Source organism: Serinicoccus shuyuelongi (genome assembly GCF_045032955.1).
Lineage (GTDB): Bacteria > Actinomycetota > Actinomycetes > Actinomycetales > Dermatophilaceae > Ornithinicoccus.
In genome coordinates this window covers 563,146-785,581 of the sequence record NZ_JBJFZU010000002.1, presented here as the reverse complement: position 1 = coordinate 785,581, position 222,436 = coordinate 563,146, and the positions used below count along the sequence as shown (strand labels likewise).

Annotated in this window: 217 protein-coding genes, 5 tRNA genes, 2 pseudogenes and 1 riboswitch (2 of these 225 running past the window's edge); of the genes and pseudogenes, 80 read left to right on the top strand and 144 right to left on the bottom strand. The window is 72.8% G+C overall.

Annotation, left to right across the window (positions count from 1 at the left end):
* Nucleotides 1-1,465 carry the 3' portion of a TPM domain-containing protein gene (locus ACI3EY_RS03990; RefSeq protein WP_405039490.1) on the top strand. The gene continues 608 nt to the left of window position 1, outside the view, so the window shows 1,465 of its 2,073 coding nt (coding positions 609-2,073); the start codon falls outside the window, past its left edge; it ends in the stop codon at nt 1,463-1,465.
* 103 nt (nt 1,466-1,568) lie between these two features.
* Nucleotides 1,569-2,285 carry a PspA/IM30 family protein gene (locus tag ACI3EY_RS03985; protein WP_405035835.1) on the top strand — a complete coding sequence of 239 codons (717 nt, stop codon included), beginning with the start codon at nt 1,569-1,571 and terminating at the stop codon, nt 2,283-2,285.
* A 61-nt stretch (nt 2,286-2,346) separates the two neighbouring features.
* Here the strand turns inward: ACI3EY_RS03985 and pth are convergent, their stop codons facing one another.
* The 4 genes from pth to glmU form a co-directional block, all read right to left on the bottom strand.
* Nucleotides 2,347-2,946: an aminoacyl-tRNA hydrolase gene (gene pth, locus ACI3EY_RS03980; RefSeq protein ID WP_405039489.1), complete on the bottom strand. Its 600-nt coding sequence runs from the start codon at nt 2,944-2,946 to the stop codon at nt 2,347-2,349.
* A gap of 113 nt (nt 2,947-3,059) precedes the next feature.
* The gene (locus ACI3EY_RS03975; protein ID WP_405035833.1) at nt 3,060-3,746 is read right to left on the bottom strand and encodes a 50S ribosomal protein L25/general stress protein Ctc; all 687 of its coding nucleotides are present in this window, start codon (nt 3,744-3,746) and stop codon (nt 3,060-3,062) included.
* Nucleotides 3,747-3,913: 167 nt separating this feature from the next.
* Complete coding sequence (locus tag ACI3EY_RS03970; protein WP_405035832.1) at nt 3,914-4,897, bottom strand: ribose-phosphate diphosphokinase; 984 nt, start codon at nt 4,895-4,897, stop codon at nt 3,914-3,916.
* Nucleotides 4,897-6,417 carry a bifunctional UDP-N-acetylglucosamine diphosphorylase/glucosamine-1-phosphate N-acetyltransferase GlmU gene (glmU, locus tag ACI3EY_RS03965; protein WP_405039488.1) on the bottom strand — a complete coding sequence of 507 codons (1,521 nt, stop codon included), beginning with the start codon at nt 6,415-6,417 and terminating at the stop codon, nt 4,897-4,899. The genes ACI3EY_RS03970 and glmU overlap by 1 nt, the downstream gene beginning before the upstream one ends.
* Before the next feature lie 110 nt (nt 6,418-6,527).
* On the opposite strand from glmU, the gene ACI3EY_RS03960 reads away from it, so the two are divergent.
* The 3 genes from ACI3EY_RS03960 (at nt 6,528) to ACI3EY_RS03950 (ending at nt 7,982) form a co-directional block, all read left to right on the top strand.
* The gene (locus ACI3EY_RS03960) at nt 6,528-7,136 is read left to right on the top strand and encodes a TetR family transcriptional regulator (protein ID WP_405035867.1); all 609 of its coding nucleotides are present in this window, start codon (nt 6,528-6,530) and stop codon (nt 7,134-7,136) included.
* 232 nt (nt 7,137-7,368) lie between these two features.
* Nucleotides 7,369-7,447, top strand: a tRNA-Gln gene (locus tag ACI3EY_RS03955).
* A gap of 31 nt (nt 7,448-7,478) precedes the next feature.
* Nucleotides 7,479-7,982: a MarR family winged helix-turn-helix transcriptional regulator gene (locus tag ACI3EY_RS03950; protein ID WP_405035830.1), complete on the top strand. Its 504-nt coding sequence runs from the start codon at nt 7,479-7,481 to the stop codon at nt 7,980-7,982.
* A gap of 193 nt (nt 7,983-8,175) precedes the next feature.
* On the opposite strand, the gene ACI3EY_RS03945 is transcribed toward ACI3EY_RS03950, so the two are convergent.
* From ACI3EY_RS03945 to metG, 5 genes are all read right to left on the bottom strand, one after another.
* Nucleotides 8,176-10,065 carry an ABC-F family ATP-binding cassette domain-containing protein gene (locus tag ACI3EY_RS03945; RefSeq protein WP_405039487.1) on the bottom strand — a complete coding sequence of 630 codons (1,890 nt, stop codon included), beginning with the start codon at nt 10,063-10,065 and terminating at the stop codon, nt 8,176-8,178.
* Nucleotides 10,065-11,072: a 4-(cytidine 5'-diphospho)-2-C-methyl-D-erythritol kinase gene (locus ACI3EY_RS03940; RefSeq protein ID WP_405039486.1), complete on the bottom strand. Its 1,008-nt coding sequence runs from the start codon at nt 11,070-11,072 to the stop codon at nt 10,065-10,067. Before ACI3EY_RS03940 ends, ACI3EY_RS03945 begins: the two co-directional genes overlap by 1 nt.
* A gap of 4 nt (nt 11,073-11,076) precedes the next feature.
* Nucleotides 11,077-11,997 carry a 16S rRNA (adenine(1518)-N(6)/adenine(1519)-N(6))-dimethyltransferase RsmA gene (rsmA, locus tag ACI3EY_RS03935; RefSeq protein WP_405039485.1) on the bottom strand — a complete coding sequence of 307 codons (921 nt, stop codon included), beginning with the start codon at nt 11,995-11,997 and terminating at the stop codon, nt 11,077-11,079.
* A 204-nt stretch (nt 11,998-12,201) separates the two neighbouring features.
* Complete coding sequence (locus tag ACI3EY_RS03930; RefSeq protein ID WP_405039484.1) at nt 12,202-13,032, bottom strand: TatD family hydrolase; 831 nt, start codon at nt 13,030-13,032, stop codon at nt 12,202-12,204.
* Nucleotides 13,029-14,864 carry a methionine--tRNA ligase gene (gene metG / locus ACI3EY_RS03925; RefSeq protein ID WP_405039483.1) on the bottom strand — a complete coding sequence of 612 codons (1,836 nt, stop codon included), beginning with the start codon at nt 14,862-14,864 and terminating at the stop codon, nt 13,029-13,031. Before metG ends, ACI3EY_RS03930 begins: the two co-directional genes overlap by 4 nt.
* A 62-nt stretch (nt 14,865-14,926) precedes the next feature.
* Here metG and ACI3EY_RS03920 point away from each other — a divergent pair, with 62 nt between their 5' ends.
* Nucleotides 14,927-15,409: a glutathione peroxidase gene (locus ACI3EY_RS03920; RefSeq protein WP_405035824.1), complete on the top strand. Its 483-nt coding sequence runs from the start codon at nt 14,927-14,929 to the stop codon at nt 15,407-15,409.
* A 6-nt stretch (nt 15,410-15,415) separates the two neighbouring features.
* On the opposite strand, the gene ACI3EY_RS03915 is transcribed toward ACI3EY_RS03920, so the two are convergent.
* Both ACI3EY_RS03915 and ACI3EY_RS03910 read right to left on the bottom strand, forming a co-directional pair.
* Nucleotides 15,416-16,165 carry a hypothetical protein gene (locus ACI3EY_RS03915; protein ID WP_405039482.1) on the bottom strand — a complete coding sequence of 250 codons (750 nt, stop codon included), beginning with the start codon at nt 16,163-16,165 and terminating at the stop codon, nt 15,416-15,418.
* Complete coding sequence (locus ACI3EY_RS03910; RefSeq protein WP_405035822.1) at nt 16,158-16,637, bottom strand: SigE family RNA polymerase sigma factor; 480 nt, start codon at nt 16,635-16,637, stop codon at nt 16,158-16,160. The genes ACI3EY_RS03915 and ACI3EY_RS03910 overlap by 8 nt, the downstream gene beginning before the upstream one ends.
* Nucleotides 16,638-16,787: 150 nt before the next feature.
* On the opposite strand from ACI3EY_RS03910, the gene ACI3EY_RS03905 reads away from it, so the two are divergent.
* Nucleotides 16,788-17,399 carry a DUF4126 domain-containing protein gene (locus ACI3EY_RS03905; protein ID WP_405039481.1) on the top strand — a complete coding sequence of 204 codons (612 nt, stop codon included), beginning with the start codon at nt 16,788-16,790 and terminating at the stop codon, nt 17,397-17,399.
* Here ACI3EY_RS03905 and ACI3EY_RS03900 read toward each other — a convergent pair.
* From ACI3EY_RS03900 to ACI3EY_RS03880, 5 genes are all read right to left on the bottom strand, one after another.
* Nucleotides 17,390-17,812: a hypothetical protein gene (locus ACI3EY_RS03900; RefSeq protein ID WP_405035820.1), complete on the bottom strand. Its 423-nt coding sequence runs from the start codon at nt 17,810-17,812 to the stop codon at nt 17,390-17,392. The genes ACI3EY_RS03905 and ACI3EY_RS03900 overlap by 10 nt on opposite strands.
* Before the next feature lie 79 nt (nt 17,813-17,891).
* Complete coding sequence (gene rsmI, locus ACI3EY_RS03895; protein WP_405039480.1) at nt 17,892-18,761, bottom strand: 16S rRNA (cytidine(1402)-2'-O)-methyltransferase; 870 nt, start codon at nt 18,759-18,761, stop codon at nt 17,892-17,894.
* 16 nt (nt 18,762-18,777) lie between these two features.
* Nucleotides 18,778-19,521: a succinate dehydrogenase/fumarate reductase iron-sulfur subunit gene (locus tag ACI3EY_RS03890; RefSeq protein ID WP_405035818.1), complete on the bottom strand. Its 744-nt coding sequence runs from the start codon at nt 19,519-19,521 to the stop codon at nt 18,778-18,780.
* Nucleotides 19,518-21,488 (bottom strand): fumarate reductase/succinate dehydrogenase flavoprotein subunit, encoded by a 1,971-nt coding sequence (locus ACI3EY_RS03885; protein WP_405039479.1) that lies wholly within the window; start codon nt 21,486-21,488, stop codon nt 19,518-19,520. The genes ACI3EY_RS03890 and ACI3EY_RS03885 overlap by 4 nt, the downstream gene beginning before the upstream one ends.
* Nucleotides 21,489-21,503: 15 nt before the next feature.
* Nucleotides 21,504-22,205 (bottom strand): succinate dehydrogenase cytochrome b subunit, encoded by a 702-nt coding sequence (locus tag ACI3EY_RS03880; protein ID WP_405035816.1) that lies wholly within the window; start codon nt 22,203-22,205, stop codon nt 21,504-21,506.
* A 110-nt stretch (nt 22,206-22,315) separates the two neighbouring features.
* Here ACI3EY_RS03880 and ACI3EY_RS03875 point away from each other — a divergent pair, with 110 nt between their 5' ends.
* Nucleotides 22,316-23,956: a dolichyl-phosphate-mannose--protein mannosyltransferase gene (locus ACI3EY_RS03875; protein ID WP_405039478.1), complete on the top strand. Its 1,641-nt coding sequence runs from the start codon at nt 22,316-22,318 to the stop codon at nt 23,954-23,956.
* 13 nt (nt 23,957-23,969) lie between these two features.
* Here ACI3EY_RS03875 and ACI3EY_RS03870 read toward each other — a convergent pair whose 3' ends face one another.
* The 5 genes from ACI3EY_RS03870 to argF are packed head-to-tail and all read right to left on the bottom strand — an operon-like array spanning nt 23,970 to nt 27,957.
* Nucleotides 23,970-24,365: a hypothetical protein gene (locus tag ACI3EY_RS03870; RefSeq protein WP_405039477.1), complete on the bottom strand. Its 396-nt coding sequence runs from the start codon at nt 24,363-24,365 to the stop codon at nt 23,970-23,972.
* Between the two features lie 56 nt (nt 24,366-24,421).
* Nucleotides 24,422-24,784: a tetratricopeptide repeat protein gene (locus tag ACI3EY_RS03865; protein WP_405035813.1), complete on the bottom strand. Its 363-nt coding sequence runs from the start codon at nt 24,782-24,784 to the stop codon at nt 24,422-24,424.
* Between the two features lie 7 nt (nt 24,785-24,791).
* Complete coding sequence (locus ACI3EY_RS03860) at nt 24,792-26,438, bottom strand: PH domain-containing protein (RefSeq protein ID WP_405035812.1); 1,647 nt, start codon at nt 26,436-26,438, stop codon at nt 24,792-24,794.
* Nucleotides 26,435-26,956, bottom strand: coding sequence for a PH domain-containing protein (locus ACI3EY_RS03855; protein ID WP_405035811.1), 522 nt, complete (start codon nt 26,954-26,956; stop codon nt 26,435-26,437). The genes ACI3EY_RS03860 and ACI3EY_RS03855 overlap by 4 nt, the downstream gene beginning before the upstream one ends.
* Entirely contained in the window at nt 26,953-27,957 is a 1,005-nt protein-coding gene (argF, locus tag ACI3EY_RS03850; RefSeq protein WP_405035810.1) for an ornithine carbamoyltransferase, read from the bottom strand. Before argF ends, ACI3EY_RS03855 begins: the two co-directional genes overlap by 4 nt.
* A gap of 117 nt (nt 27,958-28,074) precedes the next feature.
* Between argF and ACI3EY_RS03845 the strand changes: the two genes are divergently transcribed.
* The gene (locus ACI3EY_RS03845) at nt 28,075-28,380 is read left to right on the top strand and encodes an antibiotic biosynthesis monooxygenase family protein (protein WP_405035809.1); all 306 of its coding nucleotides are present in this window, start codon (nt 28,075-28,077) and stop codon (nt 28,378-28,380) included.
* A 64-nt stretch (nt 28,381-28,444) separates the two neighbouring features.
* Here ACI3EY_RS03845 and ACI3EY_RS03840 read toward each other — a convergent pair.
* The 5 genes from ACI3EY_RS03840 to ACI3EY_RS03820 form a co-directional block, all read right to left on the bottom strand.
* Nucleotides 28,445-28,517 (bottom strand) — tRNA-Ala (locus tag ACI3EY_RS03840).
* A 62-nt stretch (nt 28,518-28,579) separates the two neighbouring features.
* The gene (locus tag ACI3EY_RS03835) at nt 28,580-29,563 is read right to left on the bottom strand and encodes a hypothetical protein (RefSeq protein WP_405039476.1); all 984 of its coding nucleotides are present in this window, start codon (nt 29,561-29,563) and stop codon (nt 28,580-28,582) included.
* A 97-nt stretch (nt 29,564-29,660) separates the two neighbouring features.
* Complete coding sequence (locus tag ACI3EY_RS03830; protein ID WP_405039475.1) at nt 29,661-30,287, bottom strand: GNAT family N-acetyltransferase; 627 nt, start codon at nt 30,285-30,287, stop codon at nt 29,661-29,663.
* Between the two features lie 13 nt (nt 30,288-30,300).
* Nucleotides 30,301-30,780 carry a cyclic pyranopterin monophosphate synthase MoaC gene (gene moaC / locus ACI3EY_RS03825; RefSeq protein ID WP_405039474.1) on the bottom strand — a complete coding sequence of 160 codons (480 nt, stop codon included), beginning with the start codon at nt 30,778-30,780 and terminating at the stop codon, nt 30,301-30,303.
* Nucleotides 30,770-32,032: a molybdopterin molybdotransferase MoeA gene (locus ACI3EY_RS03820; RefSeq protein WP_405039473.1), complete on the bottom strand. Its 1,263-nt coding sequence runs from the start codon at nt 32,030-32,032 to the stop codon at nt 30,770-30,772. The genes moaC and ACI3EY_RS03820 overlap by 11 nt, the downstream gene beginning before the upstream one ends.
* A 58-nt stretch (nt 32,033-32,090) precedes the next feature.
* On the opposite strand from ACI3EY_RS03820, the gene ACI3EY_RS03815 reads away from it, so the two are divergent.
* Entirely contained in the window at nt 32,091-32,744 is a 654-nt protein-coding gene (locus ACI3EY_RS03815; RefSeq protein WP_405035804.1) for a 5-formyltetrahydrofolate cyclo-ligase, read from the top strand.
* Here ACI3EY_RS03815 and ACI3EY_RS03810 read toward each other — a convergent pair.
* On the bottom strand, nt 32,728-35,400 hold the full coding sequence (locus ACI3EY_RS03810; protein ID WP_405039472.1) for a penicillin acylase family protein: 2,673 nt from the start codon (nt 35,398-35,400) through the stop codon (nt 32,728-32,730). The two genes, ACI3EY_RS03815 and ACI3EY_RS03810, sit on opposite strands and share 17 nt — an antisense overlap.
* Before the next feature lie 60 nt (nt 35,401-35,460).
* Between ACI3EY_RS03810 and ACI3EY_RS03805 the strand changes: the two are divergent.
* Nucleotides 35,461-35,601: pseudogene (locus ACI3EY_RS03805) on the top strand (FmdB family zinc ribbon protein); the annotation flags it as partial.
* A 14-nt stretch (nt 35,602-35,615) separates the two neighbouring features.
* Here ACI3EY_RS03805 and ACI3EY_RS03800 read toward each other — a convergent pair.
* Nucleotides 35,616-35,825, bottom strand: coding sequence for a hypothetical protein (locus tag ACI3EY_RS03800; protein ID WP_405039550.1), 210 nt, complete (start codon nt 35,823-35,825; stop codon nt 35,616-35,618).
* 52 nt (nt 35,826-35,877) lie between these two features.
* On the opposite strand from ACI3EY_RS03800, the gene ACI3EY_RS03795 reads away from it, so the two are divergent.
* Together ACI3EY_RS03795 and mscL are read left to right on the top strand one after the other, a co-directional pair.
* Entirely contained in the window at nt 35,878-36,576 is a 699-nt protein-coding gene (locus ACI3EY_RS03795; protein WP_405039471.1) for an SAF domain-containing protein, read from the top strand.
* 160 nt (nt 36,577-36,736) lie between these two features.
* A complete protein-coding gene (gene mscL / locus ACI3EY_RS03790) occupies nt 36,737-37,144 on the top strand; it encodes a large conductance mechanosensitive channel protein MscL (RefSeq protein ID WP_405035801.1) in 408 nt (135 codons plus the stop codon).
* Between the two features lie 59 nt (nt 37,145-37,203).
* On the opposite strand, the gene ACI3EY_RS03785 is transcribed toward mscL, so the two are convergent.
* The 4 genes from ACI3EY_RS03785 to ACI3EY_RS03770 form a co-directional block, all read right to left on the bottom strand.
* Complete coding sequence (locus ACI3EY_RS03785) at nt 37,204-37,434, bottom strand: hypothetical protein (protein WP_405035800.1); 231 nt, start codon at nt 37,432-37,434, stop codon at nt 37,204-37,206.
* Nucleotides 37,435-37,439: 5 nt separating this feature from the next.
* Nucleotides 37,440-41,018 (bottom strand): DUF4011 domain-containing protein, encoded by a 3,579-nt coding sequence (locus tag ACI3EY_RS03780; RefSeq protein WP_405035799.1) that lies wholly within the window; start codon nt 41,016-41,018, stop codon nt 37,440-37,442.
* Between the two features lie 76 nt (nt 41,019-41,094).
* Nucleotides 41,095-42,366, bottom strand: coding sequence for an MFS transporter (locus ACI3EY_RS03775; RefSeq protein WP_405039470.1), 1,272 nt, complete (start codon nt 42,364-42,366; stop codon nt 41,095-41,097).
* A 26-nt stretch (nt 42,367-42,392) separates the two neighbouring features.
* The gene (locus tag ACI3EY_RS03770; RefSeq protein ID WP_405039469.1) at nt 42,393-43,400 is read right to left on the bottom strand and encodes an N-acetylglucosamine-6-phosphate deacetylase; all 1,008 of its coding nucleotides are present in this window, start codon (nt 43,398-43,400) and stop codon (nt 42,393-42,395) included.
* A gap of 266 nt (nt 43,401-43,666) precedes the next feature.
* Here ACI3EY_RS03770 and ACI3EY_RS03765 point away from each other — a divergent pair, with 266 nt between their 5' ends.
* Genes ACI3EY_RS03765 through ACI3EY_RS03745 form a run of 5 tightly spaced genes read left to right on the top strand, consistent with a single transcriptional unit; the run spans nt 43,667 to nt 49,188 of the window.
* Nucleotides 43,667-45,277 carry a peptide ABC transporter substrate-binding protein gene (locus ACI3EY_RS03765; RefSeq protein ID WP_405035796.1) on the top strand — a complete coding sequence of 537 codons (1,611 nt, stop codon included), beginning with the start codon at nt 43,667-43,669 and terminating at the stop codon, nt 45,275-45,277.
* Between the two features lie 45 nt (nt 45,278-45,322).
* Entirely contained in the window at nt 45,323-46,231 is a 909-nt protein-coding gene (locus ACI3EY_RS03760) for an ABC transporter permease (RefSeq protein WP_405035866.1), read from the top strand.
* Nucleotides 46,228-47,142 carry an ABC transporter permease gene (locus tag ACI3EY_RS03755; protein ID WP_405039468.1) on the top strand — a complete coding sequence of 305 codons (915 nt, stop codon included), beginning with the start codon at nt 46,228-46,230 and terminating at the stop codon, nt 47,140-47,142. Before ACI3EY_RS03760 ends, ACI3EY_RS03755 begins: the two co-directional genes overlap by 4 nt.
* 5 nt (nt 47,143-47,147) lie before the next feature.
* Nucleotides 47,148-48,182 carry an ABC transporter ATP-binding protein gene (locus tag ACI3EY_RS03750; protein ID WP_405039467.1) on the top strand — a complete coding sequence of 345 codons (1,035 nt, stop codon included), beginning with the start codon at nt 47,148-47,150 and terminating at the stop codon, nt 48,180-48,182.
* Nucleotides 48,172-49,188 carry an ABC transporter ATP-binding protein gene (locus tag ACI3EY_RS03745; RefSeq protein ID WP_405039466.1) on the top strand — a complete coding sequence of 339 codons (1,017 nt, stop codon included), beginning with the start codon at nt 48,172-48,174 and terminating at the stop codon, nt 49,186-49,188. The genes ACI3EY_RS03750 and ACI3EY_RS03745 overlap by 11 nt, the downstream gene beginning before the upstream one ends.
* Nucleotides 49,189-49,196: 8 nt before the next feature.
* Here the strand turns inward: ACI3EY_RS03745 and ACI3EY_RS03740 are convergent, their stop codons facing one another.
* Nucleotides 49,197-49,982 (bottom strand): DeoR/GlpR family DNA-binding transcription regulator, encoded by a 786-nt coding sequence (locus ACI3EY_RS03740; RefSeq protein ID WP_405035792.1) that lies wholly within the window; start codon nt 49,980-49,982, stop codon nt 49,197-49,199.
* Between the two features lie 128 nt (nt 49,983-50,110).
* Between ACI3EY_RS03740 and ACI3EY_RS03735 the strand changes: the two genes are divergently transcribed.
* From ACI3EY_RS03735 to ACI3EY_RS03715, 5 genes are read left to right on the top strand one after another with little or no spacing between them, the layout of a single operon-like run.
* Nucleotides 50,111-51,301, top strand: a complete 1,191-nt coding sequence (locus ACI3EY_RS03735; RefSeq protein ID WP_405039465.1) for a Gfo/Idh/MocA family protein — start codon at nt 50,111-50,113, stop codon at nt 51,299-51,301.
* Entirely contained in the window at nt 51,298-52,179 is an 882-nt protein-coding gene (locus ACI3EY_RS03730) for an SIS domain-containing protein (RefSeq protein ID WP_405039464.1), read from the top strand. The genes ACI3EY_RS03735 and ACI3EY_RS03730 overlap by 4 nt, the downstream gene beginning before the upstream one ends.
* A complete protein-coding gene (locus tag ACI3EY_RS03725; RefSeq protein ID WP_405039463.1) occupies nt 52,176-53,063 on the top strand; it encodes an ROK family protein in 888 nt (295 codons plus the stop codon). The genes ACI3EY_RS03730 and ACI3EY_RS03725 overlap by 4 nt, the downstream gene beginning before the upstream one ends.
* A complete protein-coding gene (locus ACI3EY_RS03720; protein ID WP_405039462.1) occupies nt 53,060-54,058 on the top strand; it encodes a 1-phosphofructokinase family hexose kinase in 999 nt (332 codons plus the stop codon). The genes ACI3EY_RS03725 and ACI3EY_RS03720 overlap by 4 nt, the downstream gene beginning before the upstream one ends.
* The gene (locus ACI3EY_RS03715; protein WP_405039461.1) at nt 54,049-54,888 is read left to right on the top strand and encodes a class II fructose-bisphosphate aldolase; all 840 of its coding nucleotides are present in this window, start codon (nt 54,049-54,051) and stop codon (nt 54,886-54,888) included. The genes ACI3EY_RS03720 and ACI3EY_RS03715 overlap by 10 nt, the downstream gene beginning before the upstream one ends.
* Nucleotides 54,889-54,903: 15 nt before the next feature.
* On the opposite strand, the gene ACI3EY_RS03710 is transcribed toward ACI3EY_RS03715, so the two are convergent.
* The gene (locus ACI3EY_RS03710; protein ID WP_405035786.1) at nt 54,904-55,116 is read right to left on the bottom strand and encodes a hypervirulence associated TUDOR domain-containing protein; all 213 of its coding nucleotides are present in this window, start codon (nt 55,114-55,116) and stop codon (nt 54,904-54,906) included.
* A 107-nt stretch (nt 55,117-55,223) separates the two neighbouring features.
* Between ACI3EY_RS03710 and ACI3EY_RS03705 the strand changes: the two genes are divergently transcribed.
* The gene (locus ACI3EY_RS03705; protein ID WP_405039460.1) at nt 55,224-56,042 is read left to right on the top strand and encodes a hypothetical protein; all 819 of its coding nucleotides are present in this window, start codon (nt 55,224-55,226) and stop codon (nt 56,040-56,042) included.
* 27 nt (nt 56,043-56,069) lie between these two features.
* Here the strand turns inward: ACI3EY_RS03705 and ACI3EY_RS03700 are convergent, their stop codons facing one another.
* From ACI3EY_RS03700 to ACI3EY_RS03690, 3 genes are all read right to left on the bottom strand, one after another.
* Nucleotides 56,070-56,516, bottom strand: a complete 447-nt coding sequence (locus tag ACI3EY_RS03700) for an Hcp family type VI secretion system effector (protein ID WP_405039459.1) — start codon at nt 56,514-56,516, stop codon at nt 56,070-56,072.
* 70 nt (nt 56,517-56,586) lie between these two features.
* On the bottom strand, nt 56,587-57,699 hold the full coding sequence (gene mraY / locus ACI3EY_RS03695; protein WP_405035783.1) for a phospho-N-acetylmuramoyl-pentapeptide-transferase: 1,113 nt from the start codon (nt 57,697-57,699) through the stop codon (nt 56,587-56,589).
* Between the two features lie 171 nt (nt 57,700-57,870).
* The gene (locus tag ACI3EY_RS03690; protein WP_405039458.1) at nt 57,871-58,296 is read right to left on the bottom strand and encodes a hypothetical protein; all 426 of its coding nucleotides are present in this window, start codon (nt 58,294-58,296) and stop codon (nt 57,871-57,873) included.
* A gap of 731 nt (nt 58,297-59,027) precedes the next feature.
* Between ACI3EY_RS03690 and ACI3EY_RS03685 the strand changes: the two genes are divergently transcribed.
* Nucleotides 59,028-59,585 (top strand): DUF4145 domain-containing protein, encoded by a 558-nt coding sequence (locus tag ACI3EY_RS03685; protein ID WP_405039457.1) that lies wholly within the window; start codon nt 59,028-59,030, stop codon nt 59,583-59,585.
* Between the two features lie 68 nt (nt 59,586-59,653).
* On the opposite strand, the gene ACI3EY_RS03680 is transcribed toward ACI3EY_RS03685, so the two are convergent.
* The 7 genes from ACI3EY_RS03680 to ACI3EY_RS03650 form a co-directional block, all read right to left on the bottom strand.
* Nucleotides 59,654-60,043: a WhiB family transcriptional regulator gene (locus tag ACI3EY_RS03680; RefSeq protein ID WP_405039456.1), complete on the bottom strand. Its 390-nt coding sequence runs from the start codon at nt 60,041-60,043 to the stop codon at nt 59,654-59,656.
* Between the two features lie 191 nt (nt 60,044-60,234).
* The gene (locus ACI3EY_RS03675; RefSeq protein ID WP_405039455.1) at nt 60,235-61,350 is read right to left on the bottom strand and encodes a phage major capsid protein; all 1,116 of its coding nucleotides are present in this window, start codon (nt 61,348-61,350) and stop codon (nt 60,235-60,237) included.
* A 331-nt stretch (nt 61,351-61,681) separates the two neighbouring features.
* The gene (locus tag ACI3EY_RS03670; RefSeq protein ID WP_405039454.1) at nt 61,682-61,903 is read right to left on the bottom strand and encodes a hypothetical protein; all 222 of its coding nucleotides are present in this window, start codon (nt 61,901-61,903) and stop codon (nt 61,682-61,684) included.
* A 408-nt stretch (nt 61,904-62,311) separates the two neighbouring features.
* Nucleotides 62,312-62,854, bottom strand: coding sequence for a hypothetical protein (locus ACI3EY_RS03665; protein WP_405039453.1), 543 nt, complete (start codon nt 62,852-62,854; stop codon nt 62,312-62,314).
* Nucleotides 62,851-63,477, bottom strand: coding sequence for a hypothetical protein (locus tag ACI3EY_RS03660; RefSeq protein WP_405039452.1), 627 nt, complete (start codon nt 63,475-63,477; stop codon nt 62,851-62,853). The genes ACI3EY_RS03665 and ACI3EY_RS03660 overlap by 4 nt, the downstream gene beginning before the upstream one ends.
* A gap of 52 nt (nt 63,478-63,529) precedes the next feature.
* Nucleotides 63,530-64,345, bottom strand: a complete 816-nt coding sequence (locus ACI3EY_RS03655; RefSeq protein ID WP_405039451.1) for a hypothetical protein — start codon at nt 64,343-64,345, stop codon at nt 63,530-63,532.
* Nucleotides 64,346-64,447: 102 nt separating this feature from the next.
* A complete protein-coding gene (locus ACI3EY_RS03650; protein WP_405039450.1) occupies nt 64,448-64,660 on the bottom strand; it encodes a helix-turn-helix transcriptional regulator in 213 nt (70 codons plus the stop codon).
* A gap of 128 nt (nt 64,661-64,788) precedes the next feature.
* On the opposite strand from ACI3EY_RS03650, the gene ACI3EY_RS03645 reads away from it, so the two are divergent.
* Nucleotides 64,789-65,211, top strand: coding sequence for a helix-turn-helix domain-containing protein (locus ACI3EY_RS03645; protein ID WP_405039449.1), 423 nt, complete (start codon nt 64,789-64,791; stop codon nt 65,209-65,211).
* Between the two features lie 169 nt (nt 65,212-65,380).
* On the top strand, nt 65,381-66,313 hold the full coding sequence (locus tag ACI3EY_RS03640) for a tyrosine-type recombinase/integrase (RefSeq protein WP_405039448.1): 933 nt from the start codon (nt 65,381-65,383) through the stop codon (nt 66,311-66,313).
* A 16-nt stretch (nt 66,314-66,329) separates the two neighbouring features.
* On the opposite strand, the gene ACI3EY_RS03635 is transcribed toward ACI3EY_RS03640, so the two are convergent.
* A tRNA-Arg gene (locus ACI3EY_RS03635) sits at nt 66,330-66,402 on the bottom strand.
* 69 nt (nt 66,403-66,471) lie between these two features.
* Here ACI3EY_RS03635 and ACI3EY_RS03630 point away from each other — a divergent pair.
* Complete coding sequence (locus ACI3EY_RS03630; RefSeq protein WP_405039447.1) at nt 66,472-67,371, top strand: aminoglycoside phosphotransferase family protein; 900 nt, start codon at nt 66,472-66,474, stop codon at nt 67,369-67,371.
* 70 nt (nt 67,372-67,441) lie between these two features.
* On the opposite strand, the gene ACI3EY_RS03625 is transcribed toward ACI3EY_RS03630, so the two are convergent.
* The 5 genes from ACI3EY_RS03625 to ACI3EY_RS03605 form a co-directional block, all read right to left on the bottom strand.
* Nucleotides 67,442-67,906, bottom strand: a complete 465-nt coding sequence (locus tag ACI3EY_RS03625; protein WP_405039446.1) for an SRPBCC family protein — start codon at nt 67,904-67,906, stop codon at nt 67,442-67,444.
* 49 nt (nt 67,907-67,955) lie between these two features.
* Entirely contained in the window at nt 67,956-70,667 is a 2,712-nt protein-coding gene (locus tag ACI3EY_RS03620) for an AAA family ATPase (protein WP_405039445.1), read from the bottom strand.
* Nucleotides 70,664-71,887, bottom strand: a complete 1,224-nt coding sequence (locus tag ACI3EY_RS03615) for a metallophosphoesterase family protein (protein ID WP_405039444.1) — start codon at nt 71,885-71,887, stop codon at nt 70,664-70,666. Before ACI3EY_RS03615 ends, ACI3EY_RS03620 begins: the two co-directional genes overlap by 4 nt.
* A gap of 132 nt (nt 71,888-72,019) precedes the next feature.
* Nucleotides 72,020-72,391 carry a fluoride efflux transporter FluC gene (locus ACI3EY_RS03610; protein WP_405039443.1) on the bottom strand — a complete coding sequence of 124 codons (372 nt, stop codon included), beginning with the start codon at nt 72,389-72,391 and terminating at the stop codon, nt 72,020-72,022.
* Nucleotides 72,388-72,801: a FluC/FEX family fluoride channel gene (locus ACI3EY_RS03605; protein WP_405035759.1), complete on the bottom strand. Its 414-nt coding sequence runs from the start codon at nt 72,799-72,801 to the stop codon at nt 72,388-72,390. Before ACI3EY_RS03605 ends, ACI3EY_RS03610 begins: the two co-directional genes overlap by 4 nt.
* A gap of 118 nt (nt 72,802-72,919) precedes the next feature.
* Here ACI3EY_RS03605 and ACI3EY_RS03600 point away from each other — a divergent pair, with 118 nt between their 5' ends.
* Together ACI3EY_RS03600 and ACI3EY_RS03595 are read left to right on the top strand one after the other, a co-directional pair.
* Entirely contained in the window at nt 72,920-74,368 is a 1,449-nt protein-coding gene (locus tag ACI3EY_RS03600) for a hemolysin family protein (RefSeq protein ID WP_405039442.1), read from the top strand.
* Entirely contained in the window at nt 74,365-75,453 is a 1,089-nt protein-coding gene (locus ACI3EY_RS03595; protein ID WP_405039441.1) for a hemolysin family protein, read from the top strand. Before ACI3EY_RS03600 ends, ACI3EY_RS03595 begins: the two co-directional genes overlap by 4 nt.
* 104 nt (nt 75,454-75,557) lie before the next feature.
* Here the strand turns inward: ACI3EY_RS03595 and ACI3EY_RS03590 are convergent, their stop codons facing one another.
* The 8 genes from ACI3EY_RS03590 to ACI3EY_RS03555 all read right to left on the bottom strand — a co-directional run bounded on the left by ACI3EY_RS03590 (nt 75,558) and on the right by ACI3EY_RS03555 (nt 83,836).
* Nucleotides 75,558-76,424, bottom strand: a complete 867-nt coding sequence (locus tag ACI3EY_RS03590) for a C40 family peptidase (RefSeq protein WP_405039440.1) — start codon at nt 76,422-76,424, stop codon at nt 75,558-75,560.
* Nucleotides 76,423-76,567: riboswitch (cyclic di-AMP (ydaO/yuaA leader) on the bottom strand. It overlaps the preceding gene by 2 nt.
* Nucleotides 76,568-76,811: 244 nt before the next feature.
* Nucleotides 76,812-77,489 (bottom strand): metal-dependent transcriptional regulator, encoded by a 678-nt coding sequence (locus ACI3EY_RS03585; protein ID WP_405035755.1) that lies wholly within the window; start codon nt 77,487-77,489, stop codon nt 76,812-76,814.
* Nucleotides 77,490-77,529: 40 nt separating this feature from the next.
* Nucleotides 77,530-78,225 carry a pyridoxamine 5'-phosphate oxidase gene (gene pdxH / locus ACI3EY_RS03580; protein WP_405039439.1) on the bottom strand — a complete coding sequence of 232 codons (696 nt, stop codon included), beginning with the start codon at nt 78,223-78,225 and terminating at the stop codon, nt 77,530-77,532.
* Nucleotides 78,222-78,620 carry a hypothetical protein gene (locus ACI3EY_RS03575; RefSeq protein ID WP_405039438.1) on the bottom strand — a complete coding sequence of 133 codons (399 nt, stop codon included), beginning with the start codon at nt 78,618-78,620 and terminating at the stop codon, nt 78,222-78,224. Before ACI3EY_RS03575 ends, pdxH begins: the two co-directional genes overlap by 4 nt.
* 57 nt (nt 78,621-78,677) lie before the next feature.
* On the bottom strand, nt 78,678-80,492 hold the full coding sequence (locus ACI3EY_RS03570; protein ID WP_405039437.1) for a gamma-glutamyltransferase family protein: 1,815 nt from the start codon (nt 80,490-80,492) through the stop codon (nt 78,678-78,680).
* An 89-nt stretch (nt 80,493-80,581) separates the two neighbouring features.
* Entirely contained in the window at nt 80,582-81,862 is a 1,281-nt protein-coding gene (locus ACI3EY_RS03565) for an MFS transporter (RefSeq protein WP_405035751.1), read from the bottom strand.
* The gene (locus ACI3EY_RS03560) at nt 81,859-82,305 is read right to left on the bottom strand and encodes a MarR family winged helix-turn-helix transcriptional regulator (protein ID WP_405039436.1); all 447 of its coding nucleotides are present in this window, start codon (nt 82,303-82,305) and stop codon (nt 81,859-81,861) included. The genes ACI3EY_RS03565 and ACI3EY_RS03560 overlap by 4 nt, the downstream gene beginning before the upstream one ends.
* A gap of 70 nt (nt 82,306-82,375) precedes the next feature.
* Nucleotides 82,376-83,836, bottom strand: a complete 1,461-nt coding sequence (locus ACI3EY_RS03555; protein ID WP_405039435.1) for an NCS2 family permease — start codon at nt 83,834-83,836, stop codon at nt 82,376-82,378.
* Nucleotides 83,837-83,854: 18 nt separating this feature from the next.
* Here ACI3EY_RS03555 and ACI3EY_RS03550 point away from each other — a divergent pair, with 18 nt between their 5' ends.
* On the top strand, nt 83,855-84,088 hold the full coding sequence (locus ACI3EY_RS03550; protein WP_405039434.1) for a hypothetical protein: 234 nt from the start codon (nt 83,855-83,857) through the stop codon (nt 84,086-84,088).
* Here the strand turns inward: ACI3EY_RS03550 and ACI3EY_RS03545 are convergent.
* From ACI3EY_RS03545 to ACI3EY_RS03530, 4 genes are all read right to left on the bottom strand, one after another.
* Nucleotides 84,075-84,821 carry a DUF3027 domain-containing protein gene (locus ACI3EY_RS03545; protein ID WP_405035747.1) on the bottom strand — a complete coding sequence of 249 codons (747 nt, stop codon included), beginning with the start codon at nt 84,819-84,821 and terminating at the stop codon, nt 84,075-84,077. The two genes, ACI3EY_RS03550 and ACI3EY_RS03545, sit on opposite strands and share 14 nt — an antisense overlap.
* Nucleotides 84,822-84,826: 5 nt before the next feature.
* Nucleotides 84,827-85,234 (bottom strand): cold-shock protein, encoded by a 408-nt coding sequence (locus ACI3EY_RS03540; RefSeq protein WP_405035746.1) that lies wholly within the window; start codon nt 85,232-85,234, stop codon nt 84,827-84,829.
* Nucleotides 85,235-85,413: 179 nt separating this feature from the next.
* Entirely contained in the window at nt 85,414-86,682 is a 1,269-nt protein-coding gene (locus ACI3EY_RS03535; RefSeq protein ID WP_405035745.1) for an ammonium transporter, read from the bottom strand.
* Nucleotides 86,683-86,803: 121 nt separating this feature from the next.
* Nucleotides 86,804-87,826 carry an o-succinylbenzoate synthase gene (locus ACI3EY_RS03530; RefSeq protein WP_405039433.1) on the bottom strand — a complete coding sequence of 341 codons (1,023 nt, stop codon included), beginning with the start codon at nt 87,824-87,826 and terminating at the stop codon, nt 86,804-86,806.
* 94 nt (nt 87,827-87,920) lie between these two features.
* Between ACI3EY_RS03530 and ACI3EY_RS03525 the strand changes: the two genes are divergently transcribed.
* The 3 genes from ACI3EY_RS03525 (at nt 87,921) to ACI3EY_RS03515 (ending at nt 89,852) form a co-directional block, all read left to right on the top strand.
* Complete coding sequence (locus tag ACI3EY_RS03525) at nt 87,921-88,331, top strand: VOC family protein (RefSeq protein WP_405039432.1); 411 nt, start codon at nt 87,921-87,923, stop codon at nt 88,329-88,331.
* Between the two features lie 116 nt (nt 88,332-88,447).
* Nucleotides 88,448-89,161 (top strand): DUF222 domain-containing protein, encoded by a 714-nt coding sequence (locus tag ACI3EY_RS03520; RefSeq protein ID WP_405039431.1) that lies wholly within the window; start codon nt 88,448-88,450, stop codon nt 89,159-89,161.
* A gap of 37 nt (nt 89,162-89,198) precedes the next feature.
* A complete protein-coding gene (locus ACI3EY_RS03515; protein WP_405039430.1) occupies nt 89,199-89,852 on the top strand; it encodes an HNH endonuclease in 654 nt (217 codons plus the stop codon).
* Here the strand turns inward: ACI3EY_RS03515 and ACI3EY_RS03510 are convergent.
* Entirely contained in the window at nt 89,818-90,360 is a 543-nt protein-coding gene (locus tag ACI3EY_RS03510) for a GNAT family N-acetyltransferase (protein WP_405039429.1), read from the bottom strand. The genes ACI3EY_RS03515 and ACI3EY_RS03510 overlap by 35 nt on opposite strands.
* 74 nt (nt 90,361-90,434) lie before the next feature.
* Between ACI3EY_RS03510 and ACI3EY_RS03505 the strand changes: the two genes are divergently transcribed.
* The 6 genes from ACI3EY_RS03505 to ACI3EY_RS03480 all read left to right on the top strand — a co-directional run bounded on the left by ACI3EY_RS03505 (nt 90,435) and on the right by ACI3EY_RS03480 (nt 95,015).
* On the top strand, nt 90,435-90,968 hold the full coding sequence (locus tag ACI3EY_RS03505) for a DUF7010 family protein (RefSeq protein ID WP_405039428.1): 534 nt from the start codon (nt 90,435-90,437) through the stop codon (nt 90,966-90,968).
* Between the two features lie 10 nt (nt 90,969-90,978).
* Nucleotides 90,979-91,923: a 1,4-dihydroxy-2-naphthoyl-CoA synthase gene (locus ACI3EY_RS03500; protein ID WP_405035739.1), complete on the top strand. Its 945-nt coding sequence runs from the start codon at nt 90,979-90,981 to the stop codon at nt 91,921-91,923.
* Nucleotides 91,924-92,053: 130 nt separating this feature from the next.
* On the top strand, nt 92,054-92,710 hold the full coding sequence (locus ACI3EY_RS03495; protein WP_405039427.1) for a hypothetical protein: 657 nt from the start codon (nt 92,054-92,056) through the stop codon (nt 92,708-92,710).
* A complete protein-coding gene (menE, locus tag ACI3EY_RS03490) occupies nt 92,707-93,840 on the top strand; it encodes an o-succinylbenzoate--CoA ligase (RefSeq protein WP_405039426.1) in 1,134 nt (377 codons plus the stop codon). Before ACI3EY_RS03495 ends, menE begins: the two co-directional genes overlap by 4 nt.
* A gap of 18 nt (nt 93,841-93,858) precedes the next feature.
* The gene (locus ACI3EY_RS03485; RefSeq protein ID WP_405035736.1) at nt 93,859-94,131 is read left to right on the top strand and encodes a PLDc N-terminal domain-containing protein; all 273 of its coding nucleotides are present in this window, start codon (nt 93,859-93,861) and stop codon (nt 94,129-94,131) included.
* A gap of 11 nt (nt 94,132-94,142) precedes the next feature.
* Nucleotides 94,143-95,015, top strand: coding sequence for a 1,4-dihydroxy-2-naphthoate polyprenyltransferase (locus ACI3EY_RS03480; RefSeq protein ID WP_405035735.1), 873 nt, complete (start codon nt 94,143-94,145; stop codon nt 95,013-95,015).
* A gap of 57 nt (nt 95,016-95,072) precedes the next feature.
* Here ACI3EY_RS03480 and ACI3EY_RS03475 read toward each other — a convergent pair whose 3' ends face one another.
* The 22 genes from ACI3EY_RS03475 to ACI3EY_RS03370 form a co-directional block, all read right to left on the bottom strand.
* Entirely contained in the window at nt 95,073-95,321 is a 249-nt protein-coding gene (locus ACI3EY_RS03475; RefSeq protein ID WP_405035734.1) for a DUF4229 domain-containing protein, read from the bottom strand.
* Nucleotides 95,318-96,310 (bottom strand): c-type cytochrome biogenesis protein CcsB, encoded by a 993-nt coding sequence (gene ccsB / locus ACI3EY_RS03470; protein WP_405035733.1) that lies wholly within the window; start codon nt 96,308-96,310, stop codon nt 95,318-95,320. Before ccsB ends, ACI3EY_RS03475 begins: the two co-directional genes overlap by 4 nt.
* Nucleotides 96,307-98,016, bottom strand: a complete 1,710-nt coding sequence (gene resB, locus ACI3EY_RS03465) for a cytochrome c biogenesis protein ResB (protein ID WP_405039425.1) — start codon at nt 98,014-98,016, stop codon at nt 96,307-96,309. Before resB ends, ccsB begins: the two co-directional genes overlap by 4 nt.
* The gene (locus ACI3EY_RS03460) at nt 98,016-98,762 is read right to left on the bottom strand and encodes a cytochrome c biogenesis CcdA family protein (RefSeq protein ID WP_405035731.1); all 747 of its coding nucleotides are present in this window, start codon (nt 98,760-98,762) and stop codon (nt 98,016-98,018) included. The genes resB and ACI3EY_RS03460 overlap by 1 nt, the downstream gene beginning before the upstream one ends.
* Nucleotides 98,759-99,367: a TlpA family protein disulfide reductase gene (locus tag ACI3EY_RS03455; protein ID WP_405039424.1), complete on the bottom strand. Its 609-nt coding sequence runs from the start codon at nt 99,365-99,367 to the stop codon at nt 98,759-98,761. The genes ACI3EY_RS03460 and ACI3EY_RS03455 overlap by 4 nt, the downstream gene beginning before the upstream one ends.
* The gene (locus tag ACI3EY_RS03450) at nt 99,364-100,086 is read right to left on the bottom strand and encodes a histidine phosphatase family protein (RefSeq protein ID WP_405035729.1); all 723 of its coding nucleotides are present in this window, start codon (nt 100,084-100,086) and stop codon (nt 99,364-99,366) included. The genes ACI3EY_RS03455 and ACI3EY_RS03450 overlap by 4 nt, the downstream gene beginning before the upstream one ends.
* 96 nt (nt 100,087-100,182) lie before the next feature.
* Nucleotides 100,183-101,499 (bottom strand): glutamate-1-semialdehyde 2,1-aminomutase, encoded by a 1,317-nt coding sequence (hemL, locus tag ACI3EY_RS03445; RefSeq protein ID WP_405035728.1) that lies wholly within the window; start codon nt 101,497-101,499, stop codon nt 100,183-100,185.
* 31 nt (nt 101,500-101,530) lie between these two features.
* A complete protein-coding gene (locus ACI3EY_RS03440) occupies nt 101,531-102,004 on the bottom strand; it encodes a MarR family winged helix-turn-helix transcriptional regulator (protein ID WP_405039423.1) in 474 nt (157 codons plus the stop codon).
* Between the two features lie 2 nt (nt 102,005-102,006).
* Entirely contained in the window at nt 102,007-102,999 is a 993-nt protein-coding gene (gene hemB / locus ACI3EY_RS03435) for a porphobilinogen synthase (RefSeq protein WP_405039422.1), read from the bottom strand.
* Nucleotides 102,996-104,651: a bifunctional uroporphyrinogen-III C-methyltransferase/uroporphyrinogen-III synthase gene (locus ACI3EY_RS03430; protein ID WP_405039421.1), complete on the bottom strand. Its 1,656-nt coding sequence runs from the start codon at nt 104,649-104,651 to the stop codon at nt 102,996-102,998. The genes hemB and ACI3EY_RS03430 overlap by 4 nt, the downstream gene beginning before the upstream one ends.
* Nucleotides 104,648-105,643, bottom strand: a complete 996-nt coding sequence (gene hemC / locus ACI3EY_RS03425; RefSeq protein WP_405039420.1) for a hydroxymethylbilane synthase — start codon at nt 105,641-105,643, stop codon at nt 104,648-104,650. Before hemC ends, ACI3EY_RS03430 begins: the two co-directional genes overlap by 4 nt.
* Nucleotides 105,640-107,007: a glutamyl-tRNA reductase gene (locus ACI3EY_RS03420; RefSeq protein ID WP_405039419.1), complete on the bottom strand. Its 1,368-nt coding sequence runs from the start codon at nt 107,005-107,007 to the stop codon at nt 105,640-105,642. The genes hemC and ACI3EY_RS03420 overlap by 4 nt, the downstream gene beginning before the upstream one ends.
* Entirely contained in the window at nt 107,004-107,669 is a 666-nt protein-coding gene (locus tag ACI3EY_RS03415; RefSeq protein WP_405035722.1) for a redox-sensing transcriptional repressor Rex, read from the bottom strand. The genes ACI3EY_RS03420 and ACI3EY_RS03415 overlap by 4 nt, the downstream gene beginning before the upstream one ends.
* Before the next feature lie 179 nt (nt 107,670-107,848).
* Nucleotides 107,849-108,130, bottom strand: coding sequence for a glutaredoxin family protein (locus tag ACI3EY_RS03410; RefSeq protein ID WP_405035721.1), 282 nt, complete (start codon nt 108,128-108,130; stop codon nt 107,849-107,851).
* Between the two features lie 109 nt (nt 108,131-108,239).
* Nucleotides 108,240-108,338, bottom strand: coding sequence for a 30S ribosomal protein bS22 (locus tag ACI3EY_RS03405; protein ID WP_003792170.1), 99 nt, complete (start codon nt 108,336-108,338; stop codon nt 108,240-108,242).
* A 138-nt stretch (nt 108,339-108,476) separates the two neighbouring features.
* The gene (locus ACI3EY_RS03400) at nt 108,477-108,677 is read right to left on the bottom strand and encodes a helix-turn-helix domain-containing protein (protein WP_130012700.1); all 201 of its coding nucleotides are present in this window, start codon (nt 108,675-108,677) and stop codon (nt 108,477-108,479) included.
* Nucleotides 108,678-108,878: 201 nt separating this feature from the next.
* Entirely contained in the window at nt 108,879-110,072 is a 1,194-nt protein-coding gene (locus tag ACI3EY_RS03395) for an acetoin utilization protein AcuC (RefSeq protein ID WP_405039418.1), read from the bottom strand.
* Between the two features lie 39 nt (nt 110,073-110,111).
* Nucleotides 110,112-110,651 (bottom strand): GNAT family N-acetyltransferase, encoded by a 540-nt coding sequence (locus ACI3EY_RS03390; RefSeq protein WP_405035719.1) that lies wholly within the window; start codon nt 110,649-110,651, stop codon nt 110,112-110,114.
* A gap of 73 nt (nt 110,652-110,724) precedes the next feature.
* Nucleotides 110,725-111,528 carry a pyrroline-5-carboxylate reductase gene (gene proC, locus ACI3EY_RS03385; RefSeq protein WP_405039417.1) on the bottom strand — a complete coding sequence of 268 codons (804 nt, stop codon included), beginning with the start codon at nt 111,526-111,528 and terminating at the stop codon, nt 110,725-110,727.
* 9 nt (nt 111,529-111,537) lie between these two features.
* A complete protein-coding gene (locus tag ACI3EY_RS03380; protein WP_405039416.1) occupies nt 111,538-112,503 on the bottom strand; it encodes a proline dehydrogenase family protein in 966 nt (321 codons plus the stop codon).
* Between the two features lie 30 nt (nt 112,504-112,533).
* Nucleotides 112,534-113,337 (bottom strand): sugar phosphate isomerase/epimerase family protein, encoded by an 804-nt coding sequence (locus ACI3EY_RS03375; RefSeq protein ID WP_405035716.1) that lies wholly within the window; start codon nt 113,335-113,337, stop codon nt 112,534-112,536.
* Nucleotides 113,334-114,260 (bottom strand): Ppx/GppA family phosphatase, encoded by a 927-nt coding sequence (locus ACI3EY_RS03370; RefSeq protein ID WP_405035715.1) that lies wholly within the window; start codon nt 114,258-114,260, stop codon nt 113,334-113,336. The genes ACI3EY_RS03375 and ACI3EY_RS03370 overlap by 4 nt, the downstream gene beginning before the upstream one ends.
* Nucleotides 114,261-114,466: 206 nt before the next feature.
* Between ACI3EY_RS03370 and radA the strand changes: the two genes are divergently transcribed.
* The 3 genes from radA to ACI3EY_RS03355 all read left to right on the top strand — a co-directional run bounded on the left by radA (nt 114,467) and on the right by ACI3EY_RS03355 (nt 117,994).
* On the top strand, nt 114,467-115,891 hold the full coding sequence (gene radA / locus ACI3EY_RS03365) for a DNA repair protein RadA (RefSeq protein ID WP_405035714.1): 1,425 nt from the start codon (nt 114,467-114,469) through the stop codon (nt 115,889-115,891).
* A gap of 126 nt (nt 115,892-116,017) precedes the next feature.
* The gene (gene disA, locus ACI3EY_RS03360; RefSeq protein ID WP_405035713.1) at nt 116,018-117,100 is read left to right on the top strand and encodes a DNA integrity scanning diadenylate cyclase DisA; all 1,083 of its coding nucleotides are present in this window, start codon (nt 116,018-116,020) and stop codon (nt 117,098-117,100) included.
* Between the two features lie 24 nt (nt 117,101-117,124).
* Nucleotides 117,125-117,994 carry an HhH-GPD family protein gene (locus ACI3EY_RS03355; RefSeq protein WP_405039415.1) on the top strand — a complete coding sequence of 290 codons (870 nt, stop codon included), beginning with the start codon at nt 117,125-117,127 and terminating at the stop codon, nt 117,992-117,994.
* Between the two features lie 84 nt (nt 117,995-118,078).
* Here ACI3EY_RS03355 and ACI3EY_RS03350 read toward each other — a convergent pair whose 3' ends face one another.
* A complete protein-coding gene (locus ACI3EY_RS03350; protein WP_405039414.1) occupies nt 118,079-119,212 on the bottom strand; it encodes a lipid II:glycine glycyltransferase FemX in 1,134 nt (377 codons plus the stop codon).
* 21 nt (nt 119,213-119,233) lie between these two features.
* A complete protein-coding gene (locus tag ACI3EY_RS03345; RefSeq protein WP_405039413.1) occupies nt 119,234-120,400 on the bottom strand; it encodes a DegT/DnrJ/EryC1/StrS family aminotransferase in 1,167 nt (388 codons plus the stop codon).
* A gap of 99 nt (nt 120,401-120,499) precedes the next feature.
* Between ACI3EY_RS03345 and ACI3EY_RS03340 the strand changes: the two genes are divergently transcribed.
* On the top strand, nt 120,500-121,543 hold the full coding sequence (locus ACI3EY_RS03340; protein WP_405039412.1) for a lipid II:glycine glycyltransferase FemX: 1,044 nt from the start codon (nt 120,500-120,502) through the stop codon (nt 121,541-121,543).
* 50 nt (nt 121,544-121,593) lie between these two features.
* On the opposite strand, the gene ACI3EY_RS03335 is transcribed toward ACI3EY_RS03340, so the two are convergent.
* The 3 genes from ACI3EY_RS03335 to ACI3EY_RS03325 form a co-directional block, all read right to left on the bottom strand.
* Nucleotides 121,594-122,646 carry a lipid II:glycine glycyltransferase FemX gene (locus ACI3EY_RS03335; protein ID WP_405035708.1) on the bottom strand — a complete coding sequence of 351 codons (1,053 nt, stop codon included), beginning with the start codon at nt 122,644-122,646 and terminating at the stop codon, nt 121,594-121,596.
* 116 nt (nt 122,647-122,762) lie between these two features.
* Entirely contained in the window at nt 122,763-125,288 is a 2,526-nt protein-coding gene (locus ACI3EY_RS03330; protein ID WP_405035707.1) for an ATP-dependent Clp protease ATP-binding subunit, read from the bottom strand.
* Nucleotides 125,289-125,424: 136 nt separating this feature from the next.
* The gene (locus ACI3EY_RS03325; protein WP_405039411.1) at nt 125,425-125,622 is read right to left on the bottom strand and encodes a hypothetical protein; all 198 of its coding nucleotides are present in this window, start codon (nt 125,620-125,622) and stop codon (nt 125,425-125,427) included.
* Nucleotides 125,623-126,111: 489 nt separating this feature from the next.
* Between ACI3EY_RS03325 and ACI3EY_RS03320 the strand changes: the two genes are divergently transcribed.
* On the top strand, nt 126,112-126,732 hold the full coding sequence (locus ACI3EY_RS03320) for a hypothetical protein (RefSeq protein ID WP_405039410.1): 621 nt from the start codon (nt 126,112-126,114) through the stop codon (nt 126,730-126,732).
* A 9-nt stretch (nt 126,733-126,741) separates the two neighbouring features.
* On the opposite strand, the gene ku is transcribed toward ACI3EY_RS03320, so the two are convergent.
* Nucleotides 126,742-127,656, bottom strand: coding sequence for a non-homologous end joining protein Ku (gene ku, locus ACI3EY_RS03315; RefSeq protein ID WP_405039409.1), 915 nt, complete (start codon nt 127,654-127,656; stop codon nt 126,742-126,744).
* An 18-nt stretch (nt 127,657-127,674) separates the two neighbouring features.
* Here ku and ACI3EY_RS03310 point away from each other — a divergent pair, with 18 nt between their 5' ends.
* Nucleotides 127,675-128,658, top strand: a complete 984-nt coding sequence (locus ACI3EY_RS03310) for an ATP-dependent DNA ligase (protein WP_405039408.1) — start codon at nt 127,675-127,677, stop codon at nt 128,656-128,658.
* Entirely contained in the window at nt 128,655-129,500 is an 846-nt protein-coding gene (gene ligD, locus ACI3EY_RS03305; RefSeq protein ID WP_405039407.1) for a non-homologous end-joining DNA ligase, read from the top strand. The genes ACI3EY_RS03310 and ligD overlap by 4 nt, the downstream gene beginning before the upstream one ends.
* Before the next feature lie 69 nt (nt 129,501-129,569).
* Here ligD and ACI3EY_RS03300 read toward each other — a convergent pair whose 3' ends face one another.
* From ACI3EY_RS03300 to ACI3EY_RS03275, 6 genes are all read right to left on the bottom strand, one after another.
* Nucleotides 129,570-129,902, bottom strand: a complete 333-nt coding sequence (locus tag ACI3EY_RS03300) for a histone-like nucleoid-structuring protein Lsr2 (RefSeq protein ID WP_405035701.1) — start codon at nt 129,900-129,902, stop codon at nt 129,570-129,572.
* 173 nt (nt 129,903-130,075) lie between these two features.
* Nucleotides 130,076-130,303 (bottom strand): hypothetical protein, encoded by a 228-nt coding sequence (locus ACI3EY_RS03295; protein ID WP_405035700.1) that lies wholly within the window; start codon nt 130,301-130,303, stop codon nt 130,076-130,078.
* A complete protein-coding gene (gene lysS, locus ACI3EY_RS03290; RefSeq protein WP_405039406.1) occupies nt 130,303-131,805 on the bottom strand; it encodes a lysine--tRNA ligase in 1,503 nt (500 codons plus the stop codon). The genes ACI3EY_RS03295 and lysS overlap by 1 nt, the downstream gene beginning before the upstream one ends.
* 20 nt (nt 131,806-131,825) lie before the next feature.
* Nucleotides 131,826-132,326, bottom strand: coding sequence for a methylated-DNA--[protein]-cysteine S-methyltransferase (locus ACI3EY_RS03285; RefSeq protein ID WP_405039405.1), 501 nt, complete (start codon nt 132,324-132,326; stop codon nt 131,826-131,828).
* The gene (locus ACI3EY_RS03280; RefSeq protein ID WP_405039404.1) at nt 132,323-133,906 is read right to left on the bottom strand and encodes a DNA-3-methyladenine glycosylase 2 family protein; all 1,584 of its coding nucleotides are present in this window, start codon (nt 133,904-133,906) and stop codon (nt 132,323-132,325) included. Before ACI3EY_RS03280 ends, ACI3EY_RS03285 begins: the two co-directional genes overlap by 4 nt.
* A 50-nt stretch (nt 133,907-133,956) precedes the next feature.
* Entirely contained in the window at nt 133,957-135,087 is a 1,131-nt protein-coding gene (locus ACI3EY_RS03275; RefSeq protein ID WP_405035696.1) for a calcium/sodium antiporter, read from the bottom strand.
* A 19-nt stretch (nt 135,088-135,106) separates the two neighbouring features.
* Here ACI3EY_RS03275 and ACI3EY_RS03270 point away from each other — a divergent pair, with 19 nt between their 5' ends.
* Nucleotides 135,107-136,114, top strand: a complete 1,008-nt coding sequence (locus ACI3EY_RS03270) for an SAM-dependent methyltransferase (RefSeq protein WP_405039403.1) — start codon at nt 135,107-135,109, stop codon at nt 136,112-136,114.
* A gap of 31 nt (nt 136,115-136,145) precedes the next feature.
* Nucleotides 136,146-137,315, top strand: a complete 1,170-nt coding sequence (locus ACI3EY_RS03265) for an NADH-quinone oxidoreductase subunit D (protein ID WP_405035694.1) — start codon at nt 136,146-136,148, stop codon at nt 137,313-137,315.
* A 7-nt stretch (nt 137,316-137,322) separates the two neighbouring features.
* Here ACI3EY_RS03265 and ACI3EY_RS03260 read toward each other — a convergent pair whose 3' ends face one another.
* Complete coding sequence (locus ACI3EY_RS03260; protein WP_405035693.1) at nt 137,323-137,979, bottom strand: class I SAM-dependent methyltransferase; 657 nt, start codon at nt 137,977-137,979, stop codon at nt 137,323-137,325.
* A gap of 43 nt (nt 137,980-138,022) precedes the next feature.
* Between ACI3EY_RS03260 and ACI3EY_RS03255 the strand changes: the two genes are divergently transcribed.
* The gene (locus tag ACI3EY_RS03255; RefSeq protein ID WP_405039402.1) at nt 138,023-139,018 is read left to right on the top strand and encodes a hypothetical protein; all 996 of its coding nucleotides are present in this window, start codon (nt 138,023-138,025) and stop codon (nt 139,016-139,018) included.
* On the opposite strand, the gene ACI3EY_RS03250 is transcribed toward ACI3EY_RS03255, so the two are convergent.
* The 9 genes from ACI3EY_RS03250 to ACI3EY_RS03210 form a co-directional block, all read right to left on the bottom strand.
* Nucleotides 139,009-139,509 (bottom strand): DUF3180 family protein, encoded by a 501-nt coding sequence (locus ACI3EY_RS03250; protein ID WP_405039401.1) that lies wholly within the window; start codon nt 139,507-139,509, stop codon nt 139,009-139,011. The genes ACI3EY_RS03255 and ACI3EY_RS03250 overlap by 10 nt on opposite strands.
* A complete protein-coding gene (gene folB / locus ACI3EY_RS03245) occupies nt 139,506-140,411 on the bottom strand; it encodes a dihydroneopterin aldolase (RefSeq protein ID WP_405039400.1) in 906 nt (301 codons plus the stop codon). The genes ACI3EY_RS03250 and folB overlap by 4 nt, the downstream gene beginning before the upstream one ends.
* Entirely contained in the window at nt 140,401-141,249 is an 849-nt protein-coding gene (gene folP, locus ACI3EY_RS03240; RefSeq protein WP_405039399.1) for a dihydropteroate synthase, read from the bottom strand. The genes folB and folP overlap by 11 nt, the downstream gene beginning before the upstream one ends.
* Nucleotides 141,246-141,839 carry a GTP cyclohydrolase I FolE gene (folE, locus tag ACI3EY_RS03235; RefSeq protein ID WP_405039398.1) on the bottom strand — a complete coding sequence of 198 codons (594 nt, stop codon included), beginning with the start codon at nt 141,837-141,839 and terminating at the stop codon, nt 141,246-141,248. The genes folP and folE overlap by 4 nt, the downstream gene beginning before the upstream one ends.
* Nucleotides 141,817-143,862, bottom strand: a complete 2,046-nt coding sequence (ftsH, locus tag ACI3EY_RS03230) for an ATP-dependent zinc metalloprotease FtsH (RefSeq protein WP_405039397.1) — start codon at nt 143,860-143,862, stop codon at nt 141,817-141,819. Before ftsH ends, folE begins: the two co-directional genes overlap by 23 nt.
* A 111-nt stretch (nt 143,863-143,973) precedes the next feature.
* Nucleotides 143,974-144,525 (bottom strand): hypoxanthine phosphoribosyltransferase, encoded by a 552-nt coding sequence (gene hpt / locus ACI3EY_RS03225; RefSeq protein WP_405035686.1) that lies wholly within the window; start codon nt 144,523-144,525, stop codon nt 143,974-143,976.
* Between the two features lie 69 nt (nt 144,526-144,594).
* Nucleotides 144,595-145,689 carry a tRNA lysidine(34) synthetase gene (locus ACI3EY_RS03220; RefSeq protein WP_405039396.1) on the bottom strand — a complete coding sequence of 365 codons (1,095 nt, stop codon included), beginning with the start codon at nt 145,687-145,689 and terminating at the stop codon, nt 144,595-144,597.
* A gap of 3 nt (nt 145,690-145,692) precedes the next feature.
* Entirely contained in the window at nt 145,693-146,823 is a 1,131-nt protein-coding gene (locus tag ACI3EY_RS03215; RefSeq protein WP_405039395.1) for a zinc-dependent metalloprotease, read from the bottom strand.
* 43 nt (nt 146,824-146,866) lie between these two features.
* Nucleotides 146,867-148,426: a D-alanyl-D-alanine carboxypeptidase/D-alanyl-D-alanine-endopeptidase gene (locus tag ACI3EY_RS03210; protein WP_405039394.1), complete on the bottom strand. Its 1,560-nt coding sequence runs from the start codon at nt 148,424-148,426 to the stop codon at nt 146,867-146,869.
* 91 nt (nt 148,427-148,517) lie between these two features.
* On the opposite strand from ACI3EY_RS03210, the gene ACI3EY_RS03205 reads away from it, so the two are divergent.
* The 3 genes from ACI3EY_RS03205 to ACI3EY_RS03195 all read left to right on the top strand — a co-directional run bounded on the left by ACI3EY_RS03205 (nt 148,518) and on the right by ACI3EY_RS03195 (nt 151,094).
* On the top strand, nt 148,518-149,036 hold the full coding sequence (locus ACI3EY_RS03205; protein WP_405035682.1) for an inorganic diphosphatase: 519 nt from the start codon (nt 148,518-148,520) through the stop codon (nt 149,034-149,036).
* 172 nt (nt 149,037-149,208) lie between these two features.
* Nucleotides 149,209-150,741, top strand: a complete 1,533-nt coding sequence (locus ACI3EY_RS03200) for a DUF3352 domain-containing protein (RefSeq protein ID WP_405039393.1) — start codon at nt 149,209-149,211, stop codon at nt 150,739-150,741.
* 279 nt (nt 150,742-151,020) lie between these two features.
* A tRNA-Thr gene (locus ACI3EY_RS03195) sits at nt 151,021-151,094 on the top strand.
* A 195-nt stretch (nt 151,095-151,289) separates the two neighbouring features.
* Here the strand turns inward: ACI3EY_RS03195 and ACI3EY_RS03190 are convergent.
* From ACI3EY_RS03190 to ACI3EY_RS03165, 6 genes are all read right to left on the bottom strand, one after another.
* The gene (locus ACI3EY_RS03190) at nt 151,290-152,876 is read right to left on the bottom strand and encodes an alpha/beta hydrolase (RefSeq protein WP_405039392.1); all 1,587 of its coding nucleotides are present in this window, start codon (nt 152,874-152,876) and stop codon (nt 151,290-151,292) included.
* A gap of 25 nt (nt 152,877-152,901) precedes the next feature.
* The gene (locus ACI3EY_RS03185; protein ID WP_405035679.1) at nt 152,902-154,113 is read right to left on the bottom strand and encodes a DNA polymerase III subunit delta'; all 1,212 of its coding nucleotides are present in this window, start codon (nt 154,111-154,113) and stop codon (nt 152,902-152,904) included.
* Nucleotides 154,110-154,775 carry a dTMP kinase gene (tmk, locus tag ACI3EY_RS03180; protein ID WP_405035678.1) on the bottom strand — a complete coding sequence of 222 codons (666 nt, stop codon included), beginning with the start codon at nt 154,773-154,775 and terminating at the stop codon, nt 154,110-154,112. Before tmk ends, ACI3EY_RS03185 begins: the two co-directional genes overlap by 4 nt.
* Before the next feature lie 55 nt (nt 154,776-154,830).
* Nucleotides 154,831-155,610, bottom strand: coding sequence for a MerR family transcriptional regulator (locus ACI3EY_RS03175; RefSeq protein ID WP_405035865.1), 780 nt, complete (start codon nt 155,608-155,610; stop codon nt 154,831-154,833).
* 43 nt (nt 155,611-155,653) lie between these two features.
* Complete coding sequence (locus ACI3EY_RS03170; RefSeq protein WP_405035677.1) at nt 155,654-156,160, bottom strand: Lrp/AsnC family transcriptional regulator; 507 nt, start codon at nt 156,158-156,160, stop codon at nt 155,654-155,656.
* A gap of 90 nt (nt 156,161-156,250) precedes the next feature.
* The gene (locus tag ACI3EY_RS03165) at nt 156,251-161,509 is read right to left on the bottom strand and encodes a cell wall-binding repeat-containing protein (RefSeq protein ID WP_405039391.1); all 5,259 of its coding nucleotides are present in this window, start codon (nt 161,507-161,509) and stop codon (nt 156,251-156,253) included.
* 222 nt (nt 161,510-161,731) lie between these two features.
* Here ACI3EY_RS03165 and ACI3EY_RS03160 point away from each other — a divergent pair, with 222 nt between their 5' ends.
* Nucleotides 161,732-162,946, top strand: coding sequence for a trans-sulfuration enzyme family protein (locus ACI3EY_RS03160; RefSeq protein WP_405039390.1), 1,215 nt, complete (start codon nt 161,732-161,734; stop codon nt 162,944-162,946).
* Between the two features lie 6 nt (nt 162,947-162,952).
* On the opposite strand, the gene topA is transcribed toward ACI3EY_RS03160, so the two are convergent.
* The gene (gene topA, locus ACI3EY_RS03155; protein WP_405039389.1) at nt 162,953-165,676 is read right to left on the bottom strand and encodes a type I DNA topoisomerase; all 2,724 of its coding nucleotides are present in this window, start codon (nt 165,674-165,676) and stop codon (nt 162,953-162,955) included.
* A gap of 107 nt (nt 165,677-165,783) precedes the next feature.
* Here topA and ACI3EY_RS03150 point away from each other — a divergent pair, with 107 nt between their 5' ends.
* The gene (locus ACI3EY_RS03150; RefSeq protein ID WP_405039388.1) at nt 165,784-166,554 is read left to right on the top strand and encodes a hypothetical protein; all 771 of its coding nucleotides are present in this window, start codon (nt 165,784-165,786) and stop codon (nt 166,552-166,554) included.
* 7 nt (nt 166,555-166,561) lie between these two features.
* On the opposite strand, the gene ACI3EY_RS03145 is transcribed toward ACI3EY_RS03150, so the two are convergent.
* Together ACI3EY_RS03145 and ACI3EY_RS03140 are read right to left on the bottom strand one after the other, a co-directional pair.
* Entirely contained in the window at nt 166,562-168,127 is a 1,566-nt protein-coding gene (locus ACI3EY_RS03145; RefSeq protein WP_405039387.1) for a DUF7059 domain-containing protein, read from the bottom strand.
* A gap of 39 nt (nt 168,128-168,166) precedes the next feature.
* Nucleotides 168,167-170,500, bottom strand: a complete 2,334-nt coding sequence (locus tag ACI3EY_RS03140; protein ID WP_405039386.1) for a sodium-translocating pyrophosphatase — start codon at nt 170,498-170,500, stop codon at nt 168,167-168,169.
* A 180-nt stretch (nt 170,501-170,680) separates the two neighbouring features.
* Between ACI3EY_RS03140 and ACI3EY_RS03135 the strand changes: the two genes are divergently transcribed.
* Both ACI3EY_RS03135 and ACI3EY_RS03130 read left to right on the top strand, forming a co-directional pair.
* Entirely contained in the window at nt 170,681-173,014 is a 2,334-nt protein-coding gene (locus ACI3EY_RS03135) for a DEAD/DEAH box helicase (RefSeq protein ID WP_405039385.1), read from the top strand.
* A gap of 153 nt (nt 173,015-173,167) precedes the next feature.
* The gene (locus ACI3EY_RS03130) at nt 173,168-173,626 is read left to right on the top strand and encodes a hypothetical protein (RefSeq protein ID WP_405035669.1); all 459 of its coding nucleotides are present in this window, start codon (nt 173,168-173,170) and stop codon (nt 173,624-173,626) included.
* On the opposite strand, the gene ACI3EY_RS03125 is transcribed toward ACI3EY_RS03130, so the two are convergent.
* The 7 genes from ACI3EY_RS03125 to ACI3EY_RS03095 all read right to left on the bottom strand — a co-directional run bounded on the left by ACI3EY_RS03125 (nt 173,582) and on the right by ACI3EY_RS03095 (nt 178,282).
* The gene (locus tag ACI3EY_RS03125; protein ID WP_405039384.1) at nt 173,582-174,034 is read right to left on the bottom strand and encodes an Rv3654c family TadE-like protein; all 453 of its coding nucleotides are present in this window, start codon (nt 174,032-174,034) and stop codon (nt 173,582-173,584) included. The two genes, ACI3EY_RS03130 and ACI3EY_RS03125, sit on opposite strands and share 45 nt — an antisense overlap.
* Complete coding sequence (locus ACI3EY_RS03120) at nt 174,031-174,396, bottom strand: TadE family type IV pilus minor pilin (protein WP_405035667.1); 366 nt, start codon at nt 174,394-174,396, stop codon at nt 174,031-174,033. Before ACI3EY_RS03120 ends, ACI3EY_RS03125 begins: the two co-directional genes overlap by 4 nt.
* Nucleotides 174,393-174,596: a DUF4244 domain-containing protein gene (locus ACI3EY_RS03115; RefSeq protein WP_405035666.1), complete on the bottom strand. Its 204-nt coding sequence runs from the start codon at nt 174,594-174,596 to the stop codon at nt 174,393-174,395. Before ACI3EY_RS03115 ends, ACI3EY_RS03120 begins: the two co-directional genes overlap by 4 nt.
* Nucleotides 174,597-174,757: 161 nt before the next feature.
* Nucleotides 174,758-175,318, bottom strand: a complete 561-nt coding sequence (locus ACI3EY_RS03110; protein ID WP_405039383.1) for a type II secretion system F family protein — start codon at nt 175,316-175,318, stop codon at nt 174,758-174,760.
* The gene (locus tag ACI3EY_RS03105) at nt 175,315-175,989 is read right to left on the bottom strand and encodes a type II secretion system F family protein (protein WP_405039382.1); all 675 of its coding nucleotides are present in this window, start codon (nt 175,987-175,989) and stop codon (nt 175,315-175,317) included. The genes ACI3EY_RS03110 and ACI3EY_RS03105 overlap by 4 nt, the downstream gene beginning before the upstream one ends.
* On the bottom strand, nt 175,983-177,056 hold the full coding sequence (locus ACI3EY_RS03100) for a TadA family conjugal transfer-associated ATPase (RefSeq protein ID WP_405039381.1): 1,074 nt from the start codon (nt 177,054-177,056) through the stop codon (nt 175,983-175,985). The genes ACI3EY_RS03105 and ACI3EY_RS03100 overlap by 7 nt, the downstream gene beginning before the upstream one ends.
* A 353-nt stretch (nt 177,057-177,409) precedes the next feature.
* On the bottom strand, nt 177,410-178,282 hold the full coding sequence (locus ACI3EY_RS03095; RefSeq protein WP_405039380.1) for a Fic family protein: 873 nt from the start codon (nt 178,280-178,282) through the stop codon (nt 177,410-177,412).
* Nucleotides 178,283-178,635: 353 nt separating this feature from the next.
* Here ACI3EY_RS03095 and ACI3EY_RS03090 point away from each other — a divergent pair, with 353 nt between their 5' ends.
* Nucleotides 178,636-179,088: a phage holin family protein gene (locus ACI3EY_RS03090; protein ID WP_405035661.1), complete on the top strand. Its 453-nt coding sequence runs from the start codon at nt 178,636-178,638 to the stop codon at nt 179,086-179,088.
* Between the two features lie 24 nt (nt 179,089-179,112).
* On the opposite strand, the gene ACI3EY_RS03085 is transcribed toward ACI3EY_RS03090, so the two are convergent.
* The gene (locus ACI3EY_RS03085) at nt 179,113-179,649 is read right to left on the bottom strand and encodes an NUDIX hydrolase (protein WP_405035660.1); all 537 of its coding nucleotides are present in this window, start codon (nt 179,647-179,649) and stop codon (nt 179,113-179,115) included.
* A 128-nt stretch (nt 179,650-179,777) separates the two neighbouring features.
* Nucleotides 179,778-180,434: an endonuclease III gene (gene nth / locus ACI3EY_RS03080; RefSeq protein ID WP_405039547.1), complete on the bottom strand. Its 657-nt coding sequence runs from the start codon at nt 180,432-180,434 to the stop codon at nt 179,778-179,780.
* 174 nt (nt 180,435-180,608) lie between these two features.
* Between nth and ACI3EY_RS03075 the strand changes: the two genes are divergently transcribed.
* On the top strand, nt 180,609-181,286 hold the full coding sequence (locus tag ACI3EY_RS03075) for a Crp/Fnr family transcriptional regulator (RefSeq protein WP_405035659.1): 678 nt from the start codon (nt 180,609-180,611) through the stop codon (nt 181,284-181,286).
* Between the two features lie 9 nt (nt 181,287-181,295).
* Here ACI3EY_RS03075 and ACI3EY_RS03070 read toward each other — a convergent pair whose 3' ends face one another.
* From ACI3EY_RS03070 to ACI3EY_RS03055, 4 genes are read right to left on the bottom strand one after another with little or no spacing between them, the layout of a single operon-like run.
* Entirely contained in the window at nt 181,296-182,147 is an 852-nt protein-coding gene (locus ACI3EY_RS03070; RefSeq protein WP_405039379.1) for an MBL fold metallo-hydrolase, read from the bottom strand.
* On the bottom strand, nt 182,144-183,025 hold the full coding sequence (locus tag ACI3EY_RS03065; protein WP_405039378.1) for an NUDIX hydrolase: 882 nt from the start codon (nt 183,023-183,025) through the stop codon (nt 182,144-182,146). Before ACI3EY_RS03065 ends, ACI3EY_RS03070 begins: the two co-directional genes overlap by 4 nt.
* A 1-nt stretch (nt 183,026) precedes the next feature.
* A complete protein-coding gene (locus ACI3EY_RS03060; RefSeq protein WP_405039377.1) occupies nt 183,027-183,500 on the bottom strand; it encodes a RidA family protein in 474 nt (157 codons plus the stop codon).
* A 2-nt stretch (nt 183,501-183,502) separates the two neighbouring features.
* Nucleotides 183,503-183,664 carry a DUF4177 domain-containing protein gene (locus ACI3EY_RS03055; protein WP_405035863.1) on the bottom strand — a complete coding sequence of 54 codons (162 nt, stop codon included), beginning with the start codon at nt 183,662-183,664 and terminating at the stop codon, nt 183,503-183,505.
* A 127-nt stretch (nt 183,665-183,791) separates the two neighbouring features.
* On the opposite strand from ACI3EY_RS03055, the gene ACI3EY_RS03050 reads away from it, so the two are divergent.
* The 10 genes from ACI3EY_RS03050 to ACI3EY_RS03005 all read left to right on the top strand — a co-directional run bounded on the left by ACI3EY_RS03050 (nt 183,792) and on the right by ACI3EY_RS03005 (nt 193,659).
* Nucleotides 183,792-186,260, top strand: a complete 2,469-nt coding sequence (locus ACI3EY_RS03050; RefSeq protein WP_405039376.1) for a transglycosylase domain-containing protein — start codon at nt 183,792-183,794, stop codon at nt 186,258-186,260.
* 13 nt (nt 186,261-186,273) lie between these two features.
* Nucleotides 186,274-186,738, top strand: coding sequence for a GatB/YqeY domain-containing protein (locus ACI3EY_RS03045; RefSeq protein ID WP_405039375.1), 465 nt, complete (start codon nt 186,274-186,276; stop codon nt 186,736-186,738).
* A gap of 8 nt (nt 186,739-186,746) precedes the next feature.
* Entirely contained in the window at nt 186,747-187,691 is a 945-nt protein-coding gene (locus tag ACI3EY_RS03040) for a metallophosphoesterase (RefSeq protein WP_405035653.1), read from the top strand.
* 83 nt (nt 187,692-187,774) lie between these two features.
* Nucleotides 187,775-187,851 (top strand) — tRNA-Pro (locus ACI3EY_RS03035).
* 154 nt (nt 187,852-188,005) lie between these two features.
* Complete coding sequence (mbhE, locus tag ACI3EY_RS03030) at nt 188,006-190,810, top strand: hydrogen gas-evolving membrane-bound hydrogenase subunit E (RefSeq protein ID WP_405039374.1); 2,805 nt, start codon at nt 188,006-188,008, stop codon at nt 190,808-190,810.
* Nucleotides 190,810-191,166, top strand: coding sequence for a sodium:proton antiporter (locus tag ACI3EY_RS03025; protein ID WP_405035641.1), 357 nt, complete (start codon nt 190,810-190,812; stop codon nt 191,164-191,166). The genes mbhE and ACI3EY_RS03025 overlap by 1 nt, the downstream gene beginning before the upstream one ends.
* On the top strand, nt 191,163-192,668 hold the full coding sequence (locus ACI3EY_RS03020; RefSeq protein WP_405039373.1) for a monovalent cation/H+ antiporter subunit D family protein: 1,506 nt from the start codon (nt 191,163-191,165) through the stop codon (nt 192,666-192,668). Before ACI3EY_RS03025 ends, ACI3EY_RS03020 begins: the two co-directional genes overlap by 4 nt.
* A complete protein-coding gene (locus ACI3EY_RS03015) occupies nt 192,665-193,018 on the top strand; it encodes a Na+/H+ antiporter subunit E (protein ID WP_405035639.1) in 354 nt (117 codons plus the stop codon). Before ACI3EY_RS03020 ends, ACI3EY_RS03015 begins: the two co-directional genes overlap by 4 nt.
* Nucleotides 193,019-193,273 (top strand): MrpF/PhaF family protein, encoded by a 255-nt coding sequence (locus ACI3EY_RS03010; protein WP_405035638.1) that lies wholly within the window; start codon nt 193,019-193,021, stop codon nt 193,271-193,273.
* Nucleotides 193,270-193,659 (top strand): cation:proton antiporter, encoded by a 390-nt coding sequence (locus ACI3EY_RS03005; protein WP_405039372.1) that lies wholly within the window; start codon nt 193,270-193,272, stop codon nt 193,657-193,659. Before ACI3EY_RS03010 ends, ACI3EY_RS03005 begins: the two co-directional genes overlap by 4 nt.
* A 25-nt stretch (nt 193,660-193,684) precedes the next feature.
* Here ACI3EY_RS03005 and ACI3EY_RS03000 read toward each other — a convergent pair whose 3' ends face one another.
* Both ACI3EY_RS03000 and recR read right to left on the bottom strand, forming a co-directional pair.
* Nucleotides 193,685-194,257, bottom strand: a complete 573-nt coding sequence (locus tag ACI3EY_RS03000; protein WP_405035636.1) for a DUF5063 domain-containing protein — start codon at nt 194,255-194,257, stop codon at nt 193,685-193,687.
* 68 nt (nt 194,258-194,325) lie between these two features.
* Nucleotides 194,326-194,931, bottom strand: coding sequence for a recombination mediator RecR (recR, locus tag ACI3EY_RS02995; RefSeq protein WP_405035635.1), 606 nt, complete (start codon nt 194,929-194,931; stop codon nt 194,326-194,328).
* A gap of 172 nt (nt 194,932-195,103) precedes the next feature.
* Here recR and ACI3EY_RS02990 point away from each other — a divergent pair, with 172 nt between their 5' ends.
* Nucleotides 195,104-196,429 (top strand): FAD-dependent oxidoreductase, encoded by a 1,326-nt coding sequence (locus ACI3EY_RS02990; protein WP_405039371.1) that lies wholly within the window; start codon nt 195,104-195,106, stop codon nt 196,427-196,429.
* Between the two features lie 112 nt (nt 196,430-196,541).
* Here ACI3EY_RS02990 and ACI3EY_RS02985 read toward each other — a convergent pair whose 3' ends face one another.
* From ACI3EY_RS02985 to ACI3EY_RS02970, 4 genes are read right to left on the bottom strand one after another with little or no spacing between them, the layout of a single operon-like run.
* Nucleotides 196,542-197,216: a lysophospholipid acyltransferase family protein gene (locus ACI3EY_RS02985; protein ID WP_405035633.1), complete on the bottom strand. Its 675-nt coding sequence runs from the start codon at nt 197,214-197,216 to the stop codon at nt 196,542-196,544.
* Nucleotides 197,217-197,225: 9 nt separating this feature from the next.
* Nucleotides 197,226-199,412 carry a DNA polymerase III subunit gamma and tau gene (locus ACI3EY_RS02980; protein WP_405035632.1) on the bottom strand — a complete coding sequence of 729 codons (2,187 nt, stop codon included), beginning with the start codon at nt 199,410-199,412 and terminating at the stop codon, nt 197,226-197,228.
* Between the two features lie 43 nt (nt 199,413-199,455).
* Nucleotides 199,456-200,529, bottom strand: coding sequence for a hypothetical protein (locus ACI3EY_RS02975; protein WP_405039370.1), 1,074 nt, complete (start codon nt 200,527-200,529; stop codon nt 199,456-199,458).
* Entirely contained in the window at nt 200,526-200,861 is a 336-nt protein-coding gene (locus ACI3EY_RS02970; protein WP_405039369.1) for a PadR family transcriptional regulator, read from the bottom strand. Before ACI3EY_RS02970 ends, ACI3EY_RS02975 begins: the two co-directional genes overlap by 4 nt.
* A 29-nt stretch (nt 200,862-200,890) precedes the next feature.
* On the opposite strand from ACI3EY_RS02970, the pseudogene ACI3EY_RS02965 reads away from it, so the two are divergent.
* Nucleotides 200,891-201,133: pseudogene (locus tag ACI3EY_RS02965) on the top strand (Rid family hydrolase); the annotation flags it as partial.
* 6 nt (nt 201,134-201,139) lie between these two features.
* Here ACI3EY_RS02965 and ACI3EY_RS02960 read toward each other — a convergent pair.
* Nucleotides 201,140-203,359 (bottom strand): HelD family protein, encoded by a 2,220-nt coding sequence (locus ACI3EY_RS02960; protein WP_405039368.1) that lies wholly within the window; start codon nt 203,357-203,359, stop codon nt 201,140-201,142.
* Nucleotides 203,360-203,443: 84 nt separating this feature from the next.
* Complete coding sequence (locus ACI3EY_RS02955; protein WP_405035628.1) at nt 203,444-204,463, bottom strand: helix-turn-helix transcriptional regulator; 1,020 nt, start codon at nt 204,461-204,463, stop codon at nt 203,444-203,446.
* Nucleotides 204,464-204,728: 265 nt separating this feature from the next.
* Here ACI3EY_RS02955 and purD point away from each other — a divergent pair, with 265 nt between their 5' ends.
* A complete protein-coding gene (gene purD, locus ACI3EY_RS02950; RefSeq protein ID WP_405039367.1) occupies nt 204,729-206,000 on the top strand; it encodes a phosphoribosylamine--glycine ligase in 1,272 nt (423 codons plus the stop codon).
* Between the two features lie 13 nt (nt 206,001-206,013).
* Nucleotides 206,014-206,976 (top strand): phosphoribosylaminoimidazolesuccinocarboxamide synthase, encoded by a 963-nt coding sequence (locus tag ACI3EY_RS02945; protein ID WP_405039366.1) that lies wholly within the window; start codon nt 206,014-206,016, stop codon nt 206,974-206,976.
* Here the strand turns inward: ACI3EY_RS02945 and ACI3EY_RS02940 are convergent.
* Nucleotides 206,954-207,844: a cell wall-binding repeat-containing protein gene (locus ACI3EY_RS02940; protein ID WP_405039365.1), complete on the bottom strand. Its 891-nt coding sequence runs from the start codon at nt 207,842-207,844 to the stop codon at nt 206,954-206,956. The two genes, ACI3EY_RS02945 and ACI3EY_RS02940, sit on opposite strands and share 23 nt — an antisense overlap.
* A 176-nt stretch (nt 207,845-208,020) precedes the next feature.
* Between ACI3EY_RS02940 and ACI3EY_RS02935 the strand changes: the two genes are divergently transcribed.
* On the top strand, nt 208,021-208,632 hold the full coding sequence (locus tag ACI3EY_RS02935) for a hypothetical protein (RefSeq protein ID WP_405039364.1): 612 nt from the start codon (nt 208,021-208,023) through the stop codon (nt 208,630-208,632).
* A 121-nt stretch (nt 208,633-208,753) separates the two neighbouring features.
* On the top strand, nt 208,754-212,677 hold the full coding sequence (gene purL, locus ACI3EY_RS02930) for a phosphoribosylformylglycinamidine synthase (RefSeq protein ID WP_405039363.1): 3,924 nt from the start codon (nt 208,754-208,756) through the stop codon (nt 212,675-212,677).
* Nucleotides 212,678-212,790: 113 nt separating this feature from the next.
* Here the strand turns inward: purL and ACI3EY_RS02925 are convergent, their stop codons facing one another.
* Nucleotides 212,791-213,222, bottom strand: coding sequence for a VOC family protein (locus tag ACI3EY_RS02925; protein ID WP_405039362.1), 432 nt, complete (start codon nt 213,220-213,222; stop codon nt 212,791-212,793).
* Nucleotides 213,223-213,271: 49 nt separating this feature from the next.
* Between ACI3EY_RS02925 and ACI3EY_RS02920 the strand changes: the two genes are divergently transcribed.
* The 3 genes from ACI3EY_RS02920 to ACI3EY_RS02910 are packed head-to-tail and all read left to right on the top strand — an operon-like array spanning nt 213,272 to nt 215,546.
* A complete protein-coding gene (locus ACI3EY_RS02920; protein WP_405038799.1) occupies nt 213,272-213,790 on the top strand; it encodes a pyridoxamine 5'-phosphate oxidase family protein in 519 nt (172 codons plus the stop codon).
* A 2-nt stretch (nt 213,791-213,792) separates the two neighbouring features.
* Nucleotides 213,793-214,491 carry a YdeI/OmpD-associated family protein gene (locus ACI3EY_RS02915; RefSeq protein ID WP_405039361.1) on the top strand — a complete coding sequence of 233 codons (699 nt, stop codon included), beginning with the start codon at nt 213,793-213,795 and terminating at the stop codon, nt 214,489-214,491.
* Entirely contained in the window at nt 214,488-215,546 is a 1,059-nt protein-coding gene (locus ACI3EY_RS02910) for a winged helix DNA-binding domain-containing protein (protein ID WP_405039360.1), read from the top strand. The genes ACI3EY_RS02915 and ACI3EY_RS02910 overlap by 4 nt, the downstream gene beginning before the upstream one ends.
* 135 nt (nt 215,547-215,681) lie before the next feature.
* Here the strand turns inward: ACI3EY_RS02910 and ACI3EY_RS02905 are convergent, their stop codons facing one another.
* From ACI3EY_RS02905 to fbaA, 5 genes are all read right to left on the bottom strand, one after another.
* The gene (locus ACI3EY_RS02905; RefSeq protein WP_405039359.1) at nt 215,682-216,137 is read right to left on the bottom strand and encodes an SRPBCC family protein; all 456 of its coding nucleotides are present in this window, start codon (nt 216,135-216,137) and stop codon (nt 215,682-215,684) included.
* A 38-nt stretch (nt 216,138-216,175) separates the two neighbouring features.
* On the bottom strand, nt 216,176-217,474 hold the full coding sequence (locus ACI3EY_RS02900) for an adenylosuccinate synthase (RefSeq protein WP_405038795.1): 1,299 nt from the start codon (nt 217,472-217,474) through the stop codon (nt 216,176-216,178).
* Nucleotides 217,475-217,550: 76 nt separating this feature from the next.
* Entirely contained in the window at nt 217,551-218,525 is a 975-nt protein-coding gene (locus ACI3EY_RS02895; RefSeq protein WP_405039358.1) for a hypothetical protein, read from the bottom strand.
* A 245-nt stretch (nt 218,526-218,770) separates the two neighbouring features.
* Complete coding sequence (locus tag ACI3EY_RS02890) at nt 218,771-219,184, bottom strand: DUF3151 domain-containing protein (RefSeq protein WP_405038793.1); 414 nt, start codon at nt 219,182-219,184, stop codon at nt 218,771-218,773.
* Nucleotides 219,181-220,209: a class II fructose-bisphosphate aldolase gene (gene fbaA / locus ACI3EY_RS02885; RefSeq protein WP_405038792.1), complete on the bottom strand. Its 1,029-nt coding sequence runs from the start codon at nt 220,207-220,209 to the stop codon at nt 219,181-219,183. The genes ACI3EY_RS02890 and fbaA overlap by 4 nt, the downstream gene beginning before the upstream one ends.
* A gap of 111 nt (nt 220,210-220,320) precedes the next feature.
* Here fbaA and ACI3EY_RS02880 point away from each other — a divergent pair, with 111 nt between their 5' ends.
* Nucleotides 220,321-221,907: a circularly permuted type 2 ATP-grasp protein gene (locus tag ACI3EY_RS02880; protein WP_405039357.1), complete on the top strand. Its 1,587-nt coding sequence runs from the start codon at nt 220,321-220,323 to the stop codon at nt 221,905-221,907.
* Nucleotides 221,901-222,436, top strand: the 5' portion of a protein-coding gene (locus ACI3EY_RS02875) for an alpha-E domain-containing protein (protein WP_405038790.1). It continues 397 nt past the right edge of the window; the window shows 536 of its 933 coding nt (coding positions 1-536); the start codon lies at nt 221,901-221,903; its stop codon lies beyond the right edge, outside the window. The genes ACI3EY_RS02880 and ACI3EY_RS02875 overlap by 7 nt, the downstream gene beginning before the upstream one ends.

Genomic DNA, 222,436 nt, shown 5'->3' with positions numbered 1-222,436 from the left:
CCCGGTGCTGCTGCTCACCCCGCTGGTGATCGGTGGTGCGGTGATGCTGGGCTCCCGGCGCAAGGACCGCAAGCGGGCCGACCCCTCCGCCGGGCCGGTTCCGCCCCGGGCGCAGGGCGCCAGCCTGCCCGAGCTGCAGCGGGAGGCCGCCGAGGCCCTGGTGGCGATGGACAACGAGATCCGGTCCGCCGAGGAGGAGCTGGCCTTCGCCCAGGCCCAGTTCGGCGACCAGCGCACGGAGAAGTTCGAGCAGGTCCTGGTGCAGGCGAAGCGCGCCGCCACCGAGGCCTTCAGCCTGCGCCAGCAGCTGGACGACACCGACCCGCCCGAGAACGTCGAGCGCGGCATGCTGGTGCGCATCCTGGACCTGGGCGAGACCGCGCAGCAGACCCTGCAGGCGCACGCCGAGGAGTTCGCCGCGCTGCGCGCCCTGCAGGACCGGGTGCCGCAGTTCCTGGAGGAGCTCGCCGGGCGCACCCGGGAGACCCGGGACCGGCTGCCGTCAGCCGCCCAGGAGCTGGACGGGCTCGCCGCCCGGCATCCCGCGCACGCGCTCAGCACCGTCCGCGACAACCTGGAGCAGGCCGCCGACCTGCTCGACTCGGCCCAGGGCTTCGTCACCGCCGGCCGCACCTCCCTGCAGCGGGACGACCGACCCTCCGCGGTCGCCGCGGCCCGCGCCGCCGAGGAGTCCCTCGGCCAGGCCTCCGTGCTGCTGGACCAGATCTCCAGCGCCGAGACGGACCTGCGGAACGCGGCCGAGGAGCTGACCCGGGGCATCTCCTCGCTCTCCGCCGACCTGCAGGACGCGCGCCGGCTGGCGCCGAACGAGCCGACCGTGACGCGGGCGGTGGAGCGGGCACGGGAGGCCATCGAGCAGGCCCGTTCGGCCCGCGCCGGTGGCGACCCGCTCGCCGCGCTGGCCGCGCTGGACGCCGCCGAGCACCACCTGGACACGCTGCTGGAGCCGATGCGGGAGGCCGAGGCGCACCAGGGCAAGCAGCGTGCCGACTTCGACCAGCGGGTCGCCCGGGTCGGTGCCCGGCTGCGCAGCATCGACCAGGGCATCGCGACCCGCCGAGGTGCGATGAGCAGCGGTGCCCGCACCCGCATCTCCGAGGCGCTGCGCCTCTACGACGAGGCGCTGGAGCGGGGCAGCGGCTCACCGGCCGCGGCGATGGACCTGCTCACCCGGGCCGAGCAGCTCGGTGAGCAGGCCCTCACCGAGGCGCAGCGCGACCGCTCCTCCTGGGACGGCCCCGGCGGTCCCGGCCAGCGCCGGGCCGGCGGCATCGACCCCTGGTCCGTCCTCCTGGGCGGCATCCTGCTCGGCGGTGGCGGGGGCGGCCACCGGCACTCCGGCGGCTGGGGCGGCGGTGGCTCCTTCGGCGGTGGCGGCGGGTTCTCCGGGGGCTCCTTCGGCGGGGGTGGCGGAGGCGGCAGCTTCGGCGGTGGTCGCTTCTGAGCTCCGCGCAACCACCCGGACCGCACGCACGTCCCACCCGCAGCACCGACCGACCACGACCGGCACGAACCGCCAACCGGCGGGCGACGAAAGGACACCGAGCATGACCCAGAAGCAGACCATCATCGGCCGCATGAGCCAGCTGGCCAGGGCCAACATCAACTCCCTGCTGGACCGCGCCGAGGACCCGGAGAAGATGCTGGACCAGCTGGTCCGGGACTACTCCAACAGCATCGCCGAGGCCGAGGAGGCGGTCGCGCAGACCATCGCCAACGTCCGGATGGCCGAGTCGGACCTGCAGAGCGACCGCGAGGCCTCCGCGGAGTGGGGCCGCAAGGCGGCCGCCGCCTCGACGAAGGCGGACCAGATGCGTTCCGCCGGCGACCCGGACGGCGCCTTCAAGTTCGACAACCTGGCGCGGGTCGCCCTGCAGCGGCAGATCCAGCACGAGAACGACGTGAAGACCGCCGAGCCGGGCATCACCCAGCAGAACCAGACCGTCGAGCAGCTCAAGGCGGGGCTGGTCACCATGAAGACCAAGCTCGAGGACCTCAAGTCCCGGCGCAGCACCCTGGTCGCCCGGGCCCGCAGCGTCGAGGCCCAGGAGAAGGTCAGCGACGCGCTGGGGTCCATCGACGTGATGGACCCCAGCAGCGACCTCTCCCGCTGGGAGGACAACATCCGCCGTCAGGAGGCGATGGTCGCCGGGCGCGCCGAGGCGCGGACCACCAGCCTGGAGGACCAGTTCGCCGAGCTGGAGGGCAGCAACGACGACGCCGAGGTCGAGGCGCGGCTGGCGCAGCTCAAGAACCAGGGCTGAGCCGGGCCGCGGTCCGCGCGCGACGCCGGGGCCGGGGCCCCCGCCCCGGCGCCGGCCCGGCTCAGCGCGCGTGGAACCGCTGCTGGGTCGTCTCCAGGCCCAGCTGGGCCAGGTCGACCACGGCGTCGACGCCGTCACCGACCAGCAGCTCGACCTCCTGCCGGTCCTTGGCCGGGAAGTCGGAGAGCACGTGGTCGGCGGGGTCCTGGCGCCCCGGGGGCCGGCCCACCCCCAGCCGCACCCGCAGGTAGTCCCGGCTGCCGAGTGACTGGCTGATCGAGCGCAGCCCGTTGTGCCCGCCCTCGCCGCCGCCCCGCTTGAGCCGGACCTGGCCGAAGTCGATGTCCAGCTCGTCGTGCACCACGACGACCTGCTCGATGGGCACCTTGTAGAACTTCGTGAGCGCCGAGACGGGTCCGCCGGAGACGTTCATGTAGGTCCTCGGCCGGGCGAGCACCGCACGCGGGCCGGGGAGCCCACCGGGTGCCGTGCCGAGCCGGACCTCCGCGGCCCAGGCCCGCCCCGCCTTGTGCTCGCGCAGGCTCGCCCGCTCCTGCTGCGCCAGCGCGGCGACGACCATCGCGCCGATGTTGTGCCGGTTCCCGGCATACCCCGCTCCGGGGTTGCCCAGGCCCACCACCAGCCAGGGTGCCTCACTCATGCCCGCTCCTGATCGTGTCCGGATGCGGCCGTGGCCGCGCCGGGTGCGTGAGCACCTGACGCGGCCACCGGCGCGTTCGGGGAAGGACGCGGTGCGCGTCCACCCGCGATGGGTCAGTCGTCCTTGGAGGAGTCCTCGGCAGCAGTCTCGCCGTCGCCCTCGGAGTCGCTGCCGGCCTCGGCGGCCTCCTCGTCGGACTCGTCCTGCTCGATGCCGGCCTCGGCCTCGGCCTCGGCGAGCTCGGCCTCCAGGGCCTCCTCGGAGATGGCCTGGGTCACGTTCACGACCAGGTACTCCGGGTTGGTGACCATGGTCACGCCCTCGGGCAGCTCGACGTCGCTGGCGAGCACCTGGGTGCCGGCCTTCATGCCCTCGACCGAGACGATCAGCCACTCGGGGATCTTGGTGTAGTCGGCCTCGACCTCGAGCGAGTTCTGCTCGACGGTGACGACGGTCTCCGGCGCGGCGTCGCCCTCGACGTGCACGCCGACCTCGACGGTCACCTTCTCGCCCTTGCGCACGACGACCAGGTCGACGTGCTCGATGAAACGCTTGATCGGGTCGCGCTGCACGTCCTTGGCCAGGGCCATGTGCTGCTCACCCTCGACGTCCAGGGTCAGCACGGCGTTGCTGTGCCGCAGCGCCAGCATCGCGTCGTGACCGGGCAGCGACAGGTGGACGGGGTCGGTGCCGTGGCCGTAGAGGACGGCGGGGACCTTGTCGGCCCGGCGGATCCGGCGGGCGGCGCCCTTGCCGAACTCGGTGCGCTTCTCGGCGGGAATCTTCAGCTCGTCAGCCATGGGTCAGGACCTTCTTCGGTATGCGGTGTGCAGGGAGAGGCCTCGACGCGGGACACGGCACGGGGACAGGCCCGACACTGAGCTCTTCGTCGATGACGGACACCGTGCAGCGTCCCTCGCCGAGGCAACGTCCCTCAGTCTATCGTCCTGCCCTGGGGGCGACGAAATCAGGCGCGGCCCTCGAACATCGACGTGACCGACCCGTCCTCGAAGACCTCGCGGATGGCACGGCTGAGCAACGGCGCGATGGACAGCACGGTGAGCTTCTCCATCGCGTGCGCCTCCTCCGAGATGGGGAGGGTGTTCGTGACGACGACCTCCCGGGCCACCGAGCCGCTCAGCCGTTCGATGGCCGGTCCCGAGAAGATCGCGTGCGTCGCCGCGATGACGACGCTCTTGGCCCCGTCCTGCATCAGCGCCTCCGCGGCCTGGCAGATGGTGCCTCCGGAGTCGATCATGTCGTCGACCAGGATGCAGGTCCGCCCCTCGACCTCACCGACCACCCGGTTGGCGACGGACTGGTTGGGCCGCTCGACGTCGCGGGTCTTGTGGATGAAGGCCAGCGGCACCCCGCCCAGGCGGTTGCTCCACCACTCGGCGACCTTGATCCGGCCGGCGTCCGGGGAGACGACCGCGAGCTTCTCGTCGCCGTAGTTCTGCAGCACGTGCTCGGACAGGATCGGCAGCGCCATCAGGTGGTCCACCGGGCCGTCGAAGAAGCCCTGGATCTGGGCGGTGTGCAGGTCGACGGCGAGCAGCCGGTCGGCGCCGGCCGTCTTGAAGAGGTCGGCCATCAGCCGGGCCGAGATCGGTTCGCGACCACGGTGCTTCTTGTCCTGACGGGCATACCCGTAGAACGGGAGCACCACGGTGATGCGCTTGGCCGACCCGCGCTTGAGCGCGTCGACCATGATCAGGTGCTCCATGATCCACTCGTTGACCGGGGCGGTGTGGCTCTGGATGACGAAGGCGTCGCAGCCGCGCACCGACTCGTCGAAGCGGACGTAGATCTCGCTGTTCGCGAAGGTGTAGGCCTGCATCGGGACCAGGTGGGTGCCGAGCGCGTCGGCCACCTCCTGGGCCAGTGCCCCGTGCGCCCTGCCGGAGAAGACCATCAGGTTCTTCTCGGTGGTCTTGTGGATGCCGGTCATCAGCCCTCCTGAGCCGTCGGGTCGTCCTCGGTGCGGGAGGTCCGCGACGAGGTGTCCCGGTCTCCGCGGTCGATGGCCTCCTGGGCCGCCGCCGCGGTCGGGGTGCCGGCCCGCCGTCGCGCGACCCAGCCGTCGACGTTGCGCTGCCGGCCGCGGGCGACCGCGATCTGGCCGGGCTCGACGCGGCCCTCGATGGTGGACCCGGCGGCGACGTACGCGCCGTCGCCGATGTCGACCGGGGCGACCAGCACGGAGTCGGACCCGACGAAGCTGTGCCGGCCGACGGTGGTGTGGTGCTTGGCCACCCCGTCGTAGTTGGCGAAGATGGTGCCGGCGCCGATGTTGGCTCCCTCGCCGATCGTGGCGTCGCCGCAGTAGGTCAGGTGCGGGACCTTGGCCCCGGCGCCGATCTGCGCGTTCTTCGTCTCGACGAAGCCGCCGATCTTGCCCCGCTCCCCCAGCACGGTGCCGGGCCGCAGGTAGGAGAAGGGGCCGACGCTGGCGTCGGCGCCGATCCGGGCGTGCTCGGCCTGGGTGCGCACCACGCTGGCCCGGTCCCCGACCTCGCAGTCGCTGACCGTGCTGTCCGGGCCGATCGTCGCCTCGGCACCGATCGTGGTGGCCCCCAGGATCTGGGTGCCGGGGCGGATCACGGTGTCGGGCCCGATGCTGACGTCGGCGTCGATCCAGGTGGTGTCCGGGTCGACCACGATCACGCCGTCCCGCATGTGCTGCTCCACCAGGCGGCGGTTGAGGACCTTGCCGAGGGTGGCCAGCTGCACCTTGTCGTTGACGCCCTCGGTCTGCATCAGGTCGGCCAGCGGGTGCGCCACCACGGTCCGACCCTCCTCGCGGGCGATCTTGATGACGTCGGTGAGGTACTTCTCACCCTGGGCGTTGGTCTGGCCGACCTGCCCCAGCGCGCGGCGCAGCACCTCGGCGTCGAAGGCGTAGATGCCCGAGTTGTACTCGGTGATGTCGACCACGTGCGCGTACTCGTCGCCCGCCTCGCGGTGCGCCTTCGCGTCCTTGAACTCCATGATCTCGGCGAGCTCGCCGTCGGCGTCACGCACCACCCGGCCGTAGCTGCCGGCGTCCGGGACCACGGCCGAGAGCAGGGTGACCGCGGAGCCGCGCTCCTCGTGCACCCGGGTCAGCTCGGCGAGGGTCTGTCCGGTCAGCAGGGGCACATCACCCATGGTGACCAGCACGGTGCCGGTCAGGTCCTCGGGCAAGGCCAGCAGCCCGCACTCGCAGGCGCGACCGGTGCCGGGGACCTCGTCCTGGTCGGCGACGGTGGCCCGCGGGTCGACCTCCGCGACATGGGCGGCGACCTGCTCGCGCTCGTGCCGGACGACCACGGCCAGGTGGCGCGGAGCGACGTGGCGGGCGGCATACAGCGCGTGACCGAGCAGGGATCGCCCGCCGATCCGGTGCAGCACCTTGGGGATGGAGCTCTTCATCCGGGTGCCCTGACCGGCGGCGAGGATGATGACGGCAGCAGGCTGGGGGGTCGTCACCCGCCCGACTCTACCTGCGCCCCGGACGGGTTTCGTGCGGCCTCCGGGACGGGGCTTGACATGATGGGCGGGTGAGTACCCCAGCAGCCAAGTCAGCGCACCGCAACCGGATGACCGGACCCCAACGGCGACAGCAGCTGATCGAGGTGGGGCGGGCGCTGTTCGCCGAGCGGGGCTTCGAGGGGACCAGCGTCGAGCAGATCTCGGAGGCGGCGGGGGTCAGCAAGCCGGTGATCTACGAGCACTTCGGGGGCAAGGAGGGCCTGTACGCGGTGGTCGTGGACCGGGAGATCCAGGCGCTGCTCGGCCAGATCACCGTCGCCCTGACCGAGCACGAGGGCAACGCCCGGGCGCTGCTGGAGGCGGCGGCGCTGGCGCTGCTGGACTACATCGAGCACTCCACCGACGGCTTCCGGATCCTGGTGCGGGACAGCCCGCCCGGGCAGTCGACCGGGTCGTTCGCCAGCCTGATCAGCGACATCGCCAGCCAGGTCGAGCACATCCTCGCCGCCGAGTTCAAACGCCGGCGCCTGGACCCCAAGACCGCCCCGCTGTATGCCCAGATGCTGGTCGGCATGGTGGCGATCCCGGGCGGCTGGTGGCTCGACTCGCGCAAGATGAAGAAGGAGGACGTCGCCGCCCACCTGGTGAACCTGGCCTGGAACGGGCTGGCCGGGATGGAGGCCAAGCCCATCCTGCGCTCCCGCAGCCGCAAGTAGCCCCCGACCGGGCGCGCGTTGTGCCCCGACCGGGCGAGCGTTGTGCCCCGACCGGGCGAGCGTTGTGCCCCGACCGGGCGCGCGTTGTGCCCCGACCGGGCGCGCATTGTGCCCCGACCGGGCGCGCGTTGTGCCCCGACCGGGCGCGCGTTGTGTCCCGACCGGGCGAGCGGTGTGCTCCGGATCACCCGGTGACGCCGTCCCGTTAGGCTGGCCCGGTGCTTCCGCACGTTCCCCGGTTGCTCTGCTGGCAGGGGCCGCCTGACTTTGAATCAGGACTAGCGACGTAGGTTCGATTCCTACCCGGGGAGCCCGTCACCCACCCTGGGTACTGTGAGGGGCATGAGCCAGGCACCCGACGACGAGGTCGACCGCATCGTCGCCGCCTGGGCACGCGAACGACCTGACCTGGACGTCTCCCCGCTGGAGGTCCTGTCCCGGGTCTCCCGGCTGGCCCGCCACCTCGACCTGGCCCGACGCTCGGCCTTCGGTCGGCACGGGCTGGAGTCCTGGGAGTTCGATGTCCTGTCGGCGCTACGCCGGGCCGGGGAGCCGTACCAGCTCACACCCACCCAGCTGGTCCGGCAGACACTGGTCACGAGCGGCACGATGACCAACCGGATCACCCGGCTCGTGGACCGGGGGCTGGTGGATCGCGCCGCCTCGGACGCCGACCAGCGCTCCCGTCTGGTGCGACTCACCGGCACTGGACGGGAGGTCGTCGACAACGCCCTGGCCGACCTGGTCACCGACGAGCAGCATCTGCTGCAGGGACTGCCCGAGGACCGGCAGGCCGAGCTGGCTCAGCTGCTCAAAGGCTTGCTGTCGCCCTTCGACGACGCCTGACGGCACAGCACTACGCCCGCCCGGGCGCGGCATACCGCTCGCCCGGTCACGGCATAACGCGCGCCCGGTCACGGCATAACGCGCGCCCGGGCGCGGCATACCGCTCGCCCGGTCAGGACACAACGCGCGCCCGGTCGGGGCACAACGCTCGCCCGGTCGGCTGGTGGGGCGGTGAGAGGGGTCGGGGTCAGCCCTAACCCTGCGCGGCCTCGGACGCCTCGAGCCACTCCAGCTCCAGGGCGTCCTCCTGAGCGATCAGGTCGGCGTCCGCGGCGATGAGACGGGCCAGCTCGTCCGGGTCGGTCGCGGCCGCTGCCATCTGCTCGTGCAACCGCCCCTGCTGGGTATGCAGCCGGTCCAGGGCCTTCTCCACCCGCGCCAGGGTCTTGCGCGCCTCTCGCACCTCGGCGGGACTGAAGCCCTCCCCCGCGGCACCGGCGGGCCCGGACCCACCACCGGACCCGGAGCCGCCCCCGTCGCCCGCCTGCCCCGGCAGCGCCCCGGCCGAGGGCGCCGAACGGCGACCGACCCCGGCCCGCCGCAGCTCCAGGTACTGCTCCACCCCACCGGGCAGGTCCCGCAGGTCACCGTCACCGAGCAACGCCAGCTGGCGGTCCGTCATCCGCTCCAGCAGGTACCGGTCGTGCGAGACCACCAGCAGCGTCCCGGCCCACCCGTCGAGGACGTCCTCCATCGCGGTCAGGGTGTCGATGTCCAGGTCGTTGGTCGGCTCGTCGAGCATCAGCACGTTCGGCTCGTCCATCAGCAGCCGGACGAACTGCAGCCGGCGCCGCTCCCCACCCGACAGGTCCCCGACCCGGGACTGCTGGCGGCCTCCGGAGAACCCGAGCCGCTTGGCCAGCGAGCTCGCGGAGACCTCCTTGCCGTCGATCATCGTGAACGAACGCACCTCCGTCACCGCGTCGATCACGCTCCATCCGGCGACCCGGTCCAGCTCGCGCAACTCCTGGCTCAGGCACGCCACCTTGACCGTCTTGCCGGTCTTCAGCTTGCCCGCGGCCAGCGGGTGATCGCCCTGCAGGACCCGCAGCAGGGTCGACTTGCCGGCACCGTTGACGCCGACCACGCCATACCGGTCGCCCGGCCCGATCCGCCAGGTGACGTCCTGCAGCAGGACCCGCTCGCCCACCGTGACCGTGGCGTTCAGCAGGTCGAGCACGTCCTTGCCCAGCCGGGTGGTGGCGAAGCGCACCAGCTCCACCGCGTCCCGGGGCGGCGGCTCACCCTCGATCAGCTCGGTCGCGGCGTCGATCCGGAACTTGGGCTTGCTGGTCCGTGCCGGGGCCCCGCGGCGCAGCCAGGCCAGCTCCTTGCGGGCGAGGTTGGCGCGTCGTTCCTGGGTCACCTTCGCGACCCGCTGCCGTTCCACCTTGGCCAGCACGAACGCTGCGTACCCACCCTCGTAGGTGTGCACCTGCCCGTCCTCAACCTCCCAGGTGGCGGTGCAGACGGCGTCCAGGAACCACCGGTCGTGGGTGACCACCACCAGCGCGCTGCCCTGGCCGCGGTTGCCCCGCCGCCGCCCGGACAGGTATGCCGCCAGCCACGCGACCCCCTCCACGTCCAGGTGGTTGGTGGGCTCGTCCAGCACCAGCAGGTCCGGGTCGGCCACCAGCAGCGAGGCCAGCGCCAACCGCCGCCGCTCACCACCGGAGAGCGGGCCGACCCTCGCGTGCCAGCCGCCGACCGCCGGGGCGTCGGTGCCCCCGAGCAGCCCCTGCAGCACCTCCCGGACGCGGGCGTCGCCAGCCCACTCGTGCTCGTCGAGGTCGCCCAGCACCACCTGCGCGATGGTGGCCTCCGGGTCGAGGACGTCCGTCTGGCTGAGCATGCCCATGGTCACGTCGCCGGTGCGGATGACCCTGCCGCCGTCCAGCTCGCGCCGACCGGTGAGCACCGAGAGCAGCGAGGTCTTGCCGCCGCCGTTGCGGCCGACGACGCCGACCCGGTCACCGTCGAGGACACCGACCGAGACGCCGTCCAGGAGCACCTGGGTGCCGGCCAGCAGGTGGGCGCGGTCGAGCGTGACCAGGCTCGCCGACGGGGCCGTGGCCGCCGCCATCAGCCGGTCACCGGCCCCGGGGGCCCCGGGCGGTGCGGCGTGGGCAGGGCCCGGTAGGGCTCCGGGGAGTTGCGGTGGTGCACCACCTGAGCACCGGGTACCGGGCCGGTGGCGCGGACGATGTCACCGTGCGGGCCGTTGGCCGCCAGCCCGACGGACAGGTCGATGGCCTCCGTCTGGGACCCGACCAGGAAGGCGACGGTGGGTCCGGACCCGGAGACCAGGGCACCCCGCGCGCCCAGGTCCAGCCCGGCGGCGAGCGCCTCCGAGAGCACCGGCTGCAACGAGATCGCGGCGTCCTGCAGGTCGTTGTGCAGGGCGTCCGCCACCGCGTCGGTGTCCATCCGGCGCAGCGCGGCCATCAGCTCGCCCGAGGGCTCCGGGGTGCCCGGCACCGTTCCCGCCTCCTCACGGAGGCGGTCCCACTCGGCATACACCTCCGGGGTGGACAGGGACAGATCTTCCCCGGCCCAGAGCACCCAGTGCAGCTCCCCCCGGGCCAGCACCGAGGTCACCTGCTCGCCGCGGCCGGTGCCGATCGCGGTGCCCCCGTGCAGCAGGAAGGGGACGTCGGAGCCGAGGCCGGCGGCGATGCCCTCCAGCATGTCGTTCTCGATGTGGTCCAGCGCCCACAGCTCACGGCAGCCGACCAGGGCGGCGGCGGCGTCCGCACTGCCACCGGCCATCCCGCCGGCCACCGGGATGTTCTTGTCGATGTCGATCCGCACCGGGTCCACCTTGGCCCGACGGGCGCGACGACGGGCCAGCGTCCTGGCGGCGACCAGCGCCAGGTTGCTGGCGTCGGCCGGGACCCGGTCCCCCCAGGGGCCGGTCACGTGCACGGACCAGTCGTCGGCGGGCTGCACGGTGACCGTGTCGTAGAGGCTGACGGCGTGGTAGATCGTGGACAGCTCGTGGTAGCCGTCCTCGCGCAGCGGTCCGACGGAGAGCCCGAGGTTGATCTTCCCGGGCACCCGCACGGTGACGGTCTCCGCCTGCGACGTCATGCACTCACCCTATGGTGTGCGCCCCGGCCGTCTCCCACAGCCTCCGACCGGCCGCGGCGATCCGGGCGAAGTCCTCGACGGACAGCACCTCACCGCGGGCGCGCGGGTCGACCTCTGCCTCGCGCAGCACCTCCTCGGCCCGGGCCGGCGACCCGGCCCAGCCCCCCAGGGCCGCCCGCAGCGTCTTGCGGCGCTGGGCGAAGGCGGCGTCGACGACGGCGAAGACCTGCTCCCGGGTGGCGGTGGTCGCCGGGGGCTCGCTGCGCACCATCCGGACCAGGCCGGAGTCGACGTTGGGGGCCGGCCAGAAGACGTTGCGGCCGATCCGCCCGGCGCCGGAGACGTCGGCATACCAGGCCGCCTTGACGCTGGGGACGCCGTAGACCTTGCTGCCCGGCGTCGCCGCGAGCCGCTCGGCCACCTCCAGCTGGACCATCACCAGGACCTTCTCCAGGGTGGGCACCGTGGCCAGCAGGTGAAGCACCACCGGGACCGCCACGTTGTAGGGCAGGTTCGCGACCAGCGCCGTCGGCTGCGGGTCGGGCAGCCCGGTGATCCGCAGCGCGTCCGCCTGCAGCACGGTGAGCCGTCCGGCGAGGTGTGCGTCATGCTCGGCGACGGTCACCGGCAGCTGCGCGGCCAGCGTCGGGTCGATCTCCACCGCGGTGACGTGGCGCACCTGCGGCAGCAGCGCAAGGGTGAGCGACCCCAGCCCGGGGCCGACCTCGAGCACGACGTCCTCCGGGTCGAGGCCGGCGACCCGGACGATCCGGCGGACGGTGCCCTTGTCGATGACGAAGTTCTGCCCCCACGACTTGGTCGGCCGGATCCCCAACCGGGACGCCAGGTCGCGGACCTCGGCCGGCCCGAGCAGGTGCTCGGCGCCGTCGCCCGGGGGCGTCACCGGCTCGGACTCGTCACTCACGGACCGCATCCTCTCACCCCGTCGATGGCGAGTGCGGTCACCGTAGCCGGACCTTCATCGCACTACAGGGCGATGAAGGTCTCCCTATGGTGACCGCACTCCCGCTGGGGTGGGCTCCGGGGCGGGTGGCGTGGCGTGTGCGCCATCCGGCATGCCGGGGCCGGGCCTCACGAGGTATGCCGGTCGTCCCGAGGACGCCACCGCTCACCACGGCCCGTAGACGGCCTCGCTGTTGGCGGAGATCGCCTCGCACAGCTGAGGCACGCTGGTGTTCAGGGTGGCGGCCATCGCCCGCACCGTCAGCGGCACCAGGTAGGGCGCGTTGGTCCGGCCCCGGTGCGGGTGCGGCGTCAGGTAGGGGGCGTCGGTCTCCACCAGCAGGTGCTCCAGCGGCGTCACCGAGAGCGCGTTGCGCAGGTCGGTGGCGTTCTTGAAGGTCACCGTGCCGGCGAAGGACAGGTAGTAGCCCCGGCGCACGCACTCCCGGGCCATCTCCATGTCCCCGGAGAAGCAGTGCAGCACGGTCCGCTCCGGCGCTCCCTCCTCGGCCAGGATCCTCAGCACGTCCTGGTGCGCGTCCCGGTCGTGGATCTGCAGCGCCAGCCCCAGCTCCTTGGCGATGCCGATGTGCGCCCGGAAGGACTCCTGCTGGGCCGCGACCCCTTCGGGGCCTGTGCGGAAGTAGTCCAGGCCGGTCTCCCCGACGACCCGCACCCGGGGGCGCCGGGCCAGCTCGCGGATCTCGCCGAGGGCGTCCTCCAGGTCACCGGCCTGCTCGTGCCGGGGCGCCTCGTTCGGGTGCAGCGCCACCCCGCCGAGCAGCGACGGGTGGTCCTCGATCACCCGCACCGTCCAGCGTGCGGACTCCAGGTCGCAGCCGATCTGCACCACCCGGTCCACCCCGACGGCGGCCGCCTCGGCGAGGGCCTGCGCCGGCTCCGGCGGCGCCTCGCCGTCCCGGTGGATGTCCAGGTGGGCATGGTTGTCGACCACCGCGACCGGCAGCCGGTCCGGCGCCGGGGGGCGCGAGGTCATACCGGGTCCTGCTGCCCCACCAGACCGAGACGGGCCCGCTCGGTCTCGACCACCGAGGGGTCGAGCTTGGTGAAGATCGGTGACGGCTTCGCCACCGCGGCCCCGGCCGCGACCGGGCGGTGCGCCCAACGGGGCGCGCCCGCGTAGTCGCCGGTGACGATGGGGTAGTCCGGCCGTTCCGGGTCGTCCAGGTCGCTGACCGTCTGCACGACCGGCATCGGCTGGAACTCACCCTCACCACCCAGCGCCTGGTGCACCGCGGTGGAGGAGTGCGGCAGGTACGGCGAGAGGATCGTGTTCAGGTCCAGCACCGCCTGCGCCAGGGTGTGCAGCACGGTCGCCAGGCGCTCGCGCTGATCGTCACCCTTGAGCTTGAACGGCTCGGTGGTGGAGACGTAGGCGTTCGCCTCGCCGACCAGGCGCATCGCCTCGGTCAGCGCCGCCTTCTGCTTGTGCCCCGCGATCAGCCCGCCGACGACGTCGAAGCCCTCCCGGACCTGACGCAGCAGCGCCTCGTCGACCTCCTCCAGCGGACCCGGCTCGGGGATCTCGCCGAAGTTCTTGGCGATCATCGTCGCGGTCCGGTTGACCAGGTTGCCCCAGCCGGCGACGAGCTCGGTGTTGGTGCGCTTGACGAACTCGGGCCAGTTGAAGTCGGAGTCGGCCGTCTCCGGCGCGGCCGCCGAGAGGAAGTAGCGCACCGCGTCCGGCTGGTAGCGCTCGAGGACGTCACGGACGTAGATGACGATGTTGCGCGACGTGGAGAACTGGCGCCCCTCCATGGTCAGGAACTCGCTCGAGACCACCTCGGTGGGCAGGTTCAGCTCACCGAACGGGCCGACCTCGCCGCCCTTCGCACCCCGCCCGTTGTGCGCCAGCAGCTCGGCCGGCCAGATCTGGGAGTGGAAGGTGATGTTGTCCTTGCCCATGAAGTAGTAGGACAGCTGGTCGGCCACCGCGCCCTGCACCCACCACTCGCGCCAGCGCTCGGACTGGTCGCCGGGCAGGCGTCGGGCCCACTCGACCGAGGCGGACAGGTAGCCGATGACGGCGTCGAACCAGACGTAGAGCTTCTTCGTCGGGTTCTCCTGCCACCCCTCGAGCGGGATCGTGATGCCCCAGTCGATGTCGCGGGTCATCGCCCGCGGCCGGATCTCGGCCAGGATGTTCTGCGAGAACCGGATGACGTTGGGCCGCCACAGACCGCTGGCCTCCCGCCCGTCCAGCCACTCCCCGAGCGCCTCGGCCAGCGCCGGCAGGTCGAGGAAGAAGTGCTCGGTGTCCCGGAACTCCGGGGTCTCCCCGTTGATCTTGGACCGGGGGTCGAGCAGGTCGGCCGGGTCGAGCTGGTTGCCGCAGCTGTCGCACTGGTCGCCGCGAGCCTCGGCATACCCGCAGATGGGGCAGGTGCCCTCGATGTAGCGGTCCGGCAGGGTGCGGCCGGTGGACGGGCTGATCGCGACCTGCTGGGTCTGCTCGACCATGTAGCCGTTGTGCCAGCAGGCCAGGAACATCCGCTGCACCACGTCGTCGTGGTTGGCGGTGGTGGTCCGGGTGTAGAGGTCGTAGGACACCCCGAGCGCGGCGAGGTCCTCCGCGATCACCCGGTGGTTGGTGTCGATGAACTCCTGCGGGCTCTGCCCGGCCTTGTCCGCCTGCACCAGGATCGGGGTGCCGTGCTCGTCCGAGCCGGAGATCATCAGCACCTCGTGGCCCGCCATCCGCATGTACCGGCTGAAGACGTCGGAGGGGACGCCGAACCCGGCGACGTGGCCCAGGTGACGTGGGCCGTTGGCGTACGGCCAGGCGACGGCGGACAGGACGTGGCTCATGGTCCGCCAGTCTAGGTGGGGCGGGTCGCGGGACCGTGGCCGGCGTTGGTGATACTGCAGGTATGACGACCCTCGCCGACTTCCGCGCCGACTCCCTCACCGGCCACCCGGTCGACCTCGCCGACCACGCGGGCAAGGTCGTGGTGGTCGTGAACACGGCCAGCAACTGCGGCTTCACCCCCCAGTACGCCGGTCTCGAACGGCTGCACCAGGAGCTGGCCTGTGACGGGCTGGTCATCCTGGGCTTCCCGTGCGACCAGTTCGGCGGCCAGGAGCCGGGCACCGAGGCCGAGATCGGCGACTTCTGCGAGCAGAACTACGGGGTGAGCTTCCCGATGTTCGCCAAGGTCGACGTCAACGGCCCGGGCGCGCACCCGCTCTTCGCCTGGCTGCGCAGCGAGGCCTCCGGCCTGGTCGGCGACAAGATCCGGTGGAACTTCACCAAGTTCCTGGTCGGCCGGGACGGCACCGTGCTCAAGCGGTATGCCCCGACCACGGACCCGGCCAAGATGCGCGACGACATCCTGGCGGCCCTGGCCGCCTGAGCGCGTTCAGGACCCGTCAGGCTTCTCGATGTCCCGGACCTCGAGGCCCGGGAACGCCGTGCCGACGCCCTGCTCCACCGAGACGGGGTCGAAGGTCACCGCGGTGTCGACGGCGCGGTCACCGGTGGTGTCGATCCCCGAGATGCAATCCTGGGGTATGCCCTCGCACCGGACCCGGGTGACGAAGATCGCGAGGCCCGGGTCGGGGCCGTCCTCGACCGACACACCGCCGGTGCCCTGCGTGGCACCCACCACGACGGAACCCTCCGGGGTCAGCACAGGCGTACCGGCCGCGGACGTGACCCCGTCCTCGAGCGCGACCTCCCGGCCGACGTAGACGACGACCACCTCGCCGTCCGGGCCGTCCGGCTGCACCGCCACCCCGGCACCCTCGACCTGGCCGTCCATCAGCACCGCACCGTCCTCGGGGTCCCGTGCCACCCACGCGTCCCATTCCTCGCTGGTCCCGACGGTGAGGTCCCCGACCTCCCAGGTCTGCAGGTCGGGGGCCTCGCTCACCGGGGAGGAGTACCCGGCCGGCACGGCCGGTGGGGTGGTCCCAGGCATCGCGCCGTCCGTCACGGCCAGCCACAGGCCACCCGCCACCGCCAGGGTCCCGACCCCGGCACCGACCCCCGCCACCCGGCGGCGCCGGACCCGTCGACGCCCGTGCGCCAGCAGCGTCCCCGTGTCGAGCTCGCTCGGTGGTGCCGCGTCGGCGGCCTCCCGCAGGAGTCGTGTCATCGCCTCAGACATAGCGCTCCTCCTCGTGCAGCAACGGCCGGACGGCGGCCAGACCCCGTGAGGTGTAGCTCTTCACCGCACCCACGCTGATCCCGACCGCCGCCGCGGTCTCCTTCTCGGACAGGTCCAGGTAGTGCCGCAGCACGACGCACTCCCGCTCGCGGGGCGCGATCCGTTGGAGCGCCCGCACCACGTCCACGGTGTCCGGCACCGTCCGGTCCGCGTGCTCCGGCACCTCGTCGCGCAGCACCTCGCGGCGGCGCGAGCGCCAACGGTCGGTGTGCAGGTTGGACATCACCCGGCGCGCGTAGGCCAAGGGCTGCGCCGACGCCGTGGACCACTTCACGTAGACCCGGACGAAGGTCTCCTGCAGCAGGTCCTCCGCGCCGTGCTGATCGGCGGTCAGCAACCAGGCATACCCGTGCAGGGTCGTCCGGCTGGCCTCGACGAACGCGACGTACGCCCGCTCCTGGTCACCTCGCACCCCGCGGCGCTCCTCTCGCTCCTCGACAGACACTCACCACCGGAAACGGCGCGACCCCCGGAAAGGTTGTGGGGCGTGCGGATCCGTCCCCCGTGGTTGACTTGAGCGGACGGCTCCCGCCGGGGGTCGCCCACGCCAGGAGGCCTGATCGTGCTCGCTGCCCTCACCGGAACCGGTCTGTCGGCCGCCGCGGGGCTGAACGCCTACATCCCGTTCATCCTCGTGGCGCTCATCGCGCGTTTCACCGACGTCGTCACCCTGCCGCACCAGTACGCCTGGATCGAGTCCAACTGGGCCATCGGCATCGCGGCGGTGCTGCTCCTCTCCGAGGTGGTGCTGGACAAGGTGGCGTTGGTGGACCACCTCAACGACGCGGTCGGCACCTTCGTCCGCCCGGCGACCGGCGGTCTCATCTTCGCGGCCACGACCGCGGCCGGCGACTTCGAGCAGGGCTCCTCGTTCATGCAGGACAACCCCTGGATCGGAGTGCTGCTGGGCATCGTCACCGCCGGCATCGTGCACACCGCCAAGGCGGTCACCCGTCCGGTGGTCAACGCCGGCACCGCAGGGCTGGGCACCCCGGTCGTCTCCGCGGCCGAGGACGGCGCCGCCCTGACGCTGTCGCTGATCGCCATCTTCATCCCGGTGCTGGTGGTCTTCCTGCTGCTGCTCCTGCTGTGGGGCCTGTTCGCCCTCTGGCGGCGCAACCGACGGCGCAAGCAGCACCGTGACCAGCTGATGTCGGACGCCGGCTACAGCTGAGCCTGCTCCTGCGGCACAGACTGCACCCGCAGCAGCGCCGCGGTCAGTCCGCAGACGAGCGTCATCAGGATCAGCCCGCCGCCGAGCAGCAGAATGGTGCGAGTCAGCAGCGGCAGCACGTCGTAGAGCCCACCGAACTCCCGGAACCAGGAGAAGGTGCCGTTGAGCGCGGCCAGCAGGCTGACGATCGCCGCGATCCCGCCGAGCCCGTTGCCCCGGCGCCGGTTGACCAGCCACCCGGCGACCACCCCCAGCACGCCGCCGACCGCGGCCGCGACCCCGGCCCAGACCATGTCCGAGATCGCCACCTCCGTGGTCGCCGGGAGCATCTGGCTGGTGGCGTACCCGGCGACCAGCGCCGCGAGCACCCCACCGAGGAGACCGCCCAGGATCGCGTGCCAGTTGTAGCTCATCCGCCAGTCCTTCGTCACAGGGAAGCGCCTGCACGGGCAGGACGCGGGGAGTCAGTCTCAGCACGGGGTTCCGTGCCTGTCAAGGGTGCCGCGCGCGCAGCGCCTCCTCGTAGAGGTCCCGGGCCGACAGCCCGGTGTCGGCCGCCACGTCACGGCACACGTCCTTGAGGCGCTCACCGGCGGCCACCCGCTCCAGCACCTGGGGTATGACCTCGGCCGGATCGCCCGGTCCGCTGGCGGCTCGCCCCGCCACCACCACGGTGATCTCGCCGCGGACGCCGTCTGCGGCCCAGTCCACCAGCTCGGACAACGGTCCCCGGCGGACCTCCTCGTAGGTCTTAGTGAGCTCCCGGCAGACGGCCGCCGGGCGGTCGGCCCCCAGGGTGGTGGCCATCGACCCCAGGGTCGCCGCCAGCCGGTGCGGCGCCTCGAAGAAGACCATCGTCCGGGGTTCCTGCGCCAGCGCGGCCAGGGTCCGCTCCCGCTCCCCCTGCTTGCGGGGCAGGAAGCCCTCGAAGCAGAAGCGGTCGACGGGCAGCCCGCTGAGCGCCAGCGACATCAGCACGGCTGACGGGCCGGGCACGCAGGTCACCGGCAGGTCCGCGGCGACGCACGCCTCGACCAGCCGGAAGCCGGGGTCGGAGACCGAGGGCATACCGGCGTCGGTGACGAGCAGCACCCGGGCCCCGGCGGCGACCCGCTCCACCAGTTCCGGCGTGCGGGAGGCCTCGTTGTGCTCGTGGTAGCTGACCAGCTCGCCGCCGACGGCGACCCCGAGCCGGTCGGTCAGCCGGCGCAGCCGACGGGTATCCTCGGCGGCCACCACGTCAGCGGTCGTCAGCTCCTCGACGAGTCGGGGGCTGGCGTCCCGGACGTCCCCGATCGGGGTCGCGGCGAGCACCAGGGCGGCCACCCGTGCGGGACCGGGCGGGTCCGCCTGCGCGGGCATACCCGGTCCCCCGGACTCAGCCGTTGCCGTAGCCGGCCCGGCGGTAGTCGGCGTTCAGCTGGCTGATGACGTTCAGCGGGATCCCCTTGGGGCAGGCGCGGCTGCACTCGCCCAGGTTGGTGCACCCGCCGAAGCCCTCGTGGTCGTGCGTCTCGCTCATCGCCACCACGCGCGCGTCGCGCTCGGGCTGGCCCTGCGGCAGCTCCCCGAGGTGGGTGACCTTGGCGCCCATGAAGAGCATCCCGGAGGCGTTCGGGCAGGCCGCGACACAGGCGCCGCAGCCGATGCACTCGGCCGCCATGAACGCGCGGTCCGCGTCCTCCTTGGGCACCGGGGTGGCGTGCGCGTCCGGCGCGGAGCCGGTGTTGGCCGAGACGAACCCGCCGGCCTGGATGATCCGGTCGAAGGACGCACGGTCCACCACCAGGTCCTTGATCACCGGGAACGGCTCGGCGCGCCAGGGCTCGATGACGATCTCGTCGCCGTCGTTGAAGCTGCGCATGTGCAGCTGGCAGGTGGTGGTCCGCTCCGGCCCGTGGGCCTCGCCGTTGATCACCACGCCGCAGGCTCCGCAGATGCCTTCACGGCAGTCGGAGTCGAAGGCGACCGGCTCCTCACCCTTGTCGCTGAGCTGCTCGTTGAGCAGGTCGAGCATCTCCAGGAACGAGCTGTCCTCGGAGACCCCGTCGATGTCGTACCGGACCATCTGGCCCTGGTCCTGCGGACCCTGCTGGCGCCAGATCTTGAGGGCGAGCTTCACTTGTAGCTCCTCTGCTTCAGCTCGATGTGCTCGTACACGAGGTCTTCCTTGTGCAGGATCGGTGCCTCGTCGTCACCGCCCCATTCCCAGGCCGCGACATAGGCGTACTCGTCGTCGTGACGCAGCGCCTCACCGTCCTCGGTCTGGCTCTCGGCGCGGAAGTGGCCGCCGCAGGACTCGCGGCGGTGCAGCGCGTCGACGCACATGAGCTCGCCGAGCTCGAAGAAGTCGGCGACCCTGCCCGCCTTCTCCAGCGACTGGTTGAGACCCATCGGGTCCCCCAGCACGCGCACGTTGGACCAGAAGTCGTGGCGCAGCGCGCGGATCTCCTCGATCGCCTCGCGCAGGCCCTCCTCGCTGCGCTCCATGCCGCACTTCTCCCACATGATCTTGCCGAGGGCCTTGTGGTACGAGTCGACCGAGCGGGTGCCGTTGACCGACATCAGCCGCTCGACCCGCGCCTGGACCTCCTGCTGGGCCTCGACCACGGCCGGGTCGTCCTCGGCGACAGGCGTGAACGGGCCCTTGGCCAGGTAGTCACGGATGGTGTTCGGCAGCACGAAGTAGCCGTCGGCCAGGCCCTGCATCAGCGCGGAGGCGCCGAGCCGGTTGGCCCCGTGGTCGGAGAAGTTGGCCTCGCCGGTGACGAACAGCCCGGGGATCGTGGACTCCAGGTCGTAGTCGACCCACAGCCCGCCCATCGTGTAGTGCACCGCCGGGTAGATGCGCATCGGGACCGCGTACGGGTTCTCCCCGGTGATCCGCTCGTACATGTCGAAGAGGTTGCCGTACTTGTTGCGGACCGCGTCCTCACCGAGCCGGGAGATGGCGTCGGCGAAGTCCAGGTAGACGCCGCGCCGGACCCCGTCGACCGCCGGGCCCACACCGCGACCCTCGTCGCACATGTTCTTGGCCTGCCGGGAGGCGATGTCGCGAGGCACCAGGTTGCCGAAGCCGGGGTAGATCCGCTCCAGGTAGTAGTCGCGGTCCTCCTCGGGGATCTCCTGCGGGTTCTTGTCGCAGTCCTCCTCCTTCTTCGGCACCCAGATCCGGCCGTCGTTGCGCAGCGACTCGCTCATCAGCGTCAGCTTGGACTGGTGCTCGCCGGCCTGCGGGATGCAGGTCGGGTGGATCTGCGTGTAGCAGGGGTTGCCGAAGTAGGCGCCCTTGCGGTGCGCCCGCCAGGAGGCGGTGACGTTGCAGCCCATCGCGTTGGTCGACAGGTAGAAGACGTTGCCGTACCCGCCGGAGGCGAGCACCACGGCGTCCGCCATGTGCGTCTCGATCTCACCGGTGACCATGTCGCGGGCGATGATCCCGCGGGCCTTCCCGTCGACGACGACCAGCTCGAGCATCTCGTGCCGGGCGAACATCTCCACGGTGCCGGCGGCGATCTGCCGCTCCAGCGCCTGGTATGCCCCGATCAGCAGCTGCTGGCCCGTCTGGCCGCGCGCGTAGAAGGTCCGCGACACCTGGACCCCACCGAAGGAGCGGTTGTCCAGCAGCCCGCCGTACTCACGCGCGAAGGGGACGCCCTGGGCGACGCACTGGTCGATGATGTCGGCGCTGACCTCGGCCAGCCGGTAGACGTTGGTCTCCCGGGAGCGGTAGTCACCGCCCTTGACCGTGTCGTAGAAGAGCCGGTGGGTGGAGTCGCCGTCGCCCTTGTAGTTCTTGGCGGCGTTGATCCCGCCCTGGGCGGCGATGGAGTGCGCGCGGCGGGGGCTGTCCTGGTAGCAGAACGACTTGACCTGGTACCCGGCCTCGCCGAGGGTGGCGCCGGCGGAGGCACCGGCCAGGCCGGTGCCCACGATGATCACCGACAGCTTGCGCCGGTTGGCCGGGTTGACCAGGGCAGCGTCGAACTGCCGGGTGGTCCACTTGCTCGCGATGTCACCGGCCGGGGCCTTGGTGTCGGCGACAGGCTCGCCCTCGCGGTAGAGGCCTGCGATCAGGGTCTCAGTCATGGTGGTGATCGAACCTCACTCGATGATGCCGAACAGGATGGCGAAGGGCGGGATCAGGAAGCCCACCACGACGACGGTGGCGAGCGCGACCGAGACGAACCTGATCTGCTCGGCGCGCTTCAGGGAGGTGTTCAGGCCCAGGGTCATCGCCGCGCCCCAGACGCCGTGCAGCAGGTGCATCCCCAGGGCGACCATCGCCAGCACGTAGATGAGCACCACCCACCAGATGTCGAAGCTGCTGATGACGCGCTCGGCCGGGCTCTCGAAGGCGCCCGCAGGGGTGACCGTCTGGGTGGTGAAGTGCAGGATGTGGAAGATGACGAAGGCCAGCAGGGCCAGCCCGCCCCAGCGCATGGCCTTGGCGTAGAAGCCTCCGTAGCTGGTCTTCTTCTTCCCGGCGTAGCGCGTCTTGCGGGCCTGTCCTGCCCGGGCCCACAGGGCCATGGTGGCCCACACGTGTCCGACCAGGGAGACCAGCAGCGCGATCCGGAAGACCCACAGGAACCCGCGCTCCGGGAGCATCGGCTCACCGAACGTCCGCAGGTGGTGGGCGTACTCGTCGAACGGCTCACGTCCGACCAGGATCCACAGGTTGCCGGCCATGTGCGCCAGCACGAAGAGCACGAAGAACAACCCGGTGACCGCGACGACGGTCTTGAGCAGGATGCTCGACCTTCCCTTGCGGACCGTCGGCGAGGGAGCAGTTGAAGTGGCCACGACCTTGATTCTACAACCGCGACGAGCGCGGATCGTCGCGGCCTCCCCGGTCCCCGCCGCAGCGATCGGTGGCACGAGGGGCCGCCCGGGGACGACCTACGATGGCCGGTATGGAGTCACTGCGGGCGCGCCTGCTCGGCCCGGCGCCCGCGGCTCACGACCATGAGCGCGTCGGCACCGCCCGGCAGCGCCGGATCGCCACCTGGGGGATCCTGCTGGTCACCCTCGTCGGCGGCGCGTTGCGCCTGTGGCGGTTGGGGCATCCGGACCGGCTGGTGTTCGACGAGACGTACTACGTCAAGCAGGCCTGGTCGCTGATCAGGTACGGGCACGAGCGGGAGATCCGCGAGGGCCTGGAGGATCCGGACGCCCTCTTCACGAACGGCGACCCGGACGTCTTCGGCGGCCAGCCGGACCTGGTCGTCCACCCACCGGTGGGCAAGTGGATGATCGGGCTCGGCGAGCTGGTCACCGGTCCTGAGTCCGCCCTCGGCTGGCGGCTGTCCTCGGCGACCGTGGGCACCCTGTCGATCGCGCTGCTCGGGGTCGTCGCCTGGCTGATCTGGCGCAACGCCCTGCTGGCCATCAGCGCCGCCACCCTGCTCGCGGTGGACGGTCACCACTTCGCCCAGTCCCGGATCGGCCTGCTGGACATCTTCCTCATGTGGTGGGTGCTGGTGGCCTTCCTGCTGCTGCTGCTGGACCGGGAGCAGGGCCGGCGCCGACTGGCTCAGCGGTGGGGTCCGTGGTGGGAGCGCACGCACGGACCGGCGGCCGCCCGGTCCCCCGTACCGCGCACACCGTGGGGGCGCTGGCGCCGCTGGTGGGGTCCCTCGCTGGGGATGCGGTGGTGGCGCCTGGCCGCGGGCATCAGCCTCGGTCTGGCGGTCGGCACCAAGTGGTCGGGGCTGTACTTCCTGGCCGTCTTCGGCCTGATGACCTTCTTCTGGGACCTGGGGGCCCGCCGGGCCGCGGGGGCCCGGGACTGGGCCGTCGGCGCGGTGGTGCGCGACGGCATACCGGCGTTCCTGCTGATGGTGCCCACCTCGGTGCTCACCTATGTCGCGACCTGGGCGGGGTGGTTCCTCACCGACGGCGGCTGGAAGCGCCAGTGGGCGGTGGACAACCCCGCCCCCTCCGGCAGTCCCGCGGCGCTGGTCCCGGACCCGCTGCGCTCGCTGTGGGCCTACCACCAGGAGCAGTGGAACTTCCACGTCGGACTGCAGAACGAGCACGCCTGGAGCTCCAACCCGTGGAGCTGGACGGTGCAGTGGCGCCCCACCCTGTTCTACGCGGACTGGCCCGAGCAGGGCGAGAAGGGGTGCGAGGCCGCCCGGTGCGTGGAGTACATCGCCTCGTTGGGCAACGTGGTGCTGTGGTGGGGAGGCACCCTCGCCCTGCTGGTCGCGCTCTTCTGCTGGCTGCTGGGGCGGGACTGGCGGGCCGGGGCGGCGCTGTCCGGGATCGCCGCCGGGTGGCTGCCCTGGTTCCTCTACCAGACCCGCACCATCTACAGCTTCTACGCGATCGCCTTCGTGCCGTGGCTGGTGCTGGTGGTCGTCACCTGCCTGGCGCTGGTGCTCGGCACGGACCGCGCCTCACCCCGACGCCGCCGCTGGGGGGCGGTCGTGGTGGTGGGCTACGTGACGCTCGCGGTCGCCTTCTTCGTCTGGTACTGGCCGGTGCACACCGCGATCGTCATCCCGCGGGATCAGTGGGACCTGCGGATGTGGTTCGACTTCTGGACCTGACCGCCCGGGGCCCTCAGCTCACCGACGGCCGCGCGGCGCGCGCGCCGACCACTGCGCACCAGACAGCGACCCCCGACCACAGCACCGACACGGCGGCGATCACCACGGTGAGCGGCACCAGGACGGTGGTGACCGCCGGCAGCACGAGCACGAGGGTCTGGGCCACGGCGAGCAGGGCACAGACGATCAGCAGCACGCCGCCACCGCGGTGCCCTCGGAGCATCCACAGACCCGCCCAGACGGCGAGGCCGGCGAGCACCGGGGACAGCAGCCAGCACACGAGCGAGACCGCGATGATGAGGAACCCGTGGGGGTCCCGTGCCCCGGGCTGCGGGGCACCGGCACCGGGGTCGACGAACCAGACGACCGTGGGCAGCACGGCCAGCAGCACCGGGCTGACCAGCATCACCCGCGCAGCGCGCGCCCGGCTGCGCGAGGTCGCCGGGGGCCGCCGGGGGTCCACCCCTAGGCCTCCAGGCCCATCGCCTCGGCCATCTTGAGGTGCGGGGCGCCCTCCTGGGCACGGCCCGCCCGCTGCAGGGTCCGGGCCAGCACCAGGTGGGCGTAGGCGTCGCTGGGCCAACGCTCGATCATCGAGCGCAGCTCCTGCTCGGCAGGGCCCAGCCGGGCGGAGTGGTAGTAGCTGCGGGCCAGCAGCAGGCGCACCTCGGCGTTGCCCGGGTCCTGGGCCGCGAGTTCCTCCAGCAGTGCCGCGGCGCCCGTGTAGTCCTTCGTCTCGAAGGCGAAGGTCGCCTTGTCGTACCGCGCGCGGTCGTCCCCCGGCGTGTCCTGCGGGAGCTCGAAGCGCACACCCATCTCCTCGTTCATGCCTGCTCTACGTCCGGAAGTCCTCCAGCATTCCCGGGGTGGCCGACCCGGCCAGCTCGACCGCCAGCGCCAGCGGCACGTTCGGCACCACCATCCGCTCGCTGCCCGCGGCCGTGGTCGCGGTCAGGTCGGCGAGCCCGAGCCGACGCTGGAAGTAGCTCTGGTGCACGACCCAACCGATGACGCCCGCGCGCTCCAGCACCTGCCGGGTCCGGATGAAGGCCCCCGTCTGCACGATCACGTAGCCCTCCGTCAGCCCGTGGCCCAGATTGCGCCAGGACGCCTCGGCGAGGGCCAGGTTGAGCAGCCCGGCGGCACCGAGCACGGCCAGCGGGATCCACCACGGCCAGGTCTGGAACCACCAGACGTCGATCCAGTAGGTGGGCACCGCCACCAGGGCCGCGAGGAAGAGGCTGCCCCACTGCTCGCTGACGTGGATCCGGCGCCGGGCCCGGGGGCCGTGGCCGGTGAGCTGCTGGGTGAGCGGGCCCTCCTCCTGCAGCAGGGCGTGCCCGACGGACTGCACCACCTGCCGGGGTGCCGGGGGGAGCAGCTTGATGGTGCCGCCCAGGCCGACGCCGGTGGCACGGGCGCTGAGCTCGGCACCCTTGACGAACCTGAGGAGGAACTGCTCGCTCATGGTGACGCCGCGGATCTTCTCGCTCTCGATGGTCTGGCTGCGGGTCGTCAGCAGCCCGCGGGTGGTGCGGATGGTGCCGCCCCGCTCCCGGACCACCCGCAGGTTCCACCAGTTCAGGACGTAGGCGGCGGTGGACACCAGCACCCAGGCCACCACCAGCACCAGCAGGGCCCCGGCCACGAGCAGCAGCACCGACTGGGCCACCACCCACGCCCAGGAGTCCTGGACGACGCCCACCTCGTCGACCGGCAGGTCGTCCCCGAACTGTCCGAGGACACCCAGCGCGCCCGCCACCACGACCAGGCTGGAGAGGCTGAACGGGGCATACCGCAGCCAGCCCCAGTCGATCCGGGCGAGCTCCTCCTCGCGGTCGGCCCCGGCCGGCGGTCGTGCCGCCGCGGGCTCGCCCTCGGAGGATGCCGGGTCCGCCACCCCCTCGGTATGCCGATCGCCCGCCACCGCCTCCGTCCCCTCCGGACCGGTCACCTCCGAGCGGTCCAGCAGGTAGCTGCGCATCCGGGAGGACTGCTCGCGGGTCAGCCCGTCCAGCTCGATCTGGGTGGCATCCACCCCGGTGCCGATCTTGACCTTCGCCAGCCCCAGGACCCGGTGCACAGGGGTGGACTCGATGTCGACGCTGCGGATCCGGTCCAGCGGGGCCGTCACCACCTTGCGGCTCAGCACGCCGGTGCGCAGCTGCAGCTGCTCGGCGGTGAACCGGTACCGGGTGAAGAACCAGGACACGACACCGAAGACGACGGCCAGCACGGCGCCGCCGACGACGAACCACAACCACCCGTTGCTCTCGCCCCGGTTGAAACCGAAGGTGATCAGCAGCAGCGGCACGGCCATCGACATCAGCGATCGGACCGGGTGGACCATCAGCATCCGCGGACTCAGGCGGTGCCAGCCCTCGGCGTCCGGGACGGACAGGCCCGGGGGCGGCGGCGGCGCGCTGCCGTCCTCCTGGAGCGCCGGGGGCCCGGTGGGCGGGGGGAGCTCCGGGCTGCTCACGTCGCGTCGCCCCGCGTCTGACCGGTGACCCGGGCCAGCTCGGCGGTCACCCGGTCGGCGACGTCCGTGTCCAGGCACACCAGGGTGATCGGACCGGCGGCCGACGCGGTGGTCACCGTGACATTCGCCAGCCGGTAGAGCCGCATCAGCGGCCCCCGCTCGGTGTCGACCGTCTGCACCCGCGACAGCGGCGCGATGCGCTGGTCCCGGGAGAGCCACCCAGACTGGGCGAAGACCCGTTCGCCGGTGACCTCCCAGCGGGTGCGGCGATACCGGATGGTCGGCTCCAGGGCCACCTCGAGCACGTTGTAGGCCATGATCACCAGGAACAGCGGGCCCAGCCAGCGACCGACCCCGTCGGGGACGAACCAGTAGATGGCGAAGAGCACCCCCCAGGTGATGGCCGAGGACACCAGGTTGCGCAGCACCCAGTACTTCACCGCCCGCGGGTTCACCCGGTGCGCCGGCTCGCGCAGGACCGGGCCCTCGTGGGCCAGGGTCGGCTGGACGACGCTCATCCGAGCGTCGCCACCATCAGCGCCTTGATGGTGTGCAGCCGGTTCTCCGCCTGGTCGAAGACGATGCTCGCCGGCGACTCGAAGACCTCATCGGTCACCTCGAGTCCGTTCCTCAGCTCTGGGTTGGTCGACATCAGTGCTTGCCCCACCTCCGTGTCGGTGTCGTGGAAGGCCGGCAGGCAGTGCATGAAGCGTGCCGCCGGGTTGTGCGTGGCCGCCATGAGCTCGGCGTTGACCTGGTAGGGCAGCAACAGCTCGATCCGCTCCTGCCAGGCGCTGGCCGGCTCCCCCATGGAGACCCAGACATCAGTGTGCACGACGTCGACGCCGTCCACCGCCCGGTGGGGGTCCGCGGTGACGGTCAGCCGGGCGCCCGTCCCGGCGGCCACCTCCTCGCACAGCCGGACGACCGCCGGCTCCGGCTGCAGACCCTCGGGGGCCGCGATCCGGACGTCCATCCCGAGCTTGGCTCCCAGCAGCAGCAGCGAGTGGCCGGTGTTGTTGCGGGCGTCGCCGAGGTAGGCGTAGGACATCTGCTCCCACGGCTTGTCGACGTGCTCGCGCATCGTCTGCGCGTCGGCCAGCATCTGGGTCGGGTGCCACGCGTCGGTGAGGCCGTTGTAGACCGGCACCCCGGCATACCGTGCCAGCTCCTCGACCGTGGACTGGGCGGAGCCGCGGTACTGGATGGCGTCGTACATCCGGCCCAGCACCCTGGCGGTGTCCTTGGTCGACTCCTTGTGGCCGATCTGGGTGCTCGAGGGGTGCAGGAAGCTGGTGTGCGCACCCTGGTCCGCGGCCGCCACCTCGAAGGCGGAGCGGGTGCGGGTGGAGGTCTTCTCGAAGATGAGCGCGACCGAGCGGCCGACCAGGCGTCGCTGCTCACGGCGGGACGCCTTGTCCGCCTTGAGCTCGTCCGCCAGGTCGAGCAGCGCCACGATCTCCGCGGGGCTCTCCTCGACCAGCGACAGCAGGCTGCGACCACGCAGGTTGACCGCCATGTGCTGACTCCTTCTCGTGCCGTGCGCGGCCTCCCGACCGGGCCGTCGCGGCACTATCCTCACACCTGCCGCCCACGCCAGGGCGCCCCCCTGCCCACAGCGAAGGAGTCTGACCCGATGTCGGTCGTCAAGATCAACGCCATCCACGTCCCCGAGGGCGCGGGACCCGAGCTGGAGGCCCGCTTCGCCGCCCGGCGGCACGCGGTGGACTCCCAGCCCGGCTTCGAGGGCTTCCAGCTGCTGCGCCCGGTCGCCGGCGAGGCCCGCTACTTCGTCGTGACCACCTGGGCCAGCCAGCAGGACTTCGAGGCCTGGCGAGACGGGTCCGCCCGCGAGGCCCACAGCGGCGGCAGCAGCCGGCCGGTCGCGACGGGCGCCGACCTGCTCGAGTTCGAGGTCGTCGACCTGGCCGCCGCCGACTGAGCTCGCCCGGACACGACACGACCCCGCCCTCCGGAGCATGTCCGGGGGACGGGGTCGTCCTGGGTGGAGCTGAGGGGAATCGAACCCCTGACCTTCTCATTGCGAACGAGACGCGCTACCAACTGCGCCACAGCCCCTGGTGCAGCCACCGACTATACAGCTCGGCGGGCGGGCCACCCAAACCTGGACCGGTCGTGGCTCAGACCACGCGGTCGATGGCCGGCAGGTCCTCGAACTCCTCGTCCAGGGCCATCTCGGTGCCGTCCGCCGGGAGCTGCTGGGCCCCCTGCCCGGACGCCACCGGCACGCCCCGGTAGGCCTTGGCCTTGAGCGTGTAGGTCGGCGGGGGGACGGGGGTGGGACTCCACGAGCCGGGCTCGTCCACGGTCTCGGCACCTGCCGGCGGGGCAGCGGCGGCGGTCGCCTCGGCGGCCTGGGTGGCGATCGACGCCTCGACCGAGGCGATGTCGTAGACCGCGGGTCGGGGCGTGGCCTCCAGGTCGACGGCGCGCCGTGCGGTCCCGGTCGGGGCGAGCGCGGCCGTGGCACGGGCCTGCGCGGCCAGCGGGGAGCGCTCGGCCTGCGCGGTGGTGGCCACCTCCGGGGCCGGGGCCGCGGTGCGACCGGCCCGGCCGGTGCGACCGGCCCGGCCGGTGCGACCGGCCCGGCTGGTGCGACCGGCCCGGCTGGTGCGACGGTCCCGAGCGGTCGCCACCGACCGACGGACCGCCAGCAGGGTGGCGGCCAGCGTGCCGACCCCGACGAAGCTCCACCACCAGGCGAGCACGCCGCTGACGCCGAGCACCACGAGGGTGACCATCACGGCGGAGGCCACGAGCAGGGCCATCGCGCGGGCCCGGGCCGTGCGGGCGGCCCGGCGGACGGCCGGGCTGGGGCCGACCGCAGTGGCCCCGGTCGCACCGGTGGTCCCGTGCTTGACCACGACCTCGGGTCGGGCCGGGCGGATCGGCGAGGAGGAGTAGGAGGCTCCCTGGCCGGCGGAGGCGTGGGCCTCGGGGCGCGGGAGCGCGCGACGGCGCTCCAGGACCCGCATGGCCTCGGAGAAGCGGTCCACCGAGCGGGCGGTGGCGAGGTGGTCGCGGCGTCGCACCCAGTGCTGGACCAGGTAGACAGCCCACACCGCCAGGATGACGACGAAGATCAGGCTGCTGACTGCTGGCACGGCTTCACGCTAGGCTCCGCGGACCCGGCGGCCGGTGAGGTCGGCGGAGTGTCGCGCAAGTTTCTGCTGTGACTGGTCTGATGTGCCCCGGCCCGCTTCAGGTATGCCGTTCCCGGAGCCGCGCGACCAGCCCCCCGGCCGCCCGTCCGCCCGGGCCGAGGTCCTCGGCGAGGACGGCGAAGACGCGGTGGTCGGCCCAGGCGCCGTCGACGTGCATCAGACCCCGGGCCGGACCCTCCTCCGGGAGCTCGAGCCGGGCCGCGACCGCCAGCGACGCGGTGTTCTCCGGCCGGATCGCCACCTCCACCCGGTGCAGCCCGGCCTCCAGCAGCGCGTGGTCGACCAGAGCCGCCAGGGACCAGGTCGCGAGCCCCCTGCCGGTGGCGTCCCGGTCCAGCCAGTAACCGGCCACCCCGGTCCGGCGCGAGCCCCAGAGCACGTCGAAGAGTTGCACCTGACCGACCAGCCGGCCGTCCTCCTCGATGACCAGGGGCAGCGCGGCCCCGGCCCGTCCTGCTCGGTCCAGCACCCGACGCATCCGGTGGAAGGGCAGGAAGTCGCCCTGCTGCCCCGGCACCGTGGACTCCCACCGGCGCAGCCGTGCCTCGTTGCTCTTCCGCAGCTGCTCCCAGGCGGGTCGGTCGGCCCGGCTCAACGGGCGCAGCACCAGCGCCGCCCCCGAGGGCAGCGCGTGCCGGACCTCGACCGGCCAGCGCCAGGTCACCGGGTGCGCCAGGTCACGCGGGACGCGTCCAGTCCCCGGAGCGCCCCCCCGACTTGGCCGTGACCCGGACCTCGGAGATGACGGCCGTGCGGTCCACGGCCTTGATCATGTCCACCATCGCCAGTCCGGCGACGGCGACGCAGGTCAGCGCCTCCATCTCCACCCCGGTGCGGTCGGCGGTCCGGACCGTGGCGCTGATCTGCACCCCGTCGTCCTCGACGACCAGGTCCACCTCCACCCCGTGCACCGCGACCGGGTGGCACAGCGGCACCAGGTCCGGGGTCCGCTTGGCGGCCTGCAGCCCGGCGATCCGGGCGACCCCGACCGCGTCGCCCTTCGGCACCGTCCCCCCGCGCAGCGCGGCGACCGCAGCCGGCGACAGCAGCACCCGGCCGCGGGCGGTGGCGGAGCGGGCGGTGACCTGCTTGCCGCTGACGTCCACCATGTGCGCGGTGCCGTCGGCGCGCAGGTGGGTCAGTCCGTCAGCGCTCATCCTCGTCCTCGCTGTCCAGCCGGGCGTCGATCTCGGAGCGGGGCCGCAGCAGCAGCAGCTCCACCTCGGCACCCGCCTCGACATCGGAGGTCTCGGCGGCGGACACGGCCAAGGCGTCCGCGGTCGCCAACGGGTGGACCAGGTGCGACCCCGGCCCGCCCGCGGGAGTGACCGCATACGCACCGGTGGGGTCGCGGTGCAGGTGGACGCGGGTGTACGTCTGGCGCCCCTTCGAGCTGGACCACCCCTCACGCACCAGCCCGCGGGCGCCCCGCGCCCCCTCGGCCCGCCCGGCCAGCCGCTGCAGCGCCGGCCGGACGAAGACCTCGAAGCTGACCAGGGTGCTCACCGGGTTACCGGGCAGCGTGAAGACCGGCACCCGGCGGTGGCCGAGCACGCCGAAGCCCTGCGGCTTCCCCGGCTGCATGGCGACCTCCTCGAAGGTCATCGAGCCGGCGCCGGTGAGCACCTTCTTGACGATGTCGAAGGCGCCCTTGCTCACCCCACCGGTGGTGATCACCAGGTCGGCGTGGACCAGCTGCCGGTGGATCTCCTTCTTGGTGGCGCCCTCGTCGTCCGGCAGGTGCCCCACGTGCACGACGTAACCACCGGCGTCCTGCACCAGGGCCGCCAGCATCGGCCCGTTGGAGTCGATGATCTGCCCCGGGCCGACGGCTGAGCCGGCCGGCACGAGCTCGTCCCCGGTGGAGAGCACCACCACCCGGACCGGCCCGACGACCTCGACCTCGGCGACCCCGGCCGAGATCAGCGCCGCGACCTGGCCGGCACCGACCCTCGACCCGGCGGGCACCACGAGGTCACCCTCGTGCATGTCCTCACCGGCACGACGGATGTGCTGCCCCGGGGTCGGATGCACCCGGAACTGCGGCTCGTGCGGGTGGCTGTCGGTGTCCTCCAGCCGGACGACCGCGTCGGCCCCGGCGGGCACCGGCGCCCCGGTCATGATGCGCCAGGCCTGCCCCTCGACGAGCTCGTGGGCCTGCTGGTCCCCGGCGGCGATGTCGCCGGTGACCGGCAGCAGCACCGGCGTCTCCGCGGTGGCGCCCTCGAGGTCGGCGCGGCGCACGGCATACCCGTCCATCGACGAGTTGTCGAAGCGGGGCAGGTCCGCCCGGCTCAGGACGTCGGTGGTGGTGACCAGGCCGACGGCCCTGCCCACCGGCAGGGTCACGGCTGCCACGGGCGAGATCTGCCCCAGCACCGCGTCCCGGTGCTCCTCGACGGTGATCATCGGGCCTCCTTCATGACGGTCGGGCCCCACCCTAGTGCGGGGGGTCACAATGGGTGACGTGAGCGTCATCGAGCTGCCGCCCTACGTCCCCACCGGCGACGTCGCCTCCGACAAGGCCACCTGGCGCACGCTGGTGCGGCAGACACGCCGCCGGCTCGTCGAGGGCTGGACGACCCAGGACCGCGAGCAGGCCGCCGAGGCCCTGCGGGTGGCGGGGCTGCGGCTGCTGCAGGAGGTCGTGGGACCGGGAGGCGTCACGGCGGGGACCACCGTCACCGCCTTCGAGCCGATGCGGACCGAGCCGCCCGTGCAGGCGCTGACGGCTGCCCTGCAGCAGGCAGGGGCGAGGGTACTGGTGCCGCTGACCCTCGAGCGTCCCCGGTTGGACTGGGCCGACCTGGCCGACCCGGACCGCCGGCCGCTGGGCGAGGGAGCCCTGGCCGCCCTGGACCTGGCCCTGGTCCCGGGGCTGGCGGTGTCCGGCGCCGGGGTCCGGCTCGGCCAGGGCGGCGGCTACTACGACGCCGTGCTGCCCCGGTTGCGCGAGCTGTCTGGCGGGGTGCCGGTCGTGCTGGTGCTGCACGACCACGAGGTGGTCCCCCAGGTGCCTGCGGACGCGCACGACGCGGTGGTGGACGCGGTGCTGCGCCCCGCCACCGGGGTATGCCCCGTCCCCCTGGACCCGGGGGTCCGGCTCACTCCGCGGGGGTGAGGACGAGGGTCTGCACGCCGCGCTCCTCGACCGCCTCGCGGGTGAACGCCCACGGGTAGCTGGACCCCTCGAGCCAGGCCTGCGTCTGGTCGTCGTAGTTGGGGTGGAACGGATGCCCGGAGGTCCCGGTCTGGTTCACCCAGCTGGAGGCGTCCAGGTCACCCAGGTCGACGACCATCCGCATCGACGGCGCGGAGGTCACGTCGAAGGACCCGGTGCTCGCGTCCCAGTTCATCGCGTTGACCATCGCGCTGCTCCCGGAGACCGGGAACGGGCCGCGGTTGACCAGGCCCTGGACCACGGCCGGGACCCCGTCCTCGCCGAGCACCTGGTGCCGCAGGTGGACCTGGTGCAGCTCACCCCAGGACCAGTCCGCGGGGTCCTTGGAGAGCTGGCGGGTGAGGTCCAGGCGGGCGTCCACCAGGGCCGAGCGCAGCACCTCGTCCCGGGACTCGATGATGCCCGGTGTGCGCTGGTCGTCCCACCACACGCTCTCCGGGGTGGCCATCAGCGTCTCCAGGATCTGCATCGAGCGCGAGTTGCCGGTGGCCCCCAGGTCCGGGGGCAGCTCGTCGTCGAAGACGGCCTCGAGCAGGTTGTCGTAGACCGCGTAGAAGTAGGCGGCGGCAGCCGACTGCTCCCCCTCCGCCGGGGAGCTGCCGTCCCACGCGCGCAGCAGGTCCTGGGCCTCGGTGTAGAAGGCGCCGTCCAGCTCGATCTCGGTCAGCTGCGGCACCAGCTCCAGCGCGAAGGTGCTGGTGTCGTCGAGCTGGATCTGCTGCATGTCGGTGGTGGTCAGCGGCCCCTCCTCGAGGCGGGCCTCGAGCAGGTCCAGGATGCGGGTGGACCGGTACCCCTTGTCGTACTCGCTGGTCAGGAACGGGGTGGACCCCCGCATCACGGCCTGGTTGGCGGCGACCACCATGCCGTCCTCGGGGTTGAACGCGTACGGCAGGTCCTCGAAGTCCACCCACCCGTTCCAGGCGTACTGCTCCTGCCAGCCCGGGGCGGGGTAGAAGCCGGGCGGCGTCGCGTGGGTGGCGGACTGCCGGATCGGCACCAGCCCCGGGGCCTGGTAGCCGATGTTGCCCTCGGTGTCGGCGTAGACCAGGTTCTGCGAGGGCACCGCGAAGAACTCGGCCGCGTCCCGGAAGGAGTCCCAGTCGGTGGCGGAGTTGAGCGCGAAGACGGCCTCGGCGGTGCGGGAGGGCTCCAACCCGGTCCAGGCGAGGGCCACCTCGAAGTCACGCGAGGTCTGCACCCCGCCCAGCGGACCGTTGTCGCCCATCTGACCCACCGTGCCCAGCACGTCGGAGACGATCGGGCCGTTGCTGGTCTCCCTCACCTGCAGCTCGACGTCCTCGCCGCCCGCGACCTTGAGGGTCTCGGAGCGCACCTCCATCGGGACGTACTCCTCCCCCCGCAGCACGGTGTCCTCGACCGTGTCCTCGAGGTAGAAGTCGGTGACGTCCGGGTCGAGGTTGGTGAACCCCCAGGCGATGTCCTGGTTGTGACCGATGATCACCCCGGGGAAGCCGGCGAAGGTGAACCCGGTGACGTCGAACGGGCAGGCCTCGCTGACCTCCCGGCAGTGCAGGCCGGTCTGCATCCAGATGCCCGGTTGGGAGACGGCCAGGTGCGGGTCGTTGGCGAGCAGCGGCATACCGCTGGCGGTGTGGTCGCCGGAGACGACCCAGGAGTTGGAGCCGATGCCCTCTCCGTGGCCCATCAGCTCGGGCACCGCTGCGAGCACGGTCTCGGTGTCCGCGAGGGCGTCGGCGCCGCCGCCGGCCAGCCACTGCCGCTCCGCGCCGGAGGTGGGGCCGTCGGGGGCCGTCGGTTCCCCGAGCAGGCTGCGGTCGGCGGGGTCGCTCTGTCCGGGCGTGACGGTGCCACGGGTGCCGCCGCGGGCGTCGCCGACCCCGGCGGGGCGCACCTCCGGCGGGGTCCACTCGTCGGGACCGAGGATCGGCGGGTGCTCCTCGACCGGGTACTCGGGGTAGAGGGCTGCCATCTGGTCCAGCGGCACCTGACCCACCAGGCGCCCCCGGGCCAGCTCGTCCCCGTAGTTGCCGCGCAGGTCCCAGGCCATCGCCTTGAGCCAGGCGAGCGAGTCCACCTCGTCCCACCGACGCACTGTGTAGCCGGGGGCGTTCTGCGCGAGCGCGACGTACTCCACGCTCATCGCGGACGACCCCCGCTTGCTGTCGATGTAGGCGTTCACCCCTGCGGCGTACGCCTGCAGGTAGGAGCGGGCCTCCGGCGAGAGCAGGCTCAGCTCCTCCTCGGCCACCTCGCGCCAGCCGAGGGTGCGGATGACCCGGTCGGTCTCCAGGCCGCCCTCGCCGACCAGCTCGGCCAGCCGGCCGCTGACGATGTGCCGGCGCAGGTCCATCTGGAAGAAGCGGTCCTGCGCGGCGACGAAGCCCTGGGCACGGAAGAGGTCGGTGGGGGTGTCGGCGTAGATGTGCGGGATCCCCAGGTCGTCGCGGATCACCTCGACCTCCCCCGTGAGGCCCGCCACCTCCAGCTCACCCGAGGCCACCGGGAAGGCCCGCCGGGTCAGACCGACACCGAGGACGGCCGCGGCGACCAGGACGATCACCAGGATCGCGGCCAGCGGCACGGCCAGGCGTTGCCACACGGGACGAGACACGCCCCCCAGGGTAGGGGACGATGCCGGTGCCCCCGCGGAGGCGACGTAGAATCCAGCCTCGTGCCCACCTACTCATACGCCTGCAAGGACTGCGGCCACGCCTTCGACGTGCAGCAGGCCTTCTCCGACGGTTCGCTGACCGAGTGCCCTGAGTGCGGCGGCACCCTCCGCAAGGTCTTCAGCGCGGTCGGCGTCGTCTTCAAGGGATCCGGTTTCTACCGCAACGACTCCCGGGGGTCCGGGACCGGCAGCTCCGGCTCGGGCTCTGGCTCCTCCGGGTCAAGCGGGTCCGGCTCGGGAGGTTCCGGCGGCTCGGACTCCGGCCCCGCGAAGGGATCCACGAGCACCGAGTCGTCCGGGTCGTCGGCCTCGTCCGGGTCATCCGGCTCGTCCACATCCTCCTCGAGCAGCTCGACCTCGTCCACAAAGTCGGGCTGACCCGCCCCGGGGCCACCCGGGCCGCCTAGCGTCGCCCGGGTGAGCAGACGAGAGCATCGCCGGCAACGACCTCGTGCCCCCGGGTCCACGAACGGGTCCACGAGGTCGTTCCTGCGCCCGCGCCGGTGGCCGGCCCGTCGGTGGTCCACCCCTGGTCTGCGCCGGGTCGCAGCCGCGGTGCTGGCCGGGGTGACGGTCGCGGGTGGACTGCATCTGGTGCTCGGGCGCCCCTCCCCGGACGACGTGCCGGTGCTGGTGGCCGCCCGCCAGCTCTCGGTCGGGCAGGTGCTGGGCGCCGCGGACGTCGAGGTGGCTCTGCTACCTCCTCGGGCCCGCCCGGTCGGCGCGCTGACCGACCCCGGCGCCGCACAGGGTGCCCGGGTTGTCGCCCCCGTGGGAGCGGGTGAGGTCCTGACCAGCAGCGACCTGCGCACCACCGGTCTGCTCGCCGGTATGCCGCCCGGGACGGTCGCGGTCTTCGTGCCGCTCGCGGACGAGGCGGTCGCGCTGGCCGCGACACCGGGCGACCTGGTCGACGTCCACGGCCCGGACGGGGCGGTCGTCGCCCGGGAGGGCCTGGTGCTGCGCTCCCCCCAGCCGGGCACCTCCGGCCTGTGGCTGGCCGTCGACACCGGCACCGCGCAGGAGCTGGCCGGCGCGCGCGGCGCCGACCCGCTGGGGGCAGCGCTGCAGGTGGCGCTGCGTCCCCCGTCGGGTGAGCAGGGCCACCCACCCTGACCGGTGTCGGACCCCTGACCGGGAAGACGACCCCTCGACCGGCACGGGACGGGCTAGTCTTCCCCTGGCCCGGGGGCGAGGTTGCGGCGGGCCACTCACACCCACCACCAGACGACGAGCACGCGGCGCCCCGATGCTCGACCCCCCGAGAGGAGAGGCCATGCTTCAGGGCTTCAAGGACTTCATCATGCGCGGCAACGTCATCGAGCTGGCCGTCGCGGTCGTCGTCGGCTCCGCCTTCGCCGCGGTCGTGGACACGATCGTCTCCAACGTCGTGACCCCGCTGCTCAACTCGGTCGGCGGGGCCGAGGTCAGCGGACTGACGATCGAGATCATCAGCGGGAACGAGAGCACCCGGATGGACTTCGCGGCGATCATCAACGCCATCATCGTCTTCCTCATCACCGCCGCCGTCGTCTACTTCGTGCTGGTCGCGCCGATGAACAAGGCGATGGAGTTCCGTCGCCGCGGCCAGGAACCCGAGCCCGAGGAGATCTCGGACGAGGTGCTGGCCCTGCGGGAGATCCGCGACCTGCTCGCCCAGCGCAAGACGGACGGCACCCTCTGATCGGCTGAGGGCGGCATCCGCGCGGCATCGTCGGTGTGGTCGAGCTCGGTGACGCCGCCTCAGTCCCAGTGCGGGGGGCGCTGCTCGAGGATCCACTCCTCGCGGGCGTCGGGTCTGCGCCCGTCACGCGCCGGCCCGGCGTCGGGCCTCTCCGGCGTCTCGTCCGAGGGGTCCGCCTCCGGACGGGTCGCGGGCGCGACCACCCGCCGGTGGCCTCCGCGGCGGGGCCGGGCCGCGGCCGGAGATCCGCTCCGACCCGGGTCGGCGGCCTCGTCGTCCTGCGCCGCCACCGGGCTCACCCCCGACGTGCCGCCCGGTCCCGCAGCGCCTGCAGCACCCGGGCCACCTCCCGGGCGGGGTCGGTGAAGATATCGGTGGTGCGGACCCGCAGCGGGGACCACCCCAGGCGGGTCAGCTGGTCGTGCCGCAGCCTCACGTCGTCCCGGGCCGGTGAAGCCGGCCCGCTGGCGTCGCCGTCGATCGCGACGGGCACGGCACCGTCCTCGTGGGACAGCACCGCCAGGTCGATCGCGTGCGGGCCGTGGCCGACCCCTTCCCGGACGTCCAGGCCCTCGGCCCGGAGCCGACGGACGAGCTCGGAGAGCACCGGGGAGCACCCCGCATCCCCCTCTTCGCCCACCACCAGCGCGCGCGTCAGCAGCTCGGCGGCATCGCCGCCACGGGAGCGCCACTCGCCGACCGAGGTCGGCACGACCAGGTCGACGGAGCGGCGCGCGGCGGCGAGCACCGACCCCGCGCCTGCGGCGTCCCCGACCGCGCCCGGTGAGGCGACCCAGACCACCCGGTCGCGCACCTCCCCGGCGACCCGGCGCACCGGACGCACCAGCAGTGGCTCCAGCCGGTCGGCCGAGTCGCTGAGCACGGCGGAGGGGGCCGTCTGCATCCCGGACAGTGCGGTCCGCAGGGCCACCGCCACGTCCTCCGCACCGGCCTCGTCGTCGGCGACGATCATCAGGCTGTCCTCACCCGAGCGGGCGTGCCGCAGGGCGACCCGGACGGCCTCCTCGACCTGCAGGCTCACGTGCCCGGTGACGACGTGCTCGCGGACGGCCGCCTCCCGGGACGTGCCCGGGAAGGAGTGCACCGGTCGGGGCATCAGCGGGGCCAACGGGGCGACCAGACCCTGGTGCTGGGCCCGGTAGTGGACGGCCAGGTGACGCACCGGCAGGACCGCCGAGGCGTCGGCGAGCAGCGAGGTCGTCGGGGCGGCACCCTGGTCGGACTCGGTGCGGGGGTCGGCGACCACCGAGAAGGGTCTCGGGTCGGGGCCACCGCTGTCGCCGACCACCAGGACCTGGCGGCCCCTGGCCAGCGCGGGCGCGGTCCGGGCGGTGGTCGTGTGCGCCGCCCGGTCGACGACCAGCAGGTCGACCTTGAGGTCCGGCGGGAGCACCGCCGGCACGACCAACGGGCTGGCCAGCAGCACCGGGGTGGCTGCCAGCACCACGTCCGGCGCCCTGCTGATCAGGTCGCGGGAGTCGACGGCACCGACCGTGCTGGTCTCCGCGGCCCGTTGCCAGGCGCCCCGCTGGGAGGCGTGGCTGGACAGGGTGCGCCGCAGCCGCCGCAGCACCGCGCGCCGTGCCCGCAGGGCGTTGCGGTGCAGGTGCGCCCGGTCTGCGGCCCGGAACGAGCGCTCCGCCTCGCGGACCGCCTCGCCCCCGACCTGCTGCGGCACGGCGTCGGAGGTCAGGTGGTCCAGGATCGAGCTGCGCTGGACGAAGCGCACCTCGGCGGCCACCCGGTCGGCGGGCACCCCGCGGCGGGCCAGGTCGTCGACGAGCTCCCCCAGACCGCGCTGGCGCAGCGGGTCCAGCAGCGGGTGCGCCTGGGCGGCGACGGCCGCCCGGTCGGAGCGGGCGTCCAGCCGGACCAGCCGCTCCAGGACGATGTCGAGGTGGCTGGTGGACAGCTCGTGCCCGGTGGGCGTCCCCTCGAGGACGTGCTCCAGCCAGGCCAGGTCCTCGCTGATCGGGGTATGCGCGGCCAACGCCTCCTCCCAGCCCTCGGGCGAGCTGGGACGCGCGGCCTTACCGGCGACGTCCTCCCACTCGATCCGCTCGTCGCGGGCCATCCGCACGCGGTGCGGCAGGTCGGGCGGCGGCATACCGGGGCGGAGCAGCTGTCGTGCCTGGCGGCGCAGCCGCGCCCGGGCGACCGCGCCTGGGCGCTGGGCGACGCTGTCCCGGTCGGCGGTGGCGGCCACCATCTCCTCCAGCGGCGCGTCGTAGATCGCGGGGGTGAAGGTGTCCAGCGTCTCGCTGGCCCGGGCGACCAGACCGAGCCGGTGCGACCACTGGGTGAGCGTGGCCGGCACCGGGAGCCCGGCCTGCGTGCAGGTGGCCGCGGCGACGTCCCGCGCGGTGCTGAACTCGCCGGAGACGAGGCGGGCGACGATCTCGGTCGCCCGCGCGGCGTCGTCGGCGCTGGTCAGCCGTGCGCCGTACCAGGGGTCCTCGGTGCGCGTACCGGCCCAGGCGCCGTAGTCGGCCGCCTCGATCAGGGCGTCGGTGGTCGCCGAGAGCTCCTCGTCGGTGATCGTCCGCAGCACCCCGAGCGGCAGGCGCACCCGGGAGGCCGGGGGCTGCTCGAGCGCGGCCAGCGCGGACAGGTCGTTCTCGGTGCTGGCCAGGCTGACGCCCCAGGGGTCGTGCTCGCGGTGCAGGACCTCCTGCTCGCGGCGCAGCACCCCGAGGGCGTCCGCCCGGGTGGGGAGCGGGTCCGGGCCGAGCTCGGGCTCCTCCTCCGCGGGTAGGTGGTCCAGGGCGTGCCGGACCGAGGCCAGGGTCTCCCGCATCGAGGCGGGGTCCTCCCCCAGGTGCAGGCACAGGTCACCGAGGCCGATGTGCGCCAGCCGGCGCTGCAGGCTCTCCAGGGCGCCCCGCTCCTCGGAGCACACCATGACGGTCCGGCCCTCGGAGAGGGCGCCGACGACGGCGTTCGCGATGGTCTGGGTGGCGCCGGTGCCGGCCGGGGTGTCCAGCACCAGGTCGGCGCCGTGCGCGACCTCGTCGATGACCAGACGCTGCGAGTGGTCCGCGTCCAGCGCGCTGAGCTCGCGCGCGGGGTCGTCGGCCCGCTCGGCGTCCGGGCTGCTCGGACGCAGCGTGACGTCGGCCCCGGCGAGGGCGGCGACCACGTCGTGCGCGGCGAGCGCCACCGGGTCGCCGGTGTAGGAGGTGACCAGCGGCAGCTTGGCCCAGGGGAAGGTGCTGATCACCATCTGCGGGCCGATGGCGAAGCCGGACATCTCCGCGCAGATGTCCTCCAGCGCCTGGTAGGTGAGCCTCGGGTCGAAGCCGTGGCTCTGCGAGGACAGGCCGGCCAGCATCGTCGGGTCGAGCTGCAGGTTGGCTTCGCTGCGCAGGTAGTGCTCGAGGACCGGGTTGAAGACGACGTCCTCGTGCAGCTCCAGCACGAAGTCGGAGTGCGCCGCGTCGGTCGGGGAGATCGTGCACGCCCGCAGCAGGACGGGGGCGCGCGGGGGCACCGGGACCCGGTGCAGGGTCCAGGTGGCGAGCCCGATCGCCAGGTAGCTGGTCTCCAGCCCGTGCTCGGTGCGCATCTCGGTGACCTTGTCCCGGATGCCGCCGATCCGGCGCGCAGCGTCGGCGAAGGCGGTCTCGGCCCGGACCAGGTCCGAGAGCGGGGTGGGCCGTCCAGACAGCAGCTTGGCGACCCCACCGGGGTGGGCCAGGTTGAGGTCGAAGGTGCCGGTGAGCGAGGTCCGGTGCCACAGCAGGGTGTTCGGGCCGCCCAGCTCGGCGACCTCGTGCCGCCACCGGGTGCGGGCACGCTGCACGGCCTCGACGCGGACGTCGTCGAGGTTCTGCGGGGGGCGGAGGGAAGTCACCTGCTCAGGCTAACGACTGTCGGCACCGGTGCCGTACCGGCGCGCCCCCACCCCACCGGGCGTCGCCTGTGGTTGCTCACGCCCCCACCGGGCGTCGCCCGTGGTTGCTCGCCAGGGTGTATGCCGCCAGCGCCAGCGCGACGACCGCGGCACCGGCGCAGAGCACGGCATACCCGAAGAGGTCCATGACGACCCCGGCGAGCGCCCCGCCGGCGGCTGCGGACAGGCCCATCACCAGGTCCGCCGCTCCCTGGACCGAGGCCCGCTGAGCCACCGGCACCGACCCGGCGACCACCCCGGACCCGGCCACCAGCGTGCAGGACCAGCCGAGGCCGAGCAGGATCAGGCCGACCGTGAGGGTGGTGGAGTGGCCGTCGCCGGAGAGCCCGGCGAACAGGCTGGCCAGCACGAGCAGCCCGACCCCGAGCAGCCCCACAGGGCGCGGCCCCCACCGGTCGGTCAGCTGGCCGGTCACCGGCGCGAGGCCGTACATGCCGAGGATGTGCAGGCTGATGACCAGGCCGATCAGCTCGATCTCGGCATGCCCGTGCCGCATGTGCAGCGGCGTCATCACCATCACGCTGACCATCACGACGTGCCCCAGGGTGACCGCGGTGGTGCCCCACAGCGCGGCCGGGGTGGCGGCGATCAGCCGGAGGCCGGCGCCGACGTTGCCGCGCCGGGTCGCGGCCGGGGCCGGGGTGCCGGTCGCGGCGTCGCTGACCTGCCGGGCCAGCAGCAGCGGGTCCGGCCGCAACGCCACGTGCAGCACGACCGCGGCCAGCAGGAAGCCGGCCGCCGAGAAGACCCAGGCACCGGCCAGCGAGGGCAGCCCGAGCAGCTGCGCCACGGCCCGGCCGGGGCCGACGAGGTTCGGCCCGAGCACCGAGCCGATGGTGGTGGCCCACACCACCCAGCTGAGCTGACGACCGCGGCGCTCGGGCACGGCGAGGTCGGTCGCGGCATACCGCGCCTGGCTGTTGGCCGTGGTCGACGCGCCGAAGAGGGTGGTGCCGAGCAGCAGCAGCCAGAAGATCCCCAGCGTGGTCGCGACGATCGCCAGCAGCGCTCCCACCGCCCCCACCAGGTATGCCGTCGCGAGCCCGACGCGGCGCCCCCACCGGCCCATCAGCGCGGCGATCGGGATGGTGAAGAGGGCCCCGCCGAGCACCTGCGTGGTCGTGGCCAGCCCGGACAGGGCGTCCCGGCCGCTGACGTCCGCAGCGACGATGGCTCCGACGGCGATCCCGCTGGCGACCCCGATGCCGCCCAGCGTCTGGCTGCCCATGAGGGTGAGCACGGTGCGGGACTGGACGTGGGTCGTGTCGCTGCTGACGGGCACGTTCACGAGGGCACTATCGCAGGCGCGCGCGGTCAGTCGTGCGCCGGGCCGATCGGCACCCCGGCCCGCCACACCTGCTGCACCTGCAGGTCCGCGTCGAGCAGCAGCACGTCCGCGGGCGCCCCGGGCCTCAGCGCCCCCACCGACAGCCCGAGCGCGCGCGAGGGGGCCGTGGTGGCCGCCCCGAGAGCGACCAGGGCGGGGACCCCGGCGGCACGGGACACCTGCAGCGCGCCCGGGAGCGGGGTGGTGGAGCCGGCGATCGAGCCTCCCCCGGCCAGCCTCGCCACACCACCGAGCACCTCCACCTCCTGCGCCCCCAGCCGGTAGGTCCCGTCGGGACAGCCGGCGGCCGGCATCGCGTCGCTGACCAGCGCCACCCGTCCCGGCGCGCACCGGAAGATCAGCGCGAGGACCTCCGGGTGCAGGTGCACCCCGTCGCCGATCACCTCCAGCGTCACCCGGGGGTCGCCGAGCGCGGCCACCACCGGACCCGGGTCACGGTGGTGCAGGGGACGCATGCCGTTGCAGGCGTGGGTCAGCACCGAGGCACCAGCGTCCACCGCCGTCCGCACCGTGTCCGCGTCGGCCCCGGTGTGGCCCAGGGCGACGACCACCCCGGCCGCGACCAGGCGGCGCACGGCCTGCAGCGCGCCGGGCAGCTCGGGCGCCAGGGTGACCATCCGCAGGTGCCCACGCCCGGCGCGCAGGAGCCGGTCGACGTCCCCCGGTGTCGGTGCCTGCAGCAGCGCCTCGGGGTGGGCGCCGCGGAAGGCAGGGCTCAGCCACGGCCCCTCCAGGTGCATGCCGGCCACCTCACCCGTGCGGGCCACCCCGGCGAGCACCTCGAGCTGCTGCTCCAGCACCTCGATCCGGTCGCTGACCAGGCTGGCCATCACCGTGGTGACGCCCGCCGCGTGATGGGTCGCGGCGGCAGCCCGAGCCTCGTCGGCGCAGCTGGTGGCGAAGCTGTGCCCGCCGCCGCCGTGGCAGTGCATGTCGACGAGCCCGGGAGCCAGGTAGCGGCCGTGGGCAGCCACCGGACCGGGAGGCTCGCCCGTCCCCACCCGGACGATCACCCCGTCACGAAGGACCACCCACCCCGGGGTCGTGTCGCCCTGGGGCCGCGACACCAGTTCCCCACTCAGAACCACCGCATCTGCACCCTGCGTTGCTCGTTTTGTGATCATTTGGCTTCACCTCTTGACGATTTCTGATCGTTATGAGCATCATATGTGCAATCTCGCAAAGGCGCGGGAGTCGCGTCCGCGGGGCGCGGCCCCTGGCAGACACTCCTGGAGGATGCATGCCCCACCTGAACCGCACCGGCGCCCTGGGCGCCCTGATCGCCGTAGGACTGGTCACCAGCTCCTGCTCCTTCGACGGCGCCGAGGACGGCACGGCCGCCACCGACGGCGCCACCGGCTCTGGTGGCACCCTCAGCTTCCAGGGCGGCGAGCCGACCTCACTGGTCCCGCACAAGGACATCGGCTCGCAGATCGCCATGGCCACCTGCGCCAACCTGGTGGAGATCAACAAGGAGACCCAGGAGTTCGAGCCGTTGGCCGCCGAGTCGGTGGAGAGCGAGGACTCCCAGACCTGGACGATCACGCTGCGGGACGGCTGGACGTTCCAGGACGGGTCCCCGGTGACGTCGGCATCGTTCGTCGACGCCTGGAACCACGCCGCCTACGGCCCGAACGCCTGGCAGGCGAACGGCTACTTCACCTCCTTCGTCGGCTACCCCGACCTGAACCCCACCGACGGGGGCGAGCCCGCGGCCACAGAGCTGTCCGGGCTGACCGCGACGGACGAGCGCACCATCACGGTGGAGCTGTCCGAGCCCAACGCGGACTTCCCGAAGACGCTGAGCACCAACGCCCTCTGCCCGCTCCCGCCGCAGGCCTTCGAGGACCCCGACGCCTACGAGGAGGACCCGGTCAGCAATGGCCCGTACCAGGTGACCTCCTGGGACCGGAACCAGCAGGTCGTCCTGGAGAGGTGGACGGACTTCCAGGGGGACGCCGCCTTCTCCGGCGAGGCCGACACCCTCGTCGCCAAGGTCTACACCTCGGTCGACTCCGCCTACACCGACCTGGCCGCCGGCAACCTGGACATGATCCGGAACGTCCCGGCCGCCATGGTCAGCCGGGCCGAGAGCGAGCTCGACGAGGGAGCGCTCTACCAGGTGAGCGAGCAGAGCAAGCAGTTCACCTTCCAGGTGCCGACCTACGTCCCCGAGCTGGAGGACCCCCGGGTCCGCAGGGCGATCGCGATGTCCATCGACCGGGAGAGCATCGCGTCCTCGCTGATGCAGGGCAACGCCGAACCCTCCGACTCCCTGGTGCCCCCGTCCATCGACTCCTACGTCGAGGGAGCCTGTGACGCCTGCACCTTCGACCCGGAGCAGGCCCGCACTCTCCTGGAGGAGGCCGGCGGCCTCCCGGACGGCCTGACGGTCACCTACAACGCCGACCGGGAGCAGCAGCTGGTGCAGGCCCTGGGCCGCCAGATCGGGGAGAACCTGGGCGTGGAGGTCCGGCTCAACCCGGTGATGGGCACCCAGCTGTCCGAGCTGACCAACACCCAGCAGCACGAGGGCATCGTCTTCGGCCTGTGGGGATGGACCTACAAGAGCCCGGACCAGTACCTGAGCCAGTACGAGACCGGGGGTGACGGCAACCTCGCCACCGGCTACAGCAACCCCGAGGTGGACGAGCTGATCGCCGAGGCCCGTGGCGAGCAGGACGAGGCGGTCCGTCAGGACCTCTACGCCCAGGCGGAGGCGGACATCCTCGAGGACATGCCCGCCATCCCCCTGTTCATCCCGCTGGACCACGGCCTGCAGAGCGAGGCTGCGGAGCTGAACGACGTGCAGGGCGACATCCAGTTCTACCGCGCCGACGCCCGCGGCTGACCCCCGTCCCCACCGAGAGGAGCGCCTCCGTTGCTCGCCTACACGGTGCACCGTGTGCTGCAGATGATCCCGGTGCTCATCGGGTCCACGTTCATCATCTACGCACTCACCTTCCTGGTGCCGGGTGACCCGATCGCCTCGCTGTCGGGGTCACGGCCGCTGCCCGCGGCGACGGTCGAGCAGATCCGACAGGCATACCGCCTGGACGACCCGTTCCTGGTGCAGTACGCCTCCTACCTGTGGGGGCTGCTCCGGGGCGACCTCGGCATCGACTTCTACGGGCGTCCGGTGCTGGGTCTGATCCTGGACCGGTTGCCGGTGACCTTCGCGCTGGCCCTCACGGCCTGGGTGATGAAGCTGATCATCGGGATCGTCATCGGCGTGGTAGCGGGTATGCGCCGCAACGGCCCGTTCGACCACGGCGCCCTCGCCTTCACGGTCCTGCTCCTGGGTGTCCCGGGCTTCGTCATCGCACTCGGTGGACAGTGGCTCTTCGGGCTCAAGCTGGGCTGGGTGGACCCCGCCGGGATCAGCGCCGGGTGGCCGCTGGCCTTCCTGCTGCCAGCGGCGGTGATGGCGCTCGAGGCCTCCGCGGGGCTGGCCCGGCTCACCCGGACCAGCCTGGTCGACGTCCTCCAGGCGGAGTACCTGAGCACCGCCCGCGCCAAGGGTCTCTCCCGCGGCCGGGTCGTCTGGGGGCACGCCCTGCGCAACGCCATGATCCCGGTCGTCACCTACCTCGGCCTGAGCCTGGCCGGGATGCTCGGCGGCGCGGTGATCATCGAGTCGATCTTCAACCTTCCCGGCATCGGAGGCCTCATGGTCAGCGCGATCCAGAACAAGGAGGGGACGCTGGTGGTCGGCATCGCGACACTGCTGGTGCTCGTCTACCTCCTCTTCAACCTGCTCGTGGACCTCCTCTACGGGCTCATCGACCCGAGGGTGCGGCTGTGAGCACCGACGACGTCAGAGCCCTCCCGGTCGCACTGGGCACCACCGCCGACCCGGCCGGTGCACCGGGTGCGCCACGACGCCGTTTGCGATGGGCCTCGCTGGGCACCCCGGGACTGCTGCTCTCCGGTGCACTGGTGCTGCTGGTGCTCCTGCTGGCCGCCGTGCCCAGCCTGTTCACCGGTTTCGGCGACGGCCCCCTGGAGGGCTGCGACATCCTGCGCAGCAACGAGCCGCCCAGCCGCGAGCACTGGTTCGGGGTCGACCCCCAGGGGTGCGACTACTACACCAACGTCATCCACGGCGCCCGCGCCTCGGTCGTGGTGGGCCTGGTGGTCACCGGCTCGACGTTCGTCATCGCCGCCCTCCTGGGTGCCCTCGCCGGCTACTACGGCGGTTGGGTGGACGCGGTCATCTCCCGGGTCGTGGACATCTTCTTCGGGCTGCCCTTCATCCTGGCGGCGATCGTCGTGCTGCAGCTGTTCGAGGCCCGCACGGTGTGGACGGTGTCCTTCGCGCTGGCAGCCTTCAGCTGGCCGGGCGGGGTGCGGTACATGCGCTCCAGCGTGCTGAAGGTCCGCGGGCTGGAGTACGTCCAGGCCGCGAAGGTGCTGGGCGCCAGCGACCGTCGGGTGATCTTCGGCCACGTGGTGCCGAACTCACTGACCCCGCTGCTCGTGCTGCAGACCCTCGGGGTGGGTGCCGCCATCTCGGCCGAGGCCGGCCTGACGTTCATCGGGGTCGGGCTCACCCCGCCCGCGGTCTCCTGGGGCCTGCAGCTGGCGGTGGCCCGGGAGTACATCTCGCTCGCCCCGCACCTGCTGGTGTTCCCCGCCGTCTTCCTGACCCTCACCGTCCTCGGCTTCGTCGTCTTCGGCGAGACCTTGCGCGACACGCTCGACCCCCGGAGGTAGACCCGATGCCCGTCAGCACCATCAGCGAGCGCCCCGACCTCGACACCGGTCCCCTGCTGCGCGTCCGGGACCTCGCCGTCGAGTTCCGCCGCGGCGGCACCGACACCTCCACGGTCCGGGCCGTCAACGGCGTCTCCCTCGAGCTCGCACCCGCCACCGCGCTGGGCATCCTCGGCGAGTCCGGGTCGGGGAAGTCGGTCACCGCCAAAGCGTTGATGGGCATCCTGCCCGTCCCCGCCGCCCGGGTGACCGGGGGCAGCGCCCTGCTGCGCGGCGAGCTCGACCTGCTCTCCATGGACGAGCGCACCCGTCGGCGGACGATCGGCAGCCGCGTGGCGATGGTCTTCCAGGACGCCCTCACCGCCCTGAACCCGGTGCACCCCGTGGGTCGCCAGATCGCCGAGCTGTACCGGGTCCACCGGGGTATGTCACGGGCCGCCGCCCGGCAGGCGGCCGTCCGGATGATGGACCGGGTGCGGATCCCGGACGCGGCCCGTCGTGCCGGTGACTACCCGCACCAGTTCTCCGGGGGCATGCGTCAGCGCATCGTCATCGCCATGGCGCTGGCGCTGGACCCCGAGGTGCTGATCGCCGACGAGCCGACCACGGCCCTCGACGTCACCGTCCAGGCCCAGATCCTCGACCTGCTGCGGGAGCAGCAGCAGGAGCGGCGGATGGGACTCATCCTGATCACGCACGACATCAGCGTCGTCAGCGAGGTCACCGACGAGGTCGCGGTGATGTATGCCGGGCGCCTGGTCGAGCAGGGACCCACCGGGCAGGTGCTGGCCCGGCCGGCGCACCCCTACACGGTGGGCCTGTCCCGGTCGGTGGCCGGCGCCGGACCCGACGGACGGCTGCCCGCTATCCCGGGGGCGCCCCCGGACCTGGCGTTGCTGCCCGGCGGCTGCTCCTTCGCCCCGCGCTGCGCCCAGGTCCGGGACCGGTGCCTCACCGAGGTCCCGGTCTCCCTGCCCGTGGGGCCCGGTCGGCGCGCCGCGTGCCACGTCACGGAGGAGGTGCTGGTCGGTGGACGGTGAGGAGATCCTGCGGCTGCAGGGGGTGACGAAGCACTACCCCGTGGCCCGACCGTTGCCGATCGGTCCGCGCCGGGTGGTGCAGGCCCTGGACGGGGTTGACCTGTCCGTGCGGCGCGGTGAGACGCTGGGCGTCATCGGGGAGTCCGGGTGCGGGAAGTCGACGTTGGCCAGGGTGATGACCGGCCTGGAACGGCCCACCGAGGGTCAGGTGATCTTCCGCGGCCACGACCTGGCCACCGCCTCACGCTCGGAGCGTCGGGAGATGGCGCGGCACATCCAGCTCGTCTTCCAGGACCCGTTCAGCGCCCTCGACCCCCGGCAGACGGTCGGCCAGATCGTGGCCGAGCCGCTGGTCATCCACCGGGACCTCGTGCCCCGGGGTGGGCATGAACGTCGGGTGAAGGAGCTGCTCGAGCTGGTCGGGCTCCGGCCCGAGCACGCGGGACGGCACCCGCACGAGTTCTCCGGAGGTCAGCAGCAGCGGATCGGCATCGCGCGCGGTATCGCTCTCAACCCGAGCCTGCTGGTCTGCGACGAACCGGTCTCGGCGCTCGACGTCTCGGTCCGCGCCCAGGTGGTGAACCTGCTGAAGGACCTGCAGGCGGAGCTCGGGCTCAGCTATGTCTTCGTCGCGCACGACCTCCAGGTGGTCCGGCACATCGCCGACCGGGTCGCCACCATGTACCTGGGCAGGGTGGTCGAGCGCGGCGACTGCGAGCCGGTCTACACCCGCACCGCGCACCCCTACACCCGTTCCCTGCTGGCGGCGGCACCCGAGCTGCGGTATGCCGGGGAGGAGCGGTCCGCGCCGCTGGTGGACGGTGACCCTCCCTCCCCCATCGACCCACCGTCCGGCTGCCGGTTCCGCACCCGGTGCCCCCTGGTCGCCGACGCCTGCCTCGAGGCGCCCACCCCGACCGAGGTCTCGCCCGGGCATACCGCGGCGTGCCACTTCGCCGACACGGTCAGCACCCTCTCGACCGGCGAGCTGCGGGTGCGCACGTGAGGGGCGCGTCAGCCGGCGACGAGCACCTCCACGCCGGCCTCCTCGAAGCCGCGCCGCTGCTGCTCCTCGGGCGGGCTGTCGGTCACCAGGGTGTCGACCTCCTCGGTGCGGCAGATGCGGGCGAAGGCGCGCTGGCCCACCTTCGTCGCGTCCGCCACGACCACGACCCGCGAGGCCTGGGCCGCCAGGGCGCGGTTGGTACTGGCTTCCCCCTCGTGGTGGGCGCTGGCGCCGTGCCTGGCGCTGACGGCATCCACCCCGAGGAAGGCGATGTCGACGTTCAGCTGCCCGATCAGCGGCATCGCCAGCGGACCGAACACCTCGTAGGACTGGGGGCGGACCGTCCCGCCGATGACGACGATCTTGACGTGCGGGCGGACGGCCAGCTCGGTGGCGATGTTGAGCGCGTTGGTGACGACCGTCACCGGCGCGCCCCCGCCCTGGGCCAGGTCGGCGCGGCTGGCGATCGCCCGCGCCACCTCGTTGGTCGTGGTGCCCCCGTTGAGGGCCACCGTGCTACCCGGCTCCACCAGGGCCGCGGCCACCGCCGCGATGCGCTGCTTCTCCTTGGCCTGGCGGGCGATCTTGTACTGCAGCGGCAGGTCGTAGGAGCTGCTCGTCGACACCGCCCCGCCATGGGTACGGGTGATCAGCTGCTGCTGGGCCAGGTGCTCGAAGTCGCGGCGCACGGTGGCGGTGGAGACCCCCAGGGCCTCGGCCGCCCGCTCCACCTCGAGGTGCCCCTCGCCGGAGAGCATCGCGAGGATCTCGTTCAGTCGGTGGTGCCGGGACACGGTCCACCCCCTGTCCCCGTCGACAGACCGGCCAAAACGAACATTTCCTTGCGTATCACTCCCCCAAAATACACAAAAACAATCATCTACGCCGTTCGGCCACACCGCGCCGAGGAAGAGGACACCCCATGACGACACCACTCAGGATCGGCCTGGTCGGGCTCGGGCTGCGCAGCTCGCTGGCCCGCCATCTCCAGGACGTCACGCCGGCGGCCAGGGTGACGGCCGTGTGCGACCCGCACGAGGGTCGGCGCACCAGAGCCCTCGACACCTTTCCGGACGCCCGCGCGGTGGCCGACCATCACGAGCTGCTGGAGGCGGACCTCGACGCCGTCGTGCTGACCACCCCCGACGACACCCACGAGGCGCTCGCGGTGGACTTCCTGCGGGCGGGCATACCCGTCTTCGTCGACAAGCCGCTGGCCATCACGACCGCCGGGTGCGACCGCGTCCTGCAGGCCGCGCACGAGTCCGGCACGCCTGTCTACGTGGGCCACAACATGAGGCACATGCCGGTGATCACGGCGATGCGTGACCTCGTGGTCCAGGGCGAGATCGGCGAGGTGAAGGCCGTCTGGTGCCGACACTTCGTCGGCCACGGCGGTGACTTCTACTTCAAGGACTGGCACGCGGACCGGCGACGGACCACCGGGCTGCTGCTGCAGAAGGGCGCGCACGACATCGACGTCATCCACTGGCTGGCCGGAGGCTACACCGCGCGCACCACCGCCCTCGGGAAGCTCGCCGTCTACGGCGACCTCACCGACCGCGAAGGGCAGGGTGAGTCCACCATGATGGAGTGGTTCGACCCGAGCCAGTGGCCGCCCAGCACCCTCACCGGGCTGAACGACACGATCGACGTCGAGGACATCTCGATGATGACGATGGAGCTCGACAACGGGGTGCTGGCCTCCTACCAGCAGGTCCATTTCAGCCCCGACTACTGGCGCAACTACACGGTCATCGGCACGCACGGACGCCTGGAGAACTTCGGTGACTCCGCCGGCGCGCAGATCAAGGTGTGGAACGCGCGCCGCAGCGGCTACCGGGACGACGCCGACCTCACCGTGACGGTGCCGGAGGAGAGCGGAGGGCACGGCGGCGCCGACCCTCGGCTGCTGGCCGAGTTCGTCCGGCACGTGGCGACCGGGGCCCCCACCCTGACGTCCCCCCTCGCGGCGCGCCAGGCGGTCGCGGCCGGGTGTGCGGCCACCGAGTCGCTGCGCGACGGTGGACGGCCCGTCCTCGTGCCGCCGGTCCCGGTGGAGCTGGGTCGGCCGGTCGCCTGGTCCGGCCTCGGCCAGGGGGTGGCCCGATGAGCACCTTCGTCCACGAGGAGATCGAGAGCCAGCCCGCGTGCTGGTCACGGGCCGCCGAGGTCGGCAGCGCCGGGGCCGCGGGCCTCCCCGAGCCCGGTGAGGCGGTCGCCGTCGTGGGCTGTGGGACGTCATGGTTCATGGCGATGGCCTACAGCTCACTGCGGGAGGCAGCCGGCCAGGGCCGCACGGACGCCTTCACCGCCTCCGAGATGCCGACGGGCCGTGACTACGACCGCGTGCTGGCGATCACCCGGTCCGGGACCACCACCGAGGTGGTGCGGCTGCTGGCCGAGTCCACGGGCACGCCCAGCACGGTGATCACCGCAGCGACCGACGGGCCGGCGCTCGCGGCCGCCGACCAGGGCATCCACCTGCCCTTCGTCGACGAGCGCTCGGTGGTGCAGACGCGCTTCGCCACCTCGACCCTGGCCCTGCTGCGGGCCCACCTCGGGGAGTCCCTGGAGCGGGTCGTCGATGACGGCGGCCGGGCTCTGGAGCTGGAGCTGCAGCCCTACCTCGACGCCGAGCAGGTGACCTTCCTCGGGTCCGGGTGGACGATCGGGCTCGCGCACGAGGCGGCGCTGAAGACCCGGGAGGCGGCGCAGTTCTGGGCCGAGTCCTACCCGGCGATGGACTACCGGCACGGACCGATCTCCATCGCGCAGCCGGGTCGCCTCGTCTGGTCGCTGGGCGCGGGTCCGACCGACCTCGAGCAGGACGTCGCCGCGACCGGCGCGACCTGGGTCGGGCACGACCTGGACCCGCTCGCCGGGCTCGTCGTCGCCCAACGGTTCGCCGTCGCGCTCGCCGGGCGACGTGGGCTCGACCCGGACCGGCCCCGTCACCTCACCCGGGCCGTCGTGCTCGACAACGCATGAGCCCGCTGCCGGCCACCGTCGGGGTGGACGTCGGCGGCACCACGGTGAAGGTGGGAGTGCTTGCGGGTGGTCGGCTCGTCGACACCGCGGAGCGTCCGACCCCCCGTGACCCGGACGTGCTGTCCGGGACGCTGGCCGAGCTCGTCCTGCCCCGGGTCTCCCGGCACGACGCGACGGCGGTCGGGGTGGTGGTCCCCGGGGTGGTCGATGAGCACCGGGGGGTCGGCGTCCTGTCCGCCACCCTGGGCTGGCGGGACGCCCCGCTGCGCGCCCTGTTCACCGAGCGTCTCGGTATACCGGTGGCGCTGGGCCACGACGTGCGCGCGGCAGCGCTGGCCGAGCTCGGTCCGAGCGCCCCGTCGGCTCCGCAGGACGCGGCCTTCGTGGCCCTGGGCACCGGGCTGTCCGCCGCGCTGGTGCTGGACGGGCGGATCCGGGCGGCCGGGGGTCTGGCCGGAGAGCTCGGTCACTGCGACGTGGGCCACGGGCAGCTCTGCCCGTGCGGCGCCACCGGCTGTCTGGAGGTGCTGGCCTCGGGAGCCGGGATGGCCCGACGCCTCCAGCAGCGGACCGGCGAGCCCGTCGTGGGGGCCGAGGACGTGGCCCGGCGGGCGGCTGCCGGCGATGCCGCGGCCAGGGCCGTCTGGGACGACGCGGTGGACGCCCTGTCCCACGGTCTGGCCTGGCTGGTGGGGATCGCCGCGCCGGAGGTCGTCGTCGTCGGGGGTGGGGTGGCCGCTGCCGGGGCCCAGCTGCTGGAGCCTCTCTCCGAGAGGCTGGACCAACGGCTCAGCTTCCATCGCCGCCCTGTGCTGCGGGCGGCCCGATGGGGCGCCGACGCTGCACGGGTCGGGGCCGCACTGCTGGCTCAGGAGCGCACGTGAGCGGCAGGCCCATCCTCGTCATCACCCTGAACCCGGCCCTGGACGTGACCTACCCGGTGGCGAGCCTGCGCCCCGGGGACAGCCACCGGGTGACGTCCCGCCTGAGTGAACGTGCCGGAGGCAAAGGCATCAACGTCGCCCAGGTGCTGCACCGGGCAGGACGCCCGGTCCTGGTGACCGGTGTCGTCGGGGGCGACGTGGGTGCTCGGATCACCACGGACCTGGACGTGGCCGGCATACCTCAGCGCCTGGTCCGCTGCGCCGACAGCACCCGTCGGACGGTGACCGTCGTGGAGACGGACCGGGCGCACCGCGCCACGGTCCTCAACGAGCCCGGGCCGACGATCACCGGGGCCGAGTGGAGCTCCGTGGTGGACCGGGTGACGCAGCTGCTCCCCGACGTCGGCGCTGTGGTGCTCACCGGCAGCCTGCCCCGAGGGTTGGCCCCCACTACCTACCGGGAGCTGGTGTCCCTGGCGCGCGCCGCCGGCAGGCCGACCGTCCTGGACACGAGCGGCCCCGCCCTGACGGCCGCCCTGGAGGCCGGGCCCACGCTGGTGAAACCCAACGCGGACGAGCTCGCCGAAGCGGCAGGAGCGGGTGAGACGTCCGCGGCGGCCGCCCGGTTGCGTGAGGCCGGTGCCGCCACCGTCGTCGCCTCGCTCGGCGCCGAGGGGTTGCTGGCACTCACCCGCGACGGCCTGTGGCGGGCCCGCCCCGGCCTCCGGGTCGAGGGGAACCCGACCGGGGCCGGGGATGCCTGCGTCGCCGCCCTGGCGGACGGGCTCCATCACGGCCATGCGCTCCTTCCGACGCTCGAGCGCGCCGTGTCGTGGTCAGCAGGTGCGGTGGCGGCGCCGACCGCCGGCGAGGTGGACCCGGTGACCGCGGCACGCGTCGCCGAACTGGTGAGCGTGCGGCGCGAGCCGGTGACGGGCACGTGGACCGGGGACGCCGGTAGCGGCAACGACGACGGGAGCACGTGGTGGGACTGAGCAGGACGAACGACATCATGGACGATGCGGTCGACAGGGGGGTGGGTGTCGGCGCGTTCAACGTCATCTCGCTGGAGAGCGCGGAGGCGATCGTCCGGGGCGCCGAACGGGCCGGGACCCCGGTGGTGATGCAGATCAGCGAGAACTGCATCCGCCACCACGGTGCGGCGGATCCGGTGGTGGTCGCCACGCTGGCGCTGGCCCGGTCCGCGGGGGTGCCGGTCGCGGTGCACCTGGACCATGTGGAGTCCCCCGAGCTGGTGCGCGAGGGCCTCCTGCTCGGGGTGCAGTCGGTGATGTTCGACGGCTCACGCCTGCCCGACGAGGACAACGTGGCAGCCACCCGGGCGGTCGTCCGCGAGTGCCGCAGCCAGGGGGTGGCCGTGGAGGCCGAGCTCGGTGAGGTGGGCGGCAAGGCGGGCTCCAGCGCCCACGCGCCGGGGGTTCGCACCGACCCCACCCAGGCTGCGGAGTTCGTGCGCAGCACCGGGGTGGATGCGCTCGCGGTCGCGGTCGGCTCCTCGCACGCCATGACCCGGCGCGATGCCGTCCTGGACGAGGACCTCATCCAGCGGCTCCGGGCGGCCGTGCCCGTCCCCCTGGTGCTGCACGGCTCCTCCGGGGTGGACGACGCCGGGATCAGGGGCGCGGTCCGGGCGGGGATGACCAAGATCAACGTATCGACGCACCTCAACACCCGCTTCACCGCAGGGCTCCGTCGGCACCTGGCCGACCACCCGGACGACGTGGACCCCCGTCGCTACCTGGCCCGCGCCCGGGAGGAGATGTCTGAGGCGGTGACGCACCTGCTGTCCGTCATCGCCGGCTAGGACCGGAGGCGCCGCTCAGGCGCGCTCGACCTCGCTCTGCAGCTTCAGGACGACCGTCCCGTCGTCCTGCTCGATGACGTAGGCGGGGTCGTCGTCACTGCCGTTGCGCGTCACCGACTCCCCCTTGGTCCGCCGGGTGACCTTGTCGTGGTGGACCTCGGTGACGGTGCCCTCGACCCAGGAGGAGCCCCAGCGCCACTTCACGTCAGTGCCTGTGCGGATAGCCATGCGGACATCACAGCACCGTTGCCGGGCCGGCGCCTCCGGGAGGTCCTCACCCACTCCTGGACCGTATGCTGACGCTCCCCCGTCCACCCACCGTGAGGCCGACCTTGATGGACGCCGACCTGGCCGCCGGGCTGCTCGCGGGCGTCGCGGCGGCGGTCCTCTTCGGCCTGGCGGCCGTCGTGCAGGCGCGCGCGGTGCGGGGGGATGCGCGGAGCACGCAGGGCCTGGGTCCCTTCGTGCGGTGGGCGGTCGGCAACCCCTGGATGATGGCGGTCGTCGCGGCATACCTGGTGGGCTTCGTGCTGCACGCGGTGGCCATCTGGCTGCTGCCGCTCTACCTCGCGCAGGCCAGCATCGCGCTGTCGCTGCCGGTGACCGCCCTCGCCTCCGCCCGGCTCTCGGAGATCCTGACCCGGTCCGGCTGGCTGGGGATCGCCGCCGTCACCGGCGGTCTGGTGCTGCTGGCGGTGGGGGCCGGGTCGGCTGGTGAGGTCGTCGAGGGGGCCGGCTTCGCGATCGGTCTCGTCCTCGCCCTGGGTGTGCTGCTGGTCGTCGGTGTGCTGGCGCGGCGCGCCGGCGCGGTGACCCTCGGGACACTGGCGGGGCTGGGGTATGCCGGTTCCGCCCTGGCGGTGCGAGGCGTGGACCTGCCCCTCTCCCCTGCGATCGTCGCATCCGCGCTCGCGGTGCCCGCCTTCGGCGTCCTGGCGTTCTGGCTCTACTCGCTGGCGCTCGACCGGGCGCCGGTCTCGACCGCCACCGCCCCGATGATCACGGCCCAGACGTTCGTGCCAGCCCTGGTAGGTCTCGCCTGGCTCGGCGACGGAGTCCGCGACGGTTGGGGTCTCGCCATCGCGGCCGGCCTGGTGCTGGCCACCGCGGGGACGGTGCTGCTGCAGCGTGCCCAGGAGTCGTCGAGCCGCTGACGGCGCGAGTGCTGCCGGAGCCGACGCTCAGCGGGCGCCCCGCACCTCGAGCTCGACCTCGTACTGACCCGCGTAGGTGAAGGCGACGCTTCGGTAGGTGAAGGCGACCTGCTCCACGAGGACACCGTCGCGCTCGGTGTCCAGGTAGAGGTCGTACTTCACCACGCTGACGTCCTCCAGCGTGACCACGAGGTAGTCGGCCTGCTCGCCCTCGACGGTGCGCTGCACGGAGAGCACGACCTCGTCCAGGTGCCGGTGGGTGGCGAGCGCCCCCTTCAGCGCCGGGGAGGACCTGTCGTAGCTCTTCGACACGACCACCGGGTCGAAGGAGACCCTTCCCCGGGCGACACCCCCTCGGGCGACCGGCGCCTCCATGCCGAAGGTGACCCCGTGGACCTCGATCTCGTCCTCGTGGCCCGCACGGGTGCTCTCACCAGGGATGCCGGGGACCGTGAGGAATCCGTCGATGCTCATGGGCTTCCCTCTCGGCGATGGCTGGGTCAGACCACGCTAGGGCACCGGCGACCTTCCCGTATACCCGTGATCACAGGTTGGCGACCCATTCGCCGTAGAAGAGGCCCAGGCCGGCGGCGACGCAGATGCCGGCGATGATCCAGAACCTGGCGACGATGGTCACCTCGGCCCACCCGACGAGCTCGAAGTGGTGGTGCAGCGGCGCCATCTTGAAGACTCTCCTGCCGGTCAGCTTGAAGCTGATGACCTGGATGATGACCGACGCGGTGATGATCACGAAGAGGCCACCTAGGACCGCCAGCAGCAGCTGGGTCTGGGTCAGGATGGCCATCCCGGCCAGCGCGGCTCCCAGCGACAGCGAGCCGGTGTCCCCCATGATGATCGAGGCCGGCGAGGCGTTCCACCAGAGGAACCCGAAGCAGGCTCCGGCGATGGCACAGGAGACGACGGCGAGGTCCAGGGCGTCGCTGACGTTGTAGCAGTTGGGCCCCGGGGTCACCTGGCAGTTCTGGTTGTACTGCCACATGCTGATCACGGTGTAGGCGCCGAACACCATCACCGAGGCTCCGGTCGCCAGGCCGTCCAGCCCGTCGGTGATGTTGACGCCGTTCGAGGCTCCCGCGATGAGCACGTTCGCCCAGACGATGAACAGGACGGCGCCCAGGGTCGGACCGGCGAAGGCCAGGTCGACATCGGTGTCCCTGATGAACGAGATCGCGGTCGAGGCCCGGGTGCGACCGTCCTCATCGGTGACCAGCAGGGCGGCGAGGGCGAAGACGACGGTGACCAGGGTCTGCCCCGTGAGCTTCTGCACGGAGGTGAGCCCGAGGCTGCGCTCCTTGCGGATCTTGATGTAGTCGTCGAAGAACCCGACCAGGCCGAGGCCGGTGAGCAGGAAGAGCACCAGCAGGGCGCTGAGGGAGATGCGGCTGGGGGTGACGTCGACCAGCCCGCTGGCGTCCAGCCCCAGCAGCGCGGCGTGCGAGGTGAAGTAGCCGACGATGGCCGCCCCGATGATCACCGCGCCACCCATGGTGGGCTTGCCCCGCTTGACGTGGTGGTGCGTGAGGTCGTCGCGGATGAACTGGCCGTAGCGTCGTCGCACCAGGAACCGGATGAACAGCGGTGTGCAGAGCAGGGCGAGGGTCATCGAGATGCCACCGGCCAGCATGACGTTGACCATCTGTCTCCTTGGTCCCAGCGGGGCGCAGGTGCAGTCATCGCCCTCCCTGCGGCGCCCACGGATTCGTTCGGGAGAGGGTGGTCCGAACACGCTCGGGCCGGACCGCGGTCTACGGTATGACAGTGGGGCGCCGTTGCCGGTGAGCCACACGGGCCGACGGCAGCGACCGGCTCAGCCTCTCGGCGCCCGCCCGGCGAACGGCCAGTGCTCGGCGAACTGGTACGCCGTGGACACGACCTGGACCTCGTCCTCGTAGTGCACGACCCCGGGGGTGCGCGTGCGCAGCTCGACCCAGGGGACGCCATACCGGTCCAGGAGCTCGAGGTACTCCCGAGCCCTCTCGATGAGACCTGCGGCCTCCGGGTCCTTGAACCACGAGGTGGCTCCCGGGTGCCGGACCGGGTCGTATGCCGTCGGGTCGTTCGCCGTGGGATGGGCGTAGGCCGCGTTCATCGCGGTGTTCGCGGACTCCCACCAACGGTGGTCCGCGTGCGAGAGGAGACCGTCGTGCGCCAAACCGTTGGCCAGGGCGAAGACACCGGGGAACCGGCCACGACGGTTGGGGACCGCGCTCTGGAACCGGACGAGGGAGAGCACACGGCATCGTAGACCGGTTCTCAGCCTCGCGCCGGGGGTCCCTGCGTACGGATGTGCCCCCGGCAGGATTCGAACCTGCGACACCCGCTTTAGGAGAGCCTTTCAGAGAGCGTCGTGTCGTGTTGCACAGGTGCTTGCTGTAGCGCACCCCCCTCGTTGACCAGCGGTTAGATTGACTGGTGTTCATAGCTGTTGTGTGTATTAGTCCGCAATCTTGCGGACTACGTGCGGACTCGGGACGCCCAGCACGCCCCCGAGCACCGTCGGGGCCGTGGGGCGGCCGGCGGGGGCCGATCGGGACCAGAGTGGGACGCCCAGCACGCCGCGTGAGCCGTGGGGGCCGCCTGCAGCCCTGCGGGAGCCGACCACGACCAGCGGGACGCCCAGCACGCCGCGTGGGCCGTGGGGGCCGTCTGCAGCTCTGTGGGAGTCGACCGCGACCAGCGGGACGCTTAGCGCCTCGAGTGCCGCGAGCGCCGTAGGGGCCGTGGGGGCCGCCTGCAGCCCTGCGGGAGTCGACCGGGACCAGCAACACCGCGGGGGCCGTGGAGGCCGCCTGCGGTCCCTGCGGAAGCCGAATGTGCTTCCTGCGGGTATAGCGTCGCGACGCGCGGATCCCTGTTGTTTTGGGGAAGGATGGCGTGATGAGCGAAAGAAACCCTGACACGCTTCCCACTCCGGGCGACCCTACCGGGCCGTGTCCATGGTGCGGACGTGTTTCGAACTTCGATGTGGCCATCCAAGACAGCCTCGCTGGAGAGAACCGTGCCCACGGCTACGTCATCACCTACAGAGTCGCGACACTGAAGTGCTACGGCTGCAACCGCAGCACCTTAGTCGTCACGGACGAACTCGGCGAGGGTCGGACGTGGTATCCCACCCCTGGCATGGGCACTCTGGATGAAGAAGTCGACCCCGAGGTGGCATCGGCCTACGACGAGGGCATGCGGTGCCTGAGCATCGGTGCCAACCGTGCCGCAGCGGTCATGTTCCGGTCAGCGCTGCACCTCTTCGTGAAGGACATGGGTGATGAAGCAGCAAGGGGCGAGCGGTTCCTGAAACCTGCACTTACCCGCATGAAATCGTCTGGCGATCTCCACAAGTCCCTATGGGAGTGGGCGGATCATCTCAACCAGCTAGGGAACGAAGGCGCGCACCCAGAGGACTACGACGAAGTGACCGCGGAAGAGGCAGAGGCGCTGGGCTCCTTCCTACGGCACCTGATTCGTCACGAGTATGAGATGCCCGCGCAACTCCTTCGGGCGCAGGGCCGTCAAGCCGAGGGCTGAGCGGCACCCTTGGGCTCGACCGGCACAGAGGTCTAGTCCGTGAGCGCCGCCACGCGCCGGGGCATCGGTCAGGCCGCACTCGTCGCTGAGCTCGTCCGTGGAGCGGTGGCGGCGGTGCTACGGAAGTCTCTCGAGGCCCAGACGCCGAATCGTTCGCGAGTGGAGGCGGCGGCCGCGGCGCACTCAGTGAAGATCGGACAGGGCCGGCAAACCTCGATGGCCTCGGCGCGCAGGCGGGGGTCGTCCGACGTGTGCCGGGGGTCCCCGTCGCAGGGGATGCGGTCGCCTGCGGCCTCGACCCTGGCGCGCACGCCCCAGAGGGCCTCCCATTCGGGGGTGGTGGCAACGGCTCGCGGACCTACGTAGCAGGGCGGGGCGGTCGAGCTGTCGGCGGTGCGAGTGTCCGCGGGGTCTACGTCGTCGTCCACCCTGTGAGCGTATGCGAGAACGATTCCCATGTTTGGCAGGCGCACGGAGAGGCCCCTCCGCCGAGCAGCTGGCGGAGGGGCCTCGGGTGGGCGCTGGAAGGGCTACAAGCGCCGGTCTACGAAACCGGCTCGCCCGACCATCGTTCCCCTGCCTCCAGCTAGGAAGTCGGCCACGGAGTGAGGCTTGAATGGCCGAGGGGTGACGTTGACGCCCATGATCGTCAGGCCGCCTCGAGGTCCACCACGGCAACGGCCTGCGGGCGGTGGGTCTCGAGCCCGAACCTGCCCTCGGCGCGGAGCTTGACCTGGTTCTTGTCGAACAGGTCCCCGGACTGTGTGGCCGCGAGGGTGTGCGCGGCCTGGCGGACGCGCAGGACGACCGTGCGCCAGTCCGCGAGGAGCGCGACGCCCTCGGGGACGGAGTAGGACTCGACCCGGGGGATCTTGCCGAAGATGTTGTCCACGGCCGCGGCGTCCATGAGGAACCCACCGGTCGCGCCGTCCTCACGGGTGAGGTCGAGCGCGGCGAGGTCGTTGGGGTGGAACACCCACGCCGTGGGGTTCTCCCCGATCGCGCCGAGGGCGGAGCGGGCGGATCGGATCGTGGTGATCACGTCGGTCCCGTAGTCGACCTGGCGGACGCCAGTGGTGGTCATGAGCCCGGTGAACTCCTCCCCGGTGCCCAGGCCGTTGATGATCTGGTCCTCCAGCGCCCGGAGCACGCCCTCCTTCATCTCCGCGTCGAGGATCGCGCCGAGGCCGGCGTGATCGTCCAGGTAGCGCAGGGGGAACGGCTCGGACAGGTGCGCCACCACCCGGGCCCGGTCCTCGATCTCCTTGAAGGTGTAGATCGAGGTCGGCTTCAGGGCGTTGTCCGCCACCGGCGCGGCCTGCTCGTCGCGGACGGTCTGGCGCAGGTAGGTGAAGTGGTTGGAGTCGAGCTCGGTCTTGGGGATCAGGTCGATGACGCGTGTCGGCAGGGCCGGCAGCGCGGTCATGGGGGTGACCGGGGCGGTCGCGACCTGGCCGTCGAGGAGGGCCTTCACTCCGCGCGTGGTGGCCTCCTTGGACAGGGTGCTCAGGACGGCGTCGGCCCACCCGGAGACCGGAACGCCGGCCTTCCCGGACGCGGTGCCGGCGGGGCCGGCGATCTGGCTGAAGAAGTCCTGGCTCGCCTCGACCGCGTCGATCTGGGTCGTCAGGGACTCGATGGAGGTCTTGTGGCCCTCCACGAGGGACAGCTCGGCCGCGGTGAGGGCACGGCCCTCGGCGTCGGCCTTCGAGAGAATGGCCTGAGCGGCCTTGATAGCGGCTACCCGCTGCTGCTTGAGGTTCATGATGAGAGTTCCGATCTGCCCGGTCGCATCCGCGAGCGCGGGCGGTGAGGAGTATGGAGAGGAGCCGCGATCACGGAGACGGACGGGGCGAACCCGCTGGCCTCGACGTGGAACGTCGCGACGCACTTCCCGGGAGCGACGGACGGGGCGAGCCCGCTGGCCGCGCCGCTACCAACCTTGGCTCGCCACCAGTTCCTCGTGGGGCGGGGCTGCCTTGGCCCCGTGGGGCTCCTCGGCTGCTCTCGCCCGACTTGACGTCGGCTTGCTCCTCGATCGGTGATCGGTGCAAGTCTCAGCATACCGGCGCTGGCCGACAAGGGCGGGGAGGCGGTCATGCCGCGTCGTGCCCACGGATCACGGCGGCCAAGTTGGAGGCGGCGAAGTCGAGCTCGTGCAAGAGGAGGGACTTGTGCTCGTGGATCCCCTGGAGGATCACGAGAAGGTCAGCCTGGTCGCAGGCCTCGATGGACTTGCCCACGTAGCGGCGGGCCAGGTCGTTGGCCTCCAGCAGCTCCTCGGGGGTCAGAGCGGCGAGACGGTCGGCGATGGTCATGCGGTCCTCGATTCCGGTCGGTCGTGCGGGGTGCTGGTTTCCCGGTCGTTTCCCATCCCCCTGATGAGGGAGCCGTGTGCGGGCCGCTGGCAGGCGGACAGCATTCGGGAGTGGCGTTGTGCCATGGACGGGCTGGTCGAGCGGTAGGCGGGCCTGTAGTGCTCGGCCCGGTGAGCGCGGTGGGTGGCGCGCCCGTCGATGTTTCCCGAGGGAGGCATTTTTTTCCGGGGAGGGAACGCCACTAACGGCGGAGAGTGGACACGGTGGCGCGTCATGATCCAGACGCCCCCCAGCTGGGGTGGCCCGGGAGCGGGAGGGGCGCGCAGCCGGCCGCCGCCGGACCCATCACTGTGCAGTCGGAGCGGACAGCGAGCGCTTGCACGGACGTCGAGCGTGCGTGAACGACACTCATCGGCGGTCCTTCGGGGGTTCGGCCTGCTCGCTGATGAGGTCTGCGAGCGCTTCGAGGTCGTCGGCCTCGTCCCGTAGAGCCTGGGTCCCGGCCTCGAGGAGCATCGACACGAGCCGACTGCGGCTCGCTGAGTGGGACAGGAACCGAGGCGCGTCAGTCGAGGCCGTGCGCACGTCGACGGCGTGAGCTCGCAACGCCTGCGTGATCAGCTCGGCATCGTCAGGGCTAGGCAGGGTGATGGTCACAGCGTCATCGATGTAGGCGCGCAACGTGCTCTCCTCCTCGGTCGAGACCGGGTCGTCGGTCGTGGTCGAGGCTGGGTCGTCGGTCGTGGTCCAGGCCGGCTCGTCGTGCTCGATTGCGGTGAGCAAGGCGCGCTTGCGCTTCATGAACTCCGCGCGACGGGCCTCGTCCGTGGAGCCCACGAGCTGGTGCGCCTCCCCCGTGATCCAGCGCGTCTCCCTCAGGATCGCTGCGGGCGAGTCGAGGGGCTGCACGACCTGCTCTGCGGTAGCGGTCTCGTGGTCGACGGCGGTCACGCGCTCGCCTCCAGGTCCTCGGAAGGGAGCGCGACGTCGGCGGACGGCGCTGAGGTCGCGGTCGCGAGCTCGTCGGCGATGCGCCGAAGGTCGAGAGCGCGAGCGAGCCGCTGCGCCAGGTGCAGCGCGAGCGTCCGCGGGTCACGGCCCTGCTCCTCCCGAGAGCCGGCGACGATCGAGGCGGCCTCGTGCGTGGCGGTGCTGGTGATGGTGTCGGCCGTAGCGCGCAGCTCGGCGACGACGAGGTCGCGGTCGTCGGCCGTGAGGCAGAGCGAGAGCTGGGGGTGGTTGGACATAGCGTGCTGCTCCTTCGTGGTGGTGATGAGCCGGGTCGGCTCGGGTTCACCGGCGAGCGCCGGTGGGTCGGTGGGTGTGTGCTCGGCGCTCGGGGACGGGCGCAGAGCCGCGGGGCGGACGTGGTGCGGGCCGGCGCGGCGCTCGTCGGCGCGACGGCGTTGTTCGGCGAGGCGGGCAACGGTGCCCGGTCGACAGACGGGGCAGGGTGCTGGATTAGCCGCGGGACCGACCCACCCGCGCTCGCAGGTGTGAGGGGCGAGGGTGTCGGCCGGGACCAGGTCCCCGTCGCGGGTGCGGACCATGCCATCGAGTCGAGGGGGGCTCATCGGGCACACCTTCCGGAAGGGGAGCAGGAGGGCTGGCTGAGTGGGTGAGCGGTCATCCGGGAGCACCTTCCTGGGCCGGCTGATGGGAGGCGGGTGAGACCGACAGATCAGGGGGGGTGCCCCCCTGATCTGCTACCCGTCCCGTCCCGTCCCGACCCGTTCCCGGCACTGACGATCGTTTTCTCCCAGGTTTCTGCTGGATACCTGCTGATGCGCGAACAGGGTGACCGTGGTTGACCAGCCACTTTGCGGTCTGCTCGCTGTAGAAAGGCTCGTTTGGAGGCGGCCGGAGGGGGAAAACGAGATCTGCATTTTCGCTGTCGGAGCGTCCTCGATTGCATGCGAAACAGGCCGGGACGTAGGTCTCAACGGTCGCCGGTTGGCCCGGGACGCGGTGATCGTAGGTCCCTCGACGGGGGCCTCGGCGGTCCTGCCAGTTGACGATGATCCCGCAGTACGCGCACTGATCGCCCCACTTCAGCCGCACCGGGACGGTGAGGGCGGTGTTCGAGGCGTCAGCCCTGCGCTGACGCTCCCACTCGATCTCTGCAGCGGGGCGGATATGGACCCAGTTCGGGTCATCCACCAGCTGCCAGCTGCGAGCGCCGGTCTTCTTGTCGATGTGCTCGGTCAGGATGCCGGCGTGCACGGCCTGGGCGACGAGCACGGACCAGCGGGTGCCGCCCAACGTCTCCACCGTGTCTCGGTTGATCCTGCCGTCAGTGAGGTGGGCGGCTGAGAGCTCGGCCAGGGCGTGAACGAACCCGTAGACCTCCCACTTGGTGCGCCGGTCCGCCTTCGGTGCGTCTCGGAGCGCGGCCACCCTTGGGTGCCCGTGCGCGTTGTCGGACGTCTTGACCCACGCCATATCTGACCTATCTCCCTTCCTTGAGGACCGGGTAGTGCATGACGACGAGAAAGCGAGCCACCGGGATGGGTGTGGGGTGAGGGGCTCGCACGGTCAGCCCTCTCAGGCGCCGCGCTGGCGGTCTGCGGCGTCGATCTGGTCCTGGACCCAGGCGTCGAGCTCAGCGCGCTGGTACATGACGCGGCGGCCGAGTCGGAACGACCGGGGGCCGGTGCCGCGGTGCCGCCAGAGTCGGAGCGTGGCCTCAGGGACGCGGGTGTAGGCGGAGGCCTCCTTGAGGTTGAGGAGGTCGAGGTTGGGACTGGTGTCGGTCATGATCTGGAGCCCTTCCATGTGTGTTGCGTGGAGACTACAAACACACGGTAACACGAGTCTGCTTCACCGTGTGTTGGTAAGCATTTGCGTGTTACCGTGTGCTCATGACTCCGAGGAAGAAGGACCCCGTGGGGCGCGCCGACGATCGTCGCGTGGGCTCAAATGTCCGCTACGCCCGCCAGGAGGTGGGCCTATCCCAGAGCGACCTCGCCGCGGCGATGCGGGAGGCCGGCCAGGAACATTGGCACCAGACGACCGTCTCCCGGGTCGAGCGGGGGGCACAGTCGATCACCGTCGCGGAGGGCATGGCGTTGACGACGATCCTGGGACCCGGTGTGTCGTTCGGGACCTCGACGGACTCAGAGCTCCAGTTGTCCGCGGACCTCATCCAGCGCGGCCAGCTCTTGAAGCGGCTGCGCTACGTGGACGAGGCGTTGACGGAGTTGACCAGGGTCGTGCGCGATATGCGCGAGGTCCTCGCGGACCCCCAGCTCGAGGAGGACCACCCCGAGGAGGAGAGGGACCGTGGCGAGCATCCAGAAGCGACCTGATGGGAAGTGGCGGGCCCGCTACCGGGACGCGGCGGGGAAGGAGCACGCCTCCCACCACGCGCAGAAGGTCGGCGCGCAACGGTGGCTGGACGAGCGCACCGCGGAGCTAGTCACGGGTCAGTGGGTCGACCCGTCCGCGAGCCGGGCGGCCGTGGGACAGGTCGCGGAGATGTGGCTGGCGACGCACCCGAGCTGGGCGGAGTCGACCCGCGCCAGGAACAGGTCCGTCCTCGACAACCACGTCCTCCCGGTATGGGGCAAGGTCCCCCTGTCACGGGTGACGTTCGAGGGGGTACAGGGTTGGGTCAGCGACCTCCAGAGGGCGGGCCTCGCGGCCGCGACGGTGCGCAAGGTCGCTGGCGTCCTCTCGTCCGTGCTCCGCTACGCGGTGAAATCCAAGCGGCTCGTGGTCAACCCCGCGGAGGGGATCTCCCTGCCCTCACAGAAGCTGACGCCGCGGCGATACCTCGACGCGCGCCAGGTGGAGGGGCTCGCGGAAGCGGCCGGCGAGCACGGTCGGGACGTGGTGCTCGTGCTGGCGTACTGCGGCCTGCGGATCGGTGAGCTATCGGCGCTCAGGGCGCGGAACGTGCTCCTGCTGCGGAGGCGACTGACGATCGAGGAGTCGGTGACCGAGGTCAACGGGCGGCTCGCGTGGTCCTCCCCCAAGGACCACCAGCGGCGATCGGTGCCCTTCCCCTCGTTCCTGGCGGAGTCGTTGGCGCGGCGCGTCGACGGGCTCGACAAGGAGGACCTGGTCTTCGGATCGCCGCAAGGGGGCGTGCTGCGCGTGCGGAACATGCGACGGGGGTGGTTCGACGCGGCCGCGGAGGATGCAGGCCTGACGGGCCTGACGCCACACGAGCTGCGGCATACCGCGGCGAGCATGGCCGTGTCCGCCGGCGCGAGCGTACTGGCCCTCCAGCGGATGCTCGGGCACGAGAAGCCGAGCGTCACCTTGGACGTCTATTCCGACCTCTTCGATGAGGACCTAGACACGGTCGCGGACCGGCTCACGGACGCCCGTTCGCGGATTCTTGCGGACTCTGTGCGGACCGGAGAGGTCGCGACGTTCCCCCAGATGCGTGCGACAGGCCCCTGACCTGCACTGATGTGCGTGCCCCCGGCAGGATTCGAACCTGCGACACCCGCTTTAGGAGAGCGGTGCTCTATCCCCTGAGCTACGAGGGCCGAGCCCGGCGTCTGGGCCGGGCGCGACGTCAATCTTCTCACGCCCCGCACGTGTGTATCGTCCGCGGCATGATCACCGCCGAGGACCTCGTCCGCGAGGGCACCGCGCTCAGCGACCGCTTCGGGCGGGAGCGCGCCGACGCCTTCGGCCAGTCGCTGCCCGGCCTGGTGGACAGACTCCGTGGCCGGTGGGGCCTGCGGCCACAGGGGCTCTACCCCTCCGGCGCGACCTCCGTCGTCCTCGCCGTCGAGGCGGAGGGCCACGGCCCGGCTGTGCTCAAGGTCAGCCCGGACGCCGCCTTCCTCACCCGCCAGAGCAGGATGATGCGGCACCTGGCCGCCACCGGCCGCGCACCGACGGTCCTCGTGGAGGCTCCGGAGGACGGTGCCGTCCTGCTGGAACGGATCGTGCCAGGGCACACCCTCGACAGCACGCGCGGGGAGCCGCCCACCCCTCCGCAGTGGGCTTCGCTGCTGCAGGACCTGCACCGCACCGACGTCGACGGGGTCAGCGACACCCTCGCCGACCGCTGCGAGGACATGGTCGACCGCATCGGCGCCCGCCAGGCCCTTCCCCAGGTCCGCACGCACGTCCCGGACAGCCTGTGGCAGCGCGTCGTCGCCGACTGCCGCGATCTGATCCGCACCGGCACCGAGCAGGTCGTCATCCACGGGGACCTGCACCTGGGCAACGTGCTCGACGGCGGTGACCGCGGGCTGGTCGTCATCGACCCCAAGCTGTGCGTCGGTGACCGGTGCTTCGACATGGTCGACTACGTGGTCACCGAGGGGGACGCGGCCCGGATGCGAACGCGCGCGGCCGAGCTGGCACCGCTGGTGGGGATGGACCTGGACAGGCTGCTCGGCTGGTGCGCGGTGAACGCCGTGGTGACCGCGATCTCGCACATCACCTGGTCCGGGTCGAGCGCGCGCACCGATGAGCTGCTCTTGTTGGCCGGCCACTCCTGAGACCCCACGGCCGACACGACAGTCCCCGACCACCAGGTGGTCGGGGGCTGTCGTGCGCCGGTGCGCTGCGTCAGGAGGACGCTGCTGCGGCCAGGTTGTTGAGGGCCTCTTCCAGCTGCTCCTCGGTGACCAGCGGGAAGGAGATCTTCTTCAGCAGGTCGGGGTCGGTGACCTTGCCCCAGCTGTAGGTGTGCCGGACCTCGGTGCTGTCCGGACCGAGCGGGGTCAGCTCCCAGACCCACTCCCACCCGGGAGGGGTGGTGCCGGCCGGCGCGGTCTCCCACGCCAGCAGCTTGCCCTCGTCGTAGCCGGTGACGTGGTTGTCGGTCTTGTACTCACCACCCATGTGGTCGCCGCTCATGTTCATGGTGAACACCTGGCCGGTCCCCGTGATGCGGTCCCCGTGGTCCACGGAGAGCACGAAGCCCGACCCGTCGATGGCCACGTGGTTCTGCGGCAGGGACAGCACGCCGAAGACGTCCTTGTTCGCCACGTCGATGGTGCGCGTGACAGTGACACTCGTCGTTTCGCTCATACCTCGACGCTAACGACCAGCTCGCCCAGGCGCGACCTGAAGTCGTGACCTACGCGGTCAGCCGGATGGTGTGCACGTTCGGGATGGCGGCATACCGCTGCGGGGTGCACGTGAGCAGGATGACCTGGACGTCCTCGCCCACCGCGGCCTCGGAGCCGAGCACCCGACCCATCTGCGCCAGCCGCTCGGGGTCGCTGTACCCCAGGGCGTCGTCGATGACGACGGGCACACCCTGCTGGGGATCGACCAGGTGCGCCACCGCGAGCCGGGCGAGGATCCCCAGCTGTTCCTTGGCCCCACCCGAGAGCTGGTCGAAGGGCACCGTGGTGCCGTCCACGGTCCTGGACCGCACGCTGAGGTCCTCGTCCACACCTACCCCGAAGGTGTCGCCGTAGACCTGCCTGCCCAGTCCTTCGAGGGCCTCGGTGAACGGACGCACGTAGGCGCGGTGGGCGGCGTCCCGGTGCTGGTGCAGGGTGCCGCGCAGGTGACGCACCGCACGCGCCCGACGGTCCAGGCCGGCGAGACGGCGCTCGGCCTCGGCCAGGTCCGCCTCGGCAAGGTCGTAGAGCTCCTGCCGCCCCTCGCTGGCAGCCAGCTCCACCTGCCCGTTCAGGGTATGCAATATCTCGCGGGCCACCTCAGCCGCATCCTCGGCGCGGGCCGCCTCGCGCTGGGTCACCGCCCACCGCTCGCGCAGCCCGTCTACGTCGGCCCGGATGACCGCCTGCTGGGCCGTCTGCTGCTCGGTCCGCGCGTCCGCCAGCTCCTCTGCGAGGCGGTGGGCGTGCCGTTCGAGATCCTCGTCGGACGTCTCCTCCCGGGCAGCCCGCAGCGCTTCGACCAGCAGCGAGAGCCGTTCCCGTTCCCCGTGCAGGCGTCCGCCGAACCGGTCCGCCCGGGCACCAAGCTCGCGCTGCCGGGTCCGACCCTCGGACAGGGCCTCTGCCGCGGCGCGGCGCGCCTCGCGGCACCGACGCACCTCGTCGGCGGCCTCCTGCTCTGCTCGGCGGGCGTCCTCTCCGTCCCGGGGCAGCACCGACGGCGGCTCCTCCCCGAGGGACCGTCGCTCGGTCGCGGCGTCGACCCGCGCACGGGCCCGTTCCACGTCGGCGAGGAGACGGGTAGGAGCGCCCCCGGCGAGCGTGGCCTGCAGGTCCTCGGCACTGCCGGTGCCGTGCGCGACGAGCAGCGACTCCAGGTCCCGGGTGCTCTCCCGCAGCCGGTCATGGGCCTCCTGGGTCTCCCTCGCCCGGGCGACGACCTCCTCCAGGGTGCGACAACCCAGGTCGTAGAGCGCCGTGTTCACCGCGACCCGGGCAGCGGCCAGGCTGGTCAGCCGCTGCTCGGCGTCGGCAGCGGACGTCACCCGGACCCGGACCGCTCCGGGCACAGTGATCTCCAGGTCGTCGGTGGCGACGAAGGACTGCGCCTCCGCCCAGTCCACCTCGACCGCCCGCCGGTCGTGCCGCCCCTTGACCTGGGCCGTGGTCCCGAGGGACTGGACCTCGACGCGCGGGCTGGCCGCCTCGTGCTGGGCCTCCAGCACCGCCAGCTCGCGGACCAGCCGGTCCACGTGGTGCAGGTGCTGCTGGGTCACGCTGACGTCCGGGAGCGCCGCCCGGTCACGGGCGACGACCTCACCGCGACGCCGCACGTCCTCCAGCCGCTGCTCGAGCTCGGTGACACGGTCCCGGTCCGCCAGCAGCTCGCGGTCGGCCCGCGCGCGGTCCAGCCGCGCGTCGGCCTGCTCCCCGGCCACCTCGGCCTGCTCCACCGCGGCATGGGCGTCACGCAGCACGGGATCCAGCAGGTGCGCCTGCTCGGTCAGGTCGGCCAGCTGCTGCTGCAGCTGCTCCACCCCCGCCCGGAGGGTGTCCACCTCGGCGACCTGACGACGACGGGAGGCGAGCGCACCGTCTGCGGCGCCCGCACGGCCTTCGGTCTCGCGGCACCGGGAGGTCACCTCGCGCAGCGTCGACTCGAGCGCAGCGACGGCCTGGTGGCGTGCCTGCGCGTCGGCGAGCTCGGCGCGAGCCGCCGTGCGGCGCGCGTCGGCCAGCTCGACGTCCTCGCCGGCCCGGGCGTGCCGTTCCAGCAGGCCCTCGGCCTCGACCAGCCGCCGGTGCGCCTCGGCCACCTCGCCCTGGGCCTCGGTGTGGTCGGCGATCGCTGCTCGGTACGCGCCGCTCGGGCGTCCGGTGCGGGCGGTGAAGTACCGCAGGTACTCCTCCTCCACCAGGTCCAGCACCCTCTCCCCACCGTCGTCGTGCAGGCGCGCGTCGGCGGCACCGTCCAGGGCCTCCCGGAGCACGCCGCTGGAGACCAGCGGCACCACCGTGCCGTCGCCCGACTGGGTGAAGCGCAGTGCCTCCCACAGCGTGGTGTCCACTCCCGTGAGCAGCTGCTCCAGGCGGGCCTGCGCCGCGGAACCGGTCAGCTGCTCGGGGTCCGGGGACAGCACCTCGAGCTCGGTGAGCGGGCTGCGCAGCCACCGCTTCGCGACCCGCACCCGGCGTCCCGCCACGGTGAACTCGGCCTCCACGAACGGTCCGACGTCCCGCCCGATGGGCTGCAGCGCCCGGACCCGCGCGCTGCTCGAGGTGGACTTCAGCTCGAGCAGTCGGTCGAAGGCCTCCAGCAGGGTGGACTTGCCGATCTCGTTGGGTCCCTCGACCACCACGACCCCGGAGTCCGGGAGGTGCACGGTGCGCTCGGTCACGGCGCGCACGTCCCGCACGGTGATCCGGTGCACCCTCATGACGCGCTCCGGGAGAGGCGGTAGAGCAACGACAACGCGTCCCGTGCGCTGTCCCCGTCGTCGGGTCGCCCGGCCACGAAGGGCTCGTCCTGCGGGGCGGGCTCCCCGGTCGCCTGCTCCGCATCCACCCTGATCTCGTCCACGGCGGATCCGAGGAACCCGCCGAGGCCCAGCTCACCCCACTCCTGCTGGTCGCTCACGACGACGACCTCTCGGTGCTGGTCCCGCTCGACCAGCGCGCCCAGGTGGTCCCGGTGGCGCTCGCGCAGCACTTCCAACCGGGCGTGCTGGGCGACGCCGAGCGTGCCCCGCAGGTTCAGGAAGACCACCGCCCGGTCCTTGTCGGGCACCGCCGCCAGCTCCGCGTCCAGCGCGTCCAGGTCGGCATCGGTGTCCACCTGCCGGTCCATCACCCGGAAGGACCAGCTGGCGACCGGGTGCGGGGTCACCTGCACCCGCGCGTACCGCACACCTGGATCAGCACCGGGACCGGCGTCGATATCGACGTCGACGACGAGGACCTCCCCGGGGGCGATCTCGGTCTCGCGGGTGGGCTCCGGTGTGCCGGCGTAGTAGATGTCGTCGCGGCCGGCCACCGCGGTGCGGGAGTGCCGGTCCCCCAGGGCGACGTAGTGGATCCGGCCGCCGTCCAGGGCCTCGGCCAGCACCCCGGTGCGGATCGTCGCGTGGTCGCGCCACTGCGGGTCGAAGTCGTCGACGCCGCCGTGCCCGACCACCACCCGGGTCACCCCGTCCGGGGCCGGTCCCTCGGGCAGCGCCTGCACCGCCTCGGCGACGAGGTCCCGACCCGGGTGCTTGCTGGTCCAGGGGGCCGCCACCAGCTCGACACCGTCGGCGAGGCGGTGCACCCCCGGGTGGTCCAGCACGTGCACGTGGTCCGGCACCTCAGCGAGGAAGAGGTCGGACCGGAAGATCGACGCGGCGTCCAGGGGGTCGTGGTTCCCGGGCAGCAGATACACCGGGACCGGGACGGAGCGCAGCGCCTCCAGCGCCCGGCGCACGGTCTGCCCGGTCAGGTGGTTGCTCTCGAAGACGTCGCCACAGACGACCACGAAGGCGCACCCCTGGTCGGCGGCCACCCTTCCCAGCGTGCGGATGACGTCGGCGCGGGCGGAGGTGAAGCGGGACTGTGCCTCCGGCTCGAGGAAGCGTCGGGTCATCCCGATCTGCCAGTCGGCGGTGTGCAGGAACCGGACCACGTCATCCTCCTCTCCTCGGGTCGTGCCTCCACGGTAGGAGAGGACACCGACAGACCTCGGGAGCCCGGGCCACGTGTCTGCCCCACCTGCCCCACCAGCCCCGGGCCGGGGCTCGGCCCGCTGCGGTAGACCTCAGCGCAGGGCGGTGGCGAGCGCATACCCCAGGGCCGCCAGGGCGACTCCGAGCGTCACGCTGACCCCGAGGTATGCCGCTGCTCGCCGCCACGACTCCCGTCCCAGCTCCCAGGTCTGGACCGCGAGCGTGCTCCACGTGGTCACCGCGCCGCACACCCCCGTCCCGAGCAGCAGGAAGAGCCACCCGGGCAGCACCGGCCCCAGACCCACCAGCACCCCCAGCGAGGCGGCGCCCACCAGGTTGACGAGGAGCACCCCCCGGACCGGATCCAGCGGTGAGGTCGAGGCCAGATGCCGCAGCACCGCCCCCACCGAACCACCGAGGGCCACCAGCAGCACCACCAGGACCGGGTGCACCGGCAGGCTCACGGCTCCCCCGCCCCGGGCCGCGCGAGCAGACCGACGGCTACCACCGCCCCGACGCACAGCACCGGCGTCAGCACCAGGTAGCCGGCCGCGAGCAGCGGACCCGCGGTGCCGAGGACGGCGACCTGGACGGCATACGTGGAGAAGGTGGTGAACCCACCCAGCAACCCGGTGCCCAGCCCTGGTCGCACCCAGGAGGGGTAGGAGCGGAACTCCCCCGCCACCAGCAGCGCGGCCATCGCGGCGCACCCCAGGACGTTGACCAGCAGCGTGCCCCAGGGCCATCCGGAGGTGGTCGGGACAGCCAGCTCGAGGGCCCAGCGCAGCACCGCGCCGACCGCTCCCCCGGCGCCGACGACGAGCAGGGTGGCCGGTGCGGGACCCGGGTGCCGTCGTGCGGCTGGGGAGAACACCGGCCTGAGACTACCGCTGGCCGTACACTCGGAGGATGACCAGTTCGTGCGCCGGCGCGCAACCTGCGAGTCCTCAGCCGGGTGACGCCCGGCTTCTCCGAGATGCAGGGGGCACCTCGTGCTGATCGCGAGCGGCGTCGTCGTGATCATCGTCCTCACCGTCATGACCGGCTACTTCGTGGCCCAGGAGTTCGCGTACGTCAGCGTCGACCGCGGCAAGCTCCGCCAGCTGGCCGACCAGGGGGACCCGGCGGCGAAGCGGGCCCTGACCGTCACCGCGCGGCTCTCCTTCACCCTCTCCGGCGCCCAGTTCGGGATCACCGTGACCGCCCTCCTCGTCGGCTACCTCGGCGAGGCCCTGCTGGTGCGCGGCCTCACCGAGTCCTACGCGGACGCCGGTCTGCTGGCCCGGGCAGCAATGATCTCGCTGTTCTCCATCGGCACCCTGGTCTTCTCGACGGTGCTGCAGATGGTCATCGGCGAGCTCGGACCGAAGAACTGGGCGATCGCCCGGCCGGTCCCGCTGGCCAGGGCGCTGTCCCGCAGCACCCTCATCTACCTGACGATCCTGGGACCGGTCATCACGCTCTTCGACAAGGCGTCGAACGCGCTGCTGCGCTCGGTGGGCATCGAGCCGGTGGAGGAGCTGCCCCAGGGGGCCACCCCCGAGGACCTCACCCGGATCATCGCCGAGTCGCACAGCGGCGGCACCCTGGACGCGGAGCTGTCCACCCTGCTGGAACGCGGTCTGGCCTTCCGCAACCGAGTCGCGGAAGAGGTCATGACGCCGCGCACCTCGGTGCAGACGATCCAGGCCGACGAGAACGCCGGGACCGTCCTGGAGGCGCTGCAGAGCGGCCACTCCCGCTTCCCCGTGGTGGGTCGCGACATCGACGACATCGTGGGCGTCATCGGCCTGAACGACCTGCTCGCCGTCCACCCCGACCTGCGCCGCACGGCCCTGGTCCGGGACCTCACCGACGACGCCCTCATCCTGCCCGAGTCGCTGCCGCTGCCGCGGGTGCTGGAGGCGCTGCGCGAGGGTCACCAGCAGATGGCCGTGGTGGTGGACGAGTACGGCGGCTTCGCCGGCATCGTCACCTTCGAGGACGTCGCCGAGGAGGTCGTCGGCGAGATCTGGGACGAGGACGATGACGAGGAGGCGACCAGCGCCGCCCGCGCCAACGGCATCTGGGACCTCTCGGCACGACTGCGGATCGACGAGGTCGCGCAGCTGACCGGGGTCGAGCTGCCCGAGCACGAGCACTACGACACCCTGTCCGGCCTCGTGCTGGACCAGCTGGGTCGCACCGCCGAGGTCGGCGACAGCGTGCTGGTCACCTGGACCAGCCGCGACGGCGAGGGCGAGGAGTACATGCACCTCAGCCGGGTCGACGTGGTCAGCACCCAGCGTTTCGTCCCGGAGGTGGTCGCCCTGCACCCGATGGTGACCAGGACAGCCTCGGTATGGCGTGACCTGGGTCCGGAGGAGCGGCAGCAGCTGGGTGACGGTCTGGTGATCGCCGGTCCGGATGTCGACGCCGCCGAGCTGGAGGCGGCCCGATGAGTACCACCCAGGCCCTGCTGTTCAGCGTCTTCCTGCTGGTGGCCAACGGCTTCTTCGTGGCCGCCGAGTTCGCCATCGTCGCCGCCAAGCGGCACCGGCTCGAGGAGCACGCGGAGAACGGCAGCCGTGCCGCCCGCGCGGCCGTCGAGGCCTCCCGCGAGCTGTCGCTCATGCTCGCCGGCGCCCAGCTGGGCATCACCCTGTGCACGCTGGCCCTAGGTGCCCTGGCCAAGCCCGCCCTTGCATACATGATGGAGCCGCTGATCTCGGCGCTGGGCGTCCCGGACGTGATCGTGCACGCGGTCGCCGTGGCCATCGCGGTCTCGGTCGTCGTCTTCCTGCACATGGTGGTCGGCGAGATGGCCCCGAAGTCCTGGGCGATCTCGCACCCGGAGAGCTCGGCGATGATGCTGGCGCTGCCGTTCCGCGCGTTCACCTGGGTGATGCGACCGGTGCTGTGGCTGATGAACTCCCTGGCCAACCAGCTGCTGCGTCTCGGCGGGATCGACCCGGTCGATGCGCTCGGCAACGCCCAGACGCCTGCCGACCTGCAGCTGCTGCTGGCGCAGTCGCACGAGCACGGTGTCCTGGAGGACGCCGACCACCGCATCCTCACCGGCGCGCTGCGCCTGGAGCAGGAGACGGTCGCGTCGGTGATGTTCCCGACCACTGACGCCGTCACGATCCCCCGGGCGGGCACCGCCGCGGACGTCGAGCAGATCAGCCACCGCAGCGGCCGCTCGCGGCTCTTCGTGGTGGAGCCGGTCGGTCGCGACCGCCAGCAGCGGATCCGTGGCCTGGTGCACGTGCGCGACGCGATCCTCGCCTCGGCCCAGGGCCGCCGCACGGAGTCCCTGGGGGACTTCCTGCAGCCGGTGGCCTCGCTTCCCGCGACGATGCCGCTGATCGACGCCGTCTCCAGCCTCCGTCAGCAGCGTGGTCAGCTGGCGCTGGTGCGGGACGAGCACGGCCGGGTCGTCGGGATGACCTCCATGGAGGACATCCTGGAGCAGATCCTGGGCGAGTTCGACGACGAGTCCGACGAGGCACCAGCGGCCGCCGAGCAGCAGGTCGTCGGGGCCTGACGCAACCACGGGCGACGCCCGGTGGTGATGGAGGAACGACGAGACGACGAAGGGCCCCGTCCGCGATGCGGACGGGGCCCTTCGCTCAGCTCAGGGGTGCTGGGTCAGCCGATGCGCCCGTAGCCGGAGACGCCGCCGAAGACGGCGCGCAGCTGGGTGGGGATGCCCGGGCGGCCCGAGTCGTACATCATGCCGTCGCCGGCGTAGATGCCGACGTGGTAGGCCGGGTAGCCGTAGAACACCAGGTCGCCCGGCTGCGGGTTGCTCACCGGGGTGGCGGCGGCCTGCTGCGCGGAGGTGGTGCGCGGGATGGAGATCCCGGCCTGGGCGAACACGAACTGCGTGTAGCCGGAGCAGTCGAAGCCGGCCGGGGTGCTGCCGCCGTAGACGTACGGGATGCCGGTGTAGGCGGCGGCGACGCTGAGCACGCCACCGGTGGGTGCCGGCGCGGCCGGCTCGGGGGCGGCGACCGGCTCGGGCGCGGGCTCCGGGGCGGCGGTGCGCTCCTGCGAGCGGCTGGCGCCGGTGTCCTCGCGGGCGGCGACCTGCTGGGTGGCCTGCTCGGGGGCGGCGACCGGCTCGGCCGCGGCCTCCTCGACGGGCGCTGCGTCGACGGGCGGCGCCTCGGCGACGGCCGGGACGGCCTCGACGACGGGCGCGGCCTCCACGACGGGGGTGGCGGCGGTGAAGCCGCTGGTGCCGAAGCTGGCGGCGGAGATGTCCGCCGGGGCGGCCGCGGCCTGGGCCGGGCGGTCCACGGTCAGCGTGCGGTCCGCGCTGACCTCGATGCCGAGGCGCTGCAGGCCCTCGTTCGGCTCCTGGGAGACCTCAGGGGTGGCCTGTGCGGACAGGGCGACACCGGCCAGCAGGCCGGTGGAGGCGGCGGCAACCGCGGCGGACCGGGTCAGGGTGGTGCTGGTCGTGCTGAGACGACCGGGCCGACGGTGCCGACCGGGGGCGTGCTGGGTCATGTGGTTCCTCCAGTGCCTACGGGGTGAGCTGTCGGGCTTGAGGTGGAGTACCCCATGGTCCGGTGGGCGCCGGATCATTCGCCCCAAGGGACCGTCACGGTCCCGCAAGGTGGTTCCCCCGCTCCTGTCAGCGGTGTTCGAACGTGCCACGGCCCCACGAACGCGCAGACAGGACTCGGCGGTGTCGCACCGTGGGGGCCCTTCCAGGGAGAAGGACCCACTCAGGCTACACAGCACGTCCCGCGAATGTCACGCTCCGGTAACGACGCTGTGGACAAGACTCGTCAGCCCCACCCGTCACACCCCCTCTGACCTGCAGGGATGCCCGATCTCACCGCAAGCTCCCAGAGTGCGAGTGAGTCATCTCACATCACAGATCGGTGACGCTCAGACGCAGAAGATGTGTGCGGCCACGTCCACCGGCAGGGATACGGCCTCGCCGCCCACGGCCTCCACGATGATCCGTCCGTCCTCGGCCCAGACCACCACCTGCGCGCCGGGACGCACCCCGGACTCGAGCAGCAGCCCCAGCACCTCCGGATCGACCTGGACCGGCTCGCCCAGGCGCACCACCCTGGCCTCGTCCCGGGACTGCCCCTGGGCCAGCTCGCTGCACGGTCGCCCGTCGGCCGGCGGTGCCGGCTCCTGACCGAGCTCCTCCAGACCGGGAACCGGGTTGCCGTAGGGCGAGCGGGCACCGTCCTCGACGAGGGAGAGGATGCGCTTCTCGACCTCTTCGCTCATCACGTGCTCCCACCGGCAGGCCTCGTCGTGGACGAAGGCCGGGTCGAGCCCGATGACGTCCATCAGCAGCCGCTCGGCCAGCCGGTGCTTGCGCATCACCCGGACGGCAGCCGTCCTACCCTCCGGGGTGAGCACCAGGTGCCTGTCCTCGGCCAGCTCCAGCAGACCGTCCCGCTCCATCCGCGCCACCGTCTGGGAGACGGTCGGGCCGGACTGACCCAACCGCTCGGCGATCCGGGCGCGCATGGGAAGCACGCCGTCCTCCTCCAGCTCGAAGATGATCTTCAGATACATCTCGGTGGTGTCGATCAGGTCAGTCACGTGCCCATCCTAGGAGTCGGGTCCGACGTTCGCCCAGCGGTCAGGGCTGGAGCCGCCCGCGCCGCCAGGCGGCCGGGTCGTCCAGACCGCCCGGGCCCAGACGGTCCCAGACGATCCGGTCGTGCAGGCGTCCGCGCCGTCCGGCCCAGAGCTCCACGCTGTCCGGCACCAGACGGAAGCCACCCCAGTGCTCGGGGACGGGGACGTCCTCGGGGTCGCCGTGGTCCGGCCAGCGCTGCTCGCAGTCGCGGTAGGTCTGCTCGAGCTCGGCCCGACCCGCCACCGGAGAGCTCTGCGCCGACGCGTGCGCACTGATCCTGGAGCCGTAGGGCCGGCTGCGGAAGTAGTCGGTGACCAGGTCCCGGTCCAGCTGGTGGGCCTGCCCGCGGAACCGGACCGCCCGGAACATCGAGGGCCAGGTCAGGGCCGCGGCCATCACCGGTCGGGCGGCCAGCTGCCGTCCCTTGGCCGAGGACAGTCCGGTGAAGAAGGCCGGGCCGGTCGCGTCCAGGTACCGCATCAGCACGGTGCGCACGTCGGGCATGCCATCCGCGTCCACCGTCGCCACCGAGAGCGCCGTGGGCTCGGGGACGTCACCCCGCTCCCGTCCGCGCACGATCGCCTCGTCCAGCCAGGCCTGCACCACCAGCAGCGGGGCGTCCGGGGCCTGCGCCTCGGACAGGCCCTCCCCGGTGTAGTCGACGCGGTCGGAGCCGGTCCGCCCGTCCGCGCTCATCGCCCGGGCCGTCGGGGAAGGTGCACCGTGCGCCGCAGGGCGTCCGGGGTCTGCCGCTTGCCGGGGTCGGTGTTCAGCAGCAGCGTGTCGAAGGGGGCGTCGGTGTGCGGGTGCACCCCGACCGGCTCGTTGCGCGAGAAGACGACCCAGTAGGGCTGCCCGCGGTGGAAGACCTGCTGCAGCGAGCCCTCGACCACCGTCTCGGCGTGCGCCAGGGCGTGCTTGCGCGGGTTGGACCGCGCCTTCGCCGCCCGCTCCTGCACCATCCGCTGGGCGGGCTCGCGCTGCTTGAGGATCTGGTCCACGACCTGGGGGCCGTAGCGCTGCGCGAGGGCGTAGACGACGGGGCCGTACTTGATCGCCTGACGCGCCAGACGTGTCTTGCCTCCGGGCACGAATGTCCTCCTGGGTCCGTCGGGATGCACCACCAGCGTAGGTGGCGCCTGCTCAGGTCAACGCCCGACGGCATACCCCTGCATTCCCCGGGGGTTGGCCGCCGCGCTGACCAGCCCGTTCTCCGGGTCGCGCGCGACCGCGCACATCCGCCCCAGGCTCCACGGACCCTGGTCGAGGACCTGGTGCCCGCGGGCGCGCAGCCCGTCCAGCACGTCGTCGCCGAGCCGGGACTCGGCCACCAGCACGCCGGGCTCGCTGGCCCGGGGGTGGAACGAACCGGGGAAGCTCGTGGTGTGGAAGACCGGCGAGTCCACGGCCTGCTGCAGGCCTTCCCCGCCGACCAGGTGCCGGACGAGGAAGACGCTCTGCCACTGGTCCTGCTGGTCACCGCCAGGGGTGCCGCAGGCCAGGACCGGTACGCCGTCGCGCAGCACCAGGGTCGGCGACAAGGTGGTGCGGGGCCGCCGACCCGGGATCAGCGAGCTGGGCAGCCCCTGCTCGAGCCACATCATCTGCAACCGGCTGCCGAGGGCCAGACCGAGCTCGGGGATGAACGGGCTGGACTGCAGCCAGCCGCCGCTCGGGGTCGCCGAGACCAGCATCCCCCAGCGGTCCACGACGTCGACGTGGCAGGTGTCACCGCGGGTGTCACCGTCCCGCTGCACCGTGGGCTCGCCGGTCGAGGCGTCGGCAGCACCGTCCACCGTGCCGGCCTGCGCCCGGAGGGCCTGCTCGGCCAACCGCGGGCTGCGACCGCCGGGCGAGCCGGGGCGCAGCTCCCGGGATGCCTGCTGCTCGATGAGCGAGGCCCGCTGGGTGAGGTAGTCGGCGGCCAGCAGCTCGGTCGCAGGCACCGCGTCGGCGCCGGCGCTGTCGCCGAACCAGGCCTCCCGGTCGGCCATCGCCAGCTTCCACGCCTCGACCAGGGTGTGCACGCCTTCGACGGTGTCCAGGTCCAGGTCGGCTCCCGCGCCCGTCGCCTCGTCCGCCATCCCGAGCGCCTGGAGCAGGGTCGGGCCCTGCCCCCAGGTACCGGTCTTGGCGATCGTGTGGCCACGCCACTGGGTGGTGACCGGCTCCTCCCAGGTCGCCTCGAAGGACGTCACGTCCTGGGCGGTGATCACGCCCGGCAGCACGGCGCCACCGCTGTGCCGGAAGGCCCGGCGGGCGAAGGCACCGATGGCCTCGGCGACGAAGCCCTGACGCCAGGCACGGAGCACGGCGTCAATACCGGCTTCACGACCACCACCCCCGCGACCGGCGGCGTCCTCCTCGGCGAGCAGCCGGTCCAGGGTGTCGGCCCAGGCGTGGTTGGTCACCAGCGACCCCGGCTGCGGGGCGGCGCCGTCGACCAGCCACTGCTGCGCGGAGGTGTGCCAGTCCTGGGTGAAGAGGTCGCTGACCCGGTCGATGGTGGCACTGACCCGCTCCAGCACAGGGTGCCCGTGCCGGGCGTAGTGCACGGCGGGGGCCAGGACCGTCCGTGCGGACAGGGTGCCGCGGTCCCGCAGCAGCGTCAGCCAGGCGTCGACCGCACCGGGCACCGCGGTGGCCAACGGCCCTGAGCCGGGCACCCGGTCGAGACCGGCGGCGGCGAAGTGCTCCGGGGTGGCACCGGCAGGGGCCGGCCCCTGCCCGCAGAGCACCCGCGGTGCGGGGTCGTCGCCACCGGCGACGATCAGCGGCAGGTCCCCGCCAGGTCCGTTGAGGTGCGGCTCGACGACCTGCAGGACGAAGCCGGCGGCGACGGCACCGTCGGCGGCGTTGCCGCCCTGCTCGAGCATCGCCATCCCGGCCTGGGAGGCGAGCCAGTGCGTGCTGGAGACCATCCCGAGGGTGCCGGTGAGGGTGGGCCTGGTGGTGAAGGTCATGGCTCAGCCCAGGGTCGCGAGGACGGGGACCAGGACCAGGGCGGCCAGGGCCAGCAGGACGACGACACGGCGGGTGCGGGCACTCATGCTCAAGTCACTTTCTCGGGGAGGGGCTCGGTCATCCGGACCAGGTGGACCGGCCGCGGCCAGGTCGCACGGAAGCGGAGCCGGAGCTGGTCGTGGCGCATGACGTAGATGGTCGCAAGGATCGCGGTGCCGCCGCACATCACGGTGGCGATGAGGATGACAGCCCGGGGCCCGAACTGCTCGGCGAACCACCCCAGGAAGGGCGCCCCGAGGGGCGTCCCCCCCATGAAGATCGTCATGTACAGGGCCATCACCCGGCCCCGGACGTGCTGGTCGACGGTCAGCTGGACCATCGAGTTGGCGCTGACCATGACGTTCAGCGCGAAGAACCCGGTGGGGATGAGCAGCAGCGTGTAGAGGGTGAAGCTGGGCGAGAAGGCCAGCAGCAGGGTGCACAGCGCGAACGCGGCCAGCGACCCCAGCAGCAGCCGCCAGCGGGGACGCTCCCGGCGCGCTGCCATCAGGGCGCCGGCGAGCGAGCCGATGGCCATGATGGAGCCGGTGATGCCGAACTCGGTCACGTCCTTGTCGAAGGCCTCGGTCGACATCAGCGCGTTGAAGAGCTGGAAGTTCATCCCGAACGTGCCGTGCATGAAGGCGATGACCAGGATCAGCATGATGTCCGGTCGACCGCGCACGTAGGCGATGCCCTCGCGCACCCGACCCCGCTCCCCGGTCCGCGGCTTGCTGGACAGCTGGCGGGGGTCCAGCATCAGCAGGGCCACGATCACCGCCACGAAGGTGAGCGCGTTGAGCAGCAGCGTGGGGCCGGTGCCGAAGGCCGCGATCAGCAGGCCGGCGACGCCCGGGCCCAGCAGCCGCCCGGAGTGGAAGCTGGCCGAGTTGAGGCCGACGGCGTTTGTCAGCTTGGCCTTCGGCACCATCTCGGAGACGAAGGACTGGCGGGCCGGGGCGTCGACGGCGGCCGCGGTGCCGGACAGGAAGGCGAGCACGAACATGTGCCAGAGCTGCATGTGCCCGGTGAGCACGGCGACCCCCATGAGCACCGCGAAGAACGCCATCGCGGACTGGCTGATGAGCATCACCCGGCGCTTGGGGAAGTTGTCGCTGATCGCCCCCGCGAACGGTGTGAAGAGCAGGATCGGCAGGAACTGCAGCCCGGTGACGATGCCCAGCGCCTGCGCGGAGTTGTCGGTCAGCTCGGTCAGCACCACCCAGTCCTGGGCCACCCGGCCCATCCAGGTGCCGGTGTTGGAGACGATCGCACCGGCGGCGTAGATCCGGTAGTTGCGTACCGAGAGCGCGGAGAACATCGCGCTCATCGGGACTCCCTGCCGTCCGCGTCCAGCACCTGCTCGATGAGCACGGCCGCCTTGCGCAGCAGCTCGCGGTCCCCCTCGGACAGGCCCTCCAGGCGGGCCGCCATCCAGGCGTCCCGCAGCGCCCGCTCCCGGTCCACGACCTCACGGCCCGCGTCGGTGAGCGAGAGGTGCACCAGCCGGCCGTCGTCCGGGTCGGGGGCGCGGTCGACATACCCCTGCTCGTGCAGCTGGGCGACGGTGCGGCTGATGCTCGGAGCGCTGACCTGCTCGATGGCGGCCAGCTCCCCGAGGGTCCGGGGCCGGTCGTGCAGCCGGACCAGCACGCTGAAGCGGTGCGGGGCGATGGTGTTGTCGGCGTCGAAGCGCACCTTCCGCGCCACCCGCATACAGGCGATCCGGAGGTCGTGCGCCAACGCTGCGGTGAGGGGATCGGCGTCAGGCATACGATCGTTAGCCTATCTCATTACCTCGGCTAACGATCACCCCGGTGGCCCGGTAAGGGCGCGGGCGGGCTCAGACGCCGAGCAGACCGCGGATCGGGTCGATCCCGAAGTAGACCAGGAACAGCACCCCGACGAGCCACATCAGCGGGTGCACCCCACGGCCCTTGCCGCGCACCACCTGCAGCAGCACCCAGGAGACGAAGCCGGCGCCGATACCGGCCGTGATGGAGTAGGTGAACGGCATGAAGACGATCGTCAGGAACGCCGGGAAGGCGATCTCCATGTCGTCCCAGTCGATCCCGACGACCTGCTGCATCATCAGGAAGCCGACCACCACCAGCGCCGGGGTGGCGGCCTCGTGCGGGACCACCGCGACCAGCGGCGACAGGAACGTGGTCAGCAGGAAGAGCACCCCGGTCACCACCGAGGCCAACCCCGTGCGCGCGCCCTCGCCGACGCCGGAGGCGGACTCGATGTAGGACGTGTTGCTGCTCACCCCACCGGCACCGCCGGCGATCGCGCCGATCGAGTCGACGACGAGGATCTGCCGGGTGCGCGGCGGGTTGCCGTCCTCGTCCAGCAGCCCGGCCTCCGCCCCGACCGCCACCATCGTGCCCATGGTGTCGAAGAAGTCGGCCAGCATCAGGGTGAAGACGAGCAGGAAGAGGGCGGTGAACCCGATCGCCTCCACCGAGCCGAGCAGGCTGAACTCCCCGAGCAGGGAGAAGTTCGGGGCTGCCACCACGCTGTCCGGCAGCGCGGGCACCCCCAGCCCCCAGCCGGTCGGGTTGGAGCCGTCCTGCGCCTGCGGGCCGATCTCGAAGATCGCCTCGACGACGATGGCGAGCACCGTGCCGCCGACGATGCCGTAGAGGATCGCTCCCTGCACCCGCAGCGCCATCAGCACCGCGATCGAGAACAGCCCCACCAGGAAGACGACCGTGGGCCAGCCGGCCAGGAAGCCGCCGACCCCGAGCTCGACCGGCACCGGTCCGGCGGCGGGGCGGCGGACCACCCCGGCGTCGACCAGGCCGATGATGGTGATGAACAGGCCGATGCCGACGCTGATCGCGGTCTTGAGCTGGGTGGGGACGGCACGGAAGACCGCCTCCCGGAACCCGGTGAGCACCAGCACCAGGATGATGATCCCCTCCAGCACCACCAGGCCCATCGCGTCGGCCCAGGTCATCCCGTCCAGGCTCGCGATGCCGTAGGCCACGAAGGCGTTCAGCCCGAGGCCGGTCGCCAGCGCCAGCGGGTAGTTGGCGAACATCCCCATCAGGATGGACAGCAGCCCGGCGATGAGTGCGGTGCAGGCCGCGATGACCGCCAGGTCGCCCCCGGCGAGCAGCTCCCCGGTGCCGTCGGGCACGGTGCCGATGATCAACGGGTTCAGCACCACGATGTAGGCCATCGTGAAGAATGTGGCCAGACCACCGCGGATCTCGCGCGCCGGCGTCGAGCCACGCTCGGAGATCTGGAAGAAGCGGTCGAGGAAGGGCGGGCGCGTGTCACGCGCGGTCGTCGACATGGGGGTTAGCGTAGTGCTGTGACGACCCCCGCCGAGCACCCTGACCAGCGGCACCACGAGGTGCGCGTGCCCGAGGTCGGGCTCCGGACGACGACCGTCCTCACGGTCGGCGTGCTGGCGTGGGCGGTCGTGCTGGCGGTGCTGCTGCTGGTGCCGGGCCTACCCGGTCCGGGGGACGGATGGTGGGTATGGGTGCCGGTGGCCGGGATGGCCCTGGGCACCCTGGCCCACCTCGGGCTCAGAGCTCGCTGAAGACGAGCTCGTTCTCCTCGTCCAGCACCGGGGGGTCGATCTTCTCGGCCGCCCGCTTCTCGACGTCGATCTCGCTGTGCGCCCCGCAGCCGAAGTCGAGAGCGACGACGGTGCCGTCGGCCGGGGACCAGGCGCTGGCGCAGATGCCGAAGTTCGCCCGGAGCGCGCCGGCGAGCGGCAGGAAGAACCCGCACGTGCGGCAGGGGGCCGGGGCCTGACGGGCGCTCTCGCTGCCGGCGCCGTGCTCGCCCTCGTTCCACCGGGTGGCGGCCGCGTCACGGCCCTCGGCGGAGAGCACCCGCGGCCGTCCGAGCCCGAGCTCCCAGAGCGCGACCTCGTCGACGTCCTCCTCCCCGGTGGCCTCGAAACCGGCCTCGAGGTGCGGGTCGTCCTCGGTGAACGGGGTACGGTCCCCCGGGCCGATGTCGCCGGGCGCCAGCCGGTCCGCGTACGGCAGCCACTCCGGGGACAGCAGGGCCCCCTCGCCGGCCACCAGGTGCACCTCGTTGATGGTGGCCCGGCGCGCCCGCGGCACCCGGGACAGGGTGACCGCCCAGCGCCAGCCGGGGTAGCCGCTCGCCGTGCAGGTGAAGTAGTGGGTCACCAGACGGTCGCCCTCGGCGACCGCCCCGAGGTGCTCGCCGACCGTCCCCGGCTCGCCGATCTCCTGCGCGGCGGCCAGGGCCACCTCGACAGCCCCGGAGAGCATGGTGTCGATCTTGGGGGTCGGCATGCGGTCTACTTCCCTGCCTCGAACTGGTCGGCGACCGCGCGCAGGGCCTTGCCCATCGCCGCTCCGTGGGAGCGGTCCGGGTAGTGGCCGCGGCGCAGCGACGTGGACGCCTGGTCGAGCAGGGTGATGAGGTCCTCGACCACGACCACCATGTCCTCGGCAGGCTTGCGGTCACGGATGCTGAGGCCTCGGGACACCGAGGGCGCCGGGTCGATCAGGCGCACGTGCAGCGCCTGGTCCCCCCGCTTGCCCGCGACGATGTCGAACTCGACCTTGCTGCCCCGCTGGAGCGCGCCGACACCCTCGGGCAGCGCGGAGCGCGGCACGTAGACGTCAGCGTTGGGGTTCTCGTCGCTGGACAGGAAGCCGAAGCCCTTGTCCTCGTCGTAGAACCTGACCTTGCCGGTGGGCACGGGGCACCTCACGTGTGTCGATGGTGGAACGGGATCAACTCAGGATATCTCCCAGGACGACGCGGGTCGAACGCGATTCGCGGGGCCGCCCGTGACCCCCGACCCCGCACAGCCGAGCGGGGCACCCCCGGCCTAAGCCGTGGGTGCCCCGCTCGGGCTCGCTACGTCGCCCCGAGCGACTAGACGCGGGCCTCCTCGGCGATGGGGTCGTAGGAGGCGGACTCATCGCCGAAGGCATAGGCGGACTCGCTGTGCTCCGACAGGTCGACCCCGCGGGCCTCGTCCTCCGGGCTGACCCGGAAACCGATGGTCTTGTGGATCGCGAGCGCGATGATGGTGGTCATCACCCCGGTGTAGACGATCGCGAACAGCGTCGCGACGACCTGGGCGACGAGCTGGTCGACGCCGCCGCCGTAGAGCAGGCCACCACCCTCGCCGTCGACCGGCAGGGCGATGAAGCCCAGGGCCACGGTGCCGATGATGCCGGCGACCAGGTGCACACCGACGACGTCGAGCGCGTCGTCATACCCGAACTTGTACTTCAGGCCGATCGCGAGCGCGGCGCCGGCACCGGCCAGGATGCCGAGCGCCAGCGCGCCCAGGGGGGACACGTTGGCGCACGCGGGGGTGATCGCGACCAGACCGGCGACGACCCCGGCGGCGGCGCCGCTGGAGGTGGCGTGACCGTCGCGGACCCGCTCGGTCACCAGGAAGGCGAGCATCGCGGCGGCGGGTGCGACCAGGGTGTTGACCCAGATCAGGCCGGCCTCCTCGGCGGTGCCCGCGGCACCACCGTTGAAGCCGAACCAGCCGAACCACAGCATCGCGGTGCCGATCATCAGCAGCGGCACGTTGTGCGCCTTGTGGAAGCCCTTGGCGCGGAAGTCGGTGCGCGAGCCGATGATGTAGACGAGGACCAGGGCGGCCAGACCGGCGTTGATGTGGACCACGGTGCCGCCGGCGAAGTCGATCGCCTCACCGAAGGTGCTGCCGATGGCGCCGTCCGCGGAGAGCAGTCCGCCGCCCCACACCATGAAGGCGAGCGGGCAGTAGACCAGGGTGACCCAGATCGGCACGAAGATCGACCAGGAGACGAAACGGGTGCGGTCGGCGACCGCGCCCGAGATCAGGGCCACCGTGATGATGGCGAAGGTGGCGCCGAAGCCGATGCCGATCAGGTCGCCGGTGCCGACCGAGCTGGCCAGGCCGAAGTCCGGCACCGGGTTGCCGAGCACGCCGCCGAGCAGGGCCGGGCCGGCGGACATCCCGTATCCCCAGAGGACCCAGACGACACCGACGAGCCCGATGGAGACGAAGGACATCATCACCATGTTGATGGAGGCCTTGGCACGCGCCAGGCCTCCGTAGAAGAATGCGAGACCCGGCGTCATGAGCAGCACCAGCGCTGCCGACACCATGATCCAGACGTCAGTGGTCGAGAGTTCCATCTTTCTGCCTCCTTGTGGGGTGGTGCGACGGAACCCCCCGTGTCACGCCGTCGGGGTGGGGGTGCCATCACCGTGACGCCCAGTCAAGTCGCAGGATGTTTCGGGGAACAGACAGATGGTGTTACGACTGTGTTGCCCAGGTTTCCGTCGCGTAAATCTTTGCTGAACGAGTGAGCCGCTCCCGCCACCAGGAGTCCCGGCCCGGTTCCACGCAATATGCCGCCAGCCGCTCCCGCGACACCGCGCCCCGGGTCGCGTCGGCGCGGGAGACGTCGATCCTGCCGTCGACCGGGAGCAGCGGGGCGGGCACCACGTCCTGCTCGAGCAGCGCGGCGGTGCCCAGTCCGCAGTCGTGCTCCAGCCGGGGCAGCGCCGCGGCCAGCCGCACCCCGAGCGCCAGCCCGACGGAGGTGTCCAGCGCGGAGGAGACGACCGCGGGCAGCCCGGCCCCCTCGACGACGCGCGTCGCCCTAGCCACCCCGCCCAGCGGCGCGACCTTGACCACCACCAGGTCCGCGGCGCCCATCCGCGCCACCCGCAGCGGGTCCTCGGCCCGGCGGATCGACTCGTCCGCGGCGATCGGCACGTCGACGCCGGCCCGTGCCAGCGCCAGCCGCAGCTCGGCGAGCTCCTCGACGCTCGCGCACGGCTGCTCGGCATACTCCAGGCCGACCGCGGAGAGGGCGGTGAGCGCCTCCACCGCCTGGGCGAGCGTCCAGGCACCGTTGGCATCGACCCGGATCCTGGCCGTCGGCCCCAGCACCGCACGGACCTCGCGGACGCGGGCGAGGTCGTCGGCGAGCTGCTGGCCGGCCTCGGCGACCTTGACCTTGGCCGTGCGGCACCGGTCGTAGCGGGCCAGCACCGGACCGACCTGCTCGGGGGCGAGCGCGGGCACCGTGGCGTTGACCCCGACCTCCGTCCGCACCGCCGCGGGGAGCTCCCCCCAGCCCGCCTCGATCGCCGCCCCCAGCCAGCGCGCCGCATCGGCATCGGAGTACTCGGGGAAGGGCGCCCACTCCGCCCAGCCGGAGGGGCCCTCGAGCAGCACCGCCTCGCGGGCCGTCACCCCGCGGAAACGCACCCGCATCGGCAGGCGCACCACGGTGGCGGCGGCGAGCAGGTCCTCGGTCTCGGGGGTCACCCCAGCAGAGTAGGCCCGGATCGCGGACGCCAGGTGTCCTCGCGATGTGCGCCGCCCCTGTCGGACGAGGCGTGCGCACGACACGATGAGGCGCATGACACTCAAGTGGTACACCGTGGTCGTCGACTGCACCGACCCCCAGGCCCTGGCGCACTGGTGGGCGGAGTCGCTGGACTGGACCGTCGTCTACGACACCCCCGAGGAGGCGGTGGTCATCCCGCGGTTCGCCCTGGAGGACGAGCAGCCCGAGCAGGACCTGCAGGCGTGGATGCGCCGCGGCCAGGGCCTGGTCTTCGTGCCGGTCCCGGAGGGCAAGCAGGTGAAGAACCGGCTGCACATCGACCTCGCCCCGCACACCAGCCAGGACCGGGACGCCGAGATCCGGCAGCTGCTGGAGCGGGGCGCCACCACGGTGGACGTCGGGCAGAGCGAGGAGGACACGTTCACGGTGCTGGCCGACCCGGAGGGCAACGAGTTCTGTGTGCTCTCCAGCCGTGACCGCTAGGACGGACACGCCGTGGTGATTCGAACATATGTTTGACTTCACCGCGTGGTTGCGGATATCCTGAGGGAAGAAGGTCGATCGGGGGATCGGCTGTCGGCACCGAGGGGGTGTGGGTCGTGGGACGGACGGATCAGGCGTATGCCGCGTCACCGCTGGCCGACGCGATCGCCTCGTTCCGCACGGCCCTCGCGGGCGCAGACCTCACCGCGCTCGCCGACGACGAGCGGTTGTCGGCGCTGCGCGAGCTGGAGCTGGCGACACGGTCGGCGGCCGCCGTCTCCGTGCGGCTGCAGGTGGACTTCCGGGACAGCCAGGTCGCGGGCCAGGTGCGGGACGGCGTGGCCCGCTCACGGGCGGGCGCCTCGGTGGCCGACGATCTCGCGGCGGTGCGGATGACCTCCCCGGCGATGGCCTCCCGGGAGCTGACCAGCGCCCGGGCGCTGTCGACGGAGATGCCCCGCACCTTCACCGCCCTGCAGGAGGGCAGGATCAGCGGCTTCCAGGCGCGGGTGGTCACCGAGGCCACCGTCTGCCTGTCGACCACCGACCGCGGTGAGGTCGACACCCGCCTCGCACCGCTGCTGACGGGAGCCTCGACCAAGGAGATCGGCGCCCTCACCCGAGGCCTGGTGTACGAGGTGGACCCGGCAGGGTTCGTCCGGAGGGCCCGTCGGGCCGCCGCCGACCGGGGTGTGTCGATCCGACCTGTCCCGGACGTGATGGCCCTGCTCTCCGCCCGGCGGCCCAGGCCGTGGCCTGCCACGCGGCGCTGCACCGGGACGCGGTGGCCCGACGAGCCAGCGGTGACCCGCGGACCCTGGCCCAGCTGATGGCCGACGAGCTGCTGCCCGGCTGACCGGGAGGACCGTGGTCGACGGCATCGACGTCGAGGTCGGTCTGGTGATGACCGACACCGCCTTGCTGGCCGGGACCAACGAGGCGGCCGAACTACAGGGTTATGGGCCGATCCCAGCCGAGCTGGCGCGGGGCCTCCTGCGCCCCTCTGCCACCGGACCGGTCCAGGGCAGTGCGCAGGGTGAGCCCTGCCCCGACGGGATCCGTTGCACCAGCGCTCGGTGCACCCTGGTGCACGGGACGCCCGCGGCTCGGGTGACGTCGGCCGGGCCACCGGCCCTGACCACCACGACCACCCCAGGCGTCGCGAAAGTTGCCAGGGCATGGGTGCGCCGTCTCTACGTCGATCCCGGGACCGGGGTCCTCCGCGACCGCGACCCGCGCCGTCGTCTCTTCACCGGGGGCATCCGGGCGCTGGTCATCGCCCGGGACCGCACCTGCCGCAGCTCCTGGTGCGACGCCCCGCTGCGCACGGTCGACCACATCACCCGCTTCAGCGAGGGTGGGCTCACCACGGCGGACAACGGTCGCGGGCTGTGTGAGCGCTGCAACCTCGCCCGGGAACGGCCCCGGGCGCTGCCTCCACCGCCGGAGCACTACCGGCCCCCGCCACCGCAGCTGCCCGCCTTCGCTACCGGTGACCCGCCCGCCACGCGGCAGCGGTGATCTCGTACCGGACCTCCCCCTGCTCCACCCCGGGCAGCGGGTCGTCCCACTGCCCTTGCCAGGTCCGGACGTGGCGCATACCGAGGTTGCGCATCACCCCGCGCGAGCCCAGGTTCACCGCCATCGTCTCGGCCCAGACCGAACGGACACCCACGGTGTCGAACGCGTGCCCCAGCAGTGCCCGGCCACCCTCGGTGGCCAGCCCGTGCCTCCACCGGTCGCGGCGAACCCTCCAGCCGATCTCCGGCGCACTCCCCCGCACGGGCGCACCGACGTCCGAGTCGCTCCGTCCGAGGTCCCACCACCCGACGAAGGTGTCCCCCTCGAACCCCACCCACCAGCCCAGCCCGAGCGCGTCGGCGGAGGTGTCGGCACACCGCGGCCCCCAGAACGCGTCGATCTCCTCCGGGGTCCTGGCCCTCCCGGTCAGGTACCGCATCACCTCCGGGTCTGCGTCGAGCAGGTGCAGCAGCGGGAGGTGCTCGGCCCGCATCGGTCGCAGCTCCATCCGTGACGTCCGTAACGAAGGTCGGCTCACATCTGCATGCTGGCACGACACCCGGCCCGGCCTAGGTTGACGCCATGGACACCCAGGACTACCTCCGCGAACTCGCCCAGGTGAACCGCAGCGGCTTCGGCTTCCTGCTCGCCTTCGGGGTCACCTGGGGTGTCGCCGCCGTCGTCGGGTGGCGCCTCGGGGACCGGGCCGGTGCCTACGCGGCGCTGTTCCAGGGCATGGTGGGCGTGCCGCTCGGGCTGCTGCTGACCTGGCTGGTGGCGGAGGGGCCCCGTCCGACCGACCCTGCGCTCGGCTCGCTGTCGGTCTACCTCGCTGCGGGACAGCTGCTCGCCCTGCCGCTGGCCGCCGTCCTGGTGGCCACCGGTCGGCACACCCTCGCGGTGGCCACGTTGGCGACGATGCTGGCGGTCCACTTCGTCCCCTACGCCTGGCTGTACGCGACCCCGGTCTACCTCGTCGTCGGCGGGCTCGTCGTCGTGGGTACCGCGGTGCTGGTGGCCACCACCACCCGGCGTGCCTCGACGGGGCCGGTGGTCTGTGCCCTGGTCAGCTCGACCCTCGTCCTCGGGGCCGTGGCCGCACTGGTGACCACCTAGGCTGACCTGCGTGGACGAGCAGAGCACCGACACCGCTGACGGCAACCCCTTCGACCCGACCCGGTGGCGCCCGGTCGAGGACCTGGACGGCCCCACCCTCACCGACGTCACCTACCACCGGCACGTCGACCTGGGGTGCGTCCGGATCGCCTTCGACCGTCCCGAGGTCCGCAACGCCTTCCGCCCGCACACCGTCGACGAGCTCTACCGGGTGCTCGACCACGCGCGGATGAGCCCGGACGTCGGGGTCGTCCTGCTCACCGGCAACGGCCCCTCGGCCAAGGACGGCGGCTGGGCCTTCTGCTCCGGTGGCGACCAGCGGATCCGCGGCCGCAGCGGCTACCAGTATGCGCAGGGGGACACCTCCGACACGGTGGACGCCGCCCGGGTCGCAGCGCAGGGCGGTCGCCTGCACATCCTCGAGGTGCAGCGGCTCATCAGGACGATGCCCAAGGTCGTGATCGCCGTCGTCAACGGCTGGGCCGCCGGCGGCGGGCACTCGCTGCACGTGGTCTGCGACCTCACCGTCGCCTCTCGGCAGCACGCACGTTTCAAGCAGACCGACGCCGACGTCGGCAGCTTCGACGCGGGCTACGGGTCGGCATACCTGGCGAAGATGGTCGGGCAGAAGAACGCCCGGGAGATCTTCTTCCTCGGTCGAGCCTACGACGCCGAGGCCATGCAGCGGATGGGTGCGGTGAACATCGTCGCCGACCACGCAGACCTGGAGACCGAGGCGGTCCAGGCGGCCCGCGAGATCCTGGGCAAGAGCCCCACCGCGCAGCGCATGCTCAAGTTCGCGCTCAACCTCACCGACGACGGCCTGATGGGCCAGCAGGTCTTCGCCGGCGAGGCGACCCGGCTGGCTTACATGACCGACGAGGCCGTCGAGGGCCGCGACTCCTTCCTGGAGAAGCGCACCCCCGACTGGAGCGGGTACCCGTGGTACTTCTGATCCCCGTGGCCCAGCCGGACCGGGGCCGGTGCACAGGTCGGCGCCGGGGCCGTTCCCGGGGTGCCGACCCCGCGCACCGTGCGAGACTGGACGCGTCACCCGAGGACCGTTGCGAGCAGGGAGAACTGTGATGAGACGACCGCTGACAGCCCTCCTGGCCGCTCCCCTCCTGCTGCTCGGTGCCTGCTCCGGGGACGCCGACGTGGTGGAGGTCTCGGCCCCCACCGAGACGGCCGACGAGGAGGCCGGCGCCGACGACGACGGCGCCACCGCGACGACCGCCCCCGCACCGGGAGACGACACCACCGCCACCACCGCACCCCCCGCCGGCGGCGAGGCCGAGGGTGACGCCGCTTCCGGGACCGCCGACGCGACCGGCGACGGGGAGGTCGAGGGCGGCGCCGAGGGTCAGGCCGCCGCCGACCGCGCCAAGGAGTTCCTGCTGGCGCTGGTCGACGCGGACCCCGCGGCCTGCGACCTGATGCTCTCCTTCACCGACACCACCCGCCCCATGCGGGACGTCGACGAGGACCTCGAGCTGTGCCGGCAGCAGCTGCCGGACACGATGGCCGGTGCGGTGGAGGCCCAGGGGCTCGGTGAGGAGGGACGCAGCATCCTCGAGGCGATGCAGATCGTCGGCGCCGACGTCGACGGGGACACCGCCGTCATCGACCAGGACAACTACTCCGAGCTCTTCGCCGAGTCGATGGGCGGGTCGAGCATCACCCTGGTGAAGGTCGACGACGAGTGGTTCGTGGACGTGGACCGCTTCCTCCAGGCCCCGTGAGCGCCGCCGGGCCTGCCCCCCTGCGGGTCACGCCCGGTGCCGGCTGGGCCGACCTGGGCGCACCGCTGACCCGCCTGCTCGCCCACGAGGGGGGCGCCGTCCTGGTGCAGACCTCCGGGTCGACCGGCCGCCCGAAGCAGGTCAGCCTCCCCGCCCGAGCGCTCCGGGCCTCCGGTGAGGCAACCGCGGACGTCCTCGGCGGCCACGGCCAGTGGCTGCTGGCGCTGCCCACCCACCACGTCGCCGGGCTGCAGGTGCTTGCCCGGTCGGTGCTCGCAGGCACCGCACCGGTCGCCCTCGATCCCGGGGCGCCGTTCACCGTGGACAGCTTCGCCGCTGCGGTCGCCCGGCTCGACCCGGACGCGCGGCGCTACGCCTCGCTGGTGCCCACCCAGGTGCACCGGCTCCTCAAGGACCAGGTGGGGGTCCGGGCGCTCCAGGGGCTGGACGCCGTGCTGCTCGGCGGCTCGGCCACCGACCCGGACCTGCTGTGCTCCGCCCGGCAGACCGGGGTCCGGGTGGTCACCACCTACGGCATGTCCGAGACCTGCGGTGGGTGCGTCTACGACGGCATACCGCTGCCCGGGGTGCAGGTCCGGATCGGCGCGCAGCAGCGCATCCGGCTGGGTGGTCCGGTGCTGGCCGACGGCTACCCGGAGCACCCCGCGCTCAGCGCCGAACGCTTCGTCGAGGACACCGACGGGCGCTGGTTCCTCACCGACGACCGGGGGGTCCTCGACCCGGCCGACGGGCGGCTCACCGTCCTGGGCCGGGTCGACGACGTCATCGTCACCGGGGGCCACAACGTCGAACCGGCCGACGTGGAGCGTGCCCTGCGGGCCCTGCCGCAGGTGCAGGACGCCCTCGTCGTCGGGGTCGAGGACCCCGAGTGGGGGCACCGGGTCGCGGCCCTGGTCGTCCCCCCGGACGGCGCGGCAGGCACGACGCCGACCGGCCCGAGCGTCGCCACCCTCCGCTCCGCACTGGCCACCGCCCTGCCCCCGCACGCCCTCCCCCGGCAGGCCGAGGTGGTCCCGGCCCTGCCCCTGCTGGAGAGCGGCAAGCCGGACCGCGCCGCGGCGCGTGATCTGCTCGCCGCGGGTGGCAGAATGGACCTTCACCCTCACTGACCAGGAAGGGGGCGGGACGTGCCTCGCGTCGTCATCGCTGTGGCGTTGCTCGCGTTCACCGTCTACTGCGTCGTCGACGCCGTGCAGACGGAGAGCCGCCGGGTGCGTGGCCTGCCCAAGCTCCTGTGGGTCGCGGTGGTCCTGCTCGTCCCGGTCCTCGGCGGCATCGCCTGGTTGATCGCGGGCAGGCCCCGCAGCATCCTGGACGTCATCTTCGGCACCCGACGCCCCGGCCCACCGCGTGGTCCGCTGGGGCCGGACGACGACCCCGACTTCCTCAGAGACCTGTAGGGGACAGACGCATGGCAACCCTCTCCCAGTGGATCGGGGGCGCTCGTCCGCGCACCCTGCCCGCCGCGATCGCCCCGGTCCTGGTCGGCACCGGCGCCGCCCACGCGCTCGGGGGCGCCGAACCCGGGCTGGCCGTGCTCGCCCTGGTCGTCGCACTCGGCTTCCAGGTCGGCGTCAACTACGCCAACGACTACTCCGACGGCATCCGCGGCACCGACGAGGACCGGGTGGGGCCGGTGCGTCTCGTCGGGCAGCGGCTCGCCGACCCGGCCAACGTCCGGACCGCTGCCTTCGCCGCCTTCTTCGGCGCCTCCGTCGCCGGGCTGGCCCTGGTGGCGCTCTCCGGCGCGTGGCTGCTGCTGCTCCTCGGCCTGGCCGCCCTGTGGGCGGCCTGGCACTACACCGGCGGGGCCAAGCCGTACGGCTACCGCGGCCTCGGCGAGGTCATGGTCTTCCTCTTCTTCGGGCTGCTCGCGGTGCTCGGCACCACCTGGACCCAGGCCCAGCAGCTCGACCTCGCCGCCTACGCCGGGGCGGTCGGGTGCGGCCTGCTGGCCAGCGCCATCCTGGTCACCAACAACCTGCGCGACCTGGAGGGCGACCGCGCCGCCGGCAAGCGCACCCTCGCGGTCCGGATCGGCTTCCGGCGCACCCGCCGGCTCTACGCCGCGCTCGTCGTCGGCGCCCTGCTGGCCGTCGTCGTCGCCGCGCTCGCGCACCCGTGGGCCCTGCTCGGGCTGCTCGCCGCACCGCTGGCGTGGCGACCGGTGCGGCTGGTCACCAGCGAGGCCTACGGTCCCGCCCTGCTGCCGGCCCTGGTGCAGACCGGGATCCTCCAGCTGGGGTATGCCGTCGCGCTGACCGCCGGTCTCCTGCTCTCCTGAGCGGGTCGCCCGGCCGGGGCGGCACGCACCCACGTCGGTGCAACGACCCCGACGCCGCTACTCGTCCTCGTCGACCCGTTCCTCGTCGACCCGGGCCCTGCGCCGCTCGATCCGGCTGCTGACCCGCTGCTCCAGGCTGGCCGCCAGCCGGTCCCGGTCCCGCGCCAGCAGGAAGTAGGAGACCACCATCGAGGCCACCGCGGCCAGCACCGCCGACCACAGCACGTTCAGCGTCAGCAGCCGGCCCAGCGCGAAGAAGCCCATGAAGATGAGCAGCCGCATCACCGTGTAGCGGGCGACGATCACGTGGCCACCCCGGAGTAGGAGTGCAGTCCCGTCATCAGCAGGTTCACGACGGTGTAGTTGACGATGATGCAGGCGAAACCGGCGATGGCGACCCAGGTCGCCTTCCGGGTGGTCAGGCCGCTGGTGGCGCGCGCGTGCAGGTACGCGGCGTACACCACCCAGATGACGAAGGTCCAGGTCTCCTTGGGGTCCCAGCCCCAGTACCGGCCCCAGGCCTGCTCGGCCCAGATGGCGCCGGAGATCAGCGCGAACGTCCACAGCGGGAAGGCGAAGACGTGGATGCCGTAGGTGATCCGCTCCAGCGTCACGGCACCGGGCAGCGCCGCCAGCCAACCGCGCACCGAGCCGTTCGTCTCGGCCCGCTCACGCAACATGTAGGCGGTGGCCAGCGCCGCCCCGATGGTGAACAGCGCGATCGACAGGGTGGCGATGGTGACGTGGATGATCAGCCAGATGTCGTCCAGCGCGGGCATCAGCTGCGAGGCCTCGGTGTACCACCACAGCTTGGCCGCGCCCAGGATGGCCAGCACCGGCACGACGACGAAGGCCCCCAGCCACAGCCGGTCCTGGCGCAGGCTCCACGCGGAGTAGACCAGCAGCGCGAACGACGCGGTGACCAGGGCGAACTCGTACATGTTGCCCAGCGGCGCCCGGTCCACGGACATCCCCCGCAGCACGGTCCCCGCGATGACGGCGAAGGTCGCCAGCCAGGTCAGCTGCAGCCCGGCCACCCCCCAGCCGCGGGACGGCGGACGCCCGGACGGGTCCGCTGCGGTCGGGTCCGCGGCTCGGTCGTCGAGGTCGGTGCCGCCCGGGGACCCGGCTGCTCCGACGGCCACCGGCTCCCGGGCGGCCACCTCGGCGCGCCGCTGGGTCCGGGCCCCGGTCACCGCCAGGTGCACCGAGAACGCCAGCATCGCCAGCGCGAGCACCACGATGGCGCCCCAGATCGCGTAGTCGCTGGCCTGGGCCAGGGTCGGGTCGGTCATCGCTCGTCCTCGTCTCGTGCTGCGGTAGGTCGACCTGTCCCGACGGCACCGACGACGTCCGCCAGCACCTTCTCGACCAGGTCCTCCAGGCCGGGGTCCGTGCCCTTCGGCAGGCCCGCGACGCTCACTCCAGTATGCCGCTGATCCGGCGGCCCCTCGCTCGCCCCACCCGCGGGCTCGACGCGGACGAAGACCCGGCGGCGGCGCACGGCCAGCATCATCACCAGCCCGAGCAGCGTCATCCCCGAGAAGACCAGCGCGGGCAGCCGGCCCGGGTCGTGCCGGACCAGCAGACCGCCCCAGCGGACCACGTCCTCGAACTCGACGACGGTCCCGTCGGGCAGCTCGTAGGTCTCCTGCGGCCGGAGCAGCATGCTGACCGGGGTGTCCTCGTCGAGCATGAGCTGGTCCATCTCCTCGGTCTCGATCGAGAAGACGGACTGCGCCCGCCCGTCGGGGAAGAGGTCGCCCTCGAAGGCGGTGAGGACCAGCGCCGGGTCCGCCAGGCCGGGGAAGGAGGAGGTCATCCCCAGCTCGGGGTCCGCGTTGATCGTCGGCAGGAACCCGCCCACCAGGCCCAGCCCGGGGTCGCGCCCGGTGACCTTGACGACCCCCTCGGAGGAGTAGGTGTCGTCCTGCGGCAGGAAGGTCACCGCGTCGGAGAACAGGATCTCGTCGTCCGGGCCGCGGACGGTGACGACCGGGGCATACCCGTTGCCGAGCAGGAACATCGAGGAATTGTTCCCCACCGACAGCGGGGCGTTCACCGCGAACTCCTCGGTGCGCGTGTCCTCACCCTCCTCCTCGACGGTGGCGACCCCGGAGAACCGTCGCGGCTGCCCGAACTGGGCGCCGGTCGCCTCGCTCTCGAACTCCACGTCCAGACGGTCCAGCTGCACGGTGATGCTGGGAATGTCCCCCTCGTCGACCAGCGGCCCCAGGGTGAGCGTGTCGAAGGTGCCCGCCCCCGAGGTCCACGACTCCCCCTCCTTGATGATGATCTCCCCGCGCCAGCCGAAGAGGTGCCCGGCGGCCACCGAGATGATCACCCCGAGCAGGGCGACGTGGAAGATCAGGTTCCCCGTCTCCTTGAGGTAGCCCTTCTCCGCGGCGACGACCCTCGCACCCTCGGGCTCCTCGCGCAGCCGGTACCGACGCCGCCGCAGGACCGCCCGGGCGGCCTCGGTGACGGCGTCCGGGTCCGCGTCCACCACGGTATGCCGGTGCACCGGCATCCGGGACAGCCGCGACGGGATCCGCGGCGGGGGCGCCTGCATCGCCCGCACGTGCGCCTTGGTCCGGGGCAGGATGCAGCCGACCAGGCTGATCATCAGCAGCAGGTAGATCGACGCGAACCACGGCGAGGAGTAGACGTCGAAGAGCGAGAACCTGTCCAGCCAGCGGGCCAGCTCGGGGTCGTCCACGAAGTACTGCCGCACCCGGGTCGGGTCGACGCCGCGCTGCGGGAAGATCGAGCCGGGGATGGCCGCCACCGCCAGCAGTAGGAGCAGCGCCAGCGCGGTCCGCATGCTCGTCAGCTGGCGCCAGGCCCACCGGGCCCAGCCCAGCGGTCCCAACCGCGGGCCGCCGAGGCTGGCGCGGTTCTTCGGGTAGCTGGGTTCGATGCGCTCGGTGCCCGCCTCCACGTCGACCGCGCCGCTGGTGGGGTTGCCGGTGGGGTTGCCCTTGTCGTTGCCGCGGGCCATCAGATCACCGTCTCGAAGCCGGTGACCAGCTGCGCCTGCAACCAGGCGGTGAGGCCGGCCCACACACCGGAGATCATCAGCAGACCCAGCAGCACCAGCAGCGCACCGCCGGTCCGCTGGATCACCAGGTAGTGGTCCCGCAGCCAGCGGGAGGTCCGGGACAGCCAGCTCAGCCCGGCCGCCGCCAGCAGGAAGGGGACCCCCAGGCCCAGGCTGTAGGCGGTGCCCAGCACCAGCGCCCGGGTCACCTGCTCCTGACCGGGCACGATCGAGGTGCCCAGCGTCTGGATCGCGACCAGCGCCGGCCCGGTGCAGGCGGTGAACCCCAGCCCGAAGGCCACCCCCAGCAGGGGCGCGCCGGCCAGCCCGGCCGCCGGGCGCCAGCGCAGCTGCCAGCCCCCGCCGGGCTGCACCAGCATCACCACACCGAGCGCGACCACCACCAGCCCCGCCACCCGCAGCAGCAGGCCCTGGTGCTGGGTGAGCGCCAGGCCCAGCCCGCTGATGACCACGCTCATGGCCAGGAAGACGACGGTGAAGCCGAGCACGAAGAGCACCGCACCGAGCATCAGGCGGCCGCGGCCCACCTGCTCCGGGCGTGCACCGGCCGGCCCCATCCCGCCCAGGTAGCCGAGGAAGCCCGGCACCAGCGGGAGCACGCACGGTGAGGCGAAGGCGACCAGGCCGGCGAGCGCGGCGAGGGCCGCGGCCAGCACCAGCGGGCCGGACAGGACGACCTCGTTCACCCGGTGGCCCCGTCCGCCAGGACGTCGTCGACCAGGCCGCGCAGGGTGGTGGCGTCCACCTGACCGCTCACCCGTGCGGCAAGACGCCCCTGCCCGTCCAGCACCAGCGTGGTCGGCCGGGCGACGGCCAGGCCGCCGAGCTGCGCCAGCGTGCGTCCCCCGTCGTCGACCAGCGAGGGGTAGGACACCTCATGGGTGCGCTGGAAGGCCAGCGCGTTCTGCACCGTGTCGCGGTGGTTCACCCCGATGAACTCGACCGGCTCACCGGACTCCTCCAGCTCCGTCGCGACCTGCTCCAGGTCAGGGGCCTCGGCCACGCACGGCCCGCACCAGGAGCCCCAGACGTTGACCACCAGCACCAGTCCGGCGTGGTCGGCGGAGGACCACGGCTCGTCCTCGAGGGTCGTCCCCTCCAGCGAGACGGTGGTGGTGCGTTCGTCGGCGGCGAGCCGCTCGATCTGACCGTCCCCGGCCACGTAGCCCTTGTCGTCCCCCTGCCGCATCTGCTCGGTGATGCTGGTGCCCTCGTCCCCGGCGCACCCGGCGAGCGCGAGCAGGGCGACGAGGGCCACCGCCGGGCCGCTGCGCCGTCGGCGCGCGCTCACGCAGGCACCTGCCCGGTGCCCCCGGTCACGTCGACGGCGGCGGCCAGCAGGTGGGCGGCAGGCTCGGCATACATCACCCGCACGGGGAGGACCCCGTGGAAGAGGACGGTGCTGACGGAGGCGAGGCTGCAGCGGCGTCGCCGCGGGTGGTGCCAGAGGCGCTGACCCGTCAGCGAGCGGCTCAGCGTGACGATCGGCAGCTGGTGGCTGACGACGACGCCCTCGTGCCCCGCCGCGCTCTCCCGGACCTCGTCCAGCGCCAGCCGCATCCGGTCGGCGATCTCCGCGTAGGGCTCACCCCAGGAGGGCCGGAACGGGTTGACGTAGGCGGGCCAACGCTCGGGCTGCAGCAGCATCCTGTGCGCGATGCTCTGCCCCTCGAAGAGGTTGCCGCTCTCGGTCAGCCGCTCGTCGACCTCCACCGGCAGCCGGTATGCCTGCGCCACCGGGGCCGCGGTCTGCCGGGCGCGCTCCAGGGGGGAGGACACCACGCGGACGATGTCGCGACCGGCCAGGTGGTCGGCGGCGGCCCGGGCCATCTGCTCGCCCAGGTCGGAGAGGTGGTAGCCGGGCAGCCGCCCGTAGAGCAGCCGCTCGGGGTTGTGCACCTCCCCGTGCCGGACCACGTGCACCAGCGTGACGGGCGTGCCGTCGTGCAGCGTGCGGGGGCCTGCGTCGGCGGGCTCCGACCGCGGGGCTACGTCACCGGGGGGCACCATGCCCTCAGTGTCCCACGTCAGCCTGGGCGGGCACTGAGGCCCTCGGCCCGTTCGGGGCAGCGCCGAGGCAGCCCCGGGACGAGGCCGAGCCGAGTCTCAGGCGACCTCGGCGGCCGACTCCTCGATGGCGTCCACCGCGTGCTCGACCGCCTCGTCGTCGTGCGCGGCGGAGACGAACCAGGACTCGAAGCAGCTCGGCGGCAGGTGCACCCCGCGCCGCAGCATGGCGTGGAAGAACCGTCCGAAGAGCTCCTTGTCCTGGTCCTGGGCGTCGTCGTAGGAGCGGACCGCGCCCTCCCGCAGGAAGACGCTGAACATGGAGCCGGCCCACTGGATCCGGTGCGGGATGCCGTGCCGGCTGAAGGAGTCGGTGACCGCCCCCGCGAGCGTCTCGCTGACCTCGTCGAGCCGCTGGTAGACCTCGTCCGTGCACCCGCGCAGGGTGGCCAGCCCCGCGGCCGACGCCAACGGGTTCCCGGAGAGCGTGCCGGCCTGGTAGACCGGGCCCTCGGGCGCCAGCATGGACATCACGTCGGCCCGGCCGCCGAAGGCGGCCGCGGGCATCCCGCCGCCCATCACCTTGCCGAAGGTGAACAGGTCGGGGGCGCCGCCCTCCGGCTCCCCCTCCAGCCCGAACCAGCCGGAGCGCGAGCACCGGAAGCCGGTCATCACCTCGTCGCTGACCAGCAGCGCGCCGTGCCGGCTGGTGACGCGGCGCAACGCGTCGGTGAACCCGGGCTCGGGCGGGACGACCCCCATGTTGCCGGCCGCGGCCTCGGTGATGACGGCCGCGATCTCGTCGCCGCGCTCGGCGAACGCGGCCTCCAGGGCGGCGACGTCGTTGTAGGGCAGCACGATCGTCTCCGCCGCCGCGCTGGCCGGGACGCCCGGGCTGTCCGGGAGCCCGAAGGTGGCGACCCCGGATCCGGCCGAGGCCAGCAGCGCGTCCACGTGCCCGTGGTAGCAGCCGGCGAACTTCACCACCACGGAGCGGCCGGTGAAGCCGCGGGCCAGCCGGATCGCGCTCATCGTGGCCTCGGTGCCGGAGCTGACCAGCCGCAGCTGCTCCACCGGCTCCACCCGGGCCACGATCTCCTCGGCGAGCGCCACCTCCCGGGCGGTCGGCATACCGAAGGAGAAGCCCTCGTCGGCGGCCTCCAGCACCGCGGCGTGCACGTCCGGGTGCCGGTGCCCCAGGATCATCGGGCCCCAGGAGCAGACCAGGTCGAGGTAGCGGCGGCCGTCGGCGTCCCACAGCCACGGCCCCTGCGCCCGGGTGATGAACCGTGGGGTGCCGCCCACCGACCGGAACGCCCGCACCGGCGAGTTCACCCCGGCCGGGATCACGGCCCGGGCCCGGGTCAGCAGGGCCTCGGAGGCGGGGGCGGCGTCGGGGTAGCGCTCGGAGCTCATCGTCCCAGCCTAGGCGCAGGCGGGAGCCGTCTCAGAGGGCGTCGGTCGCCTGGTCGTCGCTGTGCCGGATAGCGCGGACCACCTTGCGCATCGCGTCCCCCTGGGCGATCAGCTCGTCGCGGGTGACGTGCTCCAGCAGCGCCCGGCGTACGCTCTCCACGTGCACCGGGGCGAGCCGGTCGAGCTCCACCCGGCCCTGGTCGGTGAGGGCCAGCACCACGCCCCGCCCGTCCTGCCGGTAACGGAGCCGTTCGACCCAGCCGCGGTGCTCCAGGCGGGTGGCGGTGTGGCTCACGCGGCTGCGCGACTGCACCACCAGGTGGGCCAGCTCGGCCATCCGCAGCCGTCCCTCGGGCGCCTCGGACAGCATGCTCAGCAGCTCGTACTCCCCCACCGAGACCCCGAGCTCGTCGAGGGCCTCCTCGAGGACGCCCTCGATGAGCCGCCACGAGCGCAGGATCGCGCGCCAGGCCCGCTGCTCCCCGTCGTCGAGCCAGCGCGTCATCGTCACCCCTCCAGCAGCCGTGCGGCGTGCACGGCGTAGTAGGTCAGCACCGCCCGAGCCCCGGCGCGGCGGATGGAGGTCAGCGTCTCCAGCACCATCCGGTCCCGGTCCAGCCACCCCTGGGCGGCGGCCGCCTCGATCATCGCGTACTCCCCGCTCACCTGGTATGCCGCGACCGGCACGTCGGTGGCGGCCGCGGCGTCGCTGAGCACGTCCAGGTAGGGCAGGGCCGGCTTCACCATCACCATGTCCGCGCCCTCGGCCAGGTCGAGGCGCAGCTCACGCAGGCTCTCTGTCCGGTTCGCCGGGTCCTGCTGGTAGGTGGCCCGGTCACCGGTCAGGGTGGAGGCGACGGCCTCCCGGAAGGGCCCGTAGCAGGCCGAGGCGTACTTGGCGGTGTAGGCCAGCACCGAGGTGTCCTGGTGGCCGGCGCCGTCCAGCGCCTCGCGGACCACCCGCACCTGGCCGTCCATCATCCCGCTGGGGCCGACCACGTGCGCACCGGCAGAGGCCTGCGCCACCGCCATCCGGGCGTACACCTCGAGGGTGGCGTCGTTGTCGACCCGCCCGTGGTCGTCCAGCACCCCGCAGTGCCCGTGGTCGGTGAACTCGTCCAGGCACAGGTCGCTCATCAGGACCGTGTCGTCGCCGAGCGCGTCCCGCAGCGACCCCAGCGCCCGGTTGAGCACCCCGTCGGCGCTCAACCCGCAGCTGCCGACCGGGTCCTTGTCCTCGTCCCGGGGCACGCCGAAGACCATGATCCCGCCGATACCGGCGTCGACCGCCTCCCGGGCCGCCTCGACCAGGCTCCGGGGGGTGTGCTGCAGGACCCCGGGCATCGAGCCGATCGGCTGAGGCGCGGTGATGCCGTCCCGCACGAACATCGGCAGCACCAGCTCCGCCGGGTGCAGCCGGGTCTGGGCGACCAGGCGGCGCAGCGCCGGGGTGGCGCGGAGCCGGCGTGGCCGCTCGTGCGGCCGGGAGACCTCGGTCACCGCCGGTTCCGGGGACGCCGCGGAGCCGCCTTGCGCTCGCTCGGTCGGACCAGCGGCTCGCCGTCCGCCTGCGCCTGCGCGGCGAGCGCACGCACGTGCTCGGCCAGCGCGTCGACCAGGCGCGTCGCGCTCGGCTCCGGGGCCACCACGTCCACCCGCAGCCCGTGCTCCTCGGCGGCTTTGGCGGTGGCCGGGCCGATGCAGGCCACCAGGGTGTTGGGGTGCGGCTTGCCGGCGATGCCCACCAGGTTGCGGACGGTCGAGGAGGAGGTGAAGCAGACGGCGTCGAAGGCGCCACCCTTGATCGCCTCCCGGACCGGCGCGGCCGGCGGCGCGGCCCGCACCGTCCGGTAGGCGGTGACGTCGTCGACCTCCCAGCCCATCTCGTGCAGCCCGGCGACGAGCGTGTCGGTGGCGATGTCGGCCCGGGGCAGGAAGACCCGGTTGATCGGGTCGAGCACCTCGTCGAAGGGCGGCCAGACCTCGAGCAGCCCACGGGCGGACTCCTCCCCCTCGGGGACGAGGTCCGGCTCCAGGCCCCACTCACGCAGCGCCTGCGCGGTGACCCCGCCGACGGCGGCGAGCTTGAGCCCGGCGAACGAGCGGGCGTCCAGCCCGAGCGCCTCGAACTTCTCCCGCACCGCGCGGACGGCGTTGACGGAGGTGAACCCGATCCACTCGTAGCGGCCGGTGACCAGGCCCCGGACCGCACGGTCCATCTGCTGCGGGGTGCGCGGGGGCTCCACGCTGATCGTCGGGACGACCGAGGCGCTGGCCCCGTAGGCCGCGATCCGGTCGGTCATCGGGCCGGACTGCTCCTTGGTGCGCGGCACCAGGATGGACCAGCCGAAGAGCGGCTTGGACTCCCACCAGGACAGCTCGGAGCGCAGCTCGACCGAGGGGCCGACGACCGCCACGGTCGCGGCCGGGGCATCGTCGGCGGCCATCGTCGCGATGGCCTCGTCCAGGGTCTGCACGTACGTCTGCTGGCTGACGGTGGTGCCGTTCTCGGTGAGCGCCACCGGGCTGTCGCCGGGGCGGCCCGCGTCGGCGAGCTGGCGCAGCGCCTTGCGCAGCTGGTCACCGGAGCCGAGCACCACCACGGTGACGTCCGTCGCGACCGACAGGGACCAGTCGACGGAGCTGTCCCCCGCGTGCAGGACGTGCACCTCGCTGTGCTGCCCGTCCCCGGACAGCGGCATCCCGGCATACGCCGGCACCGACCAGGCGGTGCTCACGCCCGGCACGATCTCGAACGGGACGCCCGCGTCGCGGCAGGCGAGGGCCTCACCGGCGAGTCCGCCGAAGGCGGTGGCGTCACCGTCCATCAGCCGGACCACGAGGTGGGTGGCGTCGTCGTACTTCGAGGCGGTGCGGACCAGCAGCTTCGCGCGGGCGGCCGGGGTGAGCGCAGGCCCGCCCTCGCCACGGGTGGTGAGCACGAAGACCGCGTCCTCCTTGGTCCACGGGCTCAGCTCCTCCTCGCGGTGCAGGGTGTCGAGGAGGACCACGTCGGCGGCCGCGAGGTACTCCCTCGCCCGCACGGTGAGCAGACCGGGATCCCCGGGCCCGGCGCCGACGAAGGCGATCCGGGCCGCGGACGCGGGGGCGTCCGGGTGGGTCAGGTGGACAGGGGCGGCGTCGGTGCTCACAGGTCGGACTCCGGTGTGTGTGACCCCACGTCCGGAGACGCGGACCGCTGTGCGGCCGCGGCGCCCGTGGGGTCGGGACGGTTCAACAGGTGCTCGGCCAGGGACCGGCCGAGCTCGGCGGGAGCGGCGCTCCCGCCGGTGGCCACGTGCCGCTGCGGCCCGGTCTGCAGGGCAGCGAACGCGTGGAGGGTCAGGGTGGGCGGGGAGGCGGGTATGCCCTCGCCCGCCGCGGTGGAGGACTCCAGGGAGCCGAGCACGCCGACCGGTGCGGTGCAGCCGGCCTCCAGCGCGGACAGCGCGGCCCGCTCGCCGGTGACGGCGGTGCGGGTGTCCTCGTGCTCCAGCACGGAGGCGAGCAGGTCGACCAGCTCGCGGTCCGTCTCCCGGCACTCGATCGCCAGCGCCCCCTGGCCGGCGGCAGGCACCATCAGGGCGGTGTCCAGCACCTCGGTGGCCTCGGGCAGGCGGTCCAGGCGGGCCAGCCCGGCCCGGGCCAGCACCACCGCGTCGACGGTGCCGTCGCGCACCATCCGGATCCGGCTGTCCACGTTGCCGCGGATGTCCCTGACCTGCAGGTCGGGGCGGGCCAGGGCGAGCTGGGCGGCGCGGCGCGGGGAGCCGGTGCCGATGACGGCGCCCGCCGGGAGCTGGGTGAGGGTCAACCCGTCGCGGGCGACGAGCACGTCCCGGGGGTCCTCCCGCTCCGGCACCGCGGCCACGGTCAGACCGGGGCAGGGGGCCGTCGGCAGGTCCTTGAGGGAGTGCACGGCCAGGTCGATCCGCTCCTCGAGCAGCGCGTCCCGCAGCGCCGAGGCGAAGACCCCGGTGCCGCCGATCTCGGTGAGGCTGCGGCGGGACGTGTCCCCCTCGGTCGTCACCCGCACCAGCTCCACCTGGTGACCGGCGGCGCGCAGCCGGTCCGCCACCCAGCCGGACTGGCTGGTGGCCAGGGCGCTGGCGCGGGTACCCAGGCGGAGGGGCTGCGGGGTCATCGCCGGCCGACCTCCCCGGTGATCTCGGAGACGCTGTCGGCGACGCCGAGCGGTGGGGTGGAGACCGTGGCGACCTCGCGGCTGTCCAGGTCGAACAGCTCGCGCAGCGCGTGCGCGTAGTCGGCCGGCTCGCGACCGGCCTGCAGCTGCTTCACCCGGGTGGTCGGGGTGTGCAGCAGCTTGTCCACGACCCGCCGGACGGTGTGCCGCACCTCGGCCCGCTCGTCCTCGGGCAGGTGCGGCAGCCGCTGGTCCAGCCGGGCCATCTCGGCGTCGACGACCCTGGCCGCGCTGCTGCGCAGTGCCGCCAGGGTGGGGCCGAGGCGGGCGGTGTGCCGCTCGGTGAGATGGCTGGCGACCTCGCTGGTGACCAGCTCGCGCACCGCGCGGACCGGACCGGCTTCGGCGTCCGGCGCGTCCTCGGCGGAGGCGCCGGAGGCCTCCTGCTGCAGCTCGGCCAGACCCCACAGGTGCACGCCGGGCAGCTCGGCGGCCTCCGCGGCCACGTCGCGGGGCAGCGCCAGGTCCAGCAGCACGACGGGCTGCTCGTCGCGGCCCGTGCCGGCGCGGCCCCGGGCCAGGGTCGCGGCGTCGAGGACGTGCCCGACGGCGCCGGTGCAGGTGAGCACCAGGTCGGCGGAGGCCACCTCCTCGGCGAGCTCGGACCAGCCGGCGCTGCGCATACCGTGCTGGGCGGCGAGGCGGGCCGCGCGCTCCGGCGTGCGGTTCACCACGACCAGGTCGGTGACGCCCTCGCGGACCAGCGTGGCCACGGCCAGGCCGGACATCGCACCGGCGCCGAGGACCACGGTGCGGGCCCCGCCCAGCTCGCCCAGGACGCTGCGGGCGCGGTCCAGGCCGAGGGTGACCAGGGAGCGGGAGACGTCGTCGATGGCGGTCTCGGCGTGCGCCCGCTTGCCCACCCGCAGGGCCTGCTGGACCAGCGGGTTCAGCGAGGGGCCCAGGTGTCCGTACCGCTGGGCGCGGGCCAGGGCGTCGCGCAGCTGGCCCAGCACCTGGCTCTCCCCGACCGCCATCGAGTCCAGCCCGCAGGCCAGCTCGAAGAGGTGGCACACGGCGCGGTCGTCGAAGTGCACGAAGAGGTGGGTCGCCAGCTCCTCGGCCCCGAGGCCGCTGATCTCCCCGAGCGCCACGCCGATCTGCTCGAGGGCGCCGTGGAAGGTGGCGGCCTCGACGACGACCTCGAGCCGGTTGCAGGTCGAGAGGACCAGGACCTCCTCGACGTGCTCACCGGCCCGCAGCCGGGTCGCCAGGCCGCGGGCGCCCTCGGCGTCGAGGACCACCCGCTCCAGCAGGTCGATCGGTGCGGATCGGTGGGACAGGCCCACCACCAGGACGCTCACGAGGCTCCCTCCACGGGTCGGGATGCCAGCGCCAGCGACCGCTGGTGCTGGTGAAAGGTCAGGATCTGCAGCTCGGTGGCCAGGTCCACCCGGCGCACGTCCACGTCCTCCGGGACGTGCAGCGCACCGGAGGAGAAGGTGAGGATGGAGTGCACCCCGAGGCCCACCAGGGAGTCGGCGACCTGCTGGGCGGCATCGGGTGGGGTGGTGATGATGCCGACGGTCACCGGGGCGGCGGTCACCAGCCCGTCCAGCCGTTGCACCTCCAGCCCCTCCACGCGGGTGCCCACGACCTCGGGGTCGTCGTCGGCCAGCGCGACCACCCGGAAACCCCGGGAGGCGAGCCCTCCGTAGGCGGCCAGGGCCCGGCCCAGGTTGCCCATGCCGACGATCACGACCGGCCAGTCCTGGGTGAGGCCCAGCTCCGCGGAGACCTGCTCCGCCAGCCGGCCCGTGTCGTAGCCGACGCCGCGGACGCCGTAGGAGCCGAGGTGGGACAAATCTTTGCGCACCTGGGCGGAGCGGACGCCGGCCAGCGCTCCGAGCTCGTCGCTGGAGACGGAGGACCGGCCCTGCTCGGCGAGCGCGGTCAGTGCCTGCAGATAACCCGGGAGACGTCCGACGGTGGCCTCCGGCACACCGCGCCGGTTCGACTCGGCCATCACGGCGACACCGGCTCCTCTCCATGGATGGCGTCGACCGAGGGGGCTTATATCAGACCCATGCGCACCGGTCGGCGCGGACCCCTCAACTCTAGGCTCGACCCCTGCCATCCACCAAAACGAGCACCTGGCGGCGGCACCTGGCGGCGGCATGCCGGGGCAGCGGCGGCGGGCACCGGTCAGCGGCGGCGGGCGGCGCGCAGCGCCACCCGCACCTCCTCGGCGGTGACCCGCCAGTGCGCCACCTGCTCCCCGTCGACGAGCAGCACCGGCAGCAGGCTGGTCCAGCCGTCATGGGTGGCGGCGTCCATCCGGCCGGCGTCCCGGTCGGCGTCGATGTCCCGGACCTGCAGCCGTGGTGCCTGCGGTGAGACGACGGTCAGCATCTCCTCGCACAGGTGGCAACCCGGGCGGGAGAGCATCACCACCTCGGGCTCACGGAGCCGGCGGCGCCACGGCATACCTCACCTCCTGCCTGGGGACGGGGCCGAGGACGGCCACGGGACGACGATGGCGCCCGTCCCGCATGCGGGAGGGCGCCATGTCAGTGAGCTGTCAGGACGTGCCTGGTCACTTCTTGTTGCGACGCTGGTGACGCGTCTTGCGCAGCAGCTTGCGGTGCTTCTTCTTCGCCATCCGCTTGCGGCGCTTCTTGATCACAGAGCCCATGGGGCGCATCCTTCGTCTCGTCGGTCGTGGTGGTGCAGCGGCGACCCTGGCCTCGAGCGCGCTGGGGCGCTGCACAACAGTCGCCTCAGCCTAACCCCAGCGTTGCCCTGCCCAAAACCGCGCGGACCCGGCTCCCGCTCAGGCGGTGCCGTGGTAGGACTCCTCCAGGTAGGCGTGCACCGCCTTCTCGGGGACCCGGAAGGACCGGCCGACCCGCACGGCGGGCAGCTCGCCCGAGTGGACCAACCGGTACACGGTCATCTTCGACACGCGCATCACGGCGGCCACCTCGGCCACGGTCATAAAGGTCATCTCGCCGAGCTGGCGTTCATCAGCCATAGGACGTTTCCCGTCTCTCTCCTGTGCGGGCTCCGCGCTCGGCTTCCCCTCCGGCCGCGGTCCCACGTCTGGTTGTCGGCCCTAACACTAGGGGCACAAGTGCTCGCCGCGAAAGTCCTGAGGCGGAACAGGTCCAGTGAGACACGCCGAATGTGGCAGATGCATACCAGAGGGTCTATATGGGCGCAGGAGTCGTGCGTGTCAGTCGAGGTAGGGGTCCAGTCCCCAACCGGGGAAGACCGCCCGGCGGGTGGCCATGATCGCCGAGTCCACCGGGTCCTCCGGGTCGAACCCGTCCTCCCACCTCCCGTAGCGGATCTCGCGCCCACCGCGGTCGCCCATCACCTCGGGGGCGGGCACCCCGTAGGTCTGCTCGACGTGCCGGCGCCAGCTGTCCGGGGTGGCCGTGCCCGGGTCGACCGGGCGGCCGGTGACCACCCCGATCAGGTGGGTCCAGGCCCGCGGGACCACGTCCACCAGCTGGTAGCCCCCACCGCCCAACGAGACCCAGCGCCCCCCGGCCAGGTCGTCGGCCAGCTCGCGGACCCAGCCGTAGGCCACGGCCAGGGCGTCCATCGAGACGGACAGGTGCGCCAGCGGGTCGGAGTAGTGGCAGTCGCAGCCGTGCTGGCTCACCACGACCTGCGGGTCGAAGGCCCGGACGACCGTCGGGACCACGGCCTGGTAGGCACGCAGCCACCCCTCGTCCCCGGTGCCCGGGGGCAGCGCGACGTTGACCGCGCTGTCCTGGGCCCGCGGGCCGCCGATGTCGCCGGGGAAGCCGGTGCCGGGGAACAACGCCCGGCCGGTCTCGTGCAACGAGACGGTCAGCACCCGCGGGTCGTTCCAGAAGCAGCGCTCCACGCCGTCCCCGTGGTGGGCGTCGAGGTCGAGGTAGACGACCCGCTCGGCGCCCTGGTCGAGCATCCGCTGGATGCCCACCGCGATGTCGTTGTAGACGCAGAAGCCGGAGGCGGCCTCCGGCATCGCGTGGTGCAGCCCGCCGGCGATGTTGCACGCCCGCAGCACCTGGCCGGACCAGACGGCCTCGCAGGCCTCCAGGGTGGCGCCGACGGCCAGCGTGGTCGCCTCGTGCATGCCGGAGAAGGCGGGGTTGTCCTCGGTGCCGATCCCCTGCCGCCCGTGGGCCGAGCCGGGGTCCGCGGAGGCCGCCCGTACCGCCTCCAGCAGGTCGATGGTGTGGACGCGGAGCAGCTCTTCGTCGCTCGCGTGCCGGGCGGGGCGGACGAGCACGTCGTCGTGGTCCAACAGCCCCAGGTCCGCGGCGAGCCGGTGGGTCAGGTCCAGCCGGCTGGGGTGCATCGGGTGGCCGGGACCGAAGTCGTAGGCGGAGTACCGCTCGTCCCACATCACCCACGACTGCGTCAGCGCCATGGGCTCACGCTAGACCACGGGAGGGCGCAGCCCGACCGGTCAGAGGGAGGTCGGCACCCCGGCGGAGTCACCGAGCGGGTAGACCATCATCATCTCCTCCGACTCCGCGTCGTCCGCGTCGACGCCCCGGATCCGCATCTCGCGGCGGTCGTCGGTGGGCCGGAACCCGAAGCTGGAGGCGAAGGCCACCGCCCGGCCGTTGTCGGTGCCCACCCAGTAGACGAGCTGGCGCAGACCGACCTCGCGGCCCACGTCCGCGGCCTTCTCCAGCAGCCGGCGGGCGACGCCGGACCCGCGACGGGCGGGCGCGACCCAGAGGCCGAAGAGCTCCCCGGCGCCGGGGATGTTGGTGCGATGGCCGGTGCCGACGCTGACGACACCCACCACCTCGTCGTCGTCCAGCGCGAGGATCCTCCGGGACCGCTCCATCCGCTGCTCCCAGCGGGCGTCCTCGAAGTCCTCCTCCTCGCTGGCGGAGGCGACGAAGGCCTCCGGTGACTCACGCAGCGCACGCAGACGGACGTCCTTGTAGGCCTGCCACTCTTCCGGGGCCAGGACGCGCACGTGAATCTCAGTCATAGTCCCTACTCTTTCACACGGTCTCGCACCCTCGCCCGCGTCAGGGTGAACTCCGGGTGACCACCACCCGGTCTCACTCCTCGCGCGGCGACAGCTCTGCCGACCTGTTGGCGGCGGCCTCCATGGCTGTCAGGAAGGCCGCCCTGACCTTGTGGTCCTCCAGGGCCCGCAGGGCGGCGACACTGGTGCCGCCGGGGCTGGAGACCTGCTCCCGCAGGACGGTGGGGTGCTCCCCCGTCTCGCGGATCATCGTGGCGGCACCATACAACGTCTGCACGACGAGCTCGGTCGCCGTGTCCCGTGGCAGGCCCAGCAGCACGCCGGCCTCGATCATCGCCTCGACGACGTAGAAGATGTAGGACGGCCCGCTGCCGCTGATGGCGGTCACCGCGTCCTGGTGCTGCTCGTCGAGCACGATCACCCGCCCCACGTGCTCCATCAGGGCGCGGGCCCGGGCCAGGTGCTCGTCGGTGCAGTGCCGCCCCGGGCTCATCGCCGACATCCCCTGGTCCACCAGCGCCGGGGTGTTCGGCATCACCCGGACCACGGAGGTGCCCTCGGGCAGCCGCCGCTCCAGGAAGCCGGTGCTGATCCCGGCCGCGATCGAGATGACCAGGGCGTCGGGGCGGACGTGGTCACGGATCTGCCCGACCAGCGCCTCCATGTCCTGCGGCTTCACCGCGAGCACCACGACGTCGGCGCCGGCGACCGCCTCGGCCGGCTCGGCATACCGGGTGCCGCGCTCGGTGGCCACCTTCTCGGCCCGCTCGACCACCCGGTCGCTGAGGACCAGCTGATCAGGATCATGACCGGAGCGGACGAGGGCGGCCGCCAGGGTGCCGCCCATCACCCCGGCGCCCAGCAGCGCGATCGTCATCGGCGTCCCTCAGCCCCGGGTCGCCAGACCGCGCAGGAAGAAGGTGAGGTTGGCGGGCCGCTCCGCCATCCGCCGCACCAGGTAGCCGTACCAGTCGTCGCCGTAGGGCAGGTAGACCCGCAGCGCGTGCCCGTCCGCGGCCAACCGGAGCTGCTCGTCGGGGCGGATGCCGTGCAGCATCTGGAACTCGTAGCTGTCCGGGGCGCGCCGGGCCTTGTCGGCCAGCACGGTGGCGATCTCCACCAGCCGCGGGTCGTGGCTGGCGACCATCGGGTAGCCCTCGCCCTCGATGAGGACCTTGAGGCAGCGGACGAAGGACTTGTCGACGTCACCCTTGTCCTGGTAGGCGACCGACTCGGGCTGCTTGTAGGCGCCCTTGCACAGCCGCACGCGTGAGCCCTCGTGGGCGAGATCCCGGCAGTCCTGCTCGGTGCGGTAGAGGTAGGCCTGCAGCGCGACCCCGACCCACGGCCAGTCCTGGCGGAGCTCGGCGAGGGCGGCCAGGGTCGGGTCGGTGGTGGTGTGGTCCTCCATGTCGAGGGTCACCGTGGTGCCGGAGTTGGCCGCGCTCTGGCAGATCGCCCGGGCGTTCTCCAGCGCCATCTTGTGACCGTCGCGGCCCAGGAACTGGCCCAGGGCGGAGAGCTTGAGGCTCACCTCCACCTGGCCTTCGGCGGTGAGGCCGGCCTCGGACAGCGCCGCCAGCAGCTCCAGGTAGGCCTCCCGGGTGGCCGAGGCCTGCTCCGGGTCCAGGGTGTCCTCGCCGAGGTAGTCGATGGTGACCCGGCGATCGCTCTGCACCAGCTCGGAGGCCACCCGCACCGCGGCGTCGGTGTCCTGACCGGCGACGAAGCGCTTCACCACGTCGCGGCTCATCGGGGCCTTCTCGACGGCGGTCCGGAGCTGGGTGTTGCGGCTGGCACCGAGGAGCGTCTGTCGCATCAGCGCCGAGGGGTTGAGGTCAGCGAGGTCCATGCGCACAGGCTACGCCTCGGGCCGAGCGGCTCACCTGGCACCCGGGAGGTGGCCCTGGCCGAGGTGCCGGCGGGCGAAGGCCAGCGACTCCGCGAGCGCCTGCTCGCGCTCCGCCGGCTTCATCTTGCGGGTTCCCACCTCGAGGCTGACCACCCCGCCGAAGCCGATCCGGACCAGGTGCTCGAGGACCTCCTGGCACCGCTGGTCACCCCGGCCGGGCACCAGGTGCTCGTCCTTGAACGAGCCGAAGGAGTCGCCGAGGTGCAGGTGCCGGATGCGCGGGCCGAGGTCCCGGGCCATCTCCAGGGCGTCGACGCCGGCGGTGGCCGCGTGGCTGATGTCGAAGGTCACGTCGCTGTAGGGGTAGTCGCGCGGGTCCGGCCCGGGCAGGTATGCCTGCATCGCCGAGGCCCCGGTACGCCAGGGGAACATGTTCTCCACGGCGATCGGCAGCCCCCAGCGCTCCTGACGCTGCGCGACCCCCTCGACGAAACTCTCGGCATACCCGCGCTGCCAGCGGAAGGGCGGGTGCACGACGACGCACTGGGCGCCCACGTCCAGGGCCAGGTCGAGGGCACGTTCCACCTTCCCCCACGGCTCCCAGCCCCAGAGCCGCTGCGCCAGCAGCAGGGTCGGCGCGTGGATGGCGCCGATCTCCAGCCGGTGCAGCCTGGCCAGCGCCTTCAGCGCGCCGGCCTCCTGGGTGACCGGGTCGGTCCAGACCATGATCTCCACGCCGTCGTAGCCCAGCCGCTCAGCGAGGTCGAAGGCGTAGGCGGCGTTCTCGGGGTAGACCGAGGAGGTCGAGAGGTGGACCGGGATGTGGTCGCTCATCGGCCCAGGCCGTCCAGGAAGCGCAGGATGAGACCTTCGCGCAGGGCCCAGGGGCTCACCGCCAGCTCGTCGATGTCGACCAGGTCCAGCACGGCCTCCAGCACCAGGGCACCGGCCGCGAGCTGCCGGGCCCGGGATGTCGAGACACCAGGGAGGGCGGCCCGCTGCGCGGCGGTCATCGAGACCAGCCGGGGGGTCAGCGCGGCCAGGTCGTCGCGGCGCAGCGTCCGGGGGACGAAGAGCCCGTCACCACGGGGAGCCGCGCCGCAGGCCCGGGCCAGCGAACGGACCGTCTTGCTGCTGCCGGCGACCAGCTGGGGGGCACCGACCTTGGTCAGCGCGGGGTGGGCGGTGGCGACCTCGGAGCGGATGCGTTTGCGCAGGGCCTTGACCTCGGCCGCGTGCGGCGGGTCGTGCGCCAGCTCGCGGCTGAGCCGTCCCGCCCCGAGCGGCAGCGAGACCGCGACGTCCGGCTCCTCGTCGAGGCCGGCGGCCAGCTCCAGGGAGCCCCCGCCGATGTCGACCATGAGCAGCCGGCCGGCGGACCAGCCGAACCAGCGACGGACGGCCAGGAAGGTGGCCCGCGCCTCCTGCTCGCCGGGGAGGATGTCGAGCTCCACGCCGGAGGCGTCCTTGACCTGGGCCAGCACGGCCTCGGTGTTGCCGGCGTCCCGGATAGCGCTGGTGGCGAAGGCGAGCAGCTCGGTGGCCCCCCGGCTCTCGGCCACGTCGACGCAGTCGGCCACGAAGCCGGCGAGCAGCCCCGCGCCCTCCTCGCTGATGTCCCCCTCGGGGGTGAGGTGCTCGGCCAGCCGCAGCTCCACCTTGTGCGAGTAGTCCGGCATCGGGTGCCCACCCGGCTGGGCGTCGACGACGAGCAGATGGACCGTGTTCGAGCCCACGTCGATGACACCGAGTCGCATGCGGGCCATGATGCCGCACCAACCCGTGAACCTCCGACCGAGCGTCTCGTCGTGCCCATCCGGGCGTCTCGGTATGCCCGTCCGAACGTCTCGTCGTGCCCATCCGGGCGTCTCGTCGTGCCCATCCGGGCGTCTCGGTATGCCCATCAGAGCGTCTCGCACGGCCGTGGCCGGGTGTGTCGTCGCCGCCGCCTACGCTGGCGCACGTGGCAAAGGTGAGCAGAGCGGCATACCGCTGCAGCGAGTGCGGCTGGCAGGCGCTGAAGTGGGTCGGACGGTGCGCGGAGTGCCAGGCATGGGGCACCGTGGCCGAGGTCGGGGCGACCTCCTCGGTGCGCACGACGGCGGTCTCCCCCGCGCGGCCCGCGGTCCCGATCGCCTCCGTCGACGCCGATGCGGCGCAGGCCCGCTCCACCGGGGTCGGCGAGTTCGACCGGGTGCTCGGTGGCGGGATCGTGCCCGGGGCCGTGGTCCTGATGGCCGGTGAGCCGGGGATCGGCAAGTCCACCCTGGCCCTGGACGTGGCCGCCCGTGCGGCCCGCGAGGGACAGACGGTCCTCTACGTCTCCGGGGAGGAATCGGCGGCCCAGGTGAAGCTGCGGGCCGAGCGGATCGGGGCCGTCGCGGACCGGCTCTACCTCGCCTCCGAGACCGATCTCGCCACCATCCTCGGGCAGGTCGAGCAGACCGACCCGGACCTGCTGATCGTCGACTCGGTGCAGACCGTCGCGAGCGCGGATGTCGAAGGAGCCCCGGGCAACGTGGGGCAGGTCCGCGAGGTCGCGTCCGCCCTCATCCAGGCCGCCAAGTCGCGCGGCACCGCCGCCGTGCTGATCGGGCACGTCACCAAGGACGGCGGCATCGCTGGACCGCGGGTGCTCGAGCACCTGGTCGACGTGGTGGTGGCCTTCGAAGGGGAGCGGCACAGCCGGCTGCGCCTCGTGCGGGCGGTGAAGAACCGCTTCGGACCGACCGACGAGGTGGGGTGCTTCGATCTCGGCGACGCCGGCATCTCCGGCCTGGCCGACCCCAGCGGGCTATTCCTCAGCAGCCGGGACCGCCCGGTGCCCGGCACCTGCGTGACCGTGACCCTGGAGGGCCGCCGCCCCCTGGTGGCCGAGGTGCAGGCCCTGGTCAGCGAGGCCGCCGCCGGGTCCCCACGGCGCACCACGAGCGGGCTGGACCCGGCCCGGTTGGCCATGGTGCTCGCCGTCCTGGGGCAGCGCGGCGGGGTGCCGCTGGCCAAGGACGACTGCTACGCCTCGACCGTGGGTGGGGTGCGCCTGTCCGAGCCCGCGGTCGACCTGGCCCTGGCCCTGGCACTGACCAGCGCCAAGGCCGACCTGGCGCTGCCGGTCAGCACCATCGCGGTGGGGGAGGTCGGGCTCTCCGGGGACCTGCGCCCGGTGACCGGCGCACCCCGCCGACTGGCCGAGGCGGCCAGGATCGGGTTCACCGAGGCCGTCATCCCGCTCGGTTCCCTGACCGAGGGTCGCCCTCCGGCCGGTATGCGGGTGCACGAGGTGGGCACGCTCAGCGACGCGGTCGCCCTGGTGCTGGCCGCCGCGGGCAGCACCAACGGCGCCGCTGCCGCCCGACACCACGCCCGGGAGGCCCCGATGCCCCGCTGATCAAGAATCCATAAAGATCCTCCGGGCCGTTGATCGTCACGCATCGGCGCCGCCTATCATCAGCGCACAGGGACTGCTGGCCGTCGCAGGGAGCCAGCGCCCTCCGCGGAAGGCGTTGGAGCACCAGTGGTTGAGCGCAAGGACGACGATCTGCTGAGGGAGACGCTGGCCGCCGTCGCGCCCGGGACCGACCTGAGGGACGGCCTGGAGCGCATCCTCCGTGGTCGGACGGGTGCACTCATCGTGCTCGGCAACGACCGCACCGTCGACTCGATCAGCACCGGCGGCTTCGAGCTGGACGTGGAGTTCTCCGCCACCCGGTTGCGTGAGCTGGCCAAGATGGACGGGGCCATCGTGCTGTCGCGCGACGGCTCCCGGATCGTCCGGGCCGCCAGCCAGCTCGCTCCGGACCGCACCATCGAGACCCGGGAGAGCGGCACCCGGCACCGCACCGCGGAACGCACCGCCAAGCAGACGGCATACCCGGTCATCTCGGTCAGCCAGTCGATGTCGATCATCGCCCTCTACGTCGGCTCGACCCGGCATGTGCTCGAGGAGCGCATCCAGATCCAGGCGCAGGCGAACCAGGCCCTGCAGACGCTGGAGCGCTACCGCGCCCGGCTGGACGAGGTGGGCGCCAGCCTGTCGGCCCTCGAGATCGAGGACCTGGTGACCGTGCGGGACCTCGCCTCGGTGCTGCAGCGCCTGGAGATGGTGCGCCGGATCAGCGACGAGATCGAGCAGTACGTGGTCGAGCTCGGCATCGACGGTCGGCTCATCGGCCTGCAGCTGGAGGAGCTGACCGGCGGCGTCGCCCGCGAACGTGAGCTGGTGGTCCGCGACTACATCGGCGCCGGCGACAGCGACCGCACCACGACCACGGTGCAGGAGGCCCTGGCCGCGCTGGACAGCACCGAGCTCCTCGACCTGGCCGCGGTCGCCCGCTGCCTGGGCCTGACCGTCATCGGCGACGGGATGGACCACCAGCAGCTCAGCCCTTCCGGCTACCGGCTGCTGCACCGCATACCGCGGCTGCCCGGGGCTATCGTCGACCGGCTCGTCGCCCACTTCGGCAGTTTCCAGACCCTGCTCTCGGCGGGGCTGGACGAGCTGATGGAGGTCGACGGGGTCGGTGAGGCACGAGCCCGGGCGGTCCGCGAAGGGCTGTCGAGGCTGGCGGAGAGCTCGATCCTCGAGCGCTACATCTGAGCCGCGGTGCCTTCGACGAACCACATGAGCCTGGTCGGCACGGTGCTGGACTGGTATGCCGTCCACCACCGTGACCTGCCCTGGCGCCGGGAGGGGCGCTCCCCCTGGGAGGTGCTGGTCTCCGAGATCATGCTCCAGCAGACACCGGTCGTCCGGGTGCTGCCGGTCTGGGAGCGCTGGATGCAGCTGTGGCCGACACCGGCGGACCTGGCCGCGGCGGCTCCCGGGGAGGCGGTGCGCGAGTGGGGCCGGCTGGGCTACCCGCGTCGGGCGCTGCGGTTGCACGCGGCAGCCACGGCGATCCGGGACCAGCACGGCGGCGCGGTGCCCTCCGACGAGCCGACCCTGCGCACGCTCCCGGGGATCGGTGACTACACCGCGGCGGCGGTCGCCGCTTTCGCCTTCGGACACCGGGCGACCGTCGTCGACACGAACGTCCGCCGGGTGCAGGCGCGGGCCGTCACCGGCGTGGCACTGCCCGCGCCCGCCCTGACCCGGGCGGAGGTGTCCTTGGCCGCCTCGCTGCTGCCGGGCGACGACGCCGAGGCCGCCACCTGGAACGTCGCCGTGATGGAGCTGGGGGCGCTGGTCTGCACCGCGCGCTCACCGCGGTGCGAGGTATGCCCGGTCGCGCAGCTGTGCGCGTGGCGCCTGGCAGGCTCGCCGCCTGACCAGGGGCCGCCTCGACGGGGACAGTCCTGGGAGGGCACGGACCGGCAGTGTCGGGGGACGCTGATCCAGCTGCTGCGGGAGAGCGCGGGTCCCGTGGCGGGCGCGGCACTGCGCGAGGTGTGGCCCGAGGGGCTGCAGCGGGAGCGGTGCCTGGACGCGCTGGTGGCCGACGGGCTGGTGGAGCCGTTGGCGGGTGACCGCTTCCGGCTTCCCGGGGCCTGAGGCCGGTCCGGAGCATCCACACGCGACGCCCGGTGGGCCTCAGGGCAACCACAGGCGACGCTCGGTCGGAGGTGAGAGGACCGGTCAGTCGGCGCTGCTCCGGGAGCGGCGCTCCGCGAGGCGTTTACGTCCCTGCGAGATCCGGGCGGCGACGCCCCGGCGGGCCTTCTGGACGCGCGGGACCAGGCGACCGAGGACGGCATACAGCGCCGGGTGGTGGACGATGTCGACCTCGCCGATGAACTCGGTGGCACCGCCGTCGCCCTTGCAGAACGCCCGCTTGAACAGGTACAGCCCGTCGGAGTCGTCGAGCGCGAAGACGCCGCCCATGTCGTAGCTCTCGGCACCGTTCTCCAGCCCCCACAGCATCAGGTCGTGGTTCATCACCTGGTTGGGGCCGAGGTTGCGCTTGGTGTCGTTGGAGCCGGCGTAGAGGTAGTAGAGCTTGCCGTAGTAGTCCACCGTCACCGACGAGGCCAGCACGTCGCCCTCGTGCTCGGCGTGCACGATCCGCATCCGGTCCCCGAAGGCCTGGCGCATCCGCCGGAAGTAGGGCAGACCGCGGGCGGTGATCTCGTTGCGCCGCGCCATGAAGCTGTAGACCTCGTGGAAGGTGCCGAGGTCGGCCTCGCTCGCCCCGTGCCGGGTCCGCACGCCCTTCTTCTTGCCGCTGCGGACACGGTTGCGCGTCCCGCCGTCATACTTCTTCATCAGCGAGGCCTCGTCCAGGACCTGGCCGTCCTCGTCCTGCAGGTAGACGACCATGCAGTACCTCGGCTGCACCAGGTCGTCCTTGCCGGCCCCGACGTTCTTGACGACCCACCCGTCCCGCGAACGCAGCCAGCCGTCCAGCTCGGAGGTGAACGGCACCTCGGGGTCGATCTTGGTCATGATCGCCCGGTGCTTGGTCACGAGCGGCGCGGCCTCCGCCAGGATGGCCTCCACCTGGGCGTGGTCGTCCCAGTCGACCAGCGGCCCCCGGGGCGCGTAGAGCACCGAGAACCCGCCCGGCAGCCGCCGCACGAGCAGGCTCATCGCGGCGGTGATCCGCCGGCCGCCCTGCCCGTCGTCCTCCTCGAGGTAGACGGCCTCCTGACCCCAGTCGTCCTTGACGATCCCCCAGTCGGGGTCCTGGGTCAGGGCACGACGGGGGTGGCTGCGCACGAACTGCGCGTAGCGGTCCCGGGCGGCGTGGTCGGTGAGGTCGAGAACTGGCACCGCGCTACCGTACCCGCGCGCTCAGCCGACGAGGTCGCGCACGGCCGCGACCGTGCCGCGCGCCGCGGCCTCGGTCACGAAACCGGCCGTCGGCAGGTTGAGGATCCGGGCGCTCACGTCCTCGGCCACCGGGCAGGACCCCGGCCGGTAGCCGAACGCGGCCGGGTCGCCGGGCCCGGGGAAGAGCAGCGGGCGGTACCAGCGGCCGGGCACCGCGCCCCGGGCCTCCAGCACCCGGAAGGCCTCCTGCGCGGTCGCTGCGGAGTCCAGCAGCACCGGGTAGCGCACCAGCACCCGTCCCGGCTCGTCCAGTGCCGACGGGGTATGCGCTCCCGCCACCTCCGCGAGCCCCTCCCGGTAGAGGGTGGCCACCGCCCGGCGGTGGCCGCGGTTCGCCTCGAGGCCCCCCAGCGACTCGGCGACCTGGGCGAGCGGAGGGCCGGTCAGCGCCGCCGGGGTCCCCGCCACCCGTCCTTGCAGCTCGGCGGGCATGATCGGGGTGTCCACCAGCCCCGCCCGGGCGGCGAACGCGATCCCCACCTGACCGGGACCACCGAGCCGACGGGCCACCCCCTGGGCGGGTCGGGAGAGCAACTGGGAGGCCCGGCCGCGCACGCCGGGCTCGCCGAGCCCGAGCAGAGCGGTCACCACCCGGGCGTGCCACGGCATACCGGACCCGGCGGGGTTCACCCAGCAGGCGGCACCGAGCCGGGTCGGCAGGATCTTCTCCACCCCGAAGCTGTGCACGGAGACGTCGGCCAGGGGCGCGCCGTCGCTCCCGCGGGCCAGCTCGCCGAGGCAGTGCGCGGCGTCCTCCAGCAGCATGGCGCCCTGCGGCGCGGCCTCCCGGAGCTCGGCCAGCGGGGCGGCCGCACCGAAGGTGTGCTGCCCGACGACCGCACGGGTGCGCGGCGTGGTGACCGCCCCCAGCAGCGCGGGATCCATCGCCAGGGTCTCGGGGTCCAGATCGGCGTACACCGGGGTGTGCCCGGCGCTGATCACCGGCGCCACCGCGGTGAGGCAGGTCAGCGGCTGGGTGACCACCTCCCCCGGCTCCAGCACACCCAGCACGAGGGTCATCGCATGCCGCGCCTTGGAGACGAGGTACCAGTCCTGCGGGTCGGTGCCGGAGACGCGGGCCAGCTCGTCCCGCACCCGCACGTCGAGCTGTTCTGTGGATGCCGTCACGGCGACCAGTCTAGGTACGCGCGCCGCGACGAGACCGGTCCGCCACCCCCGGTCCCGACGCGCGGGGGAGGTCGGGTCCGCTCGCGTATCGTGGGCGCCATGGCTCTGCGTCTGTTCCCCGACACCACCGCGGCCGAGTGGAACACCCGCATCGCCGCCACCCCGAGCGGGGGCAACATCTTCCAGAGCCACGAGCTCGGCGAGGTGAAGCGGCTGGCGCGCTGGACCCCCCGGTATGCCGAGTCCGACGGGATCGCGATGACGATCCACGAGAAGCGCGCCACCCCGTTCGGGACGATCTGGTACCTCCCGAAGGGCCCGTGCGTGGCCGACACCGCGCAGCTGGCCGGCGTCGTCGCCGACCTCGCCGCGGAGGCCCGCAGCCGGGGGGTGCTCTTCGTCCGGATCGAGCCGGAGCTGCCCGAGACCCCGGAGAACGTGGCCGCGCTGGAGAGCCTGGGGCTGCGCCACGTCGAGCCGGTGCAGCCGCACACCTCCACGGTGATCCACGCGCTCCCGGAGGACGAGGAGGGGCTGCTGGCCAGCTACCCGTCCAAGACCCGCAACATGGTGCGCCGCGCGGGCCGCGAGGGCGTGCTGGTCGAGCGGGCTCCGGACAGCGACGAGACCTATGACGACATGTGGGAGATCTGGCAGGACGTGGTGCGCGACCAAGGGCTCGCGGTGCGCAGCAAGGAGTACCACGTCGCCTCGTGGAAGCTGATGGTGCGCAGCGGCCTGGCACAGGTGCTGATGGCCCGGGTGGATGGCGAGGCGGTGGCCTCGGCGGTGGTCGCCAGCCTCGGTGAGGCGGCGGCATACAAGGAGGGCGCCAGCCTGCGCGACCGGCCGGTCCCGGGGGTGAGCCAGCTCGTGCAGTACGAGGGCATGCGCTGGGCACTCGAGCGCGGCGCCCGGACCTACGACCTGGTGGGGGTGCCGCACTCCAGCGAGCTGGACGACACCAGCCACCCGCGGCACGGGATCGGCAAGTTCAAGCGCGGCTTCACCAAGGAGGTCATCGACTGGGTCGGAGCCTGGGACATCGTGGTCCACCCGCGCCGGTATGCCCTCTGGCAGCGGGTGGGCGAGCGGGCCGTGGCCCGGGTTCAGCGCAGGGAGCCCGGCGACACCTTCTGGTGACACCGGTGGGCGCACAACGCGCGCCCGGTCGGTGCACAACGCTCGCCCGGTCAGTAGAAGAGCGGGTTCGCCTTCGCCGTGAGCCGCCGGTAGACAGGCATCCCCACCCGGTCCCACACCGCGAAGACGCGCGGCTTGAGCACCAGCTGCATGGTCCCCACCTGGTCGACGATGGGCGCGAACGCGGTCTTGAACTGCACCAGCGGGTGCAGCTTGTGCGACTCGTCCTCGGCCGACCAGCTGGGTGGCGCGCCGTACATGTCGTAGGTGGTGACGCCGTGCTCCTTGCACCAGCGCATGGCCTCCCACTGCACCCGGTACTGCAGCCCGTTGGAGTCCCGCGTGCGCCGTGAGCCGCCGTCCTTGTAGTACCCGAGCTCACCGCGGTGGATGACGAACGCGCCGGCCTCCGGCTCGGCTCCTTCCGCCGGGCTGGCCAGCACGAAGTGCCCCTGACCGGCGTCGATGTAGCGGCGCCACAGCCCCTGGTGGTACTCCTGGCTGCGGTGCTCGACCCCGGCCCGCCCCATCGTCTCGTCGAACAGGCTCCACATCAGCGCGAAGGCCTCGTCGTCGGTGCGGTGCTCGATCACCGCGTCGGCGGTCTTGCGGATGTGCCGGCGGGCGCGCTGCCGGAACCCGGCGAGGATGTCCTCCTCCTCGGGGCGCAGGTCCACCAGCACCGTGTGCTGGCCCTGCTGCAGGTCGGGCATCGGGCGCATCCCGGGCACCGCGGCGATCAGCCGCTCGCGGTCCTCGGGCCCCTGCGCCGGGACCGAGGGCTCCAGCACCACGGCGAAGGGTCGGCCGACGGGCGGCGTGCGCAGGTCCTCGGCGCAGGCGCGGGCGTGGTCGGCGTCGGCGACCCGGGGCCCCATCGGGCAGTACCAGAGCTCGCCGAACGGGGGCACCCGCCGGTAGAGGTAGAGCGCGTGGACGGGCTCCTGCCCGGGGTGCTCGTGCACCAGCCGGCGTGCCTTCCAGACCGGCGCCTTGAGGTCCGCGTAGCTGTCCAGCTGGTACAGCTCCGGACCGCCCGGGTTGGCCCAGACCAGGTCGTCCCATCGGGCCCGCTCGTCCGGGGTGGCCTCGCGCAACGTCATACCGCCAGCCTAACGGCGACCGGCCCGCCCACCGGACACGAGAGAGGACCCCGGGCGGGGTGCGACGCGTCCTGCGTCGTGCCCCGCCCGAGGTCCTCAGGAGGTATGCGCCGGGCTCAGCCCGCCTGCTCCTCGACCGGCACGGTGTCCGGCACCTCGGCGGGCTTGTCCTGCCCGCTGAAGGTGAAGACCTTGTCCCGGGTCTTGCCGTCGCCGACGGTGTCCTCGACGTCGACCAGGACGATCTGGCCGGCGCGGATCTCGCCGAAGAGGATCTTCTCGGACAGCTGGTCCTCGATCTCCCGCTGGATCGCGCGGCGCAGCGGCCTGGCGCCCAGCACCGGGTCGTAGCCGCGCTTGGCCAGCAGCTCCTTGGCCGAGGACGTGAGCTCCAGGGCCATGTCCTTGTCCTTGAGCCGGTCGTCCAGACGGGCGACCATGAGGTCCACGATCTGGACGATCTCGGCCTGGCTGAGCTGCGGGAAGACGATGGTGTCGTCCACCCGGTTGAGGAACTCGGGACGGAAGTGCTGCTTGAGCTCGTCCGTGACCTTGTTCTTCATCCGGTCGTAGGAGCTCTGGGTGTCCGGTCCGGCCGAGAAGCCGAGCGAGACGCCCTTCGCGATGTCCCGGGTGCCCAGGTTGGTGGTCATGATGATGACGGTGTTCTTGAAGTCGACCACCCGGCCCTGGGAGTCGGTCAGGCGACCGTCCTCCAGGATCTGCAGCAGGCTGTTGAAGATGTCCGGGTGCGCCTTCTCGATCTCGTCGAAGAGCACGACCGAGAACGGCTTGCGCCGCACCTTCTCGGTGAGCTGGCCGCCCTCCTCGTAGCCGACGTAGCCGGGGGGCGAGCCGAACATCCGGGAGACGGTGTGCTTCTCGGAGTACTCCGACATGTCGAGCGTGATGAGGCTGTCCTCGTCACCGAAGAGGAACTCGGCGAGCGCCTTGGCCAGCTCGGTCTTGCCGACACCCGTGGGGCCGGCGAAGATGAACGAGCCACCGGGACGACGCGGGTCCTTCAGACCGGCGCGGGTGCGGCGGATCGCCTGGGACAGACCCTTGATGGCGTCGTCCATGCCGATGATCCGCTTGTGCAGCTCCTGCTCCATGTTGAGCAGCCGCGAGGACTCCTCCTCGGTGAGCTTGAAGACGGGGATGCCGGTGGACGCGGCGAGGACCTCGGCGATCAGCTCCTCGTCGACCTCGGCGACGACGTCCATGTCACCGTTCTTCCACTCCTTCTCCCGCTCGGCGCGCGCCTGGGTGAGCTTGTGCTCCTCGTCGCGCAGCCGGGCCGCCTTCTCGAAGTCCTGCGCGTCGATCGCGGACTCCTTCTCCCGCCGTGCGTGGGCGATCTTGTCGTCGAAGTCGCGCAGGTCCGGCGGCGCCGTCATCCGACGGATCCGCAACCGGGCCCCGGCCTCGTCGATCAGGTCGATCGCCTTGTCCGGCAGGAAGCGGTCGTTGATGTAGCGGTCGGCCATGTTCGCCGCGGCGACGAGGGCGGCGTCGGTGATGGTCACCCGGTGGTGCGCCTCGTAGCGGTCGCGCAGACCCTTGAGGATCTCGATCGCGTGCTTCAGGGTCGGCTCTGCCACCTGGATCGGCTGGAAGCGGCGCTCGAGCGCGGCGTCCTTCTCGATGTGCTTGCGGTACTCGTCCAGGGTGGTCGCGCCGATGGTCTGCAGCTCGCCACGGGCCAGCATCGGCTTGAGGATGCTGGCGGCGTCGATCGCGCCCTCCGCGGCACCCGCACCGACGAGGGTGTGGATCTCGTCGATGAACAGGATGATGTCGCCGCGGGTGCGGATCTCCTTGAGCACCTTCTTCAGGCGCTCCTCGAAGTCACCGCGGTAGCGGGAACCGGCGACCAGCGCGCCGAGGTCCAGCGTGTAGAGCTGCTTCTCCTTCAGCGTCTCCGGCACGTCTCCCCGGACGATGTCCTGGGCCAGGCCCTCGACGACGGCGGTCTTGCCGACGCCGGGCTCACCGATCAGCACCGGGTTGTTCTTGGTGCGCCGGGAGAGCACCTGCATGACCCGCTCGATCTCGGACTGACGACCGATGACCGGGTCGAGCTTGCCCTCGCGGGCGGCCTGGGTCAGGTTGCGGCCGAACTGGTCGAGCACCAGCGAGCCGGCCTGCTGGCCCTCCTGCTGGCTGCCGGCGCCGACACCGGCGGACGCGGTCTCCTTGCCCTGGTAGCCGGAGAGCAGCGTGATGACCTGCTGGCGGACCCGGTTGAGGTCGGCGCCGAGCTTGACCAGCACCTGGGCGGCCACGCCCTCACCCTCACGGATCAGGCCGAGCAGCAGGTGCTCGGTGCCGATGTAGTTGTGGCCCAGCTGCAGACCCTCGCGCAGCGAGAGCTCCAGCACCTTCTTGGCCCGGGGCGTGAACGGGATGTGCCCCGTCGGGCTCTGCTGGCCCTGGCCGATGATCTCCTGCACCTGCTGGCGCACTGCGTCCAACGAGATGTCGAGCGACTCCAGCGCCTTGGCTGCTACGCCCTCACCCTCATGGATCAGGCCCAGCAGCAGGTGCTCGGTGCCGATGTAGTTGTGGTTCAGCATGCGCGCCTCTTCCTGCGCGAGCACCACCACTCGTCGAGCCCGGTCGGTAAACCGTTCGAACATGCGATTCTCCTCCACTGTGGGTGCCTGGCTCCCACTCTACGTGCGTCTGCTCTGCTCAACGCCGTCCTGCGCCATCGATGTTCCCTGTTCGCCCCGGGCGCAATACGGCCCATGCCTCCAGGTATGCGCCCGCCCCTCACCGCAGGCGGGCGAGCACCGGCGGTGGGGCGGGCACCCGCTCACCGTCCTGGGCGCGGACCCAGGACCGCAGTGCCCAGCGGACGAAGTCCGGCTGCAGCATCACGTCCTCCCAGGTGAAGCGGAGCACCGTCCAGCCGAAGACCACCATCTCGGTGTACCGCCGGACGTCTTCCGCCCGCCCGTCCGCCGCCATGGCCACCCGCCTCGCCTGCCGTGCGCCTCACCTCCGGCCGTTCTGGCTCGTGCTTGACCGGCCAACCGTGGTGGACCGCGGCGCTGCGGTGGGCCAGGACCGCGCTCATCCGGTGCGCGGCAGCGGCGTGCGTCCTGCACGAGGCCAGTCGGTAGCGACCGCGGCGTCCCCGCACCAGGCGGCCGTCCCGGACGGCTACGGCCAGCGCCCGCCAGCTGACCACCGCGCGCCGCAGCTGTCGCGTCGTCGCCGCACCGCCGCGCTGGGCGACGAGCGTGGTGGGGTTCGGTGCGGGCATACCCCAGGGTGGCCCGATGGGGTACGGCCTCGCGGGGCTCGTCCACAGGGCGCCTCCCCGGAGGCCACACCCAGGAGGTGAGGACCGACGGGCGCCACGGGCATACCGGCACCAGAGGTGCGGGAGCCACGTCCGTGGTGCCCGTCCGGCGCCTCCGGTATGCCCTCAGCCCCCCGATCTACCATGCCGCCATGCGCACCCGCACCCTCTCCTCGTTCGCCCTCGTCGCCCTCCTCGCCACCGCCGGCTGCACGTCCGGGTCGGAGCCGGCGGACGACCGGACCGAGGAGCAGACGTCCGAGCAGGCCGCGGCGACCGACGGGTCGGGCATGGACGGGTGGCTCTGCGACGACATCAGCCCGGCCTCGCTGGAGACCCTCGCCGGTGGCGAGCTCACCGACCCGACCGAGGTGCAGGTCCAGGACGACGACGAGGCCTGGGTCTGCGAGGCGCGGGACGGGCAGACCCCGCTGGCGCGGGTCACGCTGCGGGTCGGCGAGGAGGCCCGTGACGAGGCCCGCGAGCGGGTGGAGCAGACGGAGGGCGTCGAGCCGGGCCCCGAGTACCTCGGGGAGTCGTACACCTCCCCGGCGCTGGTGGTCGGACTCACGCTGTGCCGGGTGACGGAGGGCGGACCCGACGACCACCAGCCCTACGTGATGCTCGCCGAGTCGCTCGTCGACTCCGAGGAGGACCTGAGCGAGCCCCTGCGCTCCACCCTGGCCCAGCTGGCCGGCGGCCTGGACCAGCGGTACGGGTGCAGCCCGACGATGGCCCGCAGCGACGCGGCCGAGGCCACCGAGGCCCCCTGAGGTCGGCGCTCAGCCCGCCTTCTTGGCGGCCGGTTTCCGGGCCGGTGCCTTCTTCTTGGCGCCCGAGGACTTCGCGCCTGCGCCCTTCTCGTCCTTCTCGTCGTCGTCCTCGGACGCCTTCCGGCTCCGGCCGGCACCGGCCCGGTCCACCGAGCGCTGCAGCGCGGCGAGCAGATCGACCACCTCGCCCGAGTCCGCCTCCTCCGGCTGGTCCGGGCTCTCGGTGACGTCGCCGCCCTTGATCTTCTTCTCGACCAGGGCGTCGACGGCCTCCTTGAAGTCGTCGACGTGCCCCTCGGGCTGGAAGTCGCCGGACATGGAGTCGACGAGCATCCTGGCCATCTTCACCTCGGCCTCCTTGGGCTCGCTCACCTCGTCCAGGTGGTCGAGCTGGCCGGCGTCCCGGATCTCGTCCGGCCACAGCAGGGTCTGCAGGATGATGGCACCCGCACTGTCGTCCCCCGCGACCCGGAGCACCGCCATCGTCATCCGGCTGCGCACCGAGACCGTCACCACGGCCACCCGGTCCGACTCCCGCAACGCCTCGCGCAGCAGCCCGTAGGCCTTGGCACCCATGGCGTCCGGCTCGAGGAAGTAGGCCTTGTCGTAGAGGATCGGGTCGATCTGCTCCCGCGGCACGAAGGACTCGACCGTGATCTCTTTGTTGCTGCGGTGCGGCAGGCTCGCCAGGTCCTCGTCGGTGAGCACGACGGTCTTGCCGTCCTCCGTCTCGTAGGCCTTGGCGATGTCCTTGTAGGCCACCTCCTCCCCGTCGGCCTGCGCGACCCTCTTGTACCGGATGCGGCTGCCGTCGGAGCTGCGCACCTGGTGGAAGCTGATGTCGTGGTTCTCGGTCGCGGAGTAGAGCCGCACGGGCACGTTCACCAGCCCGAACGACACGGCACCCTTCCAGATCGCTCTCACACGCACCAGGATGGACCCATGCGCCCCATGCTCGCCACCCCAGGGGACGTCGTGCCCGGTCCCCCGTCCGGACCTGCCTGGGCGCACGAGATCAAATGGGACGGCATCCGGCTGCTCGCCGACGTCCGCGAGGGGCGGTTGCGGCTGCTCACCCGCGGTGAGCGGGACATCGCGGTCGCCTTCCCCGAGCTGACCGCCCTGGCCACGGTCGCGGAGGACCTGCTGCTCGACGGCGAGGCGGTGACCATGGTCGGCGGCCGTCCCTCGTTCGCGCACGTGGTGGACCGGGTGCACACCACCACCGACGCCGCCGCCCAGCGGCTGGCCGCCACCCGGCCGGCGACCTACCTCGCCTTCGACCTGCTCCGGCTCGACGGCCTGGACCTGACCCCGCTGCCGTGGAGCGCCCGGAGGGAGGCCCTGGAGCGTGTCCTGGGCGATATCCCGCACACCCAGCTCTCACCGGTCTACGAGGACGGCGCCCAGCTGCTCGCCGTCACCCGCGACCAGCAGCTGGAGGGGGTGCTGAGCAAGCGGCGCAGCTCCCCCTACCGGCCTGGGCAGCGCAGCCGCGACTGGCTGAAGTTCCCGCACCGGCTGCGGTGCTCCGTGGTGGTCGGGGGGTGGCGCCCCGAGACCGGACGCGTCACCCGGTTAGGGGCGGTGCACGTGGGTCTGCCGGTGCACGGCCCGGACGGTATACCGCTGCGCGCCGCCGACGGCACGCTGCGGCTGCGCTACCTGGGTCGGGTGGGCAGCGGCCTGGCCGGCCGGGCGGGCGCCTCGCTGCAGGCGCTGCTCGCGCAGGTCGCCCCGGCGGACTACCCGTTCCAGGACGAGATCCCGGCCGCCGAGGCCAGGGGCTCGACCTGGGTCAGCCCCCAGGTGGTGGTCGACGTCGAGTCGTTGGGCCTCAGCACGGCACAGCACCGGCTGCGTCAGCCCTCCTACCAGGGTGTACGCACCGACCTGCTCGCCGAGGACCTGCCGGAGGAGCCATGAGCAGCCAGAACGTGACGGTGGCGGGCCGGGTGCTGAGGGTGAGCAACCTGGACAAGGTGCTCTACCCGGCGACCGGCACCACCAAGGGCGAGGTGCTCACCCACTACGTCACCCGGGCGGAGGACATCCTGCCCGAGCTGGCGGACCGTCCGGTGACCCGGATCCGGTGGCCGGAGGGGGTCGGCAGACCCCATTTCTTCGAGAAGAACCTGCCCTCCGGGGCGCCGGACTGGCTGCCGCGGGTGACGGTCCCCACCCCGGGGTCCTCCCGGGGGCATACGCACCTGACCTTCCCGCTGGTCACCGACCTGGCGGACCTGGTGTACCTGGTCAACCTCGGCAGCCTGGAGCTGCACGTGCCGCAGTGGCGGGTGCGCGACGGTGAGCCGCAGCCGCCCGATCGCCTGGTCATCGACCTCGACCCCGGCCCGGGCACCGGGCTGGCGGAGTGCGCCCGGGTGGCGCTGCTGGTCCGGGCCCGGCTGGAGGGTGTGGGGCTGACGGCGCGGGCGGTGACCAGCGGATCCGCCGGCATGCAGCTCTACGCGGGGCTGGAGGGGACCCGCTCCGCCGACGAGGTGAGCGGGGTCGTCCGGAGCATGGCGCAGGCCCTGTCCACGCAGCATCCGGACCTGGTCACGGCCAAGATGGCCAAGTCCGAGCGGCCGGGGAGGATCTTCCTGGACTGGAGCCAGAACAACGCGGCAAAGACCACGATCTGCCCGTGGTCGCTGCGCGGTCGGGACCGCCCACAGGTCGCGCTGCCGCGGCCATGGACCCGGGTGGAGGCTGCCGCCGCCGGCGAGGAGGAGCTCGTCCAGGTCACGCTCGACGAGCTCTGAGGCGCTCCGGGACAGAGCGCGGGGCCGGCACCCTGGTGGATGCCGGCCCCGCGCTCGTCGTCACTCTGGTCAGTTGGCCGCCGCATAGGCGTCCTTGAGCTCCTGCGAGACACGGCCTCGCGAGCTCACCTTGAAGCCGTTCTCACGGCCCCACTCACGGACCTTGGCGAGCTCGTCGCTGCGGTCGTTGGAGCCGTTGGCCCCACGGCGACGGGTCTGGCGACGACCGCCGGAGCGCCGGGCCTGACCGATCCACGGTGCGAAGTCCTCACGTAGCTTCGCAGCGTTCTCGTCATTGAGGTCGATCTCGTAGTGCACGCCGTCGAGAGCGAACTCCACGGATTCGTTCGCCTCCCCGCCATGAACGTCATCCACCAGGATGACCTGCACGCGCTGTGCCATTTTTTCTCCTGAGTCTTGAAGATTGGTGCTCGCTACAGGTTGCGTGCACACGACTAAACAGTACCCCCAACTGAAGCGCAGGGAAACTTCACCGCGCGGCAAAGGTGGTGCCGTGAGGTCAGATCACAGGATGGTATAGCGGAAGTCCCGAGAATCTCTCGAAGAACGCCTGCTCAGCGTGGGGCCTCCGGCGGCACCGCCGACGGTCCGTCGGCCTCGGAACGGCGGGCAGCGGCGGCCTCGGCGGCGGCCTCCGCGCGGTCCGCCTCGCGCAGGGCGGCCCGCTCGCGCCGGTCACCTTCCACCATGTGCTTGATGACCACGTAGAACAGGTAGAGCAATCCGATCGAGGGCAGCAGTGCCGCCAGGATCATCCAGCCCTCGTGCAGGAAGGAGGACATCACGACTCCGGCTTGAGGAACGGAAAGAGGATCGTCTCGCGGATGCCCGTGCCGGTGAGCAGCATGAGCACCCGGTCCAGGCCCAAACCCAGACCCCCCATGGGCGGCGCGGCATACTCCAGCGCCCGCAGGAAGTCCTCGTCCAGCTGCATCGCGTCGGGGTCACCACCGGCCGCGAGCAGCGACTGCTCGGTGAGCCGTGCGCGCTGGATCTCGGGGTCGACCAGCTCGGAGAACGCGGTGCCGCGTTCCACCCCACCGATGATCAGGTCCCAGGCCTCGACCAGGCCCTCGGTCGTGCGGTGCGGGCGAGCGAGCGGCTGGGCGATCGCGGGGTAGTCGCAGACGAAGGTGGGCTGCACGAGGGTCGGCTCCACGACGTCCCCGAAGATCTCCAGGGCGATCTTGTCGGCGCCCCAGCCGGGATCGACGGCGACGCCGTGCTCGTCTGCCAGGGCCCGCAGCTCCTGCGTCGAGGAGGTGACGGTGACGCTCCGGCCCACCGCGTCGGAGAGCCCGTCGTAGAAGGGCAGCCACGCCCACTCCGCGTCCAGGTCGACGGTCCCGGCCGGCGTCTCGATCGAGCGGGAGCCGATCTCGTCGGCGGCGGCCAGGATCATCCGCCGCATGAGGTCGGCCATCGTGAACTGGTCACCGTGCGCCTGGTAGCACTCCAGCATGGTGAACTCCGGGGAGTGCGTGGAGTCGATCCCCTCGTTGCGGAAGATCCGACCGATCTCGTAGACCCGGTCGACCCCACCGACGACGGCACGCTTGAGGTAGAGCTCGAGCGCGATCCGCAGCGTCATCGGCAGGTCGAAGGCGTTGAGGTGGGTGCGGAACGGGCGGGCGGTGGCCCCGCCGTGGATGCTCTGCAGCACCGGGGTCTCCACCTCGACGTACTCGTCGTCCTCGAGCACCCGGCGGACGGCACGGGTCATCGCCGCCCGGTCGAGCACCATCTGCCGGGCCTCGTCGCGGACGATGAGGTCCACGTACCGCTGCCGCACCCGTTGCTCCTCGGACAGGTCCTTGTGCAGGACCGGGAGCGGCCGCAGCGCCTTGGACGCCATTCGCCACCCGGTGGCCATCACCGAGAGCTCGCCCCGACGCGAGCTGATCACCCGCCCCTCGACGAAGACGTGGTCGCCCAGGTCGACCCAGGCCTTCCACCGGGCGAGTGCCTCCTCACCGACCTCGGCCAGCGAGATCATCGCCTGCAGCCGGGTGCCGTCCCCGGCCTGCAGGCTCGCGAAGCAGAGCTTGCCGGTGTTGCGGACGAAGACGACCCGCCCGGAGACCCCGACCACGTCCTGGGTCTCCTCCCCGGTCTCCAGGTGGGCCCACTGCTGACGCACCTGCGCGAGCCCGTGGGTCACCGGGACCTGCACCGGGTAGGGGTCGACACCGGCGTCGAGCATCGCCTGCCGCTTGCCGCGGCGTACCGCGATCTGCTCGGGCAGGTCGGTGTCAGGGGCGGTGTCCGGGGCGGGCTCAGTCACGGTCCCAGCGTAGTGCCGCCTCAGAACAGGGCAGCGCCGGCCACCCGTCGCTCCAGGTCGAGCAGGGTCTGTTTGCGCTGCACCCCTCCCCCGTACCCGGTGATCGCCCCACCGGTGGCGATCACCCGGTGGCAGGGCACCACCACGGAGATGGGGTTGCGTCCGTTCGCGAGGCCCACGGCCCGGGCCGCACCGGGCTGGCCGATCGCGCGGGCCAGCTCGCCGTAGGACCAGGTGCGGCCGTAGGGGATGCTCGCCAGCTGTTCCCAGACCCGCCGCTGGAAGACGCTCCCGGTGGCCTGCAGCGGCAGGTCGAAGTCGGTCCGGGTGCCGGCGAAGTAGTCGCCCAGCTGTTCCTGGGCGTCGAGCAGCACGGGCGGCGCCACCCGGGCGTCCACCTGCTCCCCGAGGTCCTGCGGGGCGTGCCGGTGCTCCGCGAAGTACAACCCGGTCAGGTGGGTGCCGTCGCTGGTCAGCCGCAGCGGGCCGACCGGTGAGTCGGTGAGCAGGTGGACGGTCATGCGCTCTCCTTCGTCTGGTCAGGGGTATGCCGGGTCCCGCCGGGGAGGGTGGCGGCGGCGTGCTGCGAGCCGGCCCAGAGCAGCGCGCTCGCGTAGGCCCGCCACGGCGACCAGCGGGCGGCGTGCGCGACCAGGCCACGCCCGGTGGGCAGGCCCAGCCCGGCGGCGGTCACCCGGACGCCGAGGTCGGTGGCGGGGAAGGCGTCCGGGGCGCCCAGGCCGCGCATCAGGATCATCTCCGCCGTCCACGGGCCCACCCCGGGCAGCGCCAGCAGCTGCTCCCGGGCGATCTGTCGGTCCACCCCGGGACCGAGCTGCAACGAGTCGTCGGCAAGGGCCGTCGCCACCCGCAGCACGGTCCGGCGCCGGCTGCCGGGCATACCCCCCAGGTCCGCCTCCGCGGTCCCGGCCAGGGCGTCCGCGGTCGGGAAGAGGTGCGTCACACCGAGGTCCCCGAAGGACTCCGGGAGGGGCCGGCCCAGGCGCGCCACGAGCCTGGCGGCGTGCGTCCCGGCGGCGGCGGTGGACACCTGCTGGGAGAGCACCACCCGGATCGCGAGCTCACCGGCGTCGAGCGCGCCGGGCAGCCGCACCCCGGGGGTGGCCGCCACCAGCGGGGCGAGCGCGGGGTCCGCGCCGAGGTGCTCGTCGACCGCGACCGGGTCCGCGTCCAGGTCCAGCAGGTGCCGGCAGCGCTGGATCGCCGCGCCGAGGTCGGCCACGTCGGTGAGCCGCAGCCGGAGGCCGATGTGCCTCTCGTCGGGTGCCGGCGGGGTCAGCTCCAGGACGGCCGGCCCCCGGGGCAGCGACACGCTCTGCGACAGGGTCGCCCCGTCCCAGGCATCCACCCCGGCGACCCCGGTGGCGACCAGGTGCCCGAAGAGGCTGGGTACGTGCAGCGGGGCCCGGAACGGCAGCCGCAGCGTCAGCGCGGTCGGAGCACCTGTGCCGCCGAGCGCCCCGGGGACCCGGGCGGTGTCGGTGGGCGCCGGGGTGGCGCGGCGCCGCCGGTATGCCGCCGTCCGCAGCTCCGTGGGGGTGGCCGCGTAGACCTCACGGACGGTGGCGTTGAAGGCCCGGATGCTGGTGAAGCCTGCCGCGTGCGCCACCTGGGCCATCGACAGGTCGGTCCCCTCCACCAGCAGGCGTGCCGTCTGGGCACGCTGGGCCCTGGCCAGGGCGAGCGGGCCCGCCCCGAGCTCCTCACGCAGCAGCCGCTCCACCTGACGGGTGGAGTAACCGAGCCGGGAGGCGAGGCCGCCCACCCCCTCCCTGTCCACCACCCCGTCGGCGACCAACCGGGCGGCGCGCGCGGCGACGTCCCCGCGCAGGTGCCACCGGGGCGAGCCGGGGGTGGCGTCCGGCAGGCAGCGTTTGCAGGCGCGGAACCCGGCCCCCTGGGCCGCCGCCGCACTCGGGTAGAAGGCCATGTTGCGCACCGCGGGGGTGATCGCCGGGCAGCTCGGGCGGCAGTAGATCCCGGTGCTGAGCACCCCGGTGACGAACCACCCGTCGAAGCGCGGGTCCTTGCTGCGCACGGCGGCGACCCGGCTGTCGTGGTCGAGGTGGGGGAAGGTCACGCCACCATCCTGCGCCGGGCACCCGGGTCTCGTCTAGCAGAAAAGCGACATCACGGTCGGGCGTCGCCGGCCGGGTGCGCGACCCGGGCACGCCGTCGCCCGGCCAGCGTCCTCATCTCCAGCCCCGCGGTCACCAGCAGGGTCAGACCGACCAGCGGGAGCACGAAGAACAGCATCACCGTCTCGAAGCCCTCCAGCGCCGCGTGCCGGGTCGCGTTCAGCACGACGAAGGCCGTGTAGCCCAGGTAGAGGGCCACGAACAGCCCACCCTCCCAGCGGGTCACCGTGAAGCCGGAGAGGACCACCGGGGCCAGCGCGATGCTGGTCGCGACCAGGATCGGGATGTCCAGCGAGATCGCGGCCGCGGGGACCGGCAGGCCACCGGGCGCCAGCAGGGCCGGCAGCCCCAGCACCAGCCCGATGTTGGCGATGCAGCTGCCGACCACGTTGCCCACCGCCAGGTCCCGCTCGCCGCGGACCGCGGCGATGACCGAGGCGGCGAGCTCGGGCAGCGAGGTCCCGACGGCGACCACCGTCAGCCCGATCACCAGGCTGCTCACCCCCAGCCCCTCGGCGATGCTCACCGCCCCGGCGACGAGCAGATTCGCCCCACCGACCAGCAACGCCACCCCGAGCAGGACGAAGAGGAGGGCGACCGGGACCCGGAGCGGCCGGCTGCCGCCGTCCTCCGCCGCGGCGCCCCGGCGCTTGCGCACGGACGCCCGCTGCGCCCGGCGCCCTGCCCCCACGGTGACCACCGTGTGCACCGCCATCGCGAGCAGCAGCAGGCCCCCCTCGAGGGTGGAGATCCGGCCGTCCAGGGCGACCAGCAGGAGCACGACCGAGAGGCCCACCATCACCGGCACGTCGATCTTGACCAGCTGCTCGCGCACCGCCAGCGGCAGCACCAGGGCCGCGATCCCGAGGATCAGCAGCACGTTGGCGATGTTGGAGCCGACGACGTTGCCGACGGCGAGGTCGGGCTGCCCGTCCAGCACCGCCCCCACGGTCACCGCCAGCTCGGGCGCCGAGGTCGCCACCGAGACCACGGTGAGGCCGACGACGAGGGGGCTGATGCCCATCCGGGAAGCGAGCGACGAGGCACCCCGGACGAGCACCTCGCCCCCGGCGACGAGCAGGATCAGACCCGCGACGATCCGGGCGATGTCGAGAAGGTCCACGATGCGGCACCCTAGTCCGATGACGTCGTCCGCGCCCGCAGCAGCCTCCGGGGACGGCGCCCTGAGCTGGGCCAGAGCCTGGCAGGAGGCGTTGTACGCGCCCGACGGCTTCTACCGACGGGCGGCACCGGCGCAGCACTTCGCGACCTCGGCCCAGGGCATCCCGGGGGCGGGGGCGTTGCTCGCCGAGGCGGTCGCCGCACTGGCCACCCGGCACCGGTGCGCAGCCGTGGTCGACGTCGGTGCCGGCCGGGGAGAGCTTCTCACCGAGCTGGCCACCCGGGACCCCCGGTTGGCCCTCACCGGGGTCGACGTGGTGCCCCGCCCGCCCGATCTACCCCCGGGCGTCGACGGCTGGCTGGTCTCCCCCGGCGGACCTGCGCTGCCGCCGTCGCTGGCGGACCTGCAGGACACCCTGGTGCTGGCGCACGAGTGGCTCGACGTGGTCCCGTGCCAGGTCGCGCAGCGCGACCGGCACGGAGTGTGGCGGGAGGTCGAGGTCATCGCCCGCTCCGGCACCGTGACCGAACGCCCGGGGCCGCCCTTGACCGGGGCCGAGCAGGAGTGGGCCCAGCGGTGGCTGGCTCCGCAGGTGTGGCGCGCCGAGATCGGGCTGGCCCGTGAGCAGGCCCTGGCGGACCTGCTCACCCGTGTCCGCTCGGGCCTGGTCGTCGTCGTCGACTACGGGCACCAGGGCGCGGAACGGCCGCCCGGGGGCACCCTCACCGGCTTCCGGGACGGTCGCCAGGTGGACCCCGTGCCCGACGGCGCGAGCGACCTCACCGCGCACGTCGCCGTGGACGCCCTGCTGGCCACGCTGCCCCGCGGGGCACGGGCGCAGCGCCAGGGCACGGTGCTGCGCGACCTGCTCGGCGACCCGGCGCCACCGGTCCCGCACGACCTGTCCCGCAGCGACCCCGGGGCATACCTGCGCGCGCTGGCCCGCCGGGGAGCGCTGCGCACGCTGACCTCCGGCGCCCTCGGCGACTTCTGGTGGCTGCAGGTGCCGGTCGGTGACGTCCGGTGACGTGCCCGGCCCGGACGCATAGGGTGGCCGGGTGAGCCCCCGCGACCTGGACGTGACCCTCGGCGCCGCCGGTGTGGGTGGGCTCGACACCACCGAGATGGTGCTCAACATCGGCCCGCAGCACCCGGCGACGCACGGGGTGCTGCGGCTGCGGGTCACCGCGGACGGGGAGCGGATCACCGCCGCCGAGCCGGTGATCGGCTACATGCACCGGGGCGCCGAGAAGCTCTTCGAGGTGCGCGACTACCGCCAGATCATGGTGCTCGCCAACCGGCACGACTGGCTGTCCGCCTTCAACAACGAGGTCGGTGTCGCCCTCACCGTCGAGCACCTGCTCGAGATGGAGGTGCCCGAGCGGGCCACCTGGGCCCGCACCCTGCTCAGCGAGCTGGGCCGGGTCCTCAACCACCTGATGTTCCTGGGCTCCTACCCGCACGAGCTGGGCGCCATCACCCCGATGTTCTACTCCTTCCGCGAGCGGGAGGAGCTGCAGGCCGTGCTGGAGGAGTTCTCCGGCGGCCGGATGCACTTCATGGCCACCCGGGTCGGCGGCCTGCTGCACGACCTGCCGCCCGGCTGGCTGGACCGGGTGGACGCCGCGGTGCGGGCGGTGCGGACCCGGCTGCCGGAGCTGACCCGGCTCATCCTGGGCAACGAGATCCTCCAGGCCCGCACCCGCGGGGTCGGGGTGCTGCCGCTGGAGTCGGTGCTGGACTACGGCGTCTCCGGGCCGATCGCCCGCGCCTCCGGGCTCGACGTGGACCTGCGCCGTGACGAGCCCTACCTGGCCTACGCGGAGCTCTTCGCGGAGGGCGGTCCCGGTCGGGTGGTGACCCGGGAGGCCGGTGACTGCCTGGCCCGGCTGCAGGTGCTGGCCGAGCAGATCGACGTCAGCCTGGACCTGGCGACCGCCTGCACGGCGCGGCTGCGGGACCTGGGCGAGGGCCCGATCGACGTCCGGCTGCCGAAGAACCTCAAGGTGCCCGCCGGGGAGCACTACTTCGCCGCCGAGAACCCGCTCGGCTTCAACGGCTACTACCTGGTCAGCCGGGGGGACAAGGAGCCGCACCGGCTCAAGCTGAGGTCCGCCTCGTTCAACAACGTCCAGGTGCTGCGCGAGATGCTGCCGGGCGCGGTGGTGGCGGACATGGTCGCCATCCTGGGCTCGATGTTCTTCGTCGTCGGGGACATCGACAAGTAGGTCCGTCTCAGGAGCCGGGCACGGCCCTGCGGAGCACGCTGACGCAGAAGTCGGCGCCGGCGTGCCAGGGGCGCAGGTCCCAGGTCGCGAAGCGCTGCTCCAGCGCCAGGTCGGTGCCGCCGGCAGCGGTGTCCAGCTCCTCGGGGGTGAAGCCGCGGGTCACCCGGCAGCCGACCACCAGGAAGCCCCCGGGGTGCAGGTGCGCGGTGACCGAGCGCAGCGCGGCCGCCCGGTGCTCGGCGGCCACGAAGTCCATCACGTTGCCGGCCAGCAGGGCCCCGTCGAAGGGCTCCGGATGGCCCTGCGCGGCGAGGTCGAGCCCGGTCAGGTCGCCCACCAACCAGGTCGCGCCGGGATGGTCCTCGCGTGCCGCGGCCACCAGCTCGGGGTCGATGTCGACACCCACCACCTGGTGCCCGAGCCGGGACAGGTGCCCTCCGTGCCGACCGGGCCCGCAGCCCGCGTCCAGCAACCGGGCCGCCCGCGGCGCCAGCGCGTCGACGAGGCGGGACTCGCCCAGGATGTCCTCGCCCTGGTCCGCCATGGCCCGGAAACGGTCCACGTACCACCGGGAGTGGTCCGGGTCGGCGAGCCCCGGCCACAGGGTGGTCGGGTGCGGCCCGGCGGTCGGCTCGATGGGCACGTGCGGGTCGCGGTCGCTCACCGACCCACCGTACGCCGGGCGGGTGCGGCGGTAGCGTGCTCGGGTGCGCGACATGGTGACCGAGTGGGGCTCCCCCGCGTTCCACGCCCGCGCCACCGGATGGGTGGACGGGGCGCTGGGGGCCCGGGGGCTGCGGCGCACCGGCGCACTGCAGCCGCACAAGGTCCGGTTCTGGTCCGCGGTCCTCGTGGTGCCGCTGGGGTCGGAGCGGGCCTGGTTCAAGGTGGCCAACCCGGGTCAGGCCTTCGAGGGAGCGCTGCTGGGCGCGATGGCCGCGCTGGCCCCCGCCCACGTGCTGGCCCCCTGGGCCGTCGACCCGCAGCACGGGTGGTGGCTGCTGCCCGACGGCGGTCCCACCGCCGACCACCCACGCGGCCGCCAGCACGCCTGGGAACCCCTGCTGCACGACGCTGCCGAGCTGCAGCGTCGCTGCGAGGGCTACCGGGCCGAGCTGTCGATGCTGCCCTCGCTCACCCCGGAGCAGGCGGGGGACGCGCTCCTCGGCCTGGTCGACGACCTGGCCGGACGGGACGCGGCCGACCCCCAGCACCTGGACGCCGACCGGGCCCGGGCCCACCTCGCCCGACGGGCCGACCTGGACCAGGACCTGGGCCTGCTCACCGACAGCGGGGTGGCCCCCACGGTGCAGCTCAACGACGTCCATCCCGGCAACGCCTGCGCGCCACGCACCCCGGGCGCCCCGCGGGCGTTCTTCGACCTCGGCGACGCCTTCTGGTCCCACCCCTGGCCGCTGCTGCACGCACCGCTGCGGGGTGCGGCCGGGGCGCGGCTGGTGGACCCGCTGCCGGACTCCCCGGTCGTCCGCCGGCTGACGGACGCCTACCTGGAGCACTGGCCGGGGGTGGCCCCCGGTGACCGGCCCGCGCTGCTCCGGGCGGCGGACCGTCTCGGGGCGCTGCACCGGGCGCTCTCCTGGCGGCGGCTGCTGGCCGAGGCGGACCCGGACCGGCTCGGCGTCGCCACGCCACGGCTGGACACCTGGCTCACCCAGGCGCTGGATCCCGGGCCTCAGCCGTAGGCGAGGTCCCCGTCCGGACGGGGGTCGTCGTCGTCGCCGTCGTGGTCGCCGGGGATCCGGCACCAGGACTGTCCGACGAAGCCGGAGACGGACAGCCCCAGCGCCAGCACGGCGTGCACCAGGCCCCGGACCAGCTGCCCCCGCTCCCCGGGCACGTCGACGTTGGGCAGGTGGACCAGGCCGTTCGCGGCATACCAGCCGACCAGCGCGGCGCCCCCCAGCGCGGCGGCCTGCGCCCCGACCAAGGTGCCGCGACCCCGCTGCGGCGAGGGCGGCTCCCGGGTGGCGCCCACCAGGTAGCGCCGGATCTGCCAGCACATCGCCAGCACCAGCGCCGCGACCGCCAGCAGCGGCACCAGCCCGATCCACGAGATCACCGGGTATGCCCCGCCGAGGCTACGGGTGGTCTGCAGCAGCACCGCGCTCACCATCCCGGACAGCGCCGCCACCAGCACGCCGGTGCCCGCCCGCACCCCCTCGACGGCGCTCACGGCTCCCCCTCCAGCGGGTGCACGTCCTGACCGTGGAGCAGCTCGGTGCCCAGCAGCTCGCGGACCGGGACGACCGCGGTACCGCGCCGTAGCGAGGCCTCGGGGTCTACGTCGGCCCAGGGCACCAGCACGAACGCCCGTTCGTGGGCCCGCGGGTGCGGCAGGGTCAGGTCCGGGTCGCCGCTGACGACCTCGTCCGCCTCACCGGGCCGCCCGTACTGGACCAGGTCCAGGTCCAGGGTCCTGGCCCCCCACCGCACCTGCCGGGTGCGGCCGAGATCCGCCTCCATCCGGTGCAGCGCCGCCAGCAGCGCGGCCGGTGCCAGGCTGGTGCGGGCCAGCACCACGGCGTTGACGTAGTCCGGCTGCCCGGCCACCGCGTCCCCGCCGACCGGGGCGGTGACGAAGCAGCGGGAGGGACGCACCGCGTGCACCCCGCGCACCCGGCGCAGCCGGCCCACGGCGCTGCGCAGGGTCCCCGCGGGCGGGGCGCCGTCCGGACCGTCCAGGTTGGCACCGAGGGCGATCACCACCGGCACGTCCCGGCGCCGGTGCAGCACCACCGCCACGTCGGCGAAGGGCACCCCCACCGGTGCCTGCGGCTTGTGCACGGTGACCTCGACCCACTCCACCCGGGGCCGGGCCAGCGCCTGGTCCGCGATCTCGCCGGCCACCGTCTCGATGAGGTCGCGCGGCGGCCCCTCGACGACGGCCACCACGTCGGCGGCGACCTCGGCGTAGCTCACGGTGGCGGCGAGGTCGTCGGTGGCCGCGGCGGGTGCCAGGTCGAGCCCCAGCACCACGTCGACGACGAACTCCTGGCCGTCCCGACGCTCGTGCCCCAGCACGCCGTGGTGGCCCCGGGCCCGGACCCCCGTGAGCCGGATCAGGTCACCGCGCATCGTCGGCCTCCTGGGTCATCCGCCACACGGCAAGGGCGTCCCTGGTCGGGGGGACCTCGTGCACCCGCACCGCCCAGGCGCCGGCCTGCGCCGCGAGGAGGCTGGTCGCGGCGGTCGCCGCGTCCCGGTCGGCGGGCGGGCTCGGCTCTCCCTCGGGGGCCTGGTGGGCCTGGGGGGCCAGCCGGCCGAGGAACCGTTTGCGCGAGGTGCCGACGAGCACCGGTAGGCCCAGGGCCACGACCCGGTCCAGCCCGGCGAGCAGCTGCCAGTTGTGCGCGGCGTCCTTGGAGAAGCCGAAACCGGGGTCCAGCACCAGCTGCTCCTGCCTGACGCCCTGACCGAGCAGCGCCTCCACCCGGTCACCCAGCTCCCGGCATACCTCCTGGACGACGTCGTCGTAGTGGTGCCGGGCGGCGGGGTCGCTGAGCAGCCCGCGCCAGTGCATCACCACGTAGCGGGCACCGGTCGCCGCGACCAGCTCCCCCATCGCCGGGTCACCCAGACCGCCGGAGACGTCGTTGACCAGGACCGCACCCGCCTGCAGCGCCGCCTCGGCGACGGGGGCGCGCATGGTGTCGATCGAGACGGCGCACCCCTCGGCGGCCAGCGCGGAGACGACGGGCAGCACCCGCTCCAGCTCCTCCTGCTCGCTCGGCCGGGTGCTCCCCGGGCGGGTGGACTCGCCGCCCACGTCGACCAGGTCGGCGCCCTGGGCGAGGAGGGTCCGGGCGTGCGCCACCGCAGCCTCCGGGTCGGTCCAGCGACCCCCGTCGCTGAACGAGTCGGGGGTGACGTTGAGGACGCCCATGATCGAGGTATGCCCCATGTCGCGTCTCACCGACCGGTGACCAGGCTCATCGCCTCGGCACGGGTGGCCGGGTTCCGCAGCTGGCCGCGGACCGCGGAGGTGATCGTGCGGGCGCCGGGTCGGCGGATGCCGCGCATCGACATGCACAGGTGCTCCGCCTCGACCACGACCAGGACCCCTCGCGGGGCCAGGTGGCCCTCCAGCGCGTCGGCGATCTGCATGGTGAGCCGTTCCTGGACCTGCGGGCGCCGGGCGTAGACGTCGACCAGCCGGGCCAGCTTGGACAGACCGACGACCCGCCCGTCCCGTCCCGGGATGTAGGCCAGGTGGGCGGTGCCGTGGAAGGGCACCAGGTGGTGCTCGCACACGCTGTAGAGCGCGATGTCCTTGACCATGATCATCTCGTCGTGGTCGGCGTCGAAGGTGGTGCCCAGCACCTCGCTGGGGTCCTGCCGCAGCCCGGCGAAGATCTCCGCGTAGGAGCGCGCCACCCGGGACGGGGTTTCCAGCAGCCCGTCCCGGTCGGGGTCCTCCCCGACCGCGAGCAGGATCTCCCGCACCGCGGCCTCGATCCGCGGTCGGTCCACCCCGTCCGGCTCAGTCCCGCCCGGGCTCGACACGGCCGCCCTCCGGCACCTGGACGACCTCGGCCGGCGGGTGCTCGCCGTCGACCTCGGTGAGCGGGTGGTGACCGTTGGACATGGCCCGCTTCTCCGCCTCGGTCAGGACCGGGCCCGACTCGTGGATGGTGCGGCCGTCAGAGGAGAGCCAGACGGGCCGGACCGGGCGGCGGCGGATGTCCGTGAAGATCTCGGCGATGGCGTCCGCGTTCAGCGTCTCCTTCTCCAGGAGCTCCAGCACCATCGCGTCGAGGATGTCGCGGTTGTCGTTGATCGCGTGCCAGGCCTCGTCGTGGGCGGCCTCGATCAGGCGGCGGACCTCCTGGTCGACGATCCCGGCGATGTTCTCGGAGTAGTCGCGGCCGTGACCCATGTCCCGGCCGAGGAAGACCTCGGAGCTGCCGGAGCCCAGCTGGACCGCGCCGACCCGCTCGGACATCCCGAACTGGGTCACCATCTTGCGGGCCAGGCCGGTGGCCTTCTCGATGTCGTTGGCCGCACCGGTGGTCGGGTCGTGGAAGACCAGCTCCTCGGCGACCCGGCCGCCGAGGGCGTAGGCGAGCTGGTCCAGCAGCTCGTTGCGGGTGGTGGAGTACTTGTCGTCGGCGGGCAGCACCATGGTGTAGCCCAGCGCCCGGCCGCGCGGCAGGATCGTGATCTTGCTGACCGGGTCCGTGTGGTTCATCGCCGCGGCGACCAGCGCGTGACCACCCTCGTGGTAGGCGGTGATCTTGCGCTCCTTGGCGCTCATCACCCGGGTCCGCTTCTGCGGCCCGGCCATCACCCGGTCGATCGCCTCGTCCAGGTCGGCGTCGCCGACCACGGTCTCGTTGCGCCGGGCGGCGAGCAGCGCGGCCTCGTTGAGGACGTTCGCCAGGTCAGCGCCGGAGAAGCCGGGGGTGCGCCGGGCCACGGTCATCAGGTCGACGTCCGGCGCCAGCGGCTTGCCCTTGCCGTGCACCTGCAGGATGTGCATCCGGCCGAGCATGTCCGGCGCCTCGACGGCGATCTGCCGGTCGAAGCGGCCCGGGCGCAGCAGGGCCGGGTCGAGGATGTCGGGGCGGTTGGTCGCGGCGATGAGGATGACGTTCGTCTTGACGTCGAAGCCGTCCATCTCGACGAGCAGCTGGTTCAGCGTCTGCTCACGCTCGTCGTGGCCACCGCCGTGCCCGGCACCGCGGTGCCGGCCGACGGCGTCGATCTCGTCGACGAAGATGATGGCCGGCGCGTTCTCCTTGGCCTGCTCGAAGAGGTCGCGCACCCGGGAGGCACCGACACCGACGAACATCTCCACGAAGTCCGAGCCGGAGATCGAGTAGAAGGGCACCCCGGCCTCGCCGGCGACGGCGCGGGCCAGCAGCGTCTTGCCCGTGCCGGGCGGGCCGTAGAGCAGGACGCCCTTGGGGATCTTGGCGCCGACCTCGAGGAACTTGCGCGGCTCGGCGAGGAACTCCTTGATCTCGTGCAGCTCCTCGACGGCCTCGTCGGAGCCGGCGACGTCGTCGAAGGTCACCTTCGGCATGTCCTTCGTGGCCAGCTTGGCCTTGGACTTGCCGAACTGCATGACCCCGCGGCCACCGCCCTGCATCCGGGTCATCAGCCACAGGAACAGCCCCAGGATGAGCAGCAGCGGCAGGAAGTTCACCAGCACCGAGACGAAGAGGTTCTGGGTGTCCGGGTCGTCGGTGAGCCGCTCCGAGGGCGGGTTCTCGTCCAGCGCGGTGATGATCTGGTCACCACGGGCCGGGACGTAGAACGCCTGCACCTGGTCGGTCTCGCCGACGTCGTCGTTGCTGAACGTCTCGCCGTCACGCAGGGTGAGGTCGATCCGCTCCGGGGTGACGACCGCCTCGGCGACCTGGTCGTTCTGGATCAGGTCGAGGGCGTCGGAGGTGTCGATCCGGCTGTAGGGGCTCTGGGACAGCAGGGAGTACCACAGGACTCCGAGGCCGAGGAAGAGGAAGATCCACATCCACCGGCTGGGCCTGGGACGTTGCGTCTTCCGCGGGTTGGCGGTGCTCATGTCAGTGACGTTCGGAGGATCACGGTGTCCTCCGGTCCTCCTGGTCCAGTCGGTCCGGCAGTTGGTCTGATGCCGTCAACGTGCGGCAGGTGGTCAGTGTTCCATCATCCATCAGCTGTAGACGTGCGGTGCCAGGGTGCCGATGACCCGCAGGTTGCGGTACTTCTCCGCGTAGTCCAGGCCGTAGCCGACGACGAACTCGTCCGGGATGTCGAACCCGACGTAGCGGACGTCGATCTCGACCTTGGCGGCGGTCGGCTTGCGGAGCAGGGTGCAGATCTCCAGGCTCGCCGGTCCGCGGGAGCGCAGGTTGGCGCTGATCCAGGACAGCGTCAGGCCGGAGTCGATGATGTCCTCGACGATGAGCACGTGCCGGTCGGTGATGTCGGTGTCCAGGTCCTTGAGGATCCGCACCACCCCGCTGCTCTTGGTGCCCGAGCCGTAGCTGGAGACCGCCATCCAGTCCATCTCCGCCGAGCCCGGCAGCGCGCGCATGAAATCGGCCATCACCATCACGGCACCCTTGAGCACCCCGATCAGCAGGACGTCCTTGTCGTGGTAGTCCGCCCACACCTCCTCGGCGAGCCCGGCCAGCCGGTCCTGGATCTGCTGCTCGGTGAACATGACCTCGGCCAGGTCCTGGCCCATGTGCTCGGCTTCCACGCCTTCGCTCCTCGTGCTCGGTGCTCGTCGGTGCCCGTCGGGCTGGTGCTCGTCGTCGGGACCATTGAACTATGTCTGCCCACGCAGCCATACCCGGTCTCCGTCCCGTCCCGCGCGGACCCCGCCCGGCAGGTGCAGCGGCCCCTGACCGTGCCAGCGTGCCACCAGGTCGTCGACCGCGTGCAGGTGCTCCCCGGTCAGGTCCGTCCCCGGGCTGCCGGCGGCCAGCGCGAGCCGTCGCCACAGGCGGGTCCGCACCGCCCGAGCGAGCGCACCGACCGCGCCCACCTCCCAGGGCGGCTCCCCCAGCTCGAGGTATGCCTGCCCGGCCACCGCGTCCAGCGCGTCGGCGTCCTCCCGCAGCAGGTCGGCGGTCCGGGCCAGGTTGCCGACCAGCCCCGGACCGAGCACGTCCTCCAGCCCGGCCAGCGCCTGCCGGGCCCGGACCCGGGCGAACCGGGGGTCCTCGTTGTGCGGGTCGTCCCAGGGGCGCAGGCCCAGGTCGACGCAGACCTGCCGGGTCCCCGCCCGCGGCAGACCGAGGAAGGGCCGGCCCAGCAGCACCACCTCGCGCCCCCACGCACCGGGCCCTTCCCCCTCCCCCCTCTCCCCCGCACCGAGCGTCTCGGAGTGCCGATCCGGACGTCCCGTCGTGCCGGTCAGGACGCGCGTCGGTGCCATCCCTGCCGCCGACCGGGTGCCTGCGCCGCGGGCCAGCCCCAGCAGCACCGTCTCCGCCTGGTCGTCCCGGGTATGCCCCAGCAGCACGGCGCGCGCCCCGAGCCGCTGCGCGGTCGCGCGGAGAGCGGCATACCTCACCTGCCGGGCAGCGGACTCCGGTCCCGTCCCGTCGTCCGCCACCGTGACCGGCACCACCTCCACCGGCCCCCCACCGTTGTCGCTGTCGAGCAGACCGCGACACTGCTCCGCCGCGCGCCGCGCGACCCGGTCCGAGCCCGGCTGCAGGCCGTGGTCGACCACCACCGCCCCCGCACGCAGCCCGAGCCGGGGGGCCACGAAGGCGGTCGCAGCGACGAGCGCGAGGGAGTCGGCACCACCCGAGCAGCCGACCAGGGCCAGGTCACCGGGCGCCGGGCCGGCCTCCTCCAGCCACCGGCGCACGGCCACCCGGGCCGCCGCCACGGCGGCGGACGGTCCGGCCACGGGTCAGCCGTGCACCCGCGCCACCCAGGCGGGCGGGTCGGCGATCTCGGTGGGGTGCGGCAGGGTCTCCGGGGAGGTCCACACCTGGTTGAACCCGTCGACACCGACCTGGTCGACGACCGCCCGGACGAAGACCGCCCCGTCCTTGTACTGCCGCATCTTGGCCTCCATCCCGAGCAGCCGGCGCAACAGCTTGTCCACGTTGCCCGCCCCCTTGCGCCGCTGGGTGAACTGGCGCCGGATGTGCTCGACGGAGGGGATCACGCTGGGACCGACCTCGTCCATCACCACGTCCGCGTGCCCCTCGAGCAGGGACATCACCGCGGTGACCCGGGCCAGCCGCTCGCGCTGCTCGGGGGTGGCCACCACCTGGGTGATGTCCTCCTCGCCGCGCAGCACGGCCGGCATCGCGCGGGCGATCTCGACGAGCCGCTGACCCATCTGGTCCGGCTCCGGCATCATCGTGGTGCCGACCGAGCGGGCCTGGTCGATGAGGTGCTGGCGCAGCCACGGCACCGCCGTGAACTGCACCCGGTGGGTCTCCTCGTGCACGGCCACCCAGAGGCGGAAGTCGGCCGGGTCGACGCCCAGCTCCCGCTCGGCGCCGAGGATGTTCGGTGCCACGAACATCAGCGTCGGGTTGCCCTGCGGGGCGAGGTCGTACTGCCCGAGCACCTTGGTGGAGACCCAGGACAGCAGCCCCGCGACCTCGGTGCCGGTGACCTTGCCGGAGATCGCCTGCGAGGCGGCGCCCAGGTCCGGCAGCTCCCGCCCGGCACGTTCGGCCCGCTGCCGGTCCGCCTCCCGCTTGCGCGCGATCACGTCGTCCAGCACCGGCGCGAGCATCTCCCCCATGGAGGCGCAGTTGGCGCGGATCCAGCCGGCCCGGTCCACCACCAGCGCGGGAGGCGCGTCCGCGGGCGCCTGCATCCGGGCGGTCTCGGCCACCGGCCCGACCGCCCGGGAGGCGGCCGAACGCAGGTCGGTGACCAGGGCCGCGATCTCCGCCCGGTCGGCCTTCGGCCCGGGAGGGGCCAGGCGGGCTGCGGCGGCGGCCGCGAACTCCCAGTCGACGAGGGCACTGCCCTGGACGTCGACGGGTTCGGGCACAGGGGGGGCCGGGTGGTCGCTCATCCCTCGACGGTATGCGTTCCCGCCGGTCACGGCGACCGCGGGCTCAGCAGCCGCACCGGGCGAGCTCGGCGACGATCTCGTCGAGCACCGACCGAGCCTCCAGGGTGGCGCCGCCGTCCTCGATGGCGTCGGCGGTGATCGCGTACACGAGCAGCCGGCCGTCCTCGGTGACGACGGTCCCGGCCAGCGAGGTGACACCGGGCAGCGACCCGGTCTTGGCCCGGGCGTTGCCGATGGCCGGTTCGTGCACCTCGAGGTGGAAGCGGCTCGCCAGGGTGCCGGTGTAGCCGGCGATGGGGAGCCCCCCGGCCGCGAGCACCTCCTGCAGCGCCGGGTGGGACCCGTCGGCCCCGGCCACCATGGTGTCGGCGATCATCCCCACCGAGAGCCGGGTGCCGTCGGACAGTCCGCTCGCGTCGGCGATCTCGGCGCCGGTCATGTCGAGGCCGTAGTCCTCCTCCATGGTGGACACGATCCACGCCATCACCGACTCCTGGTCGGGCTCCTCACCGTCGGCGACGGCTGCCTGGCGGGCCAGCTGCTCCACCATGGCGTTGTCGCTGGTGGCCAGGGCGAGCGCCAGCACGTCGCGGGCGGCCGCCGACTCGACGGTGGCCAGCTGGACCGCATCCTCGGGCGCCTGCACCTCCGCGGCCTCGGCCCGCGGGTCGTCGGCGTCGACCACCTCCACGCCCTCCTCGGCGAGGGCCTCCCGGAAGACCCTCGCGACCTGCTGCTCGGGCTCGTCGGGCGAGGGGTCGAAGGGCAGCGCCCGGTCACCGGAGCGGCCGAGCTGGACTATCCGACCGGTATACCCCTCCGAGACCCAGCTCGGGGTCCAGGTCTCGAGCACGTCCGGGCCGGCCACGTGGCTCAGGTCGAGACTGACGCTGATCGGCTCCTCCGGGGTGTTCGCAGCCCCCGGGGCGGGGCTCGTCGCCGCCGCGTCGTCAGCACCCGGCCCGGAGCCCTCGGCGAGCGCCTCCGCGGTCTGCGCGGCGAGGTCGGCGATCCCTGCCCTGCCCGCCACCGCCTCCGGGTTCCCCTGACCGTCGGCGAGCAGCATGTCGCCACCGGCGACCACCACGACCTCTCCCGGCTCCGCACCCGCCACCACCCGCGTGGTGAAGGTGGTCTCCCCGTCCAGGGCGGTGACGATCGCTGCGGCGGAGAGCAGCTTCGTCGTCGAGGCCGGCGTGACCAGCCGGGTCGCGCCCCGGTCGGCGAGGCTCTGGCCGGTGAGCGCATCCCGGACGGTGATCGCCCGCCGGTCCTCGTCCCCGAGCCACCGGCTGCCCAGCTCGTCGGCGATCCGGGTGGTGAGCGCGGCCCGCTCCGGCACGGGTCCTTGGGCGACCGCCCCGAGCGGGACGACGGGGGTGGCGATGCGGGGGCGGACGTCGGTGGCGGTGGTCTCGGCCGCCGCGTCCCCGGGCGCCTCGCTGGTGACGGCGTCGTCGTCCGGGCCGGCGGTGCTGGTCGCCGACGCGACCGGCACCAGCGGCACCTGCGCCACCGAGGGCGCCCCGGCCGCGACGAGGGAGAGGGACACGAGGAGCGGGGCCAGGGCATACCGGGTCAGGGGGCGGCGGGAGCGGGTCACCGGTCTCGTCGACCTCCGTCGTCACGGACCCTCCGGATGAGGGACACTGATCACCAGCCTAAGACGTCCCCGAGCCAGAAGGATCCCGCAGATGCAGTTCGACGTGACCATCGAGATTCCGCAGGGCAGCCGCAACAAGTACGAGGTCGACCACGCGACCGGACGGATCCGCCTGGACCGGATGCTGTTCACCGCGACCCGGTACCCCGCGGACTACGGCTACATCGAGGAGACCCTCGGTGAGGACGGCGACCCGCTGGACGCGCTGGTGCTGCTGGATGAGCCGACCTGGCCGGGGTGCCTGGTGGCGGCCCGCCCGATCGGCATGTTCCACATGCGGGACGAGGCCGGTGGCGACGACAAGATCATCTGCGTGCCCGCCGAGGATCCCCGCAAGATCGCCATCCAGGAGCTCGAGGACATCGGCACCCACACCCGGCTCGAGATCCAGCACTTCTTCGAGGTGTACAAGGACCTGGAGCCCGGTAAGTCCGTCGAGGGCGCCCACTGGGCCGGCCGCGAGGAGGCCGAGCAGTGCTACCGCGACTCGGTGCAGCGCGCCAAGGACCAGGGGATGTCGACCGCCCGCTGGCCGATGCCCAAGCACTGACCGGACCCCTGTCGTCCGGTGGATCACCGGAACCGATCACCCTCGCCCACCGTCGCAGCCGTACGTGGGACGGACCCACGCCCACCCGCGCTAGGCTGGGGCCGTTGGGCCACCGCGACGCGGTGGGTGCTTTTCTCGCGGGATTCCGCGACAGAATCGAGGGGAACGACTGATGACGACCGTGACCGAGACGTCCGAGGGCGACGTCACCGAGGGTGGCAAGCGCAGCCGGGGGCTGCTGATCGCCGGGGGTGTGGGGGCAGTGGTGCTGGTCGGTGGCGGCATCGCCGGCGCCGTGATGCTGGGCAGCAACGGGGGTGACCGGCCGGACAGCGTGCTCCCGGAGAACGCCGCCGCCTACGTGCAGATCGACATGGACCCGTCGGTCGGCACGAAGATCGCCGCCGTCCGCTTCTTCCAGGGCCTGGACCCCGAGGTGGAGGAGCGACTGTCCGAGGGGGACTGGCGCGAGTGGGTCTGGGAGCAGATCGAGGCCGAGGGCGACGTGCCCTCCAACGTGACCTTCGCCGAGGACATCGAGCCGTGGCTGGGCGACCGCGCCGGGATGGCGATGCTGCCCTCCGGCGAGGGCGAGGAGCCTGCCGTCGCGGTGGCCCTGCAGGTCAAGGACGGCGACGCCGCGCTGGCCTTCCTGGACGAGCAGATGGCCTCCAGCGCCGACGAGGTCGGCTACTACCTGGAGGGTGACTACGTCGTCTTCAGCCAGGCGGAGACCCTGGACGCGGTCCGGTCCGCGGCCGAGAGCGGCACCCTGGCCGACAACGACTCCTACACCTCCGACATGTCGGACCTGGGTGACGCCGGAATTGTCGCGATGTGGGCCGACCTGGCCCAGGCGGACGACATCAGCGCGTCCTCGCTCAACCCGAGCCTGGCGATGGCCGAGGAGGAGCTGGGCCTGGAGGGCGAGCAGCCCGAGGTCACCGGCCGGATGGCGGCGACGCTGCGCCTCACCCCGGACGCCATCGAGATGCACGGCATCAGCCGGGGCGTCGAGGGCGTCGCGGTGCCGGCGACCGACGGCACGCCGTTGATCACCGAGCTCCCGGCCGACACGGCCGTGGCCCTGTCCGTGGAGAACGGCGCCGAGATGGTGCAGGCCGCCTGGGACCACTACTCCGAGACCTACGGCGAGGAGCTGCAGCAGGCCGCCGACGAGGCCGAGGCCGCCGGGTTCGTCCTGCCGGACGACCTCAAGGCCGTGCTCGGCGACTCGATGGTGCTGTCCGCCGGACCGGGCATCGTCGACGCGGCGATGAACATCTCCGGGACCGACCCCAGCGTGCCGGCCCTGCCGGTGGCCTACCGGGCCACCACCGACACGGCCCGCGTGCAGGAGCTGCTGAACAGCAACGGCATGGGCGCCGGCGTGCTCGTCAGCAGGGACGACGAGGGCACGCTCACCCTCGGCAGCGACCAGGCCTACGTGGACGCGCTGGCCGAGGGCGGCGGTGACACGCTGGGCGACAGCTCCCTGTTCACCTCGACCGTGGCCGACGCCGACGAGGCGCAGATGGTGCTCTACGTCGACGTGGCCCCCTTCGAGCAGTACTACCTGCCGCAGGTGACCGACGAGAACGCCCGCACCTCCCTGGAGAAGCTCGGCGCGATCGGCATCTCCAGCGTCGTCGAGGACAGCGGTGACGGCCGGTTCACGATGCGCGTGGTCGCCGACGAGGAGTGACCCCACGCAGGTAGCCCCGCCACGACGGCGGTGGACCTGTGCACGACGACGGCCCCCGGCATACCCCGGGGGCCGTCGTCATACCGGACCGAGCGTCTCGCCGTGCCGAACCGAGCGTCTCGTCGTGCCGGACCGAGCGTCTCGCCGTGCCGGACCGGGCGTCTCGTCGTGCCGAACCGAGCGTCTCGCCGTGCCCGACGCGGCGTAAGTCGGGGTATGTCGACGGTTTGGGCGGCCTGGGCGCGTCGGGTATCCTCGACGGGTTGCCACGGGCAGCGCGCCGCCTTAGCTCAGTCGGCCAGAGCGATTCACTCGTAATGAATAGGTCACCGGTTCGATTCCGGTAGGCGGCTCCGACACAGCCCCGGACCACGCGGTCCGGGGCTTTCTCGTGCACAACCAGACGCCCGGTCCGGCGCAACCAGACGCCCGGTCCGGCACAACCAGACGCCCGGTCCGGCACAACGGGACGACGCTCGGGTGGGCACTTCGAGACGCCCGGTACGGCACAACGGGACGCTCGGTTGGGCACTTCGAGACGCCCGGTGCTAGCAGGTGGTCCCGTCCTCGGGGACCGTCCCCTCCAGCAGGTAGGCGTCGACCGCGTCGTCGATGCAGTCGTTGGACCGTCCGTAGGCGGTGTGCCCCTCGCCCTGGTAGCTCAGCAGCACGCCCGAGTCCAGGGTCTCGGCGAGCCCCTCCGCCCACTGGTAGGGCGTCGCCGGGTCCCCGGTGGTGCCGACCACCAGGATCGGGTCGGCGCCGGCTGCCGAGTAGTCCTCGACGGTCTCCCCGGCCTCGGCCGGCCAGTACTCGCAGGCTCCGTCACCGGCCAGGTAGCGGCCCCAGGTCGGGGCGGCCTCCTCGAACTGCTGCAGCACGGCCTCGTCGTCCAGGTCCTCGGCGCCCTCGGCCGGCCGGTCCAGGCAGTTCACCGCGTAGATGGCCTGCATGCCGTTGCCCTCGTAGCTCCCGTCGCTGCTCCGAGAGGCGTAGGCGTTGGCGAGGTACATGAGCATCGTCCCGTCGCCCGCGAAGGCACTCTCGAAGGCCTGGGACAGGATCGGCCAGGCACCCTCGTCGTACATCGCGACGATGATGCCGTAGAGGCCCCACCCCTCGGTGAGCTCGCCGGCGGCGTCCCCCTCGACCGGGATCGGGTTGGCGTCCAGCTCGTCCAGGAAGGCCGGGATCCGCTCCATCGCGGAGTCCACGTCGGAGCCCAGCGGACACTCGCCGGACGCGACGCAGTCCTCCACGTAGGCGCGGGTGGCCCGCTCGAAACCGGCCGCCTGGCCCAGGCCCATCTCGAGCCCGCTCAGGCCGGGGTCGATGGCCCCGTCGAGCACCAGCCGCCCCACCCGCTCCGGGAAGAGCGTGGCGTAGGTGCTGCCGATGAAGGTCCCGTAGGACGCGCCCAGGTAGGTCAGGGTCTCGTCGCCCAGCGCGGCTCGCAGCACGTCCAGGTCGCGGGCCACCTCCACCGTGGACACGTGCCCCACCAGCTCCGGCGCGTTCTCCCCGCACGCCTGCGCGAAGCTCTCCATCAGCTCCGCCGACGCGCTCTCCTCGGACGCGTCGTCCGGGGTCGGGTCGAAGGAGAGCAGGTCGTCCATCTCCTCGTCGGTGAAGCAGGTGATCGGCGCCGACCGGGCCACCCCGCGGGGGTCGAAGCCGACCACGTCGTAGGCCGCGCGGACCTCCCCCGACAGCACCATGGCCGACATCTGCGCGTAGTCCACGCCGGACCCACCGGGCCCACCCGGGTTGACCAGCAGCGACCCCTGCGTCTCCCCCTCGGCCGGAGCCCGCAGCAGCGCCAGGTCGATGCTCTGGCCCTCGGGCTCGGCATAGTCGAGCGGCACCGTCAGCGAGGCGCACTCGAAGCTGCCCTCGCACTCCGACCACTGCAGCTGCTGGCCGTAGAACTCCTCCAGCCCTTCCGGCGCGCCCTCGGTCACCGGGGTCGAGGTCGAGGTCGCGACGCCCTCGTCGCCCGAGCCGCCACCCTCGGCGGTGTCCTCGGTGGTGCCCGAGCCGCCCGTCGATCCGTCGTCGGGGGTGCACCCGGCGAGCAGGGTCAGTGCCAGGGCTCCGGCGAGCAGCCGTCCCTGGGAGGTATGCAGTGTGCGCACGTTCGTTGGTCCCTTCACCGTGATCTCACCCCCGAGGCAAGATCAAGCCAATCATCATTGCTTCGAGCACGAGCAGAGGCGCTCCGTTGGCGATCAGCCGCTGCCGTGCGGTCCCGATGGTCTCGAGCGCCTGCAGCAGCCCCTCCGGGGTGAAGGAACGAGCGAGCCGCTCGATCTGCTCCGGTTCGCCGGTGTTGATCAGCCCGACCCCCCTCGCCCCGGTGGCCAGCAGCAACGCGTCCCGGTACACCGAGGCCAGGTCGGTCAGTGCGGCGTCGATGCTGTCGTGCTGCTGGCGCCGGGCCTCCGCCTTGAGCCGGTCGTCCAACCGCTTCAGGTGCGATCGCACCGACGGCGGCTGGGTGCGGGCGGCGGGATCGGCCCCGAGCTGCTCGAGCAGGTCGCGGCGCTGCTCGGCAGCGTGGTCCTCCGAGGTCGCCTTGGCCCCTTCCCCCGCCTCGTCGACGAGGTCCTGGGCGCAGCGCAGGGCGGCGCCCAACGAGTCCAGCCCGAGCGGGATCGAGGTGATCTCCCGGCGTCGGGCCCGCGCGTGCTCGTCGGTCGCCAGCCGCTTGGCGATGCCGATGTGGCTCTGCGCCGCCCGGGCGGCGTAGTGCGCCATCGCGGGGTCGACCCGGTCGCGCCGGACCAGCAGCTCGGCGACCGCGTCGGCCGCGGGGGTGCCGAGGCGCACGTGCCGGCAGCGCGAGCGGATGGTCACCAGCACGTCCTCCAGGGAGGGGGCGCAGAGCATCCAGACGGTGCGGGCGGTGGGCTCCTCCAGGGACTTCAGCAGCGTGTTCGCGGAGTGGTCGTTGAGCCGGTCCGCGTCCTCGACGATGACCACCCGCCAGCGGCCCAGGCTGGGGCGGGCCTGCGCCTCCAGCACGAGCTCGCGCGCCTCGGCGACCTTGATGAAGGTCTGCTCGGTGTCCACGACGCGCACGTCGGGGTGGCTGCCGGCCATCACCATCCGGCAGGGCTGGCAGCGGCCGCAGCCGGGTCCCGGCTCCGCCTCACCCGCCACCTCTTCCGTCGCCCCGTCCCGCTGCCCAGCGCCCGTGCCCGGCCCTTCGCACTGCAGGGCAGCGGCGAAGGTGCGGGCCGCCACCGAGCGCCCGGATCCGGGGGGACCGGTGAACAGCCAGGCGTGGGTCATCGAGGGCGGGTGCCCGGCGGCGCGGCTGAGCGTCGCCACCACCCGCTGCTGCCCGACGAGCTGGCCGAAGACGCTCACCGTCGCGCCTCCAGGAGCCCGGCCACCCGGGCACGCACCGCGTCCGCGAGCCCGTCCACGCCCTCGCCCGCGTCGAGCACCAGATACCGCTCCGGCGCGTCCGCGGCGAGCGTGCGGAAACCGTGCCGCACCCGGTCGTGGAAGTCGTCGGCCTCCCGCTCGAGCCGGTCGTGCACGGCGCCGCGCCGCTCCCGGCCCTGCTCGGGGCTCACGTCCAGCAGCACGGTGAGGTCAGGCACCAGACCCTCGACCGCCCACAACGACAGGTCGCGCACCTCCTCGTGCCCGAGCTCGCGGGCGGCGCCCTGGTAGGCGACGGAGGAGTCCAGGTAGCGGTCGGTGAGGACGATCTCGTCCCGCTCGAGCGCCGGCCGGACCACGGTGGCGACGTGCTGCGCGCGGTCGGCCGCGAAGATCAGGGCCTCCGCCCGCGGGGCCACCGACCCGTCCTCGCCGTGCAGCACCAGCTCCCGCAGGGTCCGGCCCAGGGTGGTGCCACCCGGCTCACGGGTGTGCAGGACGGCATACCCCTGCTCCTGCAACCACTGCCCCAGCAGCCGCGACTGGGTCGACTTGCCGGCCCCGTCGCCCCCCTCGAACGCGATGAGCAGACCCCGCCCACGACCGCTCGAGGCGGTGGTGGGCGGGGTCCGGACGATCACCTGGGCAGCCTACGGGACGGGTATGACCTCACCCCCGGCCGTCCACAGCCGGGCGTCAGCCCCGGGCGGCGTTGGCGACGGCCGCCTCGTGCACGTACCTGGCCAACCCCGCCGCGAGGTCCTCGTAGGTCTTCTCGAACCGCGGGTCGTCCACATAGAGCCGGGAGATGTTGGCGTGCATCTCGCGCGGGCAGTCGTAGAACCAGCGGCAGATCTGCTGACGGCCCTCCTCCGCGGCGTCCATCGCCGCCTCCGAGCCTGTCGGCTCTCCTGCCTGCAGCAGCGCCACGAAGCGGGCGTTGATCTCGTCCTGCTCGGCCTTGATCTGCTCCCACTCCTCCTTGCCGTAGGACTTCGTCCGGCTGGACGACTGCCGCCAGGCGTCGGTGTCGCCCCAGCGCTGCTCCGCCTCCGCCTGGTAGTCGTCGAAGTTGTCGGCGAAGCTCTCACCGAAGATCTCCCGCTGCTCGGCGCGGCTGATCTGGTACCCGTTCATCTCACCCTCCAGTGCTCGGTCGATGGCCGCTACGAGCCGGGTGAGCTCGGCGACCTGGTCCGTGACCCTCGCCCGCTGCCGGCGCAGGTGCTCGACAACCGTGCCGGTGTCGGCCTCGTCGCGCAGCAGCGTCGCGATCTCCGTCAGCCCGAGTCCGAGCCGGCGGTAGACGACGACGTGCTGCAGCCGCTGCAGGTCCGGCCCGGTGTAGAGGCGGTAGCCGGCGTAGCTGCGCTCCGAGGGCACCACGAGACCGATCTCGTCGTAGTGGTGCAGGGTGCGCACGCTGACGCCGACCTCCTCGGCCACCTGGCCGACGGTCAACGGCTGCTCAGTCATCGTGTCCACGCATCCGAGCGTGCTGCCTCACGGTGCGTGAGGGTCAAGCCGGGAGCGGGTCGGCCTCGTCGCCGGTCAGCGTGCCCCGCCCGCGGAGCGACTCGAAGATCAGCGAGGTCTCGGCGTGCAGCACCCCCGGACGGTTCGTCAGGTGGTCGAGCACGAAGTCCCGCAGCGCGTCCGCGCTGGGCACCGCGACGTGCACGTAGTAGTCGATGGCGCCGGACACGTGGAAGGCACCCAGCACCCCCGGCAGTTCGGGCACCTGCTGGGTGAACTCCTCGAAGTTGGCCCGCCGGTGGCCACCGAAGCGCACCGCGATCATCGCCTCGACCGGCCTGCCGACCGACACCGGGTCGATGTCCGCGTGGATCCCGCGGACGACACCGCGCTCCCGCAGCGACCGGACCCGGACCAGGCAGGTGGACTCGGCGATCCCCACCTCCCGGGAGAGCATCGCGTTGGACATCCGGCCGTCCTGCTCCAGCAGGCGGACCAGCGCCAGGTCGGTGTCGTCGAGCGGTTTGGCGTCACGAGGAATCTTCGGCACGACACGAGGGTATGCGCATCGGCGCCGTCCGTGCGGCAGCCCGGCCGCGCACCGCGCGACCGGGCTGCCCCGACGTGACCCTCGCCCGACCTACTCCAGGGTCCGCAACTGGTCCAGCACGCCCTCCTGGACGGCCATCGTGCCGCCAAGGACGACGATCCGTCCGGGCTCCAGCCGCTCCAGCGCGGACCAGGTGGCCCCGGGCACCCCGTCCTTGCGCACCAGCAGCATCGGCACCTCCTGCGCCCCCGCCCGGGCCGCCCCGGCGAGCGCGTCCGGCCAGTCCTGCCCGGAGGCGACGTAGACCGGGTCGGCGGTGTCGTAGGCCCGCGAGACCAGCGCCGCCGTGCCGTAGCGGTCGGCACCCGCCACCCGGGTGACCGTCCCGAACTCGGCGAGGGCCGTCTCGACGGCCTCGCCGACGGCGCCCTCACCGCCGAGCAGCACGATCTCCTGCGTCCCCAGGTCGCGCAGGGCGCTCGCCGTGGCGGCGGGCACCGACCCGGGCCGCACCAGCAGCACGGGCGCGTCCTGAGCCCCGGCGACGGCCGCCGCCGCCAGGGCGTCGGGATAGGTGTGTCCGGTCGCGACGTAGGCGGTGCCCGAGGAGCCGAACTCCTGCGCGACCAGGGCTGCGGTGCGATAGCGGTCCAGCCCCGCCACCCGACGGGTCGGTGCCTGGGCGACGTGCTCGACCTGGTCCAGGACCTCGTCCGTGACCGCCGCCTCACCGCCGAGGACGACGACCTCCTGCGGGTCGAGGCGCTGCAGCTCCGCCGAGGTCACGCCCGGCAGCGAGCCGGGCCTGGTGAGCAGCACCGGGGCCTCGGTGCTGCCAGCCAGGGCGGCCGCCGCCAGGGCGTCCGGGTAGGTCGCCCCGGTGGCCACGAAGGCCACCTCGACGCCGGGCTCGTAGCCCTGCGAGAGCGCCACCGCGGTGCCGTAGCGGTGCTCGCCGGCCACCCGGACGACGTCGGGGTGGACCGGCCCGGGCGGCTGCTCGCAGTCCTCGTCCAGCAGGGTGAAGTCCTGCTCGACGACCTGACCGCGCACCGGTGCGACATCGGCCGACGCGCTGAGGTGGCCGGCCGCCGAGGCGATGAGCTCGAGGTCACCCACCCGGGTGTCGATCCACCGGGCATACCTGCCCTCGGTGTCGGTCACCATCCGCCAGGACGGCTGGTCGGCACGTTCCGGGTGGGCGTCGACCACGGCACCGCCCAGGGGCGTGCCCGAGCCGGTGCAGTCCTGGCCGTCGACGACGCCGGCGAGCTTGCCCCACGCGTTCGGGGGCAGCACCGACATGGTCACCTCGACGGTGGGGTCGCTGCCCGGGACACCGCCACCGACGCGGACGCCGGCCGTGTAGGTGCCCGGTTGCGCGACGTCACCGTCGGTGACGACCTGCACGGTCGCCGACTCCCCGGGTGCCAGCGACAGCTCGGTCTCCGACAGGCTCAACCAGGGCACGTCGGCCCCGGTGTCGCCGCATTCCTCGAATCCTGGGAGGTACTCGACCACGTCGAGCGGGCCGTAGTCGTCGACCCCGCCGACCTGGACGAAGCCGCACGCCCCCGAGCCGCGGTATGCCGCGACGTTCGGGTTGGGCAGGTCCGCCCAGCTGTCGTCGACCGGGTCGTAGGCGAAGGCCTCGTTGGACACCCCTCCCTGCTGGATCCCGCCACTGACGACGAGCGAGCCGTCGGCAGCTGCGTAGGCGCTGCCCCAGGAGTCCGAAGGTGCCTGGGCGACCGGGGACCAGGTGTCCGAGGACGGGTCGTAGGCGTAGGTCGACGAGCTCCCCTCGCCGCTGTCCGGCTGGACGCCACCGGTGCAGTAGAGCCGCCCCTCGATGCCGCCGCAGGAGACGAAGGCGCTCGCCTCCGGGTACTCCGCGAGCTCCTCCCAGCTGTCCGAGCCGGGGTCGTAGGCGCTCACCGCGCTGGAGGCCGGTGAGCAGTCGGCGGTGGTGCATCCCGCCACGGTGTAGAGCCGTCCGTCGAGCACCGCCTGACCGGCGGCGGAGACGGCGGCCGGGTTGTCGGCGGCCTCCGACCAGGAGTCAGCCCCCGCATCGTAGACGGCCGTCGCCGTGGTCGGGGACCCGGAGGCGTCCCAGCCACCGCTGACCACGAGCTGGCCACCGGTGACCCCGGCTGCCGGCGCGTTGACCGGCTCCGGGAGCGGGGCCAGCTCGGTCCACTCCATCCCCTCGGGGTCGTACCGGTGCACAGCGGCGCTCGGCTCGAGGCCGTCACTGCCGCCGAGGACCACCCAGTCGCCGTCGACGGTCACGGTCCGGGAGTCCACCACCGGGAACGGGAAGGGCGTGAGCTCGGTCCACGGCTCCTCCTGGGGCTCCCGTCCTGCCGGGCGCTGCCCGGGCTGCAGGTCGAGACCCGGCGCGGCGGAGACCGAGGCGTCCACCGGGCTGGTCCTGGCGGGCGCCCCCTGCGCGTCGGTGCTGGTGACGGCTCGCCCGTCGGCCCGCAGGATGGTCGAGCTGCCGGACACCTCGGCGAGGACGACCTCGGCCGCGGCCGTGCCCTCGTTGGTGACGGTGAGCTCGGCGCTGTCGGAGCCGCCCAGCAGCACCTCCGTGTCGATCGAACTCGGGTCCACGGACAGGACGCCACCGTCCAGGGTGACGTCCGCGCGCACCGCGCCGCCGTCGGGGACGGTCACCTGCTGGGTCGCGGGCGTGTACAGACGGGCCGCGGCCTCGAACGGGTGCTCCCCGGCGAGAGTGCTGAAGAGCCAGTAGAAGCCGTCGTCCTGGTTCACGTCGGCGGGGGTGTCGGTGCTGGTCCCCCGGTCGTCCGGGGCGTCGAGACTCGTGACGACGGCGCCCCGCACGGGCGCCCCGTCGACCCCGGAGGAGACGTTGCCGTAGACGTAGCCACCCTCGCCGGAGGGGTCGCAGGTACGCGACCCGATGAGCACGTCGTCCACCTGCCACCACAGCGCCCAGGCGGCGTCGTGGTAGTGCCAGCGCAGCCGGACCTCAGTCTGGTTGGCCGCGGTCGGCAGCGGGATCGTCCGCGTCACGCCCGGCTGGGGCGTCGTGTAGCTGGCGACCGTCGTCCAGGTGTCACCGCCGTCGATGCTGAGGTCCACGTCGGCGACCTCGGCGTCCCACTGCTCGAAGCTGTGCGAGAAGGTCACCGAGGGGGCGCTCTCCGCACCGAGGTCGACCACCGGTGAGACCAGCGAGGTGTCCTGCGTGCCCTCGGGCCCGTAGAAGTCGCTGTCGACGATGGCGGCGCCACCCTCGCCCCCGGTCATGTTGCCCCGGCCGGCCGGGTCGTCGAACGCCCATACCTGGCCGTTGCCGACCACGTCCTCGACGCTCCAGCCCGACGGGGTGACCCCGTCGTCGAAGGTCTCGGACAGACCGTCGGTGGTGCGCTGGTACCCGGGGGCGGTGCAGGAGTCGGCATCGACCAGGGCGGCCACGTCGACGACCGCGTCACCCGCGAGGTCGAGGTCGCTGGTCGCCACCTGGTAGCCGGGGTACTGGACCTCGACCCGCAGATGGGCCGGGGTGTCCAGCGGGACGTCGAGCTCGTAGCTGCCGTCGGCGGGGTCGGTGAAGGTCAGCAGCGACGTCCCCGCCACCGAGACCTTGGCGTACAGCGGGTAGCCCTGCCCCGACCCGTCGGTGACGGTGCCGCTGACGGTGCCGACCGGGGACGGCTCGAGCGCGAAGTCCTGGGTGACCGTCCCGTCCAGCGGGACGGTGACCGAGGCCACCGCCTGCTCCCAGCCGAACCGGGAGGCGGTGAGCGTGTAGTCACCGGAGGTGACGAGGGCTCGGTAGCTGCCGTCGGCGCCGGTGGACAGGGTGCGCTCCAGCGGCCCCTCCACGGTGACGACCGCACCCGGGAGCGGGTCCCCGGTGGTCGCGTCGGTCACGGTGCCCTCGACGACGCCGGTCTCCCCGGTGGGCGCGGCCTCCAGCAGCGCCAGCGCGTCCAGGCGGCCCTCACCGAAGACGTTGTTGTCGGCGTCGGTGCCACCGCACTGGTCGTCGGGGGTGTCGACGGCGGTGCCGTCCAGCAGCTCCCGGGTCAGGTCGATGTCCCCGACCAGGGCGGGCGCCCCCGACCAGAGCAGCGCGATGGCGCCCGCCACGTGCGGGGACGCCATCGAGGTACCGCTGTAGTAGGCATACCCGTTGCCCGGGACGGAGGAGCGCACCTCGGTGCCCGGGGCGGACACGTCCGGTTTGATCGCGCCGTCCTGCCCGGCGCCGCGGCTGGAGAGGGGGTTGATCTCGGCGGCGGCGTCGTAGTTGCCCACCGAGTAGTTGACGATCCGGCTCCCCGGGGACCCGGAGGACTCGCAGCCGGGCCCGTTGTTGCCGTTGGCCCAGACGCCGAACTGCCCGGCCGCGGCCCAGGCCAGCGAGACGTCCTCCATGAACGGGTCGTTGGACGGGGCCAGGGTGCCCCAGGAGTTGTTGATGACGTGCGGCCGCATGGCCGGGTCGGGGTCGGTGCCGTCGGTGCGGGTCGGGGCCAGCATCCACTGGCCCGACTCGATCAGCGCCTGGTCGCTGGGGCAGCAGCCGTTGGCCGCGATCCACCGGACGCCGGGGGCCACCCCGATCTGGTTGTCCCCGCCGTCGTCCCCGGCCATCGTGCCGGTGACGTGACTGCCGTGCCCGTCCGTGTCGACCGGTTCGTCCGGCGAGACCCCCGCGGCGTCGAACCAGCTGTAGTCGTGGTCGAAGGTGCCGTCGCCCTGGTTGCCCCGGTAGGAGCCGACGAGCGCCGGGTGGTCGTACTGCACGCCGGTGTCGATGGAGGCGACGACCACACCCTCGCCGGTGACGCCGAACTCGCTCCACACGTCGTCGGCGTTGATGTCCGCGATCCCCCACTCCACCGCGGCGGGCCCGATCTCCCCGTCGGGGGACGGCTCCGGGTCCGGTGCCTGGTAGCTGACCGTGGGGTAGATACCCTCCACCTCGGCGCGTCCGGCGAGGTCGAGCGCCAGCTGCTCCGAGCCGCCGCTCACCCGGACGGCGTTGCTGATCCAGAACGTGCTGTAGCCGACGCCCGCGGAGTCGAGCTTGGCCCTGACCCCCCGCTGGCTCTGCTCGGCGGTGCTGGTCAGCGCGTCGTACACGCCCTGACCGCGGGCCGTCCAGTCGTCCACCCCCTCGTAGACGCTCAGGTCCGGACGCTCCTGCAGGCGCACCCAGAAGTCGACCCGGTCACGCTCCTCGAAGTCCTCCTGCACGGCCGCCTCGATCTTGTCCCGCGCGTCCTGGGTCGGAGCGGCGGACGCCGCGACGGGCGTGGCGGCCAGCAGGCCACCGCCCGCCAGCACCGCGGCACACACCGTCGCCCACCATCGCCTGCCCCGACCTGCGTCCATGCGTCGCCTCCCAGCGTCCCGTCCCTGAGCCCAACCCTGAGCGAAGACTAGGCCCGGCCTGCTCGGCACCGCTATACCCACGGCGCCGAGGCAGACACACCGCAGGTATGCCTGTTGTTCTGCTGATTCTTGCGCTGATCCTGTGGAGTTCTTGACGTTTTACCGCAGGCTCTCCATCCTGGTCGTATGACTTCACAGCACCCCGGCGTCGACACCCGCGCCGTGCACGCGGGCCGCGCGGACCTGACCGCCCTCGGCGTCCACGTCCCCCCGATCGACCTGTCCAGCACCTACCCGCTCCCGGACGTCGAGGCCGGCGGGGAGGCCTACGACCAGATGGCCGGCGGCGGGGAGCGGCTCGAGGGTCAGTCAGCCGTCTACCAGCGGCTGTGGAGCCCGGGCGTGGCCCGCTTCGAGGAGGCCCTCGCCGATCTCGAGGGCGGGGAGGCCGGGGTCGCCTTCGCCTCCGGGATGGCCGCGCTCAGTGCCGTCCTGCTGGCCTGCGTGGGGGCAGGAACCCCGCACGTGGTGGCGGTTCGCCCGCTCTACGGCGGCTCGGACCACCTGCTGGCGACGGGGCTGCTGGGCACCCGGGTGACCTGGACGGACGTCGACGGCATCGCGGACGCCCTCGAGCCGGACACCGGCCTGGTCGTCGTCGAGACCCCCGCCAACCCGACCCTGGACCTGGTCGACCTGCGCGCGGTGGCGCGGGCCGCCGGAGGGGTGCCGGTGCTGGTCGACAACACCTTCGCCACGCCGGTGCTGCAGCGCCCGCTGGAGCACGGCGCCACCATCGTGCTGCACTCGGTGACCAAGTTCCTGGCCGGCCACGGCGACGTGCTGGCCGGTGCGCTGGTCACCTCCGACGCCTGGGCCGAGCGGATCCGGCCGGTCCGCGCGGTCACCGGCGCGGTGCTGCACCCGCTGTCGGCATACCTGGCGCACCGCGGTCTGCAGACGCTCCCGCTGCGGGTCCGCTCGCAGCAGGAGAGCGCGCAGGTGATCGCCCGGTGGCTGGCCGGGAAGGCCGACGTGCAGCGGGTGCTCTACCCGGGCGCGCCGGGCTGCGACCCGGCCGGCCTGGTCGGCACCCAGATGTCCGGGCCCGGAGCGGTGCTGGCCCTGGACCTGGGCAGCTACCGCCGGGCCGCGGCGGTCGCCCGGTCCTGCCGCCTCGTCACGCACGCCGTCTCGCTCGGCGGCGTGGACTCGCTCGTCCAGCACCCGGCGGCGCTGACCCACCGCCCGGTGGCCGAGGACGCCCGGCCCGCCGCCGGCATCCTGCGGCTCTCGGTGGGACTGGAGACGCCGGAGGACATCATCGCCGACCTGGAGCAGGCGATCCTGGCCGCGAACGTCCTGGAGGACCAGCGGCAGGAGCACGACTCCCTGGTCTGAGCGCCCCTACGCCTTGGGGGTCGACGCCTTGGTGGCCGGCTTCTTCGCCGGTGCCTTCTTGGCGGGGGCCTTCTTGGCGGGAGCCTTGCGGGCGGGCTTCTTGCGCGTCGTCGGACCCTTGGCGCGCTTCTCGGCGATCAGCTCGAACGCCCGCTCCTCGGTGAGCTCCTCGGGCTCGTCGCCCCGGCGCAGCGTCGCGTTGGTCTCGCCGTCGGTGACGTAGGGCCCGAAGCGGCCGTCCTTGACGACGACCTTCTTGCCCGAGACCGGGTCCTCACCGAACTCGGCCAACGGCGGCTTGGCCGCACCGCGACCGCGCTGCTTGGGCTGGGCGTAGATCGCCAGCGCCTCCTCCAGGGTGATCGCGAAGATCTGCTCCTCACGCTCCAGCGAACGGCTGTCCGTGCCCTTCTTCAGGTAGGGCCCGTAGCGTCCGTTCTGCGCGGTGATCTCCACCCCTTCGGCGTCCGCACCGACCACCCGCGGCAGGGAGAGCAGGCTCAGGGCCGTGTCCAGGTCGATGGTGGCCAGGTCCATGCCCTGGAAGAGCGAGCCGGTGCGCGGCTTGGCCTTCGCCTTCTTCTTGGCGCCCTCCTCCGGCTCCTCGAGCACCTCGGTGACGTAGGGGCCGTAGCGACCGTTCCTGGCCACGATCTCGCGCCCCGTCTCCGGGTCGGTGCCCAGCACCCGACCGTCGTCGGCGGCAGCGGCCAGCAGCTCGTCCGCCTTCGCGGCGGTCATCTCGTCGGGGGCGATGTCGTCGGGGACGGTCGCCCGTCGGGGCTCCCCGTCCTCGTCGGCGACCTCCACGTAGGGGCCGTAACGACCGACCCGGACCAGGGTGCCGTCGGAGGTGCGGACGGCCGAGATGGCGCGGGCGTCGATCTCACCCAGGTCCTCGACCAGGTCCCGCAGACCCTCGGTCGAGGTCGCCTCGTCACCGAAGTAGAACCGCTGCAGCCAGGCCACCCGCTGCTGCTCCCCGCGGGCGATGGCGTCCAGGTCCTCCTCCATCGCGGCGGTGAAGTCGTAGTCGACCAGCCGGGGGAAGTGCCGTTCCAGCAGCTGGGTCACCGCGAAGGCGAGCCAGGTGGGGATCAGCGCCGAGCCACGGGTGCGCACGTAGCCGCGGTCCTGGACCGTGCTGACCGTCGCGGCGTAGGTCGACGGGCGGCCGATGCCGCGCTCCTCCAGCGCCTTGACCAGGGTGGCCTCGGTGTAGCGGGCGGGCGGGCTGGTCTGGTGACCCTGCGCCTCGGCCCGCAGGGTCTCCAGGGAGACCCCCTCGGAGAGCTTGGGAAGGCGCATACCCATCGCGCCGTCGTCGCCGTAGCGGCTCTCGTCGCGCCCCTCCTCGTAGGCGGCGAGGAAGCCGCGGAAGGTGATCACGGTGCCAGAAGCCGAGTACTCCGCGCTGGCGTAGCGGGTGCCCGCCGCGCTGGTCCCCTCGGGCAGCGTGGCGGTCAGCTTGACGCTGGCGGTCGAGCCCTTGGCGTCGGCCATCTGCGAGGCGACGGTCCGCTTCCAGATCAGCTCGTAGAGGGCGTACTCCTGGCCGCGGAGCTCACCGGCGACCTGGGCGGGGGTGCGGAAGCTGTCCCCTGCGGGACGGATCGCCTCGTGCGCCTCCTGCGCGTTCTTGGCCTTCTTGCCGTAGGCGCGGGGGGTCTCCGGCACGTAGTCGGCGCCGTACATGTCCCGGGCCTGGTTGCGGGCCGCCCCGACCGCCTCGCTCGACAGGCTGGTCGAGTCGGTCCGCATGTAGGTGATGTAGCCGTTCTCGTACAGCCGCTGCGCCGTGCGCATCGCGCTCTGGCTGTTCATCCGCAGCTTGCGGGAGGCCTCCTGCTGCAGGGTCGAGGTGGTGAACGGCGCCGAGGGGCGCCGGGTGTAGGGCCGCTCGGAGACCTCGCGCACCGCGACGTCGGCACCGCTGGTGCCCTCGGCGATCGCCTCGGCGGCCGCCGAGTCCAGCTGGACCGTGTTCTTCGTGCGCAGCGTGCCGTCGTCGGCGAAGTCCCGCCCGGACGCCACCTTGGCACCGTCCACCCCGGTGAGCTTGGCCTCGAAGGCCTGCCCGGTGTTGCCGTCCGGGGCGAACTCACCCTCGACGTCCCAGTAGGACGCGGTCCGGAAGGCCATCCGCTCGCGCTCCCGCTCGACCACCAGGCGGGTGGCGACGGACTGCACGCGCCCGGCGGACAGCCCCTGCTTGACCTTGCGCCACAGCACCGGGGACACCTCGTAGCCGAAGAGCCGGTCCAGCACCCGCCGCGTCTCCTGCGCGTCGACCAGGTCGGTGTCCAGCTCCCGCGTGTCGGCGACCGCGCGCTGGATCGCCTCCTTGGTGATCTCGTGGAAGACCATCCGGTGCACGGGCACCTTGGGCTTGAGCACCTCCAGCAGGTGCCAGGCGATGGCCTCCCCCTCGCGGTCCTCATCGGTGGCGAGATAGAGCTCGTCGACGTCCTTGAGAGCCCGCTTGAGCTCGGTGACCTTCTTCTTCTTGTCCGCGTCGACCACGTAGTAGGGGTCGAAGCCCTCGTCCACGTTGATCGCGAACCTGCCGTACGGGCCCTTCTTCATGTCGGCCGGCAGCTCGGAGGGGTTGGGCAGGTCCCGGATGTGACCGACGCTCGCGTCGACCCGGTAGTCCTTGCCCAGGTACTCACCGATCTTCTTCGCCTTGGCGGGTGACTCGACGATCACCAGCTTGTTGCCTGTTGCCACGGGACACGCTCCTTCGCCCTGTGTGCCGCGGATTCGTCGCGGCTCCTGACACGGGACCTCGGGCGTCACCGTAGCCCATCGCACCCGAACGACTACGCTGCGTCCTTATGACGCTGCCTCACCGAACCCGTACCAGGCGTGCCGCGCGGGGGCGCGGCGCCGCCGTGCTGCTGGCGCTCGGTGCGCTGGTGCTCGCCGGCTGCGACGACGGGGGCGAGGACGACGGCGCCTCCACCACCCAGGGGGAGGACGCGGCCGACCAGTCCGGTGGTGAGGTCGGCGACGGCTCCGGTGACGGGGAGGCCGCCACCGGCGACGCGGGAGACCCGGAGGACGCGGGCGACGGAGGGGACTCGAGTGATGGGCCGCCGACCGAGCCCGCCGACATCGAGGTGGTGGCCCAGGACGACCGTGAGGTCGAGCAGGGTGACGGGACGGTCGTCGCGACCGGGGCCCCGGTCGCGTTCACCAGCCCGACGGGCAACGTCTCCTGCGTGATGAGCACCACCAGCGCCACCTGCCAGGTGAGCGACAAGACCTACACCCCGCCGGGCGACCAGCTCGTGGGCTCCTCCCTGGGCGGGTGCACCGCCGAGGACGCGGACGCCCTGATCCTCACCGACCAGCAGGGCGCCTGGACCTGCCCGCCGGAGCCGCTGGCCCCGGTCGGGGCGCTCGACCAGGGCGGCTGGTGGGCTGCCGAGCTGGGGGGCGAGACGGTGGACGTCGACGGCGTCGAGGTCGCGGTGCTCCCCTACGGCCAGGAGCTGCAGCTCGGCCCGGTCAGCTGCTCCGCCGCCGAGGACGGCGTGTCCTGCGACAGCACCGAGCTGGGTCGGCAGTTCTCGCTGTCCCGGTCGGCCTACCGCTACGGCTGAGCCCGGCTCAGTGCAGCAGGCCGTCCGCCACCAGCTCGCGCAGCACCGGCAGCACGGCTGAGACCACCTGCGCTGACGGCTGCTCGGTGAGCACCGCCAGCCCGGAGCACAGCTGGCGCGCGGTGAGCTCGCCGTCGCAGGCACCCACGAGGCCCGCCGCCAGCGTGTCCAGGCGCACCGTGCGGCGCAGCCCGCCGCCCTGACGCAGCTGGATGACCTGCGGGTCGTCCGCCCCGGGGCGCCCCACCCGCTCCTCGGTGACGTCCGCGGCGACCTGCCAGGGGGTGTCGAGCAGCTCGTCGTCCGGATGCTCCGCCAGCCAGGTCCGGGCCCGCAGCCCGGCGAGGACGACCGGGCCCATCGGCCCGGCCACCGGGGTCGGCACGTGCTCGAGGTGGCGCCACGGCTCGCGTCCGGAGCCTGGCCGCTGGAGGGTGACCACCCCGAACCCGACCCTGTCCACACCACGCGCGGCGAAGTCGTCGAGCCACGCGGCATACAGCGCGTCGAAGCCGGGCGTCCCGGCCCGGTGACCGCCGTCGCGGGCCCAGGTCTCGGCATACTCCGCCACGTCCTGCACCTCACGCTGCACCACCCAGGCGTCCAGCCCGGTGCCCCGCAGCCAACCGTGGACGTGCCCGGACCAGTCCTCGCCCTCCACCAGCTCCCAGTTGGCGAGCAGCTGGGCGATCCCTCCGGGGCGGAGCTGGGCGGCGAGGTCCGCGACCAGGTCGGCGACCAGGGCGTCCCCCGCCCGACCGCCGTCTCGGTACTCGTACCGGGGGACGTCGTCGCGGCGCGGGGTGATGACGAAGGGCGGGTTGCTGACGATCAGGTCGAACTGCTCGCCGGACACCGGCTCGAGCAGGCTCCCGGCGCGCAGGTCCGCCTCGACCCCGTTCATCGCCAGCGTCACCCGGGCGAAGGCGAGCGCGCGCTCCGAGAGGTCGCTCGCGGTCCGGTACGTCGTGTGCCCGGCGAGGTGCAGCACCTGTACGCCGCAGCCGGTCCCGAGGTCGAGCGCCCGCTCCACCCGTGGCCGCGGGGTCCAGCCGGCCAGGGTGCTCGAGGCGCCGCCCACGCCGAGCACGTGCTCGGTGGACAGCGGCCCACCGGTGGCGATCTCGGAACGGTCGGAGACCACCCACCACATGTCCTGCTCGGTGCCGTAGGGACGCAGGTCGCAGGTGGCCCGCACGAGGTCATGGCCGGCGGTGCCCCCATCGGCCTCACCCGCGCCCTCGTCGTCCCGCTCGACGAGCCCGAGGCGGAGCAGGCCACGCGCCCCCGTGCGGGGGAGGGCGGCGTCCAGGTCCGGCACCGGGACGGCCTGCCCCAGCGGGAAGAGCCTGCACAGCAGCGCCGCGGAGCCCGCCCCGGGGCGGGCCGTCACGCGCAGGGCCGGCAGCGGCTGCTCGCGGTGCAGGGCCGCCGAGGCCACCGACCCGAGGGCCCGGGCCAGCCCGTCCACGGTGTAGTCGGCGTCGCCCAGGTCGGCCCGCAGGTCGGCGATCTCGGGCTCGAGGACGGTCGGCGGGGCCGGTGGACGGTCGGTGGGGCGTGGTGAGCTCACCGCGCCACCCTAGGGGGAGCGGGACCCTGCCCCCACCCCTCAGCGCTCGACGGCCGCGGCCGGCTCCGACTCACCGATGGCGATGTCACGACGCTTGGAGATGGTGACCGCCACCACGATGACCGCGGTGGCACCGAGCGCGATCCCCCACCGCGCGAGGTCGTTCGCGCCGTCGCCGTAGGTGAGGCCGATGATGGCCGGGGCGATGAGCAGCGCCACCAGGTTCATCACCTTCAGCAACGGGTTGATCGCCGGGCCGGCGGTGTCCTTGAACGGGTCGCCCACGGTGTCGCCGATGATCGTCGCCTCGTGCGCCGCGCTGCCCTTGCCGCCGAAGTGACCGTCCTCGACGATCTTCTTGGCGTTGTCCCAGGCGCCGCCGGCGTTGGCCAGGAAGACCGCCATCAGGACGCCGGTGCCGATGGCCCCCGCCAGGTAGCCGGCGAGCGCACCCACCCCGAGGCCGAAGCCGACGGCGATCGGGGCGAAGATCGCCAGCAGCCCGGGGGTGGCCAGCTCCCGCAGCGAGTCGCGGGTGCAGATGTCGACGACGCGGGCGTAGTCCGGCTTCTCGGAGTAGTCCATGATGCCCGGCTTCTCGCGGAACTGGCGGCGCACCTCGAAGACGATCGCACCGGCCGCGCGGGTGACCGCGTTGATCGCCAACCCGGAGAAGAGGAAGACGACGGCTCCGCCGATGAGCACCCCGACCAGGGCGCGGGGGTCGAACACCAGGAAGGAGCCCATGACGTCCGAGGTGGCCGCGGCGTCGGCGGCCTCCTCGAGCGCGTTCAGGATGGCGTCCAGGTAGGAACCGAAGAGCGCGGTCGCGGCCAGCACGGCGGTGGCGATGGCGATGCCCTTGGTGATCGCCTTGGTGGTGTTGCCCACCGCGTCCAGCTCGGTGAGGATCTGGGCGGCCTCGCCGTCCACGTCGCCGGACATCTCGGCGATGCCCTGGGCGTTGTCGGAGACCGGGCCGAAGGTGTCCATCGCCACGATCACGCCCACCGTGGTGAGCAGTCCGCAGCCGGCCAGCGCGACGTAGAACAGGGAGAGGATCAGGGCTCCACCGCCGAGGGTGAAGATCGCGAAGATGGCGGCGGCGATGGTGACCGCGGTGTAGACCGCCGACTCCAGCCCCACGCCGATCCCGGACAGCACCACGGTCGCCGGGCCGGTGAGCGAGGTGCGGGCCACGTCGTTGGTGGGCTTGGACTCGGTGCCGGTGAAGTACCCGGTGAGCCAGAGGATGAAGGCCGCCAGCACGATCCCGATCACCACCGACGCAGCGGCCCCCAGGGCCACGTTGACGTCCAGGGTGCCGACCCCGCCGAAGGCCTCCGCCATCTGCCCCCGGTCACCGAGCCCGTCCGCGACCTGCAGGCTCGTCGGCAGGAACACGAAGGCCGCTGCCACGGAGGCCACGGCGGCGATCGCGGCGGAGATGTAGAAGCTGCGGTTGATGGCGCTCAGGCCGCTCTCGTCGGCCCTGGCCTTGGTGATGAAGACGCCCAGGATGGCGGTGAGCACGCCGATCGCGGGGATCACCAGCGGGAAGACCAGGCCACCCTGCGACCCGAGCGCCGCGGTGCCGAGGATGAGCGCGGCGACCAGGGTGACGGCATACGACTCGAAGAGGTCGGCCGCCATCCCGGCGCAGTCTCCGACGTTGTCGCCCACGTTGTCGGCGATGGTGGCGGCGTTGCGCGGGTCGTCCTCGGGGATGCCGGCCTCGACCTTGCCGACCAGGTCGGCGCCCACGTCGGCCGCCTTGGTGAAGATGCCGCCACCGACGCGCATGAACATGGCCAGCAGCGCGGCACCGAAGCCGAAGCCCTCGAGGACCTTGGCGGCGTCACCCTCGTAGACGAGGACCACCAGGGCCGCGCCGAGCAGGCCCAGCCCGACGGTGGCCATCCCGACCGTGCCACCGGTCCGGAACGCGATCCGCATACCGTCGTCGCGCCCGGTCGTGCGGGCCGCCTCGGCGACCCGCATGTTGGCGGCCGTGGCAAGGTTCATCCCCAGCCAGCCGATGAAGCCGGAGAAGCCGGCGCCGAAGACGAAGGCGATCGAGCGACCCACCCGGACCGCCATGTCGTCGGCCGGCAGCGCCAGCAGCAGGAAGAAGGCGACCGCGGCGAACACCGCCAGGGTGCGGAACTGACGGGTCAGGTATGCCGACGCGCCCTCCTGGACGGCGCCGCCGATCTCCTGCATGGACGCGGTGCCGGGTGAGGCGGCGAGCACCTCCCGGCGGAACATGAAGCCCATGACCAGGGCGACGAGGGAGATGCAGAGCACCACGACGACGATCGAGGTGTCAGCGCCCGAGAGGGCTACCTCACTGGTGGCGGCGGCTGGAATCATGGGTGATCCTCCTGGGGTGTCCCGCGTCGTTGCGGGCGGACGGCGCGGTTGACCGCGGGTCGTCGATACGGATGTGGTCACTGTAGTGACGGGAATGCCGTGCGGCCAGCATCTCGCGGGATCGGTGTCCGCGCCGTTGCAGCGGCCACTGTCGGTGGTCCGGCGTAGCGTGGGTGAGCGATGAGCAGCCAGCCCGAGCAGAGCGCACCCGCGTCGCCGTTCGACCCGCACCGGGTCGTGGCCGAGCTGACGCGCGGCCAGCGGGCGGGGCGGCTCGCCCACCTGCGTACCCTCCCTGCGCGGGAGGGACGGACGGCGCCGTGGCCCGACTGGTGCGCCCCGGAGGTGAACGCCGCGTTGCTCGGCGAGGGGATCTCCGGCCTCTGGGAGCACCAGGTCGAGGTCGCCGAGCTGGCCCGCTCCGGTCGGCACGTGCTGGTCGCGACGGGGACCGCCTCGGGCAAGTCCTTGGGGTACCTGCTGCCCGTCCTCACCGCGCTGTGCGACGGCAGCCGGGCCGTCACCGGTCGCGGGGCAACCGCGCTCTACCTGGCGCCGACGAAGGCGCTGGGCGCGGACCAGGCGGCCCGGCTGCACGGCCTCGCCGTGCCGGGGGTGCGGGTGGCCACCCTGGACGGGGACACCCCCACCGACGAGCGCCGCTGGATCCGGGAGCACGCGCACTACGTGCTCACCAACCCCGACCTGCTGCACCACACCCTGCTGCCCGGGCACGAGCGGTGGGCGCCGTTCCTGCGGGCGCTGAGCTTCGTCGTGGTGGACGAGTGCCACGTGTACCGAGGGGTGTTCGGGGCGCACGTGTCGGCGGTGCTGCGTCGGCTGCTGCGGGTCGCCGCCCGCTACGGCGCCTCCCCCACCGTGGTGCTGGCCTCGGCGACGGTGGCCGAGCCGGAGGTGCTCGGCCGGGCCCTCATCGGCCAGGACGTGGTGCCGGTGACAGCCGACGCCTCACCGCGGCAGGAGGCGGTGGTGGCGTTGTGGGAGCCGCCGGAGAACGCGGACGGGAGCCGGCGCAGCGCCGGGGCCGAGACCGCCTCGCTGCTCGCCGAGCTGGTCGGCCTGGACGTGCAGACGGTGGCCTTCTGCCGGTCCCGGCAGGGGGTCGAGACGGTGGCCTCCCGGGCCCGGGAGGCGGTGCAGGCACAGGTCTCCGGGGGTCCCCGGATCGCGGCTTACCGGGGTGGCTACCTGCCCGAGGAGCGACGCGACCTGGAGGAGGCGCTGCGGGACCGCTCGGTCCTGGGCCTGGCCGCGACCAGTGCCTTGGAGCTGGGCATCGACATCGCCGGGCTGGACGCCGTCGTGATGGCGGGCTGGCCGGGGACCCGGGCGTCCTTCTGGCAGCAGGCAGGACGGGCCGGTCGTCGTGGTGCGCCATCGCTGGCGGTGCTGGTGGCGGCGGACGACCCGTTGGACGCCTACCTGACGGCACACCCGGAGCTGATCTTCGACGCCCCGGTGGAGACCTGTGTGCTGGACCCGGAGAACCCCTACGTGCTCGGGCCCCACCTGGCGGCGGCCGCGGCCGAGCTGCCGTTGACCACGCAGGACGAGCGCTGGTTCGGGCCGGGCGTGCAGGCGCTCGCCGAGCAGCTGGTGGTGGGCGGGGTGCTGCGGGCGCGTCCCACCGGCTGGTACTGGGCCCGGCCGGAGCGACCCAGCGACCACGTCCAGCTGCGCGGCGTCGGCCAGACGGTGCAGATCGTGGAGGCCCGCAGCGGCCGGGTCCTCGGCACGGTGGACGAGGCACGGGCCCTGTCCACCGTGCACGCGGGCGCGGTCTACGTGCACCAGGGGCAGCCGCACGTGGTGACCGAGCTCGACCTCGAGTCCGGGGTGGCCCTGGTGGTGGCCGGCGACCCCGGGTGGTCGACCCGCGCCCGCAGCGAGAGCACCTTCGCCATCCGTGAGTCGACCAGCACGCAGCGCTGGGGCTCCGCGACGCTGCGCACCGGCCGGGTGGAGGTGACGACCCGGATCCTGTCCTTCCAGCGACTGCTCCCGGACGGGACCGTGCTGGGCACCCACCCGCTGGACCTGCCGGAGCGCAGCCTGGTGACGCAGGCCGTCTGGTGGACACTGCCGCTGGAGGAGCTCGCGCTGGCCGGGGTGGGCGAGGACGAGGTGCCCGGTGCGCTGCACGCCGCCGAGCACGCCTCGATCGGGATGCTGCCGTTGCTGGCCACCTGCGACCGGTGGGACATCGGCGGGGTCTCGACGGCGTCGCACCCGGACACCGGGCTGCCCACGGTGATGGTCTACGACGGTCACCCCGGGGGCGCCGGGTTCTCCCGCAAGGCCTTCTCCGAGGCCGCCGTCTGGTTGGCCGCCACCCGGGACCTGGTGCAGTCCTGCGACTGCACCTCGGGGTGCCCGGGCTGCGTCCAGTCACCCAAGTGCGGCAGCGGCAACGACCCCCTCTTCAAGGCCGGCGCCGTGGCCGCCCTCGAGCATCTGCTCAGCGAACGGGACGTGCACCTGCCCACCGGGTGACCCGGGCGGTCGGCGACGTCGCCGGGGCGCACGCGCGGCACGCCCGACAGGCCTCCCCGACGGCCGTCGCTGCGCTAGGCTCGGGCCACGCCCACGCAGTGCTGCAGGCATCCCACCAGCGCAGATGCGTCTCGCACTTCGGAAAGGACCGTCATGGTCATCTTCGGCTTGATCCTCCTCCTGGTCGCCCTGGCCGTGGTCCTGTACATGTGGCTGGCCACCCGGGGCATGGACCCGGTGCAGATCACCTACGGCCCGCTCAACGTCGACATCACCCCGATCTGGCTCTTCGTGGTGGGGGGGATCACCCTGGCGGCGGCCACCTGCGGCATCTGGCTGCTGGCCGTCGGGACCCGTTCCAAGGCCCGTAAGGCCAAGGAGGTGCGTGAGCTGCGCCGGCAGGCCAAGGACTCCGGTCACGCCACCGGGACGGGCCGCGGCGGCAGCTCCCCCCGTGACACCGGCGCCACCACGACCACGGCACCGGGGGGGCGCGGCAACGACGGCCCGATCCTGCCGCGGTCCGGCGGCGGCACCACGACCGGTGGTGCGGCAGGCACGCCCGGCTCACGACCCACGGACGGCCAGAGCTCCCTCGACCTGGGCCGCTGAGCCGAGGTCCGCGGCCGCACCACCGGCGACGGCCTGGGCGGAGGCGGTCCACGGGGTACCCGGCACTGCGCGTTCCACGCTGACCCGGACCTCTCCCCAGGGATCGGACCCCCTGACATCGTGACGGCACCCGGTCAGCGTCGCCCCGTTGTCGCCGGCCACCGTGCGGGCGTGGGCGCAGGCCTGAGGTGCGCCGAAGCCCTCGACGATCCGGCCCATCCCGGCGAGCGCCGCGAGGTCCGCCGCCGTCCGTGCCTGCTGCCCGGCGACCAGGACGGACGCCAGCCACAGACCCGACACCATCATCGTGACCAGCCCGGCCACCACCCCCACCGCGAGCACCGTGGCCGAGCCTCGCTCTCGAGAGGGGTGGTGTGGCTGCACCCGCGGTGACCACGGCGGTCTCATGGGCCGGCCCCGGGCTCCCAGCTGGCGCTGGCGACACCGTTCGCCGCCGGCAGCCCCGGCAGGAACCGTCCTCGCGCCGGCGCCAGCACCCGCACCTGGACCCGACCGGGACCGTCCTCGACCAGCACGCGTGAGCCCTCCGGGGCACGAGCGGTGGCGAGCTCCCGGACCACGGCGGGGTCCTCGCCGCGGGACGCGGCACGTGCTGCGACGCGTGCCGCGTCCACGCAGCGGACCTGGTCCACGCCCAGGGCCAGCGCCGCGAGGCAGATCGCGAGCACCAGCAGGACCGAAGGGATCGTCACCGCCAGCTCGGCGCTCACCATCCCCCGGTCCTGGTGCCGGTGCCCGCGCCTGCTCACAACGAGACCGACAGCGCGGTGGTGATCACCGAGGTCACGACGCCCTGCACGCCGTCGGACCTCAGGATCACCAGCAGGACGGCGGCGAAGGCACAGGCCGCGATGGTGCCGACGGCATACTCCGCCGTGGTCATCCCGGCCTCGGGTCGCCGCCGCAGCGCCCGGACGGCGGTGCGCAGGTGGATGGTGCTCTTTCTCATGGGTCCCCTCCTTGTGGGTGGATGCGCCCCGGTCGGGGCGATCGTCGTGCACGGCCCACACTTCGCCCCGGGGTGCCGGTCCGCCAGGGTGGTCGGCGGATCTGTGGAGGACGGGGCCGTCCCGTGGAGGCTGTGGACGAACGCCCGGCTCCGGGCTCCGCTCACCAGGACAGGTCGCGGGTGAGGGCGAGCACCAGCGGGACCACGGTGGTCAGCACGAAGGCGGGCAGGAACGCCAGCCCCAGCGGCAGGACCAGCCGGACCCCGAGCCGGGCGGTGGCCACCTCCACCTCGGCCAGCGCGGCGCGACGCAGGTCCGTGGCCGCCTGCCGCAGCGAGGGCCCCGGCGAGACGCCGGCCTCAGCCGCCACCTCGAGGCACCGTCGGGCAGGTACCCAGGCCGCGCCCGCCCGGGTCCAGGCGTCGCTCGCGTCGGCCCCGGAGAGCAGGGCGAGGCCCACCTCGTCGAGCTCGGCGCCCACCTCGTCCGGCAGGGTGGCCGCGACGGCGCGCACCGCGCCACCGAGCGAGGCCCCACCCTGCAGCGCCAGCGCCAGCAGGTCGAGCGTCTCCGGGACCAGCGCCACCGGGGGCATCCCCGGCTCGGCACCCAGGGACCCCCTGCTGCGCGGCGTCCACGTCGAGGAGGGGACGCCCATCCACAGCAGCACGGACAGGGCGGCGCCCAGTCCGAGCAGGGTCGTCCAGCCGGCGTGGGTCACCTCAGGTCCCGCAGGACGCGGCCGACCACGGCCCGCACCAGCACCTGTCCGGCCAGCAGGAGCAGGGTGCCGAGGCCGGCGCTGGCCAGTGCCGGGGCGCTGCCGTAGAGGGTGGCCGGGCCCACCCCGAGCACGGCGGCGAGGAGCACACCGGCCAGGGGCAGCACCGTGAGCACGGAGGCGGTGGCACGCGCGCCGGCGGTCGCCGTGCTCACCGCACGCTCGAGCCGGAGGCGTTCGCGTGCCGTCGTCGCACTGACCCGCAGCGCGACCGACAGCGGCGCGCCGGTCAGGCCGGCGACCCTCCAGGCCCGGGCCACCGACCCCACGGCGGGGCTGCCGGTGGCCCGGGCCAGCCGGGCCCAGGCCGGGGCGAGGCCCTGACCGTCCCGCGACGCCAGGTCCAGCGCCGACCACGCCTCGTGCCCGGGACCGTGCATCGGTCGGTGGGTCAGGGCCAGGGAGACGGCCCGGGGCACCGGCAGCCCGGCCTCCAGCCCGGCCGACAGGTCGTCGAGCACGGCCAGCACGGACGCGTCCCGGTCTGCGTGGACCGACCGCGCGTCGGTCTCCTCGTCGACGACCGTCTGCCGCGACACCCGTGCCGGTCCCGGGAGCAGCAGCACCGACGAGGCGGCCACCAGGCCGAGCAGCAGCGCGGCCGTCAGCACGGGCGGGTCCGGGGACTCGGGTTCAGACCCAACCGGTCGGACAGCTCGGGCCATCCCGTCCCACGCACCCAGGTCGTCCCCTGCCGGGTGAGGGCCGGCACGCCGGACACCGCTCCGGAAGAGTCGCGCCTGAGGACGGCGAGCTCGCTCACCCGCCGGCCACCGACGTCACGGACGACGTGGACCACCAGCTGGATGGCGCTCGCGAGCTGGGTGTGGACGGCCTCGGCCGGCATCCCCGCCAGGGCGCCGAGCGCCTCGAAACGCGCCACGACGTCCGTCGTCGCGTTCGCGTGGACGGTGCCGCAGCCACCCTCGTGGCCGGTGTTGAGCGCGGTCAGCAGCTCCCGGACCTCCGCCCCGCGCACCTCCCCGACGACCACCCTGTCCGGGCGCATCCGCAGCGACTGGCGCACCAGGGTGGTCAGCGTCACCTCACCCCGCCCCTCCACGTTGTTGGTCCTGCCCTGCAGGTGCACCACGTGCGGGTGGTCGACGCGCAGCTCGCGCACGTCCTCGACCACGACCAGTCGTTCGGCGCCGGGGCACCGGGAGAGCAGGACCCCCAGGAGGGTCGTCTTGCCCGAGCCGGTGCCGCCGCTGACCACGAAGGACACCCGCGAGCGGACCACCGCCTCCAGCACCTCCGCCCCGGACCGGTCCACGGTCCCCCACCGGACCAGGTCCGCCAGGCTGGGCACCTGCCGACGTGGCACCCGCAGGCTGAGGTGGGCTCCCCCACCCACCAGCGGGGGTAGGACGGCGTGCAGCCGCAACCCGCCCGGGAGCTGTCCGTCGACCCACGGGCTGGACTCGTCGAGCCGTTGCCCGGCGAGCGCGGCCAGGCGGATCGCCAGCCGCCGCGCGCTGCGTTCGTCGGCGAGGGCCACCCCCGCGGGCTCGACCCCGGCCCCGCGGTCGCACCAGACCCCGGCCGCCCCGTTGACCAGGACGTCGGTGACAGCGGGGTCGTCGACCAGCAGCGCCAGCGGCCCCAGGGCGGCACGCAGGTCGTCGGAGCTGAACATCCCCGAGGCCTCCGACCCGGAGCCCGTGGTGTGGTCCATCCCGTGAGGCTGCCGCGGGCGCGCCGGCACCGCCAGGGTGTCGCCCGGATCTGTGGACGACCGGTCCGGCGCGGCCGGGGATGTGGACGACACCCGCACGGGCCGCAGGAAGGTCACCGCGGGCGTCAGCCCGCGGGAAAAAGGCACCGGGAAAGGGGACGGCCCCGGCGGGGGGGATGCCGGGGCCGTCGGTGCCCAAGATCAGGGGGGATGATCCTGGACACCCGCGCTCAACTCTTGCGAGGAGCGCTTCACCAAGTATGCCCGACCGGAGACGGCGAATGCAAGCTGTACCCGGCACGCCGCGCACCGGTAAGTTGCCCCGCCACGGCGGGGAATCCCGTGGCCCGGGGTCAGCCGGAGAGGGCTCCCCGACGGACGGCGTCGGCGACCTGCTGTCCGTGCGCCGCCGCCCGCTCCAGACCCTCGGCGCAGTGCAGCACCCAGAGCCGCACGCCGGCCGAGCCACCACCGGCATATGCGGCGAGCGCCCCCCGGTAGTCGGTGCCCCCACGGTCGGTGTGACCGGACTCGGTGACCGCGACCCCGGTCGGGTCGACCCCGGAGACCCGGATGACGACCCGTTCCAGGGCGCGGGCCACGACACCGTTCCCCGCGACGAACGGTCGGGCCACCGCGATCTCGGCATGGCAGACGGCGGCCACCACGGCGCCCGGCACCCGCCCGGAGGTGAGACCCCGCAGGAGCTCGTGGACGAGCTGCAGCCTCTCGAACGCCTCACCGGCGTCCGGCGCCGCACCGAGCACCTCCTCGCCGGTGGTGCCCTCGCCCGCCGACCGCGGGCGTCCCACCTGGTGCTCCGGGAGCATCCCGGCGGTGGCGGCGGTGTGCAGGGCGGCGATCAGCTGCGCCGGAGCCGCGAGCTGGGCGGGACCGACGCCCTCGGTGGCCGCGGTCGCCCGGACGGCGCCGCCGAGAGCGAGCCAGACCGGGTCCTCGGGTCGGGAGGACCAGGGCACCGCCCCCCGCATCAGGTCACGCACCAGGTCGACGCTGCCCTCCGAGCCGGCCGGCTCGGCGCCCTCCAGGAGCGCGGACGCGGTCGCCCCCCGCACCCGCGACTCGGCGGCCGCCTGGGGGATGCGCCGCCGCAGCCCCTCGTGCCAGCGCAGCTCGGTGCACGCCTGCCGCGCCCGCTCGACCGCCTCCGGGACGTCCGGCAGGGCGGCCAGCGCGGCCACCGCCGCCTCGGTCCTGGAGATCATCTGCGCAACCCTATGCGGAGGTCACGACTCATCCGCCTCACCCCTGGGGACCACCCACCTCACCCCTAGGGGTGTTCAACCCCGAAGTCTTTAACAAACCTTTGCCCAAAGGGGGTCGGCGGGCCCTCCGAGCGGTGGCAGACTGACAGACATCGACGCAGGTGGCCCCCCTCCCGAGGGCGTGGCCCCACCGGCTGTCACGGGACCGGTTGTCGACATGGTGCCTGCTCGGCACTGAACAGGGGGTGCCGAGCAGGCACCATGGCTCTGCCCGGACCTCGCCCGGGTCGTCCTGCCGCCGCGACGGGGCCGTGCGCGCTGCGACCCCCTCGGTCGGGCGATAGCATGCGGTCATGGCAACTCCCACGGACACCGCTGACCAGACGCCCTCCCCGGGCGACCGCCGCTCCCTCGGTCAGCTCGTCTCGGACGTCTCCCTCGACGTCTCCCAGATCATGCGCGGGGAGATCGAGCTGGCCAAGGCCGAGATCAAGCAGGACGTCACGCACGCCGGCAAGGGTGCAGGCATGTTCGCCGGCGCGGCGGTCTTCGGCCTCTTCGGCTTCGGGCTGCTCCTGCTCGGGCTGGCCGGGGTCATCGCGATCTGGCTGAGCTGGTGGGCAGGTCTGCTCATCGTCGCCGGGGTCCTGTTCCTGGTCGCCGGCATCCTGGCGCTGGTCGGCAAGGGGCAGGTCACCAAGGTCAAGGGCAAGCCCAACCGCGCCATCGCGCAGGGCAAGGAGACCGTGGAGGCGGTCAAGACCTCCGCCAAGGCCCCGCACGCCGCCGCCGCGCTCGACCGCTGACCGACTCACGCCCGAGGGCGTAGGTCAGGAGATCTCGCGGGTGGGCGCGTCCGGCCACCCGACACCGACGCCCGCCAGGTCGAGCACCCGGTCCAGCACCCCCGCGGTGAACCCCCAGACGAGCAGCCCCTCGACATCCCAGGCGGGGCCGACGAAGCCGCTCGGGTGCCGCACCCAGAAGCGCTCACGCGGGTCGACGAGGCGCCGCACCTCCGGTTGCACCACCCGGGCGACCTCCCGCTCGTCCTTGGCCCAGAGGGTGCCCGGGGCCGGCTCCCGCCACCAGGCCAGGACGGGCGTGACGTCATAGCCGGAGACCGGGATGTGCAGCGTCGGCAGGGCTCCCAGCACCTGCACGGTGGCGGGGTCGAGGTCCACCTCCTCCCAGGCCTCGCGCAGCGCCGTCCCGGCGACGTCCACGTCACCGGCCTCCACCCCTCCTCCGGGGAACGCGGGTTGGCCGGCGTGCGAACGCATCCGGTGCGCCCGTTCGGTGATCACCACCGTGGTGGCCTCCGGGTCGTCCGGCTCGTCGACCCCGGGGGCGAACAGCACCAGCACGGCCGACTGCCTCCTGCCTCCCTCCGGCGGTGGCAGGAACCGGCTGAACCGTTCGCCGGGCAGGTCGGGGACCTTCCCGGCAAGGTCGGTCAGCCACCCCGGCGCAGGGTATGCCCGCACGGCCGGGGTCAGGCCCGCGGCCCGGTGCGCACGAGCGCGGCAGCCTTGGTCGGGTCGGTCTCCCCCGCACCGTAGGCGGGGCACTGGCGAGCGACCGGGCAGGCCCCGCAGGCGGGACGGCGGGCGTGGCAGGTGCGTCGCCCGTGGAAGATCAGCGTGTGCGACAGCGTGGTCCACTCCCGGCGGGGGAAGAGGGCCCCGACGGCGTGCTCGACCTTGACCGGGTCCTCCTCCTCGGTCCAGCCGAACCGGCGGACCAGCCGGCCCAGGTGGGTGTCCACGGTGACGCCCGGCACCCCGAAGGCGTCGCCGAGGACGACGTTGGCGGTCTTGCGCCCCACCCCGGGGAGCGTGACCAGGTCCTGGAGACGGCCCGGCACCTCACCGTCGAAGCGCTCCACCAGTGCCGCCCCGAGGCGCAGCAGCGACTCGGACTTGGCACGGAAGAAGCCGGTCGGCTGGATCAGCGTCTCGAGGTCGGCGCGGTCGGCAGCAGCGAGCGCCGTGGCGTCCGGGTACCGGGCGAACAGGGCCGGGGTGACCCCGTTCACCCGGACGTCCGTGGTCTGCGCCGAGAGCACCGTGGCCACCAGCAGCTGGAAGGGGTCGGCGAAGTCAAGCTCGCAGTGCGCGTCCGGGTACCGCTCCCCCAGCGCCCGGTACATCCGTCGCGCCCTGCGGGTGAGCGACAGCGGGCTCTCCCCGGTCGGGGTCGCCGGGCCCGACGTGTCGTCCGGACCGGCGCTCGACCCCGCTGCTGTGCTCACCCGGCCAGCGTAGACGTGACCACCGACACACTGCTCCGCCCGGTCCCGGTCGGCTCGTGACAGGATGAGCCGGTGGACCGTCACATCGTCATGAGAGCACCGTTGTTCGCCGCCCTCGACGAGGAGACGGCGTGGCGACTCATGGACTCGATGTCGCCGCACCAGCTCTCCCGCGGGGACGTCGTCTTCGACGAGGGGGACCCGGGGGACTCGCTCTACGTGATCACCTCCGGCAAGGTGAAGCTGGCCCGCACCTCCGGTGACGGTCGAGAGAGCCTGCTGTCCGTGCTGGGCCCCGGGGAGATGTTCGGCGAGCTCAGCCTGTTCGACCCCGGCCCCCGCCTGACGACGGCCTACGTCGTCTCCGACACCGAGTTCATCGCCCTGGGCAACGAGGCGCTGCGCGACTTCCTCACCGATCACCCCGAGGTGGCGATGCGGATGCTGGCCGGCCTGGCCCGACGTCTGCGCCGCAGCAACGAGGGCATCTCCGACCTGGTGTTCACCGACGTCCCGGGCAGGGTCGCGAAGGCGCTGCTGGACCTGTCCGACCGATTCGGCAAGCGCACCGAGACCGGGCTGCTCGTGGCCCACGACCTCACCCAGGAGGAGCTGGCCCAGCTGGTCGGCGCCAGCCGGGAGACGGTGAACAAGGCGTTGGCCGACTTCGCGCACCGCGGCTGGATCACCCTGGGCGCCAAGTCGGTGACCCTGCTGGACCTGGACCGGCTGAAGCGCCGCGCCCGCTGACCCGCTGAGTCAGTGGGCGATCTCGCCCAGGTAGTCGAGCTGGGCGAGCACCGAGAGCCGGGCTGCCGGCCACACCGCCCGCGGGGTGTCGGCATACACCTGCTCCACCACCCGGTCGGCGAGGTCGGCACCGCCGGCATCGTCGTCGGTGCCACCGGCGTGCCCCTCACTGCCGCGCAGGGCGTCCACCGCCGCCCGCACCTGCTCCAGCCGCTGGTGGCGGTGCCGCCAGTAGTGCTCGACCACCCCGGCCGCGTCCGGGACCACCGGGCCGTGGCCGGGCGCGATGCTGGTCGCGGCGCCGGACCCGGTCAGGTCCCGCAGCCGGTCCAGCGACTCCAGGTAGGAGGTGAGGTCACCGTCCGGGTAGGCCACCACGGTGGTCCCCCGCCCGAGCACGGTGTCCCCGCTGAGCAGCACCTGCTCCGCCGGGAGCAGGAAGGACAACGAGTCGGCGGTATGCCCCGGCGTCGGCACCACCAGGAGCTCCAGACCTCCCACCCGCAGCTGCTCGCCCGCGGTGAGGTCGTCGTGGCCGGTGCCGCAGCGCCGGACCGGGGCGCCGGTCAGCTCGGCCCAACGACCCGCCGACTCGGCATGGTCGGCGTGCCCGTGGGTGAGCAGGGTGAGCGCCACCCGCGCGTCCTCCCCGGCCACCCGGGCCAGCACCGCCTGCAGGTGCCCCTCCTGCAGCGGCCCGGGGTCCACCACGACCACCTCGCTGCTGCCGGGTTCGCGGAGCACCCAGGTGTTCGTCCCCTCGAGGGTCATCGGAGAGGGGTTCGGGCAGAGCACCGCATGCGTGCGTCGCCCCCACGGGCCTCCCTGCCAGCCCGGGTCGGCGGGACCGGCGGACCTCATCCCGGCGTCCCGGCGGTGGTGCGCATCCAGACGCGGCCGCCGTGCTCGACGGGCTCCGGGAGCACAGCGGCGACCTCGACGCGGGTGGTCAGCCAGGCATCCAGATCCTCGACCCCGACCAGCTGCTCGACCATCACACGGGTCGGGGGCAGCACCAGCTCCGTGCCGTCGTCATGCGCGCGCAGCACCTGCCCGGGTCGCCACCAGCCGGCCACCTCGGCCTCGGTGCTGGCGTCGTCGGCGACCTGGCCGGGTGGGATGCGGGCCGCGAAGAAGCGGGTGTCGTAGCGCCGGGGCTCGCACTCCGGGGTGACCCAGTGCCCGCGAAGGGCGAGCAGGTCGCTGCGCAGCACCAGGCTGCGGCGGGCCAGCATCTGGGCGAAGCTCTGCGAGCGGTCCAGCAGGCGAGCCCGCTCCAGGCCCCAGCCCGGGTCGCTCAGGTCGGCCACCACCTGCTCCGGCCCTGCTCCGGCCAGCAGCACCCCGCACTCCTCGAAGACCTCGCGCGCGGCGGCCGTGACAAGCTCCCGGGCGGTCCGCTCGTCGGTCTGCAGGCGCCGGGCCCACTCCTGGGGCGCCGGGCCGGCCCAGCGCACGTCCTCGTCGCCGTCCCGGGGGTCCACCCCGCCCCCGGGGAAGGCGAGCATCCCGGCGGCGAAGGCCATCCCGGCGGCCCGTCGCAGCACGAAGACCTCCAGCTGCGGCTCGTCGCGCAGCACCAGGACGGTGGCGGAGGCACGGGGCGGCACCACGGGGCGCTCGGCCGGAGGCAGCGCGAGCCAGTCGCGCGCCTGCCCGGCGGTCGTCCCGGGCACCGTGAAGTCCCGGTATGCCGCCGCCCCGGCGGCGTCGGCGTCGGCGTCGTCGGCTGCCGCCATCTCAGTCCCGGACGGCGACCGTGATCTCGACCTCGACGGGGGCGTCCAGCGGCAGCACCGCGACCCCCACCGCGGAGCGGGCGTGCACGCCGGCCTCGCCGAACGCCCTCCCGAGCAGCTCGGACGCCCCGTTGACCACGCCGGGCTGACCGGTGAAGGACGGGTCGCTGGCGACGAAGCCGAGGACCTTGACCACCCGGACGACCCGGTCCAGGTCACCGACCACGGACTTCACCGCCGCGATGGCGTTGAGCGCGCATACCTCGGCCAGCCGGGTGGCCTCCTCCGGGGAGACCAGGCCCGGGCCCTCGCCGACCTTGCCAGTGGTCTCCAGCCGGCCGTCCACGAAGGGCACCTGGCCCGAGCTGAAGACGAGGTCGCCGTGCTGCACCACCGGCACGTAGGCCGCCACCGGGGCGGCGACCTCCGGGACGGTATGGCCCAGCTCGGCCAGCCGGTCCTCCACGGCCCCCATGCTCAGGCGCCCTTGGGACGCTTCATATAGGCCACCAGGTTGGACCCGTCGCCGGGTCCGGGCACCACCTGGACCAGCTCCCAGCCGTCCTCGCCCCACTGGTCGAGGATCTGCTTGGTGGCATGGATCATGAGCGGAACGGTCGCGTACTCCCACTGATGCACGGTCATGCACGGACCCTAGCGCGGGGTCGGTCAGGCGGGTCGAGGGGGCGGGGACGGAGCCCGCTTCTACCATGCCCGCGACGCGCGGTGCCGGGGGATACTCAGGAAGGTCACGTACCGTGGTGGAATGCGTTCTGCTCTGACCGTCGCCCGGGTGACCTCGCTGCTCGGGGTCTTCCTCGCCGTCTCGGTGCTGATGGGGGTCATCGGCGCCGGCCTGCTGGCCCCGGTGGTAGGGGCCTCGGGACTGGCCGCGCGGGAGGGCGTGGGCATGTTCGAGCGCCTGCCCGGCGACCTCGAGCAGAACCCGCTGGCAGAGCAGTCCCGCATCCTGGCCTCGGATGGCACCATCCTGGCCACCCCGGCCCAGCAGAACCGAATCATCGTTAACAGCGACGAGATCAGCCAGAACATGAAGGACGCGCAGGTCGCCATCGAGGACGAGCGCTTCTTCGACCACGGTGGTGCCGACATCGAGGCGCTGGCCCGCGCCGTCGTCCAGAACACCACCACCGACACCACCCAGGGCGGTTCGACGCTGACCCAGCAGTACATCAAGCTCGCCCTCACCGAGCAGGCCCTCAAGGACGGCAACACGGAGGCCGCGCAGGACGCGCAGGCCCGGGCCGGCATCGAGGGCTACGTGCGCAAGCTCCGCGAGCTGAAGTACGCGATCACCCTCGAGGAGCGGCTCACCAAGGACGAGATCCTCGTCGGCTATCTCAACCTGGCGTTCTACGGCGACCGGGTCTACGGCGTGCAGGCCGCCGCCCGGCACTACTTCAACGTGGACGCCGCCGACCTCACCCCCGCCCAGTCGGCCACCCTCGCCGGCATCGTGCGCTCGCCCAGCACCACCAACCCGGTCGCCGACCCCGAGGCCGCGCAGGCCCGGCGCGACCTGGTGCTGGCCAAGATGCTGGAGCTGGAGATGATCACCGAGGCGGAGCACGAGGAGGCCGTCGCCCTCGAGGTCGCGGACATGCTGGAGGTCACCGACAGCCAGCGTTCCTGCCTGCGCTCGCGCAACCCGTACTTCTGCGACTACGTCACCGAGTGGCTGCTGGAGCAGCCGGTGCTGGGCAAGACCCGCGACGAGCGGCTGGAGAACCTCACCACCGGTGGCCTGACGGTGAACACCACCCTGGACGTGGACCTGTCCACCGAGATCGGGGAGACGCTGCGTGCGGCCACCCCCCGGGACAACCCGTACTACCTGGGCTCGGCCGCCACCACGGTGGAGCCTGGCACCGGGAAGATCCTGGCCTTCAACCAGTCCAGCGAGTACTCCTTCGAGGAGAGCAACGACAAGGTCCGGACCACCTCGGTGAACTGGAACGTCGACAACCAGTACGGCGGCCCCGGTGGCATGGAGATCGGCTCGGTGGCGAAGGCATACACCCTGGTCGAGGCGTTGGAGAAGGGCGTCCCGGTGGAGGCCGAGCTGAGCGTCCGCGAGCCGGAGGACAGCACCTACGGCAACGTGTGGCTCGAGGACCCGGAGAACCGGCCCGAGTCGTACCCGCCGTCTGACGAGGTCTTCCCGGCCGGCGTCTTCTTCCGGGACGACTTCGAGGAGGGGTGCACGATCGGTGAGGACCACTGGACCGTGCGCAACTCCTCCGACGAGAACCACCAGCCCGACATCGACCTGCGGACCGCCTCCGCCCAGTCGGTGAACACCGCCTTCGCCACCCTGGCCTCCCAGGTCGGCACCTGCGACATCGCCGAGACGATGACCGAGATGGGGCTGCACGCCTCCAACGGCAACGACTACGGGCAGGACCCGGGCAACGCGGAGACGACCCTGGCCCCGTCGTTGGTGCTCGGCGCCGACACCGCCAGCCCGCTGACGATCGCCGCCTCCTACGCCACCTTCGCCTCGGGCGGCGTCTACTGCCCCCCGGTGCCGGTCACCGGCATCACCGGACCGGACGGCGAGGAGCTCCCGCTGGAGCTGCCGGAGTGCGAGCGGGTCGTCGAGGAGGACGTCGCCCTCGGCGCCGTCGAGCTCCTCGAGGGCGTCATCGGCCCGGGCGGTTCCGGCTGGCAGGCGGTGCTGGACGGTGAGCGTCCGGCCGCGGGCAAGACCGGCACCAACAACAACTCGACGCACACCTGGTTCGCGGGCTTCACCCCGCAGCTGTCGACCGCCGTCTTCGTCGGCAACATCCCCGGCGGTGCCCGCTACGGCGGGGAGCTCGCCGACATCACCGTCGGCGACCGCACCATCGAGGGTCCGCTCTACGGCTCGTCGCTGGCCGCACCGACCTGGAAGACGATCATGGACCTGGCCTCGGAGGGGATGGACGTCGAGGACTGGCAGGACCCCTCCCAGGAGATCCTCGACGGCCGACGGGTGACCATCCCGCGGGTCGTGGGGCTGGAGGCTCAGGAGGCCCAGGAGCGCCTGGAGGACGCCGGTCTGACCGGCAGCATCACCCGGGTCGTGTCCAACGAGGACGAGGGCACGGTGGTCTTCACCACCCCCGGTGTCGGCTCCTCGGTGATCACCTCGGACCCGGTCACCCTGCACGTGTCCACCGGCCCCCAGGCCCAGGCCGCGGCCCGACCCGGTGGAGGCGGCGACCGGTGAGAGACTGGTCGGCATGACCGAGCAGACCGGCCTGAAGGCCACCCTCCAGCGTGACCTCACCGACGCCATGCGGGCCCGGGACAAGGTGCGGGCCGGCACCCTCCGGATGGCGCTCACCGCGGTCACCACCGAGGAGGTCGCCGGCACGACGCAGCGCGAGCTCAGCGACGAGGACGTGCTGCGGGTCATCACCAAGGAGGCGAAGAAGCGCCGCGAGGCCGCCGAGGCCTACACCGGTGCCGACCGCCCCGAGCTGGCCGCCCAGGAGGTGGCCGAGCTGGCCGTGCTCGAGGCATACCTGCCGGTGCAGCTGTCCGACGCCGAGCTCGCCACCATGGCCGGTGAGGCGGTGGCCGAGACCGGTGCCACCGACCTGCGCGCCATGGGTCAGGTGATGAAGGTCCTGCAGCCCCGGATCGCCGGTCGCGCCGAGGGCGGACGGGTCGCAGCGGCCGTCAAGCAGGCGCTCTCCGCCTGACCCTGGCGATGAGCACTCTCGGGCGCACCCTGGCCGCGACGGCTGCGCTGGGTGCAGCGGCGGCGGCGTACGCGACCTGGGTGGAGCCGAGGTGGTTCGCGCTGCGCCGGGTCACGGTGCCCTGCCTGACCACCGGCTCCTCCCCTATCACCGTGCTGCACCTGTCCGACCTGCACCTGGTGCCGGACCAGCGACGCAAGCGTGCCTGGGTGGGCTCGCTGGCGGACCTGCAGCCGGACCTGGTCGTGCACACCGGTGACCACCTCGCCGCGATGGACGCGGTCCCCGCCGCGCTGGCGACCTACGGGCGGCTTCTCGACCGGCCGGGGGTCTTCGTGCTCGGCTCGAACGACTACTACCCGCCGACGCGCAAGAACCCGCTGCGCTACCTGGACGACAGCCACCGCAAGGGCGCTGAGCTGACGCCGCAGCGGCTGCCCACCCAGGACCTGGTGGACGGCCTGCGGGCGCAGGGCTGGGTCGACCTGACCCACCACCGGACGCGGATCGAGGTCGCTGGTTCGGTGCTGGAGCTCGTCGGCACCGACGACGCCCACCTGGGGCTGGACGACTACCCGGCCGTCTCCGCGCCGGCCGACCCTGGTGCCGACCTGACCGTCGGGGTGACCCACGCGCCCTACCGCCGGGTGCTGGACCCGATGACCGCCGACGGGGCCCGGCTGCTCATCGCCGGGCACACCCACGGCGGACAGCTGCGGGTGCCGGGCTACGGCGCGCTGGTCACCAACTGCGACCTGGACACCTCGCGGGCGTCCGGGCTCTCCCGCTGGTGGCCCGGAGCGGGCGGTAAGTCGTCGGGCGAGGCCCCCGAGGGCGCCGCCTGGCTGCACGTCTCGGCGGGCCTGGGCGGCAACCCGTACACCCCGTTCCGGTTCTGCTGCCGACCCGGTGCGACGCTGCTCACGCTGACCGCTGCCACCGGTCGACCCTGACGAGGCGGATTTCGGCGCACTCCCCTCGGTGGGCTATCCTCGAGGACGCTGCGCAGGGCCCCTGAGGGCCCGTCGCAGAGCCACGGGGTGTGGCGCAGCTTGGTAGCGCGCTTCGTTCGGGACGAAGAGGTCGCAGGTTCAAATCCTGTCACCCCGACCAGAGATCCAGAAGGGCCCTGACCGTCACCGATGGTCGAGGGTCCTTCTGTCGTCCGGGTGGACCCGCTCCCTCTGCAGCCACGGCCGGCGTCTCGCCCTGGAGGTGCACCGTCGCACCGCGCACGTGGACGGGAGCAGACCCTCCCGTTGATAGTGTGACGACCTCCGGGTTCGCCCAGCAGAAAGGTCAGATCACCGTGTCGCTCGCACTCCTTCTCGGTGCAGTGGCTCTGGTCGTCCTCGCAGCCCCCGTGCTCGCCCGGTTCATGGGTAAGTCAGCCGGTTGGGTGCTGGCCGCTGGTCTGCTGGCCTGCGCCGGGGGGCTGTGGTCGCTGCACACCCCGGGGCAGACGACGACCCAGTCGCTGCCGTGGATCCCCAGTGCCGACATCGCCCTCCGGCTGCGCCTGGACGGTCTGTCGTTCCTCTTCTCGTTGGTCGTCCTGATCATCGGTGCCGTCGTGATGATCTACTCCAGCGGCTACCTCAAGGAGAAGCGGCCGGTCGCCTTCTACACCCTGATGACCTTCTTCGCAGCGGCGATGATGCTGCTGGTGCTCGCAGACGACCTGATCGTGCTGTTCGTGGCCTGGGAGCTCACCACGCTGTGCTCCTACCTGCTCATCCTGCGCTCCTCCCCCGAGGCGGTGGGACCGGCCACCCGCACCCTGGTGGTCACCGCCGGAGGTGGGCTGTGCCTGCTCGGGGCCGTGGCGATGATCGTGGCGACCACCGGCACCACCCACCTGACCAGCGCGTTGGCCGACCCCGCCTGGAGCCAGGATCCGTTCTTCGCCGGCGTGGTCGCCGTGCTGGTCGCCATTGCCGCGATGACCAAGTCCGCCCAGTTCCCCTTCCACGCCTGGCTTCCCGACGCGATGGTCGCGCCGGCACCGGTCAGCGCCTACCTGCACGCGGCGGCCATGGTGAAGGCAGGCATCTTCCTCCTGCTGCTCTTCTCGGCCCCGGCCTCGCACTCCCCCATCTGGTCGCCGCTGCTGATCACCGTCGGGCTCATCACGACCGTGATGGGCGGGGTCTTCGCGCTCCAGCAGCACGACCTCAAGTCGCTGCTGGCCTACTCCACCGTCAGCCAGCTCGGCCTGCTGGTCGCAGTCATCGGGGTGGGCACGCCACTGGCCCTGCTCGCCGCCAGCGTCCACGTGGTCGCCCACGCGATGTTCAAGGCCGCCGCCTTCATGCACATCGGGCTGCTCGAGAAGCGGTTCGGCAGCAGGAACATCAACGATCTGTGGGGGCTGGCCCGGTCCACCCCGTGGGACTCGGCGATGATCGTCCTCGCCTCGGTCAGCATGGCGGGGATCGCCCCGGCGCTGGGCTTCGTCAGCAAGGAGCTGATGCTCGAGTCGATGCTCGAGGAGCCCACCGGCTGGCTGCTCGCCGGCATCGTCACGCTGGGCGCGGTCTTCACCGTCGGCTACAGCGCACACATGATCTTCAACACCCTCCCCGGGCAACGGACCAGCGAGCCCCACCGCGAAGGCGCCTTCCCCCTGATGCTCGCCATCGCGATCACCGCGCTGGGCGGCTTCGTCCTCGGGCTGGGCCTCGGGCTGATCGACGACGTCGCCGCCCAGTCGGCCGCTGCCGCATCAGGCACCAGCGCGGCCGACCTGCCTTACCTGGCGCTGTGGCACGGCGTGAACGCACCGCTGCTCCTGTCCATCACCGCCATCGTCCTCGGGCTCGCCCTGAGCGTCGTGGTCCACCGCAACCTGGAGGCGTGGGAACGCCAGATCCTGCCGTTCACGGCCATCGGTGTGGTGCAGAGCTTCCAGACCGGCGTGGTCGACCTGGGGCGTCGCGTCGGCAACCTGACTCGCACCGACTCCCCAGCCCGCCACATCGCCGTGCCCGCGGTAGGGCTCGCACTGTCGGCCGTGTTCCTTCCCCTGCTGTGGACCGGTATGCCCCAGCACAGCCCCACCGTGTGGTTCGACGTGGTGCTCCTCGCCGTCATCGTCGGCGGGCTCGCGGTCGTCGTCACCACCCGGTCGCGGCTGACGGCCGTCATCGCCGTCGGCATCGTCGGCTTCGCAGTGGCCCTGGCCTTCTACTCCCTCGGCGCGGCGGACGTGGCGCTCACCCAGCTCCTGGTCGAGATCCTCACCGTCGTGATCATGGTGCTGGTGCTGAACCGGCTCGGACGACGGTTCACCCAGACCCCGGGGCGCGCCCGCAGGGTCGGGGGGGTCGCTGTGGCCCTCGGGGCAGGTGCGGCAGCGACCCTGGCCGCGCTCACCTTCACCGGTCACCGCGGCCTGTCCCCGGCGGGCGAGTACTTCCTGGTCAACGCCGAGGAGGACACCGGCGGCACCAACGTCGTCAACACCATCCTCGTGGACTACCGCGCGCTGGACACCTTCGGCGAGCTCGTGGTGCTGGCGATCGCGGCGCTGTCGATCTACGCCCTGGTCAACGCCCGCCCGCTGGCCGACCGCCCGGCGCAGCCGATCCGGCGCTCCTCGCTGACCGACCCCGTCAGCAACGCGATCTTCCTCGGTGTGAGCGGCCGGGTCCTGCAGCCGGTCATGCTGATCGGCTCGTTCTACGTGCTGCTGCGTGGCCACAACGCCCCCGGTGGTGGCTTCATCGGAGCCCTCATCGGTGCCTCGGCGCTGGCCCTGGCCTACTTGTCCGCCGCCGACGAGGAGTCCCGCTGGATGCGGCTGCCGTACCTGCTCATCTCCGGCGCCGGGATCCTGGTGGCGGTGGGCAGCGGCTTCCTCGGCCTCGCCGACGGCTCGTTCCTGCGTCCCCTGCACGCCTACCTGGGCGGACAGCACCTGACGACGGCCCTCATCTTCGACGTGGGTGTCTACCTCGGGGTGCTCGGCGTCATCCTGGCCGCCCTCCGCCTGCTCGGGCGGGTCGAGCCACGGGGGGCGACGGACCGGGACGAGGACACCCGCGCCGACGCAACGGAGGTGAAGCACTGATGGCCCTCGCCCTGATCATCGGCGCGCTCACCGCCGGAGCCGTCTACCTGCTGATGCAGCGTGACTTCATGCGGGTCATCCTCGGCTTCGTGCTGGCCAGCCACGCCGTCAACCTGCTGCTGTTCAGCGCAGGTGGCACCGACCGCCGGGGCGAGCCGCTGGGGTCCGACCCCGACCCGGCGGTGACCGCCGACGCGCTGCCCCAGGCGTTCGTGCTGACCGCCATCGTGATCGCCTTCGCGATCACGATCTACATGCTGTCGCTGACCGTCACCGGCCGGAGCCACAGCGGCCCCGCCGGCGAGGACGACCACGAGCCGGACGCGTCCGGCGCCGGGACGGAGACGCCGCGGTGACCCTTGAGATCCTGCTTCCCTTCTTCGTCGCGGTGCCGCTCACCGTGGCGGGCATCACCGCGGCCGCGGGAGAGCACGCACGGTGGCCACGGGTGCTGCTGATGGTGACCCTGGTCGCCCAGCTGCTGGCCGCGCTGGCTCTGGTCTGGCACCTGCGGGACGGGGCGGTCCTGGCGCACGGGGTCGGCGGCTGGCAGGGTGGCATCGCCATCCCCTTCGTCGCCGACCTGCTCGCCGCGCTGATGCTCACGGTGACCGGAATCCTGGCAGTGGCCTGCTCGGCGTTCGCGCTGGCCACCCGCACCGGCAGGGTGCGTCTGTTCACCCCCTTGGTGCTCGCCCTCGTCGCCGGGGTCAACGGGGCGCTGCTGACGGGGGACCTGTTCAACCTCTTCGTCTTCATCGAGGTCATGCTGCTGCCCTCCTACGGGCTGCTCATCCTGGCGCGGCGCCGCTCGGGGACGGCACAGGCGCACACGGGGTCCAAGCTCTACGTGGCCTTCAACCTCTTCGTCTCCACCGTCTTCCTGGCCGGGGTGGCCCTCGTCTACGGTGCGGCGGGCACGGTTAACCTGGCCGAGCTGGCCGGGATGGGCGCCCAGGACACCCTGGTCGGTGCCGGGGCGGGCCTGGCGCTGGCGGCTCTGTGCATGAAGGCCGCGGTGGTGCCGACCCACGGCTGGCTGGCACGGGCATACCCCTCCACCTCCCCGGCGATCACGGCACTCTTCTCCGGTCTGCACACCAAGGTCGCCATCTACGCGATCTACCGCATCTACGCCGTGGTCTTCGACGGTGACAGCCGCTACCTGTGGATCGGTCTGGTCGCCTTTACTCTCACGATGGTGGTGGGCGTGCTGGGTGCGGTCGGTGAGGACACCACCCGGTCGATCCTGGCCTTCCACATGGTGAGCCAGATCGGCTACATCCTGCTCGGGGTGGCACTGTTCACCCCGGCCGGCCTGGCGGCCGGAATCTTTTACCTGCTGCACCACATGATCGTCAAGGCCTCGCTGTTCCTCTCGACCGGTGCGATCGAGGAGCACTACGGCACCAACCGCCTCGCCGAGCTCAAGGCACGCATCCGGCGTGAGCCGCTCATCGCGGCAAGCTTCCTGATGGCAGCGCTGTCGCTGGCAGGCCTGCCCCCGTTCTCCGGCTTCGTCGCCAAGCTGACCCTGATCGTGGCGACGGTCGAGGCAGGACACCTGTGGGTGGCGGTGGCGGCCCTCATGGTCAGCTTGGTCACCCTGATGTCGATGCTGAAGATCTGGGACGCGGTCTTCGCCTCCAGCCGCAGCGACGAGGAGGACAAGCCCTCGGCTCGTATCCGTGCCGCACGTCGCGTCCGAGTGCCGCTGCCACTGGTGCTGCCCGGCGCGGCGCTGGCCCTGCTCACCCTGTCGCTGGGCATCGGAGGTGAGCTGCTGTACGGCCTGTCCAGCACCGCGGCCGCCGGACTGCTCGACACCAGCAGCTACGTGCAGGAGGTGCTGCGATGACGTTCGCCTCCCTGGCCCGGCTCCCCGGCTTCGTCGGGTGGTACCTCTACGCCCTGCTCTCCTCGGCCGGCTCCGTGCTGGTGACCATCCTCACCCCTCGTATGCGCCCCCCGCTCCGGGTGGTGCAGGTACCCCTGGCGGGCCGCTCGGACTGGCAGGTGGCCTTCTTCGGGGGGCTCATCACACTCACCCCCGGCACCTTGACCGTCGGGGTGGTGCACGAGGATGGGGAGCGCTACCTGCTGGTCCACTCCATGCAGCACGAGAGCAACGAGGAGGCACTGGAGTCCCTTCACGAGATGGAGGCTCGGATGCTGAGCGCCTTCCCGGGACGAGGAAGGAAGCCCTAGATGGTCCTCATGATCGCCACTGCCGCACTGGTCTTCGCGGTGGCCTGCAGCGGCTTCCGGATCTGGGCCGGCCCCACCCCCGCCGACCGCGCGGTCGCCGCCGACCTGCTCACGTTCTCGGTGATCGGACTGGTCGCGGTGACCGGTGCCCGACTGCTCAGCACCGGCACCCTGGACCTGATCATCGTGGCAACCCTGGTTGCCTTCCTGGCCGCGGTCTCCCTGGCCCGGGCCCTGACCAGGGGGGCGCGATGAACGTCGTCATCATCGTCGGTCAGGCCTTCATCCTGCTGGGTGCCGCGATCTTCGTGGTCGCCGCGATCGGGCTGTTGCGCCTGCCCGACCTGTTCACCCGGACCTCCGCCATCGGCACGGCCGCCGGTGTCGGGATCTCCTTCCTCGTGCTCGGTGTCGCCCTGCAGGACCTCTCCTGGGTGACCCTGGCCAAGGCGGCCCTGGCCATCGGCCTGCAGCTGCTGACCTCCGTCGTGGGGGCCATCGCCATCTCCCGCGCCGCAGTGCTCTCCGGCCACACTTTTGCCGAGGGCACCGACACCTCGGACCCGCAGCGGCTCGGGGTACTGGACCCGGCCACCTCCGACGAGACCACGCTCCCCCAGGAACCGCCCCCGCACGCGTGAGGTGGCGCGCGGGAGTCCAGGTCGTCTACGGCCTGGGGGCCAGCGCAGCGAGCTGTGCCTCCATCACCTGCTCGTCGTCGGCGTCCAGACGCACGTGAGCCAGCAGCGTATGCAGCACCCGCAGGGCCGAGGCCGCCCGCTCACCCCAGGACGACAGGTAGCTGAACTGCCACCACCACATCGCCTCGGTGGGTCGTCCGGCGAGCGAGTGCACCTGCCCGTGGGACAGGTCCGCGGCGACCGCCACTAGGTCGTCGGACAGCGAGCCCCCGGTGACCTCGCCGGTGAGGACCGGATCCTCCAGGTCGACGTAGGCGTCCAACCCGCCGAGCAGCTCTCGCAGCGCCTCACGGATCCGCTCCAGGTCGGCGTCCGGCCCGGCGTCCGGCTCGAAGCGCTCGGTGGGCACGACGTCGACGAGAGCACCGAGACGGGCGCCGGCCGAGCACAGCTGGCCGACCGAGAGCAGCAGCAACGGCAGAGCGGACTCCGCTGCGTCCCCCGAGGCGACCTCCTCCAGGCTCAGGAAGTAGGCGGATACCTCGTCCTGCATCTCCCGGGCCGACGGGCCCCAGTCCTGCTCGGCGACATCGCTCATGGCCGCCACCCTAGGCCCATCCCACCCGCCGCGCCCGGCGGCTGTCGCATGGCACCCTGACCTGCGGCTCAGCTCGTCGAGATGACCCGGCGCCCCTCGAAAGCGCGCCCGAGGGTGACCTCGTCGGCATACTCGAGGTCGCCGCCGACGGGCAGCCCGGAGGCCAGTCGGCTGACCCGGACCCCGTCGTAGGGTTGCAGGAGACGGGCCAGGTAGGTGGCCGTCGCCTCGCCCTCGAGGTTGGGGTCGGTGGCGAGGATGACCTCGGCGACCTGCTCGTCGGCGAGCCGGGCGACCAGCTCCCGGACCCGCAGGTCGTCCGGTCCGACGCCGCCGATCGGGTTGATGGCTCCGCCGAGCACGTGGTAGCGGCCGCGGAACTCGCGGGTCCGCTCGATGGCCGCGACGTCCTGGCTCTGCTCGACCACGCAGATCATCGTCGGGTCGCGCCGCGGGTCCAGGCAGATCCGGCACCGTTCTGCCTCGGCGACGTTGCCGCAGACGTCGCAGAAGCGCACCTTCTCCCGGATCTGCAGCAACGCCGCGGAGAGCCGGGTGATGTCGTCGGGGTCCGCCGCGAGCAGGTGGAAGGCGATCCGCTGAGCCCCCTTGGGACCCACGCCGGGGAGACGGCCGAGCTCGTCGATCAGGTCCTGGACCACGCCTTCGTACACAACAGACCACTGTAGGCGGCACGACCCCCATACCCGCACCGGGCGCGCGTCGTGCACCCACCGGGCGCGCGCTGTGCACCCACCGGGCGCGCGCTGTGCTCCGACCTAGCACCCCCTTGCATCGACATCGATCGATGTCATGATGGTTCGGCATCCCTAGCGAAGGAGTTCTGTGTCCACCCCACCCCTGGTCGTCATCGGAGCCGGACCGATCGGTCTGAGCGCCGCGGCCCATGCCGTGTCCCGTGGCCTTGACGTCGTCGTCCTCGAAGCCGGGCCGCAGGCCGCATCGTCGGTCCTCGAATGGGCGCATGTGCGGCTGTTCTCGCCGTGGTCCGAGGTCATCGACCCGGTCGCCGCCACCCTGCTCGTCGGGTGCGGGTGGGAACCGCCCGAGCCGACCGCATACCCGAGCGGGGCGGACTGGGCCGCGCGCTACCTGCAGCCGCTGGCGGACGCGCTGGACGCGACCGACCACGCCCAGGTCCACTACGGCGCCCGCGTCACCGGAGTCAGTCGCCAGGGCAGGGACCGGCTGGTCGACGACGGTCGCCTCGAGGCCCCGTTCACCGTTCTGGTGACCACCGCCGGCGCGACCGAACGCCTCACCGCGCGCGCGGTCATCGACGCGGGCGGCACGTGGGCCACCCCCAACCCCTTGGGCACCGACGGCCTTCCGGCACTCGGAGAGCATGAGGCGGCGCGACGGATCAGCTACCGCGTCCCCGACCTGCGCGACGTCGCGACCCGCAACAGGTATGCCGGGCGACACGTCGCCCTGGCCGGCACCGGCGCCTCGGCGCAGACGGTCCTGGCCGAGCTCGGTGCGCTGGCGGACTCGGAGCCCGGCACGCGGGTCAGCTGGCTGGTCCGGCGCGCCTCGGCGTCCGGCAGCTTCGGCGGGGGCACGGACGACCAGCTTGTCGCCCGGGGCACCCTCGGTGACCAGGCGCGGCGGGTCGCCGGGTCCGGGGTGGTCCGCACGGTGACCGGCTTCCGGACCACCGGGGTGGGGACCGCCGCGGACGGGTCGCTGACCCTGACCTCGGTGGATGGCCAGCAGGTCGGTGGCATCGACGAGATCATCGCGGTCACCGGCTTCCGTCCTGACCACACGGTCGTCGGAGAGCTGCGCCTGGGCCTGGACCCGGTGCTGCAGGCCCCGACCGCACTGGCTCCCCTGATCGACCCCAACCTCCACTCCTGCGGCACCGTCTATCCGCACGGCGCGACCGAGCTGGCTCACCCGGAGCCGGGGTTCTTCCTGGCCGGGATGAAGTCCTACGGCCGGGCACCCTCGTTCCTGGCGCTCACCGGTTTCGAGCAGGTGAGGAGCATCGTCGCGGCGGTGGCCGGGGACCGGGAGGCCGCCGAACGGGTGGAGCTGGTCCTTCCCGAGACCGGTGTCTGCGGCGGCGCGGGCGCGTTCGACGCACCCGAAGACTCGTGCTGCGCCGCTGAGAGTGACATCCTGCCGATGCCTGTCCACACGTCCTAGCGGGCACGACGAGACGTCCGGTCGGGCATTCCGAGACGTCCGGATGAGCACTTGGGGACGCCCGGTCGGGCACTTCGGGACGTCCGGTCGGTCAGGGTCGGTCAGGGTGGGGTCAGGCGGCGGTGTCCGGGGGACGCTGGTTGTACTCCCCGGCCCACTCCTGGCCGGACATCGCCAGGATCGCCTCCATCACCTCGTCGGTGAGCTCGCGACGGGCCCGTCCCTGGGGGACGCCCTCGAAGCGGCCGGCCACCGGGATGGGGGCGCCGAACTCGACCCGGACCTTGGCCCGCCGGGGGAAGCGTGACCCCACAGGCTGGATGTCCTGGGTCCCCTGCAGGCCGACGGGGACGATCGGGCACCCGGCCTCGAGAGCCAGCCACGCGACACCGGTCCGTCCCCGGTAGAGGCGGCCGTCACGCGAGCGGGTCCCCTCCGGGTAGATGCCGAAGGCACCCCCTGCACGCAGGTGCTCCAGCGCCAGGTCCAGGGACTGCTGCGCAGCCCGGGTGTCGTTCCGGTCCACCGGGATGGAGCCGACCCCCTCGAACCACTCGCGGCTGATCCACCCCTTCACCCCGGTTCCGGTGAAGTACTCCGACTTGGCGAGGAAGGCCACCTGCCGGGGCGAGGTGAGCGGGATCACCAGGCTGTCGGTGAACGACCGGTGGTTGCTGGCCAGCACGACCGGCCCCTCCATCGGCATGTTCTCCCGGCCGACCACCTCGGGCCGCCAGATGAACGTGGCCAGCGGGGTCACGATCGGGTGGAGAAGCTCATAGATCATGCTCGGTCCTCACGCCACCGGGTCGTCGTTGATGGCGATGACAGTACCGCCCAGCACGGTCTCGATCACCGGTTGGCCGACCGCGCCCGAGGTCGTCAGGTCCTCGTCGTCCTCGCTCGGCGCGTCACCGGACGGTGCGGGCGAGGTGGCTGCCGCAGCCGCACCGGAACCGGCGGCGGCGGGCGCGGAGGCCGGGGCCGAGGCTCCTGTCGCCCAGTCGGGCGCGGCGTCCCCGGACCGGGACGCCTGCGCCCACTCGGGCTGCCCGCTGCTGTCGGCGCTGCGACCGCCGACGGCGCCGAGCTGTTCGGCGAGGTCGGCGTCCGTGGACGCGGGGGTCGCGGCGGGACCGCCTGCCGCGGCCGCGCCCCGGCCTCGCACCCGGGTGGGTGCGGTGGCCACCGGCTGCACAGGCGCCGGGCCGCTCTGGTCCGCGCGGGTGCGGATCCGGCCGCGCGGCGGCGCGTCCGGCAGCCCGACCGGGGGCGGAGCAGCCTGCTGCGGCCTCGGCTCGGTGTCCGGTTCGTCGGGCGGCTCAGCGGCCGGCGGGTGCTCCCCGCCAGGCTCGTCGTCCGGCGGCTCGGGGTCCTCCTGACCCCCACCCTGGGGCCCGCCCCCGAGCGTGGTGGCCTCGATCCGGACCTCCAGCGCCAGGGCGTCCAGCACTCCCTGACGGAGCGCCTCCTCGTTGGAGGTACCCATGAAGTGACGGATCCACCGCTCGTCCGGCATACCGACCAGGAGCCGTCCACCGTCGAAGTCGAGCACCTGCATCGACTCCAGGGCGCCGGCGGTGCGAGCGCTGATGGCCCGGACCGCGGTGATGATCTCGGGCCAGTGACGACGCATCGCGGCGGTATCCAGGTGGCCGGGCCGGGGCCGCGGAGGCTCGTCGGGCGAAGGACCCTGCGGCGGCGGCGCGCTCTCCTGCGTCTCTTCCCGCTCGGGCACCTGCGCAGCCTCGGGTGCCGCTTCCTGCTGAGCGGGCGGGACCGCAGCGCGGGCGGGCCGTCGCGCCGGCGTCGGCTCCTCCCCCTGGGCGCCGAGCCGCCGCTCGATGCGGTCCAGTCGTGCGCCGTACCCGTCCTCGCCGGCCGCGGCGGGCAGCAGCAACCGGGCCGCGAGCAGCTCCAGCATCAACCGGTACGACACCGCCCCGGTCATCTCGGACAGGCCTCGGCTGACCAGGTCGCCCGCGCGGCTCAACCCGGCGGAGCCGTAGGCCTGGGCCTGCCGGCGCATCCGCTCCACCTGGTCCTCGGGCAACCCCGGCAGCAGCCCGCCAGCCTGCTCGCCGACGGCCGCGAGCACGATGAGGTCCCGGTAGCGCTCCAGCAGGTCCTCGGCGAAGCGCCGGGGGTCGTGCCCGGACTCCATCACCCGGTCGACCTGGTCGAAGACGGTGGCCGCGTCCCCCGCGGCGACGGCCTCCACCACGGCGTCGAGCAGCTCGACGTCGGTGAACCCGAGCAGCGCCGCGGTCCGCTCGTAGGTCAGGCCCTGGTCGCCGGCGCCGGAGATGAGCTGGTCCAGCACGGACAGCGAGTCACGCACGGAGCCGCCGCCGGCACGGGTGACGAAGGACAGCACCCCCGGCTCCAGGGACACCCCCTCGGCGGTGCACAGCTCCTCCAGGTATGCCGTGAGCCGCTGCGGCGGGACCAGGTGGAAGGGGTAGTGGTGGGTCCGGGACCGGATGGTGGCCAGCACCTTCTCCGGCTCCGTCGTCGCGAAGATGAACTTCACGTGCGGCGGCGGCTCCTCCACCACCTTCAGCAGCGCGTTGAAGCCGTTGGGCGTCACCATGTGCGCCTCGTCGATGATGTAGACCTTGTAGCGCGCCGTGGCGGGCCCGAAGGCCGCCCGTTCGCGCAGGTCCCGCGCGTCGTCCACCCCGCCGTGGCTGGCCGCGTCGATCTCGATGACGTCGACCGAGCCGGGGCCCCCACGGGCCAGCGCCACGCACGACTCGCAGGTGCCACAGGGTGTCGGGGTCGGGCCCTGCTCGCAGTTGAGGCAGCGGGCCAGGATGCGCGCGCTGGTCGTCTTGCCGCAGCCCCGGGGACCGGAGAAGAGGTAGGCGTGGTTGACCCGCTCGGAGCGCAGCGCCTGCATCAGGGGCTCGGTGACGTGCTCCTGGCCGATCACGTCGGCGAAGGACTCGGGCCGGTAGCGGCGGTACAGCGCTGTGCTCACGGGACCGACCCTAACGCCCCGGGCCGACACCGCCTCCCGCTCCTCACACGGTCTGTGGACCGTCGCCCTCGCGTCGGACCCGGCGCCATGCGGAGACCGCCAGCCAGGACAGGGTCACCGTCAGCAGCGCCCACACCCAGGAGGTGCCCGGCGCCCCGCCGCCCTCGACCAGAGCGTCGACCGTGAACGCCGCCACCAGCGGCACCAGGGCCGTGTACCCCCAGGCCGCACGGCGGGCCCGGGCCACCCGGTCCCGGGCGAACCGGGAGGCGTAGGACGCGGGCGTCCCGAACTCCTGCGCCAGGCTGCTGCCGGACTGCTGCGCGTGGGCCCGTGCCTCGCGCACGATCTCGGTCACCCTGGCCTCGCTCACGTCCAGCCGCAGCCGCAGCGTCCCGGCCAGCTGCCGCTCCCACGCCCCGTCCTCGAGCGGGGGCGCGGGCCGGGCGGGGGCCTGCGGCAGCACCCGCTCCAGCAGCCCGGCAAGCAGGGCATACCCGACCGCCAGCAACCCCAGGGAGAAGGTGCTGCCGGTGGCCAGGACGGCGTCCCGGGTTCCCAGCAGGAGCCAGGTCACCGCGGCGACGACCACCGCCACCACGCCGAGCGCAGCCCCGGCCGCCACCCAGAGGCGGCGCCGGGTCAGCACCGTCTCCCAGGTCGCGATCGCCGCCGTCACACCCATACCGGCGAGCAGCGGCATCAGCAGCAGCCCCCAGGTCAGCTCCACGGTCAGCCCGTCGCGGACGAGCCACACGACCATCACCATCAGGCTGACCAGGCACGCCGCCACCGAGCCGACGACCGGGATGTCCCGCCAGCGCGCGTCCGGGCTGGAGTCCACCGTCGGCAGCCCCTGCTCGGCCCGGTCCGCCACCCGGGCCCGCGCCCACTCCTGCGCCGGGCCGTACAACGCGGCCGGGCCCTCCCCGCTCTCGCGGACCAGCGGCAGCGCGTGCTCCAGCTCACCGCGGATCGCCCCCGGCGACACCTCGTCCAGCACCAGCGTGCCGACCACCTGCTCGGCCCACGCCTGGTCCTCGGTCCGGCCGCGCACCTCGAGGTATGCCCTCAGCACGGGGGTCAGCGGCCCCTCCGGTCGTCCTGTCCTGCTCATCGTCCCTCCTCGTCCGTCCGCAACGTCTCGCCCAGGTCGGCCCAGGCCGCCAGCCCCTCGGCCAGGTGGCCCCGGCCGCCGGGCGTCAGCCGGTAGTCCTTGCGGCCGGGGCCGCTCTCGACCTCGACCCAGGTGGCCTCCACGTGCCCGGCCTCCTGCAGTCGGGCCAGCACCGGGTAGAGCGAGCCCCCGCGCAGCCGCCCGAAACCCCGGGCCTGCAGCTCCTGGGCCAGGGCGTACCCGTGCCGGGGCCCCTGCGCCAGGGACCCCAGGACCGCCAGGTCGAGCGCCGCCCGCACCCAGGGTGTGGGCCAGCGCGCTGTCTCGCTCATGTACCTAAGTATGCATCATATCTAGGTATGCCGCCAGGGGCATCGAGAACATGAAGGTCGCCCTCGGAGAGGCCGGCGCCACGCTGGAGGACGTCATCGCCACGCGGGTGCTCGTCGCCTCGTCCGAGCAGGCCGACCTGGTGACGGCGTGGGAGGTCGTCCGTGACGCCTTCGGCGACCACGACGTGGCGAGCACGTTGATCGGGGTTGCCGCACTCGGCTACGACCACCAGCTCGTGGAGGTCGAGGCGTCGGCTGCCGTGATCGACTGACCTCGCCTACCCCGCGGAGCGCAGCACCGTCATCCGGTGCGCGGCCCGGGTCAGCACGACGTAGAGCGCGCGTACCCCGCCGGGGGACTCCGCGACGATCGCGTCCGGGTCGATGACGAGGGTCGCGTCGTACTCCAGGCCCTTGGTCGACTGCGGGTCGATCAGCAGCACCCGCTCCCCCGTCGCCAGGTGGGCGAGCCGCTCGTGCCAGGACCAGGGGGCGATCACCGCGACCGGGCCGTCGACCTGCGCCAGCAGCTCCGTCAGCTCGTGCTCGGCGGCCTCCACCAACCCCGTCGCCGGCACCGTCCGCTCGACCGGCTCGTGGCCGGTGTCCCGCACCGCCTGCGGGATGTCCGCGTCCGGCACGTGCTCGCGGATCATCCGCGAGGCCAGGTCGAAGATCTCCCGGGCGTTCCGGTAGTTGGTGTCCATGTGGAAGGACCGTCGCGGCGCCGCGCCGAAGGCCTCCTCCCGGGCCCTTGCCGCCTCCTCCAGGTCGCCCCAGGACGCCTGCGCGAGGTCGCCGACCACGGTCCAGGAGGCCCAGCGCCCGCGCCGACCCAGCATCCGCCACTGCATCGGGGAGAGGTCCTGCGCCTCGTCGACCAGCACGTGCGCATACTCCTCGGTCTCGCCCAGCGTCCCGGCCAGGAGCCGTGCGCGCGGGTCGGTGGAGCGGCGCTGAGAGCCCGACCCCGATCCGGCCGCCGCGGAGACCGGGCGTTCGACCCCGTCCGATCCGACCCGGAGGCTGGTCACGCCGTACTGGGAGGCGTCGTCCAGCTCCTCGATCTCGTAGAAGCCGCGCTCCTCGCTCGGAAGCTCGACCGGCGGACCCAGCCGGGCCGCCAGGTCGTCGATCATCGCGGCGTCGCCCACGCTCCAGCTGCCCAGCTCCAGCGCCTGCCGGTAGGAGGCGGCCAGCTGCTCGGCGGTGGCCGCGTCCACGCCCGCCAACCGGCGGACCAGGTCGGCGTCGACGAGCCACAGCAACATCTCGCGCGGGTCCAGCGGACGCCACCACGCCCGCATGAACGCCTCGACCTCGCTGGAGTCGGTGAACCGGTCGACGAAGTCGTCCCGCTCGCCCAGCTCGACCTGCTCCCAGGCCAGGTGGGCGAGCGCCTCGACCGCGGCGTCGTACCCGGCGTTGCGGTGGTGGCGGCGCAGCACCCGGGCCCGGGCCTGCTCCAGGGCCACCCCCTCCAGCCGGATCGCGTGCCCCCCGACGAAGGTCCGCAGCCGGGTGGGGGCGTCCGGGATCGGCTCCCTGGCCAGGCCCGCCAGCAACCGGCGGATCCGCAGGCTGCCCTTGAGCGCGGCCACCCGTGGGGGGTCCAGCCGGGTCGCCGTGAGGCCGGCCAGCACGTCGCCGATCGAGCGCAGCACCACCGACTCCTCGCCGAGGGAGGGCAGCACCCGCTCGATGTAGGCGGTGTAGGCCGCCGAGGGGCCGACCACCAGCACCCCGCCGCCCTCGTAGCGGCGTCGGTCGGAGTAGAGCAGGTAGGCCGCCCGGTGCAGAGCGACCACCGTCTTGCCGGTGCCCGGGCCGCCGCTGATCTCGGTCACGCCGCGCGCGGGGGCCCGGATCGCCTCGTCCTGGTGCTGCTGGATGGTGGCGACGATGTCGCGCATGGTGGCGCCGCGGGTGCGGGTGAGCGCCGCCAGCAGGGCCCCGTCGCCGACCACCACGACGTCGTCCGGGGCCTCGGCCACCATCAGGTCGTCCTCCACCCCCACGACCTCCTCGCCGCGGCAGCGCAGCACCCGGCGCCGCAGGACGCCCTGCGGGTCGACCGGGGTGGCCCGGTAGAAGGGTGCCGCCGCCGGGGCCCGCCAGTCCACGACCAACGGCTCGTAGTCGTCGTCGCGCACCCCGATCCGGCCCACGTAGCGGACCTCGCGGGTGTCGCCGCGCTCGTCCGGGACGGGGTGCTCCAGGTCCAGCCGCCCGAACACCAGCCCCTCGTGCTGGTGCTGCAGCGAGGCCCGCCGCTTGCTGGCGGTGAAGACGAGGGCGTCCCGCTCGTAGAGGCCGGCCATCTCCTCCTCCCGGGGGTCACCCGTCCCGCGACGGTCGGTCTGTCCGCGCGCCATGCCCTCGGCGTGCACGAGCTCCACCCGGTCCGCCGCCTTCGCCAGCTCGGCGTACACCCGGTCGACGTGCGCCTGCTCGGTGGCGATCTCGGCTGCGATCACGCGGTCGGTCGTCGCGGTCATCGCGCACCTTCCCTCGGGTCCTGCTCACGGGTGCGGACGCCCTCCCCAGGCGCCGCAAAGCCCATACTCTAGCCGCCGCGACCCTCAGACCCATCCCCGACGGACCGCCTGCGCCCCGGCCTGGAAACGGGTGGCGGCCCCCAGGTGCTCCATCAGGTAGCGGACCCGGCGTTCCACCGTCCGGACCGAGACCTCGGCCCGCCTGGCGATCACCTGGTCGGAGGCACCGGTGGCGAGCAGCGCCAGGATGGACCGGTCCCGCTCGTCCAGGGGCGCGGAGGACCCGCCGCGCTCCCGCCGGCGGGCGGCCTCGACCATCGGCTCGTAGGGCGCGGCCAGCAGCCACATCCGCTCCACCAGCGCGGCGATCGCCGTCACCGGCGGCGCCTGTCGCGTCTCGAAGGATCCGACCCCGTCCTCGTCGTAGCTGCTGATGTCGACCAGCGCGGCGCTCCCGTCGCAGACCCCGACCCCGAAGGGCAGGCCGTTGGCCAGCCTGACGGACCCGCCCGCAGCGGCCACCTGCGCCATGACCACGCCGGCCTCCGGCACCGCCAGCAGGGAGGTGTCCAGCAGCAGGCGGTGCACCACCCCCGCCTCCACGCCCAGCACGGCCGGGTCCACCGCGGCACGGTCCAGGAGCTCACGCCCCGCCGGCGAGCCGTCCAGGGCCAGCCACATCCGCTCCCGGGCGTTCAGGTGCATGGCCAGCACCCGCCCGGCGATGTCCGGTATGCCGTTCAGCAGGTCCAGCCCCGGCGCCGCCTCGGTGACCGCCCGCCCCATCGCCTGCCGCCAGGCGGTCTCCAGCTCACCAGACGCGGCCCGCGCCACCCGCATCCGGTACTCCGCCCCCTCGGCATAGCGCGCCACCGCCTCCCGTGGCGGGACGACCTCCCAGACGTCCGGGGCGTCGGTCGTGGTGAGGAACCCGCGGGCCACCAGCTCGGCGGTGCCCTCGTCGATGTCCGCGTCGTCCAGGCCCTCGGCCCGCAGCGCTTCCCGGCTCGGCCGGCCCAGCCGGACGGCACGACGGAAGACCCCTGTGACGAACTCCTCGTAGACCTCACCGCGCAGCTCGCGCCCCGACGACCACCTGTCCATGGGACCAGTGTGACGGATGACCGCCAATGGCAGCATCCCGACGCCGTCGATGTGACAAGCCGAAGTGCCGTGTGTCACTGTTGATGCACCGGCCTCGTGCTGGTGCAGGGATGTGAGTGTCGTACGGACAGCCCCCCATAGTCCGTACTGACCCTGCCCTGCTGTGTGGTCCTCCTGGGAGATACCCCCCCTGCCTTCCAGGAGGACCACACCTATGTCCGCACCCGTTCGGCTGCCCGCCGCGCGCCCGATAGGCTGCTGAGCCGTGGTGGTCCTCGTCCTCGGCTCCGGTGCACGGGAGCACGCCCTCGTCCGCGCCCTCGCTCTCGACCCCGACATCGACGCGGTGCTCGCCCTCCCCGGTAACCCCGGGATCGCCGCCCTGGCACGCTGCCTCGAGGGTGACCCGGCAGACCCTGCCCTGGTGGTCGCCACGGCTCGCCGGGAGGGCGTCGACCTGGTGGTGGTCGGCCCGGAGGCACCCCTGGTGGCCGGTGTCGCGGACGCCCTGGCCGAGGCGGGCATCGACTGCTTCGGCCCGTCCGCCGCGGCCGCCCGGCTGGAGGCCAGCAAGGCGTTCGCCAAGGAGGTGATGGCCGCCGCCGGGGTGCCGACCGCCGCCGCGCACGTGTGCACGACCCCGGAGCAGGTCGCCGCCGCGCTGGCCGCGACCGGCGCCCCCTACGTGGTCAAGGAGGACGGGCTGGCCGCCGGCAAGGGGGTCGTGGTCACCGAGGACCTCGCCGAGGCGCTCGAGCATGCCGCGGTCTGCCTGGCCCGTCCCGGGGGCCGGGTGGTGATCGAGGACTTCCTGGACGGGCCCGAGGTGTCCCTCTTCTGCCTGGCCGACGGCAAGGACGTGGTGCCGCTCGCCCCGGCCCAGGACTTCAAGCGGGTGGGCGAGGGCGACACCGGACCCAACACCGGCGGGATGGGGGCCTACAGCCCGCTGACCTGGGCCCCTCAGGGCCTGGTCGAGGAGGTGCTCGAGACGGTCGCCCGCCCCACGGTCGCCGAGATGGCCCGGCGCGGCACCCCGTTCACCGGGGTGCTCTACGTCGGCCTGGCGCTGACCTCCGCGGGGCTCCGGGTGGTCGAGTTCAACGCGCGCTTCGGCGACCCCGAGACCCAGTCGGTGCTGGCCCGGCTGCGCACCCCGCTCGGCGGGGTGCTGCGCGCCGCTGCCCGCGGGGAGCTCGACCGGCTGCCCCCGCTGCAGTGGTCCGAGCAGACCAGCGTGACCGTCGTGGTCGCCGCCGAGGGCTACCCCGCCGCGCCCAGGACCGGGGACGAGATCGGCGGGCTCGACGAGGCCGCGCAGGTGTCCGAGGTGCACGTGCTGCACGCCGGGACACGGCTCGAGGACGGCGTGCTGCGCTCGGCCGGTGGCCGGGTGCTGAGCGTCGTCAGCCTCGGCCCGGACCTCACCACGGCGCGGGAACGGGCATACACCGCGGCTGACCGCGTCACCCTGCGCGGGTCCCACGTCCGCCGCGACATCGCGCTCGCCGCCGAGCGGGGCGACCTGGACCGATGAGACGGAGAGCCGAATGACGCAGCAGCTGCCCGGGCACGAGCTGATCCACTCCGGCAAGGTCCGGGGCCTCTACGCCCCGCTGGACGCCGCCGGGCGGGCCGAGCACGACCGGCTGCTCCTCGTCGCCTCGGACCGGATCAGCGCCTACGACCACATCCTGGACACGCCCATCCCGGACAAGGGCGAGATCCTCACCCGGATGTCGCTGTGGTGGTTCGACCAGCTCGCCGACCTCGTCCCGCACCACGTGCTGTCCACCGACGTCCCCGAGCAGGTCGCCGGCCGGGGCGTCTACGTCCGGCGCCTGGCAATGCTGCCGGTCGAGTGCGTCGCGCGGGCCCACCTCACCGGTGGCGGCCTGGCGGAGTATGCCGCGACCGGCACGGTCTCCGGGGTCCGGCTGCCCGACGGGCTGGTCGACGGCTCCCGGCTGCCGGAGCCGGTCTTCACCCCGAGCACCAAGGCTCCGCAGGGCGAGCACGACGAGCCCATCTCGTACGCCCGGGTCGAGGAGATCGTCGGGCCCCGGCTGGCCGCCCGGGTGCGTGACCTCACCGTGCGCATCCTGGCCCGCGGCAACGAGATCGCGGCCGAGCGCGGCATCCTCATCGCCGACACCAAGGTCGAGTTCGGGATCGACGTGACCCCGCTCGGCCTCGGCGCCGGTGAGGAGGTCGACTGGGCGGCGGTGGACCCCGACGAGGTGCAGGTGGTGCTGGCCGACGAGGTGCTCACCCCCGACTCCTCCCGCTTCTGGCGGGCCGCAGACTGGGAGCCGGGGCGCACCCAGACCTCCTACGACAAGCAGGTGCTGCGCGACTGGCTCACGTCGGCGGACAGCGGGTGGGACCGACACGGCGACACGCCGCCGCCGGCGCTGCCGGCGGAGGTCGTGGAGCTGACCCGGGCCAGGTACGTCGAGGCGTTCGAGACGCTCACCGGCACGAGCTTCGTCAGCCGTTCCCCTCGTCGGTAGAGACAGGATCGGCACCGTCTGGGGTGACCTGGGCCCCCGTCCCGGGCGCCGCGGTGAGGACCAGGTTGCACCGGGCCGACGCGAGACCTCCGAACGCGCGGACCGCGAAGCGGTACGTGGTGCCGGCGCTCAGGGCGGTGACGTCGGTGTAGGTGATCGCTCCTTGGTCTGTGTTGCTGATCTGGTCCTCGGGGGAGATGCGCGCCGAGTTCTGGACCCACGTCGCCCCGTCGTCGGTGCTGACCAGCAGCCGCGCGAAGAGGGTCGAGCCGCCCGGCACGTCGCGGCGTCCGGACAGGCCGACCTGCGCCACCGCCACCCGGTCGACCTCCGGGGTGTAGGGCTCGGTGATGCAGTGCGTCGTCCCGGTCGGCATTGCGATCGCGCCGTCGTCCGCGAGGATCACGTCCGGCAGCAGCGCCGTCGAGTCGATCGGCAGGAACGCCGGGTTGTACTCGTCGATCAGCTCCGCGAACCGCCGGGCGGTCTCGCTGCGGGTCGCGCCGGACACCCGCCGGACGGTGACGCCCGGCAGCGCAGCGGCGACCTGGGCCTCCACCGCGGCGGACAGCGCACCGGTGCCACCGGCCAGGATGACGAGCTCGGGGTCGGCGTCGATCAGTCCCTCCCGGGCATGCTCGCCGAGGCTGGTGGGTGAGGTGACGAACAGGGGCGCCCCTGCTCGGCCTGCGATCGGGCCGGCAGCCAGGGCGTCGACCGGGACGTCCGACCGTGCCAGGAACGCCGTCCTGGGTGGTGGGTCGACGGTGGCGGTCGCGGCATACGTCGCCACGGCGCCGCCGAGCAGGGCGGCCACGAGGGTCGCGGACAACGCCGTACGGGCGCGCCGGGAAGTGGGGACGGGCATGACAACACACGCTCCTTGCGTCTGGGCGCGCGCCGTCCGAGCTGCTGAAGAACCGCCTCACCTCGAGGCGGACACCCGCCGAGGGTGTTCACACATGACCCTTCACCGTACCGCCGCCCGAGCCCCGGGACCAGGCCCTTACCTACCATGGTGGCCGTCAGGAAGGGGTCGAGCACGTGAGTGAGCAGCAGCGCCCGGACCGCGAGGAGCGCTGGCAGCAACGACTGGCCGTCCCCGTCCTGCTGGCGGCCCTGGCATCGGTGCCGGCGGTCTTCCTCACCCTGCTCGACGACCCGTACTCGACCGCGGGCGACGTGGTCAACTGGGTGGCCGGGGGTGTCCTCGTCGCCGAGACGGTCGTGCTCTTCGTCGTCTCGGCGGACAAACGCCGCTGGGTCCGTGAGCACGTCTGGCTCATCCTGCTCACCGTCGCGATCGTCGCCGGGGTGGTGCTGGCCATCGGCCCTGTGCAGCTGCTCCGCCTGCTACGGGTCTTCGGCGCGTTGCGGTTCATGCGGGCCGGTCGCATCGTCAAGGCCGGAAAGATCGTGCGGAAGCGGATGGGCTGGACCGGTCACTGGTCGGCGGTGCCCCCCGTCCTCGCCTCACTGCTGGTCGCCGTCTTCGTCGCCGTGACGTTGGTCGACCCCTCCTCCTCGACCCGTGAGCTGCTCGACGACTGGCTCGGCGGGACCGGCATCGTGGTGGCGGCGGTCCTCGCGGGGCTGCTGCTGGCCGGGGCGACCTGGGTCGTGGTCCGCCAGCAGCAGAGCGAGCACCGGGACTGAGCACCGACGCCGACGCTGCCGACCGAGGCGCGAACCGCCCGCTACGACTCGCTAGGCTCGACGAGTAGGTCGTGTCCGGTCGGTCCAGCGACCAGACCCCCGTGTCGTGAACAGGAGCCCCATGGCAGTCCCCGACCCCGTCCTCTCCACGGTCCCCGGGGGCTCCGCCCTCTCGACCTTCCGGGCCGAGGCGCTGCTGCGACGGCTGCAGGCGCTCGTGCCGCGCGTGACAGCCGTGACGGCCCAGCACGTGCACTGGGTCGCCGCGGCGCGGGCGCTCGCGGACGACGAGGCACAGCTGCTGGCCGCCGTCCTCACCTACGGCGATCCCTGGACCGGCACGGCCGTGGACCCCGCGCACCCGTCGGGTGGGTCGGACGCCCTGGTCGTCGTCTCCCCGCGGCTGGGCACCATCTCCCCCTGGTCCAGCAAGGCCACCGACATCGTGCACAGCTGCGGGCTGGACGTCCAGCGGGTGGAGCGGGTCACCGAGTTTCACCTGCGCGTCGACGGAGAACCGCTCACCGAAGCCGAGTGGTCCGCGTGCGCCGCCGTGCTGCACGACCGGATGACGGAGTCGGCACTGCCCACCCGCCAGGCCTGCACCCTGCTCTTCGCCGAACGGGAGGCCGCCCCGATGGAGCACGTCGACCTGCTCGGGCGGGGCCGCACCGCGCTCGAGGAGGCGGACGCGGCATACGGACTGGCGCTGTCCCCGGACGAGATCGACTACCTCGCTGAGTCGTTCACCAGTCTGGGCCGCAACCCCACCGACGTCGAGCTGACGATGTTCGCCCAGGCGAACTCCGAGCACTGCCGGCACAAGATCTTCAACGCCGACTTCGTCATCGACGGTCGGCCGCAGCCCAGCAGCCTGTTCGGGATGATCCGGCACACCGAGAAGGTCGCCGGGCAGGGCACCGTCGTCGCCTACAAGGACAACGCCTCGGTGATGGAGGGCGGCACCGTGCAGCGGTGGCTGCCCGAGGAGCACGGCAGCCGCCCCGGACGGTACGCCGCCCGCGAGGACGAGGTGCACGTGCTGATGAAGGTGGAGACGCACAACCACCCGACCGCCATCTCCCCCTTCCCGGGGGCGGCGACCGGTGCGGGCGGTGAGATCCGCGACGAGGGCGCAACCGGACGCGGCAGCGCCCCCAAGGCCGGGCTGACCGGCTTCGCCGTCTCCCACCTGCACCTGCCCGGCACCCAGGAGCCGTGGGAGGACGCGGCCTACGGCGCTCCCGAGCACGTCGCCGGCCCGCTGGACATCATGGTGGACGCGCCGCTGGGGGCCGCCGCCTTCAACAACGAGTTCGGCCGGCCCGGGCTGGGGGGCTTCTTCCGGGTCTACGAGCAGACCGTGGACGGGGTCCGCCGCGGCTACCACAAGCCGATCATGAGCGCCGGTGGCCTCGGGTCGATCAGCGCCGCGATGACCGAGAAGGTCCGGTTCGGGCCGGGGACCCTGCTGGTGCAGATCGGCGGTCCGGGCATGCGGATCGGGATGGGCGGCGGGGCCGCCAGCTCGATGGCCTCGGGCACCAACGCCGCGGAACTGGACTTCGACTCGGTGCAGCGCGGCAACCCGGAGATGCAGCGCCGGGCGCAGGAGGTCATCAACCACTGCTGGGCCCTCGGCGACGACAACCCGGTGCTGGCGATCCACGACGTCGGGGCCGGCGGCCTGTCCAACGCCTTCCCCGAGCTGGTCGACGACGCCGGGCTGGGCGCCCGCTTCGACCTGTCCGCCGTGCCCCTGGAGGAGTCCGGCCTCTCCCCCAAGGAGATCTGGTCCAACGAGAGCCAGGAGCGCTACGTGCTGGCGGTGTCGCCGGGGTCGCTGGACTCCTTCGCCGAGCTCTGCGAGCGCGAGCGCTGCCCGTATGCCGTCGTCGGCGTCGCCCAGGACGGGGGGCAGCTGATGCTCACCGACGGGGACGGTGGTGCAGACGCGCACCCGGTCGACATGCCGATGGGGGTGCTGCTGGGCAAGCCGCCGCGGATGACCCGGGACGTGCACCGGGTCCAGCGGTCCACCCCCGAGCTGGACCTGGGACCCCTGACCGGCGAGCGGCTGGCGCAGACCGCGCACGCCGTGCTGCGCCACCCCAGCGTGGCCTCCAAGCGGTTCCTCATCACCATCGGTGACCGCACCGTCGGTGGCCTCAGCCACCGCGACCAGATGGTCGGGCCCTGGCAGGTGCCGGTGGCCGACGTCGCCGTCACCCTGGCCGACCTCACCGGGCTGGCCGGCGAGGCGATGGCCACCGGTGAGCGGATGCCGCTGGCCTCCGTCGACGGCCCGGCTTCCGGGCGGATGGCGGTCGGCGAGGCGTTGACCAACCTGCTGGCGGCGCCGGTCACGCTGCCCGGTGTCAAGCTGTCCTGCAACTGGATGGCCGCCTGCGGCGAGCCCGGCGAGGACGCCGCGCTCTACGACACCGTGCACGCCGTGGCGATGGAGCTGTGTCCGGCGCTGGGCATCTCCGTGCCGGTCGGCAAGGACTCGCTGTCGATGCGGACCCGCTGGTCCGACGGGGAGGGTGAGCAGCGGCAGGTCACCTCACCGGTCTCGCTGGTCGTGTCCGCCTTCGCCGCGCTGCCCGACGTCCGCGGCACCTGGACCCCGCAGCTGCACGCCGGCGACGCGCTGCTGCTGATCGACCTCGGAGCCGGGGCGCAGCGGCTCGGCGGGTCGATCCTGGCCCAGGTGCTCGGCGAGTTCGGCGGCACCGTGCCGGACCTGGACGACCCCGCCCAGGTGGTGGCCCTGGCCGCCGCCCTGGGTGAGCTGCGCGAGGCCGGGGTGGTGCGGGCATACCACGACCGCTCGGACGGCGGCCTGTGGGCGACCCTGGTCGAGATGGCGTTCGCGGGCGGTGTCGGGCTGGACGTGCGGCTGCCCGAGGGCGCGGGGGTGGCCTCGCTCTTCGCCGAGGAGCTGGGGGTCGTGCTGGGCATCGACCCGGACCGGCTGGAGCAGGCCGAGGCCGTGCTCGACGCGCACGGGCTGGGCGCGCTGACGCACCGGCTGGGCCGCGCCGTGGAGCAGCGTCGGGTGCGCGTCCGGGGTGCCGGTGTGGACCTGGACGAGCCGGTGCACGGGTTGGCGCAGAGCTGGGACGAGGTCTCCGCCCGCATCACGGCGCTGCGCGACCACCCCGACTGCGCCCGCGAGGAGCACGCCGCGGTGGGCGCCGACGGGGACCCGGGGCTGCACGTCAGCACCACCTTCGACCCGGTGCAGGACATCACCGCGCCCTACCTGAACCGTGGGGCACGCCCGGCGGTGGCCATCCTGCGCGAGCAGGGTGTGAACAGCCACGTGGAGACCGCGTTCGCTTTCGACCGGGCGGGTTTCGACACCTACGACGTGCACATGACCGACCTGCAGGCGGGGCGCTTCGACCTGGCCGACGTGGTCGGGCTCGTCGCGGCCGGCGGGTTCTCCTACGGCGACACCCTCGGCGCCGGGGAGGGCTGGGCGCGCTCGGTGCTCTTCGACGGGCGCCTGACCGACGCCGTCGGCGGGTTCTTCGCCCGGCCGGACACCTTCGCCCTGGGGATCTGCAACGGCTGCCAGATGTTCGCCGCGCTCGCCGGCCTCATCCCGGGCGCCGAGGCCTGGCCGCGGTTCACCCGCAACCGCAGCGAGCAGTACGAGGCGCGCCTGTCGCTGGTGGAGGTCGTGGACAGCCCGTCGATCTTCTTCACCGGGATGGCCGGGTCGCGGATCCCGATCGCCGTCGCGCACGGCGAGGGCCGTGCGGACTTCTCCGCCCGCGGCGACGAGGCGGGCGTGCTGTCCGCGGCCCGCTACGTGGACCACCACGGGCAGGTGGCGACGGCATACCCGGCGAACCCGAACGGCTCCCCCGGCGGGCTCACCGCGGTCACCACCCCGGACGGCCGCTTCACCGCGATGATGCCGCACCCCGAGCGGGTGCAGCGCAACGCGCAGCTGTCCTGGACGCCTGGCGACCTGCGGGACCCGAGCCCGTGGCTGCGGATGTTCCGCAACGCGCGGGTCTGGGTGGACTGAGCCAGTCTGTCCTTGCCCCCAGCCCGGAGTGCGGTCACGCTAGCCGGACCTTCATCGCCCTATAGCGTGATGAAGGTCCACCTAGGGTGACCGCAGTCCGGGCTCTGGCGCGCTCAGGTATGCCGGGTCCAGGCGTCCAAAGCGGCCTGCACCTCCTCGCCGGTCATCGCGATCGGGGTGCCCACGATCCACTGGTGGCCGAACGGGTCCCGGAAGCGCCCCTGCCGGGACCCGTAGGGCTGGTCGGCCACCGGGAAGACGGCCTGCGCCCCGTGCTCCAGGGCCAGCGTCATCACCGCGTCCGGGTCCGGCACCACCAGGTCGAGGACCACCCCGCCGCCGCCCTCGGGCGGTGCGGGGTCCGTCTCGTCCACGTCCTTCAGCTGCAGCCCGCCGCCCCCGGGCAGGGCCAGCTGGGCGAAGACGACGGTGTCGCCCATGGCATACCGGTCGACGGTGCGGGCGCCGAGCACGCTCGCGTAGAAGTCGATCGCCCGGTCGGCCGAGTGGACCACGAGCTTCGGAGTCAGTGTCAGATCGCTCATGACACCTCAGTCTGCCCATCTGTCGGTGGGTGGCGCTACCGTCTGGACCATGAGCGCTGACGTCGCCCCTCAGTCCGATCGGCCCACACTCCCGGAGGGCTACGGGCTGCCGGCCACGAGCGAGGGGTTGCTGGGCTGGGAGCAGGTCGAGACACGGCTGCGGGAGGCACAGCACTACTGGCTGGCCAGCGTCCGGCCCGACGGGCGTCCGCACTCGGTCCCCCGCTGGGGCGTCTGGCTGGAGGGCCGGTTCTGGTACGACGGGGCGCCGAGCACCCGGCATACCCGCAACGTCGAGGCCAACCCCGCGGTCACCCTCACCCTGGAGAGCGGCACCGAGGTCGTCATCGTCGAGGGCGACTCCCGAGCCACCCGGGCCGCCGCTGAGGGCCTGGGGGCCCGGTTGTCGCAGGCCTTCACGAAGTATGCCGACGCCGGGTACGCCCCCGGCCCGGACTCGTGGGCCGGCGAGGACGGGGGCGGCCTGCGGGTGATCACCCCGCACCGGGCGCTGGCCTGGTTCGACTTCCCCACCGACTGCACCCGCTTCACCTTCGAGGGTCGCTGAGGATGGGCCGGCGGGAGGGGGGCTCCGCAGAGCGACCGGCGACCTTCTTCGACGGCCCCGAGGACTTCCGGGACTGGCTGGAGCAGCACCACGAGACCGCCGAGGAGTTGTGGATGGGGCTGCACGGCAAGCACGTGCCCGACCGTGGCCTGACCTGGGCGGAGGCCGTGCCCGAGGCGCTCTGCTTCGGCTGGATCGACTCGGTCAGCCAACGGATCGACGACGACGCCCGCCGTCAGCGGTGGACCCCCCGCCGCAGGACCAGCATCTGGAGCGCCGTCAACGTGGCGCACGTGGAGCGCCTCACCGCTCAGGGCCGTATGCACCCGGCCGGCATCGCCGCCTACGAGGCCCGCACCCCCGAGCGGACCGGGGTCTACTCCTTCGAGCAGCCGGACCTGGCGCTGTCCGCGGAGCAGGAGGCCGCGCTGCGTGCCGACCCCGGGGTCTGGGCCTTCTGGGAGGCCGCGACCGCGGGCTACCGCAAGGGGGTCATCGCCTGGCTGATCGGCGCCAAGCGTGAGGCCACCCGGGCCCAACGCCTGGCCACGCTGGTCGACGACTGCTCCGCGGGGCGGCTCATCCCCCCGCAGCGGTACGGCGACACCCCGTCCTGGGTGGCCCGGGCGACGGCCGCCCGGGACGCGGCCCGGGGGGCGGCCGAGGAAGCACCTCGGGTCGCCGGCGGGGACGACCGGTGACCACGCTCGCCGACGTCGCGCGGATGCGGCTGGTCTCGCAGCGGTTGGTCGGGCCGCTGCCGGACGCCGGCGCGGTGGTGCGTCACCTCACCTGCACCCAGGGGCAGGACTACCCGGGGTCGAGCACCTCGATCGCCCTGCGCACCGTCGACCGTGACCTGGCGGGGGTGCGGGCCGCCTACGACGAGGGGCGGATCGTGCGCAGCTGGCCGATGCGCGGCACCCTCTTCGCGGTGGCTGCCGAGGACCTCGGCTGGATGCTGGACCTGACCGCACCACGGGTGCTGCCGGGCACCGACCGACGACGCGCCGAGCTCGGGCTCGACGCCGACGTGCTCGGCCGCGCGGAAGAGGTGGCCAGGGCGGAGCTGGGCAGTGCCGGCCTGACCCGGGCGGAGCTGCTGGCCCGGTGGCAGGACGCCGGGCTCTCGACCACGGACGGCCGGGGCTACCACCTGCTCTTCCACCTCGCGGTCCGCGGGGTGATCTGTCTCGGCCCGACCGAGGGCAGCGGGCAGCGCTTCGTCCTCACCGAGGAGTGGATCCGTGCGCCCCGGACGCTGGCGGGCGAGGAGGCCGTGGCGGAGTGGTTCCGTCGCTACGTCCTCTCCCACGGCCCGGTGCCGGTGGCGGACTTCCTGTGGTGGACCAAGCTGCTGAAGCGTGACCTCGCCCCGGTGCTGGCGCCCCTGCGCGAGGAGCTGGAGGTGCTGGATGTCGACGGGGTCGAGCACTGGGTCGATCCGGCGGTGCTTCAGGCATACCCGGGCAGCAAGCGGGCCACGGCCGCCCCCCTCCTGCTGCCGGGCTTCGACGAGATCGTGCTCGGCTACGGGGACCGGCGCGCGGTGCTGACCAAGGAGCAGGAGGCCAGGGTCGTCCCGGGCAACAACGGCGTCTTCCGGGGGACGGTGGTCCGGGCCGGGAGCGCGCTCGGCACCTGGAAGCGACCCACCCGGACGGGGGCGGTCGTGACCGTCGAGCCCTTCTCCCCGCCCCTGCCGCCGGTGGTCGAGCGGGCACTCCCCCGCCTCACGGCCGCCCTGCCCGGCTGACCGGCGACTCCTGTCGGGCGTCCGGGCGGGTATGCCGGCGCGTCCGGTCCGGCATTTCGAGACGCCCGGTCCGGCATTCCGAGACGCCCGGTCGGGCATTCCGAGACGCCCGGTCGGGCACTTCGAGACGCTCGGTCAGGAGACGGTGTGCTCGCGGAGCACCAGGCGGAGACGCTCCAGGTCGCGACGCATGGCGCGCTTCATCCCCAGCGTCACCGCGCCCGAGGCCAGCGTCGTCATCCCGCGTGGCCGTCCGGTGTTGCGCAGGCTCATCCCGGTCCTGGGACTGCCGTCGACCGGCTCCTCGTCCCACCAGGACAGGGTGGTCTCCAGGGGATGCGGGCCCTGCTCGGTGCGCATCACCAGGCGTTGCTCCGGGACCAGCTCCAGCACCCGGTAGGTGTAGGCGAGCTCGCGGCCGAGGAACGTCGTCACCAGGTCGACCACCGCCCCCTCGGCCACTCCCGGCGCACCGTGCCAGCGCACGGACCGGACGTTGCTGAACCAGCGCACGGCCTGCTCGGGGTCACCGGCGACCTCCGCGACCAGGGCGCGCGGCGCCTCGAACACGGTCGCGACGGTGACGTCCATGACTCAGCGTAGGCCCGACGAGGCCGGCTCAGGGCCGCTCAGGCCTGGTCGCGGCCCAGCAGGTCGTGGCGGACGATGACCTCGTCACGGCCGGGTCCGACGCCGATCACCGAGATCCGGGTGCCGATCAGCTCCTCGAGCCGCTCGACGTACCGCTGCGCGGCGTCCGGCAGGTCGGCGAACTCACGGGCACCGGTGATGTCCTCGGTCCAGCCCTGCAGCTCCTCGTACACCGGCCGCGCGTGGTGGAAGTCGGACTGGTGCACCGGCATCTCCTCGACCCGGGTGCCCTGCACGTCGTAGGCGACGCAGACCGGGACGGTCTCGAAGCCGGTGAGCACGTCGAGCTTGGTGAGGACCACGTCGGTGAGACCGTTGACGCGGCGCGCGTACCGTCCCACGACGGCGTCCGCCCACCCGCAACGGCGGGGCCGGCCCGTGGTGGTGCCGTACTCCGCGCCCACGTCCCGCAGCCGCTGGCCGTGCTCGTCGTCCAGCTCGGTGGGGAACGGACCCTCACCGACCCGCGTGGCGTAGGCCTTGAACACCCCGATCACCCGGTCGATCCGGGTCGGGGGGACACCGGAGCCGGTGCAGGCACCACCGGAGGTCGCGTTGGAGGAGGTGACGAACGGGTAGGTGCCGTGGTCCACGTCCAGGAGCGTGGCCTGACCGGCCTCGAAGAGCACCGTCTTGCCGGCGTCCAGGGCCTGCCCCAGCTCCAGCACGGTGTCGGTGACCATCGGCCGGATCCGCTCGGCGTGCCGCAGCAGCTCGTCCATCACCTCGTCCACCTCGACGGCGCGGCGGTTGTAGATCTTCAGCAGCACCTGGTTCTTGACGTCCAGGGCGGCCTCCACCTTCTGCCGCAGGATCGAGGTGTCGTAGAGGTCCTGCACCCGGATCCCCACCCGGTTCATCTTGTCCGCGTAGGTCGGCCCGATGCCACGGCCGGTGGTCCCCAGGCGACGCTTGCCCAGGAAGCGCTCGGTGACCTTGTCCAGGACCCGGTTGTAGGGCGGGATGAGGTGGGCGCTCGCGCTGATCCGCAGCAGGGAGGTGTCGATGCCGCGCGCCTCGAGCGCGTCCAGCTCCTCGATGAGGACCCCCAGGTCGATGACCACGCCGTTGCCGATGACCGGGGTGCAGCCCGGCGAGAGGATGCCGCTGGGCAGCAGGTGCAGGGCATACTTCTGGTCGCCGATGACGACGGTGTGCCCGGCGTTGTTGCCACCGTTGAACTTGACCACGTAGTCGATCTCGGAGCCGAGCAGGTCGGTGGCCTTGCCCTTGCCCTCGTCGCCCCATTGGGCCCCGACCAGCACAATTGCGGGCATAACGTGGTGCCTTCCTCTCGCGTACGGGACGCCTCACTCTATCGGCGCGCCCGCCCTCCCGACGACGCGCGCGGCCTCAGGGCAGCAGGCCGCGCCGGCAGACCGCCAGGCCGAGCTGGAAGCGGGTGTCCACCCCGTGCTCGTCCATCATCGCCGCGACCCGGCGCCGGACCGTGCGCAGCCCCAGACCCATCTGCCGGGCGATGGCCTCGTCCTTGAAGCCGAGCGACAGCAGCTCCAGCAGGGTGACGTCCTCGGCGGTGGCCTCCCGCGACAGCAACGGCTGGGCCCGGCGCCACAGCTCGTCGAAGAGGATGCTGAAGGCGTCCAGCATCGCGGGCGGGCGCAGCAGCAGGTAGTCGGCGTCCGGGCCGGTCTCCTCCAGCAGCACCCCGGACCGGCCGAAGATGCCGAACTCGACGCGGATCGCGTCGTCGGTGAGGTAGCGCTGGTGCTCCCCCGACGCGGCGCGACGGTGGGCGAAGGCGTCCCACCCCGGGTCGTTGAGCACCGACAGCGGGAAGATCGTGCGCAACTGACGCCCGGAGGCGACCAGGCTCGCCCAGTGCCGGTGCACCGAGTCCTGGTGGCCGGGGCCGCTGGTCGGCTTGGCGGTGACCTGCAGGATGGGGCCGTCGGAGGTGCGGAAGAGGTGCTCGATCACCCCGATCACCTCCGCCGGGGCCACCTGCTCCCACGGCGGGACCCGCGGCCCCGACAGCTGCAGACCACGCCGGTAGTCGGACTCGAAGCTCTCCAGGGACCCGCGCAGGTCCAGCAGGTGACGGCGACGCTCGTCCAGCGCCGCCTCCTCGTTGTCGAGGAGGCGGCCGACCGACGCCCGCGGGTCGTCCACCCGGACCAGCCCCTCGGGGGTGCGACGTACCAGGCGCATGGCCTCCAGCTGCTGCAGGACGTGCTCGGTCTCGCCCGCCTGCCAGCCGAGGGTGTCGGCGTGCTCGCCGACCGAGCGCGGCGCGGAGCGCAGCATGTGGCGGTAGAGCTGCTCGGCGTCCTCGCCGAGTCCGACCGGCCGTGATTGAGCATTCATCTATGGCAGGTTACGGCCAGTGGCAGGATTATGACCACCCGGGACATCACGACGTGATTACATGTGCACATTCGGATTGCACGTCAGGGGACGCGATCTATCCGAGTAATGGGGAGTGAACGGCACTGGCGCCGACATCTGGGCCCGACCGTTCACGGGGTGCGGCCCGGCGCTGGTGCAGACGGCAGGGCGTCCGCACCAGGGCCGGGACCGCTCCGTGCGTCCCGTCGCCTGCGCGGGAGCTGTTACAGCCCCAGCTCACGGGCGGCGGTGGCGGAGGAGGCCCGCAGGAACTCGGTGCAGCGCACCCGCTCCTCCTCGTCCCCGATCCGCGCGGCCGCCACCGCGAGCGCTCCCAGCGCCCGCAGGAAACCGCGGTTCGGCTGGTGCTCCCAGGGCACCGGCCCCTGCCCGCGCCACCCGGCGCGGCGCAACTGGTCCAGCCCCCGGTGGTAGCCGGTGCGGGCGAAGGCGTAGGCGGCGACGTCGTCACCCTCGTGCAGGGCGTCCTCGGCCAGCATCGCCCAGGCCTGGCAGGAGGTCGGGTATGCCGCCGCCACCTCCCGCGGGTCGCTCTCCTCGAGGCGCGCGGCGGCAGGGTCGACGGGCAGCTCGGTCGGCGGGATACCGAGCAGGTCCGCCCCGGGTGCCGGGTTCACTGGTGGGTCCCGGCGGAACGCAGGTGCCGGCAGGCCTCGACGACGCGCTCGCTCATCGCGGCCTCGGCCTCCTTGCCCCAGGTGCGGGGGTCGTACTTCTTCTTGTTGCCGACCTCCCCGTCCACCTTCAGCACCCCGTCGTAGTTGGCCAGCATGAACCCGGCGATCGGACGGGTGAACGCGTACTGGGTGTCGGTGTCGATGTTCATCTTCACCACGCCGAAGTCGACGGCATCGGAGATCTCCTGCTCGGTGGAGCCGGAGCCGCCGTGGAAGACCAGGTCGAAGGGGCGGTCCTGCTCACCGAGCCCGAGGGCCTGCGCCGCCGCCTGCTGGGCCTTCTGCAGGATCTCGGGGCGGAGCTTGACGTTGCCGGGCTTGTACACGCCGTGCACGTTGCCGAAGGTGAGGGCGGCGAGGTAACGGCCCTGCTCACCGGCCCCGAGCGCCTGCACGGTGGCGATGGCGTCCTCGGGGGTCGTGTAGAGCTGCTCGTTGATCTCGTTGGCGACGCCGTCCTCCTCGCCACCGACGACACCGATCTCGACCTCGAGGATGATCCGGGCCTCACGGCACCGGGCCAGCAGGTCGCCGGCGATCTCCAGGTTCTCCTCCAGGGGCACCGCGGAGCCGTCCCACATGTGCGACTGGAAATAGGGCAGCCCCCCGCCGCGCACGCGCTCCTGGGAGGCGGCCAGCAACGGGCGGACGAAGTCGTCCAGCTTGTCCTTGGGGCAGTGGTCGGTGTGCAGCGCGATGTTCACGTCGTACTTCTTCGCGACCTCGTGGGCGAAGGCGCTGAAGCCCAGCGCACCGGTGACCATCTCCTTCACCCCCAGCCCCGACCAGTACTCGGCGCCGCCGGTGGAGACCTGGATGATCCCGTCCGAACCGGCGTCGGCGAATCCCTTGATGGCGGCGTTCAGCGTCTGGCTGCTGCTGACGTTGATGGCCGGGTAGGCGAAGTTTCCCGCCTTGGCCCGGTCGATCATGTCGGCATACACCTCGGGGGTGGCGATGGGCATGGGTCCTCCTCGGGACGCGGGTGACGTCGGATCACCGCCCATGCTTCCACAGAGCGGACCGGCATACCCATGGCGTTGGGATGGCGGGGGCGTTGGCCATAGGGTTGCGCCATGACTGGCGCGTTCACCGACTATCCGACCACGCCGTCCACCTACGACGAGACCGTCGCCGACGACGGACAGGTGCGAGCGGGCTACGAGCAGATCGCTGGACAGTTCGACGACATCGGGCTGGAGGACGTGCGCAACCGCGGCGAGTACGTCAGCAAGACGTACCACGACCAGGGCGTCACCTTCGACTTCGAGGGCGAGGAACGGCCCTTCCCGCTGGACATCGTCCCGAGGGTCATCGAGGCGGACACCTGGTCGCACGTGGAGGCGGGTGTGGCCCAGCGGGTGAAGGCGCTGGAGGCCTTCCTCGCCGACATCTACGGTCCGATGCAGATCATCACGGACAAGGTGATCCCCCGCCACATCGTGACCAGCAGCAACCACTACCACCGCGTGGCCTTCGACATCCAGCCGGGCAACGGGGTGCGCGTGCACGTCTCGGGGATCGACCTGATCCGGGACGCCGAGGGCGCCTTCCGGGTGCTCGAGGACAACGTCCGGATCCCCAGTGGCGTCTCCTACGTGCTCACCAACCGCCGGGCGATGACCTCGACCCTGCCCGAGGTGGTCGGGACGCACCGGATCCGACCGGTGGCGGCATACCCCAGCCGTCTGCTGCGTGCGCTGCGCGCCGCCGCGCCCTCAGGGATCCTCGACCCCGAGGTGGTGGTGCTCACCCCGGGGCCCTACAACTCCGCCTACTTCGAGCACTCGCTGCTGGCGCGGCTGATGGGATGCCGCCTGGTGGAGGGCCGCGACCTGGTGACCCAGGGTGGCCGGGTGATGATGCGCACCACCCACGGCCTGCAGCCGGTGCACGTCATCTACCGACGCGTGGACGACGACTTCCTGGACCCGGTGGCCTTCCGCAACGACTCCATGCTGGGGTGCCCCGGCATCCTCAACGCGGCGCGTGCCGGGAACGTGACGATCGCCAACGCCGTCGGCAACGGGGTCGCCGACGACAAGCTCATGTACTCCTACGTCCCCGAGATCATCCGGTACTACCTGGGCGAGGAACCGCTGCTGCCCAACGTGGACACCTGGCGCCTGGAGGACCCCACCCACCGCGAGGAGGTCATGGACCGCCTCGACGAGCTGGTGCTCAAGCCCGTCGACGGCTCCGGCGGCAAGGGGATCGTCATCGGCCCGCAGGCCAGCAAGGCCGAGCTGGACGAGCTGCGGACCACCGTCTCCCGTTCGCCGCGCGGCTGGATCGCACAGCCCGTGGTGCAGCTGTCCACCGTGCCGACCCTGGTCGACGAGGGCCTGCGTCCCCGGCACGTCGACCTGCGCCCGTTCGCGATCAACGACGGCGAGAAGGTCTGGGTGCTGCCCGGCGGGCTGACCCGGGTCGCGCTCGGCGAGGGGGAGCTCATCGTGAACTCCAGCCGCGGCGGCGGCTCCAAGGACACCTGGGTCCTCTCCGGTGACGGTCGACGGACCCGCGTCGAGCCCCGCGCCCAGCGGCAGGTCCAGGTCAGCTCGGCGCCGCAGGTGGCGCTGAAGCGCTCCGAGGCCGAACCGGCCGAGCAGGAGCAGCAGCAACAACAGTCGGGACCGACCGCAGGAGGTATGCCGTGCTGAGCCGGATCGCCGAGTCGCTCTTCTGGATCGGTCGCTACCTGGAGCGGGCCGAGGACACCTCGCGGCTGCTCGAGGTGCACCTCACCCTGCTGCTGGAGGACCCCGTCGTCGACGAGGAGGCCACCAGCGAGGTGCTGCTGCGGGTGATGGGCATCGACAGCGCGGCCAGCCCCGACCACCAGACCGTCCTGCAGCTGCTCGGCTGGGACGAGACGTCGATGCACTCCATGGTCGCCGCCTTCTACGGTGCCCGGGAGAGCGCCCGCCGCTCCCGGGAGACGGTGGCCCTGGAGATGTGGGAGGCCATCAACACCACCTGGAACATGATGCGCGGCAACCGGCTGCAGCACGTGCCGGCCAACCGTGCCTGCCAGCTGCTCCGCGAGCGCTGCGCCGTGGTCGGCGGGATCGCCGACAACTCGATGACCCACGACGAGGGCTGGCAGTACATGATGCTGGGCCGGTCGCTGGAGCGGGTCGACATGACCTCGCGGATCATCGAGTCGGCGGCCTACAACGCGGACAGCCC

Bases quoted from the DNA above. Each gene is read 5' to 3' on its own strand.
- ACI3EY_RS03985 (WP_405035835.1), top strand. From the start codon at position 1,569: ATGACCCAGAAGCAGACCATCATCGGCCGCATGAGCCAGCTGGCCAGG.
- pth (WP_405039489.1), bottom strand. From the start codon at position 2,946: ATGAGTGAGGCACCCTGGCTGGTGGTGGGCCTGGGCAACCCCGGAGCG.
- ACI3EY_RS03975 (WP_405035833.1), bottom strand. From the start codon at position 3,746: ATGGCTGACGAGCTGAAGATTCCCGCCGAGAAGCGCACCGAGTTCGGC.
- ACI3EY_RS03970 (WP_405035832.1), bottom strand. From the start codon at position 4,897: ATGACCGGCATCCACAAGACCACCGAGAAGAACCTGATGGTCTTCTCC.
- ACI3EY_RS03960 (WP_405035867.1), top strand. From the start codon at position 6,528: ATGACCGGACCCCAACGGCGACAGCAGCTGATCGAGGTGGGGCGGGCG.
- ACI3EY_RS03950 (WP_405035830.1), top strand. From the start codon at position 7,479: ATGAGCCAGGCACCCGACGACGAGGTCGACCGCATCGTCGCCGCCTGG.
- ACI3EY_RS03945 (WP_405039487.1), bottom strand. From the start codon at position 10,065: ATGGCGGCGGCCACGGCCCCGTCGGCGAGCCTGGTCACGCTCGACCGC.
- ACI3EY_RS03940 (WP_405039486.1), bottom strand. From the start codon at position 11,072: ATGACGTCGCAGGCGGAGACCGTCACCGTGCGGGTGCCCGGGAAGATC.
- ACI3EY_RS03930 (WP_405039484.1), bottom strand. From the start codon at position 13,032: ATGACCTCGCGCCCCCCGGCGCCGGACCGGCTGCCGGTCGCGGTGGTC.
- metG (WP_405039483.1), bottom strand. From the start codon at position 14,864: ATGAGCCACGTCCTGTCCGCCGTCGCCTGGCCGTACGCCAACGGCCCA.
- ACI3EY_RS03920 (WP_405035824.1), top strand. From the start codon at position 14,927: ATGACGACCCTCGCCGACTTCCGCGCCGACTCCCTCACCGGCCACCCG.
- ACI3EY_RS03915 (WP_405039482.1), bottom strand. From the start codon at position 16,165: ATGTCTGAGGCGATGACACGACTCCTGCGGGAGGCCGCCGACGCGGCA.
- ACI3EY_RS03900 (WP_405035820.1), bottom strand. From the start codon at position 17,812: ATGAGCTACAACTGGCACGCGATCCTGGGCGGTCTCCTCGGTGGGGTG.
- rsmI (WP_405039480.1), bottom strand. From the start codon at position 18,761: ATGCCCGCGCAGGCGGACCCGCCCGGTCCCGCACGGGTGGCCGCCCTG.
- ACI3EY_RS03885 (WP_405039479.1), bottom strand. From the start codon at position 21,488: ATGACTGAGACCCTGATCGCAGGCCTCTACCGCGAGGGCGAGCCTGTC.
- ACI3EY_RS03875 (WP_405039478.1), top strand. From the start codon at position 22,316: ATGGAGTCACTGCGGGCGCGCCTGCTCGGCCCGGCGCCCGCGGCTCAC.
- ACI3EY_RS03865 (WP_405035813.1), bottom strand. From the start codon at position 24,784: ATGAACGAGGAGATGGGTGTGCGCTTCGAGCTCCCGCAGGACACGCCG.
- ACI3EY_RS03855 (WP_405035811.1), bottom strand. From the start codon at position 26,956: ATGAGCGTCGTCCAGCCGACCCTGGCCCACGAGGGCCCGGTCCTGCGC.
- argF (WP_405035810.1), bottom strand. From the start codon at position 27,957: ATGGCGGTCAACCTGCGTGGTCGCAGCCTGCTGTCGCTGGTCGAGGAG.
- ACI3EY_RS03845 (WP_405035809.1), top strand. From the start codon at position 28,075: ATGTCGGTCGTCAAGATCAACGCCATCCACGTCCCCGAGGGCGCGGGA.
- moaC (WP_405039474.1), bottom strand. From the start codon at position 30,780: ATGAGCGCTGACGGACTGACCCACCTGCGCGCCGACGGCACCGCGCAC.
- ACI3EY_RS03820 (WP_405039473.1), bottom strand. From the start codon at position 32,032: ATGATCACCGTCGAGGAGCACCGGGACGCGGTGCTGGGGCAGATCTCG.
- mscL (WP_405035801.1), top strand. From the start codon at position 36,737: ATGCTTCAGGGCTTCAAGGACTTCATCATGCGCGGCAACGTCATCGAG.
- ACI3EY_RS03765 (WP_405035796.1), top strand. From the start codon at position 43,667: ATGCCCCACCTGAACCGCACCGGCGCCCTGGGCGCCCTGATCGCCGTA.
- ACI3EY_RS03750 (WP_405039467.1), top strand. From the start codon at position 47,148: ATGCCCGTCAGCACCATCAGCGAGCGCCCCGACCTCGACACCGGTCCC.
- ACI3EY_RS03735 (WP_405039465.1), top strand. From the start codon at position 50,111: ATGACGACACCACTCAGGATCGGCCTGGTCGGGCTCGGGCTGCGCAGC.
- ACI3EY_RS03730 (WP_405039464.1), top strand. From the start codon at position 51,298: ATGAGCACCTTCGTCCACGAGGAGATCGAGAGCCAGCCCGCGTGCTGG.
- ACI3EY_RS03725 (WP_405039463.1), top strand. From the start codon at position 52,176: ATGAGCCCGCTGCCGGCCACCGTCGGGGTGGACGTCGGCGGCACCACG.
- ACI3EY_RS03710 (WP_405035786.1), bottom strand. From the start codon at position 55,116: ATGGCTATCCGCACAGGCACTGACGTGAAGTGGCGCTGGGGCTCCTCC.
- ACI3EY_RS03705 (WP_405039460.1), top strand. From the start codon at position 55,224: ATGGACGCCGACCTGGCCGCCGGGCTGCTCGCGGGCGTCGCGGCGGCG.
- ACI3EY_RS03700 (WP_405039459.1), bottom strand. From the start codon at position 56,516: ATGAGCATCGACGGATTCCTCACGGTCCCCGGCATCCCTGGTGAGAGC.
- mraY (WP_405035783.1), bottom strand. From the start codon at position 57,699: ATGGTCAACGTCATGCTGGCCGGTGGCATCTCGATGACCCTCGCCCTG.
- ACI3EY_RS03680 (WP_405039456.1), bottom strand. From the start codon at position 60,043: ATGGGAATCGTTCTCGCATACGCTCACAGGGTGGACGACGACGTAGAC.
- ACI3EY_RS03675 (WP_405039455.1), bottom strand. From the start codon at position 61,350: ATGAACCTCAAGCAGCAGCGGGTAGCCGCTATCAAGGCCGCTCAGGCC.
- ACI3EY_RS03670 (WP_405039454.1), bottom strand. From the start codon at position 61,903: ATGACCATCGCCGACCGTCTCGCCGCTCTGACCCCCGAGGAGCTGCTG.
- ACI3EY_RS03660 (WP_405039452.1), bottom strand. From the start codon at position 63,477: ATGAGCCCCCCTCGACTCGATGGCATGGTCCGCACCCGCGACGGGGAC.
- ACI3EY_RS03655 (WP_405039451.1), bottom strand. From the start codon at position 64,345: ATGGCGTGGGTCAAGACGTCCGACAACGCGCACGGGCACCCAAGGGTG.
- ACI3EY_RS03650 (WP_405039450.1), bottom strand. From the start codon at position 64,660: ATGACCGACACCAGTCCCAACCTCGACCTCCTCAACCTCAAGGAGGCC.
- ACI3EY_RS03640 (WP_405039448.1), top strand. From the start codon at position 65,381: ATGTGGCTGGCGACGCACCCGAGCTGGGCGGAGTCGACCCGCGCCAGG.
- ACI3EY_RS03630 (WP_405039447.1), top strand. From the start codon at position 66,472: ATGATCACCGCCGAGGACCTCGTCCGCGAGGGCACCGCGCTCAGCGAC.
- ACI3EY_RS03625 (WP_405039446.1), bottom strand. From the start codon at position 67,906: ATGAGCGAAACGACGAGTGTCACTGTCACGCGCACCATCGACGTGGCG.
- ACI3EY_RS03620 (WP_405039445.1), bottom strand. From the start codon at position 70,667: ATGAGGGTGCACCGGATCACCGTGCGGGACGTGCGCGCCGTGACCGAG.
- ACI3EY_RS03595 (WP_405039441.1), top strand. From the start codon at position 74,365: ATGAGTACCACCCAGGCCCTGCTGTTCAGCGTCTTCCTGCTGGTGGCC.
- ACI3EY_RS03590 (WP_405039440.1), bottom strand. From the start codon at position 76,424: ATGACCCAGCACGCCCCCGGTCGGCACCGTCGGCCCGGTCGTCTCAGC.
- pdxH (WP_405039439.1), bottom strand. From the start codon at position 78,225: ATGAGCGCGGACGGGCGGACCGGCTCCGACCGCGTCGACTACACCGGG.
- ACI3EY_RS03570 (WP_405039437.1), bottom strand. From the start codon at position 80,492: ATGACCTTCACCACCAGGCCCACCCTCACCGGCACCCTCGGGATGGTC.
- ACI3EY_RS03565 (WP_405035751.1), bottom strand. From the start codon at position 81,862: ATGAGCGCGATGTTCTCCGCGCTCTCGGTACGCAACTACCGGATCTAC.
- ACI3EY_RS03560 (WP_405039436.1), bottom strand. From the start codon at position 82,305: ATGCCTGACGCCGATCCCCTCACCGCAGCGTTGGCGCACGACCTCCGG.
- ACI3EY_RS03555 (WP_405039435.1), bottom strand. From the start codon at position 83,836: ATGTCGACGACCGCGCGTGACACGCGCCCGCCCTTCCTCGACCGCTTC.
- ACI3EY_RS03545 (WP_405035747.1), bottom strand. From the start codon at position 84,821: ATGCCGACCCCCAAGATCGACACCATGCTCTCCGGGGCTGTCGAGGTG.
- ACI3EY_RS03535 (WP_405035745.1), bottom strand. From the start codon at position 86,682: ATGGAACTCTCGACCACTGACGTCTGGATCATGGTGTCGGCAGCGCTG.
- ACI3EY_RS03525 (WP_405039432.1), top strand. From the start codon at position 87,921: ATGACACTCAAGTGGTACACCGTGGTCGTCGACTGCACCGACCCCCAG.
- ACI3EY_RS03510 (WP_405039429.1), bottom strand. From the start codon at position 90,360: ATGGAGCTGCGACCGATGCGGGCCGAGCACCTCCCGCTGCTGCACCTG.
- ACI3EY_RS03505 (WP_405039428.1), top strand. From the start codon at position 90,435: ATGGACACCCAGGACTACCTCCGCGAACTCGCCCAGGTGAACCGCAGC.
- ACI3EY_RS03495 (WP_405039427.1), top strand. From the start codon at position 92,054: ATGAGACGACCGCTGACAGCCCTCCTGGCCGCTCCCCTCCTGCTGCTC.
- ACI3EY_RS03480 (WP_405035735.1), top strand. From the start codon at position 94,143: ATGGCAACCCTCTCCCAGTGGATCGGGGGCGCTCGTCCGCGCACCCTG.
- ccsB (WP_405035733.1), bottom strand. From the start codon at position 96,310: ATGACCGACCCGACCCTGGCCCAGGCCAGCGACTACGCGATCTGGGGC.
- resB (WP_405039425.1), bottom strand. From the start codon at position 98,016: ATGGCCCGCGGCAACGACAAGGGCAACCCCACCGGCAACCCCACCAGC.
- ACI3EY_RS03450 (WP_405035729.1), bottom strand. From the start codon at position 100,086: ATGGTGCCCCCCGGTGACGTAGCCCCGCGGTCGGAGCCCGCCGACGCA.
- hemL (WP_405035728.1), bottom strand. From the start codon at position 101,499: ATGAGCTCCGAGCGCTACCCCGACGCCGCCCCCGCCTCCGAGGCCCTG.
- ACI3EY_RS03440 (WP_405039423.1), bottom strand. From the start codon at position 102,004: ATGACGCGCTGGCTCGACGACGGGGAGCAGCGGGCCTGGCGCGCGATC.
- hemC (WP_405039420.1), bottom strand. From the start codon at position 105,643: ATGACCCCGCAGCCCCTCCGCCTGGGTACCCGCGCCAGCGCCCTGGCC.
- ACI3EY_RS03415 (WP_405035722.1), bottom strand. From the start codon at position 107,669: ATGGCCGAGTCGAACCGGCGCGGTGTGCCGGAGGCCACCGTCGGACGT.
- ACI3EY_RS03410 (WP_405035721.1), bottom strand. From the start codon at position 108,130: ATGCCGTGGCGCCGCCGGCTCCGTGAGCCCGAGGTGGTGATGCTCTCC.
- ACI3EY_RS03405 (WP_003792170.1), bottom strand. From the start codon at position 108,338: ATGGGCTCTGTGATCAAGAAGCGCCGCAAGCGGATGGCGAAGAAGAAG.
- ACI3EY_RS03400 (WP_130012700.1), bottom strand. From the start codon at position 108,677: ATGGCTGATGAACGCCAGCTCGGCGAGATGACCTTTATGACCGTGGCC.
- ACI3EY_RS03395 (WP_405039418.1), bottom strand. From the start codon at position 110,072: ATGGCGCTGACGCAGTCGTGGGTGATGTGGGACGAGCGGTACTCCGCC.
- ACI3EY_RS03390 (WP_405035719.1), bottom strand. From the start codon at position 110,651: ATGACTGAGATTCACGTGCGCGTCCTGGCCCCGGAAGAGTGGCAGGCC.
- proC (WP_405039417.1), bottom strand. From the start codon at position 111,528: ATGACGATCGCGCTGCTGGGCGCCGGGGTGATGGGCGGCACCCTGGCG.
- ACI3EY_RS03380 (WP_405039416.1), bottom strand. From the start codon at position 112,503: ATGGACCTCGCTGACCTCAACCCCTCGGCGCTGATGCGACAGACGCTC.
- ACI3EY_RS03375 (WP_405035716.1), bottom strand. From the start codon at position 113,337: ATGAGCGACCACATCCCGGTCCACCTCTCGACCTCCTCGGTCTACCCC.
- ACI3EY_RS03370 (WP_405035715.1), bottom strand. From the start codon at position 114,260: ATGCGACTCGGTGTCATCGACGTGGGCTCGAACACGGTCCATCTGCTC.
- ACI3EY_RS03355 (WP_405039415.1), top strand. From the start codon at position 117,125: ATGAGCCTGGTCGGCACGGTGCTGGACTGGTATGCCGTCCACCACCGT.
- ACI3EY_RS03340 (WP_405039412.1), top strand. From the start codon at position 120,500: ATGGCTCTGCGTCTGTTCCCCGACACCACCGCGGCCGAGTGGAACACC.
- ACI3EY_RS03335 (WP_405035708.1), bottom strand. From the start codon at position 122,646: ATGACGTTGCGCGAGGCCACCCCGGACGAGCGGGCCCGATGGGACGAC.
- ACI3EY_RS03330 (WP_405035707.1), bottom strand. From the start codon at position 125,288: ATGTTCGAACGGTTTACCGACCGGGCTCGACGAGTGGTGGTGCTCGCG.
- ACI3EY_RS03325 (WP_405039411.1), bottom strand. From the start codon at position 125,622: ATGGCGGCGGACGGGCGGGCGGAAGACGTCCGGCGGTACACCGAGATG.
- ACI3EY_RS03320 (WP_405039410.1), top strand. From the start codon at position 126,112: ATGCGCACCCGCACCCTCTCCTCGTTCGCCCTCGTCGCCCTCCTCGCC.
- ACI3EY_RS03310 (WP_405039408.1), top strand. From the start codon at position 127,675: ATGCGCCCCATGCTCGCCACCCCAGGGGACGTCGTGCCCGGTCCCCCG.
- ligD (WP_405039407.1), top strand. From the start codon at position 128,655: ATGAGCAGCCAGAACGTGACGGTGGCGGGCCGGGTGCTGAGGGTGAGC.
- ACI3EY_RS03300 (WP_405035701.1), bottom strand. From the start codon at position 129,902: ATGGCACAGCGCGTGCAGGTCATCCTGGTGGATGACGTTCATGGCGGG.
- ACI3EY_RS03295 (WP_405035700.1), bottom strand. From the start codon at position 130,303: ATGTCCTCCTTCCTGCACGAGGGCTGGATGATCCTGGCGGCACTGCTG.
- ACI3EY_RS03285 (WP_405039405.1), bottom strand. From the start codon at position 132,326: ATGACCGTCCACCTGCTCACCGACTCACCGGTCGGCCCGCTGCGGCTG.
- ACI3EY_RS03270 (WP_405039403.1), top strand. From the start codon at position 135,107: ATGACGTCGTCCGCGCCCGCAGCAGCCTCCGGGGACGGCGCCCTGAGC.
- folB (WP_405039400.1), bottom strand. From the start codon at position 140,411: ATGCGCGGTGACCTGATCCGGCTCACGGGGGTCCGGGCCCGGGGCCAC.
- ftsH (WP_405039397.1), bottom strand. From the start codon at position 143,862: ATGAGCACCGCCAACCCGCGGAAGACGCAACGTCCCAGGCCCAGCCGG.
- ACI3EY_RS03215 (WP_405039395.1), bottom strand. From the start codon at position 146,823: ATGAGCGACCACCCGGCCCCCCCTGTGCCCGAACCCGTCGACGTCCAG.
- ACI3EY_RS03205 (WP_405035682.1), top strand. From the start codon at position 148,518: ATGCAGTTCGACGTGACCATCGAGATTCCGCAGGGCAGCCGCAACAAG.
- ACI3EY_RS03200 (WP_405039393.1), top strand. From the start codon at position 149,209: ATGACGACCGTGACCGAGACGTCCGAGGGCGACGTCACCGAGGGTGGC.
- ACI3EY_RS03175 (WP_405035865.1), bottom strand. From the start codon at position 155,610: ATGACTGAGCAGCCGTTGACCGTCGGCCAGGTGGCCGAGGAGGTCGGC.
- ACI3EY_RS03160 (WP_405039390.1), top strand. From the start codon at position 161,732: ATGACTTCACAGCACCCCGGCGTCGACACCCGCGCCGTGCACGCGGGC.
- ACI3EY_RS03150 (WP_405039388.1), top strand. From the start codon at position 165,784: ATGACGCTGCCTCACCGAACCCGTACCAGGCGTGCCGCGCGGGGGCGC.
- ACI3EY_RS03140 (WP_405039386.1), bottom strand. From the start codon at position 170,500: ATGATTCCAGCCGCCGCCACCAGTGAGGTAGCCCTCTCGGGCGCTGAC.
- ACI3EY_RS03135 (WP_405039385.1), top strand. From the start codon at position 170,681: ATGAGCAGCCAGCCCGAGCAGAGCGCACCCGCGTCGCCGTTCGACCCG.
- ACI3EY_RS03130 (WP_405035669.1), top strand. From the start codon at position 173,168: ATGGTCATCTTCGGCTTGATCCTCCTCCTGGTCGCCCTGGCCGTGGTC.
- ACI3EY_RS03125 (WP_405039384.1), bottom strand. From the start codon at position 174,034: ATGAGACCGCCGTGGTCACCGCGGGTGCAGCCACACCACCCCTCTCGA.
- ACI3EY_RS03115 (WP_405035666.1), bottom strand. From the start codon at position 174,596: ATGAGAAAGAGCACCATCCACCTGCGCACCGCCGTCCGGGCGCTGCGG.
- ACI3EY_RS03100 (WP_405039381.1), bottom strand. From the start codon at position 177,056: ATGGACCACACCACGGGCTCCGGGTCGGAGGCCTCGGGGATGTTCAGC.
- ACI3EY_RS03095 (WP_405039380.1), bottom strand. From the start codon at position 178,282: ATGATCTCCAGGACCGAGGCGGCGGTGGCCGCGCTGGCCGCCCTGCCG.
- ACI3EY_RS03090 (WP_405035661.1), top strand. From the start codon at position 178,636: ATGGCAACTCCCACGGACACCGCTGACCAGACGCCCTCCCCGGGCGAC.
- nth (WP_405039547.1), bottom strand. From the start codon at position 180,434: ATGTACCGGGCGCTGGGGGAGCGGTACCCGGACGCGCACTGCGAGCTT.
- ACI3EY_RS03070 (WP_405039379.1), bottom strand. From the start codon at position 182,147: ATGAGGTCCGCCGGTCCCGCCGACCCGGGCTGGCAGGGAGGCCCGTGG.
- ACI3EY_RS03065 (WP_405039378.1), bottom strand. From the start codon at position 183,025: ATGGCGGCAGCCGACGACGCCGACGCCGACGCCGCCGGGGCGGCGGCA.
- ACI3EY_RS03060 (WP_405039377.1), bottom strand. From the start codon at position 183,500: ATGGGGGCCGTGGAGGACCGGCTGGCCGAGCTGGGCCATACCGTCCCG.
- ACI3EY_RS03050 (WP_405039376.1), top strand. From the start codon at position 183,792: ATGCGTTCTGCTCTGACCGTCGCCCGGGTGACCTCGCTGCTCGGGGTC.
- ACI3EY_RS03045 (WP_405039375.1), top strand. From the start codon at position 186,274: ATGACCGAGCAGACCGGCCTGAAGGCCACCCTCCAGCGTGACCTCACC.
- ACI3EY_RS03040 (WP_405035653.1), top strand. From the start codon at position 186,747: ATGAGCACTCTCGGGCGCACCCTGGCCGCGACGGCTGCGCTGGGTGCA.
- ACI3EY_RS03025 (WP_405035641.1), top strand. From the start codon at position 190,810: ATGGCCCTCGCCCTGATCATCGGCGCGCTCACCGCCGGAGCCGTCTAC.
- ACI3EY_RS03015 (WP_405035639.1), top strand. From the start codon at position 192,665: ATGACGTTCGCCTCCCTGGCCCGGCTCCCCGGCTTCGTCGGGTGGTAC.
- ACI3EY_RS03010 (WP_405035638.1), top strand. From the start codon at position 193,019: ATGGTCCTCATGATCGCCACTGCCGCACTGGTCTTCGCGGTGGCCTGC.
- ACI3EY_RS03005 (WP_405039372.1), top strand. From the start codon at position 193,270: ATGAACGTCGTCATCATCGTCGGTCAGGCCTTCATCCTGCTGGGTGCC.
- ACI3EY_RS03000 (WP_405035636.1), bottom strand. From the start codon at position 194,257: ATGAGCGATGTCGCCGAGCAGGACTGGGGCCCGTCGGCCCGGGAGATG.
- ACI3EY_RS02985 (WP_405035633.1), bottom strand. From the start codon at position 197,216: ATGATCTATGAGCTTCTCCACCCGATCGTGACCCCGCTGGCCACGTTC.
- ACI3EY_RS02975 (WP_405039370.1), bottom strand. From the start codon at position 200,529: ATGAGCAGGACAGGACGACCGGAGGGGCCGCTGACCCCCGTGCTGAGG.
- ACI3EY_RS02970 (WP_405039369.1), bottom strand. From the start codon at position 200,861: ATGAGCGAGACAGCGCGCTGGCCCACACCCTGGGTGCGGGCGGCGCTC.
- ACI3EY_RS02960 (WP_405039368.1), bottom strand. From the start codon at position 203,359: ATGACCGCGACGACCGACCGCGTGATCGCAGCCGAGATCGCCACCGAG.
- ACI3EY_RS02955 (WP_405035628.1), bottom strand. From the start codon at position 204,463: ATGGACAGGTGGTCGTCGGGGCGCGAGCTGCGCGGTGAGGTCTACGAG.
- ACI3EY_RS02945 (WP_405039366.1), top strand. From the start codon at position 206,014: ATGACGCAGCAGCTGCCCGGGCACGAGCTGATCCACTCCGGCAAGGTC.
- ACI3EY_RS02940 (WP_405039365.1), bottom strand. From the start codon at position 207,844: ATGCCCGTCCCCACTTCCCGGCGCGCCCGTACGGCGTTGTCCGCGACC.
- purL (WP_405039363.1), top strand. From the start codon at position 208,754: ATGGCAGTCCCCGACCCCGTCCTCTCCACGGTCCCCGGGGGCTCCGCC.
- ACI3EY_RS02925 (WP_405039362.1), bottom strand. From the start codon at position 213,222: ATGAGCGATCTGACACTGACTCCGAAGCTCGTGGTCCACTCGGCCGAC.
- ACI3EY_RS02920 (WP_405038799.1), top strand. From the start codon at position 213,272: ATGAGCGCTGACGTCGCCCCTCAGTCCGATCGGCCCACACTCCCGGAG.
- ACI3EY_RS02915 (WP_405039361.1), top strand. From the start codon at position 213,793: ATGGGCCGGCGGGAGGGGGGCTCCGCAGAGCGACCGGCGACCTTCTTC.
- ACI3EY_RS02905 (WP_405039359.1), bottom strand. From the start codon at position 216,137: ATGGACGTCACCGTCGCGACCGTGTTCGAGGCGCCGCGCGCCCTGGTC.
- ACI3EY_RS02900 (WP_405038795.1), bottom strand. From the start codon at position 217,474: ATGCCCGCAATTGTGCTGGTCGGGGCCCAATGGGGCGACGAGGGCAAG.
- ACI3EY_RS02895 (WP_405039358.1), bottom strand. From the start codon at position 218,525: ATGAATGCTCAATCACGGCCGGTCGGACTCGGCGAGGACGCCGAGCAG.
- fbaA (WP_405038792.1), bottom strand. From the start codon at position 220,209: ATGCCCATCGCCACCCCCGAGGTGTATGCCGACATGATCGACCGGGCC.
- ACI3EY_RS02880 (WP_405039357.1), top strand. From the start codon at position 220,321: ATGACTGGCGCGTTCACCGACTATCCGACCACGCCGTCCACCTACGAC.